The sequence below is a fragment of the Actinomadura decatromicini genome (genome assembly GCF_008121305.1).
GTDB lineage: Bacteria > Actinomycetota > Actinomycetes > Streptosporangiales > Streptosporangiaceae > Spirillospora > Spirillospora syzygii.
Genome location: NZ_VSRQ01000001.1, coordinates 288358 through 519043 on the forward strand (window position 1 = coordinate 288358; position 230686 = coordinate 519043).

146 protein-coding genes, 3 pseudogenes and 2 riboswitches (2 of these 151 running past the window's edge) are annotated in these 230686 nt (G+C 73.2%); of the genes and pseudogenes, 74 read left to right on the top strand and 75 right to left on the bottom strand.

Annotated features, from left to right (window positions below):
• Positions 1 to 1211, bottom strand: partial view of a GDSL-type esterase/lipase family protein gene (locus tag FXF68_RS01275; protein WP_187437648.1) — the 5' portion only. Its footprint begins 1780 nt before the window's first position; the window shows 1211 of its 2991 coding nt (coding positions 1-1211); it begins with the start codon at positions 1209 to 1211; its stop codon lies beyond the left edge, outside the window.
• 321 nt (positions 1212 to 1532) lie between these two features.
• Entirely contained in the window at positions 1533 to 4181 is a 2649-nt protein-coding gene (locus tag FXF68_RS01280) for a bifunctional acetate--CoA ligase family protein/GNAT family N-acetyltransferase (protein WP_148756967.1), read from the bottom strand.
• A gap of 203 nt (positions 4182 to 4384) precedes the next feature.
• On the opposite strand from FXF68_RS01280, the gene FXF68_RS01285 reads away from it, so the two are divergent.
• From FXF68_RS01285 to FXF68_RS01295, 3 genes are all read left to right on the top strand, one after another.
• Positions 4385 to 4768, top strand: a complete 384-nt coding sequence (locus FXF68_RS01285) for a hypothetical protein (protein ID WP_148756968.1) — start codon at positions 4385 to 4387, stop codon at positions 4766 to 4768.
• A 167-nt stretch (positions 4769 to 4935) separates the two neighbouring features.
• Positions 4936 to 5796 (top strand): universal stress protein, encoded by an 861-nt coding sequence (locus FXF68_RS01290; RefSeq protein ID WP_148756969.1) that lies wholly within the window; start codon positions 4936 to 4938, stop codon positions 5794 to 5796.
• Between the two features lie 229 nt (positions 5797 to 6025).
• A complete protein-coding gene (locus FXF68_RS01295) occupies positions 6026 to 6478 on the top strand; it encodes a pyridoxamine 5'-phosphate oxidase family protein (RefSeq protein WP_148756970.1) in 453 nt (150 codons plus the stop codon).
• A gap of 371 nt (positions 6479 to 6849) precedes the next feature.
• Here FXF68_RS01295 and FXF68_RS01300 read toward each other — a convergent pair whose 3' ends face one another.
• Positions 6850 to 7890, bottom strand: coding sequence for a zinc-dependent alcohol dehydrogenase family protein (locus FXF68_RS01300; RefSeq protein WP_148756971.1), 1041 nt, complete (start codon positions 7888 to 7890; stop codon positions 6850 to 6852).
• 328 nt (positions 7891 to 8218) lie between these two features.
• Here FXF68_RS01300 and FXF68_RS01305 point away from each other — a divergent pair, with 328 nt between their 5' ends.
• Together FXF68_RS01305 and FXF68_RS01310 are read left to right on the top strand one after the other, a co-directional pair.
• A complete protein-coding gene (locus FXF68_RS01305) occupies positions 8219 to 8341 on the top strand; it encodes a glyceraldehyde-3-phosphate dehydrogenase (protein ID WP_148756972.1) in 123 nt (40 codons plus the stop codon).
• 24 nt (positions 8342 to 8365) lie between these two features.
• Positions 8366 to 9007 carry an SRPBCC family protein gene (locus tag FXF68_RS01310; protein WP_148756973.1) on the top strand — a complete coding sequence of 214 codons (642 nt, stop codon included), beginning with the start codon at positions 8366 to 8368 and terminating at the stop codon, positions 9005 to 9007.
• Here FXF68_RS01310 and FXF68_RS01315 read toward each other — a convergent pair.
• A complete protein-coding gene (locus FXF68_RS01315) occupies positions 8958 to 10088 on the bottom strand; it encodes an acetate/propionate family kinase (RefSeq protein WP_148756974.1) in 1131 nt (376 codons plus the stop codon). The two genes, FXF68_RS01310 and FXF68_RS01315, sit on opposite strands and share 50 nt — an antisense overlap.
• Positions 10088 to 12451, bottom strand: coding sequence for a phosphoketolase family protein (locus FXF68_RS01320; RefSeq protein WP_148756975.1), 2364 nt, complete (start codon positions 12449 to 12451; stop codon positions 10088 to 10090). The genes FXF68_RS01315 and FXF68_RS01320 overlap by 1 nt, the downstream gene beginning before the upstream one ends.
• A 208-nt stretch (positions 12452 to 12659) precedes the next feature.
• Here FXF68_RS01320 and FXF68_RS01325 point away from each other — a divergent pair, with 208 nt between their 5' ends.
• Positions 12660 to 13892 carry an acetyl-CoA hydrolase/transferase family protein gene (locus FXF68_RS01325; RefSeq protein ID WP_148756976.1) on the top strand — a complete coding sequence of 411 codons (1233 nt, stop codon included), beginning with the start codon at positions 12660 to 12662 and terminating at the stop codon, positions 13890 to 13892.
• A 117-nt stretch (positions 13893 to 14009) separates the two neighbouring features.
• On the opposite strand, the gene FXF68_RS01330 is transcribed toward FXF68_RS01325, so the two are convergent.
• Together FXF68_RS01330 and FXF68_RS01335 are read right to left on the bottom strand one after the other, a co-directional pair.
• Positions 14010 to 14660 carry a DUF4360 domain-containing protein gene (locus tag FXF68_RS01330; protein ID WP_148756977.1) on the bottom strand — a complete coding sequence of 217 codons (651 nt, stop codon included), beginning with the start codon at positions 14658 to 14660 and terminating at the stop codon, positions 14010 to 14012.
• Between the two features lie 281 nt (positions 14661 to 14941).
• Positions 14942 to 15643 carry a GlxA family transcriptional regulator gene (locus tag FXF68_RS01335; RefSeq protein ID WP_281292145.1) on the bottom strand — a complete coding sequence of 234 codons (702 nt, stop codon included), beginning with the start codon at positions 15641 to 15643 and terminating at the stop codon, positions 14942 to 14944.
• Between the two features lie 234 nt (positions 15644 to 15877).
• Here FXF68_RS01335 and FXF68_RS01340 point away from each other — a divergent pair, with 234 nt between their 5' ends.
• The 3 genes from FXF68_RS01340 (at position 15878) to FXF68_RS01350 (ending at position 18641) form a co-directional block, all read left to right on the top strand.
• Positions 15878 to 16177, top strand: a complete 300-nt coding sequence (locus FXF68_RS01340) for a putative quinol monooxygenase (RefSeq protein WP_148756978.1) — start codon at positions 15878 to 15880, stop codon at positions 16175 to 16177.
• 404 nt (positions 16178 to 16581) lie between these two features.
• Positions 16582 to 17703: a sensor histidine kinase gene (locus tag FXF68_RS01345; protein WP_148756979.1), complete on the top strand. Its 1122-nt coding sequence runs from the start codon at positions 16582 to 16584 to the stop codon at positions 17701 to 17703.
• Entirely contained in the window at positions 17700 to 18641 is a 942-nt protein-coding gene (locus tag FXF68_RS01350) for a response regulator (protein WP_148756980.1), read from the top strand. Before FXF68_RS01345 ends, FXF68_RS01350 begins: the two co-directional genes overlap by 4 nt.
• Positions 18642 to 18717: 76 nt before the next feature.
• Here FXF68_RS01350 and FXF68_RS41995 read toward each other — a convergent pair whose 3' ends face one another.
• Positions 18718 to 18900, bottom strand: a complete 183-nt coding sequence (locus FXF68_RS41995) for a hypothetical protein (protein ID WP_187437649.1) — start codon at positions 18898 to 18900, stop codon at positions 18718 to 18720.
• 115 nt (positions 18901 to 19015) lie between these two features.
• On the opposite strand from FXF68_RS41995, the gene FXF68_RS01355 reads away from it, so the two are divergent.
• Positions 19016 to 20269 (top strand): DUF4407 domain-containing protein, encoded by a 1254-nt coding sequence (locus FXF68_RS01355; RefSeq protein WP_187437650.1) that lies wholly within the window; start codon positions 19016 to 19018, stop codon positions 20267 to 20269.
• A gap of 398 nt (positions 20270 to 20667) precedes the next feature.
• Here FXF68_RS01355 and FXF68_RS01360 read toward each other — a convergent pair whose 3' ends face one another.
• The 3 genes from FXF68_RS01360 to FXF68_RS01370 form a co-directional block, all read right to left on the bottom strand.
• A complete protein-coding gene (locus tag FXF68_RS01360) occupies positions 20668 to 21486 on the bottom strand; it encodes an MBL fold metallo-hydrolase (RefSeq protein ID WP_148758139.1) in 819 nt (272 codons plus the stop codon).
• Positions 21487 to 21603: 117 nt separating this feature from the next.
• Positions 21604 to 22065: a cupin domain-containing protein gene (locus FXF68_RS01365; protein ID WP_246178165.1), complete on the bottom strand. Its 462-nt coding sequence runs from the start codon at positions 22063 to 22065 to the stop codon at positions 21604 to 21606.
• A gap of 231 nt (positions 22066 to 22296) precedes the next feature.
• Entirely contained in the window at positions 22297 to 23070 is a 774-nt protein-coding gene (locus FXF68_RS01370) for an AfsR/SARP family transcriptional regulator (protein ID WP_148756983.1), read from the bottom strand.
• 229 nt (positions 23071 to 23299) lie between these two features.
• Here FXF68_RS01370 and FXF68_RS01375 point away from each other — a divergent pair, with 229 nt between their 5' ends.
• The 14 genes and pseudogenes from FXF68_RS01375 (at position 23300) to FXF68_RS01440 (ending at position 82367) form a co-directional block, all read left to right on the top strand.
• Positions 23300 to 24331 carry a 3-oxoacyl-ACP synthase III family protein gene (locus FXF68_RS01375; protein WP_148756984.1) on the top strand — a complete coding sequence of 344 codons (1032 nt, stop codon included), beginning with the start codon at positions 23300 to 23302 and terminating at the stop codon, positions 24329 to 24331.
• 29 nt (positions 24332 to 24360) lie between these two features.
• Positions 24361 to 25224, top strand: coding sequence for a 2-oxo acid dehydrogenase subunit E2 (locus tag FXF68_RS01380; RefSeq protein WP_222869759.1), 864 nt, complete (start codon positions 24361 to 24363; stop codon positions 25222 to 25224).
• On the top strand, positions 25221 to 26348 hold the full coding sequence (locus FXF68_RS01385; RefSeq protein ID WP_148756985.1) for an alpha/beta hydrolase: 1128 nt from the start codon (positions 25221 to 25223) through the stop codon (positions 26346 to 26348). The genes FXF68_RS01380 and FXF68_RS01385 overlap by 4 nt, the downstream gene beginning before the upstream one ends.
• 68 nt (positions 26349 to 26416) lie before the next feature.
• Complete coding sequence (locus tag FXF68_RS01390; RefSeq protein WP_148756986.1) at positions 26417 to 44959, top strand: type I polyketide synthase; 18543 nt, start codon at positions 26417 to 26419, stop codon at positions 44957 to 44959.
• Complete coding sequence (locus FXF68_RS01395; RefSeq protein ID WP_148756987.1) at positions 44949 to 56408, top strand: type I polyketide synthase; 11460 nt, start codon at positions 44949 to 44951, stop codon at positions 56406 to 56408. Before FXF68_RS01390 ends, FXF68_RS01395 begins: the two co-directional genes overlap by 11 nt.
• A gap of 27 nt (positions 56409 to 56435) precedes the next feature.
• Positions 56436 to 68144 (top strand): annotated as a pseudogene (locus FXF68_RS01400) (SDR family NAD(P)-dependent oxidoreductase); the annotation flags it as partial.
• A gap of 34 nt (positions 68145 to 68178) precedes the next feature.
• Positions 68179 to 72660: a type I polyketide synthase gene (locus FXF68_RS44605; RefSeq protein ID WP_222869760.1), complete on the top strand. Its 4482-nt coding sequence runs from the start codon at positions 68179 to 68181 to the stop codon at positions 72658 to 72660.
• 63 nt (positions 72661 to 72723) lie between these two features.
• The gene (locus FXF68_RS01410) at positions 72724 to 74190 is read left to right on the top strand and encodes an FAD-dependent monooxygenase (protein ID WP_222869761.1); all 1467 of its coding nucleotides are present in this window, start codon (positions 72724 to 72726) and stop codon (positions 74188 to 74190) included.
• Positions 74191 to 74499: 309 nt separating this feature from the next.
• Complete coding sequence (locus tag FXF68_RS01415; RefSeq protein WP_187437652.1) at positions 74500 to 76011, top strand: MFS transporter; 1512 nt, start codon at positions 74500 to 74502, stop codon at positions 76009 to 76011.
• Positions 76012 to 76205: 194 nt separating this feature from the next.
• Positions 76206 to 77822, top strand: a complete 1617-nt coding sequence (locus tag FXF68_RS01420) for an ABC transporter substrate-binding protein (protein WP_148756992.1) — start codon at positions 76206 to 76208, stop codon at positions 77820 to 77822.
• Positions 77819 to 78778 carry an ABC transporter permease gene (locus FXF68_RS01425; RefSeq protein ID WP_222869762.1) on the top strand — a complete coding sequence of 320 codons (960 nt, stop codon included), beginning with the start codon at positions 77819 to 77821 and terminating at the stop codon, positions 78776 to 78778. The genes FXF68_RS01420 and FXF68_RS01425 overlap by 4 nt, the downstream gene beginning before the upstream one ends.
• Positions 78775 to 79635 carry an ABC transporter permease gene (locus FXF68_RS01430; protein ID WP_148756993.1) on the top strand — a complete coding sequence of 287 codons (861 nt, stop codon included), beginning with the start codon at positions 78775 to 78777 and terminating at the stop codon, positions 79633 to 79635. The genes FXF68_RS01425 and FXF68_RS01430 overlap by 4 nt, the downstream gene beginning before the upstream one ends.
• A complete protein-coding gene (locus tag FXF68_RS01435) occupies positions 79622 to 81295 on the top strand; it encodes a dipeptide ABC transporter ATP-binding protein (RefSeq protein ID WP_148756994.1) in 1674 nt (557 codons plus the stop codon). Before FXF68_RS01430 ends, FXF68_RS01435 begins: the two co-directional genes overlap by 14 nt.
• Before the next feature lie 22 nt (positions 81296 to 81317).
• A complete protein-coding gene (locus tag FXF68_RS01440; protein ID WP_148756995.1) occupies positions 81318 to 82367 on the top strand; it encodes an LLM class flavin-dependent oxidoreductase in 1050 nt (349 codons plus the stop codon).
• Here the strand turns inward: FXF68_RS01440 and FXF68_RS01445 are convergent.
• On the bottom strand, positions 82307 to 83023 hold the full coding sequence (locus FXF68_RS01445) for a TetR-like C-terminal domain-containing protein (protein ID WP_187437653.1): 717 nt from the start codon (positions 83021 to 83023) through the stop codon (positions 82307 to 82309). The two genes, FXF68_RS01440 and FXF68_RS01445, sit on opposite strands and share 61 nt — an antisense overlap.
• A 409-nt stretch (positions 83024 to 83432) precedes the next feature.
• On the opposite strand from FXF68_RS01445, the gene FXF68_RS01450 reads away from it, so the two are divergent.
• Together FXF68_RS01450 and FXF68_RS01455 are read left to right on the top strand one after the other, a co-directional pair.
• Positions 83433 to 86339: an ATP-binding protein gene (locus tag FXF68_RS01450; RefSeq protein ID WP_187437654.1), complete on the top strand. Its 2907-nt coding sequence runs from the start codon at positions 83433 to 83435 to the stop codon at positions 86337 to 86339.
• 261 nt (positions 86340 to 86600) lie between these two features.
• Positions 86601 to 87110: a flavin reductase family protein gene (locus tag FXF68_RS01455; RefSeq protein ID WP_148756998.1), complete on the top strand. Its 510-nt coding sequence runs from the start codon at positions 86601 to 86603 to the stop codon at positions 87108 to 87110.
• Here FXF68_RS01455 and FXF68_RS01460 read toward each other — a convergent pair.
• The 7 genes from FXF68_RS01460 to FXF68_RS01490 all read right to left on the bottom strand — a co-directional run bounded on the left by FXF68_RS01460 (position 87080) and on the right by FXF68_RS01490 (position 93283).
• The gene (locus FXF68_RS01460) at positions 87080 to 88282 is read right to left on the bottom strand and encodes an MFS transporter (RefSeq protein WP_222869763.1); all 1203 of its coding nucleotides are present in this window, start codon (positions 88280 to 88282) and stop codon (positions 87080 to 87082) included. The genes FXF68_RS01455 and FXF68_RS01460 overlap by 31 nt on opposite strands.
• A 235-nt stretch (positions 88283 to 88517) precedes the next feature.
• Positions 88518 to 89642 (bottom strand): NAD(P)/FAD-dependent oxidoreductase, encoded by a 1125-nt coding sequence (locus FXF68_RS01465; RefSeq protein ID WP_148756999.1) that lies wholly within the window; start codon positions 89640 to 89642, stop codon positions 88518 to 88520.
• Positions 89643 to 89711: 69 nt separating this feature from the next.
• Positions 89712 to 90584 carry an RNA polymerase sigma factor SigJ gene (gene sigJ, locus FXF68_RS01470; RefSeq protein ID WP_148757000.1) on the bottom strand — a complete coding sequence of 291 codons (873 nt, stop codon included), beginning with the start codon at positions 90582 to 90584 and terminating at the stop codon, positions 89712 to 89714.
• A gap of 383 nt (positions 90585 to 90967) precedes the next feature.
• Positions 90968 to 91405: a Crp/Fnr family transcriptional regulator gene (locus FXF68_RS01475; RefSeq protein ID WP_148757001.1), complete on the bottom strand. Its 438-nt coding sequence runs from the start codon at positions 91403 to 91405 to the stop codon at positions 90968 to 90970.
• Positions 91380 to 91850, bottom strand: a complete 471-nt coding sequence (locus FXF68_RS01480; protein WP_148757002.1) for a hypothetical protein — start codon at positions 91848 to 91850, stop codon at positions 91380 to 91382. Before FXF68_RS01480 ends, FXF68_RS01475 begins: the two co-directional genes overlap by 26 nt.
• Entirely contained in the window at positions 91847 to 92542 is a 696-nt protein-coding gene (locus FXF68_RS01485) for a Crp/Fnr family transcriptional regulator (protein ID WP_148757003.1), read from the bottom strand. Before FXF68_RS01485 ends, FXF68_RS01480 begins: the two co-directional genes overlap by 4 nt.
• 138 nt (positions 92543 to 92680) lie before the next feature.
• Positions 92681 to 93283 carry a TetR/AcrR family transcriptional regulator gene (locus FXF68_RS01490; protein ID WP_148757004.1) on the bottom strand — a complete coding sequence of 201 codons (603 nt, stop codon included), beginning with the start codon at positions 93281 to 93283 and terminating at the stop codon, positions 92681 to 92683.
• 169 nt (positions 93284 to 93452) lie between these two features.
• On the opposite strand from FXF68_RS01490, the gene FXF68_RS01495 reads away from it, so the two are divergent.
• Complete coding sequence (locus tag FXF68_RS01495; protein ID WP_187437655.1) at positions 93453 to 94157, top strand: hypothetical protein; 705 nt, start codon at positions 93453 to 93455, stop codon at positions 94155 to 94157.
• A 71-nt stretch (positions 94158 to 94228) separates the two neighbouring features.
• Here FXF68_RS01495 and FXF68_RS01500 read toward each other — a convergent pair whose 3' ends face one another.
• Entirely contained in the window at positions 94229 to 96004 is a 1776-nt protein-coding gene (locus FXF68_RS01500) for a CocE/NonD family hydrolase (RefSeq protein WP_187437656.1), read from the bottom strand.
• A gap of 604 nt (positions 96005 to 96608) precedes the next feature.
• On the opposite strand from FXF68_RS01500, the gene FXF68_RS01505 reads away from it, so the two are divergent.
• Positions 96609 to 97349 carry a phosphotransferase gene (locus tag FXF68_RS01505; RefSeq protein ID WP_148757006.1) on the top strand — a complete coding sequence of 247 codons (741 nt, stop codon included), beginning with the start codon at positions 96609 to 96611 and terminating at the stop codon, positions 97347 to 97349.
• Between the two features lie 20 nt (positions 97350 to 97369).
• Here the strand turns inward: FXF68_RS01505 and FXF68_RS01510 are convergent, their stop codons facing one another.
• The gene (locus FXF68_RS01510; RefSeq protein ID WP_148757007.1) at positions 97370 to 97939 is read right to left on the bottom strand and encodes a TetR/AcrR family transcriptional regulator C-terminal domain-containing protein; all 570 of its coding nucleotides are present in this window, start codon (positions 97937 to 97939) and stop codon (positions 97370 to 97372) included.
• A gap of 824 nt (positions 97940 to 98763) precedes the next feature.
• Positions 98764 to 100302 carry a M4 family metallopeptidase gene (locus FXF68_RS01515; protein ID WP_187437657.1) on the bottom strand — a complete coding sequence of 513 codons (1539 nt, stop codon included), beginning with the start codon at positions 100300 to 100302 and terminating at the stop codon, positions 98764 to 98766.
• Positions 100303 to 101166: 864 nt separating this feature from the next.
• Here FXF68_RS01515 and FXF68_RS01520 point away from each other — a divergent pair.
• Entirely contained in the window at positions 101167 to 101496 is a 330-nt protein-coding gene (locus FXF68_RS01520; RefSeq protein WP_148757009.1) for a plasmid stabilization protein, read from the top strand.
• A 38-nt stretch (positions 101497 to 101534) separates the two neighbouring features.
• Here FXF68_RS01520 and FXF68_RS01525 read toward each other — a convergent pair whose 3' ends face one another.
• The 6 genes from FXF68_RS01525 to FXF68_RS01545 form a co-directional block, all read right to left on the bottom strand.
• Positions 101535 to 103241 (bottom strand): ATP-binding cassette domain-containing protein, encoded by a 1707-nt coding sequence (locus FXF68_RS01525; protein ID WP_148757010.1) that lies wholly within the window; start codon positions 103239 to 103241, stop codon positions 101535 to 101537.
• Positions 103238 to 105019 (bottom strand): ATP-binding cassette domain-containing protein, encoded by a 1782-nt coding sequence (locus tag FXF68_RS01530; protein ID WP_148757011.1) that lies wholly within the window; start codon positions 105017 to 105019, stop codon positions 103238 to 103240. The genes FXF68_RS01525 and FXF68_RS01530 overlap by 4 nt, the downstream gene beginning before the upstream one ends.
• 147 nt (positions 105020 to 105166) lie before the next feature.
• The gene (locus FXF68_RS42000) at positions 105167 to 105319 is read right to left on the bottom strand and encodes a VenA family class IV lanthipeptide (RefSeq protein WP_169809416.1); all 153 of its coding nucleotides are present in this window, start codon (positions 105317 to 105319) and stop codon (positions 105167 to 105169) included.
• 6 nt (positions 105320 to 105325) lie between these two features.
• Complete coding sequence (locus FXF68_RS01535) at positions 105326 to 107227, bottom strand: alpha/beta hydrolase family protein (protein WP_148757012.1); 1902 nt, start codon at positions 107225 to 107227, stop codon at positions 105326 to 105328.
• Positions 107224 to 110169: a class IV lanthionine synthetase LanL gene (lanL, locus tag FXF68_RS01540; RefSeq protein WP_148757013.1), complete on the bottom strand. Its 2946-nt coding sequence runs from the start codon at positions 110167 to 110169 to the stop codon at positions 107224 to 107226. The genes FXF68_RS01535 and lanL overlap by 4 nt, the downstream gene beginning before the upstream one ends.
• A 572-nt stretch (positions 110170 to 110741) precedes the next feature.
• Entirely contained in the window at positions 110742 to 111314 is a 573-nt protein-coding gene (locus FXF68_RS01545; RefSeq protein ID WP_148757014.1) for a TIGR03086 family metal-binding protein, read from the bottom strand.
• Between the two features lie 167 nt (positions 111315 to 111481).
• Between FXF68_RS01545 and FXF68_RS01550 the strand changes: the two genes are divergently transcribed.
• Complete coding sequence (locus tag FXF68_RS01550) at positions 111482 to 111928, top strand: DoxX family protein (RefSeq protein WP_148757015.1); 447 nt, start codon at positions 111482 to 111484, stop codon at positions 111926 to 111928.
• Positions 111929 to 112114: 186 nt separating this feature from the next.
• Here the strand turns inward: FXF68_RS01550 and FXF68_RS01555 are convergent, their stop codons facing one another.
• Both FXF68_RS01555 and FXF68_RS01560 read right to left on the bottom strand, forming a co-directional pair.
• Positions 112115 to 113074: a hypothetical protein gene (locus FXF68_RS01555; protein WP_246178170.1), complete on the bottom strand. Its 960-nt coding sequence runs from the start codon at positions 113072 to 113074 to the stop codon at positions 112115 to 112117.
• A 42-nt stretch (positions 113075 to 113116) separates the two neighbouring features.
• On the bottom strand, positions 113117 to 113968 hold the full coding sequence (locus FXF68_RS01560) for a maleylpyruvate isomerase family mycothiol-dependent enzyme (protein WP_148757016.1): 852 nt from the start codon (positions 113966 to 113968) through the stop codon (positions 113117 to 113119).
• Positions 113969 to 114167: 199 nt separating this feature from the next.
• Here FXF68_RS01560 and FXF68_RS44685 point away from each other — a divergent pair.
• Both FXF68_RS44685 and FXF68_RS01565 read left to right on the top strand, forming a co-directional pair.
• Positions 114168 to 114287, top strand: a pseudogene (locus tag FXF68_RS44685) (TetR family transcriptional regulator); the annotation flags it as partial.
• Between the two features lie 36 nt (positions 114288 to 114323).
• Entirely contained in the window at positions 114324 to 114866 is a 543-nt protein-coding gene (locus FXF68_RS01565; RefSeq protein WP_246178409.1) for a TetR-like C-terminal domain-containing protein, read from the top strand.
• 92 nt (positions 114867 to 114958) lie between these two features.
• On the opposite strand, the gene FXF68_RS01570 is transcribed toward FXF68_RS01565, so the two are convergent.
• Both FXF68_RS01570 and FXF68_RS01575 read right to left on the bottom strand, forming a co-directional pair.
• Positions 114959 to 116188, bottom strand: coding sequence for an aminotransferase class V-fold PLP-dependent enzyme (locus FXF68_RS01570; protein WP_148757018.1), 1230 nt, complete (start codon positions 116186 to 116188; stop codon positions 114959 to 114961).
• A complete protein-coding gene (locus FXF68_RS01575; protein WP_148757019.1) occupies positions 116185 to 117519 on the bottom strand; it encodes a phenylacetate--CoA ligase family protein in 1335 nt (444 codons plus the stop codon). The genes FXF68_RS01570 and FXF68_RS01575 overlap by 4 nt, the downstream gene beginning before the upstream one ends.
• Before the next feature lie 208 nt (positions 117520 to 117727).
• Here FXF68_RS01575 and FXF68_RS01580 point away from each other — a divergent pair, with 208 nt between their 5' ends.
• Positions 117728 to 119530 carry a hypothetical protein gene (locus tag FXF68_RS01580; RefSeq protein WP_148757020.1) on the top strand — a complete coding sequence of 601 codons (1803 nt, stop codon included), beginning with the start codon at positions 117728 to 117730 and terminating at the stop codon, positions 119528 to 119530.
• Positions 119514 to 121016 carry a hypothetical protein gene (locus FXF68_RS01585; RefSeq protein WP_148757021.1) on the top strand — a complete coding sequence of 501 codons (1503 nt, stop codon included), beginning with the start codon at positions 119514 to 119516 and terminating at the stop codon, positions 121014 to 121016. Before FXF68_RS01580 ends, FXF68_RS01585 begins: the two co-directional genes overlap by 17 nt.
• A 61-nt stretch (positions 121017 to 121077) precedes the next feature.
• Here the strand turns inward: FXF68_RS01585 and FXF68_RS01590 are convergent, their stop codons facing one another.
• The 3 genes from FXF68_RS01590 to FXF68_RS01600 all read right to left on the bottom strand — a co-directional run bounded on the left by FXF68_RS01590 (position 121078) and on the right by FXF68_RS01600 (position 123858).
• Positions 121078 to 121758: a winged helix-turn-helix transcriptional regulator gene (locus tag FXF68_RS01590; protein ID WP_222869764.1), complete on the bottom strand. Its 681-nt coding sequence runs from the start codon at positions 121756 to 121758 to the stop codon at positions 121078 to 121080.
• Between the two features lie 48 nt (positions 121759 to 121806).
• On the bottom strand, positions 121807 to 123138 hold the full coding sequence (locus tag FXF68_RS01595) for an aminotransferase class V-fold PLP-dependent enzyme (protein WP_222869765.1): 1332 nt from the start codon (positions 123136 to 123138) through the stop codon (positions 121807 to 121809).
• A gap of 180 nt (positions 123139 to 123318) precedes the next feature.
• A complete protein-coding gene (locus FXF68_RS01600; RefSeq protein WP_187437658.1) occupies positions 123319 to 123858 on the bottom strand; it encodes a hypothetical protein in 540 nt (179 codons plus the stop codon).
• Between the two features lie 292 nt (positions 123859 to 124150).
• On the opposite strand from FXF68_RS01600, the gene FXF68_RS01610 reads away from it, so the two are divergent.
• The 4 genes from FXF68_RS01610 (at position 124151) to FXF68_RS01625 (ending at position 128940) form a co-directional block, all read left to right on the top strand.
• Positions 124151 to 124600 carry a pyridoxamine 5'-phosphate oxidase family protein gene (locus FXF68_RS01610; RefSeq protein WP_222869766.1) on the top strand — a complete coding sequence of 150 codons (450 nt, stop codon included), beginning with the start codon at positions 124151 to 124153 and terminating at the stop codon, positions 124598 to 124600.
• A gap of 88 nt (positions 124601 to 124688) precedes the next feature.
• Positions 124689 to 126338, top strand: a complete 1650-nt coding sequence (locus tag FXF68_RS01615; RefSeq protein ID WP_148757026.1) for a helix-turn-helix transcriptional regulator — start codon at positions 124689 to 124691, stop codon at positions 126336 to 126338.
• Between the two features lie 153 nt (positions 126339 to 126491).
• Positions 126492 to 127298: a class I SAM-dependent methyltransferase gene (locus FXF68_RS01620; RefSeq protein ID WP_148757028.1), complete on the top strand. Its 807-nt coding sequence runs from the start codon at positions 126492 to 126494 to the stop codon at positions 127296 to 127298.
• Between the two features lie 16 nt (positions 127299 to 127314).
• Entirely contained in the window at positions 127315 to 128940 is a 1626-nt protein-coding gene (locus tag FXF68_RS01625; RefSeq protein WP_148757030.1) for a DHA2 family efflux MFS transporter permease subunit, read from the top strand.
• A gap of 131 nt (positions 128941 to 129071) precedes the next feature.
• On the opposite strand, the gene FXF68_RS01630 is transcribed toward FXF68_RS01625, so the two are convergent.
• Complete coding sequence (locus FXF68_RS01630) at positions 129072 to 129743, bottom strand: ScbR family autoregulator-binding transcription factor (RefSeq protein ID WP_148757032.1); 672 nt, start codon at positions 129741 to 129743, stop codon at positions 129072 to 129074.
• Positions 129744 to 130381: 638 nt separating this feature from the next.
• Here FXF68_RS01630 and FXF68_RS01635 point away from each other — a divergent pair.
• Entirely contained in the window at positions 130382 to 131170 is a 789-nt protein-coding gene (locus FXF68_RS01635) for a helix-turn-helix domain-containing protein (RefSeq protein ID WP_148757034.1), read from the top strand.
• Between the two features lie 214 nt (positions 131171 to 131384).
• Here FXF68_RS01635 and FXF68_RS01640 read toward each other — a convergent pair whose 3' ends face one another.
• The 8 genes and pseudogenes from FXF68_RS01640 to FXF68_RS01675 all read right to left on the bottom strand — a co-directional run bounded on the left by FXF68_RS01640 (position 131385) and on the right by FXF68_RS01675 (position 144728).
• The gene (locus tag FXF68_RS01640; RefSeq protein WP_246178172.1) at positions 131385 to 131921 is read right to left on the bottom strand and encodes a flavin reductase family protein; all 537 of its coding nucleotides are present in this window, start codon (positions 131919 to 131921) and stop codon (positions 131385 to 131387) included.
• Positions 131918 to 132361, bottom strand: coding sequence for an acyl-CoA thioesterase (locus tag FXF68_RS01645; RefSeq protein WP_148757036.1), 444 nt, complete (start codon positions 132359 to 132361; stop codon positions 131918 to 131920). Before FXF68_RS01645 ends, FXF68_RS01640 begins: the two co-directional genes overlap by 4 nt.
• A gap of 5 nt (positions 132362 to 132366) precedes the next feature.
• On the bottom strand, positions 132367 to 138258 hold the full coding sequence (locus tag FXF68_RS01650) for a type I polyketide synthase (protein ID WP_148757038.1): 5892 nt from the start codon (positions 138256 to 138258) through the stop codon (positions 132367 to 132369).
• Between the two features lie 207 nt (positions 138259 to 138465).
• Entirely contained in the window at positions 138466 to 139476 is a 1011-nt protein-coding gene (locus FXF68_RS01655; RefSeq protein WP_148757040.1) for a hypothetical protein, read from the bottom strand.
• On the bottom strand, positions 139473 to 141458 hold the full coding sequence (locus FXF68_RS01660) for an FG-GAP repeat domain-containing protein (protein WP_148757042.1): 1986 nt from the start codon (positions 141456 to 141458) through the stop codon (positions 139473 to 139475). Before FXF68_RS01660 ends, FXF68_RS01655 begins: the two co-directional genes overlap by 4 nt.
• A gap of 94 nt (positions 141459 to 141552) precedes the next feature.
• Positions 141553 to 142521, bottom strand: a complete 969-nt coding sequence (locus FXF68_RS01665; RefSeq protein ID WP_148757044.1) for a DUF1702 family protein — start codon at positions 142519 to 142521, stop codon at positions 141553 to 141555.
• A gap of 104 nt (positions 142522 to 142625) precedes the next feature.
• A pseudogene (locus FXF68_RS01670) lies at positions 142626 to 143555 on the bottom strand (alpha/beta fold hydrolase); the annotation flags it as partial.
• Positions 143556 to 143681: 126 nt separating this feature from the next.
• Positions 143682 to 144728: a substrate-binding domain-containing protein gene (locus FXF68_RS01675; protein ID WP_148757046.1), complete on the bottom strand. Its 1047-nt coding sequence runs from the start codon at positions 144726 to 144728 to the stop codon at positions 143682 to 143684.
• Between the two features lie 65 nt (positions 144729 to 144793).
• On the opposite strand from FXF68_RS01675, the gene FXF68_RS01680 reads away from it, so the two are divergent.
• A complete protein-coding gene (locus tag FXF68_RS01680) occupies positions 144794 to 145231 on the top strand; it encodes a MarR family winged helix-turn-helix transcriptional regulator (RefSeq protein WP_222869767.1) in 438 nt (145 codons plus the stop codon).
• A gap of 61 nt (positions 145232 to 145292) precedes the next feature.
• On the opposite strand, the gene FXF68_RS01685 is transcribed toward FXF68_RS01680, so the two are convergent.
• Positions 145293 to 146105 (bottom strand): N-acetylmuramoyl-L-alanine amidase, encoded by an 813-nt coding sequence (locus FXF68_RS01685; protein WP_148757048.1) that lies wholly within the window; start codon positions 146103 to 146105, stop codon positions 145293 to 145295.
• 105 nt (positions 146106 to 146210) lie between these two features.
• On the opposite strand from FXF68_RS01685, the gene FXF68_RS01690 reads away from it, so the two are divergent.
• The 8 genes from FXF68_RS01690 (at position 146211) to FXF68_RS01725 (ending at position 159043) form a co-directional block, all read left to right on the top strand.
• Positions 146211 to 147782 (top strand): FAD-binding oxidoreductase, encoded by a 1572-nt coding sequence (locus tag FXF68_RS01690; RefSeq protein ID WP_148757049.1) that lies wholly within the window; start codon positions 146211 to 146213, stop codon positions 147780 to 147782.
• Positions 147783 to 148136: 354 nt separating this feature from the next.
• On the top strand, positions 148137 to 149669 hold the full coding sequence (locus FXF68_RS01695) for a cellulose binding domain-containing protein (RefSeq protein ID WP_148757051.1): 1533 nt from the start codon (positions 148137 to 148139) through the stop codon (positions 149667 to 149669).
• Between the two features lie 430 nt (positions 149670 to 150099).
• Positions 150100 to 151680, top strand: a complete 1581-nt coding sequence (locus tag FXF68_RS01700) for a chitinase (protein WP_222869768.1) — start codon at positions 150100 to 150102, stop codon at positions 151678 to 151680.
• 9 nt (positions 151681 to 151689) lie between these two features.
• Positions 151690 to 153453, top strand: a complete 1764-nt coding sequence (locus FXF68_RS01705) for a chitinase (protein ID WP_148757053.1) — start codon at positions 151690 to 151692, stop codon at positions 153451 to 153453.
• A gap of 51 nt (positions 153454 to 153504) precedes the next feature.
• Positions 153505 to 154371 carry a lytic polysaccharide monooxygenase auxiliary activity family 9 protein gene (locus FXF68_RS01710; RefSeq protein ID WP_148757054.1) on the top strand — a complete coding sequence of 289 codons (867 nt, stop codon included), beginning with the start codon at positions 153505 to 153507 and terminating at the stop codon, positions 154369 to 154371.
• Positions 154372 to 154381: 10 nt separating this feature from the next.
• Positions 154382 to 155065, top strand: coding sequence for a DUF305 domain-containing protein (locus FXF68_RS01715; RefSeq protein ID WP_148757056.1), 684 nt, complete (start codon positions 154382 to 154384; stop codon positions 155063 to 155065).
• Positions 155066 to 155095: 30 nt separating this feature from the next.
• Positions 155096 to 157642: a glycosyl hydrolase family 18 protein gene (locus FXF68_RS01720; RefSeq protein ID WP_246178176.1), complete on the top strand. Its 2547-nt coding sequence runs from the start codon at positions 155096 to 155098 to the stop codon at positions 157640 to 157642.
• Between the two features lie 153 nt (positions 157643 to 157795).
• On the top strand, positions 157796 to 159043 hold the full coding sequence (locus FXF68_RS01725) for an acyltransferase family protein (protein WP_222869769.1): 1248 nt from the start codon (positions 157796 to 157798) through the stop codon (positions 159041 to 159043).
• 3 nt (positions 159044 to 159046) lie between these two features.
• Here the strand turns inward: FXF68_RS01725 and FXF68_RS01730 are convergent, their stop codons facing one another.
• The 19 genes from FXF68_RS01730 to FXF68_RS01820 all read right to left on the bottom strand — a co-directional run bounded on the left by FXF68_RS01730 (position 159047) and on the right by FXF68_RS01820 (position 186955).
• On the bottom strand, positions 159047 to 159739 hold the full coding sequence (locus FXF68_RS01730) for a vWA domain-containing protein (protein ID WP_148348864.1): 693 nt from the start codon (positions 159737 to 159739) through the stop codon (positions 159047 to 159049).
• 38 nt (positions 159740 to 159777) lie between these two features.
• Positions 159778 to 161085, bottom strand: a complete 1308-nt coding sequence (locus FXF68_RS01735) for a hypothetical protein (protein ID WP_148757059.1) — start codon at positions 161083 to 161085, stop codon at positions 159778 to 159780.
• A complete protein-coding gene (locus FXF68_RS01740) occupies positions 161082 to 161978 on the bottom strand; it encodes a protein phosphatase 2C domain-containing protein (protein WP_148757061.1) in 897 nt (298 codons plus the stop codon). Before FXF68_RS01740 ends, FXF68_RS01735 begins: the two co-directional genes overlap by 4 nt.
• The gene (locus tag FXF68_RS01745) at positions 161966 to 163183 is read right to left on the bottom strand and encodes a hypothetical protein (RefSeq protein ID WP_148757062.1); all 1218 of its coding nucleotides are present in this window, start codon (positions 163181 to 163183) and stop codon (positions 161966 to 161968) included. The genes FXF68_RS01740 and FXF68_RS01745 overlap by 13 nt, the downstream gene beginning before the upstream one ends.
• Positions 163184 to 163188: 5 nt before the next feature.
• Positions 163189 to 165369 carry a hypothetical protein gene (locus FXF68_RS42005; protein WP_187437797.1) on the bottom strand — a complete coding sequence of 727 codons (2181 nt, stop codon included), beginning with the start codon at positions 165367 to 165369 and terminating at the stop codon, positions 163189 to 163191.
• The gene (locus FXF68_RS01755; RefSeq protein ID WP_148757063.1) at positions 165366 to 166100 is read right to left on the bottom strand and encodes a nucleotidyl cyclase domain-containing protein; all 735 of its coding nucleotides are present in this window, start codon (positions 166098 to 166100) and stop codon (positions 165366 to 165368) included. The genes FXF68_RS42005 and FXF68_RS01755 overlap by 4 nt, the downstream gene beginning before the upstream one ends.
• Complete coding sequence (locus tag FXF68_RS01760; protein WP_148757065.1) at positions 166097 to 168343, bottom strand: hypothetical protein; 2247 nt, start codon at positions 168341 to 168343, stop codon at positions 166097 to 166099. The genes FXF68_RS01755 and FXF68_RS01760 overlap by 4 nt, the downstream gene beginning before the upstream one ends.
• Positions 168340 to 169233 (bottom strand): hypothetical protein, encoded by an 894-nt coding sequence (locus FXF68_RS01765; RefSeq protein ID WP_148757067.1) that lies wholly within the window; start codon positions 169231 to 169233, stop codon positions 168340 to 168342. Before FXF68_RS01765 ends, FXF68_RS01760 begins: the two co-directional genes overlap by 4 nt.
• Positions 169230 to 170084: a hypothetical protein gene (locus FXF68_RS01770; RefSeq protein WP_148757069.1), complete on the bottom strand. Its 855-nt coding sequence runs from the start codon at positions 170082 to 170084 to the stop codon at positions 169230 to 169232. Before FXF68_RS01770 ends, FXF68_RS01765 begins: the two co-directional genes overlap by 4 nt.
• Positions 170081 to 170863, bottom strand: coding sequence for a hypothetical protein (locus FXF68_RS01775; protein ID WP_187437659.1), 783 nt, complete (start codon positions 170861 to 170863; stop codon positions 170081 to 170083). The genes FXF68_RS01770 and FXF68_RS01775 overlap by 4 nt, the downstream gene beginning before the upstream one ends.
• Positions 170864 to 170895: 32 nt before the next feature.
• Positions 170896 to 172626 carry a hypothetical protein gene (locus FXF68_RS01780; RefSeq protein WP_148757073.1) on the bottom strand — a complete coding sequence of 577 codons (1731 nt, stop codon included), beginning with the start codon at positions 172624 to 172626 and terminating at the stop codon, positions 170896 to 170898.
• Between the two features lies 1 nt (position 172627).
• On the bottom strand, positions 172628 to 174622 hold the full coding sequence (locus tag FXF68_RS01785) for a hypothetical protein (RefSeq protein WP_148757075.1): 1995 nt from the start codon (positions 174620 to 174622) through the stop codon (positions 172628 to 172630).
• 4 nt (positions 174623 to 174626) lie between these two features.
• Entirely contained in the window at positions 174627 to 175664 is a 1038-nt protein-coding gene (locus FXF68_RS01790; protein ID WP_148757076.1) for a protein kinase family protein, read from the bottom strand.
• Positions 175661 to 177790 carry a hypothetical protein gene (locus FXF68_RS01795; RefSeq protein ID WP_148757078.1) on the bottom strand — a complete coding sequence of 710 codons (2130 nt, stop codon included), beginning with the start codon at positions 177788 to 177790 and terminating at the stop codon, positions 175661 to 175663. Before FXF68_RS01795 ends, FXF68_RS01790 begins: the two co-directional genes overlap by 4 nt.
• Positions 177787 to 180933, bottom strand: a complete 3147-nt coding sequence (locus FXF68_RS01800; protein WP_148757080.1) for a tubulin-like doman-containing protein — start codon at positions 180931 to 180933, stop codon at positions 177787 to 177789. The genes FXF68_RS01795 and FXF68_RS01800 overlap by 4 nt, the downstream gene beginning before the upstream one ends.
• A gap of 23 nt (positions 180934 to 180956) precedes the next feature.
• Positions 180957 to 183257: a vWA domain-containing protein gene (locus FXF68_RS01805; RefSeq protein WP_187437660.1), complete on the bottom strand. Its 2301-nt coding sequence runs from the start codon at positions 183255 to 183257 to the stop codon at positions 180957 to 180959.
• 312 nt (positions 183258 to 183569) lie between these two features.
• The gene (locus FXF68_RS01810; protein ID WP_148757083.1) at positions 183570 to 184907 is read right to left on the bottom strand and encodes a tetratricopeptide repeat protein; all 1338 of its coding nucleotides are present in this window, start codon (positions 184905 to 184907) and stop codon (positions 183570 to 183572) included.
• Positions 184908 to 185048: 141 nt separating this feature from the next.
• Positions 185049 to 185747 (bottom strand): Crp/Fnr family transcriptional regulator, encoded by a 699-nt coding sequence (locus tag FXF68_RS01815; RefSeq protein WP_187437661.1) that lies wholly within the window; start codon positions 185745 to 185747, stop codon positions 185049 to 185051.
• Between the two features lie 122 nt (positions 185748 to 185869).
• Entirely contained in the window at positions 185870 to 186955 is a 1086-nt protein-coding gene (locus tag FXF68_RS01820) for a tetratricopeptide repeat protein (RefSeq protein ID WP_148757087.1), read from the bottom strand.
• 395 nt (positions 186956 to 187350) lie between these two features.
• On the opposite strand from FXF68_RS01820, the gene FXF68_RS01825 reads away from it, so the two are divergent.
• Positions 187351 to 188067: a S1 family peptidase gene (locus FXF68_RS01825; protein WP_222869770.1), complete on the top strand. Its 717-nt coding sequence runs from the start codon at positions 187351 to 187353 to the stop codon at positions 188065 to 188067.
• Positions 188068 to 188178: 111 nt separating this feature from the next.
• Here the strand turns inward: FXF68_RS01825 and FXF68_RS01830 are convergent, their stop codons facing one another.
• The 3 genes from FXF68_RS01830 to FXF68_RS43580 form a co-directional block, all read right to left on the bottom strand.
• Entirely contained in the window at positions 188179 to 189582 is a 1404-nt protein-coding gene (locus FXF68_RS01830) for an MFS transporter (protein WP_148757090.1), read from the bottom strand.
• A gap of 105 nt (positions 189583 to 189687) precedes the next feature.
• Positions 189688 to 190137 carry a hypothetical protein gene (locus tag FXF68_RS01835; protein ID WP_148757092.1) on the bottom strand — a complete coding sequence of 150 codons (450 nt, stop codon included), beginning with the start codon at positions 190135 to 190137 and terminating at the stop codon, positions 189688 to 189690.
• A 34-nt stretch (positions 190138 to 190171) separates the two neighbouring features.
• Positions 190172 to 191746, bottom strand: a complete 1575-nt coding sequence (locus tag FXF68_RS43580) for a helix-turn-helix domain-containing protein (protein ID WP_246178179.1) — start codon at positions 191744 to 191746, stop codon at positions 190172 to 190174.
• Positions 191747 to 192066: 320 nt separating this feature from the next.
• Here FXF68_RS43580 and FXF68_RS01845 point away from each other — a divergent pair, with 320 nt between their 5' ends.
• Both FXF68_RS01845 and FXF68_RS01850 read left to right on the top strand, forming a co-directional pair.
• Entirely contained in the window at positions 192067 to 192357 is a 291-nt protein-coding gene (locus FXF68_RS01845; RefSeq protein ID WP_148757094.1) for a hypothetical protein, read from the top strand.
• Positions 192358 to 192605: 248 nt separating this feature from the next.
• Entirely contained in the window at positions 192606 to 193049 is a 444-nt protein-coding gene (locus FXF68_RS01850; RefSeq protein WP_148757095.1) for a hypothetical protein, read from the top strand.
• 16 nt (positions 193050 to 193065) lie between these two features.
• On the opposite strand, the gene FXF68_RS01855 is transcribed toward FXF68_RS01850, so the two are convergent.
• A complete protein-coding gene (locus FXF68_RS01855; RefSeq protein WP_148757097.1) occupies positions 193066 to 193254 on the bottom strand; it encodes a DUF397 domain-containing protein in 189 nt (62 codons plus the stop codon).
• A complete protein-coding gene (locus FXF68_RS01860) occupies positions 193251 to 194066 on the bottom strand; it encodes a helix-turn-helix domain-containing protein (protein WP_148757099.1) in 816 nt (271 codons plus the stop codon). Before FXF68_RS01860 ends, FXF68_RS01855 begins: the two co-directional genes overlap by 4 nt.
• 101 nt (positions 194067 to 194167) lie before the next feature.
• Here FXF68_RS01860 and FXF68_RS01865 point away from each other — a divergent pair, with 101 nt between their 5' ends.
• Positions 194168 to 194596 carry an ATP-binding protein gene (locus FXF68_RS01865; RefSeq protein ID WP_148757101.1) on the top strand — a complete coding sequence of 143 codons (429 nt, stop codon included), beginning with the start codon at positions 194168 to 194170 and terminating at the stop codon, positions 194594 to 194596.
• Between the two features lie 69 nt (positions 194597 to 194665).
• Here FXF68_RS01865 and FXF68_RS01870 read toward each other — a convergent pair whose 3' ends face one another.
• Positions 194666 to 195634 (bottom strand): suppressor of fused domain protein, encoded by a 969-nt coding sequence (locus FXF68_RS01870; protein WP_148757103.1) that lies wholly within the window; start codon positions 195632 to 195634, stop codon positions 194666 to 194668.
• Positions 195635 to 195772: 138 nt separating this feature from the next.
• Here FXF68_RS01870 and FXF68_RS43585 point away from each other — a divergent pair, with 138 nt between their 5' ends.
• Positions 195773 to 196252, top strand: coding sequence for a TDT family transporter (locus tag FXF68_RS43585; RefSeq protein ID WP_246178182.1), 480 nt, complete (start codon positions 195773 to 195775; stop codon positions 196250 to 196252).
• A gap of 66 nt (positions 196253 to 196318) precedes the next feature.
• Complete coding sequence (locus tag FXF68_RS43590) at positions 196319 to 196582, top strand: hypothetical protein (protein ID WP_246178411.1); 264 nt, start codon at positions 196319 to 196321, stop codon at positions 196580 to 196582.
• On the opposite strand, the gene metH is transcribed toward FXF68_RS43590, so the two are convergent.
• From metH to FXF68_RS01895, 4 genes are all read right to left on the bottom strand, one after another.
• Positions 196467 to 200066 carry a methionine synthase gene (gene metH, locus FXF68_RS01880; protein ID WP_148757105.1) on the bottom strand — a complete coding sequence of 1200 codons (3600 nt, stop codon included), beginning with the start codon at positions 200064 to 200066 and terminating at the stop codon, positions 196467 to 196469. The genes FXF68_RS43590 and metH overlap by 116 nt on opposite strands.
• Positions 200067 to 200088: 22 nt before the next feature.
• Positions 200089 to 200173, bottom strand: a riboswitch (S-adenosyl-L-homocysteine riboswitch).
• Between the two features lie 117 nt (positions 200174 to 200290).
• The gene (locus FXF68_RS01885; RefSeq protein WP_148757106.1) at positions 200291 to 200677 is read right to left on the bottom strand and encodes a DUF6221 family protein; all 387 of its coding nucleotides are present in this window, start codon (positions 200675 to 200677) and stop codon (positions 200291 to 200293) included.
• An 86-nt stretch (positions 200678 to 200763) separates the two neighbouring features.
• Positions 200764 to 202845, bottom strand: a complete 2082-nt coding sequence (locus FXF68_RS01890; protein ID WP_148757108.1) for a nuclease-related domain-containing DEAD/DEAH box helicase — start codon at positions 202843 to 202845, stop codon at positions 200764 to 200766.
• A 66-nt stretch (positions 202846 to 202911) separates the two neighbouring features.
• Positions 202912 to 204087, bottom strand: a complete 1176-nt coding sequence (locus FXF68_RS01895; RefSeq protein ID WP_222869771.1) for a glycosyltransferase — start codon at positions 204085 to 204087, stop codon at positions 202912 to 202914.
• 129 nt (positions 204088 to 204216) lie between these two features.
• Here FXF68_RS01895 and FXF68_RS01900 point away from each other — a divergent pair, with 129 nt between their 5' ends.
• The 19 genes from FXF68_RS01900 to FXF68_RS01985 all read left to right on the top strand — a co-directional run bounded on the left by FXF68_RS01900 (position 204217) and on the right by FXF68_RS01985 (position 229007).
• Positions 204217 to 204606 (top strand): DUF1257 domain-containing protein, encoded by a 390-nt coding sequence (locus FXF68_RS01900; RefSeq protein ID WP_148757113.1) that lies wholly within the window; start codon positions 204217 to 204219, stop codon positions 204604 to 204606.
• Between the two features lie 4 nt (positions 204607 to 204610).
• A complete protein-coding gene (locus FXF68_RS01905; protein ID WP_148757115.1) occupies positions 204611 to 204814 on the top strand; it encodes a DUF2997 domain-containing protein in 204 nt (67 codons plus the stop codon).
• 74 nt (positions 204815 to 204888) lie between these two features.
• Positions 204889 to 205452, top strand: a complete 564-nt coding sequence (locus tag FXF68_RS01910; protein ID WP_281292113.1) for a 4Fe-4S single cluster domain-containing protein — start codon at positions 204889 to 204891, stop codon at positions 205450 to 205452.
• Entirely contained in the window at positions 205436 to 206974 is a 1539-nt protein-coding gene (locus tag FXF68_RS01915; RefSeq protein ID WP_148757119.1) for an AAA family ATPase, read from the top strand. The genes FXF68_RS01910 and FXF68_RS01915 overlap by 17 nt, the downstream gene beginning before the upstream one ends.
• Positions 206971 to 209343 (top strand): WD40 repeat domain-containing protein, encoded by a 2373-nt coding sequence (locus FXF68_RS01920; protein WP_148757120.1) that lies wholly within the window; start codon positions 206971 to 206973, stop codon positions 209341 to 209343. The genes FXF68_RS01915 and FXF68_RS01920 overlap by 4 nt, the downstream gene beginning before the upstream one ends.
• Positions 209344 to 209359: 16 nt before the next feature.
• Positions 209360 to 211750 carry a WD40 repeat domain-containing protein gene (locus tag FXF68_RS01925; RefSeq protein WP_148757122.1) on the top strand — a complete coding sequence of 797 codons (2391 nt, stop codon included), beginning with the start codon at positions 209360 to 209362 and terminating at the stop codon, positions 211748 to 211750.
• A gap of 9 nt (positions 211751 to 211759) precedes the next feature.
• Complete coding sequence (locus FXF68_RS01930; protein ID WP_148757123.1) at positions 211760 to 214183, top strand: hypothetical protein; 2424 nt, start codon at positions 211760 to 211762, stop codon at positions 214181 to 214183.
• A 40-nt stretch (positions 214184 to 214223) separates the two neighbouring features.
• Entirely contained in the window at positions 214224 to 215822 is a 1599-nt protein-coding gene (locus FXF68_RS01935; RefSeq protein ID WP_148757125.1) for an Hsp70 family protein, read from the top strand.
• Positions 215823 to 215831: 9 nt separating this feature from the next.
• On the top strand, positions 215832 to 216245 hold the full coding sequence (locus FXF68_RS01940; protein WP_148757127.1) for a DUF1257 domain-containing protein: 414 nt from the start codon (positions 215832 to 215834) through the stop codon (positions 216243 to 216245).
• 31 nt (positions 216246 to 216276) lie between these two features.
• Positions 216277 to 217668 (top strand): type I restriction-modification system subunit M, encoded by a 1392-nt coding sequence (locus FXF68_RS01945; protein ID WP_246178184.1) that lies wholly within the window; start codon positions 216277 to 216279, stop codon positions 217666 to 217668.
• Positions 217661 to 218701 (top strand): restriction endonuclease subunit S, encoded by a 1041-nt coding sequence (locus tag FXF68_RS01950; RefSeq protein ID WP_148757130.1) that lies wholly within the window; start codon positions 217661 to 217663, stop codon positions 218699 to 218701. The genes FXF68_RS01945 and FXF68_RS01950 overlap by 8 nt, the downstream gene beginning before the upstream one ends.
• Positions 218702 to 218719: 18 nt before the next feature.
• On the top strand, positions 218720 to 219499 hold the full coding sequence (locus tag FXF68_RS01955) for a methyltransferase domain-containing protein (protein ID WP_148757132.1): 780 nt from the start codon (positions 218720 to 218722) through the stop codon (positions 219497 to 219499).
• Positions 219500 to 219964: 465 nt separating this feature from the next.
• Complete coding sequence (locus tag FXF68_RS01960) at positions 219965 to 220486, top strand: ATP-binding protein (RefSeq protein ID WP_067897937.1); 522 nt, start codon at positions 219965 to 219967, stop codon at positions 220484 to 220486.
• A gap of 462 nt (positions 220487 to 220948) precedes the next feature.
• Positions 220949 to 221947: a hypothetical protein gene (locus FXF68_RS42010; RefSeq protein ID WP_187437663.1), complete on the top strand. Its 999-nt coding sequence runs from the start codon at positions 220949 to 220951 to the stop codon at positions 221945 to 221947.
• A 26-nt stretch (positions 221948 to 221973) separates the two neighbouring features.
• A complete protein-coding gene (locus FXF68_RS01965) occupies positions 221974 to 222735 on the top strand; it encodes a class I SAM-dependent methyltransferase (RefSeq protein ID WP_187437664.1) in 762 nt (253 codons plus the stop codon).
• A 22-nt stretch (positions 222736 to 222757) separates the two neighbouring features.
• Complete coding sequence (locus FXF68_RS01970) at positions 222758 to 223384, top strand: SAM-dependent methyltransferase (protein WP_148757135.1); 627 nt, start codon at positions 222758 to 222760, stop codon at positions 223382 to 223384.
• Positions 223381 to 224634, top strand: a complete 1254-nt coding sequence (locus tag FXF68_RS01975) for a DNA methyltransferase (protein ID WP_148757137.1) — start codon at positions 223381 to 223383, stop codon at positions 224632 to 224634. Before FXF68_RS01970 ends, FXF68_RS01975 begins: the two co-directional genes overlap by 4 nt.
• Before the next feature lie 383 nt (positions 224635 to 225017).
• Positions 225018 to 226166 carry an FKBP-type peptidyl-prolyl cis-trans isomerase gene (locus FXF68_RS01980; RefSeq protein WP_148757139.1) on the top strand — a complete coding sequence of 383 codons (1149 nt, stop codon included), beginning with the start codon at positions 225018 to 225020 and terminating at the stop codon, positions 226164 to 226166.
• Positions 226167 to 226418: 252 nt separating this feature from the next.
• Positions 226419 to 229007 carry a transglycosylase domain-containing protein gene (locus FXF68_RS01985; RefSeq protein ID WP_148757141.1) on the top strand — a complete coding sequence of 863 codons (2589 nt, stop codon included), beginning with the start codon at positions 226419 to 226421 and terminating at the stop codon, positions 229005 to 229007.
• A gap of 31 nt (positions 229008 to 229038) precedes the next feature.
• Here the strand turns inward: FXF68_RS01985 and FXF68_RS01990 are convergent, their stop codons facing one another.
• Positions 229039 to 229419, bottom strand: a complete 381-nt coding sequence (locus FXF68_RS01990; protein WP_148757143.1) for a hypothetical protein — start codon at positions 229417 to 229419, stop codon at positions 229039 to 229041.
• A gap of 71 nt (positions 229420 to 229490) precedes the next feature.
• Positions 229491 to 229607, top strand: a riboswitch (SAM riboswitch).
• Between the two features lie 67 nt (positions 229608 to 229674).
• Here FXF68_RS01990 and FXF68_RS01995 point away from each other — a divergent pair.
• Positions 229675 to 230686 carry the 5' portion of an aminotransferase class V-fold PLP-dependent enzyme gene (locus tag FXF68_RS01995; RefSeq protein ID WP_246178414.1) on the top strand. It continues 260 nt past the right edge of the window, so 1012 of the gene's 1272 nt are visible here — the first part of the coding sequence; its start codon is at positions 229675 to 229677; the stop codon falls past the right edge of the window.

Sequence of the window (230686 nt, forward strand, 5' to 3'; positions counted from 1 at the left end):
GTGATCTCACTCATGTCGACCAGACCGACGTGCTTGCCGGCTCTCGCCCGCTGCGCGACCACGCTCGGGATCTGCTTGTTGAAGGAGGCGATCCTTTCTTGGACGGCCTCGTCCCGCGCGGGCGCCAGGGTGGACACCAGCACCGTGGCCTTGGGGGCGTCCTCGATAATCTGGTCGATCAACGACCCCAGCTCGGCGGCGGTGGTGGCGATCCCGCCGCGTTCCATGTCGGTGGTCCCGGCGTTGAGAAGGACGACGTTGGGCTTGTACTGCGGGACCACGGTGTCGGCCCTGCGCGCGATCTCATCGATCGTCGCGCCGGGATAGCCCTCGTGGTCGGGGTCGGGCGTCTGCCCGGACCGCTGCGAGCCGACGAAGTCGAAGCTGTGGACCTCGCTGATCGTCCTGCGGCGCAGTTCGTCCCGGAAGCCGGATCCGTGCGAGCTGCCGAGGCCCTGGATGCGGACGTCACCCAGGGGCATGACCCCCAGATCGTCTATCCGTTCGGTGGCTTCCGCCGGCCGCACCCCCGTCTGCTGGTAGATCCATCCCTGGATGGCCTGCAGGGCCACCGCGAACTGCTGCGGGCCATGGAGGCCGACATACACCCCTTGGAGCCTGCCGTCACGGATCACACCGGCGCCGGAGTCACCTTGGAGGGGAGTGCCACGGACCCCTTGCATCTGCAGCAGCGCCCCGTCGGGGCCCCAATCACGCATGGGCGGCACCGCGCGGTTCAGCTCCACGTCGAGCCTGGCGGTTCTGAGCTCCAACGCCGGCGGACCGCCCGGCTCGGTCGGTCCGAAGCCGTGGATGTCGACCTGCTGAAAGACCGGCGGCCTGCGGGTGTCGTCGTACGCGATGCCCCGGTTGAAATTCCCCACCGCGACGTCGAGCTCAAGCAGGGTGACATCGGTGTTGGGATGCGGCACATTGCGTCTCACCGCAATGTGCGATCCAAGGCCACGGACTCTGCCGCCGACCCGAACCGAAATGGTCCCTGTGGCGGGCACGCAGTGCGCTGCGGTGATGACCCAGTTCGGCGCGATGAGCGATCCGGTGCATCTGTAGCTTCCATCCAGCAGCACCTCGACCTGCCCCCACGAGGCCAAGGCCGCCTCACCGTTGATGACGGCCCGTGCGGAGGGCGCGCCCGGGGCGCCCAGGACGGCTAGCACCGCGATCAGCGCTATGGCCAGGCTGCGCGACACCGGTCCCCCGCGCGAGACCCACCTCATCATGATCTGCCCATTCGTAAATCCAATTCCACTCGGAAGGTGACGTGAACCTGACGAAGCAATTTGCCGTCACAGGCCCCGGCGCTCAATCCCGCCTACGAGAACCGCCCGGTACAGCCAGCGCTACCCCGCCCGCCAGAACACCGTCAGGCTCAGGCGTCCGGCGCCGCCACACCGCAAATTCGCGCCATGGCGGACCCGAGCCGACGGCACGAGGGCGCGCGAGAGCGCCGTGCCGGAGACGGCGGACGCGGGAAGAAAAGGCTGAATGGCGATTTCGCCGATGTCGCCCGGTCAGCGCAGGCGGCGTAGGTAGGGGTCCCATGTCCGGCGTGGCGCGAGGCGGACGCGGGCGTCGACGGCCATCACTCCGTCCGGCCGGACGATGGCCGGGTTTAGATCGAGCTCGGCTATCTCGGGATGGTCCGCCACTAGCCTGGAGAGGCGGAGCAGCGTGTCGCGCAGCGCCGCGAGGTCGCCGGCCGGCCGGGCTCGATGCCCCAGCAGCAAAGCGGACAGGCGCGGTTCGCGGATCAGGTCGTCGGCCTCCTGCCCGGTGAGCGGGGCCAGCCGGGCGGCGCGGTCGGCCAGTGCGTCGGTGTCGATGCCTCCGGCGCCGAAGACGACCACGGCGCCGAACACCTCCTCCTGGACGGCGCCGCACAGAACCTCGACGCCGTCGGCCGCCATGGTCTGGACGACCACGCCCTCCAGGTCGTCGCCGAACCGTGCGGCGAGTCGGCGGAAGGCGTCGCGGACGCCGCCGTCCCCGTGCAGGTCCAGGTGCAGGGCGCCCGCCGCGGTCTTGTGCACGACGCCGGGGATGTGCGCCTTCAACGCGACCGGGCCGCCGAGTTCGCGGGCCGCCGCCACCGCTTCGTCCTCGGACCGCGCCCATCGCCAGGGGACGAGCGGCAGGCCGTAGGACTCCAGGAGGCGGAAGGCGTCGACGGGCGGCAGCCACCCGCCGTCCGGGGATCCGGTCAGGAAGCGGGCGGTGATGCCCGCAGCTTCCTCGGCCCTCAGGTCCGGCATGGCGGGCGGTGCATCGGGCGGGACGCCCCGCCGCCGCGCGTGGGACCAGGCGTGGGCGAACGCGCGGACGGCGTTCTCCGGGTAGGCGTAGCACGGCACGCCGTCATCGTTGATCAGGACGGTCTCCGGCTGCCCGAGGACCACGGCGGCCAGCGGCTTGCCCGTCCCGCCGCCGAGCGCTCCGCGCAGGTCGCCGAGAGCCGTGGGCGCCAGGAGCACCAGCACGAGGTCGACCGCTTCGTCTGCGGCGACCACGTCGAGGACGTGGCGGAACGCCTCGGCCGATACCGCCGCCGTGGTGTCGACGGGGTTCGCGACCGCCGCGTAGGCGGGTAGCAGTGCCGCCAGGCGCCGCTGCGTGTCCGGCCCCAGGATGGGAACGGTCAGTCCGGCGTCGGCGCAGGCGTCGGCGGCGAGCACCCCGGCACCGCCCGCGTTGGACACCACCGCCGCCCGCGGCCCGTCCGGCAGCGGCTGGGTCGCCAGCAGCGCGGCGGCATCCACCAGTTCGCCCAGGTCGTCGGTCGCCACGATCCCGGCCTGCTCGAACAGCGCCCGGCGGGTGAGCTCCGGGGTCGCGGCCGCGGCGGTGTGCGACGCGGCCGCCCGGGTGCCGGGCGCCGAACGTCCCGCGAGGACGGTCAGCAGCGGCATCCTCGCGGCGACCCGGCGCGCGGTGCGGGCGAACTTGCGCGGGTTGCCGAACGACTCCACGTGCAGGATTCCCAGCCGGGTCGTCTCGTCCGACTCCCACCACATGAGGAGGTCGTTGGCGCTGACGTCGTACTTGTCCCCGACCGAGGCGAACGAGGAGACGCCGACGCCGAGGCGCGAGAGTTGCTCCAGCAGCGCGATCCCGACGCCGCCCGACTGCACCGCCACGCCCGCCTGTCCGGAGACGGGACGGCGGGCCCCGAACGTCGCGTCCAGCCCGATGGCGGTGTTGGCGATTCCCAGGCAGTTGGGCCCGACCAGCCGCATGCCGTGCTCGCGGCACACCGCCAGCAGGTCGCGTCCCTGCGCGGCGGACAGCCCGGAGCTGAGCACCACCAGGGCGGACGTGCCGAACCGCCCGCACGCGGCGGCCACGCCCGGCACCGACTCCGCGGGCACGGTGACGACCGCCAGATCCGGCGGTTCGGGGAGGTCGGCGAGGGACGCCACGCACGGGACCCCGTGCAGGTCGGCGGGCCCCGCGCAGTGCGGGTTCACCGCGTGGACGGCGCCCTTGAAGCCACCGGCGACGATGTTGCGCAGGACCTCGGCGCCGACCGTCCCGGTCTTGCGGGACGCGCCGACGACCACGACCGTCCGGGGGCGCAGCAACGGCTCCAGGCTGGCCACGTCCGCGCGGCGTTCCCGCTCGGCCACCGCGTCCAGGTAGCCCTCGTCGACGGCGAGCGGCAGCGTCAGGTCGACGACGCCGCCGGAGACGGTGCGGCGGGCGGGCATCCCGGCGTCGGCGAAGACCCGCAGCATCGCGGTGTTCTCGGCCAGCGTGTCGGCCCGGAACGCCCGGACTCCGTCAGCGCGGGCCAGCGACCCCAGATGCTCCAGCAGCAACGTTCCGACGCCCCGGTGGTGCATCCGGTCGGCCACCGCCATCGCGACCTCCGCCTCCCCCGGAATGTCGGTCGCCTCATACTCCGCCACGCCGACCAGGTCCCCGTCCAGCCACGCGCCCAACGCGGCGTGATCGTCGCCGTCCGGGCGGCAGACCCGTGCCGCCACCGCGCCCGCCATGCCCCGGTTCAGGCCGAAGAAGCGCAGGTAGAGGCTCTCTTCGCACAACCCGCCGTGCAGTTCGCGCACCGCGTCGCGATCCGTCGCGGCCAGTCGCCTGATCTCCACCTGCGTTCCATCGGTCAGCAGGGCGAACGCCCGCGCGCCCGGACGGCTCTCTGTCATGCCTTCATGGTCGAACGGGACGGACCCGCAGATCAGCGTCCCAAGGTCACCGGCCACCGGGACCTTCGTCCCACACCTTCGTACGCGCCGCGGACGGCGGCCGGGCCCAACGGCCAGGCCGCCGAGGGCCAAGGTCCCTAGGGCGAACCGTCGCGCACGGCCAATGCTCTTGTCACCGGCCCACCCGCAGAAGGAGGCTCCCAATGCCTGGCACAGTTCCGGAGCAGTTCGACATTCAGGTCACGACCACCGCGGACGTGACCCAGGACGACGTGCGACGCGCCCACGAGATCGTCACCCGGGTGCTGGCGCACGCACCGCGCCCGGTCCTGCACGTCAGTGCGACGCTCAGCGTGCACCACGACCCCGCCGTGCCCCGGCCCAATCTGGTCTCGCTCCGTGTCGATCTCAACGGGCTGCCGGTCAACGCCCACGCCGCGGCGGCCTCGATGCAGGAGGCGATCGGCCTGGCCGGGACCCGGCTGCGGGCCCGCATGGAGAGTTCGGTTCAGCGCCGGGACGCCTTTCGCAAGACGCCGCGGCACGCCGGGACGGCCGACAAGGCCGAACGCCGACAACTCGGATGAGGGACGGACGCCGCCCGCCCCGGGACAAAAGTCCCTACGGACGGGAGGCCGCGCGGCGGACGCTGAGATCGGCAGAGCGTCCGCAACAGGCGGCGCGGCGCGCGCATGAGCTGCTCCTGCTGCCGCCGCTGCCACCGCACCGACCGCACTGACCTGAGGAGAGGGACATGTCCACGCAACGAACGACGATCCTGGCCGGAGCCGACGGCTCGACGTCCTCTGACCACGCCATCGGCTGGGCCGCCGACGAAGCCGCACGCACCGCCACGACCCTGCGCATCCTGCACGTCGTGGAGACCGCCACCCTGGACGGTCCGGGGCACACCACCGACGGCATCTCCGAAGCCCTCGTCAAATCCGGCAACCAGATCCTGGACGACGCCCGCGCCCTGGCCCTGCACCGCCGACCGGCCCTCACGATCGAGACCATGCTCGTCCACGACCGCACCGTCGCGGCCGGGCTGCGCCAGTACGCCGACGAAGCCACCGCCGTCGTCGTCGGGCATCGCGGCCGGGGCGGCTTCACCGGACTGCTGCTCGGCTCCACCAGCCTGCGCCTGGCCGGCCACTACCCCGGCCCCGTCATCGTCGTCCGCGACCCTTCCGACGGCCGCGACGCCTCGGCGGACGAGGTCGTGGTCGGCCTGGACCTAGCCGAAGACCCGGCCCCGGCCCTCGACCACGCCTTCGCCGCAGCCGCCGTCCGAGGCGCGCCATTGCGGGCGGTGCACGCCTGGCGCCCACCGCCGCTCGCGATCGAGGCACGGGTGGAATGGCCGATCCTCGCCGACTCGCTCCGCGGCCACCTGACCACGACCCTCGCCCCCTGGCGGGCGCGCTACCCCGACGTCAAAGTCGTCAAAGACGTGATCGCCGGCCACCCCACCGAGGCGCTGGCCGCAGCCTCCGCCAGTGCCGCCCTACTCGTCGTGGGCTCGCGCGGACGCTCCATCCCGCTCGGCTCGGTCAGCCACGGCGTGATCCACCACGCCCACTGCCCGGTCGCCGTCGTCCGCCCCTACGAATGACCGGCCCGAGCCGGTCGGCTGCGCGAGGCGACGCGCCGTTCGCGAGACGACTCAAGGCCGACACGCTGCTGCTTCTCACAGACGTTCCCGCCGCCATGCGTGAGCAAGGGTTCGTGAACGCTTGTCCCGTCAGGGAGTTCACCCTGCTTGAGTTGCGGGCAGTGGACCTGCCGGACGGGTCCGTCCCGACGCTCCCGTCCGGCGCCGCGGGCACGCGAATCGAGGCCACATGAGCACCGAGCTGGAAACACTCGACCGAGCCACCTGCCTGGATCTGATCCGCCGCGTCCAGGTCGGCCGCATCGCCTGGGCCGAGGACGGCGGGATCGTCGACGTCCTCCCGGTCAACTTCGTCATGGACGGCGACACGCCCGTCTTCATGACCGCGCCCGGATCCAAACTCGACGCCGTCCGCGCCGGGCGTCCGCTCACCTTCGAAGCCGACGACCTCGAACCCGCGCTCCGATCCGCGTGGAGCGTCCTCATCACCGGCCGCCCCGAGATCGTCACCGACCCCGCCGAGGTGGAACGGCTCCGGACGCTGCCCCTCATCCCATGGATCCACTGGCCCGACGCTTCCTTCGTACGGCTGAGTCCCCACAGCGTCTCCGGCCGCCGGATTCCCTTGCACCCGGGCGGAGTCACCGTCGAACACGTCGACCCGTCCGACGACTCCGCCTGACACCGCGCCACCCAGGTCAGGCGTCGCCCTCCGCCCCAGCGCCGCCTCCCCCATCCACATCTCCTACGACATCGAGATCCAGCCCGGCACGTCGTGGCAGAGCCCTTTGCGGGACGGCCACGGCTGACCGAACGGAGACAGACTTTGGTCCTTTATGAAGGGGACGGCCGGAAGGACGGACGGCGTCGGTGCCGGTGACGATGGCCCCTCCCCCCACACCGGTGAGAGGCACAAGGCGGCCGCCTGAACCGCCTCCCCACGGCGCGGACGGCAAAAGGCCCGGCTTGAGCCGGGCCTTCTCACTTACCGCGGGCGCGGGCGGGAAGAAGCCGCCGCCACCGATCGACGGCTGCGGCTTCCCCTGGGCGGTGTCAGCGGGTCAGGACGACTTTGAGCGCTCCGGTGTGGGCGGCGTCGGCGAAGACGTCATATGCCTTGGGGAACTCGTCCAGCGTGAAGTGGTGGGTGATGAAGCGTCCGGCGTCGAGTCGGCCGCCCGACAGCAGGCGGAGCAGGGTCGGGGTGGAGAAGGTGTCCACCAGGCCCGTGGTGATGGTGATGTCACGGATCCACTGCTCCTCCAGATGCAGCGCCGCCGGAGCGCCGTGCACGCCGATGTTGGCGATCCGGCCGCCCGGCCGGGCCAGCGCGACCGTCAACTCGAACGCCTCGGGCACGCCGACCGCCTCCACCGTCACGTCCGCGCCGAGCCCGTCGGTCAGGTCGCGGACGGCGCTCAGGGCGTCCTCGCGGGAGTTGTTGATCGTGATGTCGGCGCCGAACTCCTTGGCCGCCTCCAGCCGGCTGTCGGCCAGGTCGATCGCGATGACGTGGCTCGGGCTGAACAGCCGCGCGCCCATGATCGCCGCCAGTCCGATCGGGCCCGCGCCCACCACGGCCACGACGTCGCCCGGGCCGACGGCCCCGTTCAGTACTCCGACCTCGTAGCCGGTCGGCAGGATGTCGGCCAACATCAGCACGTCCTGGGCGGGCACCCCGGAGGGCAGCGGGTGGACGGAGGTGTCGGCGAACGGCACCCGCACGTACTCGGCCTGCGTCCCGTCGATCTTGTGGCCGAGGATCCAGCCACCGCCGCCGAGGCACTGCCCGTAGCGGCTCTCGCGGCAGAACCGGCACCTTCCGCAGGCGGTGATGCACGACACCAGCACCTGGTCGCCCGGCCTGACCGTCCGCACGCCGGGACCGACCGCCTCGACCGTGCCGACCGCCTCGTGCCCGAGGATCCGCCCGTCCGTCACGGCCGGGACGTCGCCCTTGAGAATGTGCAGATCCGTGCCGCAGATCGTCACCGCATCCACCCGGACGACCGCGTCACCATCGTCGATGAGCTGCGGCTTGGGAACCTCTTCCCATGCCTTCTTCCCAGGGCCGTGATAAATGAGCGCACGCATGGCACGCCTCCTTCATTGAAGTCTCTTCTCGGTCACCGCGAAACCGGTCGCTCGCGCACGGGGGCTCCTACGTTCACCCTCGTCAACCCCGACTGCCGCGGTGTAGGGAGCTACGTCCGCAGCCCGCTTCAACTGGGCTTCCCCCACTCACTGACAGTGCACATCCGCGGTCCCGCGTGCCTCTAGGGACGAACGTCCCTCTTCGCCGCGTACGGGGAACGACTCGTCGCGACGAAGGTCCCTGGTTCCCTCCCATCGGCCGACAGAGCCTGGAAGTGAAGCCGAACAGCGCCCACGGGAGACGAGATGACCACTCCGATGGGGATCGATGGATACCGACCCCGCCACCAGCACCGGCGCCGCCCGCTCCGTCGGCATGGTGATCCCCGAGCTGGCCGGACGCTTCGACGGCATGGCCCTGCGCGTCCCGGTCGAGACTGCGGCGGCATAGTGATAAGGATGCGGAGAATGCGAGATGGGCAAAGCTAAAGCACTTATCGGGCTTGGTTCGGCGGCTGCGGGGCTCGCGGCGGCTTATCCGGTGTTCTTGCGCAAGCGGTGCCTCACGTGGGGCGCGACCGGCGACGAGGCGAGCATGACCATGCCTGGGGACGATCTGCTGGCCGAGCCCGCCGTCCTGGCCACGCGGGCGATCACGGTGCACGCCCCCGCCGATGCGGTCTGGCCCTGGCTGGTCCAGATGGGCAGCGGCAGAGGCGGCGCCTACACCTACGACTGGATCGAGAACCTCCTTGGCCTGGACATGCACAGCGCCAAGGAGGTCCTCCCCGAATTCCAGAACCTCCAGGTCGGCGAAACGTATCCGCTAGGCCCCAAAGGGCCGCGTCTTCGCGTGGAAATCCTCGACCCCGACCACGCGCTGGTGTTCCGTTCTGAGGACGGTAATTGGGTTTGGGCGTTCGCGCTGCTGCCCTGCGCTGACGGAAGTCGGCTGGTCAGCCGTAACCGAATCGCGATGCCGCACGCCTCGATTCCCGTCCGGCTGTTCAATCTGCTGGTCATGGAACCCGGAAGCCTCATCATGGAACGCAGAATGCTGTTCGGCATCAAAGAACGCGCCGAGGCCCTCGTCCGAGATCCGACCTCTGCCGGCTGAGGGCCGAGCGGGTGCCCGCGGCGATCTCCAGGTCTTCGCGGGCGGTGACCACGACCGCCGCGACCGCGGCGTCCGGTGGGCTGATCACCGAGTCGCCGCGGGCGGCGGCGTTGCGCTCGGGGTCGAGCCGGGCGCCCAGGTAGGCCAGGTCGGCGGCCAGCCGCCGGCGGGTCTCGGGGGCGTGCTCGCCGACCCCGCCGGTGAACACCAACGCGTCCAACCCGCCCAGGGCGGCGGTCATCGCGGCTGCTTGACCGCGCAGCCGGTGATGGTAGACCGCCAGCGCTGACACCGCCTCTTCGTCGTGAGCCGCGGCTCGGGACCGCAGTGTGCGCATGTCGCCTGTCCCGGCAAGGGCGCGCAGCCCGGAGCGGTGCTCGAAGGCGTCCCGCAGTTCCTCGGCGGGGACGCCGTGTGCCAGCAGCCAGAGCGGGATTCCGGGGTCGATGGCCCCCGCGCGGGTGGCCATGACCAGTCCGTCGAGCGGGGTGAATCCCATCGTTGTGTCAACCGACCTGCCGCCCGCCACAGCCGCCAGCGACGCGCCCGCGCCCAGGTGGCACACCACCAGGCGCAGGTCGGAGAGGTCGGCGTCCAGCAGCTCGGCGGCGCGGCGGGCGGCGTAGGCGTGCGACAGGCCGTGGAACCCGTAGCGGCGCAGCCCGTACCGCTCGCGCCATTCGGCGGGCAGCGCGTAGGTCGCGGCGGCCTCGGGGAGGGTGGCGTGGAAGGCGGTGTCGAAGCACGCCACGGCGGGGACGTCGGGGAACGCCCGGCGGATCTCTCCCAGCGCGTACAGCGACAGCGGTTGGTGCAGCGGCGCCAGGTCGGCCAGCGCGTGCAGGCGCTCGGCGACCTCGTCGTCGATCACCACGGGACGGGTGTAGTCGCGTCCGCCGTGGACGAAGCGGATGCCGACCGCGTCAGGCGGCGGCAGCCGCGCCACGGAGGCGAGCACGCGCTCGGCCTCCCGATCCGCCCCGCCCGTGGACAGTTCGACACGCGCGCGTACGGTGTCGTCGGCCTCTACCAGGCTGAACTTGACGCTGCTGGAGCCGGGGTTGACGGTGAGGACCCTCATCAATGCGGCCACGTCCAGTTCTGGATTTCGGGGGCGTCCTGGCCGTGTTCGCGGGTGTAGGCGCGGAGGCGGAGGCGTTCGTCGGCCATGCGCTGCCTGATGTGCGCGACCCGTCCGCCCAGGGAGGGGACGCGGTCGATGACGTCCATGACCAGGTGGAAGCGGTCCAGGTCGTTGAGCATGACCATGTCGAAGGGCGTGGTCGTCGTTCCTTCTTCCTTGTAGCCCCGGACGTGCAGGTTGTGGTGCCCGGCGCGGCGGTAGGTGAGCCGGTGGATCAGGTACGGGTAGCCGTGGAAGGCGAAGATGATCGGCTTGTCGGTGGTGAACAGCGCGTCGAACTCGGTGTCGGACAGCCCGTGCGGGTGCTCCTCGACCGGCTGCAACCGCATGAGGTCGACCACGTTCACCACCCGGACCCGCAGTTCCGGGAACAGACGGCGGAGCAGGTCGACGGCGGCGAGCGTCTCCAGCGTCGGGACGTCGCCCGCGCACGCCAGCACAACGTCGGGATCGGCTCCGCCGTCGGTGGACGCCCATTCCCAGATCCCGATTCCGCGCGTGCAGTGCGCGACGGCGGCGTCCATCGGAAGCCAGACCGGGGCGGGCTGCTTTCCGGCGACGATTACGTTGACGTAGTCGCGGGAGCGCAGACAATGGTCGCCTACCGAGAGCAGGGTGTTGGCGTCCGGCGGCAGGTAGACACGGACGATCTCCGGCTTCTTGTTCATGACGACGTCCAGGAAACCGGGGTCCTGATGGGTGAAGCCGTTGTGGTCCTGCCGCCACACGTGCGAGGAAAGAAGGTAGTTCAGCGACGCGATCGGACGCCGCCACGGCAGCGCCCGGGTGACCTTCAACCATTTCGCATGCTGGTTGAACATCGCGTCCACGATATGGATGAAAGCCTCGTAGCTGTTGAACAGGCCGTGCCGCCCGGTGAGGAGATATCCCTCCAGCCAGCCCTGGCAGAGGTGCTCGCTCAACACCTCCATGACCCGTCCGGCCCGGGCCAGATGGTCGTCGGTCGGGAGCAGTTCGCCCCCGAAGACCCGGTCGGTGACCTCGAAAACGGCGCCCAGCCGGTTTGACGCGGTCTCGTCCGGGCCCATGATGCGGAAATTGGACGGGTTGGCGGCGACGACGTCGCGCAGGTAGTCGCCCAGGACGCGGGTCGCCTCCGCCGTGGCCCGGCCGTGCCCCTTCACCGGCACCGCGAACGCGCGCGGGTCGGGCAGGTCGAGCGGGCGTAGCAGCAGGCCGCCGTTCGCGTGCGGGTTCGCGCTCATCCGCCGCTCCCCCTCGGGGGCCTGCGCGCGGACCTCCGCGACCGGGCGTCCCGCGCCGTCGAACAACTCGTCCGGACGGTACGAGCGGAGCCACTCCTCAAGCTGCGCGAGGTGCCCGGGGTTGTCGCGGACGCCCGCGAGCGGGACCTGGTGGGCGCGCCAGGTCCCCTCGACGGGGAGCCCGTCGACCTGCTCGGGGCCGGTCCAGCCCTTCGGCGTCCGCAGGATGATCATCGGCCAGCGGGGCCGGTCCGTCGCGCCCTCCTGCCGCGCCGTCCGCTGGATGCGGGCGATCTCGTCGAGGGCGCGGTCGAGCGTCTCGGACATCTCCCGGTGCATGACGGCCGGGTCGTCCCCGGACACGATGATCGGGGCGTAGCCGTATCCCTCGAAGAGGCGGACCAGCTCGTCCTCCGGGACGCGGGCCAGCACCGCCGGATTGGCGATCTTGTAGCCGTTCAGGTGCAGGATCGGCAGCACCGCCCCGTCGTGCACGGGGTCGACGAACTTGGTGGAATGCCAGGCGGTCGCCAGCGGCCCGGTCTCGGCCTCCCCGTCCCCGACAATGCACGCGACGACGAGACCCGGATTGTCGAAGGCCGCGCCGTAGGCGTGCGCGAGCGAGTATCCGAGTTCGCCGCCCTCGTGGATGGAGCCCGGCGTCTCCGGCGCGACATGGCTCGGAATTCCGCCGGGGAAGGAGAACTGGCGGAACAGACGGCGCATCCCGGCCTCGTCCTGGGAGATCCGGGGATAGACCTCGCTGTAGGTCCCTTCCAGCCAGGCGTTGGCGACGGCCGCGGGGCCGCCGTGCCCGGGCCCCATGATGTAGATCATGTCCAGGTCACGTGCCTTGATGACCCGGTTCAAGTGGGCGTAGCAGAAGTTGAGCCCTGGAGAAGTTCCCCAATGGCCCAGCAAACGCGGTTTGATGTGCTCCGGCCGCAACGGTTCACGAAGCAGCGGATTGTCCAGCAGATAGATCTGACCGGCCGACAGATAATTCGCCGCCCGCCAATATGCGTCGATCAGCTCGATCTCGGTGCGAACGGGCTCCGCGGTCGTGGACGTCACTGCTCCTCCAAATGCGCTCGTTGATCTCAGCGAATCACGCCGCGGCGGCACCGGGGCAGGGTCGAAGGTCACACCCGGCCGGGCTCGGGAAAGGACCTTGGTCCGTTGCACACTCAGATCCCGGGGTATTCGCTGTTGAGACGGGGCTTCGCCGCGAGACGCGAAGGGGAACGATGCGAGCGACGGAACGGACTCGGAGGGCGCGCGGATGCGGGTGATTTCGGAGGATCGGCTCGCTGCCGTGCTGGCCAGCCTGCCAGGACGCCCGCGCGTCGTCGCCGGGGGCAACTTCGCCACCCCGCGCCGGATCCTGCCGATCCTCGACGAAGCGCTCCCGGAGTACCGGCTGTTCATGCTGAACGCCCAAGGCGACCTGCCCGACCGGGACGGCGTGGACCTGGAGACCCCGTTCGTCGGCGCGGGCATGCGCGGCCGGGGCAACCTGCGGTACTTCCCATCCCGCCTGTCGCTGGTGCCCGAGCTCCTGAAGGGCCCGCTGCCTCCCGACGTCGTCGTCGTGCAGACCTCGGTCCCGTCGGGCGGAACGGTCTCGCTGGGCATCGAGGTCAACATCCTGCCCGCCGCCATCGAGGCCGTCCGCGCCCGCGGCGGACTCGTGATCGCCCAGCTCAACCCGCAGATGCCTTACACCTACGGCGACGCCGTCCTGCCCATCGACGAGATCGACCACGCCATCGAGAGCGACGAGCCGCTGGCCACGCCGACGACACGTCCGCCCGGAGAGATCGCGACCCGGATCGGGCTGCGCGTGGCGCAGCTCGTGCCCGAGCAGGCGACCCTGCAACTCGGCATCGGCGCCGTCCCGGACGCGGTCCTGGCCTCTCTCCTGGACCGCCGCGGCCTCGGCGTGTGGTCGGAGATGTTCAGCGACGGCGTCCTGGCGCTGGAGAAGGCCGGCGCGCTCGACCGGACCGTCCCCGTCACCGCCTCGTTCGCCTTCGGCAGCCGCGAACTCTACGACTGGGTCGACCACAACGAACGCGTCCGGATGCTGCGAACCGAGAAGACCAACGACCCCGGCCTCATCGCCCGTCGGCCCCGGCTGATCTCGGTGAACTCAGCCCTGCAAGTCGACCTGTACGCCCAGGCCAACGCCAGCCGCGTACGCGGAGTCGTCTACTCGGGGTTCGGCGGCCAGACCGACTTCGTCGTCGGTGCCCTGCACTCTCCCGGCGGACACGCCATCATCGCCCTCCCCTCCTGGCACCCCCGCGCCGACGTCTCCACCGTCATCCCCAGCCTCGCCGGGCCCGTCACGTCCTTCCAACACAGCTACATCGTCAGCGAACAGGGCACCGCGACCATCTGGGGACACGACGCCGCCTCCCAGGCCCAGCAGATCGTCGACCAGGTCGCCCACCCCTCCGCCCGCGACGACCTACGCGAACAAGGCCGCCGCCTCGGCTTTTCTCTCAACTAACCAACACCCACACGTCCCGCTTGGGACGACGGCCAGAGGGCAGTTCGATCAGGGAGTCCGATCGCTTGTTTGAGTGCGGCGCGCAAGGAGCAGGGAGAGGTGTGCCGGGGCAGCCGCTCACCGGGGTCGGGGTGGGGCGGGGCACTCTTTCCAGGCGAATTCGTAGACGTCGGCGTTGGGCAGTTCCAGGAAGCTCTTCCTGTTCTTGTCCGAGGTGCCGATGTCGATGAGCATGCCCGTCTGGATGCGAATGAGGGGATCCTCGCCGCACGCCTTGTACTTCAGTTCGGTGTCAGGGCCCCGAAGTTGCCGGACCCCTCTGAACGGGCCACTGAGCTTCTCTACTCTCGTCAGCGGACCCGGATCGCCCGGGAAGAAGATCCGCGATGTCAGAACAGCCGAGGCCCCGGACTGGAGTTGTCCCCGGACCGTGTAGTCCACCGGCCTGACGGCAAAGGTGTGGCTCGACGGGATATGGTAATCAAGGAAGAGGTCACATTGCTTCCGGTAGTCATCTGGACCTGAACCGGCGCCGTCCTGGGCGGCCATTGAGCCCAGCCGGACGGTGAATCCGGTGTGGTCCTTCTTAAGGGAGACCTCTACTTTTCCGTCCGGTCCGGGCGGGCACCCTGTACCTTCGTATCCCACCACCCCCAGGGTCATCTCCCCAGGCGGAAGGGGGTCTGCGGATGCCGCGGCGGAGGCCAGGCAGGGCAGGACGAGAGTGGCACTCAGGGCCACGAGCATTGTCCGTCCGGTGTTCATCATGGGTCAGCACTCCAGGCCAGACGTGAGTGAAGGCCGCGCCGACGGTCGGTACAGCCGCAGTGATCCTGGGGCCGAGAATCCCGATAAGATTATTTCTGGACAATGAATAATGTCAATGTTGAATTCGTTCTATTTCTGTTCATCTTTAACTTGAGGGTGTTCGGGTCTTCGTTTGGCAAGTGATCCGCTTTGCCCGCACCGCCACGACGACGATGATGAAAGCTGATGGCCCGCAGACGCCACTGCCGCAACAAGGTCCCAGCCTGCTTGATTCGCCCAGGTCATCGGCGCAGGGCGCCTGCCGTTGCGCCAGTGCGCTCGCGCAGGAGAATTCGGAGCGTGTTGGCGTGCTCGTAGCCGACCCTTCGAGCAATGATCTCCAGGGGCAGATCCGTCGTTTTCAGGAGGTGCGAGGCACGTTCGACGCGCAGGTCCTGGACGAAGCGGACGGGTGACGTGCCGAGCGTGCGGCGCATGGCCCGCTGGAGCGTGCGTTCGCTGACGCCGATGGCCTGCGCCGCGTCCGCGATCGAGATCGGTTGATCGAGGTGGGTGCGAGCCCAGCGCTCGAACGCGGCGAGCGTCGGGTCGCTCTGTGCGAGTGCCGCGGCGATGGTGTACGCCGCCTGTGACGGGCGCTCGTCGACCACCAGGTATCGGGCGACCAGCTCCGCGAGCGCCGGGCTGTTCATCCGGACGATCGCCAGTGCGAGGTCGACGTGTGCGAAGGCCGCCCCGGCGGTGGTCACGCCGTCCGATGTGGTGACCATGCGGGCCTCGTCGACCGTGACCTCCGGGTAGCGCATGCGGAAGTACGGTGCGAGCCACCAACTCGTAGTGGCGCGCAGCCCTTCGAGGACTCCTGACTCGGCCAGCAGGAATGTTCCCGTGCAAGCGGAGGCGATGGGTGTGCGGCGTTCGCGTGTCGTGGCCACGAGTCGCCGCAGGGGCGCTGCGTCCGAACTCGAGACGTGCGCGATCAGAGCATCGGGCCGCTCGCCCCCGCCAGCACATCGAGGACGGCCGCGAGCCCGGAGTCGAAAACACCGTCGCATGCGAGTACAGCGACATGCATGACGGAAACGATATCGATCAGGTCGTTTCCGCCACTGGGTGGGGTGGCTTGAGCGGCCTAGGTTCTTCGTTGTCCGGACGAAGATCCGGTGCCTTGTACCGGCGCCGCACGTTTCCACGAATCCACATCACGGGAGTGCTTCATGACCAAACTCGGACTGCTGGCGAAGATCGAGGCCAAGCCCGAATACGCCGACAAGGTCGAGGCCCTGCTGCACGGCGCGCTGCAACTCGCGCTGCAGGAGGAGGACACCGTCGCCTGGTTCGCATTCCGGCTCAGCGCCACCACTTTCGGCGTGTTCGACACCTTCGATGACGAGCAGGGGCGTCAGAAGCATCTGGAGGGCAGGATCGCCGCCGCGCTGATGGAGGCCGCGGAGACCATGCTCAGCGAAGCGCCTGAGATCCGGCCTCTCGATGTCCTAGCAGCCAAGCTTCCCTGACCAGGCCGAAGAGGATGGCCGCGGGCGAGATGATCCGCTGCGTCGCGCTGCGCCGGTCGGGCGACGTCCTTTTCGCTCGCATCAACTAATGGATCACTTCCCACTGAGCCGTGCGCCTCACCTAGGCGGGTAGGACCTCTGGACCAGCGGCGAAACGATCTCGCAGCGCGGCGTTGCGGGCGTTCTGATTCTGCGAATACGGATCCGCGTAACCGAGATGTGTTCAACGGGATTCAGCGTCCGGCCGTCTCATTGGCGCCGAGGGCCGGATGAGCGGAGGGGCGGCTGTGGCGCTTTTGGAGAGTCCGTCGCGTTCGAAAAGGGTCAGACAGGCTCTGGATTGGAGCACGGTTCCGGACATAACGGACGACTTCGTCCGGGATACCGAGCGCGGGCTCGCCTTCGTGGCGGCCTTCGTCCGGGTCTTCATGGTCGTCTTCTTGGTCATTCCGCTGTTCGGGTGGCACAAGCTGGTTCATCCCTGGCTCGCGGTGCTCGCCCTTCTCGCCGCGGCGGCCGAGGCCGCCTACGTCGCGCGGCGGCTGCGCGCCACCAAGAGGATCAAGGACGATGTGCGGCTCGCCGTCGTGGACGTCGCGTTCTGCATCATCCTGATGGCCGTCGGATCGCAGGCCGCCGCGCCGCACGACCGCAACGTGATCATGACCGAGGTGATCCCGTTCAGCCTGATCGCCTCGCTGATCCTCGCCTTCGCGATCGGGCTCCGCGTCCGCTCGCTGCTGGCGATCCTCGTCCTGTGGGGTTCCTGGTGCCTCGCCCTGCTGCCCGACGCCGGGCTGAAGCTCGGCTCGGACCTGCTCGGCTTCGTCATGTGGTTCGTCGTCGGCCTGTACGTCGCCACGCAGTTGCGGTCGATGGCCGCCGAGACCGCGAAGGCCACCGCCGCCGCCCGCGAGGCCGAGGCGAAGACCGCGAAGGCCACCGCCGCCGCCCGCGAGGCCAAGGCGAAGCTCGAACGCGAGCGCCTCTTCCGGGACGTGCACAACGACGTGGCGGGCATCTTCGACCTCCTCGCCGTCGACATGCGGCTGCCGGAGGACGCGCGCGACCTCGCCGCGTCCGGCGGCCGCGCCGCGCGGAACATGCTCCGCGACGTCCACGGGGACCGGCCCGCATTCCACGACCGCCTGATGGAGCTGACCTCTCGTTATCGGCTGCGGGGCATGCTCGTCCATCCGCGCTTCCACATCGACGACGAACCGCCGGACGACGTCGCCGACGTCGTCCTCGGCGCCGCGGCCGCCGCGCTCGCCAACACCCGCCGGCACTCGGGACCGGCCCCGGAGGCCACGTTCTTCGCCGCGTTCGACTCCGACGGCGTCCTGATCGTCAGCGTGATCGACGAGGGGACGGGGTTCGACGTCGACTCCGTCCGCACGGGCGGCGGGCTCGGGCGGCTCCCCCAGGCGGTCCGCGACATCGGCGGCTCCTGGGAGATCCGTTCGGCTCCCGGCGAGGGCACGCAGGTCCACATCACATGGCCGGCGGAGGAGGAAGAGCGATGACCGAGCGCCATGTCATCGTCATCGACGACCACCCCGGATTCTCGCAGTTGTACTCGGACGCCCTGAGCGCATTACTGGAACCGCGGGGCTGTACCGTCCTGCGGCCGGTCGACCGGGTGGAGGCCGTCCCATCGGCGCCGGGCGCGCGGAGCGTGGCGATGTGCGACATCCATCTCGGGCACGGCAGGTTGTTCGGGAGCCGGGCCGTGGCCCATTTGAAGTCGAAGGGCTGGAACGTCCTGCTGTTCTCGCATGCCGCGCCTCGACTCCAGATGCTCGAGTGCGTGGTCGCGGGGGCGAACGGCTTCATCCCGAGCTCACGCCCGGACAAGCTGGTGGAATGGGCGGTCGTGCGGGTCGCCGACGGGCTTCTGCACATGTCCGCGGAGCTCGCCGAGGCGATTCTTCAAGAGTTCCGTAGGGAGAACGTCCTGAACCCCTGGGAACGAAAGACCTTACGCCGCTATGAGTGCCGATTCTATGGCGGTCCAACAGCGTCGGAGGCGGACCAGCGCGAACTGCAACGTTTGTTCCGCACGCTCGCGGTGGGTCTTCGCGGACGCAAGTTGACCCTGCAACAGCGTCGCGTCGCCTGGGCGGTCGCCTGCGGCGGCGTCTCCAGTATTCCCGACATGGCCAAGCTGATAGACAAGACCGAGAGCAACTTCAGCCGCGAACTCAGCCTGCTCCTGGCCAGCTTCAAGGCGGCGTTCGAGCGCGACTACACCGTGGTCGAATGGCTGCACCGTGAGACCGGACGTCCCTTGTTCGCGGACGAGGCCGCCCGCTACGACCCGGCGGAGTTGCGCAAGGTCAGCCAGCTCCGCCTCACCCTGCCGGGCGAGCCGGAGGACCGGGCGGAGCTGAAGGCCCAGACCGCGGCCCGGCTCTGGGCACGCCGCCTCGGCCTGTGCGCGGGAGACTGCCCGGAGAAATAGCCCGAATCCAGGAAACGCTGGAAGACCGGTATCGGAGAGGCTCGAAGGTGAGCCGGCGCACCAGGCTCGGCCATCTTCAGAGAAAGCGACCGGTAATGAAAGATGAGTCCGCCTCACCTCGTCCGCCGAGAAAACCTCCCAAGGCGAAAGCGAAGGGGGCGAAGAATTCCGGGGGCTCCGCGCGTGCCGGATCATCCGGGAACGCGTCCTCGAAGAAGCGCGGCAGATCTCCGTCGAAGAAGCCCGGCACCACGCCCAAGCGCACGCCCAAGCGCGGGACGTCCGGCAGTCGCCCTCAGGCACGGCGCGACACCTCGGCCGGTCGATGGCCGAGCAGGTTCGTCATCGCGCTCACCGGAGGTCGCCGGGAGTACATGAATGCCAACGAGCAGATCAGGTGCGTGAACCTGGGCATGCTCATGATCTTCACTACGGCGCTGGCGATCGGCTCCGCGACCGCACTGGCCGCCATGGCGACGCATCGTTCGATGCTCGCGATGCTGCCGGTCGGTCTGTTCTTCGGCGGCTTCGTCTTCTTCATCGACCGCTCGGTGACCAGCTACGTCCCGAACTACCGGAACGTGCGCTTCGTGACGAAGAAATCCGTCAGGACGGTGAAAGCACCCCTAGGCGAGGTGAAACTGCCGTCCGAGACAACGTTGGAGGTGAAGAAGGATCCGCCCGGCCACGGCTGGGGGGTGATCGGACCGCGCATCGCGATCGCCGTCGTGGCGTCCCTCCTGGTCTCGGAGATCGTGCTGACCTACATTTTCCAGGATCTCATCGGCCAGCAACTCGACAACGACCACGGCGCGCAGATCACAACGTCGCAAGAGCGCCTGGACCGTGAGTACAGGGGCCGGGTCCAGCCGTTCCAGAAAGAGATCGACAAAGCGAAGGCGTACGAGAAGAAGGTGTCCGAGGACTACACCGCGCGCGAGCGGCAGGCCGACTGCCAGCTACAGGGCACCTGCGGTCTAGCAGGTGCGGGCCCGCTTTTCACCGAGGCCAAGAACTCGTTGGACGCGCTGCGCCAGCAGAAGGAACAGGCGCACGGGGCCGTCGTGGACGCCGAGAAGAAGAACCAGCCACAGATCGACCGGCTCAACGCCGAACGCGACCGGCGTAAGAGCGAGGTCGTCTCCGACACGGGAGCGGTGGAGGGCTTACTCGCCAAGGAGGAGGCGTTCTGGTCGCTGACCAAGTCGAGCGGGGTCGTCCTGTTCTTCCGCGTCATGCTGGCTCTCCTGCTTCTGGCGATCGACCTGTCACCGATCATCTACAAGCTGTCTCACAAGGCGGAGGTCCACGACCAACGCGTACGCGATGAGAACCTGCGCGATCGCATACGGAGCTTCTGGGAGAACCTGGGCGACGACACTCCTGGCGGGGGTCCCGGCGGCGGACCTCCGGACCCGGCCACCGCGTTGAAGGAGCAGATGCAAACGCAGCGGACGATCATGGCGTACCTGCATCGGCAGGCGCTGACCCGGCTGCGCCAGCGGGCTGAGGAGAAGACGCTGCGCCTCAAATTGAAACAGCAGTACGAAGCACAGCAACGCCGCGCCACCACCAAACGGGCGACGGTCAGCGACCTGAACGCCCGCCGCAAGAAGCACGGCGCATAGAGGAACGACGCGATCCCGGCCGCGCTCGGCGGCCTCCCGCGGGACTTGAACACCCGCGTTCAGCCACGGCGACGCCGCCGCGTGCCGCCGGTCGTACGGCCGCGTCGATCAGAAATCCTGTTGATCGGTCATCCAGCGGCCCTTCGGAAGCGAATCCCGGGTTGTCGCTCACGGTCGGTGAGCGTGATCCAGCGGTCACCGGGAAGCGCGGGCGGCGCAAACCGCCGCTACCTGAAGGGACGAAATCATGAATGGCACACGCGCATCCACCAGAACATCTTCGTCACGTACGAAACCCGGGGATGACGGACGGCCGGTGACCGTGGGCCCGCACGCCCACGGTCACGGTCAACGGCACGCCTCCATCGAGACAACCGGGCGCGGCCCGGAGCATCCGATCAGCCGAGCGGTGGGGCGAGGTATTCCAGCGCGTAACCGTCGCCAGAGGGGGCTACGCGGGCGATGCCGGGCGAGTCGAGGTGAGCGCCTGCCACGAATTGGTTCGGTTGAGTCAGTTGTTCGAGCAGCACCGCTCGCGCGGCACGGGCTTGGGGCCGGTCGCCGTCGAACTCCCAGCACACGTCCGGCCGATCGAATTGGAGCGTGGGGACGTGAACGGTGTCGCCCCACGCGAGAAGGCAGCCGCTACCGCTCCTGACCTCGTAGACGGTGTGACCGGGCGTGTGGCCCGGTGCCGGGACGGCGGTGGTCCAGTCGTTGATCGCGACCTTCTCCGACACCGGTACGACCCGGTCGCGGATCGGCTCCAGCCGCCCTGTGAACACCGAAGCGTCGCTCGCGCCGATCCACACGCGTTCGAGGTTGACGAACGCCTCTGAGCCGTCCGGCGCGATCAAGCCGTTCACGTGGTCTGCGTGCTTGTGGGTGATGGCCGCGTCGGTGACCTGCGCGCGGTCGATTCCCGCCTCGTCAAGCGCCTCATAGATAAGCCCCATGGTGGGGTCGTGCCAGGCGTTGGACGCGCCGGTGTCGATGAGAACCGACCGCGCGCCATCGGTGACGAAGAAGGCGTTGACCGACAGCCGCAGGTTGTCGTCCACCAGCGGGACGGCGGCCGGCAACTCGCCGAGGGTACGTCCGTCCTCGTCGCGGAGGCGCGTGGGCGGCATGTCGATGTACCCGTCTCGCAACGAGACCACCTGCAGATCGCCGAACTCGAACCTGGCATGGTGCCGTCCACTCGAGATCAAACGCATGGAACCTCCGTCGTGTCGGACGCACATCGCGCGCCGTCCCCAATGGAAGGGCTCGACGTTCGGCGTCGCGTCCAGGATGGTCCATGCGCTCCACTGACAGGGCCCGGGGAGCGGTCGTCACGCGTCGTCGGCGGGGCGGTCGACCTTCGTCCAGAGGCTGGGCAGGTTGACGACGATGCCCTCCTGGGTGCTGCGGGCGATCACCACGACGGCCTCCTCGTCGGGGGAAGGGTTCTCCTCCCGGTGCGGGAGGTACGGCGGGACGAAGATGTAGTCGCCCGGCCCGGTCTCCACCCGGACCTCCTCGTCGCCGTCGGCGAAGACGAACACCGGGTGTCCGGAGACGATGTAGATCGCCGTCTCGGCCTCGCCGTGGTGGTGGTCGCCCGAGTCGGTCGCGGGCCCGACGTGCGTGCGGCCCATCCAGAGCCGCTCCGAGCCCACGCTCTTCCCCGAGATCGCCTCATACCTTCGCATTCCCGGGGTCTGGGCGGTGTCGGCGCCCAGGTCGGCGCCGCGAACGTGCTCGATGCGCCCGTGCCAGGCCGCCGTTCCCCGTGCTCGCTTTTCGTCCGTCACGATCCCATCCTTACCCAACGGGACCCGGTCGCTCCCCTGGGATCGTGCGAATTCGTCGGGAATGGAATCGACCATCGTAGGGACGAAAGCTTCGTCGCTACGCGAATACCAAGCTTCTCCATTCCGTGCGACGCAATCGCGATAATGATAGCGAGCGACATGGCCGGGCCACTCCGGAACAATGGACGGAATGGTCGCGGGCCCTGAACGCCCTCAGACGGAGATCGGCGTTCAGCTGGCTGCGGCGTGTTCGCCGTATGGTTCGTCGGCCCGCAGTATTCGCTGCTGGACTTCCCGGAGGGCGCGGCCCGGTTCCAGGCCCAGTTCGTCCTGAAGCGTCTTCCGTGCCATTTGGTAGACCTTCAGGGCGTCGGCTCGCCGCTCGGATTGGTACAGCGCCTGCATGAGCTGCCTGTAGAACGCCTCGTGCAGCGGATGCTCGCCGACGAGGCCGTAGAGGAAGCGGACCATCTCGCGGTGCCTGCCGAGCGCCAGGTTCGACTCGACGAACCATTCGGTGCACTCCAGCCGCAGTTCCTCCAGCCAGGTGACGAAGCCGGCGATGATCGGGCCGTCGCGCAGTTCGGGCAGGATGGGGCCGCGGCACAGGTCGAGGGCCGCGCCGAGCGCGGTGGCCGCCTGCTCCGGACGACCCGCGCGGGCGGCGTCCCGGCCCTCGTTGACGAGCTGCTGGAACTGCCAGAAGTCGAACTCGTGATCGCGCGGGCAGAGGATGTATCCGGGCGCGCGGGTGACGATCGGGGTCTCCTCCCGGCCGGGCCGGCCGAGCAGCTTGCGCAACTGGTAAATGTAGACGTACAGCGCGTCGGTGGCCCGTTTGGGCGGATTGTGGTTCCAGATCTCGGTGACGAGCTGGTCGAGCGAGACCACCTCTCCCGCCCTGATCAGCAACGTGGTCAGCAATACTTCCATCTTGCGCGCGTTGATGACGAGGGTCTTTTCCTCGTCGACGACGCGCAGCGAACCCAGGATCTCATACCTCACTGTCGCACCAACCCCGATAAGTGATCGGTCGGTCCCTTACGGCTGACGGCCTTTCCCCACACCTCCGCCACCTTGGCGAACCGACCCCTACGAATGCATCAGCGAAAGTACGTACATGGCCGGATCCTGCCACCCCGGCGCCGCTAAGACGCCGCACAGGAACCGGCTAGATCGACTTAAGCCCGCCCTCCTAGCGTTCGAACCATTGATCGTCCCTGGGAGGAACGGAATGGTCGCTCCCGACATTCATGTGCTGTCCGCCGGCTCCGCGCTGCCCGGGCCTCCGATCGACAACGCCGCCCTCGCCCGCCGATTCGGCATGGACCGTCTCTGGGTGGAATGGGTGGACACGTTCATCGGCACCCGTACCCGGCACCTCGCGGTCGACCTGGACTCCGGGGAGGTGCGGTATTCGCTGGCGGACCTGGCCGAGAGCGCCGCCCGCCACGCGCTGACCACGGCGTCCGTCGACCCGGGCGAGGTGGACGTGATCGTCCTCGGCACGGCCACACCCGACAAGCTCATGCCCGCCACGGTCAATGTCGTGGCGGACCGGCTGGGCATCGACGAGGTCCAGTCCTACCAGCTGCAGTCCGGATGCGCGGGCGCCGTCCAGGCGCTGGACGTCGGCAGGCGGCTGCTCGCCTCGGGCGAGCACCGGGTGGCGCTGGTGCTGGGCGGCGACGTGTGCGCCAAGCACTTCGACCTGGGCGTCGACCTGGCCGAGCTGAAGCCGTCGGAGCTGGTGAACGTCGTGCTGTTCGGCGACGGCGCCGGGGCCGCCGTGCTGACCACCGAGCCGGTGCCCGGCTCCGCGGCGATCCCCCGGGTCGTCAACCGGCTGGTCGGGCTCGACCGGGCGCCCGGCCAGGTCCTCGAGTGGTTCGGTCCGGCCGAGCGGCCGTCCGGGCGCGTCGCGGTCCAGGAGGACTACAAGGCGATCGAGACGTCGGTGCCGACGATGGCGGCCGAGGTCCTCAAGGAGCTCCTGGACGACCTCGGCTGGCAGAGCGGCGACGTCGACTACCTGCTGCCGCCGCAGCTGTCGGGGACGATGACCGCCCGCATCGTCGAGGTCCTGCGGACGCCGGGCGCCAAGGAGGTCACCCGGGTCCGCGAGACCGGCAACAACGGCAACGCGATGCCGTTCCTCCAGCTCGAACAGGCCCTCGCGGACATGGTCTCCGGGGACCGCGCGATCGGCATCGCGGTCGAGTCGAGCAAGTGGATCAAGGCCGGGTTCGCCCTGGAGAAGCTGTGACCCGCCTCGCGGGACGACCGGAGGGCCGCATGGGCATCAGGATCGAGGCGTTCCCCCGCGAACGCCGCCACACCCTCTACTTCCTGGACCAGGCGCGGGCGTTCGCGCCCGTGTTCCTGGACACCGAGGTCGACTGGTCCGGCATCCGGCGGCGGCGGGCGTCCGGGCGCGGCTTCTCCACCGTCACCCACGTCCTGCACGCCGCCGCGCGCGTCCTGGCCGAACATCTCGAGGCCAACTCCGCGATCGCCCGGGGCCTCCGCCCGAAGGTCGCCCGGTACGACTCGGTGAACGGGAAGCTGACGTTCGACAAGGTCCTCAACGGCCGCCGGGTCGTGCTGTCGACGGTCCTGGAGGGGTTGCAGACGGCGAGCCTGGAGGAGATCCAGGAGCGGGTCGAGCACTTCCGGGACGGCGACCCCGCCGTCATGCCGGAGTTCGCGCGGGTCCGGGCGCTGCACGGGCTGCCCCGGCTCGCCGCGCCGGTGGCCTACCGGGCCGTCTCCCGCTCGCTGCGCCGCCGCCCCCAGACCATGGGCACGTTCGCGGTGACGTCGCTGGGACATCGCCCCGTCGACGGGTTCCACTCCGTCGGAGGCACGACGATCACGCTCGGGCTGGGCCGGGTGACCGACCGGCCGGTGGTGCGCGGCGGACGGGTCGAGGTGGCCCCGGTGCTGCGGCTCAACCTGGCGTTCGACCACCGGGTGATCGACGGGGCGGAGGCGGCCGACGTCCTCGCCGAGATCAAGGAGCGGCTGGAAGCCGACGACGGCGGCGCGGCCGAGCCGACCGCCGCCGCCGAGCCGACCGCCGCCGAGGAGAGCGCGGGCGAGGGCCGGGCGAACGGAACGCGACCCGCCGAGCCACGGGGGACGGAGGAGCACCGGTGAACGACGTCGAGGAGCTCAAGCAGTTCGTGGTGGTCCATGCCAGGGCCCAGTCGATCCCGAAGAAGCGCTACACCGAGGTGCTCGCCCGCATCGACAACGACGTGGACGGCCGCCCGGGGTCGTGGGCCGTGGAGTGGACCCGCGTCGCGGACGCGCTGCGCGCCCGGGGCCGGCTGCTCGACGCCTGCCGCTACTACGGCCTGGCCCGCTTCCCGTTCGTGGACGGCCCCGCGCGGCAGGCGGCCCTGGAGTCCTGCGTCGGCGCCTTCGACCAATGGCGGTCGGGCACGGGGCTGGAGCCGCTGGAGGTGGAGTTGAAGGGCGGAGTCGTCCGCTGCTGGACGAGCGGCCTGTCGGCGACGCGGCGGCCACCGCTGCTGATCATGACCGGCGGAATCGTGTCGATCAAGGAGCAGTGGGCCCCGATGCTGGCCCGGCTCGGGCGGCTCGGCATGGCCGGGATCGTCACCGAGATGCCCCGCGTCGGGGAGAACACCGTCCCCTACGACGAGGACTCCCCGGCGATGCTGTCCGGAATCCTGGACGCCGTCGCCGGCCGGGCCGACGTCGACCACACGTACGCCGCGTGCATGAGCTTCAGCGGGCACATGGCGCTGCGGGCGGCGGCGGACGACCCGCGCATCCGCGGCATCGTCACGGCGGGCGTCCCGGTGAGCGCGTTCTTCACCGACGAGCGGTGGCGGGCGGGGGTGCCGCGCGTCACCGTCGACACGCTGGCGCACCTGCTCGGCACCGGGTCCGGCGAGGTCTTCGACCGGATCGGCGGCTGGGCGCTGGACGACGCGCTGCTCGGCTCCCTCGACGTCCCGGTGCACTGCGCGGCCAGCGCCCGCGACGAGATCATCCCGGCCGCCGACGTGGAGCGGCTCCGCCGCGCCGTCCGGGACCTGCACCTCGTCGAGAACGACGACGTGCACGGCTCGCCTCGGCACGCCACGGAGACGCGCCTCTGGGTGGTGCTGTCGCTGCTGCGGATGCGGCGGACCGGCGGCCCCGCGTACGCGGTCCTGCGCGCCCTGCACGCGGCGCTGCGGCTGCGCGGAAGGCTCACGCCCGCCGCGTCCGCCGCGCCTGCCGCACCCACCGCACCCGCCGCGCCCTGACACGACCGCCCCTCCGACGCGCCCGCACCGTCATCGCTCATCCATCGAACTGGGGACGAAACGGCACCATGCGTGACACCGAACCTGCTTACACCGGGCCGGAGGACTCCGCCGTCGCGGTCGTCGGGGTGGCGTGCCGGTTGCCCGGTGCTCCGGGACCGGACGCCTTCTGGGACCTGCTCAGCGCCGGCCGGGACGCGATCACCGAGACCCCGCCCGACCGCTGGGCGGACGGCGACGGCGCCACGCGGATCCGCCGTGGCGGGTTCCTGGACGAGATCGACCGGTTCGACGCGGCGTTCTTCGGGATCAGCCCGCGCGAGGCCGCCGCGATGGACCCGCGCCAGCGGCTGATGCTGGAGCTCGCCTGGGAGGCGCTGGAGGACGCCCGGATCGTTCCCGCGACCCTGCGCGGCAGCGCGACCGGCGTGTTCGCCGGGGCGATCGGGGACGACTACGCCTCGCTCGTCACGCGGATCGGCGCCCCGGCCGTGGGCCGGCACACGATCACCGGGCTGAGCCGGGGCGTGATCGCCAACCGGGTGTCCTACACGCTGGGGCTGCGCGGGCCGAGCATGACGGTGGACGCCGCGCAGTCGTCGTCGCTGGTGGCGGTGCACCTGGCGTGCGAGAGCCTGCGCCGCGGCGAGTCGGAGCTGGCCCTCGCGGGCGGCGTGAGCCTCGCCATCACCGCGGAGGGCACGGTCGCGGTCGACCGGTTCGGCGCGCTGTCCCCGGACGGCCGCTGCCACACCTTCGACGCCCGCGCCAACGGCTACGTCCGCGGCGAGGGCGGCGGCGTCGTGGCGCTCAAGCCGCTGGCCGCCGCGCTGGCCGACGGCGACCCGGTGCACTGCGTGATCCTCGGCGGGGCGACCAACAACGACGGCGGCACCGACGCCCTGACGGTGCCGAGCGCGGCGGCGCAGGAGAGCGTGATCCGGCGGGCCTGCGCGGCGGCCGGGGTGTCGCCCGCCGACGTCCAGTACGTCGAGCTGCACGGGACGGGGACGCGCCGCGGCGACCCGGTCGAGGCGGCCGCGCTCGGCGCGGCGCTCGGCGCGCGGCGGCCGCCGGGGTCGCCGCTGCCGGTGGGATCGGCGAAGACGAACGTGGGCCACCTGGAGGGCGCGGCGGGCATCGCCGGGCTGATCAAGGCCGTGCTGAGCGTCCAGCACCGCCGCCTCCCGGCCAGCCTCAACTTCGAGAGCCCCAACCCGGACATTCCGCTGGACGAGCTGAACCTCCGCGTCCAGCGGGAGACCGGTCCCTGGCCGCACCCCGACCGTCCGCTGGTCGCGGGAGTGAGCTCCTTCGGGATGGGCGGGACGAACTGCCATGTCGTCCTGGCCGAGGCCCCCCGACGGCCGGAGCCGGAAGCCGATGCCGAGCAGGACGCTCCGGGCGGCGCCGTGCCGGTCCTGTGGCCCGTGTCGGCCGCGAGCCCGAAGGCCCTACGCGGGCAGGCGGCCCGCCTCGCCGAGTTCGCCGCGTCCGAGCCCCACGCGGCGGACGAGGACGTGGCGTACTCGCTCGGCGTCACCCGGACGTCCTTCGAACGGCGGGCCGTGGTGGTCGGCGACGACCGCGCGGAGCTGCTGCGCGGCGTCACGGCCGTCGCGGCGGGCGCCCCGGCCGCGGGCGTGGTGCGCGGCGTCGCGGGCGCGGGAGGGGTCGCGTTCCTCTTCTCGGGCCAGGGCTCGCAGCGTCCCGGCATGGGAAGCGGGCTGTACCGGGCCCACCCGGTGTTCGCCGCCGCGCTCGACGAGGTGTGCGCGCACTTCTCCGCGCCGATCAAGGACCTCATGTTCGCGCCCGCCGGGTCCCCGGAGGCGGCGTCGCTCGACCGGACCGCCCACACCCAGACCGCCCTGTTCGCGATCGAGACGGCCCTCGCGCGCCTGCTCGGCCACTGGGGCGTGCGGCCCGCGCTGCTGCTGGGCCACTCGATCGGCGAGATCACCGCCGCGCACATCGCCGGAGTCCTGTCGCTGGAGGACGCGTGCGCGCTGGTGGAGGCCCGCGGACGGCTGATGCAGGCGCTCCCGGCGACCGGCGCGATGGCCGCGCTCCAGGCGACCGAGGCGGAAGTCCTGGCCGTGCTGGACGGACGGCGCGACGTGACCATCGCGGCCGTCAACGGACCGTCTTCGGTGGTCGTGTCGGGCGACGAGGACGCCGTCCTGGAGGTCGCCGCGCACTGGCGCGACGCGGGACGCAAGGCGCGGCGGCTGCGCGTCAGCCACGCCTTCCACTCCCCGCACATGGACGGCATGCTCGACGAGTTCCGCCGGGTCGCCGAAGGACTGCGGCCGCGTCCGCCCGAGATCCCGGTCGTGTCGAACCTGACCGGGACGATCGCGACCGGCGAGCAGCTCGCCGCGCCGGAGTACTGGGTCCGGCACGTCCGCGAGGCGGTGCGGTTCGCGGACGGCGTCCGCGCCGTGGAGGGCGCCGCCGTCGCCGTGGAACTGGGCCCGGACGGGGTGCTGACGGCGATGGCGCGCGAGAGCCTGCCGAAGGGCGTCGCGCTGGTTCCGGCGCTGCGCCGCGACCGTCCCGAGGCCCGCACGCTCGCGACGGCGCTCGCCACCCTCCACGCCCACGGCGCCGAGCTCGACTGGGACGCGCTGCTGCCCGGCGCGCGGCGGATCGCCCTGCCCACGTACGCGTTCGACCGGCGACGGCACTGGCTCAGGGGCTCGCCCGCGCCGCGAACGGAGGCGGCGGAAGTGGATCCCGCCCCCGACGAGGAGCCGCCGACGGACGCGCCGGACGATCCGGCCGGACTGCCGGAGGCCGAACGCGCGCACCGGCTCCGCGAACTGGTCCGCGCGCACACCGCCCTGGTGCTCGGACACGACGACCCCGCCTCGGTCGACGGCACCCGGGCCTTCAAGGAGCTGGGGTTCGACTCCTTGATGGTGGTCGAGCTGCGGGACCGGCTCGCCGACGCGACCGGGATCGACCTGCCCACCACCCTGCTGTTCGAGCATCCGACCGCCGCCGCCGTCGCCGACCTGCTGGCGCGCGAGACGGGAGGCACCGCCGAGCCGGTCCGTCCGGTCGACGTCCCGACCACCTCCACCTCCACCTCCACCTCCACCTCCACCGACGACGATCCGGTCGTCATCGTGGCCATGGGCTGCCGCTACCCCGGCGGCGCGTCCTCGCCCGAGGACCTGTGGCGGATCGTCTCCTCCGGCACCGACGCGCTCTCCCCCTTCCCCGACGATCGCGGCTGGGACCTCGACACCCTGCGCGACCCCGACCGGCCCGGCTCGTCGCACACCCGCCACGGCGGCTTCCTGTCCGGCATCGCCGACTTCGACGCCGGGTTCTTCGGCATCAGCCCGCGCGAGGCCGCCGCGATGGACCCGCAGCAGCGGCTCCTGCTGGAGACCGCCTGGGAGACGCTGGAGCGGGCCGGGATCGCGCCGGGGACGCTGCGCGGGTCCGCGACCGGCGTGTTCGTCGGCGCGACCGCCCAGGACTACGGGCCCCGCCTGCACGACCCGGCCGACGAGGCGGGCGGCTACCTGCTGACCGGCACGTCCGTCAGCCTCGCGTCCGGCCGCGTCGCCTACACGCTCGGCCTTGAGGGCCCGGCGGTGACCGTCGACACCGCGTGCTCGTCGTCGCTGGTGGCCCTGCACCTCGCCGCGCAGGCGGTGCGCCGGGGCGAGTGCTCGCTGGCCCTGGCGGGCGGCGTGACGGTGATGTCCACGCCCGGGATGTTCGTCGAGTTCAGCAGGCAGCGGGGGCTGTCGCCGGACGGACGCTGCAAGGCGTTCGCCGCCGCCGCCGACGGCACCGGCTGGGCCGAGGGCGTCGGCCTCGTCCTGCTGGAACGGCTGTCGGACGCGCGCCGCCACGGCCATCCGATCCTCGCCGCCGTGCGCGGTTCGGCGATCAACCAAGACGGCGCCAGCAACGGCCTGACCGCGCCGAACGGGGCGTCCCAGCGGCGCGTCATCGCCCAGGCGCTGGCCGACGCGGGCCTGTCCCCCACCGACGTGGACGCCGTGGAGGCGCACGGCACCGGCACCCGGCTCGGCGACCCGATCGAGGCGCGCGCCCTGCTGGACGCCTACGGCCGGGACCGAGATCCGGAGCGTCCGCTGCTGCTCGGCTCGGTCAAGTCCAACATCGGGCACACCCAGGCCGCCGCCGGAGCGGCCGGTGTGATCGCCATGGTGCAGGCCATGCGGCACGGCGTCCTGCCGCCGACCCTGCACGTGGACGAGCCGACCCCGCACGTGGACTGGTCGTCCGGCACGGTGGCGCTGCGCGTCGAGGCGACACCGTGGCCGGAGGCCGACCGGCCGCGCCGGGCCGCGGTGTCGTCCTTCGGGATCAGCGGCACCAACGCCCACCTGATCCTGGAGGCGGTGCCGGAGCCCGCGCGGGAGCAGGCCGCCGCGCCCGCCGGGCCGATCGGGGCGCTGACGGCGTGGCCGGTCACGGCGCGGACCGGCGAAGCGCTGCGGGCTCAGGCCGCGCGGCTGCGCGACCTGGACGCCGATCCCGCCGACGTCGGCCTCTCCCTGGCGACGGGCCGCGCGCCCTTCCCGGAGCGCGCCGTCGTGCTCGGACGCGACGCCGCGGAACGGCTGCGGGGCCTCGACGCGCTGGCCGGCGAAGGGTCCGCGCCGGAGCTGGTGCTGGGAACGACCGCCGCCTCGGGCGCGACCGTGTTCGTCTATCCGGGGCAAGGGTCGCAGTGGGTCGGCATGGGCACCGAGCTGCTGGACTCCAGCCCGGTGTTCCGCGCGCGGGCCGAGGAGTGCGCGGCGGCCCTGGAACCGCACGTCGACTGGTCGCCCCTGGACGTGCTGCGCGGCACGGGTGCCCCGCTCGACCGGGTGGACGTCGTGCAGCCCGCCCTGTGGGCCGTCATGGTGTCGCTGACCGCGCTGTGGGAGTCGCTCGGCGTCCGTCCGGACACCGTCATCGGCCACTCGCAGGGCGAGATCGCCGCGGCGGCCGTGTCGGAGGCGCTGTCGCTGGCGGACGCCGCCGCCGTCGTGGCCTTGCGGAGCAGGGCCCTGGTCGCGCTGGCCGGGACCGGCGGCATGGCCTCGGTGCTGCTGCCCGCGCCGGTCGTCGCCGAACGCATCGCCGCCTGGGGCGACCTGCTGGACGTCGCGACCGTCAACGGCCCGAACGCCACGGTCGTCGCCGGCGACGCCGCCGCGATCGCCGAGCTGGTCGCCGGATGCGAGGCGGACGGCGTCCAGGCGCGGACGATCCCCGTCGACTACGCCTCGCACTGCGCCCGGGTCGAGGGCATCCGCGACGAGGTGCTGGCGGCGCTCGCGCCGATCCGCCCAGGGCGGCCGCGCGTCCCGATGCTCTCGACGGTCACCGGGGAGCCGGTCGGCGACGGCGAGCTGGACGCGGCCTACTGGTTCCGGAACCTGCGGCGGACCGTCCGGTTCGCGGACGGCGTCCGCGGGCTGCTGGAACGGGGCCGGGCGTTCTTCGTCGAGGCGAGCCCGCACCCGGTGCTGACCACGGCCGTGCAGGACGTCGCGGAGGACGCCGGCGTCCCGGCGGCGGCCGTCGGCACGCTCCGCCGCGACGAGGGCGGCCTGGACCGGTTCGCCCGCTCGGCGGCCGAGCTGTACGTCCAGGGCGGGACGGTCGACTGGGCGGCGGCCCACCCCGGCGCACGCCGCGTCGACCTGCCCACCTACCCCTTCCAGCGCGAGCGGCACTGGCTGGCGGCGCCCGCGGCCTCCGGCGACGTGGGGGCGCTGGGGCTGGCGTCCGCCGACCATCCGCTGCTGGGCGCGGCCGTCGCGGCGGCGGACGGGGACGCGACGGTGTTCACCGGGCGGATCTCGACGCGGACCCATCCCTGGCTCGCCGACCACGCGGTGACCGGCACCGTGCTGCTGCCCGGCGCCGCGATCGCCGAACTGGCGCTGCACGCGGGCGCGCGGCTCGGCGCGGAGGCCGTCGACGACCTCGCGCTCGAAGCGCCGCTCGTGCTGGACGGCGCCGAGGCCGTGGAGATCCAGGTCATCGTCGGCGCGGCGGACCCCTCGGGACGCCGTCCGGTCGGCCTGCACTCCCGGCACGGCGACGGCGCGTGGACCCGCAACGCCACCGGTGCGCTCGCGCCCGCCGCCGGGCCCGCGCCCGGCGACGACCTGGCGGTCTGGCCACCGCCCGGCGCGACGCCGATCGACCTGTCCAGACGGTACGACGAGCTGGCCGGCCAGGGGTACGACTACGGCCCCGCCTTCCAGACGCTGCGCGCCGCCTGGCGCACGGGCGACGCGGTGTTCGCCGAGGTCGGGCTCGCCGAGACCGAGGCCGGGGACGCGGGCGGGTTCGGCGTCCATCCGGCGCTGCTCGACGGCGCCCTGCACGCCGTCGGACTCGCCGTCCCCGGCAGCGCGGAGGGGCCGCTGCTGCCGTTCTCCTGGAGCGGCGTGCGGCTGCACGCGGTGGGCGCGTCGACGTTGCGAGTGCGCATCGCCGCCGTCGACGGCGGGGCGGTCTCGCTGGTCTTCGCCGACGCGCTGGGAGCGGCCGTCGGCTCGGTGGACGCGCTAGCCATGCGGCCGGTCTCGCCCGGAGCGCTGAGCCGGGCGGGCCGCTCGCCCGGCCTTTACACGGTGGAGTGGCGGCCGGTCCCGCTCCCGGCCGCCGGGTCCGCCCAGGTCGTCGTGCTCGGCGCGGAGACGTTCGGGCTGCCCGCGGTCGCCGACCTGGACGCGGCCGCCGAAGCCGCGCCGGACGCCGTCCTGGTCCCCGTCGAGACCGCCGCCTCCGACGATTCCGGCGAAGGGGTTCGGGCCGCGCTGAGCCGCGTCCTCGACGTGCTGCGGGTGTGGACGGACGACGAGCGGTTCGAGGACGCCAAGCTCGCGTTCGTCACCCGTGGCATGGAGGCCGACCCGGTCGCGGCGGCGGTCTGGGGCCTGGTCCGCACGGCCCAGGCCGAGAACCCCGATCGGTTCTTGCTGATCGACGTGGACGGCGAAGGGTCGGCGCGCGACATCCCCGCGGCGCTCGCCACCGCGGAGCCGCAGTCGGCGTTGCGCGAAGGTTCCTGCCTGGTGCCGCGCCTGGCCCCGGCCTCGCCGGAGGAGGGTCCGCCCGTCGCGTTCCCGCCGGACGGGACGGTGCTGATCACCGGCGGCACCGGGACGCTCGGCGCGCTCACCGCACGCCACCTGGTCGTCCGGCACGGCGTCCGCCACCTGCTGCTCACCAGCCGCTCCGGGGCCGCCGCGCCCGGCGCGGCCGAACTCGCCGACGAACTGACGGCTCTCGGCGCGGACGTCCACATCGCCGCCTGCGACGCCGGCGATGCCGATGCGCTGGCCGGTCTCCTCGACTCCGTTCCCGCCGATCGTCCGCTCGCCGCGATCGTCCACACGGCGGGGACGCTCAACGACGCGACGATTGCCAACCTCACGTCCGACCAGCTCGACGCCGTCCTGGCCGCCAAGGCCGACGCCGCCTGGCATCTCCACCGCCTCACCCGGGATCTACCGCTCAGGGCGTTCGTCCTCTACTCGTCCATCACCGGCACGCTCGGAAGTCCGGGCCAAGGCGGCTACACGGCTGCCAACGCCTTCCTCGACGCCCTCGCCCACCACCGTCACCAGCAGGGACTCGCCGCGACGTCCATTGCCTGGGGCCTGTGGGACGAGGCCAGCGGCATGACCGGCCACATGAGCCAGGCCGACCGCACCCGGATGCGGCGCGGCGGCGTGGCGCCGCTGGACACCGCGCAGGGCCTGGCCCTGCTCGACGCCGCGCTCGGCACGGCGCGGCCGGTGACCGTCGCGGCGGCGCTCGACCTCGCCGGGACGCGGACCGGGCCCGTCGCGGCCCCGCTGCGCGGGCTGGTCCGGGCACCGGCGCGGCGGGCGCGCGCGGCGGACGCGGCCGAGGACGGCACGTCCGCGCTCGCCCGGAGGCTGGCGGCCGCGCCGGAGGAGGAGCGCCACGGCATCCTCCTCGACCTGGTCCGCGCCCACGCCTCGGCCGTGCTCGGACACGGGACGCCGGAGACGGTCGTCGCCGGGCGGCCGTTCAAGGAGATCGGGTTCGACTCGCTCACCGCCGTGGAGCTGCGCAACCGGCTGGCCACCGCCACCGGCCTGCGGCTTCCCGCCACGCTCGTGTTCGACCACCCGACGCCGGACACGCTCGCCGCGCGGCTGCGGAGCGGCCTGCTCGGAGACGCCGCCGCCGCACCCGCCGCAGCGCCCGCCGTCGACGGGGACGAGCCGATCGCGGTGATCGGGATGGCCTGCCGCTACCCCGGCGACATCGCCACGCCCGAGGACCTCTGGGACCTCGTCGCCGCGGGCGGCACGGCGCTCACCGACTTCCCCGGCGACCGCGGCTGGGACCTGGACCGGCTCTTCCATCCCGACTCGGAACGCCCCGGGACCAGCCACACCCGCAAGGGCGGCTTCCTGCGCGACGCCGACCACTTCGACCCCGCCTTCTTCGGCATCAGCCCGCGCGAGGCCGCCACCATCGACCCGCAGCAACGACTTCTGCTCGAAACCGCCTGGGAGGCCATCGAGAACGCCCACATCGATCCGACCGGCCTCGGCGGCACGGCCACCGGCGTCTACACCGGCATCATGTACGGCGACTACGGGTCGCGACTGCAATCGGTGCCGGAGGAGTTCGAGGGATACCTCGGCAACGGCAGTTATGGGAGCGTGGCGTCCGGGCGGATCGCCTACACGCTCGGCCTCCAGGGTCCGGCGATCTCGGTCGACACCGCCTGCTCATCGTCGCTGGTCGCCACCCACCTGGCCTGCCAGGCGCTCCGCTCCGGGCAGGTCGGGCTCGCGCTGGCGGGCGGCGTGACGGTCATGGCCACCCCCGCCACGTTCGTCGACTTCAGCCGGCAACGCGGGCTGGCACGCGACGGCCTGTGCAAGCCGTTCGCCGCCGCCGCCGACGGGACGGGCTTCGCCGAAGGCGCCGGACTGCTCCTGCTGGAGCGGCTCAGCGACGCCCAGCGCAACGGCCACCGCGTCCTGGCCGTCATCCGCGGCTCCGCCGTCAACCAGGACGGTGCCAGCAACGGACTGACCGCGCCCAACGGGCCGTCCCAGGAGCGGGTCATCCACACCGCGCTCACCGACGCCGGTCTGAACGCCGCCGACATCGACGCCGTCGAGGCGCACGGGACCGGCACCACCCTCGGCGACCCGATCGAGGCCCAGGCCCTCATCAACACCTACGGACGGGAACGGGATCCCGAAAAGCCCCTCTGGCTCGGCTCGATCAAATCGAACATCGGGCATGCCCAAGCCGCTGCGGGCGTCGCCGGAATCATCAAGATGGTCCTCGCCATCCGGCACAGGACGCTCCCGCGAAGCCTCCACATCGACGCGCCAAGCCCTCACGTCGACTGGGACGACTCCGGCGTCCGGCTCCTCGACCAAGCCCAACCCTGGCCCGACACCGACCGGCCACGCCGCGCCGCCGTCTCCTCCTTCGGCATCTCCGGCACCAACGCCCACGTCATCGTCGAACAGCCCCCGGACGAGCCGGAACCGGAGCGTCCCGAGGCGGCCCGCCTCCCGGCCGTGCCGTGGGCCCTGTCCGCGAAGTCCGAGGCGGCGCTGCGGGACCAGGCCCGGCGGCTGCGCGCGTTGGTCGAGGACGATCCCGACGCCGACGTCCGGGCGGTGGCGCACGCGCTCGCGACGGGCCGGGCGCTCTTCGACCACCGCGCGGTGGTGGTCGCCGCGGACCGCGACGGCCTCCTCGACGGGCTGGGCGCCCTGGCCTCCGGACGGACGACCGCGGCCGCCGTGCGCGGCTCTGCGGGACGTCCGGGCGGCGTGGCCTTCCTGTTCTCCGGGCAGGGCTCGCAGCGCGCCGGGATGGGCCGGGAGCTGTACGAGCACTTCCCCGTCTTCGCCGAGGCCCTGGACGAGGCGTGCGCCGCCCTTGACCCGCACCTGGACACGCCGCTGAAGGAGGTGATGTTCGCCGACGACGGCGCGCTGCTCGACCAGACCGTCTACACCCAGCCCGCGCTGTTCGCCCACCAGACCGCGCTCCACCGGCTGATCACCTCCTTCGGGATCGTCCCGACGCACTTCCTCGGGCACTCGATCGGCGAGCTGACCGCCGCCCACCTCGCGGGCGTGCTGTCCCTCCAGGACGCGGCCACCCTCATCACCACCCGCGCCCGGCTCATGCAGGGCTCCCGCCCCGGCGTCATGATCGCGATCAACGCCTCCGAGGACGCGGTCGCCGAACGGATCGCCGGGCGCGAGCTGGCCGTCGCGGCGGTCAACGCGCCGGACGCGGTCGTCGTCTCCGGTGACGCCGGAGACGCGGACGAGGTCGCGGCCGAGTTCGAGGAGCGCGGGCACCGCGTCCGGCGGCTGGCGGTGAGCCGCGCCTTCCACTCGCCGCACATGGACCCGGTCCTGGACGAGCTGCGCGCGACCGCCGCGCGCCTCACCCTCCGCCCGCCGGAAGTGCCGATCGTCTCCGACCTCACCGGTGAGATCGCCACGGCCGACGAGCTGACCGACCCGGACTACTGGGCCCGGCACGTGCGCGGCACCGTCCGGTTCGCCGACGGTGTCGCGGCGCTGGACGCCGCCGGGGTCGGCGTCTGCCTGGAGCTCGGTCCCGACGCGACGCTGACCGCGCTCGCCCGGCGGGTTCTCGATGACGGCGAAGGCGCCGTCGCGACCGCGCCGCGCGGCCTCGACGCTTCCCGCGGCGTGGTCGCGGCGCTCGCTGGGCTGCACGTGCGCGGCGTGCCGGTCCGCTGGGAGGGGCTGACACGTCCCGGCCGTCCCGTGCGGCTGCCGAACTACCCGTTCCAGCGCGCGCGGTACTGGCTGGACGCCCCGGTCGGCTCCGACCCGTCCGGGCTGGGGCTGGCGGAGACGGGCCATCCGCTGCTCGGCGCGGCCGTCCAGGTCGCCGGGCAGGACGAGACGCTGTTCACGGGGCGGTTCTCCGCAGGAGCGCCGTCCTGGCTGGCCGACCACGAGGTCGCCGGGACGCCCCTGCTCCCCGCCGCCGCGCTGGTGGAACTCGTCCTGCGGGCGGGCCTGGAGACCGGTCTCGAACGGATCGCGGAGCTGGCGCTGGAGGCGCCGCTCGTGCCGCCCGAGTCCGGGGCGGTGCAGCTCCAGGTCGTCGCGGGGCCTCCCGACGCGACATCCGGGCGCAGGCCGGTGTCCGTGCACGCGCGCCCGGACACGCCCGGCGCGCCGTGGACGCGGCACGCCACCGGCACGCTCACCACGGCCGGTCCGCCTCCCTCCGAGCCGCTGACGCAGTGGCCCCCGGCGGACGCGGCCGAACTGCCGGTCGACGGCGTGTACGAGCGGCTGGCCGGCCACGGTTACGGATACGGCCCGGCCTTCCAGGGCCTGCGTGCCGCCTGGCGGCGGGGCGACGACCTCTATGCCGAGGTCGAGCTGCCCGGCGGGGCGGAGACCTCGCGGTACTCGATCCACCCGGCGCTGCTCGACGCCGCCCTGCACGTCCTGCCCGCCGCCAACGACGGCACGGGGCCGCTGCGGCTGCCGTTCGCCTGGACCGGCGTGTCGGTGTTCGCCACCGGCGCCACCCGTGTGCGCGTCCGCCTGTCCCCGCGCGGGGAGAGCGGCTTCGCGCTCGCGGTCCACACCCCGGACGGCGATCCGGTGCTCACCGCCGACGCGCTGACGTTGCGTCCCGTGCGGGCGGACCGGCTGGCGCGGGCCGCGGGGCGCGGCGCGCTCCGGCACGTCGTCTGGACGCCGACGCCGCTCGCCGACGCGCCGGACGGCACGGTCGCCGTCCTCGGGCCGGACGGGCTCGCGGGGCTGTCGGGAACGCCGGACGCCGTCGTCGTACCCGTCGCCTCGCCCGGGGTTGATCCGGTCGCGGAAACGCACGCGCTGGCCGCCGAGGTGCTGGAACTGCTCCAGGGGTGGCTCGCGAGGTCGACGACGGAGGCGTCCCGCCTGGTCGTGCTCACCGAGAGGGCCGAGACCGCGCGGGAGGGCGACGTCGTCGCGGACCTCGCGGCGGCCGCGGTCCGCGGGCTCGTCCGCTCGGCGCAGTCGGAGCATCCCGGCCGGTTCGTCCTGCTGGACGTCGACGGCGCCGACGCCTCACGGTCCGCCGTCGCGGCTGCCGCGCTGTCCGGGCTGCCCGAGCTGGTCCTTCGCGACGGGATCGCGTTCGCCCCGGAGGTCGCGCGGCTGCCGGTCACCGACCGTCCCGCGCCGGAGCTGGACGGGACGGTCCTGATCACGGGCGGCACCGGCACGCTCGGCGCGCTCGCCGCCCGCCACCTCATCACCCGCCACGGCGTCCGCGACCTGCTCCTCGTCAGCCGCTCCGGCCTGGAAGCACCCGGAGCTCGTGAGCTGCTGGCCGACCTCACCGCACTCGATGCCCGAGTCACCATCGCAACCTGCGACGCCGCCGACCCCGACGCCCTGAGCGCGCTACTCGGCACCATCCCGCCGGATCGACCGCTCCGCGCCGTCATCCACGCAGCAGGCACCACCGACGACGCGACCCTCACCCACCTCACCTCCGACCAACTCCGCACCGTCCTCCAGCCCAAAGCCGACGCGGCCTGGAACCTTCACCAACTCACCCAGCACCTCCCACTCCGGGCGTTCGTCCTCTACTCCTCCGTCACCGCCGTCCTCGGCAATCCGGGCCAGGCCAACTACGCCGCCGCCAACGCCTTCCTCGACGGCCTCGCCCGCCACCGCCACCAGCAAGGACTCCCTGCCACGTCCATCGCCTGGGGCCTGTGGCAGACCACGAGCACCATCACCGCCCAACTCGACGCCGCCGACCGCAGAAGGCTCGACGACGCGGGGCTGCGGCCACTGGACGACGAAGAGGCGCTGGACCTGCTGGACGCGGCACTCGGCCAGGACCGTCCGGCCGTCGTCGGGGCGCCGATCGACCGGCTGGGACGGCCCCAGAAGCGACGCCCACAGCAGCCGGCCGTCGCGCTCGACCACGCGGACCTCCCGCCGGAGCGCCGCCGCGAGGCGCTGCTCGACCTGGCCCGCACGGAGATCGCGGCGGTCCTCGCCCACCCGGACCCGCGCGCGATCGGCTCCGAGGCGTCCTTCGCGGAGCTGGGGTTCGACTCGCTGACCGGTCTGGAGCTGCGCAACCGGATCGCCACCGCGACCGGCCTCAGCCTGCCCGCCTCCCTGGTCTTCGACCACCCCACGCCAGCCGCGCTCGCCGCCTACTTGGACGCCGAACTCACCGGCACGCGTGAGGCCCCCACGCCCCACGCCGCGTCGGGCCAGCCGGACGAGCCGATAGCGGTGATCGGGATGGCCTGCCGCTATCCCGGCGAGGTCACCACCCCGGAACAGCTCTGGGATCTCCTCGCTCAGGGCCGACACGCCGTCACCGACTTCCCGACCAGCCGGGGCTGGGACCTCGACCGCCTCTTCCACCCCGACCCCGACCACTCCGGCACCAGCTACACGCGCAAGGGCGGCTTCCTGCACGACGCCGACCACTTCGACCCCGCCTTCTTCGGCATCAGCCCACGCGAAGCGACCGCCATCGACCCGCAGCAGCGCCTCCTGCTCGAAACCGCCTGGGAAGCCATCGAGAACGCCCGGATCGACCCCACCACCCTCACGGGGACGGCGACCGGCGTGTTCACCGGCATCATGTACGCCGACTACGCCGCCCGCCTCCATGCCACCGGGACGTCCACTCCCGTCGAGGGCTACCTCAGCACCGGCAGCGCGCCCAGCGTCGCGTCAGGCCGCATCGCCTACTCCCTCGGGCTGCAAGGCCCGGCGATCTCGGTCGACACCGCCTGCTCATCGTCGCTGGTCGCGACCCACCTGGCCTGCCAGGCGCTCCGCTCCGGGCAGACCGACCTCGCGCTGGCGGGCGGCGCCACCGTCATGGCCACACCCGCCACGTTCATCGAGTTCAGCCGACAGCGCGGGCTGGCGCCGGACGGCCTGTGCAAGGCGTTCGCCGACACCGCTGACGGGACCGCCTGGAGCGAAGGCGCCGGGCTACTCCTCCTTGAAAGGCTCAGCGACGCGCAGCGCAACGGTCATCCCATCCTCGCCGTCATCCGTGGCACAGCCGTCAACCAGGACGGTGCCAGCAACGGACTCACTGCGCCCAACGGCCCGTCCCAAGAACGGGTCATCGACAGCGCGCTCACTGACGCAGGTCTCAGCCCAGCAGACATCGATGCCGTCGAAGCTCACGGCACCGGCACCACCCTGGGCGACCCGATCGAAGCCCAGGCCCTCATCAACACCTACGGACGCGAACGCGACCCCGACAAGCCCCTCTGGCTCGGCTCGATCAAATCGAACATCGGCCACACCCAAGCCGCCGCGGGCGTCGCCGGAATCATCAAGATGATCCTCGCCATCCGGCACCGGACACTCCCCCAAACCCTCCACGTCAACGCCCCAAGCCCCCACGTCGACTGGGAGGACTCCGGCGTCCGGCTCCTCGACCAAGCCCATCCCTGGCCCGACACCGACCGGCCACGCCGCGCCGCCGTCTCCTCCTTCGGCATCTCCGGCACCAACGCCCACGTCGTCATCGAAGAAGCACCGCAGGAAGCGGAGCGGCCCGAAGGCGAGCGGACCTCCCTGCCGATCCCGTGGCTGCTGTCCGCGCGGACGGAGACCGCGCTGCGCGCGCAGGCCGTCAGGCTGCACGACTTCGTCCAGGCCACACCCGACCTGGACCCGATCGACGCGGGTCTGTCCCTGGCGACGACCCGAGCGGCGCTGGACCACCGGGCCGCGATCGTGGCGTCCGACAGGGAAGAGTTCCTCGACGGGCTGCGGTCGCTCGCCGCCGGCGAGACTCCGCCGCAGGTCGTCCGGGACACCGCGCGTGAGGGAAAGGTCGCGTTCCTCTTCCCGGGGCAGGGTTCCCAGCGGCCCGGCATGGGACGCGAGCTGTACGCGGACTTCCCGGTGTTCGCCGAGGCACTGGACGAGACCTGCGCGGCGTTCGACCCGCACCTGGACGTCCCCCTCCAGGAGGTCATGTTCGGCGACGGCCAGGAGGTCGACCAGACCCTCTACACCCAGCCCGCGCTGTTCGCCTTCCAGACGGCCCTGTACCGGCTGACCACCTCCTACGGCCCCGAGCCGCACGTGCTGCTCGGGCACTCGATCGGCGAGCTGACCGCCGCCCACCTCGCGGGCGTGCTGACCCTCGACGACGCCGCCGTCCTCGTCACCGCCCGCGCCCGGCTCATGCAGGACTCGCGGCCCGGCGCGATGGTCGCCATCGGCGCGTCCGAGGAGGAGGTCGCCGACACCCTGGCCGCGTACGCGGACCGGCTTTCCGTCGCCGCGGTCAACGCGCCGGGGTCGGTGGTGGTCTCCGGCGACCCGGAGGCGGCCGAGGAGGTGGCGCGGCTCTGGGCGGAGCGCGGTCGCCGCACCCGGCGGCTGAACGTCGGCCGCGCCTTCCACTCCCCGTTCATGGACCCGGTCCTGGACGAGCTGCGCGACGTCGCCCGGACGCTGGAGCACGGCCCGCCGAAGATCCCGGTGATCTCCAACCTGACCGGGCGGACCGGCGACCGGCTCACCGACCCGGACTACTGGGCCGACCACGCGAGAGGGACGGTACGGTTCGCCGACGGCGTCGCCGCGCTCGCCGAGCAGGGCGTGACGACGCTGGTGGAGCTCGGCTCCGACGCCGTCCTCACCCCGGCGGTCCGGCAGACCCTCGACGGCGGCGGCGCCGACGCGGTGCCGACGCTGCACCGCGAGCGGCCCGAGACCCGCGCCTTCGCCACCGCGCTGGCGCACCTGCACGCCCGCGGCGCGGCGGTGGACTGGCCCGCGCTCATCGGCCCGGCCCGGACGGTCGCCCTGCCCACCTACCCGTTCGAGCACGCCCGCTACTGGCTCGACGCGACCGCCCCGGCCGGGGACGTCGCGACCGCGGGCCTCGACCCGACCGGGCATCCGCTGCTCGACGCGGCCGTGCCCGCCCCGGACGGGTCCGTCACCTACACCGGCCGGATCTCCCCCGCGACCCGGCCCTGGCTGGCCGATCACGCGATCGACGGGACGGTGCTGCTGCCGGGCGCCGCGTTCGCCGAGTTCGCCCTGGCCGCGGGCGCGCGGCTGGACGGGGAGGAGCTGGGCGGGCTGACGCTGGAGGCGCCGCTCGTCCTGCCCGAGGAGGGCGTCCGGATCCAGGTCGCCGTCGGCGCCCCCGACGAGGCGGGCCGCCGCTCGCTCGACGTGCACTCGCGGCGCGACGGCGGCTGGACCCGCCACGCGACCGGCCACCTGTCCCCCGGCACCACACCCCCCGAACCCGCGCCCCCCGAACCCGCGCCGCCTGCCGCGTGGCCGCCGCCGGGGGCCGACCCGGTCGACGTCGACGGCCTGTACGCCCGGCTGGCCGAGCGCGGCTACGAGTACGGACCGGCCTTCCAGGGTCTACGTGCCGCCTGGCGGCTGGGCGGCGAACTCCACGCCGAGGTCCGCGTGCCGGACGCGGCGCAGGACGGCTTCGCCCTGCATCCGGTACTGCTGGACGCCGCCCTCCACCTCCTGGCAGCGGACGCGGAGAACGACGAACTCCGCCTCCCGTTCGCCTGGACCGACGTCGCCCTCCGCTCCGCCGGGCACACCGACCTGCGCGTCCGGATCGTCCGCGACGGCGTCGACAAGGCCGCTCTGACGTTCACGGCCCCGGACGGAACCGCGGTCGCGACGGTCGGGTCGATCGCCGTCCGCGCGGTCGATCCCGCACGGCTCCGGAAGTCCGGCGACGGACCGCTGGAACAGGTGTGGCGCCCGGTGCCGCCCGCGTCCCGGCCGGCCCCCCGCGCGCTGATCCTCGGCGACGACGCGCTGGGCCTCGGCCTGGAGACCCGCCGCGACCCGGACTCGCTAGCGGCGGCGTCCCCGGACATCACGCTGGTCGCGTTCCCCGCACCGGAAGGCGAAGACCCGGCGCGGGCCGCGCACGACAGCACACGTCAGGCCCTGGAACTGCTCCAGGGCTGGCTGGCGGACGACCGGTTCGAGGATGTTCCGCTCGCCGTCGTCACGCGCGACGCCACGGCGGGGAACCCCGTGTCGGCGGCCGTGCGGGGCCTGGTGCGCTCGGCTCAGTCGGAGCACCCCGGCCGGTTCGTCCTGCTGGACCTCGACGGGGCCGAGACGTCCCTGCGGAGCGTCACCGACGCCCTGGCCTGCGGCGAACCGGACGTGGCCGTCCGCGACGGCCGCGCCCACGCGCCCGTACTGGCCCCCGTGCCGTCAACCGGCGGGGAACCGCCCGCGCTGGACGGGACGGTGCTGATCACCGGCGGCACCGGCACCCTCGGCGCGCTCACCGCCCGCCACCTCGTCACCCGCCACGGCGTCCGCGACCTGCTCCTCGTCAGCCGCTCCGGCCTCGACGCACCCGGCGCCCGCGAAGTCCACACCGAACTCACCGCACTCGACGCCCGAGTCACCATCGCAACCTGCGACGCCGCCGACCCCGACGCACTAAGCGCGCTACTCGACACCATCCCCCCGGATCGACCGCTCCGCGCCGTCATCCACGCAGCAGGCACCACCGACGACGCCACCCTCACCCACCTCACCCCCGACCACCTTCACACCGTCCTGACCGGCAAAGCCGACGCCGCCTGGAACCTCCACCGACTCACCCAGCACCTCCCCCTCCAGGCGTTCGTCCTGTTCTCCTCCGTCGCCGCCACCCTGGGGAACCCCGGCCAGGGCAACTACAGCGCCGCCAACTCCTTCCTCGACGCCCTCGCTCGCCACCGCCACCGGCAAGGACTCCCCGCCACGTCCATCGCCTGGGGGCTATGGCAGACCACCAGCACCATCACCGCCCAACTCGACGCCACCGACCGGAAACGGCTGGAACGGACGGGCCTGCGACCGCTCGCCGACGACGAAGCCCTCCGCCTCCTGGACGCGGCACTCGCCTCGAACCGGCCCGCGCCGATCGCGGCCGGGTTCAGCGGGAGGCTGCTCCGCGAACTCACCCGCCCCCGAAGGCGCGAACCCGACAGCGGCCCGCGCGCCGGGCGGTTGCGCGAGCTGCCAGGCCCCGAGCGCCGCGACGCGGTCACCGCTCTGGTCCTGGCGAAGGTCGCCGAGGTGCTGGGGCACACCGCGCCCGACACCGTCGACCGCGGCCGGGGCTTCCAGGACATGGGCGTCGACTCCCTCACGGCGGTGGAGCTGCGCAACCGGCTCGACGTGGCGACCGGCCTGCGGCTGCCCGCGACGGTGGTCTTCGACCATCCGAGGCCCGACGCGCTGGCCGAGTTCGTCCTCGGAGAGCTGGACTTCGCCGCCGGCGGCCCGCGCCCGCCACTGCTCTCCGACCTCGACCGGCTCGAAGAGCAACTCCACGACCTGCCGGAAGACCTTCGCGGGCAACTCGCGACCCGGCTGGGCAACCTGCTCGACCGGCTCGCACCGGCCGCCCCCGAACCCGCCGCCGAACTCACCGAGCGGCTCGACTCCGCCTCCGACGACGAGATCTTCGACTTCATCGACCGGGAGTTCGGCGCCGAGACCGGCGCCGAGGATCGACGAGGACTGACATCACATGGCGAATGACGGACGACTCCGCGACTACCTCAAGCGGGTCACGCTCGACCTGCACGCGGCCCGCGAACGGATCCGCCAGATGGAGTCCGAGCGCACCGAGCCGATCGCGATCGTCGCGATGGCCTGCCGGTATCCCGGTGACGTCGCCTCCCCCGAGGAGCTGTGGGAGCTGGTCGCGGCGGGGACGGACGCGATCGGCCCGTTCCCCGCCAACCGCGGCTGGGACCTGGAGGGGCTGTACGACCCGGACCCCGACCATCCCGGCACGTCCATCTCCCGGGCGGGCGGGTTCCTGCACGACGCCGACCGGTTCGACCCCGAGTTCTTCGGCATCAGCCCGCGGGAGGCGCTGACCGTCGACCCGCAGCAGCGGCTCCTGCTGGAGCTGGCCTGGGAGTCGTTCGAGCGCGCCGGGATCGACCCGGCGGCGCTGCACGGCACCGCCACGGGCGTGTTCACCGGCGTGATGTACGACGACTACGCCGCGCGGATCCGGCCCATCCCCCCGGCGTTCGAGGGCTACGTCGGGACCGGCAGCGCCCCGAGCGTCGCCTCGGGCCGGATCGCCTACACCTTCGGCCTGGAGGGACCGGCGGTCTCGGTCGACACGGCCTGCTCGTCGTCGCTGGTCGCGCTGCACCTGGCCGTGCAGGCGCTGCGCCGCCGCGAGTGCCGGCTGGCGCTGGCGGGCGGCGTGACCGTGATGGCCACCCCGAACACGTTCGTGGAGTTCAGCCGCCAGCGCGGGCTGTCCCCCGACGGCCGGTGCAAGGCGTTCTCCGCGCGGGCGGACGGCACCGGCTGGGGCGAGGGCGCCGGGCTGCTCCTGCTGGAACGGCTGTCGGACGCGCGGCGCAACGATCACCCGGTCCTCGCCGTCGTCCGGGGCACGGCGGTCAACCAGGACGGCGCCAGCAGCCGCCTCACCGCGCCCAACGGACCGGCCCAGGAGCGGGTCGTCGCGCGGGCGCTGGAGGACGCGGGGCTGCGGCCGGGCGAGGTGGACGCGGTCGAGGCGCACGGCACCGGCACCGCCCTCGGCGATCCGATCGAGGCGCACGCCCTGATCCGCGCGTTCGGCGCGGACCGGCCCGGCGGGCGTCCGCTGTGGCTCGGCTCGGTCAAGTCCAACATCGGGCACGCGCAGGCGGCGGCGGGCGTCGCCGGGGTCATCAAGACGGTCATGGCGATCCGGCGCGGGCTCCTGCCGCCGACCCTGCACGCCGAGGAGCCCGCCCCGGACGTCGGCTGGAGCGCGGACGGCGTCGCGCTGCTCACCGAGGCCGTCCCGTGGCCGGAGACGGGCCGGGCGCGGCGCGCCGGGGTGTCGTCGTTCGGGATCAGCGGCACCAACGCGCACGTGATCGTCGAGCAGGCCCCGCCGGAGGACCCCGCGCCGGACGAGCGAGCCGGGGCCGCCCCCGCGGTGACGCCCTGGCTGCTGTCGGCCAGGACACCGGAGGCGCTGCGGGAGCTGGCCCGGCGCCTGCACGACCAGGTGTCGGTCGACCCGGAGACCGACCCGGCCGACGTGGCGTTCGCGCTGGCCACGGGCCGGGCCGGGCTGGAGCACCGGGCCGCGGTCATCGGCGCCGACCGGGCGGCGCTGCTGGACGAGCTGGCGGCGCTCGGCCGGGACGAGCCCGGCGACAAGACGCTGCTGGGCACCGTCCGTCCGGGGCGGCTGGGCTTCGTGTTCTCCGGGCAGGGCAGCCAGCGGCCCGGCATGGGACGCGAACTGCACGTGGCGTTCCCGGTGTTCGCGGACGCGCTCGACGAGGTGACCGAGTCGCTCGACGCCCACCTCGACCGGCCGCTCCGCGAGCTGATGTTCGCCGCCGAGGGCACGCCCGAGGCCGCCCTCCTCGACCAGACCCGCTACACCCAGGCCGCGCTGTTCGCGTTCGAGACGGCCCTGTACCGGCTGTTCGACCACTGGGGCGTCCAGCCGAAGGTGCTGGCCGGGCACTCGATCGGCGAGCTGACCGCCGTCCACGCGGCGGGCGTGCTGTCCCTCCCCGACGCGTGCGCGCTGGTGGCCGCGCGGGGACGGCTGATGCAGTCGGCGCCCGGCGGCGGCGCGATGGCGGCGATCCAGGCGTCCGAGGACGAGGTCCGGGCGACCCTCACGACCGGTGCCGACGTCGCGGCCGTGAACGGCCCCGCCGCCACGGTCGTGTCCGGCGACGAGGACGCAGTGCTGGCGATCGCGGAGCACTGGTCCGGGCTCGGTAGGCGCACCCGGCGGCTGAACGTCTCGCATGCCTTCCACTCGGCGCACATGGACGGCGTGCTGGACGAGTTCCGGCTGGTCGCGGCCGGGCTGGAGTTTCGGCCCCCGGCCATTCCCGTGCTGTCGAACCTGACCGGGGAGCAGGCCACGGCCGAGCAGCTCCGCTCCCCCGACTACTGGGCCCGGCACCTGCGCGAGGCCGTCCGCTTCGGCGACGCGCTGCGCGCCGCGCGCGCGTCGGGCGTCGCCACGGCCGTCGAGATCGGCCCGGACGCCGCGCTCGCCCCGCTGGCCGCCGAGCCGGACACGCCGCCGATCGTGGCCGCGCTCCGGCGCGGCCGTCCCGAGCCGGTCGCGGTGATCGAGGCGCTCGCCGCCCTGCACGTGCGGGGCGTGCCGGTGGACTGGCGGCAGGTCCTCCCGCCGGGACGGCCGACGCCGCTGCCGACCTACCCGTTCCAGCGCGAGCGGTACTGGCTGGACGCGCCCGCCGCCGCGAACGTGGCCGCCACGGGCCTGAGCGCGACCGACCACCCGCTCCTCGGCGCGGCCGTGGCCCTGGCGGACGGCGAGGGCCACCTGCTGACCGGACGGCTGTCGCGCGACGCGCATCCCTGGCTGGACGACCACACCGTGCTGGGTGTCGGCGTGGTGCCCGGTGCCGTCCTCCTGGAGCTGGCGCTCCTGGCCGCCGACCGCGCCGGGGCGGGCGGTGTCGCGGAGCTGACGCTGGAGGCGCCGCTCGTGCCGCCGGACGGCGGCGCGGTCCTCCTCCAGGCGCGGGTCGGGGAGGCCGACGAGGACGGGCGGCGCTCCATCGGCGTCTACGCGCGCGCCGCGGACGCCGCCGACGACGAGCCTTGGACGCGGCACGCGACCGGCCGGCTGGACGCCGGAGCGCCGTCCGCCGCGTCCGGCCCGGCGGCGTGGCCGCCCGAAGGGGCCGTTCCGCTGCCCGTCGACGACCTGTACGAGCGGCTCGCCGACGCGGGGCTTTCCTACGGCCCCTCGTTCCAGGGCGTCCGGGCCGCGTGGCGGCACGGCTCGGAGGTGTACGCGCGGATCGAGCCGCCCGGCGAGACGCCGGAGTGGCCGGGGCTGAGCCCTGCGCTGCTCGACGCCTGCCTGCACGCCGCGAGCCTGGCCGTCGACGAGGCCGACGTGCCGCGCGTCCCGTTCTCCTTCCGGGACGCGGCGCTCCACGCCACCGGGGCAGGCGACCTGTGGGTACGGGTGTCGCCGACCGGCCCGGACGCGGTGTCGCTGGACATCCGCGACGCCGCCGGGACGCCCGTCGCGTCCGTCGGAACGCTCACCACGCGACCGGTGTCCCGGGAACGGCTGGCCGCGCGGCGCTCCCTGCCGCTGTTCGCCGTGGACTGGCAGGCCATCACCGCCCGAACCGCCGAAGCCGAAACGCTTGTCGAGGTCGTCGAGCCGTCCGGGGACGGTGTGCACGAGATCGTCGCCGACACGCTGCGGATCGTCCAGGACCGGATCGCGCAGGAGCCGCCACCCGCCGGGCCGCTGGTCGTCCTCACCCGCGGAGCCGTCACCGACGACGTCGCCGACCCGGCGGGCGCGGCGGTCTGGGGGCTGGTGCGGACGGCGCAGACCGAGCACCCCGGCCGGTTCGTGCTGCTGGACGCCGAAGACACCGGCGAGCCGGTGCCGTCCGACCTGCTCGGCGCGGCCCTGTCCACCGGAGAACCGCAACTCGCGCTGCGCGGCGGCGAGTTCCGCGTCCCCCGGCTCACCCGCGTCACAGCCGAGCCCGCCGCCACGGCGCTCGCCCCGGGCGGGACCGTGCTCGTCACCGGCGGCACCGGCCTGCTCGGCGGGCTCGTCGCCCGTCACCTCGCGGCGGCGCACGGCGTCCGCCACCTGCTGCTGACCGGCCGCCGAGGGCCGGACGCCGAGGGCGCCGCGCAGCTCCGCGCCGAGCTGGCCGAGCTGGGCGCCGAGGCCACGATCGCGGCCTGCGACGCCGCCGACCGGGAGGACCTCGCCGCACTGCTCGCCTCGATCCCGGCCGACCGGCCGCTCACCGCCGTCGTGCACGCCGCCGGGGTCCTCGCCGACACCACCCTCGCCCGGCTCGCCCCTGCGGACCTGGCGAAGGCGCTGCGGCCCAAGGCCGACGCCGCCCGCCACCTGCACGAGCTGACCCGCGACCTCGACCTGCGCGCCTTCGTCCTGTTCTCCTCCCTGGCCGGGACGCTCGGCTCAGCGGGCCAGGGCGCCTACGCCGCCGCCAACGCCTATCTCGACGGGCTCGCCGCGCACCGCCTCGCCCGGGGCCTCCCGGCCGCCTCGCTGGCATGGGGGCCGTGGGCCGAGGACGGCGGGATGACCGGCGGGCTCGGCCAGGCCGACCGGGCGCGCATCGCGCGGACCGGCGTCACGCCGCTCTCCGCCGGGCTGGGGCTGCGGCTGTTCGACGCGGCGCTCGCGTCCGGCCGGGCCGTGACCGTGCCCGCCGACCTCGCCCTCGGCGCCGTCCGCGACGCTCCGCCGCTGCTGCGCGGCCTGGTCCGCGCACCGGCGCGGCGGAAGGCCGCGGCCGGGTCGGTCTCGGCGCCGTCCCTGGCCGGGCTGCCGGACGAAGAGCAGCGCCGCCTCGTACTGGGGACGGTCCGCGCCCAGGTGGCGACCGTGCTCGGGCACCCGAAGCCCGACACGATCCCGGTGGCCAGGCCGTTCGTGGACCTGGGGTTCGACTCGCTGACCGGTCTGGAGCTGCGCAACCGGCTCGGCGCCGCGACCGGCCTCGACCTGCCCGCCTCCCTGGTGTTCGACCACCCGACGCCCGAGGCGCTGGCCGAGCACCTGTGGGACGCCCTCCTAGGCCGCCGTGAGCGCGGCGAGGTCAGGACCGCCATCGCGGCGGACGAGCCGATCGCGGTGGTCGGCATGGCCTGCCGCTATCCCGGCGAAATCGCCACGCCGGAACAGCTCTGGGATCTCCTCGCCCGCGGCGAGCACACCATCACCGACCTGCCCGGCAACCGCGGCTGGGACCTCGACCGGCTCTACCACCCCGACCCCGACCACCCAGGCACCAGCTACACCCGCAAGGGCGGGTTCCTCCACGACGCCGACGCGTTCGACCCGGCCTTCTTCGGCATCGGCCCGCGCGAGGCGGCCGCCATCGACCCGCAGCAGCGGCTCCTCCTGGAGACCGCCTGGGAGGCCATCGAGAACGCCCGCATCGACCCGACCGGCCTCGGCGGCACCGCCACCGGCGTCTACACCGGCATCATGTACGGCGACTACGCCGCCCGCCTCCACGCGACACCCGCCGACTACGAGGGCTACCTCAGCACCGGCAACGCGCCCAGCGTCGCGTCAGGCCGCATCGCCTACACCCTCGGCCTGCAAGGCCCCGCCATCACCATCGACACGGCCTGCTCCTCCTCGCTGGTCGCGACCCACCTGGCGTGCCAGGCACTCCGCTCCGGACAGGTGGAGCTCGCGCTGGCCGGCGGCGCGACGGTGATGGCCACTCCCACCACGTTCATCGAGTTCAGCCGACAGCGCGGGCTGGCACCCGACGGCCTGTGCAAGGCGTTCGCCGACACCGCCGACGGCACCGCCTGGAGCGAAGGCGCAGGGCTCCTCCTCCTGGAACGGCTCTCCGACGCTCAGCGCAACGGCCACCGGGTCCTGGCGCTCATCCGCGGCTCAGCGATCAACCAGGACGGCGCGAGCAACGGACTCACCGCGCCCAACGGGCCGTCCCAGGAGCGCGTCATCCACACCGCCCTCGCCGACGCCGGTCTCACACCAGCCGACATCGACGCCGTCGAAGCACACGGCACCGGCACCACCCTGGGCGACCCGATCGAAGCCCAAGCCCTCATCAACACCTACGGCCACCAACGCGACCCCGACAAGCCCCTCTGGCTCGGCTCCATCAAATCCAACCTCGGCCACACCCAAGCCGCCGCAGGCGTCGCCGGAATCATCAAAACCATCCTCGCCATCCAGCACCGGACACTCCCGGCAACCCTCCACGTCGACACTCCCTCATCCCACGTCCCCTGGGACGACTCCGGAATCCAGCTCCTCGCCGAAGCCCAACCTTGGCCCGACACCGGTCGCCCGCGCCGCGCCGCCGTCTCCTCCTTCGGCATCTCCGGCACCAACGCCCACATCGTCATCGAACAAGCACCCGAGACGGCGGAGAGTGTCGCCGCCACCGGGTCGGGGCCGGTGGCCTGGCCGTTGTCCGCCAAGAGCGGCGCCGCGCTGCGCGCCGCAGCGGGACGCCTGCGCGACCTGCCGACGGCCGGGCCTGAGGCGTACGCGGTCGGACACTCCCTGGCCACCACCCGCGCCGCGTTCGAGCACCGCGCGGTCGCCCTGGCGGAGGACGGCGACGGCCTGCGACGGGCCCTGCAAGCGCTGGAGGCGGGCGAGACCGCGCCCGGCCTGGTCGAGGGCACGGCCACCGACGTCGGAAGGGTCGCGTTCGTGTTCCCCGGCCAGGGCTCCCAATGGGAGGGCATGGCGGTCGACCTGCTCGACACCCACGAGGTGTTCCGCGAGCGGCTGCTGGCCTGCGCCGACGCGCTGGCACCGCACACCGGCTGGTCGCTGGTCGACGTGCTGCGCGGAACGCCGGGCGCCCCGCCGCTGGACCGGGTCGACGTGGTGCAGCCCGCGCTGTTCGCGGTGATGGTCGCGCTGGCGGAGTCCTGGCGGGCCGCGGGGGTTCGGCCGTCGGCGGTCGTCGGGCATTCGCAGGGCGAGATCGCGGCGGCGTGCGTGGCCGGGGCCCTGTCCCTGGAGGACGCGGCCCGGGTGGTCGCCGTGCGCAGCGGGCTGCTGACCCGGCTGGCGGGCGGGGGCGGGATGGCCTCGGTCGCGCTGCCCGCCGGGACGGTCCGCGAGCGGGTCGCGGGCACCGGCGTGGGCGTCGCCGCCGTCAACGGGCCCGCCGCCACGGTCGTGTCCGGCGACCCCGCGACGCTCGCCGAGCTGCTGGACCGGTGGGCGGAGGAGGGCGTGCGGGTCCGCCGGATCGCGGTGGACTACGCCTCGCACTCCGCCCAGGTCGAGACCGTCCGCGACGAGCTGATCGCCGCGCTCGGGGACATCGCGCCCCGCCCGGCGGAGACGCTGTTCCTGTCGACGGTGACGGGCGAGGCGCTGGACGGCACGGAGCTGGACGCCGGGTACTGGTACCGGAACCTGCGCGAGACCGTCGAGCTGGACCGGGCCGTCCGGGCGCTGCTGGCCGAGGGGCACGGGCTGTTCGTCGAGACCGCCCCGCACCCGGTGCTCGGCGCGGCCGTCCAGGACACCGTCGAGGACGCGGGCGCGGCGGCGGCCACGGTCGGGTCGCTGCGCCGCGACGAGGGCGGGCGGCTGCGGTTCGCGCTCTCGGTCGCCGAGGCGTGGACGCGCGGCGCGTCCGTCGACTGGCCCGCGCTGCTCGGCACCCGCGACACGGCGACGGTCGCGCTGCCGACCTACCCGTTCCAGCGCCGGCGCCACTGGATCGACGCCGGCGGCGCGGGCGACCTCACCGCCGCGGGCCTCGACCCGGCGGAGCACGAACTGCTCGGCGCGGCCGTCCCGGCGGCCGACGGCGCGAGCACGATCCTCACCGGACGCCTGTCAGTGGCGGGTCACGCCTGGCTGGCCGACCACGCCGTCGGCGGAACGGTGCTGCTGCCCGGCACGGCGCTGCTGGAGCTGGCCCTGCACGCGGCCGACCGGACCGACCGCGGGGAGGTGGAGGAGCTGACGGTCGAGGCTCCGCTGCCGCTGCCCGCCGAGGGCGCCGTCCAGGTCCAGGTGGTTGTGGGCGCGGTCGACGGGGCCGGACGGCGGCCGGTCGCGGTGCACGCCCGTCCGGCCGACGGCGCGTCCGAGTGGACACGGCACGCCTCCGGAACCCTCGCCCCGGGCGCGCCGGACGTTCCGGAACCCGGCCCGGCGGCGTGGCCGCCGCCCGGCGCCGTTCCCGTCCCGGTCGCCGACGCCTACGACCGGCTCGCCGCCGCCGGATACGGCTACGGCCCCGCCTTCCAGGGGCTCGCCGCGGCGTGGCGGGACGGCGACGACCTCTACGCCGAGGCCGTCCTCCCCGAGGAGCCGCGGGAGCGGGCGGCGGGGTTCGGCCTGCACCCGGCCCTGCTCGACGCCGCCCTCCACGCGCTGCCGCTGGACGCGCTCGACCGGGACGACGCGGAGCCGGTCCGGCTGCCGTTCTCCTGGACGGGCGTGCGGCTCCACGCGGTCGGCGCGACCGCTGTCCGGGTGCGGTTCACCCGCTCCGGCGACGCGGTCGCGCTGGCGGTGTTCGATCCGGCCGGAGGGCCCGTCCTCACCGTCGACTCGCTGGCCACCCGCCCGCTCCCGGCCGGAGGGCCGGTGCCCGCGCCGTCCGGCGCGGCACCGCTCCTCCAGCTGGAGTGGCGGCCCGTCACCACGGCTCCGGCCGACGAACCGCCGTCATGGACGCGGCTCACCGCGGACGAAGACCTCTCCGCCGCGCTCGCGGACGGTCCGCCCGACCTCGTGCTCGCGGACCTCCCGTCCGGGGACGCCCCGGACGCCGTGCGCGCGGCCGTGCACCGCGCGCTGGCCCTCGTCCAGGAGTGGACGGCCGAACCGCGTACCGCGAAGTCCAAGCTGGTGCTGGTCACGCACGGCGCGACCGGCGACCGGGACCCCGACCCGGCGGGCGCGGCCGTATGGGGCCTGGTGCGCTCGGCGCAGACGGAGAACCCGGGCCGCTTCGCACTGCTGGACCTGTCCCCCGGAGAGCCGGACCCCGCCGACGAGGTCCTGGTCGCGGCGCTGTCTCGCGGCGAGGACCAGATCGCCCTGGACGGGGAGGTCCCGACCGCCCCTGCGCTGGCCCGCGTAAGCCCCGGCGACCGGCTCGTCCCGCCCGCCGGGACGGCGGCCTGGCGGCTGGGCGTCACCGCCGCGGGCACCCTGGAGAACCTGGCGCTGCTGCCCTGCCCGGAGGTGCTGGAGCCGCTGGAGGCGGGGCAGGTCCGGGTGGGGGTGCGCGCGGCGGGCCTCAACTTCCGGGACGCGCTGATCGCGCTGGGCCTCTACCCCCTGGAAGCCGAGATCGGCGGGGAGGCGGCCGGGATCGTCCTGGAGGTGGGCCCCGGCGTGACGCGGGTCGCGCCCGGGGACCCGGTCATGGGCCTGTTCCCCGGCGGCGCCGGGCCGCTGGCCGTCACCGACCAGCGGTACCTGGCACGAATCCCGGACGGCTGGACGTTCGCCGAGGCCGCGACGGTCTCCGTCGTCTACCTGACCGCCTTCTACGGCCTGGTCGACCTGGCCGGGATCAGGCGCGGCGAGCGGCTGCTCCTGCACGCCGCGACCGGCGGCGTCGGCATGGCGACGCTGCGGCTGGCCCGGCACTGGGGCGTGGAGGTGTACGCGACCGCCAGCCCCGGCAAATGGGACGTGCTGCGCTCCCTCGGGCCCGACGACCGGCACATCGCCTCGTCGCGGAGCCTGGACTTCGCCGCCGGGTTCCTGGAGGCGACCGGCGGTCAGGGCGTCGACGTCGTCCTGAACTCCCTCTCCGGGGAGTACGTGGACGCGTCGCTGCGGCTGCTGCCGCGCGGCGGCCGGTTCCTGGAGATGGGCAAGACCGACGTCCGGGACGCCGGCGCGATCGCCGCCGCGCACCCGGGGGTGGCCTACCGGGCGTTCGACCTGATGTCGGCCGGACCCGACCGGATCGCCGAGATGCTCGACGAGCTGCGCCCGCTCTTCGCCGACGGCACGCTCGCCCCCCTGCCGGTCGCCTCCTCCGAGGTCCAGCGGGCGCCCGAGGCGCTGCGGTTCCTCTCCCAGGCCCGGCACGTCGGCAAGCTCGCGCTGACCGTCTCCGGGCCGTCCGGCGCGGGGACCGTCCTCGTCACCGGCGGCACCGGCACCCTCGGCGGGATCGTCGCGCGGCACCTCGTCACCGCGCACGGCGTGCGGCGGCTGCTGCTCATCGGGCGGCGAGGCCGGGAGGCGCCGGGCGCGGCCGAGCTGTCCGCCGAACTGGAGGCGCTCGGCGCGCGGGTGACCATCGCGGCCTGCGACGCCGCCGACCGGGACGCCCTGGCGGCGCTGCTCGCCGAGCATCCGGTCGGCGCGGTCGTGCACGCCGCCGGAGTCCTCGACGACGGCCTGGTGGAGGCACTGACCCCCGACCGGGTGGACGCGGTGCTGCGTCCGAAGGTCGACGCGGCCTGGAACCTGCACGACCTCACCCGGGACAGGGACCTCACCGCGTTCGTCCTGTTCTCCTCGGCCGCGGGGACGCTCGGCGGCGCGGCGCAGGGCGGCTACGCCGCCGCCAACGCGGCGCTCGACGCCCTCGCCCGGACACGGCGCGCCCGGGGCCTGCCCGCCGTGTCGATCGCCTGGGGCCTGTGGGCCGAGGCCAGCGGCATGACCCGGCACCTGACCGGCGCCGACCACGCCCGGCTGGCCAGGACCGGCATGCTGCCGCTGCCGACCGAGGAGGCCCTGGCGCTGCTGGACGCGGCGCTCGCCGCCGAGCCCGCGGTGACCTTCCCGGTGAAGGTGGACGCGGCGGCGGTGCGGGACGCCGCCGCGGCCGGCACGCTGCCGCCGCTGCTGCGCGGGCTGGCCGACGGGCCTCCCCGCCGGGTCGCGGCGGCCGCCGCGACCGCCGCCGGTCCGGCGCTGGCCGAACGGCTCGCCGGGCTGACCCCGCCCGAGCGCGACCGGCTGCTCCTCGACCTGGTCAGGTCGAACGCCGCGACCGTGCTGGGGCTGGCCCCGGGCGACGTCGGCGCCGAACGTCCGTTCAAGGACCTCGGATTCGACTCGCTGGGCTCGGTGGAGCTGCGCAACCGGCTCAACGCCGCCTCCGGGCTGCGGCTGCCCGCCACGCTCGTGTTCGACCACCCGACCCCGGCCGCCGTCACCGCGTACCTGCGGGGCGAGCTCGGCGCCGACGAGGCCCCGGGTTCCGCCGCGCTGCTGGCCGAGCTGGACCGCATCGCCGCCGAGCTGGACCGGCTGCCGCCCGGCGACGACGCCGGTCCCGCGGTCACCCGGCGGCTGCAGTCCCTGCTGTGGAGCTGGACCGACCGGGCGGGCGGCCCCGGCGCGGACGCCCCGGACGCCGACGCCCTCGACGGCGGCGAGCCCGAGCCCGCCTCCGACGACGACCTGTTCTCGGCCCTCGACCGGCTCGGGGCCGTCTCGCTCGACGACTGACGCCACCAGAACCCACGGGAGCACCCGGTGAACGACGAGACCAGCAACGCGGCCGGCGAGACCGGCAACGCGGTCGGCAACGCGGACAAGCTGCGCGCCTATCTCCGGCGGGCGACCAACGACCTGAAGGCGGCGCACCGGCGGATCCGCGAGACCGAGGACAGGGACTCGGCGCCGATCGCGATCGTCGCGATGAGCTGCCGCTTCCCCGGCGACGTCACGACGCCGGAGGAGCTGTGGGACCTGGTCGCGCGGGGCGGCGACGCCATCGGCGCGTTCCCGTCCGGCCGGGGCTGGGACGCCGAGGACCTCTTCGACCCCGACCCCGACCGGCCCGGCCGCACCTACACCCGGCACGGCGGGTTCCTGTACGACGCCGCGGAGTTCGACGCCGGCCTCTTCGAGATCAGCCCGCGCGAGGCGCTGGCCGCCGACCCCCAGCAGCGGCTGCTGCTGGAGACCTCGTGGGAGGCGTTCGAGCGGGCGGGCCTCGACCGCGCCGCGCTGCGGGGCGGCCGGACGGGCGTGTTCACCGGCGTCATCTCGCAGAGCTACGCGCCGCGCCGGGACGAGGTCCCCGACGACGTCGGCGGCTACCTGCTGACCGGGAACACCACGAGCGTCGCGTCCGGCCGCATCGCCTACACCTTCGGGCTGGAGGGCCCGGCCATCACCGTGGACACGGCGTGCTCGTCCTCGCTGGTCGCGATCCACCTGGCCGTGCGGGCCCTGCGGCGCGGGGAGTGCGACCTGGCGCTCGCCGGGGGCGCGACCGTGATGGCCGCGCCGGACGTCTTCGTGGAGTTCAGCCGCCAGCGCGGCCTCTCCCCGGACGGGCGGTGCCGCGCGTTCTCCGACGCGGCCGACGGCACCGGGTTCGCCGAGGGCGTCGGGCTGCTCGTGCTGGAGCGGCTGGGCGTCGCGGAGCGCGCGGGCCACCCGGTGCTGGCGGTGATCCGGGGCTCGGCGGTCAACCAGGACGGCGCGAGCAACGGACTGACCGCGCCCAACGGCCCGTCGCAGGAGCGGGTGATCCGGGAGGCGCTCGCCGACGCCCGGGTGTCCCCCGCCGGGATCGACGCCGTGGAGGGCCACGGGACCGGGACCACCCTCGGCGACCCGATCGAGATCCGGGCCCTGATGTCGGCCTACGGCGCCGAGCGCCCGGCCGACCGGCCGCTGTGGCTCGGCTCGGTGAAGTCCAACATCGGGCACGCGCAGGCCGCCGCCGGGGTCGCCGGCGTGATCAAGATGGTCATGGCGATGCGCGACCGGACGCTCCCGCGCACGCTGCACGCGGACCGTCCCACCCGGCACGTCGACTGGGCGGACGGGCCCGTGTCCCTGCTCAGCGAGGCGCGGCCCTGGCCGCGGGGCGACCGGCCGCGCCGGGCCGCGGTGTCCTCGTTCGGGGTGAGCGGCACCAACGCGCACATCATCCTTGAGGAGGCCGGGGAGCCCGCGCCCGCCGACGGGCCCGCACCCGCCGGAACAGGGTCGGCGGCCGTCGCCTGGCCGGTGTCGGGACGGGGCGAGGCCGCGCTGCGAGCCCACGCGGGACGCCTGCGGGACCGGATCGAGGCCGATCCCGGCCTGGCCCCGTCCGACATCGCCTACACCCTCGCCCGCCGGACTCCGCTGGACGACCGGGCGGTGGTCGTGGGCGAGGACCGCGACGAGCTGTTGCGGGGCCTGTCCGCGCTGGCAGCCGGGGAGCCCGCTCCGAACCTGATCCAAGGCACCGCCGACACCGACCACGACAACGGCAGCGGTGGGACGGTCTTCGTGTTCCCCGGCCAAGGCTCGCAATGGCCCGGGATGGGTCTGGGGCTGCTGGAATCCTCCCCGGCGTTCGCCCGGCACCTGAACGACTGCGCCGAGGCGTTGGAACCGCACACCGGGTGGAACCTCATCGACGTCCTGCGCCAGACACCCGGCGCACCGACCCTCGATCGTGTCGACGTCGTCCAACCCGCCCTGTTCGCCGTCATGGTCTCCTTGGCCCACCTCTGGCGCTCGTTGGGCATCGAGCCCGACGCCGTCATCGGCCACTCCCAAGGTGAGATCGCCGCCGCCTACACCGCAGGCGCCCTCACCCTTTCCGACGCCGCACGCATCGTCGCCCTGCGCAGCCACGCCCTCCTGGACATCACCGGGCACGGCGGCATGGTCTCGCTCGCCCTCCCCGAGGACCAGGCCGCCCAACTCCTCGCCTCCTACGGCGACCGGCTCACCGTCGCCGCGACCAACGGACCTAGCAGCACCGTCATCTCCGGCGACGCATCCGCCCTCGACGACCTCCTGACCGTCTGCGAGACCCGTGGCATCCGTGCCCGCCGCATCCCGGTGGACTACGCCTCGCACTCACAGCACGTCGACGCCCTGACCGACCACCTTCGTCAAATCCTGGACGGCATCACTCCCCAGCCACCGCGGATCCCCCTCTACTCCACCCTCAGCACCACACCCCACACCGACTTCGACACCGACTACTGGATCCAGAACCTGCGCCAACCCGTCCAGTTCAGGCAGACCGTCCACACGCTCCTTGAACACGGGCACCACGCCTTCGTCGAGTGCAGTCCTCACCCCGTGCTGACCGCGCCCATCGCGGAGACCGCTGAGACCACCGGCCAGCGCATCACCGCCACCGGCACCCTCCGCCGCGACGACGACACCTGGACGCGCGTCCTCGCCTCCCTCGCCCACCTCCACACCCACGGCACCGCCCTCGACTGGACGGGACTGCCGGGAGCCGACCGGGGGCGGCTCGTCGGCCTGCCGACCTACCCGTTCCAGCGCCGGACCTATTGGCTCACCCCCTCGGCCGGAGGCGGCGACGTCACGACGGCGGGGCTGACGGACGTGGGCCATCCGCTGCTCGGCGCCGCCGTCGAGCTGGCGGACGACGGCGACCTGGTGCTCACCGGCCGGATCTCCACGCGCACCCACCCATGGCTGGCCGACCACACCGTCGGCGGGCGGATCCTGCTCCCCGGCACCGCGTTCGTCGAGCTGGCGCTGCACGCGGCCGACCTCGCCGGATGCGACGAGGTCGAGGAGCTGACGCTGCACGCGCCCCTCGTGCTGCCCGAGAACGGCACGGCGCGGCTCCAGATCGTCGTCACGGCGGAGGGCGAGCAGGGGCGGCGCGAGGTGCGGGTGCACTCCGGCCGCGTCGACGGGTCCGGGAACGGGCCCTGGGTCCACCACGCCTCCGGCACGCTGCTGCGCGCGGCCGCCGGGGAGCCGGAGGAGGGCCCGGCCGCCTGGCCGCCGCACGGCGCGGAGCCCGTGGACGTGCGGGACCTGTACCCGCTGCTGGCCGAGCGCGGCCTCGGCTACGGCCCCGCCTTCCAGGGCGTCACGGCGGCCTGGCGGGACGGCGAGACGCTGTACGCCACCGCGACGCTCCCCGAGGACCGGCGATCGGACGGCTTCGGCATCCACCCCGCCCTCCTCGACGCCGCGCTGCACCCGCTCGCCGCGCAGGACGGCACGGACCGGATCACGCTGCCGTTCTCCTGGACGGGAGTCCGCCTGCACGCCGCGCAGGCGTCGGCGGTGCGCGTCCGGCTCGCCCCGGTGGGCGCGGACGCGGTGTCGGTCACCGTCGCCGACCCCACTGGGGCGCCGGTGTTCACCGCCCGGTCCCTCGTCGTCCGGGGAGTCGAGGCGGACCGGCTCGGCGCGGCGTCCGCCGCGTCCGATCCGCTGCTGCGCCTGGCGTGGAGGCCGCTGCCGCCGTCCGCACCACCGGAACCGTCCGCGCCACCGGAACCGTCCGTGCCGCGCACCGTGGTCCTGGGCGAGGACGTCTTCGGCTTCGGACTCCCCGTCGTCGCGGACCTCGACGCGGCCTCCGACGCCGACCTGGTGTTGGCGCCGGTCCCGCCGGGGCAGGACGTCCGCACCGCGACGGGCGCCGTCCTGCGCCTGCTGCAGGACTGGCCGACCGGCGACCCGCAGGCGCGCCTGGCGGTCGTCACGCGCGGCGCGGTCCGCGCGGACGGCGCCGAGCGGGGCGGGGACCCGGCCGCCGCCGCGGTCTGGGGCCTGGTGCGCAGCGCCCAGTCGGAGGCGCCCGGCCGGTTCACGCTGCTCGACCTGGACGACGAGGCCCCGGCGCCCGAGACGCTCGGCGCGCTGCCCGCGGACGAACCGCAGGTGGCCCTCCGGCAGGGGCGGGCTTACGTGCCGCGCCTCGTCCGGGCCGGGAGCGGCGACCGCCTGGAGCCGCCGGCGGACGAGCCCTGGCGGCTCACGGTCACCGAGCCCGGCACCGTCGAGAACCTGGCCCCGCGCCCCGCACTGGAGACGGCGCGGCCCCTGGCGGAGGGCGAGGTCCGGGTGGGCGTGCGCGCCGCGGGCGTCAACTTCCGGGACGTCCTCATCGCGCTCGGCGTGTATCCGGGCGAGGCGCGGATCGGCAGCGAGATCGCCGGAGTCGTGCTGGAGACCGGACCCGGCGTCGACGGCCTGCGGCCCGGCGACCGGGTCATGGGCATGGCGGACGGCGGCACGGGCCCGGTGGCCGTCACCGACCGGCGCCTGCTCGCCCCCGTCCCGGACGGCTGGACGTTCGCGCAGGCCGCCACGGTGCCGGTCGCGTTCCTCACCGCCTACCGCGGGCTGTTCGACCTGGCCGGGCTGCGCGCGGGCGAGTCGGTGCTGGTGCACGCGGCGGCGGGCGGCGTCGGGATGGCCGCCGTCCAGCTCGCCCGGCACCGGGGCGCCGAGGTCTTCGCGACGGCGAGCCCCGCCAAGCACGCCGTGCTGCGCGACCAAGGGGTGGAGCGGATCGCCTCGTCCCGGACGACGGAGTTCGCCGACCTGTTCCTGGAGGCGACCGGCGGGCGCGGCGTGGACGTCGTCCTCAACTCCCTGACCGGCGAGTACGTCGACGCCTCGCTGCGGCTGCTGCCGTCCGGCGGCCGGTTCGTCGAGATCGGCAAGGCGGACGTGCGCGACCCGGCCGAGGTCGGCGGCGTCGACTACCGGGCGTTCGACCTGATCGACGCGGGCCCCGACCGGATCGCCGAGATCCTGGCCGAGCTGGCGCCGCTCTTCGCCGCCGGGACGCTGCGGCCCCTGCCGCTCACCGCGTGGGACGTCCGCGCGGCCCGGGAGGCGTTCCGGCACGTCGCGCAGGCCCGGCACATCGGCAAGGTCGTGCTGACCGTGCCCGCGCCGCTCGACCCCGCCGGAACCGTCCTGATCACCGGCGGCACCGGCACGCTCGGCGCGCTCACCGCGCGCCACCTGGTCACCCGGCACGGGGTGCGCCGGCTGGTGCTCGCCGGACGCTCCGGGCAGTCCGCGAACGGGGCGGCGGAGCTGGCCGCCGCGTTGCGGGACCTCGGCGCCGAGGTGGAGATCGCCGCCTGCGACGTCGCCGACCGGGACGCGCTCGCCGCGCTGCTGGCCGCGATCCCCGCCGAGCGCCCCCTCACGGCCGTGGTGCACGCCGCCGGGACCCTCGCCGACGGGACGATCGGCTCGCTCACACCGGACCGGCTGGACGCGGTGCTGCGTCCCAAGGCCGACGCCGCCGCCCACCTGCACGAGCTGACCCGCGGCCTCGACCTTTCGGCGTTCGTGCTCTACTCCTCGGTCGCCGCCGTGCTGGGCAACCCGGGCCAGGGCAACTACGCCGCGGCCAACGCCTTCCTCGACCGGCTCGCCGAGGCCCGCCGCGGCGAGGGGCTGGCGGCGACCTCGATCGGCTGGGGCCTGTGGGAGGAGACCAGCGGCCTCACCGGGAGCCTCGACGCGGACGGCCTCGCCCGCCTCCGGCGCGGCGGGCTGCTGCCGCTGCCCGCCGAGGACGCCCTGGCGCTCCTCGACGCGGCGCTCGCGGACGGCTCGGCCGCGCTGACGGCCGTCAGGTTCGACTCCTCCCGGCTGCGCGGCCGGGCCCCCGCGCCGGTGCTGCGCGAGCTGGCGGGCAGGCCCGCCCGGCGGAGCGCGGCGGGAGAGGGCGGCGCCGGGTCGCTGCGCGAGCGCCTGGCGGCGGTGCCCGAGGCCGACCGGCGGGAGATCGTGCTCGACCTCGTCCGCCGGGAGGCGGCGGCCGTGCTCGGACACACCGGCACCGACGCGATCTCCGCGAGCCGGCCGTTCAAGGAGACCGGATTCGACTCGCTCACCGCCGTGGAGTTGCGCAACCGGCTGAGCGCCGCGACCGGGCTGCGTTTGCCCGCCACGCTGGTCTTCGACCACCCGAACCCGGCCGCGCTCGCCGCCCACGTGCTGGCCGAGGCCGCCGGGGGCTCCGTCGCCGCGTCCGCGCCCGTCCCGGCGCGGACCGCCGCCGCCGCCGACGACGAGCCGATCGCGATCATCGGGATGGCCTGCCGGTATCCCGGCGGCGTCACCGGCCCGGACGACCTGTGGGAGGTCCTGGCCGCGGGCCGCCACACCATCACCGACTTCCCCGGCGACCGCGGCTGGGACCTCGACCGGTTCTTCGACCCCGACCCGGAGCGGCACGGCACCAGCTACACCCGCAAGGGCGGATTCCTGGACGGCGCCGACCGGTTCGACGCGGCGTTCTTCAACATCTCCCCCCGGGAGGCCACCGCCATCGACCCGCAGCAGCGGCTCCTGCTGGAGGTCGCCTGGGAGGCGATCGAGAACGCCCGCATCGACCCGTCCAGCCTCGGCGGCACCGCCACCGGCGTGTTCACCGGCGTCATCGCCCAGCAGTACGCGCCGCGCCGGCACTCCGGCTTCGAGGACCTGGAGGGCTACTTCGTCACCGGGAACACGGGCAGCGTGGCGTCCGGCCGCATCGCCTACACGCTCGGGCTGGAGGGGCCCGCGGTCACCGTCGACACGGCGTGCTCGTCCTCGCTGGTGGCGATGCACCTCGCCGCCCGCGCGCTGCGGGCCGGGGAATGCGCGCTGGCGCTGGCGGGCGGCGCGACCGTGATGGCCACTCCGTCGATCTTCGTGGAGTTCAGCCGCCAGCGCGGCCTCGCCGCCGACGGGCACTGCAAGCCGTTCGCGGCGGCGGCCGACGGCACCGCCTTCGCCGAGGGCGCGGGCCTGGTCCTGCTGGAGCGGCTGTCCGACGCCCGGCGGCTCGGCCACCCGGTGCTGGCGGTGCTCCGGGCCTCCGCGATCAACCAGGACGGCGCGAGCAACGGGCTCACCGCGCCCAACGGACCGTCCCAGGAGCGGCTGATCCACCGCGCGCTGGCCGACGCCGGTCTCGGCGCCGCCGACGTCGACGCCGTCGAGGCGCACGGCACCGGCACCACTCTCGGCGACCCGATCGAAGCCCAAGCCCTCCTCAACACCTACGGACGCGAACGCGACCCCGACCGGCCCCTCTGGCTCGGCTCGATCAAATCCAACATCGGGCACACGCAGGCCGCCGCGGGCGTCGCCGGTGTGATCAAGATGGCGCTCGCGCTCCGGCACGAGACCCTTCCGGCCACGTTGAACATCGACGAGCCCAGCCCGCACGTGGACTGGACGGCGGGCGCGGTGTCCCCGCTCACCGAGCCGCGGCCCTGGCCGCGCGGCGACCGGCCGCGCCGGGGCGCGGTGTCCTCGTTCGGGATCAGCGGGACCAACTGCCACGTCATCATCGAGGAGCCGCCTCCGACGGCGCCGGACGAGGCGCCAGAGCCCACTCCGGGATCGATGCTGCCGATCTCGGGCCGGACCGAGGAGGCGCTGCGCGTCCAGGCCGTGCGCCTGCGCGGCCATCTGGCCCGGCACCCGGAGCTGGATCTCGCCGCCGTGAGCCGGACGCTCGCGACCGGACGCGCCCACTTCCCCCACCGGGCGGTCGTGGTGGGCGAGGACCGTGAGGAGGTCCTGCGCGGGCTGTCGGCGCTGGCCGCCGGGGAGCCCGCTCCGAACCTGATCCAGGGCACCGCCGACACCGACCGCGACAACGGCAGCGGCGGGACGGTCTTCGTGTTCCCCGGCCAGGGCTCGCAATGGCCCGGGATGGGGCTGCGGCTACTCGACACTTCTCCGGTGTTCGCCCAGCACATGCGGGCCTGCGCGGAAGCCTTGCGTCCGCACGTCGACTGGGACCTCATCGACGTCCTGCGCCAGGCCCCCGGCGCACCCACTCTCGACCGCGTCGACGTCGTCCAGCCCGCGCTGTTCGCCGTCATGGTGTCGCTGGCCCACCTGTGGCGATCCCTGGGCATCGAGCCCGACGCCGTCATCGGCCACTCCCAGGGCGAGATCGCCGCCGCCTACACCGCGGGCGCCCTCAGCCTTCCTGACGCCGCACGCATCGTGGCGCTCCGCTCGCGAGCCCTCCTGGACATCACCGGGCACGGCGGCATGGCGTCCGTCAGCCTGCCCGCCGACCAGGTCGCCCACCTCCTGGCCCCGTACGACGACCGGCTCACCATCGCGGCGGTCAACGGGCCCACCACCACCGTCGTCTCCGGCGACGCATCCGCCCTCGACGACCTCCTCGCCACCTGCGAGACCCAGGACGTTCGCGCCCGCCGCATCCCCGTCGACTACGCCTCGCACTCGCCACATGTCGACGCCCTGACCGACCACCTCCGCCACATCCTTGACGGCATTACTCCCCAACCACCGCAGATCCCCTTCCACTCCACCCTCACCACCACCCGGCAAACCCACCTCGACACCGACTACTGGATCAGCAACCTCCGCCAACCCGTCCAGTTCAGGCAGACGATCGACACCCTCCTTGAACAGGGACACCACACCTTCATCGAATGCAGTCCCCATCCGACGCTCGCCACCCCGATCACCGAGACCGCTGAGACCACCGGCCAGCGCATCACCGCCACCGGCACCCTCCGCCGCGACGACGACACCTGGACGCGCGTCCTCACCTCCCTCGCCCATCTCCACACCCACGGCACCGCCCTCGACTGGCAGCGCATCGCGCCGTCCGCGCGGACCACCGACCTCCCCACCTACCCGTTCGAGCGGACGCGGTACTGGCTCGACTCACGGGAACCCGGCGACGCCGCGGGCCTGGGGCTGGAGGTCGCCGGGCACCCGCTCCTCGGCGCCGCCACCGAACTGCCCGAGGACAAGGGCGTGCTGCTCACCGGAACACTCTCGACGGCCACCCATCCGTGGCTGGCCGACCACGCCGTCGACGGGACGGTCCTGCTGCCCGGCGCCGCGCTGGTCGAGCTGGCGCTGGAGGCCGGGCGTCGCTCGGGGCACGACGCGATCGCCGAGCTGACCTTGGAGGCGCCGTTGCCGCTGCCCGATCAGGGCGCCGTCCAGATCCAGGTGAACGTCGGCGAACCCGGCGAGTTGGGCCGCCCGGTGTCCGTCCACTCGCGCCTGTCGGACGGGGTCACCTGGACGCGGCACGCCACCGGCACCCTCACCGACGACGCCCCGGCGGAGGACGCCGCGACCGACGCCCCGTGGCCGCCGGAAGGGGCCGTCCCCATCGAGTTGGACGACCTGTATCCCCGGCTGGCCGATCGCGGTTACGAGTACGGCCCCCGGTTCCAGGGGCTCAAGGCCGCCTGGCGGCGCGGCGAGGAGGTGTTCGCCGAGGTCGCGGTCCCCGAGCCGTCGCCCGGCGGGTTCGGCGTGGACCCCGCGCTGCTGGACGCCGCCCTGCAACCGCTGGCCCTGGCGGCGCTGGAGGACGGCGGCGACGACGGCTCGGTCCGCCTCCCCTTCGTCTGGAGCGGAGTGCGCCGGCACGCCGAGGCGCCGGCGACCGCCCGGGTACGGCTCACGCCCACGGGCGAGGACACCGTGGCGGTGCGCGTCGCGGACACGTCGGGCCGCCCGGTCCTGTCCGTCGCGGCGCTGACGATCCGCGCGGTGTCCCGCGAACGGACCATGACCGGCTCCGGCGACACCCTGTACCGCGTCGAATGGCGCCGGGCCTCCGGGAGCGGGTCGCCGCCGTCCGGCGAGACGGTCCTGCTCGGCGGCGGGACGGGCGCCCGCGACGGCCTCACCGTCCACGACGACCTGTCCGGGCTGCGGACGGCCCTGGACGAGGGCGTGCCCGCTCCGGCGGTCGCGCTGTTCACGGTGTCGTCCCGCCCGGGCGAGGACCCGGCGTCCGCCGCGCGGCGGACGTCCACCGAGACGCTGGCCCTGCTCCAGGACTGGCTCGCCGACGAGCGGCTGTCCGGGACGCGCCTGGTCGCCGTGACCCGCGGCGCCACGGCCGCGCTGCCCGGCGAGACCGTCGCCGACCCGGCCGCCGCCGCGGTGTGGGGCCTGCTGCGGACCGCGCAGAACGAGCACCCCGGCCGGTTCGGGCTGCTCGACGTGGACGACGCCGACCCCGCGCGCTGGCCGGTGCCGCGCACCGCCGACGAGCCCCAGCTCGCCCTTCGCGACGGGACGGGGTACGTGCCCCGGCTCGCGCCGCTCACCGCGCCCGCCGCGCCGGATACGGCCGCCGACCCCGACGGCACGGTCCTTATCACCGGGGGCACCGGCGCCCTCGGCGCGCTGCTGGCCCGCCACCTGGTCGTCAGCCACGGCGTGCGCAGGCTCCTGCTGGTCAGCCGCCGCGGCCCGGACGCGCCCGGCGCCGCCGACCTGGCCCGCGAGCTGACCGAACTCGGCGCGAAACCGCGGATCGCCGCGTGCGACGTCGGCGACCGCGACGCCCTGACCGGACTGCTGGCGTCGATCCCGCCCGCGCATCCGCTCCGCTCGGTCGTGCACACCGCGGGCGCGCTGGACGACGGCGTCCTCACCGGGCAGGCGCCGGACCGGATCGCCGCCGTCCTGCGGCCGAAGGCCGACGCCGCCTGGCACCTGCACGAGCTGACCCGCGACGCGGACCTGGCGTCGTTCGTGCTGTTCTCCTCCGCCGCCGGGGTCCTCGGCAACCCGGGCCAGGGCGGCTACGCGGCCGCCAACGCCTGCCTCGACGCCCTCGCCCAGCACCGGGCGGCGCTCGGGCTGCCCGCCACGTCGATCGCGTGGGGCCTGTGGGCCGGGTCCGAGGGAGCCGAGGGCATGGCCGGCGGGCTCGACGCGGCCGACCGGCGGCGGCTCCGCCGGCACGGGCTGCTGCCGCTCCCGGTCAAGCGGGGCCTCGCGCTCTACGACGCCGCGCTGGCGGCCGGGCGGCCGGACGTGGCGGCCGTCCGGCTGGACCTGGTGGCGCTGCGCGGCGGGACGGGCGACCCGCCCGCGATGCTGAGCGGCCTGGTGCGCAGAACGGCCCGCGCCGTCCAGGATCCGGCGGGCGCGCCGCGGCTCGCCGGACGGCTGGCGGGGCGTTCCGCGCCGGAGCGGCGGGAGCTGCTGCTCGACGTGGTGCGCGAGCACGTGGGAGCCGTCCTCGGCCGGTCCGACACCGGGGCGATCGACGCCGACGGCGCCTTCAAGGAGCTCGGGTTCGACTCGCTCACCGCCGTGGAGCTGCGCAACTCGCTCGCCGCCGCGACCGGCCTGCGGCTGCCGGCCATGTTGGTGTTCGACCACCCGAACCCGGGCGCCCTCGCCGAGTACCTGGCCGGGGAGCTGGCGCCCGCACCCGAGGAGGGCCTCCCGGCCGTCCTGGCCGAGCTGGACCGGCTGGAGGCGACGCTGGCCGCGTCGGCCGTCGTCGACGACGCGCGGCCGGAGATCACCACCCGGCTGCGCGGGCTGCTCGCCCGCTGGACGGGCGGCGACTCCCCCGGCGGCAGACCCGCCGACGTCGGCGGGCGGCTGCGGGAGGCCAGCGCGGCCGAGGTTCTGGACTTCATCGACAAGGAGCTCGGGCGCGCCCTGAGCTGAACGCCCAGAGGACGGGGCTGGAAGAGAAGAGATGATGACGCACGAGACGGACGACGGGAAGCTCGTCGAATACCTCAAATGGGTGACGGCCGAACTGCACAGCACCAGGGCGCGGCTGGCGGACGTCGAGTCCGGCGGCGCCGAGCCGGTCGCCGTCGTCGGCATGGCCTGCCGGTATCCGGGCGGGGTCGCCTCGCCGGACGACCTGTGGCGGCTGGTCGCGGACGGCGGCGACGCGATCGGCGGCTTCCCCGCCGGGCGGGGCTGGGACCTGGACGGCCTGTTCGACCCCGATCCCGACCATCCGGGCACCAGCTACAGCCGCGAGGGCGGGTTCCTGCACGACGCCGACGCGTTCGACCCGGCGTTCTTCGGCATCAGCCCGCGCGAGGCCCTCGCCATGGACCCGCAGCAGCGGCTGCTGCTGGAGGTCGCGTGGGAGACGTTCGAGCGCGCGGGCATCGTCCCGGCGGACCTGCGCGGCAGCGCCACGGGGGTGTTCGCCGGGGTGATCTACGCCGACTACGCGGCCCGGCTCGGCCGCGCGCCCGCCGAGGTCGAGGGCTTCCTCGGCAGCGGCAGCGCGGCGAGCGTGGCCTCCGGCCGGGTCGCCTACACCTTCGGCCTGGAGGGCCCGGCCGTCACCGTCGACACCGCGTGCTCGTCGTCGCTGGTGGCCGTCCATCTGGCGGCCCACGCGCTGCGGCGCGGCGAGTGCTCGCTGGCGCTGGCGGGCGGGGTGACGGTGATGTCCACACCCGGTGTGTTCGTCGAGTTCAGCCGGCAGCGCGGGATGTCGCCCGACGGGCGGTGCCGGTCGTTCGCGACCTCCGCCGACGGCACCGGCTGGTCCGAGGGGGCCGGGCTGGTGCTGCTGGAGCGGCTCGGCGACGCCCGGCGCAACGGCCACCGCGTCCTGGCGCTCGTCCGGGGTTCGGCGATCAACCAGGACGGGGCGAGCAACGGGCTGACCGCGCCCAACGGACCGTCCCAGGAGCGGCTGATCCACCGCGCCCTCGCGGAGGCCGGTCTCGGTCCAGCCGACATCGACGCCGTCGAGGCACACGGCACCGGCACCACCCTCGGCGACCCCATCGAAGCCCAAGCCCTCATCAACACCTACGGACGCGAACGCGACCCCGACAAGCCCCTCTGGCTCGGCTCCATCAAATCCAACCTCGGCCACACCCAGGCCGCCGCGGGCACCGCGGGCATCATCAAAATGATCCTGGGCATCCGGCACCGGACGCTCCCGGAGACCCTCCACATCGACGCGCCGACACCCCACGTCGACTGGGACGACTCCGGCGTCCGGCTCCTCACTCAAGCCCAACCGTGGCCCGACACCGGCCGCCCGCGCCGCGCCGCCGTCTCCTCCTTCGGCATCTCCGGCACCAACGCCCACGTCATCCTCGAACAACCGCCCGACGAGCCGGAACCGGAGCAGCCGGAAGACGACGGGGACGGCGCGTCCGGGATCGTGCCGTGGACGCTGTCGGCCAGGACGCCCGGCGCGCTGCGCGGGCAGGCGGAGCGGCTGCTCGGCTTCGTCCGCGCCGAGGCCGCGCCGGGGCCCCGCGCGGTCGGCCGGGCGCTGGCGACCACCCGCACGGCCTTCGAGCACCGGGCCGTCGTGGTCGCCGCCGACCGGGACGAGGCCGCCCGCGCTTTGGCCGCGCTCACGCGGGACGAGCCGTCCCCGAACGTGACGCGGTACCGGGCCGCGAGGCCCTCGGGTGCGACCGCGTTCCTGTTCACCGGACAGGGCTCGCAGCGCGCCGGGATGGGCCGGGACCTGTACGAGCGATTCCCCGTCTTCGCCGAGGCCCTGGACGAGGCGTGCGCGGAGTTCGCCGACCACCTGGACGAGCCGCTGCGCGACACGATGTTCGCCCCGCCGCGCTCCGCGGGCGCGGCGCTGCTTGACCAGACCCTCTACACCCAGCCCGCGCTGTTCGCCCACCAGACCGCGCTCCACCGGCTGATCACGTCGTTCGGGATCGTCCCGACGCACTTCCTCGGGCACTCGATCGGCGAGCTGACCGCCGCCCACCTCGCGGGAGTCCTCACGCTCCCCGACGCGGCCCGGCTCATCGCCGCACGCGCCCGGCTCATGCAGGACGCCGGGGACGGCGAGATGATCGCGGTCAACGCCCCCGAGGACGCGGTCCACGAACTCCTGCACGGCCACGAGGATCAGGTCTCGATCGCGGCCGTGAACACACCCGACTCGGTGGTGCTGTCCGGGGACGCGGAGACGGTGCGGGAATTGGCCGGACGGCTGGCGGAACAAGGGGTGCGCACCCGGCGGGTGAACGTCAGCAACGCGTTCCACTCCCCGCACATGGAACCGATCTTGGAGGAGTTCCGCGCGGTCGCGGACGCCCTCGCGTTCCAGCCGCCGACGCTCCCGGTCATCTCCAATGTGACGGGCGCGACCGGCGGCGCGGAGTTCACCGATCCCGGCTACTGGGCCCGGCACCTGCGCGGGACCGTGCGCTTCGCCGACGGGATCACGACCCTGCGCGCCGAAGGCGTGACGACGTTCGTGGAACTCGGGCCCGACGCCGTGCTGAGCGCGATGGTCCGGCGCGGCCGCTCCGGTTCGGACGCCGAGGCGATCCCGGTGCAGCGCGCCGGACGCCCCGAGGCGCGCACGTTCCTGACCGCCCTCGCCGCGCTGGACGCCGCCGGATCGCCGGTGAGCTGGTCCGCCGCGTTCGGCCCCGGCCCGGTCGCGGCCGACCTGCCCACCTACGCGTTCGAGCGCGACCGGTACTGGCTGAACACCGACGCGCCCGCGGCGGCGCCAGCGGACCTCGACGGCCCGGACCGCGCGTTCTGGGACGCCGTCGACCGCGGCGACCTGGAGGCGCTGACCGCGGCCCTGGAGGCCGAGCCGCATGAGGAACTGGCGATCGGAGCCCTGGTGCCCGCCCTGTCACGCTGGCGGCGCAGCCGCCGAACCCGCTACCGGACGGTCTGGCGGCCCGTCGCGGACGGGCCGAGCGGCGGGACGCCCGGCCGCTGGGCCGTCCTCGTCCCCGACGAGGTGGACGCGGCCTCGGCCGAGCCGCTCCTGGACGCCCTACGGGCCGAGGGCCTGGACGTCGTCAAGCTGCCCTTCCAAACAGACGAGCCGGCGCCGACCGGCCCGATCCCGGACCGGATCGACGGCGTCCTGGCGCTGCTGGCCTTCGACGACCGCGCGCCGAAGCGGGCCGCCGAGCTGGTCCGCGCGGTGGCCGACGTCGACGTCCCGGTCTGGCTCGCGACACAGCATGCCGTCGCCGCCCATCCCGCCGACCCTCCGCCAGACCCGTCGCGCGCCGCGCTCTGGGGCCTGGGCGAATCGCTGGCGGCCGAGCGTCCGGGCCGGGTGGGCCTGGCGGACCTGCCGGTCGGCCCGGACGCCGAAGCGCCGGCCGCGTTCGCGCGGACCCTGCGCGCCGCCGCCGACCGCGACCAACTGGCGTTCCGCGCGTCCGGCGTGTTGGCGAGGCGGCTGGTGCGCGCGGCGCCGCCGTCCGGCCTCCCGCCGCGCGGGGACGGGACCGTCCTCGTCCTGGCGCCGCGCGGGGTCGACGAGGACCTGGTCGCGCGGGCCGGCACGGGCGCGGCCTGCACGGTGGTCGCCGCTCCGCCGGAGCTGAACGCCAGGGACACGACGAGCTGGGACCCGGCCGACACGTCCGGGCTGCGGAACCTGCTCGCCGCGATCCCGGCGGACCACGCACTGACCAAGATCGTGTTCGACGCCGCGGCGCCCGCCTCGGCAGACCCGGACAGCGCGGCGGCGCCCGCCTACGACGACTTCGCCGCGGAGCTGAAGACGCTGGTGAAGGCGGCGGTGGAGATCGACGCCCTGACCCGGACCGGCGAGCCGCCGCTGCTGGTGTTCCGCACCCGCTCGGGCGCGCTGCTGCCGGTTCCGGGACGGCCCGCCGACGCGGTCGCCCGCGCGTTCCTGGACGCGCTGGCCGAGGGCCGCCGCGCGGCCGGCTTCCCCGCCGCCTCCGTGGCATGGGACCCGGGCGCGGACGTGCCGGGCGTCACCGCCGCGCTCGGCGCGGAGGGCGAACCGTCCCTCCTGCTCGCCGACACGGATTGGGACGCCGTTCCCGGACCCGTCCCACCGCTGTTCGACGAGCTGCGCTCCACACCCGAATCCGCGTCCGGCACAGGAGACGGCGCCACCGGCCCGGACTGGCGGGAACTCGTGGCCACGGCGTCGGACGACGAGCGGGACCGGCTGCTGACCACCCTGGTCAGAACGCATGCCGCCGCCGCGCTCGGCCACGCGTCCCCCGAGGAGATCGAGCCGGACGTCGACCTGGTCGAACTCGGCATCACCTCGTTCTCGGCACTGGAACTGCGCAACCTGCTCGCCGAGGCGACGGGGGTGGAACTCCCCGCGACCGTCGTGTTCGAGGAGCCCACCCTCGCCCGGCTCGTCGCGCGGCTCCGCGCCGGACTCGACGGCGCCGCCGAGAGCGACTTCGAAAGAACGATCTAGCCCTGCCCAGCCCCTGGGCGGAACGAACCCAGCAAGCCACCGGAAGCGATCTGGAGCTGAATCATGGACCCAACCGTAATCATCGCGGGCGGCGGCCCCACCGGACTCATGCTCGCCTGCGAACTCGCCCTCGCCAACGTGCACGCCGTCGTCATCGAGAAGCTCCTCGACCCTTCCGGGGAATCACGGGGCATGGGGCTGCACGCGCGGTCCCTGGAGACCCTCGACCAGCGGGGGCTGCTGGAGCGCTTCGGCGACGACACCCCGGTCTGGCCCCGGGCGCACTTCGCGCTGATGTGGATGGACCTGAGCGACTTCGACACGACCTTCACCTACATCGTCCCGCAGTGGCGGACCGAGAAGATCCTCGACGAGCGGGCCCGCGAACTCGGCGTGGACCTGCGGCGCGGCGAGGTCGTCGTGGCCGTCGACCAGGACGGCGACGGCGTGAGCGTCGGCGTGCGGAAGGCGGACGGCGGGGAGTACCGGCTGCGCGGCGAGTACCTGGTCGGCGCGGACGGCGGCGGCAGCGCCGTCCGCAGGCTGGCCGGGTTCGACTTCCCCGGCACCGACTCGACCTACCACGGCGTCCTCGGGGACGTCGAGGAGTACGACGCGGTCGACGGCATCGAGACGACCCTCTACCCCGACAAGGGCATGTACGCAGCGATCCCGCTCGGCCCGGACGTGCTGCGCATCATGACCACCGAGTTCGACGCGCAGCTCCCGCCCGACGACCAGGAGGTCACGCTCGACGAGCTGCGCGCCAGCGTCAAGGCCATCACCGGCGAGGAGCCGAATGTCGGCAAGCCGCGGTGGCTGTCGCGGTTCGGGAACGCGAGCCGGCAGGTCACCGAGTACCGCAAAGACCGGATCTTCCTGGCCGGGGACGCGGCGCACGTCCACTACCCGATGGGCGGCCAGGGCCTCAACTCCGGCATCCAGGACGCGGTGAACCTGGGCTGGAAGCTGGCCGCCGAGATCAACGGCTGGGGCCCGCCCGGCCTGCTGGACAGCTACCACGCCGAGCGGCACCCGGTGGCCGCGCGGGTCGCCCGGAACACCGAGGCCCAGCTGGCGCTGCTGCACCCGGTGGGGAAGATCGGGCCGCTGCGCGACCTGTTCGGCGAGCTGCTCCAGTACAAGGAGGTGCGCAGGCACCTCATCGAGATGGTGACCGGCATCGCGGTCACCTACGACTTCGAGTACCCCGACCGCGCCGGCGGCCCGCACCCGCTGGAGGGCCGCCGCATCCCGAACGCCGCGCTCGCCACCCCCGACGGCGAGCGCACCGTGGCGGAGACCCTGCGCGCCGGGCACGGGGTGCTGCTGGACCTCTCGGACGGCGACGCGAAGACCGGCGACGTGTCCAACTGGGACGGGCGGGTCGACCTGGTGCGCGCCGAGCCCGTCGAGGAGATCGGCGCGGCGGTGGTGCTGGTGCGCCCGGACGGCTACATCGCCTACGCGCACGAGGATGGCTCCGACCCCGAAGGACTGGGACTGGCGCTCAAGACCTGGTTCGGCTGAGCCGCACGGCGTCCCGGAACGGCGCCCTCCGGCGGCGTGGCCGCGTCCCCCGCGGCCACGCCGCCACGCCGCCACGCCGCCGTCGCCCCGGTCGCCGGGACGACGGCCTTCGTCCGCGACCGGCGGTCTCGCGGACCAGCGGCTTCGGCGCGCAGGGAACGTCCGCGTCCACTGGATGCGCGTTCCTGTAGACGTCCACGTTCACTACGCCCTATAGTTGCTGTAGACGTCGACGTTCCCTACATGCGGGACGAAGTGCGCATACTCCGCTCCCGCACGTTCCCACGACCTCATTTCCCTGGAGCCACGATGGCGACCGCCCAGACCAGTGACACAAGCCCGCCGCCCTACCGGCAACGCTCCGGCATCGTCCTCACCGCGCTGCTCGGCTGCCAGCTCATGCTGGTGCTGGACGTCACGGTGGTGAACATCGCCCTGCCCCACATCAAGAGCTCGCTGGGCTTCTCGGCCGACAACCTGGCCTGGGTCCTCAACGCCTACACGGTGGTCTTCGGCGGGCTGCTGCTGCTCGGCGGCCGGGCCGGGGACATCCTCGGCCGCCGTGCCGTGTTCATGGCGGGGGTCGCGCTGTTCGGCGTGGCGTCCCTGGTCGGCGGGCTGGCCCCCGACTCGGGCTGGCTGCTCGGCGCCCGCGCCGCGCAGGGCCTCGGCGCCGCGCTGGCCTCGCCGTCCGCCCTCGCCCTCATCTCCACCAGCTTCGCCGAGGGGCCCGAGCGCACCCGGGCCCTCGGCCTGTGGGGCGCGGTCTCCGGGTCGGCGTCGACCCTCGGCCTCATCGTCGGCGGCGTCCTCACCGACGTGCTGTCGTGGCGCTGGGTGCTGTTCATCAACGTCCCGATCGCGGTGCTGGTGCTCGTGCTCACGCCCCGGTTCATCCGCGAGGCCGACCGGCAGCCCGGCCGGTTCGACATCGCCGGCGCCGTCACCTCGACCGTCGGGATGGGCGCGCTGGTCTACGGGTTCATCCACGCCTCGTCGGACGGCTGGCGCGACTCGATCACGCTGGGCTCGATCGCCCTGGGCGTGGTGTCGCTGCTGCTGTTCGTCGCCGTCGAGTCGCGGGCCCGCCAGCCGATCACGCCGCTGCACCTGTTCCGCGACGCCGACCGGGTCCGCGCCTACCTCATCCTGCTGCTGATCGCGGGCAGCATGCTCGCGATGTTCTTCTTCCTCGCCCAGTTCCTGCAGGAGGTCCTGAAGTTCGGGCCGCTCAAGGCGGGGCTCGCCTTCCTGCCGCTGTCGCTGGTGCTGATCCTCGCCGCCCAGCAGACGGCGTCGGCGCTGCCGAAGATCGGCGCCAAGGCCCCCACCGCGATCGGAGCGGCCGTCACCGTCGCCGGGCTCGTCTGGCTGGGCTTCCTGGACGAGAACAGCAGCTACCTCACCGGCGTCCTCGGCCCGCTCGTGCTGTTCGGCATCGGGGCCGGCCTGATCTTCGTCCCGGCCACCGTGGGCGCCGCCGCCCGCGTCGCGTCCGACGAGTCGGGCGCCGCCTCGGGAATGCTCAACACCATGTCGCAGATCGGCGGCAGCCTCGGACTGGCCGCGCTGGTCACCGTCGCCGGGACGGCCGCGAGGCACGAGGCCGAACACCCCGTCGCCGGGCTCTCCCCGGCCCGCCAGGCCGAGCACGTGCTCACCTACGGCTTCACCCGGGCGTTCCTCGTCGCGGCCGCGCTCGCCGTCGTGATCCTGCTCATCAGCCTCACCGCGCGCCGCCGTCCCGCGCCCGACGCGGGGACGCCCGCCGAGACCGGCGAGACCGCCGAGGCCGCGGAGGCGAAGGCCGCCGAAGCCTGACGTCCGGCCGTCCCGTCCCGCTTAAGACGGCTCCAAGGGGTCGCTTCAGCTCCCGCGACGATCCTTGGTGGGACTTCACACGACCCACCCGGAACCGAGCACGGCGGAAGGAAGCTGAGCATGGCCTATGAGGCGAACGCGGACCTGGAGACCGGTCGGCTGAGCGTGCCGTCGAGCGACTGACCGGAGGAGCCATGAACCCCGCGCACGCGAAACGCGCCATCGCCCTACTCGGCGCCGCCGCCGTACTGTCCACGGCGGCCTCGGCCTGCGGGTCGGGGGAGGCGGCCGAGAGCGGCGCCTTCACCTTCGCCACCGACCAGGTGCCGCAGTGCCTGGACCCCGCGGTCAGCCCGCAGGACGTGGTGGCCCTCATCGGCCGGAACATCTTCGACTCGCTGGTCGCCATGGCGCCCGACGGGCAGCTCCGGCCGTGGCTCGCCGAGAAGTGGACGGTCTCCCCCGACGGGAAGACCTACACCTTCACCCTCAGGCAGGGCGTCACGTTCTCCGACGGGACGCCGCTGAACGCCGCCGCGGTCAAGGCCAGCCTCGACCACATCGTCGACCCGCGGACGAAGTCCATCTACGCCGCCCGGCTGATCAGCGCCTTCGACGAGGCGACCGCCGCGGACGAGCGCACGGTGCGGATCAGGCTGAAGCGGCGCAGCACCCCGTTCCTCCAGGCGCTCAGCACCACCTACCTCGGCATCCAGTCGCCGTCGTCGCTGCAAGCGCCCGGCGCCGCCTGCACCCGGCCGGTGGGGTCGGGCCCGTTCCGCCTCGACGGCTGGACGCACAACGTCAGCCTCACCCTCAAGCGCAACCCCAAGTACGCCTGGGGGCCGCCGACCGCCGCGCACACCGGGCCCGCGCGGCTGAACAGGATCACCGTCAAGTTCGTCACCGAGGACGCCGCCCGGTTCGGCGCGCTCACCAGCGGCCAGGTCGACGCCATCGACGACGTGCCGCCGGTGAACGTGAAGACCCTCAAGGCGTCCTCCGGGCTGCGCCTCGCGCACGCCGACATCCCCGGCGTGGTGTTCACGACGTTCCTGAACGCCTCGCGGGGCCCGCTCTCCGACGAGCGGGTGCGCACCGCGCTGGTGCGCTCGGTCGACCTCGACGCGCTGGTCAGATCCGCCTACTTCGGGCAGTTCGAGCGGGCGTGGAGCGTGCTCAGCCCGTCGACGCTCGGCTACGACAGCGCGGCGCCCGGCACCTGGAAGTACGACCCGGCGCTCGCCGGACGGCTGCTCGACGAGGCGGGCTGGACCGCCCGCGACGCGCAGGGCTACCGCACCAAGGGCGGCAAGCCGCTGGAGCTGCGCTGGCCGTACGTCCCGCAGTTCCTGGCGAAGTTCCTGGTCGTCGCGCAGGGCATCCAGGCGCAGGCCAAGCAGGCCGGGTTCAAGATCGACCTGACTCCGGCGGACTCGGGCACCTTCGGCCGCGAGTACGTCAAGGGCGACCTCGACCTGTACTCGTCCAGCTTCGTGCGCGACGAGCCGGACATCCTGCGGCTGTTCTTCACGAGCGCGCAGAGCTCCGCCAAGGGCGGCGGCGCCATCCTCGGCAGCGGGTTCCCGCAGCTGGACCGCTGGCTGAACGAGGCGGAGAGCTCGGACGACCAGACCGCCCGCGTGGCCACGTACGTGCGGGTGCAGCGGTTCGTCACCGAGCACGCGCTCGCGCTGCCGGGCTACGTCCCGGCCGACCTGGTCGGCTACTCCAGCAAGGTCAAGGGACTGTCCTTCGAGCCCAACGCCTACCCGCTCTTCTATGACGTGACGGTGGGGGGCAAGGCGTGAAGCGAAGGGAGGGGCGGGCGCCGGACGGCCTGACCGGCTGGATCCTGCGCCGGCTCCTCCTGTCGCTGATCGTGGTGTTCGGCGCGGCCACGGTCACGTTCGCCACGTTGCAGCTCACCCCGGGCGACCCGACCTACGCCGTGCTGAACAACCCCTCCCCGCCGCCCGAGCTGGTCGCGCACGTCCGGCACGACCTCGGCTTCGACCGGCCGGTGGCCGACCAGTACGCCCGGTTCCTCGGCCGCCTCGCCACCGGCGACCTCGGCCGCTCCTACCAGCTCGACCAGCCGGTGTGGCGCGTCATCACCACCCAGCTCGGCTCGACGGTGGAGCTGGCCGTCGCGGGATTCGTCCTGGCGCTCGGGACGGCGATCGTCCTCGCCACCGCCACGGCCGGGCGCCGCCCGCTGGTGGGCCGGGTCTCCGCCGCGCTGGAGCTGCTGTCGGTCTCCACCCCGTCCTTCTGGACCGGGATCGTGCTGCTGACGTTCCTGTCGTTCCGGCTCCACCTGTTCCCCGCCACGGACGGCACCGGACCGCGCGGCCTGGCGCTGCCCGCGGTGACGCTGGCGCTGGGCATCGCCGGGGCGTACACCCAGGTGCTCCGCGAGGGCCTGGAACGCGCGCTGGACGAGCCGTTCACGCTCAGCTCCCGCGCCCGCGGGTCCGGTGAGACGGCCGTCCGGCTGCGGCACGCGCTCCGGCACGCGCTGACGCCCATCGTGACGATGTCCGGCTGGACGATGGGCACGCTGCTGACCGGCGCGGTCATCGTCGAGTCGGTGTTCAGCCGCCAGGGCCTCGGCCGGACGCTGGCCACCGCCATCTCCGGCCACGACCTGCCGCTGGTGACGGGCATCGTCGTGCTCGCCGCCGCGGCCTTCACCGTGCTCAACATCGCGGTCGACCTGCTGTACCGGATCCTCGATCCCCGGCTGCGGGAGGCGGCGCCGTGACCGCCGTCGCGGGCGCCGAACGCCTGGCCGGGGCCGGAGACCGCCGCGTCCGGCCCGGTGCCGCGCTGGCCTGGACGTTCCTGGCGCTGGTCGCCGTCGCCGCGCTCTGGCCGTCGCTGCTGGCCGGGCACCAGCCCAACGCCGTCGATCCCGCGCACGCCCTGGCCGGGCCCGGGTCCGGCCACCCGTTCGGCACCGACCAGCTCGGCCGCGACATCCTCAGCCGGATCGTGTACGGGACGCGCGCGTCGGTGACCATCGGGCTCGGCGCGACCGCGTTCGCGGTCGTCGCGGGCTCGGTCCTCAGCACCCTGGCCGCCCTCGGCGGACGGGCCGCCGACGAACTGGTCATGCGGACCACCGACGTGTTCCTCGCCTTCCCCGGGCTGCTGCTCGCGATGCTCGTGGTCGCCGTGCTCGGCGGCAGCACGCTCAACGCGACGCTGGCCATCGGGATGTCCAGCGCCCCGGGGTTCGCCCGGCTGATCCGCGGCCAGATGCTGGTGATCCGCGAGTCGGACTACGTGCAGGCGGCGCGGGCGCTCGGACGGCGCCCGCTCGACATCCACCTGCGGCACACGCTGCCGAACGCGCTGCCGCCCGTGCTGGTGCTGGCGACCGTCCAGGTCGGCGCGGCCATCATCGGCGGCTCGTCGCTGAGCTTCCTCGGCCTCGGACCGAAGCCGCCGACGGCCGAGTGGGGCGCCATGCTCGCCGAGGGGCGGAGCTTCCTCGCCGCCGACTGGGCCGTCGCGGTGTTCCCCGGCCTGGTGCTGACGGCGACCGTCGTGGCGTGCAACGTCGCGGGCCGGAGCCTGCGGCGGAGGTTCGAGGGGCGGCGCCATGTCGACCTCTGAGCCCCTGCTCCGCGTCGAGGACCTCCAGGTCGCGTTCCGCACCGCCCAGGGCGTGGTCCAGGCCGTGCGGACCGTGGACTTCACCGTCGCGCCCGGCGAGTGCCTCGCGGTCGTCGGGGAGTCCGGGTCCGGCAAGAGCGTGACCGCCCGGACCCTCATCGGCCTGCCCGGCCCCGGCGCGCGGGTCCAGGCCCGGCGGCTGACGCTGGACGGCGAGGACCTGCTCGGCATGAGCGAGCGCAGATGGCGAGAGGTGCGCGGCGGGCTGATCGGGTTCATGCCGCAGGACGCCCTGTCCGCGCTGGACCCGCTGCGCAAGGTCGGCGCCGAGGTCGCCGAAGGACTGCGCAACCACCGCGCGGCCCGCCGGTCGGACGTCCGGGCCGGGGTCGTCGAACTGCTGAAACTGGCCAGGATCCCCGAGCCCGACCTGCGCGCCCAGCAGTACCCGCACCAGTTGTCCGGCGGGCTCCGCCAGCGGGCCGTGCTCGCGACGGCGCTGGCCGCGGGCCCGGGACTGCTGGTCGCCGACGAGCCGACCACGGCGCTGGACGTCACGGTGCAGGCCCGCATCCTGGACCTGCTGGCCGCCCGCAAGGCCGACGGCGTGGCGATCCTGCTCGTCAGCCACGACCTCGCGGTGGTGGGACGGCTCGCCGACCGGATCGCGGTCATGCACGACGGCGCGTTCGTCGAGACGGGCCCGACCGAGCGGATCCTCACCGAGCCGGAGCACCCCTACACCCGCAGGCTGCTGGCCGCCGTCCCGTCCGCGCACGCCAAGGGAACACGCCTCAGCCTGGAGCCGCCCGCGCCGCTCGCCCCGCCCGCGCCGCCGGCGAAGGCGCCGCCGGAGGTCGCGAGCGGCCGCGTCCTGGAGGTGACCGGGCTGACCAAGACCTACCGCGGCGTCGGCCGGCGGCGCCGCACCGCGGTCGAGGACGTCTCGTTCACCCTGGAGGCCGGGGAGACGCTGGGCGTCCTCGGCGAGTCGGGATCGGGCAAGTCCACCGTCGCCCGGATCGTGCTCGGCCTGCTGGAGCCCGACGCCGGGTCGGTCTCCCTGCACGGCCGCCCGTGGTCGGCGCTGCGCGAGCCCGCCCGCCGTCCGCTGCGCCACCGCATCCAGTTCGTCCAGCAGGACCCGCTCGCCTCGTTCGATCCCCGCTACACCGTCGAGCGGATCGTCGCCGAAGGGCTGCGGGACGGCCCCGGCCGCCGCCGCGACCGGATCACCGACCTGCTGGAACTCGTCGGGCTGGACGGCGCCCTGCTGGACCGGCGCCCCGCCCAGCTGTCGGGCGGCCAGCGCCAGCGCGTGGCCATCGCCCGGGCCCTCGCCCCCGGGCCGGACGTGATCGTCTGCGACGAACCGGTGTCCGCCCTCGACGTGTCCGTGCAGGCCCAGATCCTCGACCTGTTCGCCGACCTGCAGCGGGGGCTGCGGGTCGCGCTGCTGTTCATCTCGCACGACCTCGGCGTGATCTACCACGTCAGCGACCGGGTCATCGTGATGAAGGACGGCCGCGTCGTGGAGACCGGCGACGCCGCCGAGGTCTTCGCCCGCCCCCGGCACGAGCACACCCGGGAACTGCTGTCCGCCCTGCCCGAACTGCGGAACGCCGGTCCCGCGGCGACCACCACACCCAGCCCCTCCTGACGACCATGATTGGGAGCTCTCCATGACCCCTCCATCGACCGAGGCCAGCCGAATCCCCCTGTCCGTGCTCGACGTGGCGCCCGTGTGGCGCGGGTCGACGGCGTCCCAGGCGCTCCGCGACACCCTCGACCTGGCCCGGCGGGTCGAGCGGTTCGGATACCAGCGGTACTGGATGGCCGAGCACCACAACACGCCGAGCCTGGCGACGTCCGTCCCCGGCGTCATGACGGGCATGGTCGCCGGGGTCACGTCCACGATCCGGGTGGGGTCCGGAGGGGTGCTGCTGCCGAACCACCCGCCGTTCGTCGTCGCGGAGCAGTTCGGCACCCTGGAGGCGATCCACCCCGGGCGGATCGACCTCGGCCTCGGCCGGGCACCGGGCACCGACCCGCTCACCGCGCGGGCGCTGCACCGCACCTCGTCCGGCGACGACTTCCCCGAGCGGATCTCCGAGCTGCTCGGCTATTTCGCCGGGCCGGACGGCAGCCCGTCCAAGAGCCTGATCAACGCCGTCCCGGCGGGCGAGCACCGCCCGCAGGTGTGGGTGCTCGGCTCCAGTCCGGCGAGCGGCCAGCTCGCCGGGCTGCTCGGCCTGCCCTACGCCTACGCCCACCAGATCAGGCCGCAGCTGACGGCGGTGTCCATCGGCGCCTACCGCGAGCACTTCCGCCCCTCCCCCGACCTGCGGCGCCCGCACTCGATCGTCTGCGCGATGGTCGTCGCGGGCGAGGACGACGCCAAGGCCCAGCGCCTCATCGGGCCCATGGGGCTGACGTACGTGCTGCACCGGCGCGGCGTCCCCGTCGGCGACCCGCTGCCCACCCAGCGGGAGGCCGACACCTTCGTCTACACGACGGGCGACCGGGAGCTGCTCGACGAGTACCTCGGCCCGCAGCTCGTCGGCGGTCCCGAGACGCTCGCGCAGAAGGTGCCGGAGTTCCTGGCCGAGACCGGGGCGGACGAGCTGATGGCCCTCACCGGCATCCCCGACCACGAGGCGCGGGTCCGCTCCTACGAGTTGCTCGCCCAGGCCGTCGGCCTGGCGCGCGACGGCGTGTCGGTCACGGGCTGACCGGCCCGGTCGGCGGACGCCGTGCCGCGGGCGGCGCCGGATCCGGCGCCGTGTCCCGCCGCGAGCGGCAGCAGGACGCGGTCGACGATCCCGGTCACCAGCGCCTCCGGGATCCGGCCGCCGCCCGCGATGACGTGGTCGAGCAGGAGGGCGGGGCCGACCGAGGCGACCAGCGGGTCCACCATGGGCGCGGCGACCTCGCCGCGCTCGGCGCCCCGGCGCAGCGCCTCCAGGATCAGCTCCTTGCAGGGCCGCAGCACCCGCTGGTCGAAGATCGCGCGGAAGTCGCGGTCGCCCTCGACGGCCACCACCGTGAACGCTCCGGCGCAGGTCGCGTCCGCGCCCTGCTTGACGCACGACAGCAGGGCGACCAGGTCGTCGCGGAGGGTCTCGGCGGGCGGGACGTCGAAGGGCGACGGCAGGACGCTGCTCAGCGCGTCGAGGACGAGTTCCTTCTTGTTGCTCCACCGGCGGTACAGGGCGGCCTTGCCCGTGCGGGCGGCCAGGGCGACGCTGTCCATCGTCATGCGGGTGAAGCCGACGTCGCTCAACTGCTCGAAGACCGCGTCGAAGATGGCCTGCTGGAGCTCCGCCCCATGGCGCCGCGGCGCTCCCGCGGCGTCGTCGGCGTGTCCGACGGCGGCGGCCCTGCCCATCCTCCGCCTCCAGTGAACGTAGACGTCTCCTAGTGCTTCCATGGTACTCGAACGCCGTTCACCACGGATGTCCTGGCGCGGGAGCGTCCCCGGCGGCACCGCTCTTCCCTCGCGCGTCCCCGCGTGACCAATACAGGCCAGCCGCGCTCTGGGCCCGACACGCGAACCCGGGAGGTCAGGCGGGCGGACGCCCGCATTCGAGGCGCATTTATCGCGGCCGGACGGAGGGGAAACGACGGCGAATTGCCAGATCGTCCAATATGGAGGGTGATATCCTACTTAACCTATCGGATTTACACCAAAATCTGTTAGCCTACTAACCATGCCTTGAGCCTCCTGTCCATGGCCAGGATTGTCGGTTTCGGCCCCGGCCGGCCCGCCGAGGTGCGGCGAAAGGACTCAGTCGCCTGTGGCAAAGATCCGGAGAGCTCCCGAGATTCATCTCGTCCGCCGCGCCGAGGCGGCCGAGTTGTGGACCGCGGTGGACCGCCTGGGCGGCCGCGGCCCCGCCCAGTTGATCGAGGTCGTCGCCGAACCGGGCATGGGCAAGACCCGCCTGCTGGCCGAGGTCGCCTCCCGTGCCGCGACGCGCGGTCTCACCGTCCTCAGCCGGCGCTGCACCGAGAAGGGCCGGGACGCCCCGGTCCGCGCGCTCGCGCACCTGCTCCCGGACGAGGGCCCCGCCACCGGCCCGGCCGACGCCGCGCCGCCGGAGCGCCAGGACCCGGCGGTCGGCGCCCCGGACCACTGGGGCTGGCCCGCCGAGACCCCGGACCGCGACTACGCGCCGTTCGTCCGTCTCCTCGCGGACCGCGTGATCTCCTCCGCCCGGGACCAGAACGGCCTGGTCATCCTGCTCGACGACTTCCAATGGGCCGACAACACTTCCATCGAGTTGATCGAACAGCTCGCCCAGCACCGCGTGGAGGCGCCTCTGCTCGTCGTCATCGCCCAGCGGCCGTTGCAGGCGTCCGCCCGGCTGCGGGGCGCGCTCGCCCACGGCTTCGAACTGGGCACGGTACGCCGGGTCGAGCTTCCTCCGCTGACCAGCGCGCAGTCCGCCGCCCTCCTCGGCCTTCCCGCCGACGACCACCGGCTCGGCGAACTCCACGAGGAGAGCCAGGGCACCCCGCTCTACCTGCTCGCCCTCGCGGGCATGCGCTCGCAGGGCGACGTCCCCGAGCAGCTCGCGACGTTGATCCTGGACGAGATCGGACGGCTGGGCCCGTGCGAGTCGCTCATCGTCGCGGCGGCGGCCGTCCTCGGCGAGGATTGGGACATGGAGACCCTGGCGGCGGTGGCCGAGACCGACCTGGACCGCACGCACGCGGCGCTGGCCAACCTCACCCACCGCGACCTCCTGCGGCCGATGGAACGTTCTTCTTCCTTCTCGTTCCGTCACCCCATCGTGCGGCAGCTCGTCTACAGGCGCTCCGGCCAGGGGTGGCATGTCGGGGCGCACCGCCGGGCGGCGACCTTCCTCGCCGGACGCGGGGCATCGGCGGGGCGGCTCGCCATCCACATCGAGCGGTGCATCGCGAGGGCCACGCCCGGCGACCGGAAGATCCTGCGCCGGGCCGCCGAGGACGTCCTCTTCCAGGACCCCGCCACCGCGGCGCGCTGGCTGCGCCTCGCCGTGCGCATCACGCCCGAGGACGAGGACCTCGAACGGGGCGGGCTGATGCTCATGCTCGCCCGGGCCCTCGGCCTCACCGGCCGGCTGCGGGAGAGCCGCGACCTGCTGCACGAAGCCCTCCGGCTGCTTCCCGAGGACTCGATCGGCCCCCGCGTCGACACCGTGGCCTTCTGCGCGCTGATCGAATGCCTGCTGGGGAACTACACCGAGGCGCGGGCCCTGCTCGCGGGCGAGTTCTCCCGGCTCGGCACCGACGACCTGCCGCGCGAGGCGACCGCCCTGCTCATCGAGCACGGCGTCATCGGCGCGCTCGACGGGGACGTGCCGTCCTGCGACCTCGTGAACCTCACCAAGCGCCTGGCCCGCGAGCACCGCGACCTCGTCGCCGAGGCGGGCGCGCTGGCGTTGAGCGGCCTGTGCGACGCGTTCAACGGGGACATCGAGGGCGCCGTCGGGGTGCTGGCCGACAGCGCCGCGCTCACCAACCGGCTGGCCGACACCGATCTGGCCACCCATCCGGAGTACCTGGGGGTGCTGGCCTGGGCCGAGGCCCTCACCGGCCGGTTCGGCGACGCGCGCCGGCATTTCCAGCGGGGCGTCGCGATCGCCCGCAAGTACGGGCACGTCCACGTGCTGTCCGTGCTGCTCCTCGGCGCGGCCATGACGCACGTGGTCACCGGCCGTCCGACCGAGGGCGGACGGCTCGCCGCCGAGGCCCGGGAGATCGCCGAGCGCATCAACGCGGTGCACCCGCAGGGGCTCTCGATCGCCGTCCAGGCGTTGAGCGCCGCCTGGCGGGACGAGGGCGAGGAAGCCGTCCGGCTGGGCGAGCAGGCCGAGGAGATCCTGCACGGGCACGACTTCTACTGGGGCGCGTTCGCGTCGATGGCGCTCGCCACCGCGGCCCGCCTCGGCGGCGACCCGCGGCGCTGCCTCACGTTGCTGCTCGACGTGGGCGGCCTCGACCAGCGGGATCTCCCGGCGGTGCTGCGTTCGTCGTCGCTGGAGACCCTCACCGGCGCCGCCGCGGCGCTCGGCGGGCACGACGCCGAGCCGGCGGTGCCCCCCGGGCAGGTCGAGGCGTGGGCGCGCCAGGCGGAGCAGATCGCCGACGCCGTCGGCCTCCCGGCGCACCGGGCGTTCGCCCTGGCGGCGCGCGGGCACGCGGCCCGCGCCGAGGGCGACGCGCGCGGCGCGCGGCACCTGTACGAGCGGGCGGCCCAGCTGTTCTGCGTCGCGGGGCTGCCGCACGCCCAGGCGCTCGCGCTCACCGCCAAGGCGGCGTGCCTGGCCGCGGACGGCCGGCCCGGCGAGGTCAAGGCGACGCTGGCGCTGGTCGACGAGCTCGCCCGGCGCAACGGGATCCGCGCGATCGACCCGCAGGTCCGCGGCGTCCGGCTGCGCGTCTCAGGTCCCCCCGCCGCCCCCGTGGACGAGCGGCTGACGCTGCTGACGGCGCGGGAGCGCGAGATCGCCGAGCTGGCCGGCATGGGCAAGCGGACGCGGGAGATCGCCGAGGAGCTGTCGCTGAGCCCGCGGACCATCGACGTCCACCTGAGCAGGACCTACCGCAAGCTGGGGATCGGCTCGCGCGCCGCGCTGGCCCGCCTGATGGCCGCGTCCGGCCGCGCGGCCCAGCCCGAGGGCGACCTCTGGACGACCGGAGCGATCGCGCACTGACCCGACGGGGAACGCGAGACGGCTGCCTAAGGTGCTCTTAAGCCCCTCCCGCGAGGATCGTCCCAGTGCCGATCCAGGAGGGGCGCAGGCCGCCCGAGGTCCCGCGCGAGCGCGGCGCGATTCCGCTGGAATCCGCGTCTCGCAGATCACCCGAAGGGAACCCCGCGTGAACACCATCGAAGACTTCGTCGCCCTCGTCCGCGACGAGCCGGGCCTGCCCCTGACGGCGGAGACGATCGGCCTGGCGGCGGGACTCCGCCAATGACGATGGGCACCCACCCCGCCCGGTTCGACGCGGCCTCGCTCAAGGCCGTGCTGGGCCACTTCGCCACCGGCGTGGCCGCCGTCACCGGCCTGCACTCCCGCACCCCGGTCGGCCTGGTCGTCGACTCGTTCACCGCCGTGTCGCTGGACCCTCCCCTGATCTCCTTCTGCGTAGCCCACACCAGCACCACCTGGCCCCGGATGCGCTCCAGCGAAGGACTCTGCCTGACCTTCCTCGCCGCGGACCAACGGGACCAGGCGCAGCGTCTGGCGACCTCCGGCCCCGCCAAGTTCCACGGCATCACCTGGACTCCGTCACCCGCCGGCCTGCCCATCATCGACGGCGGCCTCGCCTGGCTGGAATGCGAGATCGACACCGAACACCCCGCCGGCGACCACGTGATAGTCGTGGCCCGCATCCAGCACCTCGCCCCCTCGAACACCACCCCCGCCCCCCTCCTCCGCTACACCGGCACCTACGGCCGCTTCACCGAAGACTCCCGCTGACGCGCCGAGCGGGAAAGGACGGTCATCGTCATGACGCTGGCCGTGGCCCCGGCGAGGAGCATGATCGTCGATGGGGACGTGTGGTCCACCACGAAGCCTCCGGCCAGGGCGCCGGTGGAGAGGGTCGCCTGGAAGGACGCCGTGAACAGCACGGACGCGGCCTCCGGCGCGTGCGGGGCCGCCCTGACGAACAAGGCCTGCGAGCAGACCGGAACGGCGCCGTAGCCGACGCCCCACACGATCAGCAGGGCGACGGCGCCCGCGTCCCATCGGCCAAGAACGGGGAACGCCAGCGTCGCGAAGGCGATGAGCGCTCCGGCGAGGCCGAAGGCCGCGTACGGGTGGCGGGCGACGGCCGTACCGCACAGGAAATTGCCGAGGATTCCGGCGACGCCGTAAGTCAGCAGGAACACCGTGATCATTCCTGATGACACGTGCGTGACCCGCTCAAGGAAGGGCGTCACATATGTGTAGGCGCCGAAATGCGCCATGACGATCAGAAAGGTCGCCAGCAGCGCGAACCGGGTGCCCGCGTTCCGGGTCATGCCGCGCAGCACGGCGAGCCGGGTGACGTGCTCGGCGGGCAGCGGCGGAAGCAGCACGGCGAGCGCGACGAGCACCGCCGTGGACAGCACGCCCATCACCGTGAAACTGGCCCGCCACCCCGCCAGGTCCCCGATCAGGGTCCCCAGCGGCACGCCGAGGACCGACCCCAGCGGGACGGCCGAGAAGATCACCACGGTCGCCCGGCGCGTCGAGGGTCCGGGCACCAGCCGGTCCGCCAGCCCCGCGCCGATCGACCAGAAGCCGCCGATGACGATCCCGACCAGCACACGTGAAAGGAGCATCGCCCAGTAGCCCGGCGCCGCGGCCGCGACGAAATTCGCCGACGCCAGCAGGAACATGCAGGCGCACAGCATCAGCCGCCGGTCGATCCGCGCCGTGGCGACGGTGACCGCGGGAGCCGCGACCGCCGCCAGGTACCCGGGCAAGGCCATCGTCAGCCCGGCCGTCCCATCGGAAACGGCGAAGCCGGAGCCGATGGACGTCAGCAGCCCGATCGGCAGGATCTCGGTGGTGACGATCGAGAAGATCCCCATCGTCACCGCGAGCACCGCCGCCCAGCCCGTCATCGACGAGCGGGACGACGGCGCGGTGCCGACCATCAACATGGGTTCCGTCCTGTTGGTAGGGAAACGCACTGGAAGTGCGTCCCACCCAACAGTCGTCACCCGCGAAGCTCTGGCGTCTTTCCGCCGTCAACGTGCTCGGTCGGTGAGGTCCAGCGCGGATCGGACGATGCCGCCGGTGTCGATGCAGCGGTGGCGGTAGACGTCCGCGCAGGTTGTGCGCCACTGGTCGAGAGCGTCCTGAACGGCGGCCTGCGCCGGTACATCCCGCGGACGATCACGGGAAGAAGGGGAGTTCGATGTGGACGCGGTCGGCGGCGGCGAGGATCGCGGACGCGTCGTCGACCGGCGGGTGGATCGCCTGGTTGATGCGCCTCTTGATGTCCGCGCCCGCGGCGCCCGACGCCATCACCCTGCGGTCCCAGCCGCGGGTGAAGACGCCGCCGGCGGCGCCCAGGTCCAGGCAGGTGACGTAGGGGCCGGGGGTGAAGTCGCGCGGCGGGACGCCGAGCAGGTCGGCCGCCGCGTTGTATCCGGCCACCTTCCCGAGCGGGGTGGCGTGCTGGCACGCCTGCAGGACCGTGTGCTCGTCGTCGAACGCCGCCCTGGCCGCGTCCCCGGCGACGAACACCCCGGGCCGGGCGCGCAGCCACCGGTCGACCGGAACCCGTCCGAGGTGATCGAGGTCGTCCGAGATCTGTGCGGTGAGTTCGCTCGCCCTCATCCCCACCGACCACACGACCGCGTCCGCCTCGACCTTCGCGCCGTCGCTCAGGACGGCGTATCCGTCGCCGACCTCCGTCACCGTCGTCATGAGGCGGCGTTCGACACCGAGTTCGTCCAGCGCAGCCTCGATCTCCTCACGCGGGCCCGGGCCCAACCGGCTCCCCACCGTCTCGGACCGATCCACCAGCAGGACGCGACAGCGGGCGGCCAGGGCGGTCGCGATCTCCAGGCCGGTGAATCCGGCGCCCACGACCACGACGGAGCAGTCCGTCCGGCCGCGCAGGAAGTCGGCGAGCCGCCGGGCGCCGTCCAGCGTGTCGATGTCGAAGAGGCGGTCGGCCCCGGGCAGGTTCCGGGGCCGGACGAGCCTGCTGCCCGCCGCCAGCACCAGGCGGTCGTAGCCGATCTCCGCGCCGTCGGCCGCCACCGTGCGGCGCTCGGCGTCGATCGCGCTCACCGTGGCCCGCAGGTGCTCGACGCCGATCGGACCGAGGATCCTGCTCAGCTCCACCTTGGCCAGGTCCGGCTCCGGCTCGTACAGGCGCGGTCGCAGCACCAGGTGCTCGCCCGGCGCGACGAGCGTGACGCGCAGGTCCGCGTCCCCGCGCGCCAGCGCCGCTCCCGCCGCGCTCCACACGCCCGCGAAACCGCCTCCGATGATCACAACGTGCGCCATCGTGTCGTCCTCTCCCAGCCTCGCCCTCCGCGGATCGGAGGGAACCGGCAGGGAGTCAAGACAGCGGACTCAAACGTGACCGAGGTGAGCGAGCTTCTTCGGATTGACCAGTCTCCTGAACACCGTGATCCGCCCGCCGGCGACCTCCACGGTGTCGAGCCAGACCAACGTCCCCGCACGGTAGGTGGCGAGGGCCGGGTACCCGTTGACCTCGATGACACGGAACGCGTCGGGACGCCTGATCTCGACCTGCCTGATCGCCAGCAGGGCGATCCGGCCCGCGCCCCGGACCGGCGCGCGCGCCGCGGTCGCCTCGCCGCCGCCGTCGGCGACGTACACCGCGTCGGGGTGCAGCAGCTCGACGAGGCCGGCCAGGTCCCCCGCGTCGGCGGCCGCCTTGAACGCCCTGAGCACACGGTCGGTCTCGGCGCGGCCGGCCCGCGGCCGCTCCTCGACCGCGGCGACCCTCGCCCGGGCGCGGGAGGCGAGCTTGCGGCCGGCGGCGGGCGCGCCGCCGAGCACCTCGGCGATCCTCCCGAACGGGAGGCCGAAGACGTCGTGGAGCACCAGCGCGACCCGTTCGGCGGGGCTGAGGGTCTCCATGACCACGAGCATCGCGGTGCTCACCGCCTCGTCCATGATCACCTGAGCGGACGCGTCCGGGCCGGTCAGCAGCGGTTCGGGCAGCCAGGGGCCGACGTAGGACTCGCGCCGGACGCGGGCCGACTTCAGCACGTTGAAGGACGTCCGGGCGGCCAGGGTCACCAGCCAGGCCCGCAGGTCCCGCACGTCCGACAGGTCGGCGGCGGCGGCCCGCAGCCAGACCTCCTGCGTCACGTCCTCGGCCTCGGCCACGGTCCCGAGGATCCGGTAGGCCGCCCCGAAGACCGCGGGACGATGCGCCTCCCAGTCGGACTCCGCCAACGCCCCGGTCGGCTCCATCCGCGGTCCCCCTCCCCCGGCACGGCGATCGACCGCCGATTCTAAGGACGGCCGTCCCCCGCCCAGGTCGGTGCGGGACCTCGTGGGGCTAGCGGCCGGGGACGGTGGGGACGGTCCGGCCGCCGGGGCGGCGGTGAGGTCGGCGGACGTGGGGAGCAGGACGCGCACCGGAATGAACACGCCGGACAGCTCGAGCCGGAGGCGGGTTGCTCCCGGTCACCTGCAGGCTCATCGCCAGTCACCGACTGGACGGGTGTCTTCGCTGGGTGTTCGTTGTACGCTCATGGGTGGACTCCTAGACATTCTGTCGCACGGGATGGACGGGAGTAGCCGTTACGGCGGCCTCTTGCTGACCCCAAGGGGCCGCCCTCGGCGTTCATGGGCTAGGGCGGCTGCACATCCACGCGAGCGAACCGCTCGCAGAGGATCCGCAGGAACTGGAACGCGGTGTCGCTGCGATGGCTCAGCAGGAAGCCCTCGAACTCCTCCACGGGTAGGACCGCCGCTTGGACGGGCGTCGTCGCGACGGCGGTCGCCGAGCGCGGTCGGCGGCCGAGCGCCGAGACGGCTCCCAGCAGGGAGCCGGGGCCTGAGATCTGGGGCGGCCGGTCGCCGGCACCGGATCCGACCTCCACCTCGCCCGAAAGCACGATCATGACGGTGGTGTCGTCCTCGTCCTGCCTGAACAGCGTCGTCCGGGCGGGCCAGATCCGGCGCAGCCCGCGTCGCAGCAGGTCGGCGCGTTCGGCCGGGGAGAACATGGGGAGGAAGTCGGGCAGGACGCCGACGAGCCTGTCACTGGCTGCTGGCACGCGAGCCATAGCCGGCCTCCTCCCGCAGCCGTCCGCTCAGGGTGGAGATGTCGAAAAGGTCCTTCGGGCGTCGCAGGCGCAGCTTGTAGGCCAGGACGTCCCGCAGCGGGGCGAACCGGAGGCCCGCGAACACGTCGGCGTCGGCGATCAGCTCGTCGGCGTGGCGGGAGCCGGGGATCCACTGCCGGGAGAACTGGAGCCGCGGGCCCCACAGCGAGACGATCAGGTCGCCGCTGTACCGGCCGCGGCCGTGCACACCGCGCGCGTGGACGTAGTCCCAGACCTGGTTGCGGGCCACGATGTCGAGGTCGCTGACGCCGCTGCGCAGGCCGTGCGCGAGGAGCGGACCGCTACCGAAGATGACGAAGTCGTCGGGGTCGAGGTCCATGGCGGCGAGCCGTCTGAGCAGGGGGTGCTCCAGCAGCCCGGCGGGAGAGCCGTTGTCGTGGGTCATTCCGCCGTGTCCCTTCGAGCGGAGGCGGTCCGGTCGCCCGTGGCGATCCTGCGGAGGAACGGGACGTCCTGGATGATCACCCGGCGCCGCCCGGTGCGGACGAGGTTGCCGTCCCGGAAGATCTTCATGATCTTCTTCACCGACTCCACGGACAGGCCGGAGACCTGCGCCAGCTCCTCGTGGTCGAGCTCCAGCAGCACCCCGGTGGCGTGCTCGTCGCCGAGGCCGCTCTCGATGAGCTCCTGCAGCGCCAGGGCGAGGCGCGGCTCGGCGGCGAGCTCGGTGTGGGTCAGCCGGGTGTCGGCCTCCCCCAGGCGGCTGGTCAGCATGTAGATGAGGGCGTCGAGGACCCGCGGGTTCTCGTCGACGAAGTCGTTCCACTGCGTGGCGGACAGGTGCAGGACCTCGACGTCGCCGATCGACCAGACGTTGGCCGAGCGCGGCGAGCCGTACCGGGCCGAGGACTCGCCGACGGGCTGGAGGCCCTTGCGGATCCCGATGAGGCGCTCGGGCGCGCCCTTCGTCACCTTGAGGTGCCCCTTGAGAGGGACGAGCACGAAGTTCGTCCACTCGCCCTCCTTGAAGAACAGGTGCTTCGGAGGGCGCTGGAGGATCTGGCCCTCCTTCTTCAAGATGGCGAGCTGCTCGTCGGTGAAGAAGGGTTCCCCTGGCTTGTACCGATCCGCTGCCATGTGCCTAAAGGTATTATTACCTCTAGCGAAGCGCAAGACATCGCACCAAGAAGATGGCCGAAGACCGGATGATTCCGGGTTGCGACCCTGACTTCGGCGTGGCCCGGGCACTCTAGCCACAGGCCGTGACACCGCCGCCTAGCGGCCGACCGTCCCGTCGCGACCGGACGGCGCCAGCCCCTCGAAGGCCGTGTCGATGATGTCCGCCACCTGCTCGGACGTGACCGGACGGGTGCGCAGCAGCAGGCGGTAGTACAGGGGCGCGTACAGCATCTCGACGACGGCGTCCACGTCGACGTCCGCGCGCAACTCCCCCTGCTCCCGGCCGCGCCGCAGCCGTTCCGCGCACGCCTGGGCGCGCGGCTCGATCATGACCTTCCGGAGGGACGCGGCGATCTCGGGGTCCTCCTGCGCGGCCGCGATGAGGCTGACGTACGGCGCGAAGTCCGCGCTGGCGAACGCCTTCGCGACGACGACCATCTGGGTGCGCAGGTCGGCGCGCAGGTCGCCGGTGTCGGGGAAGTCGGTCGTGGTGTTCACGCGCTCGTTGAGCGCCTCCTGGACGACGGCCGCCTTGGACCCCCACCAGCGGTAGATCGTCTGCTTGCCGACCCCGGCCCGCTTGGCGATCTCCTCGACAGTCGTCTTCGCGAGGCCGCGTTCGCGGCAGAGGTCGAGCGCCGCGGCCAGGATCGCCTGGCGCGACCGCTCGCTGCGCCGCTGCTCGTTCGGCGTGCTCATGCCCGGAATCCTATACGAGACGAGACGGAGCGTCTTGACACAAGGATGGCGCCTTCCTATCGTCGAGGCGAAACAAGACGAGACGTCTCGTCCAGTTCTTGGGCCGTGCGCCGGTCGGCACCCGGTCCGGACGACCGGGTCCCGGAAGGGCCAGTGAAGGAGGCTCGCCGTGAGCGAGACATCAACCCGCAGGTACGCCGGCCTGTTCGGCGTGGTCGCAAGCCTGTTCATCATCGTCCAGGTGCCCCTGTACTTCCTGTACTCCGGGGCGCCGCCGGACTGGAACATCCTCACCCGCAGCCTGATCGGCATCACCGGCTGCACCTTCTACGTCGTCTACTTCATCGGGCTCCGCCAGCTCATCGTGCGGGTCAGTCCGGCGCACGACTGGCTGGGGTCGGTCGTGCAGATGGCGGGGCTGCTCTGGGTCGCCATGGTGTTCGTGCCGCAATCCATGGAGGTCGGGGCGGCCATCTCAGTCCAGCACGACATCGACACCACGACGGAGGGCCCGTTCGCGGCGGCGCAGTACCTGATGCAGGGCGGGATCTCGCGGCTGCTCATGGCCCTGTTCCTGGTCGCCTTCGGGATCGCGGTCCTGCGGCTCAAGCTGCTGCCCGCGTGGGTGGGACGGTCGGCGTTCGTCGTCGCCGCGATCAACCTGGCGTTCGTCCCGGCGGTGTACTTCGGCGACGACGCGGCCGACTTCTACAGCGCGCAGGGCTGGGGCACCACGGCCAGCATGGGCGCGCTTTGGAGCGTCTGGACGCTGGCCGTGAGCGTCGGCATCCTGCGGAGCGCGCGGAGCACGACCACGGTGCCGCGGGCGTCCGCCGTCCGGTCCGGGCAGCGGATGGCCACGCATCTCGGCTGAAAGCGGCGGTGGAAAGAAGGTGCCCGGGCGTTTCCGCCCGGGCACCTCTCAGTCGCGAACGCCCCGGCCCGTCAGTCGATGGGGGTCGGGATGATCGGCAGGGTGATCGAGGACGGGTGCTCGGCGTCGTGGTAGATCGTCTGGGCGGCGGGCTTCGTCCGGTCGTCGTCGCCGAACTGCGCCCCCGTGTTCGGGTTGCGGTCGTACATCGGGAAGTTGCTGCTGGAGATCTCCAGCCGGAGGCGGTGGCCCGCCTTGAAGACGTTGCTGGTCGGCCACAGCTTGATCGTGTACTTGTAGACCTTTCCCGGACGGATCAGCGACGGGCGTTCGAGCGAGTCCCGGTACCGGGCCCGCTGGATCCCGTCCCGGACGAGCATCGAGGTGCCGTCCGGCCCGACGTCGGTGATCTTCGCCGTCCAGTCGGTGTCGCGCGCCGAGGACGAGGCGTACAGCGTCACCGAGATCGGGCCGGTGACCTCGGTGTCCTTCGCCAGCCGGGGCGTGTTGTAGACGAGGACGTCCGGCCGCTGCTCGATGAGCCGCTGGTCCTGCGGGCCGCCGGGCACCGAGCTCTGGAAACGGCCGCCGAAGCTCGGCACCGGGTTCTCCGGGTCGTAGCGGTACCGGTCGGCCGTCTCGGCGGCCGGCGCGGTGGTGCTGAGCGTGCCGCCGCCGGTGATGGTGTTCGCGTCGCCGTTGCTGTGCAGGTAGTACTCGGTGAACGCGGTGCCGGGGATAGGCCAGGAGTCGGCGGTGCGCCACTTGTTCGCGCCCATCACGAATATCTTCACGGCGGGGTCCTTGTCCACGCCGTTGTCGACGCCCTTGAGCCAATGGTCGAACCAGCGGAACTGGACCTCGTCGATCGACACGACCGCTTCCGGGCCGTAGTCGAGCGCGCCGACCCTGCTTCCGGAGCTTCCGTGCGTCCACGGCCCGACGAGCAGTTTCGTGCCGTTCCTGGCGGTGGCCGAACCGCCGCGGGCCTGCATTCCGGCGAAGTTCTCGACCGTCCCGTTCAGGAAGATGTCGGACCAGCCGCCGTAGTTCAGGGCCGGGACGGTCACCTTCGGGTACTTCTCGCGGATGCTCCACCGCTTCCAGTAGGAGTCGAAGCTCGGGTGGTCGACCCAGTCGTAGAAGTACCGCGCGACGCGCTTGTCCTTCGGGTAGAGCGGCGGGAATTCGTTCAGCGGCAGATGCCAGTACCACTTGGCGAACAGCGCCCGCGACGCCTGGCTCATCTCCGCCGACAGCTTCGGATAGTCGGGGAGGCGCTGGATGGCGCCCCTGGAGAGGAAGCTCAGCGGCCAGTCCTCGGTGAACGACTGGTACAGCGCGCCGCCCTCATAGGTCCAGCCGTCGTAGATGTCGGACGACGTGAACGCCGGGACGATCGTGACCAGATGCGGCGGCGTGAGGGTCGCCGGAAGCCATTGCGTGAGCCCCGGATACGAGAACCCGTACATGCCGACCTTGCCGTTGGAGTGCGGCAGTTTCGCGGACCATTCGATGGTGTCGTAGCCGTCCTCGGCCTCGTACTTGTAGGCGTAGAACTCGCCGTCCGACTTGTACTGGCCGCGGACGTCCTGGACCACGACGAGGTAGCAGGCGGAGGCATAGCGGTCGGGGTTGGCGTAGAAGATGTTCTCGGCGCCCTCCTTGTTATAGGGCAGCCGCATCAGGATGACGGGGAAATTCCCCTCGCCCTTCGGGGTGAACACGTTGGAGCGCAGGACGGTCCCGTCGCGCATGGTGGCCGGCACGTCCTTCTGGACCGTGTACTCGCACTGGTCCGCCGCCGCCCCTTTCCCGGCCGCGCCGGCGCCCGGGGCGACCGCCATTCCGCCCAGCACGAAGACCGCGGCTCCGAGAGACAGACGCCAGCTCCGCCTTCGTCCGCCCGCCCAGGTCATTCGCCGCTTCGCTCGCATCGCCGCATTCCCTTCCCGGTCGAGGCCGGTGGGCCGGTCGCCGGCCTTCCGGGGGGCCTCGTGCTCGCCCCTCGACCGCTCGACGTCGTCGGCCGGAGCATCGCATGATCATGTCCGCTGGTCAGGAGGGCGGCCGCGGCGTTGCGGCGAGTCACGGGCCTGCCGCGGCGAGCAGCACGGGCGCCTCCGCCGAACGGATCACCCCCTGCGACGAACGGGGTGTTCGCGAAGATTGCCCGGGTTTGTTGGTGCATTCCGGACGGTCGGGCACCGTCGGACGCACCGAACCGACCGTTCGCCGCTCGCCCCGGCCGATCACCGCTCGATCAGGGCCATTGGACGATCGCGCCGTTCAGAAGGTGCACTCGGCGTTCGGCGGCGTCCCGGACCTCCGGCCCGGCCGTGATCATGCCGCGCGGGGAGCCTATCCGGCACCGCGCCACCACGGCCACTCCGCCGCCCGCACGAGGGCGACGGGTGCCCGGCATCTCGTTCGGCCGGGCAGGATGGTGGGGTGTCCGAGTCGCCGTTGCCCGGTGGGTTCGTCAACGCCAGCGTCCGTGTGGGTGACACGGTTCGCCGGCGTCCCGCCGCACGGTCGGGATTCGTCCACGAACTCCTCGAACTGTTCGAGCGGGCCGGTTGGGAGGGCGCGCCCCGGTTCCTGGGGACCGACGAGCAGGGGCGCGAGGTGCTCGGTTTCCTCGACGGGCACGTGGCGTGGGAGGCGGTTCAGCCCGCCGGGGTCGAGGGCGACGAGAGTCTGGCGCGGGTTGCCGAGCTCATCCGCCGGTTCCACGACCTGACGGCCGCGACGTCGCTGGCCGGACGCGAGGAAGTGGTCTGCCACAACGATCTGTCGCCGAAGAACACGGTGTATCGAGACCTGGGCGCGGGGCTGCGGCCGGTCGCCTTCATCGACTGGGACCTTGCCGCTCCGGGGCGGCGCATTCATGACGTCGCGCACGCTTGCTGGCAGTACGTGAACCTCGGCCCTGACGTCACCGACGCGGGGGAGGCGGCGCGGCGCGTCCGGCTGATCTCCGACGCCTACGGGTTGGCGGACCGGAGCGAGCTGGTGGACACGATCCTCTGGTGGCAGGAACGCTGCTGGCGCGGCATCGAGGCCGCCGCCTTAGCCGGGGACCCGGCGATGGTCCGGCTCCGACGGGCCGGTGTCGTCACCGAAGTGCGAGCCGCGTACCGGTGGGTCGAGCGGCACAAGCGGCAGCTCGAATCGGCCTTGCGACCGTGAGCGGGTAGCCGTTCCTGCGGTCAGGGGGTTACGCGCATTCCCTGGACGAGGACGGCGGCGTACTCGTGGCGGGGCGGCAGCGCGTCGTCGCCGAGGAGCAGGAGCGTGAAGGCGTAGTTGAGGCAGGCGCCGATCAGCAGGCGGGCGGCGCCGACCGGGTCGGCGTCCGCCGCGACCCGGCCGAGCTCCTGCTCCTGCCGCAGGTAGTCGGCGACCGCGTGCTCCGCCTGGTGCGGGCCGAGCCGGCGCGGCCGCATCACCTGCCGCAGCCGGACGAGCTGCGCCGGGCTGGCCAATACCGCGACCTTGGCGGCGAGGACCTCGCAGTAGAAGTTGATGGTCGCCTCCGCGACCATCATCAGGTTCTTGCGGACGCCGGCGCCTCCGGCGTGCGCGAGGAGATCGGCGACGGTGCCGACGTAGACGGGCAGCCGGTCCTGCAGCAGCGAGAGGTAAAGGTGCAACTCACCGTGTTCGGCGCCCTGGACCGACCGCATGGAATGGCTCACCGCCTCGACCACGAGGCGCCGCACGCCATCGGCGGGACTCTCGGGCGCGGAACTCGACGCGGATGCCGGTTCGGGCTGCATGATCTCCCCAGGTCATTTGGCCTCCCCACCACGTGCGACGCGCCATCCTCGGTCGGAGGGCGGGCACCCGCGCATAAAGCCGCAACCGTCTAATGACCGGCATCGCGTGATGGCGAATCCAACATATGGGGCCACACCTTTTCTACGCAACGAAAACAAAATCTTGCCCGCCAGGAACTTGCCGGGCCGCGGCGCGGACCGTCCCCAGGCAGCACCTCCGCGCGGGCCGGATCCCCGGTTCGGCCGCCCCTCCGGGAGCGCGCGCGGGACCGTCACGACCGTCCGGCCGGTACGTCGCGCTGTCCCGCGCGCCCACCGGGTCTCACCGGGCCGATTCATGATCTCCACCTCGGCTTCGATACCGTTCATGGAATCGGCCCCTATTTAGCGACATATTCGTTCATGTGAGCTGCGTTTCACCGGTCAATAAACCGGAGTTCCGCCTCACGACGAATGGCCGGGCGGCCGTGGCGCGGAAGTCGCCGCGCGGCATCGTCCGCGCGCGAAGAGGGTGTGTGACCAGTCGCGTGACCGGTTCCCACAGGGCGCGCAAGCCCGTGGTCATCGTCCGTCGCGGGGCCGTCCGGTACGGCCTTCGTCAGGCCGCCGCGGCGCCGCACGAGCGTAAACGTTCAAAGGACCGCCAGGGCGGTGTGCGCCCGGACGGTCCGGTAATCCGAATGTCGATCTCGGCGAAGTCGAAATGTCCGGCCCGGCCCCGGCCGTCCATCCCCATCGGCGGAGGGGCCGGGCCGAACATGTCTCGGTGCGTGCGGCCGGGAGTCGCGCTCAGCCCGACCGGCTCCGGCACCGCGGCGTCATCCTCAGTGGGCCGTGCAGGTCGGCTCGCCGGACTGCGCGCCGAGGCTGACCGCGTCCCACGCGGCCTTGGTCTTGTTGAACAGACCGCAGGTCGAGTCGAGGTTCTTCGCGGCGGACAGCGTCAGGACGCGGTACCGGGGGTAGCTGGTACCGGAGGTCTTCATCGCCATCGCGTTGTAGAAGATCTTCGAGGCGGTCGAGACGCCGACGCCGGTGACCTGGCTGTTGTTACAGGTCGGGCTGGTCGGCTTGCCGCCACCGGGGTTGGAGCCCTCGGCGAGCAGGTAGAACCAGTGGTTGCCGGGCCCGGCCGCCTTGTGCACCTCCATGTTCGGGACGGAGCTGGAGTAGCAGTTCGGGTCGTTGTTGACCAGCGACGGGTTGTACATGTTGCGGATCGGGCCGCTGCCGGTGAGGTTGACCAGCTCGCCGACGGTGTAGTCGGGAGTGTCGGCCGGGTTGTTCAGGAAGGCCTCGACGGACGCGCCCCACACGTCGCCCACGAACTCCTGGGTTCCGCCGCCGGACATGCTGCCCGGGGTGAAGTTGTCCAGGCCGTGGCCGAACTCGTGGTCGACGACGTCGGTCGACGTGATCCACTGGTTCTGGTTGTTGTGGCCGAAGTCGGCCTCGCTGCCCGTCCAGTAGGCGTTGACCTGGTTGAGCCCGACGTACGCCGGGGACCAGCGGCCGCTGCCGTTCAGGCCGTTGCGCCCGTAGGACTTCAGCAGGTCCCAGAAGCCGGCGCCGGCGTACATGACGTCGACGCAGCCGGACTCCTTGTTGGTCTTGGAGGCACTCCCCCACAGGTCGTCCGGGCCGGAGAAGATCTGCTTGCCGCTGTAGTCGCCGCAGGTCAGCCCGGAACGGGCCGGGTCGCTCAAGGTGTACTGGCCGCCGGACTGGGTCGTCCCGATCGTCAGGTTCGAGCCTTCCCAGATGCCGGTGCCGGTGCCCGCGTAGACGAGCTCCTGCTCGGCGAACCGCTTGCCGGTGCGCGCGTCGACGTACACCTTCTTGCGGCTGTTCTCCTTGCCGTCGCGGCCGGAGACGGTCGCCTCCCACGCGAGGCGCGGGGTGCCCAGCGCGTAGACGACGAGGCGTGGCTTGACGGCGGTGCCGTCGGGCTTGGTCAGCGCGGCGCGGGACGTCTTCGCCGCCGCGGCCTGGCCGATCTTCGACGTGACGCCGACGTCGATGGCCTGCTTCTGCGCGACCGACAGGTCGCGGACCTCGCCCTGGTTGTTGGTGACGACCACGAAGTCGCCACCGACCACGGGCAGCCCGCGGTAGGTGCGCTCGTACGCGACGTAGTTCAGGTTCCAGGGCGTCCCGATCACCTGCGTGCGGACGAAGGCGTCGTTCGCGCTCGGGTGCAGCTCGGGGGCGCGGGCCGCGACGATCCGCTCGGCGGTCGCGCGGGCGGCGAGCGTCGGGTCGGGGGCGGCCGACGCGGAGGTCGCCTGCGCGACCAGCGGCGACAGCCCGGCCGCGGCGAGGGCGGCGGCGGCGGGGACCGCCAGGAGATGTGTGCGTTTCACTGCTGCATGCCTCCATCGACATGGGGGAGGCCGCCCCGCGGGGGGTTGGGGCGGCCGCAGGGCACGACGACCGCCGCCGGCGGGCCGGGCGCCCATGTCACGCGCGGGCCGGCGGGGAGTTGGCCGGTTCCTTACGGCGGACGGTGAAAATGCGGGGTGATCGGGAGCGGGCACCGGAGCGGGCGGACGGTTGGGTTGCGCCTTGCGAACACGAGAGTGACATCTGCGAATCCGAAAGGGGCCTTCCACTTCGGCATAGCTTCGCGCTATGGGGCGAGAACTGCGGCATTTTCGAATACCGGCCAGATAGGACTGCACGGACGCCCCGCCGAGGGCGATGCGCCCTGGTCCGCATTGGCGGCAGGGCCGCCGTCGCAGGTCGAACGGAGACATCTGCCGGATAGCGAGCCCGCTGGACGTCCTGCCCGTTCAGGCGCTCCTACCTGCGATGATGCAAGGCGTCAGAGCCTTGGTGTCAGAGCTTCTGGAGCGATCGATGACACCGGGGGCCTTCCGTTAATGGGTCCGTCCGGCGCAGCAAGATCATTGATCTTGAGAATTGCGCACACGCCGGCGAACCGCGACGAGGGAGACGGCGCACCCCCGCCGCGATCAGCGATTGAATGGACCGTGAATAACTGGATCGGCGAACTTGACGCCCCAATTGAAAAGTTGAAACATCGCGGTCGCGGACTCCGTGAAACCGCAGGCCAGTTGACCGTTCCAGCAACAATGGAAGTGCCCGGGAGCCGGCGCCGGCCCCGCTCGGGCGGGCCCATGGCCGGCAGCGGGGGACGCCATGACCTTCTGTTTCACATCCGTAGACGGGGAAGGGGTCTGGACAGGCGACTCAAGGAGGTTGAGATGCCGCAGCGGGCGTGGAGCAAGAAGCGCGAACGTCAGTACGAGGACATCAAGCGGTCCCAGGAGGAGCGCGGGGCCGGGAAGCGCCGGGCGGAGGAGATCGCGGCGCGCACCGTCAACAAGAACCGCGCGCGGTCCGGGGAGGCGAAGCAGAAGAGCGGGACGTCGACCAAGGACATCTCCCCGCAGCGCCGCGGCGGGCTCCGTTCCGGCGGGTCCGGCTCGCGCGGCCGGACGAAGGAGCAGCTGTACGCCGAGGCCAAGCGGAAGAACATCGAGGGCCGCTCGAAGATGTCGAAGGCGGAGCTGGAGAAGGCCCTCGGCGGCTGACGCCACCCCCGATCAGCCCCCCGATCCGCCGCCCCCGATCAGGTGTGCCAGTGGCCGACCAGCTCCGCGTACAGGGGGCTGCGGCGCAGCAGCGTCTCGTGCGTGCCGAGGACGGCGGACGGCCCGTCGAGGAGCAGGATCATATGGGCGCGCTCGGCGGAGCTGAGGCGGTGGGCGATGACGATCAGCGTGCCGCCCCGGTCGGCGAGGGCCCGCTCGGCGCGGGCCTCGGCGGCCGGGTGCAGGTGGCTGGTCGCCTCGTCCAGGACGAGGATCGGCGCGGGTGACAGGTAGGCCCGCGCCAGCGTGATGAGCTGGCGCTCGCCCTGCGAGAGCCCTCCGCCCCCCGGCGGGATCTCGGCGTCGTACCCGCCGAGCCGTTCGACCGTCTCCCCCAACCCCACGGCGTGGACGGCGTCGTCGAGCCGCGCCTTGCTCGCCTGCGGGCACAGGTAGGCCAGGTTGTCGCGCAGCGGCGCGGCAAAGATGTAGCTCTCCTGCGGGATGAGGGTGATGACCGTCCGCGCGTGGGCCGGGTCGAGGGGGACGCCGCCGAGGGTGACGCGCCCTCGCTGCGGCGTGAGAAGCCCGGTGAGCAGATTGGCAAGGGTCGACTTGCCGGTGCCGCTCGGACCGACCACGGCCAGGTGCGTCCCCTCCGGGACATAGAGGGAGAGGTCCTCGATCACCGGCGCCGCGCGCGGCGAGTAGGCGAACGTCACCCGCTCTGCCTCGACGTCGAAGGACTCGACCGCCGCCGGAAGCGCGGAAGGCGCCGGTGCCGCCGGGACGGCGCAGATCTCGGCGAGCCGTCCGAGCACCACGGCGAGGCTGAGCAGCAGCGTGCCGCCCGCGTCCACGAGGACGGTCACGGCCGGTTGCAGCCCCGTGACCAGGTAGGCGACCGCGCCCGCGATGTCGCCCGCCGTGAAGCCCTGGTGCGCGGTCAGGTACGGCGACAGCAGAAGCAGCGCCAACAACGGAAGGTGCACTCCGAGCGCGAGCACGGGCAGCCGGACGAGCCGCGTCCTGGCGTAGGCGCGCAGGGCCCGCGCCTGGGCGTCGACGACCTGTCCGACGGTGTCCGCCGCGCGGTCCTCGGCGGCGCAGGCGACGACGTCCCGGACGCCGTGCACGACCACCGCCGCGCTCTCCCCGATCTCCTCCGCGCGCAGCACGACGGCCCGGTAGCGGCGCACCTGGAGCCCGACGAACGCGCCGAACACCCCCACGCCGAGCGCCACCGACAGCCCGACGACCAGCGCGAGCCGCGGGGCGAGGAGGGTCAGCCCGACGAGCGCGGCGACGCCCGCCGACAGCAGTTGGCGGACGTTGCGCAGCGCCGCCCCGAGCAGCGCCCTGACGGCCTCCGCCTGCTCGGTGACCTGCGAGACCCCGGCGCCCGCCGCGTCCGGCGCGCCGCCGGTCATCCGGCGCAGCGCGGCGGACACGACCTCGCCGACCAGGGAGTCGCGGAGCGGCTCGACGGTCGCGGCGAGCCACGGGTAGACCCGGCCCGTCGCCGCCGCGCCGACGACGTACAGCGCGGCGAGGGCGGCCAGCCAGCCGAGGCCGGTCAGCGGGCGCCCGGCGAGGAACCCGTGGTCGACGGCGCGGGAGAGCAGGAGCCCGGACGCGAACACCGGGACGGCCTCGACCGCCGACCACGCGGCGAGCCGCCGCACGGCGGGCCACCGCCCGCGGACGTGCCGGTGCAGCAGGCGGGCGGCGGGCGGGGCCGTCATGCGCCCGCGGCCGGTTCCGGCGCGGCGGCGTCCGCCGGGGGCCGCGCGTCGAACACGGCGCGGTAGCGCGGGTCGGGCCAGAGCTCGGCGTGCGGGGCGAGCGCCCGGATCCGGCCCGCGTCGAGCCAGGCGACGAGGTCGGCGCGGGCGGCCGTGGCCGGACGGCGCGCCACGACCAGGCTGGTGCGCCCGGCGAGGACCCGCCGCAGCGCCTCGGTCACCTTCAGCTCGGTGGCCGTGTCGAGGCTGCTCGTGGCGTCGTCGAGGACGACGATCCGCGCGTCCGCGAGGGCGGCCCGCGCCAGCCCGAGCCGCTGCAGCTCGCCGCCGGAGAACGGGGCGCGGGCGAGGGGCGTGTCGTACCCCTCGGGCAGCGCCCGGACGAAGTCGTCGGCGGCGGCGGCCCGCGCGGCGCGGCGGACCTCGGCGCGCGTCGCGTCCGGACGGGCGTAGGCGATCGTGTCGTGCACGGTGGCGCCGAGCGGCGCGGGACGTTCGAAGGCGTAGGCGACGGCGTGCCGCAACCGCGGGAGCGGAAGCGCGGTCACGGGCACGCCGTCGAGCTCCACGTGCCCGTCGTCGGGGTCGAGGAGCCGTCCGATCGTCGACACGAGCAGGCTCTTCCCGGCGCCGGACGCGCCGACGACGGCGACGGCGGCGCCGGGCGGCACGTCCAGGTCGAGCCCGTCGAGGACGGCGCGGCCGCCGGCCCGGACGGTGACCCGCCGGAGGCGGAGCCGTCCGGGCCCGTCCGGGACGGGACGGGGCCGCGCGGGCGGCCGCACCGCTGGGACGGCCGCCAGGACCTCCTCGATCCGTCCCGCGCCGACCTGGCAGTTGAGCAGTTGGACGAAGGTGTCGAACAGCGACGCCGACGCGACCGCCATCGCCGCGTAGGACGCGCTCGCCACGAGCTGGCCGGTGCTGACGTCACCCGTCGCGAGCCGCACCCCGGCGACGCCGACGACCACGACCTGGGTGAGCGGGGCGAGCAGCGCCAGCCGCCGGCTCACCCGGCCCTGCACTTCCCAGGTCTCCCGCCCGGCATCGCGCAGTTCGGGGAGCGGCGCGAGGATCCGCCGGGCCTCGGCGGCGGCGGTGCCGCTGGCCTGGATCGTCCGGATGCCCTGCCGGGCGTCCAGCAGCCGGGTGGCGATGGCGGCCTGGCAGATCTGGTAGCGCGCGAACGGCTCGGTGGCCTGGACGACGAACACCCGCAGCGCCAGGACCAGCGGCGGCACGCTCGCCGCGAACGCGACGGCGAGCCACCAGTCGATCAGCGCGAGCGCGATCACCGCGCCCGCCGTGGACGCGGTCGCGGCCGCCGCCGCCAGCAGCAGGACGGGGAACGCCGCGGGCCCCGACGCGCTCTCGGTCAGCCGGGACAGGACGTCCCCCGTGGGAAACCGCCGCTGGCCCTGCGGCCCGAGGGCGAGGACGCGGCCGAGCATCCGGTGCCGGAGCCAGGCGGTGAGGTGGCTGCCGCAGTAGGCGCCGAGGACGTCCTCCCCCGCGTCGGCCAGGATCGCGACGCCGAGCGTCACCGCCAGCGCCGCCGTCGCCGCGCCGAGGCCCTCCTGCGCCTGCGCGGCGTCGATCGCCCGCGCGAGCATCACCGGCGTGGTCAGCGTCGCCGCGACGCGGACGGCGGTGAGCGCCGCGAGCACGCCCATCCGCACCCGGAAGCGGCGGACGGCGGCGCGCATCAGCCGCCGTCCCCCCGCGCGGAGGACGGCCGAGCCGCCGGGAGGCGCGACGACGGTCGGTTTCCGGACCACCCTGGTCGGCTCCGTTCCGTTCTGGCGGAAGTCTTTCTAGAATCAGAGGTGGGTCCGGTCACGGACCGGCTCTTGCCGGTCCGTGACCGGGGTTCTGCGGGCCGGGGTCTTCTCAGGGGTCCCGGATTCCGCATGGGATGCGTCGTACTAGCAGGTGACGCCGATGCAGATCGTGTTCAGCAGGGTCAGCAGACCGGTGCACGCGCACGTGCCGCCGAGCTGGACGCCGTCGATCTCGATCGGGTCGGTCTCCGGCAGCTCCTGCAGAGCGGCCACGAGGTCGCCGTCGAACGTGTCCATGGTGATTCACCTCCTTTCCTGGTCGATGGCGTAGGTCCGCTCCGCCGCGAGGCAGAACCGGACCACCGTTTCGCGCAGGACCGGGGGCCATGCCTGGACGACGCCGTGGTGGTCGCCGTCGGCCTCCAGGTAGTCGAAGTCGACTCCTTCGGTCCTGCCGAGTTCGAGGAGGCGCCGCCGCAGCGCCCGGGACTGCGCGACGGGGACGATCTCGTCCCGCGCGCCGTGGACGAGCAGCAGCGGCGCCGTGAGCGACGCGCATTCGGCCAGCACGTCGCGTCCCGGGCCGGGTTCGCCGCGGGCGGCGATCCGGCTGAGCCGGGCGACGCGGTCGCCGACCGCGCCGGGCGCGGCGGCCCGCAGGCCGTCCGCCGAGGTGAACGGCGCGAGGGCCGCGCAGCCCGACCACAGCTCCGGGAACCGGCACGCGGCGAGCAGCGCGAGGAACGCGCCGTAGCTCCCGCCGAGCACGACCGGGCGCGGCAGCCCCACGTCGTCGCGGTCGCGGGCGATCGTCCTGCCGAGGTGGACGACGTCGTCCAGGTCGGGGCCGCCCCAGTCGCCGAGGACGGGCCGCAGGTGCCGCTCGCCGTAGCCGGTGCTGCCCCGGTAGTTCGGCGCGACCACGGCCGCGCCCGCCGCCGCGAGGTGCTGGAACAGCGGCTCGAACTCGAACCGCCAGGCCGCGAGCGGCCCGCCGTGCAGCGCCAGCACCAGGCGGCGGGAGCCGAGGTCGCCGTAGACGATCGCCTCGATCGGGCCCGCCGGTCCGGGCAGCTCGACCAGCTCGGCGCGCCGCCAGCCGCGGCCCGCGCCGGGGGCCTCCGGGGCGAACGTCCAGGCCGGTCCCGCCGGTCCCGGCACCGGGCCGGGCGCGGTCGCGAGGGTCGGCGGACGGTGCGGCGCGGCGAAGCGCACGTGGATCCGGCCGTCGTCCGCCCAGCGGGCGGGGCCCCACAGCATGCCGCGCGGGCCGGGCACCGGGGTGACGCGGTCCGCGTCCGGCGTGTAGACGGCGAGCCGCGCCGAGGCGCCGTGGATCTCCCGGAGAAGGAGGTGCTCCCCGCTCGGGTCGAAGGTCAGCGGCGTCCGGAGCCGGGACGACCGGTTCAGCGTCTCCGGGAACCGGACGGGCCCGCCGTCCGGGAACCGCAGCCCGGTCTGCTGCGCCCCCGCCTGCTGGACGCCCGGCGACGTGGTGGTGACGGCCAGCGCGCCCGAACGCGGGCTGTACGCGGCGATCCGGTCGGACGTGGTGTCGGCCACCGACCAGACCCGGCGCCAGGAGCGTTCGCGCAGGTCGACGAGGATGCCGTCGGCGCGGCGTCCCGGCTCGGAGTGGTCGAGCGCGAGGGTGCGCCCCCGGTCGACCCACACGCCGCCCGACAGGACGCCGGGGATGCGCAGGACGGGTTCGAGCCCGGCGGCGGTGAGCCGCGAGATCCGCGAGTTCCGCTCGTTCTCGACGGTGACGAGCAGCGCCGTCCGGTCGGGACCGGCGAGGAGGAACCCGGCGAGCATGGACGGGACCTGCCAGGACCGCGTGATCCGCAGGCCCGCGCCGGCCGGTCCCGCCGCGAGGACGGTCCCGTGCCCGGCGGGCTCCCCGTGGTCGCCGGTCGCGGGCCGGACGACCAGGACGCGGCCGTCGTCCAGCGGGAGGACGGCGCAGGCGCGGCCGACGAGCGGCCCGTCGCCGGTGTGGTCGGAAGCGGCACCGCCGTCGGTGGAGGCGAGCGCGCGGCGGGCCGGCGCCGGACCCGCGAGGTCCCAGCGTTCGAGCGTGACGTCGTCGTGCACGGCGCTCAGGCACGCCGCCCACCGTCCGCCCGCGGAGAACGCGAACCCGAACCGGGTCGGGACCGGCGGCAGGTCCGGGACGGCGAGGTCCGGCGCGGCGGCGGTCACGAGAGCCGCCCGGAGCCGAGCGCCGCCGCGGGGACGCCCGCGTCGCCGGCGGCGGGGTCGGTCGCGAGGCCGGCGGCGCCGTCCGCCGTCCACATCCGGGCGCCGCCGTGCCGTAGTCGGAGCAGGAAGCCGAGGATGCCGCTCATGCCGTCGCCCCACGTCACCGACACCTGGCCGAACTCGTCGGGGAACACGAGGTGCCCGTCGCGGCGCGCCCGGTTCGCGAGGACGAGCTCGGCGAGCCGCCACGCGCCGTCGCGGTACCGGTCGTCGCCGGTGAGGGCCGCCATGTCGAGCAGGAAGTCGCCGTTGCCGGACAGCCCGTGGCACTGCCCGAGCGCGGCGCGCCAGCGGTTGTCCAGGACGGCCCGCGCCGCGCGCTCGGCGTACCGGTTGAACCGCTCGTCCCCGGTCGCCGCGCCGAGCCGCGCGAGGAACGCGCCGATCCCGGCCGCGCCGTGGCACCAGAACGGCGCGGTCGGCGCGTCGCCGTGCCCGGCGCCCCACATCGCGGCCCGGTCGGTGATCGTCGCCGCGTCGAGCAGGCTCTCCCCCACCTCGACGGCGAGGCCCCGGTAGTCGTCGCGCCCGGTCGCCTCGGCGCAGGCGATGAGGAAGCAGCCGACCCCGGCGACGCCGTGCGCGAACCCGTGGAACCGCTTCCCGGCGAGCTTGGACTCGTGCTGCGCCGGAGTGCTCCAGGACGGGCCGCCGGGGGCCGCCTCGACCCCGTTGACCAGCGCGTCGGCGGCGGCGACGGCCCGGTCGGCGTACCGCTCCCGTCCGGTGCGGGCCCAGAGGTGGAGCGCGGTCATGCCGAGGCCCGCCGTCCCGTGGGTGACGTCGGGGCCGGGGACGGCGAACGGCAGCCGGTCGGCGGTGGCGAGGGCGCCTTGCACGAGGTCGGGGGCGTCCAGCGCCAGGCCGGCGTCCAGCACGGCCCACGCGGCGCCCGCGGCGCCGAAGTACAGCCCGGCGGGACGGGCGGCGCCGTCGTCCAGCCGCGCGAGGATCCAGCGGGCCGCCTCGCCCAGGGCCGGGGGGAGGCCGGGAACGGCGGCGAGTTCATGGCACCGGACCAGCGCGCCGAGGACGCCCGCCGCACCGTGCTGGACGCTGCACGGATCGGGTGCGCCGTGGACGCACGACGCGGGCCACAGCGCGCCGCCGTTCCCGGGGGCCATGGTGGCGAGGAGGTGTCCGCCGATCCCGGCGACGGCCTGCCGGGCCTGCTCCCGCAGCCACTCCCGGCGGTCGTCCGAGCGCCCGGCGCCCCGCCGCTCCGCGCCGGTGCCCGCCGCGCTCGGGACCGCCGCGTCCGCCGCCGGCGCGCCCGCATCCTGGGCGCTGACGGCCGGTGCGCTCGCGGCCGGGGCGGACGCGGCCTCAGTGGTGGTTCGTGGGGTGGAGGTCTGGGGGGTGGCGGGCTGGAGGGCGGCCAGCGCTTCGCGCGCCTGGGCCGGGTTCCAGCGCCGGTCGGGGTCGTCGGCCGTCAGCCCGAGCAGCATCGGGATGACCGGCTCGGGCAGGTTCAGGCCGCGGGTGCGGGCGCGCAGCAGCTCCGCGAGCCGCTCGGCCAGCGGACGCGCCGCCGGGCGCTCGCCCAGCAGGTACGGCGGCCCGGCGGTGATCACGTGGCAGAGGGTGGCGCCGAGGCTGAAGTAGTCCGCCGTGCGGTGCGGGGACGCCCCGTCCATCTGCTCGGGCGCCGAGTAGCCGGGGGTGCCCGAGCGCAGCGGCGCGCCCGCGACGTCGTCGGCGGGCACCGCCAGTTCCAGGTCGATGAGGACGGGCGTCCCGTCCGGGCGGACCATGATGTTGTTCGGGTTGAAGTCGCGCACGATCAGCCCGGCGCCGTGCGCCGCGATCATCAGCCCGGTCAGCCGCTCCGCCATCTCCAGCGCGGCGGGCAGGTGCGGCCCCCAGCCGCGGACGACGATCAGGTCCGAGCTCCACTGCCGCAGCGCGGTCCCCGGGATCATCTCCTCCGCGAGGAACAGGTGGCCGCCCTGCGTGAACAGCTCGACCGGGCGCGGCGCCACCCCGAGGTGCGCGATGGCGGCGAGGGCCCGGTGCTCCGCGCGGAGGCTGTCGCGGATGTCCCGCCCGGTCTCGTCGGCGGCGACGTGCGGGCGCGCCTCCTTGAGGACGACCGGCTCGCCCGTCCGGGTGTCGAGCGCGCGGTAGACGCCGCCCTTGTTGGTGTGGCGGATCGCCTCGCGGACCGCGAAGCGCGTCCCGATGAGGATCTCGCCGCCCTGCCCGTCGCCGCCCTGCCCGTCGCCGCCGTGCCCGTCGCCGCCGTTCGCGGGGCGGTCGGGGAAGGGAGAGGTCACCCAGGAGGGCGGCTGGTACGTGCCGGCGCGCCGGTCCTCCACCGGGTTGCCGTCGGGGTCGAGGATCACCCAGGCGTAGAACCCGTCGTTGGTGATCCGGCGGTCCTCGACGAAGGCCCCGTACCGGTAGTGGACGAGGCTGCCCGGCGCGTACTGGCGGTCGGACAGGATGCGCGGCCCGGCGAGCCCCGCCGTCGCCTCGTGCAGCTCCGCCGCCAGGCGGACGGCCTCGTCGTCGCTCCTGGGGTAGACGGTGAGGAACTTGCCCGAGTGGCCGCGCGAGGTGTTCCGCGCGTTGAGCACCGCGACCTGGTCGTGGCTCGCCGCGAACTTGAACGAGGAGTCTCCGGCGAGGAGCACCCCGAGCGCCCGGCCGAGCACCTCTTCGGCCGACGCGGGCGTCGCCGAGACGTGCAGCTTCCACCCTTGCGCGGGACAGCCCCCGCCGTCGCGGGTGAGGTGCCGCCACATCGGGCTGCGGCGGACCGTCCAGCCGGACGGGGCGGGCAGCGCGGCGAGCGCCCGGTCGAGCACCTCGGTCAGGCGGGCGTCGCCGGACTCCGGAGCCGCCGCCCCGGAGAAGACGCTGAAATTGAATTCCGCCATGCTGGGTTCGCCGCCTCTTTCCCGTTCCGCCGGCCCCGGGTGGGCCTCGTGATGTGGCCGGTCCGCCCTTTTCTCGATCGATCATTTCCACCGATCAATGTGCGTCTCAGGGCGAACGAGGACACGGTAGCCACGAATCCCCGAAAAGCGCCAGAGGGGACTAACAAAGGATCTTTACTGCGGCGGAATAAAAATCTTACTCAGCAGAAAGTTGCGGAGTGACGAGTGTGACGACAGAGCCGGGCGAAGCCGGAGAGAAGCCTAGAATGTGAGCAATGTCCAGCTTTGCCAGCTGGCAGATCGGCGGGGCTTCCGCCAATTTGACTCCGAATCGGTTTTGGTTCGAGTCATGGCCGGAGACCGCCACGCACGCCGCTGGCACGGCGCCCTGAAGATGTGCTAGGAACCGTGCGCGAAGTGATCGACACACTGGTCAAAAGGGTCGTGACGGAGCACCCGGGCAGCCGTCCGACATGCCCACATCCCCTACCCCGTAAGCCTTTCCGAGGTTCGGCGAAGGTCACGGCGGCCGCCTCCATTCGCAAAGGGCGGGAGGCGGCACCAAGGTCGTTTCAGGCGGCCGACCAGAATGGATCGCGACCTATAAAACCTATCAGTTTGGTCTGGATATCGGCGTCGGCGGGGACGTCGACCCGGGCGCCGTACTGCCCCGAGGAGCGGAGGACGTCCTCCATTCCCTCCATACCGCCGAGGAGCCGCGCGCAGAAGTCGGGGTCGAGCCGGTCGTCCTGGCCGGTGGCCCGCGAAAGATCCCAGGTGTGCATGAACACGTCAGCGGTGTAGAACTGGTCGATCGCGGCATCGAGCGGCAGATTTCCGGTGTGCGGATTGCTGAATTCCCGGCCGGCCGTGGCGGGATCGTCCAGGACGGCCTGCACGCCGTCGCAATGGACCTGCCAGGCGGCGACGGGGTCGTCGTCCACCGAGGGGCCGTGCGGCAGCTCGATGCCCGTGCCGGACGCCAGGAACCCCGGGAACCATCCGGTCAGGTGCCGGACGACGTCGCGCGCGGTCCAGTCGGGGACCGGGGACGGGACGTCCCACGCCCGCACACCGCGGACCCTGTCGGTGAACAGCCCGGCGATGTGCCGGTGCCTCTCTGCCGGACGGTCGGGCAGCGCCATGGCGAACATCCCCTGCTCTATGGGGTCGACTGAATACCCGGCGGATCTTAGCCTCGCCCGCTCCGGTCGCGCCCCGCATTCGAACAAAAGTTCGTTCCGGAGGACCGATGAGTTTCGCGGACGCCCCTGGTCTGCCTTGGCGAGAACCCCCACCGAAGGAGAGAACGATGGCCGCCACCCGGACCCCCGCCACCGCCCAAACCCCTGCCACCGCCCAGACCCCCGCCGGCTCCGGCGTCCGCTGGCGGAGCCGGGCCCTGTGGGCCGTGCAGATCTTGCTGGCCGTGTTCATGGTCGTCGCGTCCGGCCTGCCGAAGCTGTTCGGCGAGCACACCGCCGTGCAGGTCTTCGAGGACATCGGCTGGGGCCAGTGGTTCCGCTACTTCACCGGCGCGGTCGAGATCGCGGGCGGCCTCGGGCTGCTGATCCCCCGGCTGTCCGCCGCCGCCGCGACCGGGCTGGTCGGCGTCATGATCGGCGCCGTGATCACCAACATCGGGCTCGGCAGCCCCGAGGTCGCGCCGTTCCCGGCCCTGCTCGGCGTCGTCTTCGCGGTGATCGCCTGGAACCGCCGCGAGAAGGCCCGCGGCCTCCTCGACCTGCTCCGCCGTTGAGCCAAGGCCCACTCCGGCCCGACCCCGGCCCGGTCCCGGCTCCGGCCTGACCCCAGCCCGGCCCGAGCCCGACCTCAGCCCAGCCCGACCCCGATCCCAGCACGGCCCGGCCCGGCCACGCTCGGATCGGCACGAGAGCCGACCAGGTCCCCCTGGTCGGCTTTCGGCGTCCGCTAACGAAAGGCTCTACGTCCAGGGCGCCCGCGGGTACCAGATGAGGTCGCGGGAGCCGAGGATCCGCACGTTCCAGTACAGGACGGTGAAGACGCCCGCGGTGAGCAGCGCGGCCGCCACCATGCCGGACGCGCGGCCGGGCTTCGCGGCCAGCCAGCCCTGGAGCCGGTTCCCGGCTAGCAGGACGACGGCGAGGAACAGCACAGACAGGATCACGATGTTGCCGAGCGACTGGAGGCTGAACGCCGCCGCGCCGTAGAGCGGGTTGTGGCTCTCGGCCGCGTCCCGGAACATCTGCCGGAACAGGGCGAAGGGGCGTCCGATCAGGAAGCCGCCGATGAGCGCGCCCATGACGACCATCGGGGCGTTCGGGTGCTTCGCCGAGAGCCGGGCCAGCGGGTCGGGGACGATGCCGAGCGCGGACAGCCCGAGGCAGATCAGCGTGACCCCGATGATCCCGAACACGATCATCGCCTGGGTCAGGCGCGGGGTCCACCCGTCCATGGTCTTCGTCGTCTGGAACTGCGGCATGTGGGTGCCGACGAGCCCGACGACCGCGCCGTAGGTGGCCGACACGGAGACCATGCCCACCGACAGCCAGCCCAGCGGCTTGAGCGCCTGGACGACGCGGTCGCGCTTGGACCGGCGTCCGACCATGGGGGCGAGCGCGCCGAACACGGCGATGTTGCAGGCGGTGAAGGTGCCCGCGACGCCGGACGCGAGCGCGAACGCGATGCCCGCCGTCGTCCCGGCGATGGGCGTGCCCTTGGCGTGGTGGCCGAGGAGGGCGTCGGCCACGTTGTCACCGATGGTCTGGTCGACGAACTCCGCCGACCAGACGACGGTGAGGAGGAATCCCGCGAGGACGCTGGCCGCGAGGACCAGCAGGCGCCTGCGGGGGAAGGCGCCGACGACGAACGTCGGCGCGGGCTTCGGGACGGTGATCGGCGAGGGTTCGGCTGCTCGGGTCACGGTGGCTGCCTCCGCATCGGGAAACGGGGGTGGGCGCACGGCTCAGCCGGGGAAGCGGACCGTGCGCATGAAGACGGGCAGCAGCCACGGGCGTCGTCCCCGGACCACCACCCGTCCGCTGAGGAGGGCGCGTGCCTTGCTGATGCGCCCGAAGAGCATCAGGCTGAGCGCGGGCGGGTCGAACGTCAGCCGGACGTCGACGTCGCCGCCCGGCTCCTCGACGAAGACCCGGCGGTCCTGGAGGACGATCGTCACCGGCGTCATGTACCTGGACCGGAACTCGACGGCGACGCGCCGCCGCGGCGGCGGCGCGGTCGAGTCCAGCAGGTGGCCGAGGCCGTTGCGGGTCATCCCCGCGACGAACAGCTCGAAGAACATGCCGATGTCGCCCGGCGGTATGGCCCAGTCCGCGCCGCTCGCGCGGGCGATGTCGCGGCCGTGGAGCTGGATCTCGTTCAGCAGGTGGGCGAGCAGGCCCGCCATCGGGACGCGCGCCCCGCCCAGCCAGTGGACCTGCTCGCCCGGCTCGGCGCCCGCGCTGACCTCCAGGACGTCCGCGACGTCGGCGCGCAGCGCGGCGGCGATGGCGGCCGGGTCGCGTTCGCGGAACTGGCCGAGCATCACCTCGTTGAGGTCGGCGACGGTGTCGACGGTGGCCGTCCGCAGCCCGTCCAGGCCGTCGAAGGGGAGCTTCTCGCCGGGGCCGCGGACGAGCGCGGTGTAGAGCCGCGCGATGGTCGCGACGTGCGCGGCGGTGTCGGCGACCGTCCAGTCCTTGGTCGCCATCGCGGCCGGGTCGGAGACGTCCGAGAGCAGGTCGCCGAACCGGCGGGTGGCCGTGTCGACGGCCCGTCGCGCGGACCGCAGGTGGTCGGATGTCACCGGTGCGGCCATGGGCGGCACGCTCCTCTCCGCCGAGCGGCGGTCCGCCGGGAATGCTTGTCGACTGCGACGGAACCCGAAGCGGAGGCGGCGGTCAAGACGGCCGGGGGCACTGCGCAAGCTCGGAGAAGATGATCGACACGGGCGTCGCTAGGCTGAGCCGTGCAAAGGCAGCGGGGAGCGCTTGCGCGCGGAAGGGAATGCCTGCCGGATGAGCCCCAGAAAGGTCGATCCAGAGGCGCGTTCCCTGCTCTTGGACGTCGCCGCGAGACTGCTTTCCGAAGAAGGGCCGCAGGCATTGTCCGCGCGCCGGATAGCGGCCGAGGCGGGCAGTTCCACAATGCCGGTCTACACCAATTTCGGGGGCATGGCCGGATTGGCGAGAGAGATCGTCTACGAGGGTTTCGCCCGGCTGGAGAACCATTTCAGCCTGATCCGCGCCTCGGACGACCCGGTGGCGGACATGGCCCTCCTCGGCCGCGCCTACCGGCACAACGCCATGCAGAACCCGCACCTGTACGTGGTGATGTTCGGCGCGGCGTCCCTCGCCGGGTTCAGCCTGTCCGAGGAGGACCGGCAGCACGGGCGGTACACGCTGACCCGGGTCGCCACCTGCGCCGGGCGCTGCATCGCCGCCGGGCGCTTCCGCGCGGACGACGCCGGCCTCGTCGCGCACCAGATGTGGAGCGCGACACACGGCCTCGTCATCCTTGAGCTGGGCGGGTACCTCATCCCGCCCTACGACGCGGAGGTGTGCTTCGAGGCGCAGCTCGTGTCGCTGATGGTCGGCGCCGGCGACGACCCGGAGGCCGCGGCGCGGTCGGTCGAGGCGTCCGGACGGCGGCTGGAGGACGAGCTGATCCGCCCGTGGACGCTCAAGCAGGACGGCCTCGCCGCCCGCTCCGCCTGACCCCGTCCGGCATGACCGCCCGGCGTGACCGCACACCCTGACCACCCCGCCTGACCACCCGGCTCGGGGATCCGAGCCGGGCTCCAGCCGGGTCAGGCGGGGGCGGCGACGGTCTCGACGATCTCGTCCAGCGCGGCGAACACCCGCGCGACCTGGGCCTCGTCGTTGTAGAGGTAGGCGGAGATCCGCAGCACCTCGCTGTCGGTGAAGCGGTCGACCAGCGGCTGCGCGCACATGTGCCCGGACCGGCACATGATCCCGTAGGAGTCGCTGAGGATCCGGGCGACCTCCCGCAGGTTCCGCACGCCGCGGATCGCGAGGCTGATCGTCGCGGACCGGTCGGCGGACGGCGACGCGGGCCCGAGGACCCGCAGGTAGGGCCGGGCGAGCGCCTCCGCGGCCTGCCGCCGGGCGAGCGCCCGGTCGTGCGCGGCGAGGGCGGCGGCGCCGATCCGGTCCAGGTAGGCGATCGCGGCGCCGAGCCCGTAGACGCCGCCGATGTTGGGCGTGCCCGCCTCCAGGCAGTGCGGCGGGCGGCGCAGCTGGTACCGCTCGGTGTCGACCCAGTCGACCGTCCCGCCGCCGAGGTTCGGCGGGTCGAGCAGGGAGAGCGCGCCGTCCGCCCCGCACAGGACGCCCACGCCGGTCGGGCCGAGCATCTTGTGGGCGGAGAAGGCGACGAAGTCGACGTCGTCGAAGTGCAGCCGCCCGTGCGGGGCGGACTGGGCGGCGTCCACGACCGTGACCGCGCCCGCCTCCTTCGCCATCGTCGCCATCTTCTGGACGGGCGCGTACACCCCGGTCACGTTCGAGCAATGGCTGAGCGCCACGACCCGGGGACGGCCGCGCAGCAGCTTCTCGTAGGCGTCGAGGTCGACGCGCCCCGACCCGTCGACGGGGATGTGCCGGGCGCGGGCGTGCCGCCGCCACGGCAGCGCGTTCGAGTGGTGCCCGTCGAACGGGACGAGCACCACGTCGCCCGCCTCGAGCCCCAGCCCGGACGCGACGAGGTTCAGCGCCTCCGTGGTGTTCAGCGTGAACACGACCTCGTCGCCGCGGACGCCCGCGAAGTGCGCGACCTGGCGGCGCACCGCCTCGAAGTCCGCCGACGCGGTCTCCGACAGCCGGTGCTTGCCCCGGTGGATGTTCGCGCTGACCTCGGTGTAGTAGCGGGTCAGCTCGTCGACGACGGGGCGCGGCTTGAGGGTGGTGGCGGCGTTGTCCAGGTAGACGAGGTCGCGCCCGTCCATCCGGCGGCCGAGGATCGGGAAGTCGGCGCGGACGCGCCTCGGCAGGTCGGTGACGGACTCCGTGTCGATCATGCTGGGCTCTCCTGGTCCAGAGGGCGGACGGGCAGGTCGGAGACGCAGGGGCGGAGGCGGCCGTCCGGTCCGGCGGGCAGGTAGCGGACGGCGGACGCCGTCAGCCGGACCCGCCCGCCGAGCAGGGCCCGGAGGCGTTCGACCAGGCCGTCCTCCAGCGCCCGCGTGTCCTTGACGTTCGGGACGTACTCGACGCGCACCTCGTCCTCCCGGTGCTGGCCGACCTGGTAAGCGTCCAGCTCGGGGCAGTCGCCGACGGCGCGGTCGACGTCCCACGCCCCGATCGGCGCGGGACGTCCGGGGACGGTGAGCAGCGTGCCCGAGCGTCCCTCGAAGCGGCAGAGCGGCAGGTCGGAGCCGCAGGCGCACGGGTCGTCCCACACCCGGCAGAGGTCGCCCGTCCGGTACCTGATGTGCGGGGACAGGCGGTCGCCGACGCTGGTCACCACCAGCTCGGCCAGCTCGCCGGGCGCCGCCGGGCGCCCGCCGTCGACGAGCGGCTCCACGAAGTAGGACCGGTTGTTCAGGTGCGTGAGCCCGAGCGGGCATTCGACGGCGAGCCAGCCGAACTCCGACATCGTCACCGCCTCCGCGACGACCGCCGTGCCGCAGTGCTCGGCGATCCGGCGGCGCGCCACGCGGGTGGCGGGCGTGTACGTCAGGACGATCGCGCCGACCGGCGGCGCCTCGCGGCGTCCCGTGGCGGCGAGCCGGCGGAGCAAGAAGGCGAGGGGCGTCGCGTCCGCCTCCAGCCAGGCCGGGGCGTGCGCGCGCAGCTCGTCGGCGGCGCGTCCGAGCAGGGCGTCGGGGGCGGCGAGCGGGTCAGGCGTGGACGGCAGGACCAGCGTCCCGTCGTCGAGCGTCCGCTGCTCCATCGGGGTGTACGGGCTGGCGCACTCGACGCCCGAGCACTCGGGGGCGGTGTACCGGGCCGACCTGCCGGACGCGCCGCCGAGGATCGCGTCCCGGAGCGGCGGGTGGGCGGCCAGCGTCACGGCCCGCCGCGCGGCCAGGAGGACGGCCCGCACGGCGGTCGTGACCCGGTCGTCGCCCACTCCGCCGCTCCCCCGGACGAGGGTTCCCGGCTCGCCCAGGGTCCGGCCCCGCGCGAGCACCCCGCGCGGGAAATCGGCGCGATAGTCGGCGCGGCGGGTGAGCGGAACGCGCGCCCAATCCGCCGGCCCGTCGATCCGCGCGGGGCCTTGATCGCGCCCTTCTCGCCGAAAGAAGGGAACGCGCGCGCGGGCGAACTCGAAGTCCGCGACCGCGCCCTCGAAGGCGTCCGCGTCGAACGCCGGGCGGCGGCGTTGCAGAACGGAGTGATCGGCCACCGAAATCCTCCTCTTCGAGGCACCCCCACAGCGCCAAGCAAAGTAATCCGGCGAGCCCTTGTCCATCTTCTGGATTGCTCACTCGGCGGCCCATTAAATAACCGAGTTATAAAACACAGTGATTGATTTCCCAAGCTAGGAAGGCGGTTATTCGTGTAGTAAATTGACGCCAATTGGCGATCCCGCTGCGGAAACTCAGGAGAAGGTCATGGCCAGCATTCAACCGCGCTCGTTCCCGCGCCGAAGAACGCCCGCGCTCGCCGCGCTCGGGGCGGCGGCCGCCGGCCTGCTGGTGGCCGGCGTCGGGTTCCAGCCCGCCGCCGGCGCGGACGCCGGCGCCGCCGACGCGGCCGTCAGCACGTCCAGCCTCAAGGGCAGCGACGGCACGACCTACACGGTCACGAACCATGTCGTCCGCGGGAAGGACGGGCGCGGCCACCGCAAGGAGTGGCTGCTGGTCTGGACGGGCGACGCGGGCCCCGAGGGGGGCGGCAAGGGCCACGCCGCGCACGGGAAGGCCGGCGCAAAAGGCTCGGCCGACCCCGACTTCCTCGCCGTGATCGACGCGACGCGCGGCTCCCCCGATTACGGCAAGGTCGTCAACACGGCGACCCTCGGCCCGACGCTGCAGAACGAGCCGCACCACATGCAGTACGTGTGGCACAAGGGCGACAAGGTGTTCGCGGGCGGGCTGCTCAGCGACACCACGTACGTGTTCGACGTCGGCCAGCTTCCGAAGATCAAGCTCAGCGGCGTCGTCACGCCGACCGACACGCCCTGCGGGACCGTCCCGGACGCCTTCTGGACGCTCAAGGACGGCACCGCCTACGGCGCCTACATGGGCGGCCCCAACGTCTCCGGCCCCTGCACGTACACGCACGGCGAGACGCGGATCGGGAACGGCGCGGGCGGCACGCCCGGCGAGGTGCTCCGGCTGGACCAGCGCGGCAAGGTGCGGGTCGAGTACCCGGCCGCCACGAAGGGACCCGAGGCCGAGACCTGCCACAGCATCCCGCAGCTCGACCCGCCGAGCTGCGCCAACCCGCACGGCATCCAGGCGCGCGAGGACCTGAACCGGCTCATCACCAGCGACTTCGCCGAGGTCCGCAACCTGCTCGGGACGCCGCCCGCCGACTTCTACATCACCCGCGACACGGTGCGGATCTACGACATCGCCAAGCGCGACCGTCCGAGGCTGCTGTCGGTTTCGCACCTGCCGGACGGCCCGCGCAAGGAGCCGTTCGGCACCTACGAGGAGCCGCGCGTCGTGATGGAGACGACGGTCACCAACGAGCGGCGGCACCGGGGCGCGTTCGCGTCGACGATGGGCGGCGCGTCCATCTTCTACACGCCCGACATCACCGACCCGAAGCCGAAGTGGCGCGAGGTGTTCGACGACACCACCGCGTTCACCAGGCTCGCCCCGCAACTGGAGAACCGCGTCGGGATGGACGGCGGCGCCTGGCTCCAGACCAGCGCCGACGACAAGTACCTGTACCACACGGTCATGCGCCGGGGGGACGAGTCGTCCGGCGGCAAGAACACCGGCATGGTGTACGTGCTCGACATCCGCAAGCTCGTCGCGTCGGGCGAGAGGACCCGGTGCAGCATCGACACTCTGGACGAGACGACCCGCGGCGGCCGCGAGCCCGACTGCCCGTCGCTGGTGAGCGTCCTGCCGATCGAGGACCCGACGTCCGGCGGCCCGCACTGGGCGGCGCTGGACAACTTCCGGCCGGGCCGCGACGGCCTCTACCGGGAGACGCGGCGGCCGGACCGGCTCGCGATGGCGAACTACTTCGTCGCGGCGACGCCGTTCGACGGCGACCACCGGGTCTGCATGGTGAACATCTCGCCGAAGCAGCGGCTGTCGCTGGACCAGCGGTTCAAGGACGAGCGCACCGGCCACCCGTGCGTCGAGTTCAACCGGGCTCAGTGGCCGCACGGCGCGACCGGCGACGCCCGCCCGCACGGCGTCCTGTTCGCGGTCTCCGATGCCGACGTCCGCTGACGTCGGGCGCCGCGCGAAACGCGCGCGGCCGTCCCGCCGCCCGCCGTCCGCCGCGGCGCGGGCGGCGGCGCGCGGAGCGGCGCGGGCGGCCGCGCTCGGGGCGTTGCTGATCGCCGCCGCCCCTGCCCTCGCCGCCCCCGCGGCCACGGCCTGGGCGGACGGCGGCCACGGCGGGCACGGCGCGGTGTCCGGCGGCGGCTGGCTCACGGCGGTGATCCGCGTCGTCGCGCTGCTCGCCACCGCCGCCGTCGCGGTCGCCGCGCTGCTCCGGCCGCGCACCGGTCCGCCGTCCCGGCGGCTGACGGCCGCCGTGTCGGTCGCGGCGGCGGTCGGCGCGGTCGGCTGCCTCGTGGCCGTGGACCGCGTCGTCCTGGCGCTCGCGCCGGCGGCGGTCGCGCTCGCGGCGCCGCGGCTGCTCCCGCACCCCCGGCGGTCGGTCGCGGCGGGCACCGTGCTGGCGGGCGCGCTCGCGGCGATCGTCGCGAGCGGCTCGCTCACCGCCGCCGCGCCGGGCCCGGACCGCGCCGTCCCCGGCGTCCCGCTGCTGCGCGACGTCGCGCTCGGCGGCGCGCGCCCGTCGATCCTCGTGACGCCGCAGCGGCAGGGGTGGAACCTCGTCCACGCGGGCGACGCCCCGGTCTCGGTGGGGACGTCACCCGACCGGCTGAGCGCCACGGAGCGGCTGCCGGGCGCGCCCGGCACCTGGCGGACGGTGTGGCTGCCGTCCGGCCGCAGCACCCTCTACGTCGGCGCGGGCGGGCGGACGGCGTCAATCGCGGTCGACACCGGACGTCGGGGATCCGCGTCGCCGCGGCTGCGCACGGACGGGCCGGAGTGCGCGAGCGCCGCGCTCGGGGCGCTGGTCGCGGGAACGCGCGGCGCGGACGTCCCGTGCCCGGCCGACCGGCTCGACGCGGCGGACGCGGACGCGCTCCGCGCCACGGTCGCGTTCATCGCCGGGCGGAACGTCCGCTCCATCCACCTGGTCGGCGACGGGTCGCCGCGCTCGGCGGCGGCGGAGGCGGTCGTGCGGCAGGCGTGCGCGAAGGCCGGGGTGACGGTCGCGGCGAAGGCGGCGGCCGACCGTCCGGTCGTCGTCGCGGCGGGCTGGTCGGGGGCGGACGCGACGCTCCGCGACCTGGCCCGGGGCGCGCTGCGCGGGCAGGGCGCCTACCTCGCGCCGTGGCTGCTCACCGCGCCGCTGCTCGCCGTCCCGGCCGGGCAGATGCTGCCGCTGCGGTTCTCCCCGCGCGATCCCGAGCCGCTGCGGTACGCGGCCGAGCTGCGGTCGCGGTTCCCGGACGAGACGCCGTCCGCCGCCGGGTTCCGCGCGTGGCGGGGCGCCGCCGACACCGGCCCGGCCCGGCTGTACTCGGCGTCGCTCGTCAACCTGATGCCGCCCGCGGTGCTCGCGCGGCACCCGCACTCCGGCACGAGCTGGCTCCCCGGCGGGACGATCACCGTCGCCACCGGCCCGCTCCGCTGAACCGGCGGGCGAGGGAGAACACCATACGAAACCGCACCGCCGACCAGGCGATCACGGGTGGTCAGGCCGTGAGGCCGAGCAGCCGCGAGCAGCGCATGATCGCCTGGTCGGTGCCGTCCATCACGAGGCGCCGGGTCAGCGTCGCCTCGATGGGGCTGAGCCGCCCGGCGCCGATCTCGATGAACGTGAACGCGTCGGTGCGGACGACCAGCACCGGCTCGCCGGGCGCCGGGCCCTGCACGACCCCGGCGGCGCCGTCCGCGACGCGGATGTGGAAGACCTCGTCGTCGACGCGGAACTCGTACGTCTCGTCCGGGCCCGCCGCGTCCTGGACGATCATCGCCTCCAGCGCCAGCACGCCCCAGCGCGGGCGTGCCAGGTCCCCCGCGGCGGGCGCGCCGAGGACGCCGAGGCCCCAGCGGGCGAGCTCCAGCACGGCGCCGCGCAGGCCCGTGCCGAGCTCGGTCAGCTCGTACGCCCGCACCTTGGAGCCGGGCCGCGGGACCTGCCGCACGACGCCCGCCTCGGTCAGCGTGCGCAACCGCGCGGCCAGCAGGTTCGTGCCGATGCCGGACAGGCTGGCGAGCAGCTCGTTGTAGCGGCAGGGACCGGTGAGCAGCTCGCGGACGATCAGCAGCGACCACCGCTCGCCGATCACGTCGAGCGCCCCGGCGAGCCCGCAGTACTGCCCGTAGGCGCGGCGGCGGCGCCCGCTCTCGGCCTGCTTCTCTCGTACCGGCACTTCACGATCATATACCGCTTGTTGATCAGCGGGAGCGAGCATGGCGGATCATCCCAGCCCGACGATCGCCCGGACGACGGCGTCCACCTCGGCCGGGGTCGTGACGATGCTCGGCCCGAACCGCAGCGCCTGGTCGCGGTACGGCGTGACGCTGGCGATGATGCCGTGCTCCTCGCGCAGCTCGGCGACGACTTCGTCCGGCTTGCGCCCGGTGACGTTGCAGCACACGAGGCCGGACGACACGGCCGGGTCGCGCGGCGTGAGCAGCGTGACGTGCCGCATCCGCGCGAGGCCGTCCTTCAACTGTGCCGCCTGCTCGCGGGTGCGCGCCGCGATCCGCGCCGGGCCGATCGCCCGGTGGAACGCGAACGCCTCGGGCAGCGCCCAGCGGTGCTCGTAGGTGTGGAACCCGCCGGGCGTGGTGAGCACCGCCGCCGGGCCCTCCGGCGGCTTGTCGCTCCACCACCCGAGCAGCGCGGGCATCGAGAAGCTCGGGATCGTCGGATCCATTCGGGCCCAGGCCGCCTTGGTACCCCAGATGACGCCGGTCCCGCGCGGGCCGAACAGCCATTTGTGGGTGCCGGTGACGAAGAAGTCGCAGCCGAGTTCGAGCGGGGTGGGCGCCTCCGCGCCGAAGCCGTGCACGGCGTCGACGCAGAGCAGGACGCGGTCGGCCTCGTCGCGTCCGCGGTTGGCGTCGGCGACCATGTCGGCGACGGCGCGGACCGGGAGCTTCACGCCCGTCCCGGAGTGGACCCAGGTGACGGCGACGGCCCGGGTCCGCGGCGTGATCCCCGCGCGCAGCCGGGCGACCATCCGGTCGGCGGACGCGGCGGCCGGGTCCTCGTAGAGCCGGACCTTCCGCACCGCCGCGCCGCTCCGGGCGGCGCGCAGGCGGAGCGACTCGTGCGTCGCGTAGAAGTCGTGCTCGGTGGTGAGCACCTCGTCCCCCGGCTTCAGGCGGAGCCCGGCGTAGAGGAGGGCGAGGCCCATCGTGGTGCTGTCGGTGAGCGCGATCTCGTCGGGGCCGCCGCCGAGGAAGGCCGCCGCCGCCTCGCGCACCGCCTCCTGCCGCGCGTCGAAGCTCTCGACGTAGATCGCGGTGTCCCGGTCGAGGGCGCGGCGGTGCCGGTCGATCGCGGCCGCGACCGGCGCGGGGTGCGCGGCGAGGTAGTAGGCCGTGAACTGGAGGTGGCGGCGGTTCAGCGGGAACTGCGCCCGGACCGACGCCCAGTCGCCCGGGTCGAAGCGCTCGCCGCGCGACTCGCCGGGTCCCGCGGCGAGCGCCGCCGCGCCCGGCGCGGCGAGGGACATCCCGGCGCCCGCGAGCGCGCCGCGCATCACGGCTCTTCGGCTCGGCCTGGCGTTCCTGCGGATCACGGCGGACTCCTTGCGTCGGATGGCATCGGGGCGGCACCGGACGGGCGGCGGGGAGGAACGCGGGGAAAACGCGGGGAAAAGGTGCGTGACATGTGAGAAGAGGCCCCCGGCCCGATGCCATCCGGGGGCCTCCTCTGCCCACTGAGAGCTAGCCGAGGCTCAGCTCACCGCGGTGGGAGCTCAGCCGAGGCTCAGCTCGTCGCGGATCTCGGCGGCGCACTTGGCGGCCAGCGTGAGGACCGGCTTGGCGTCGGCGTCGTCGATCTCGTCGACCGCGTAGAAGTCCACGGCGGCCTTCGAGGTGAAGGTGGAGCCGACCGGCGCCCACTCAGACACGTCGGTGGACGTCATGACCAGGGCGTCGCGGTTCGCGTAGACCTTGTCGCCGACCGTGATCAGCAGGTACTGCTCGAACGTCGCGGTGCCCGGCAGCAGCTCCTCGCCGTGGCCGGTCAGGGTGCCCTTGTTCTGGCGGGCGTGGTTCTGCTCGATGAGGATGTCGGCCTCGTCACTGTGGAAGTGGGTGAGCAGACGCTCGAGGGCGACCTGCGGACGGCCGTCGGCGTCGCGGGTGACCTCGGACGCGGTGCGCACGCCGCTGATGCCCTCGACGTTGCGGCAGTCGAACGTCTCGCCCTGCAGGAAGTGCAGGGTGATCTCGCCGTCGAGGCGGACGCCTGCGAAGTGCTTGCTGCCGAGGATGGTGGCGGTCTGGGTCATGAAAACCCCTCCAATCGGTGTGTAAATACATAGTGATTCGGCCCCAAGCACCCCGGCATCTCTCAGATTGCTACACGTTTGGATAGTTGCGAGAAGGCCGGGCACCGGCCGCCGACGCGGGCCGCCCGCAGGTCCCGCGCGGGCCCGGCGGGGGCATGGCTCGTTCGGGCCATGCTCCGCCGCCCCGAATGGCCCGCGCAGGCGAAGCCGATCAGTTCGGGTCCGCCGTAGCGTCCATCGCCGTAGCCCACCGGCCGTGTCCCCGCGGCGGCTTCGACGAAAGGAACCGGCTGTGACGCAGGAACTGACCCGACCGCCGCAGATGAGCCCGGAAGCGCGGGAGAAGTACCTCGCGGAGGCGCACACCGCCGTGCTGACCGTCTCCCGGGAGGGGCGCGGCCCGCTGGCCCTGCCGATCTGGTACGCCTACGAGCCCGGCGGCGACGTCCGCGTGATCACGCGCGGGGACAGCCGGAAGGCCGAGATGATCCGCCGCGCCGGCCGGATCACCCTCTGCGTCCAGTCGCCGGAGCCGCCCTACCGGTACGTGACCGTGGAGGGGCCGGTCTCCATCCAGGAGACGGTCACGCCGGACGAGCGCAAGCAGCTGGCCGCGCGCTACCTGGGCCCGGACTTCGGCGAGGCGTTCGTCCAGGCCACCGCCGAGGCGACGCCCATGATGATCGCGGTCTCGATGCGTCCGGAGAACTGGCTGTCGCAGGATCAGACCGACTGGCCGTGACCGGGCGGCGGCGCGCGATCGGAGATCGTTGATCATCACCGGCCCGTCCAGGGATGCCGCCAGGCCGGGGGTGAGCGATGATGGCAGCGTGACGGCAACCGATGGCGTTCTGTTCGACGGATGGGACCTGCTGCGCCGCGGAGCCTGGCGGGACGCCCACGCGAGGTTCGCCGCGGCGCTCGCCTCCCCGCTGGACGCGGCCGCCGAGGCCACGGCCGCCGAAGGGGCCGCGGCGGCCGCGTGGTGGCTGGACGACGACGCCGAGATGACCGAGCGGTACGAGCAGGCGTACCGCAACTACCGCGCCGTCGGCGACGACTGCGGCGCGGCGCGCGTCTCGGCCTGGCTGGGCAACGGAGCGGTCCAGTTCAGGGGCGAGGCCGCGGTCGCGCAGGGCTGGTTCCAGCGGGCCAGGCGGCTCCTCGCGGACCTGCCCGAGAGCGAGGAGCACGGGCTCCTCGCCCTGTTCGAGGGGATGGCCGCGCGCCTGCGCGGCGAGCTCACCGACGCGGTCGCCTACGCCGAGCAGGCGATGGCGATCGGCGGCCGGCTGCACTCGCCCGACCTGGAGATCCAGGGCATGGCGCTCAGCGGCACCGCCTACGTGAGCCAGGGCCGGATCAGCGAGGGGATGCGGCTGCTGGACGAGGCGGCCGCCGCCGCGCTGGCCGGGGAGGTCCGCGAGGTCGGCTCGGTCTGGATCCCCACCTGCTACCTCGTCCAGGGCTGCGAGCAGACGCGGGACTGGGAGCGTGCCGAGCAGTGGTGCGGCCGGGTGATGGACTTCTGCCGCCGCTACGACCTCGGCTCGCCCTTCTCCCGCTGCCGGACCCACTACAGCACCGTCCTGCTGTGGCGCGGCGACTGGGACGAGGCCGAGACCCAGCTCCTGCGCGCCGCGGACGAGCTCCAGGAGCAGCGCCCGCGGTTCGCCGCCGAGGCGTGGGCGCGCCTCGGCGAGCTGCGCCGGCGCCAGGGCCACTGGGACGAGGCCGCCGAACTCTTCGAGCGCGGCCGGTCCCTGCCCGCGGCCCGGCTCGGCAAGGCCGAACTGCTGCTCGACCGGGGCGACGCCCAGGAGGCCGTCGACGTCCTCGAACGTGTCCTGGACGGCATCTCCGACGAGGACCGCCTCGAGCGCGGCCCGGTGCTGGAGGCGTTCGTCCGGGCCGCCGCCGCGGCGAAGCGCCCCGACCTGCTCCCCGGTGCGACGAAGGAGCTGACCGAGATCGCCGGGGACGTCGGCGGCGAGGCGCTCCAAGCCTCGGCGCTGTGGGCGCAGGGCGTCGGCTGGGGCATGCGGGGCGACACCGACCAGGCCATCACGCTGCTCACCCGCGGCGTCGAGCTGTTCGAGAGCGCCCGCGGCCCGTACGACGCGGCCCGCGCCCGGCTCGACCTCGCCGCCATCCTCGCCGACGGGGGGCGCACCGGCGCCGCCGCCCAGGAGGCCCTCGCCGCGCAGGAGACGTTCGAGCAACTGGGCGCGATCGCCGACGCCCGCCGGGCGAGCAGGCTGGTCGGGCTGGCCCGGCGCACGTCCACCCTCGAACTCACGGCCCGCCAGGTGGAGATCCTGCGGCTGCTGGCGGTGGGGCTGACCAACCGCGAGATCGCCGAACGGCTCGTGCTGAGCGAGCACACCGTCAAGCGGCACGTGGCCAACATCCTCACCCGGCTCGACCTCCCGTCCCGCGCCGCCGCCGTCGCCTACGCCTCCCGCGTCGACCTGCTCTGACCCGTCCGGCCCACCCGGCGCGCCGGCCGCGCTCCCGCTGGAGGCACCGCTCTCCCGCTGGAGGCATGGCCCGTTCGGGCCACTCCCCCGGGGTGACCGGTTGGCCCGCTCGGCCGAAGCCGCCACCGGCCCGCCGTCCGTAGCGTCGCTTCCATGACCGAATACGCCATCGTGACGCAGGCCCAGCAGAAGGCCTGGTCCCTGGGCGACCTGAGCAAACTGGCCGCCCATACACCGCCGCTGTACGCGGAGTCGCTGTGCGAGGCGCTCGACCTGCACTCGGGTGAACGCGTCCTCGATGTGGCCGCCGGGACGGGGACCACCTCGATCGCCGCGCTCCGCCGGTTCTGCGAGGTCACCGCCACGGACTTCGTGCCCGAGGGCCTCGTCAAGGCCGAGCGGCTCGCCGCGGCCGAGGGCCTGAAACTGGAGACCCACACGGCGGACGCCCAGGAACTGCCGTTCGAGGACGAGTACTTCGACGTGGCGGTCTCCACGTTCGGCGCCATGTTCGCGCCCGACCAGCAGCGGGCCGCCGACGAGCTGCTGCGCGTCGTCCGGCCCGGCGGCCGGATCGGCGTCCTCGCCTGGTGCCCCGACGGGATCATCGGCGAGTACGCCGCCACCATCGGCAAGTACATCCAGCCGCCGCCGGGGCTGCGGTCCCCGTTCGAGTGGGGCACCCCGGCGCGGGCGCGCGAGCTGTTCGCCGGCCGCGCCCGGTCCGTCGAAAGCGTCCGCAAGGCCCAGCCCTTCCGGCACCCGTCGGTCGAGTTCGCGGTCGAGTACTTCCGCGCCTGGTACGGCCCGGCCCGGGGCGCGTTCGAGCGCCTCGACGACGAGCGGCGCAAGGCGCTGCACGCGGACATGGTCGCGGTGTGGAGCGCGGGCAACCAGGCGTCCGACGGCACGCTGGTCGCCCACGCGGACTACCTCGAAACGATCGTCGTCAAGGCCTGAGAGCCGGAGGACCGACATGACCTCTACCGCGCTGAAGCATCCGGGGGTGGTCCTCACCACCCTCAGCCTCGGAATGCTCGTCGTCTCGCTGGACGCGACCATCGTCAACGTGGCTCTCCCGAGCCTCGCCGCGGGCCTCGACGGCGACATGGACAACGTGCTGTGGGTCGTCAACGGCTACGTGCTGGTGAACGCCGCGCTGCTGGTCACCGGCGGGCGGCTCGGCGACGTGCTCGGCGCCCGCAGGATGTTCCTGGTCGGCCTGGTGGGGTTCCTGGTGGCCTCCGCCCTCTGCGGCGTCTCGGAGAACGTCACCCAACTGGTGCTCGCCCGGTTCCTGCAGGGAGTGACCGGGGCGCTGCTCGTCCCGCAGGTCATGACGCTCATCTCCGACATCTTCCCGGCCGAACGGCGCGGGGCGGCGATGGGCGTGATGACGGGGACGATCGGCATCTCCGCGATGAGCGGGCCCGTCCTCGGCGGTCTTATCCTGCACGACTGGAGCTGGCGCTGGATCTTCTACATCAACGTGCCGGTCTGCACGGCGGCGATCGTGCTGACGCTGCTGTTCGTGCCTGACGCGAGACCGGCGAACCGCCACAAGTTCGACCTCATGGGCGTCTTCCTCGTGACGGCCGGGCTCGGCGCCATCACCTACGGGCTCATCGAGGGTCAGCGCTACGACTGGGGCCAGGTGACCGGCGTCATCTCGATCCCCGCCATCCTGGTCGCCGGAGCCCTGATCCTGGTCGCGTTCGTCTGGTGGGAGCGGCGCTACCCGGAGCCGCTGCTGCCGCTCAACCTCTTCCGCTACCGCGCCTTCACCGTCGCCACGCTGCTCAACTCCGTCATGTACCTCACGATGTACGGGGTGACGCTGCTGGTCACGCTGCATCTGCAGTCGGTGTCGGGGCACAGCGCGCTGCGCACCGGCCTCACCTACGTCCCGATGGCCCTGGCCATGGGCATCTTCGCGGCCGTCGCGGGACGCCTGACCGACCGGACCGGGGCCCGCTACCTGATCTTCGGCGGGACGCTCGTGCTCGCGGCCGGGTTCGGCGCGATGGCGGTGGTGGAGTCGGCGACCTCGACGTCCACCGACTTCCTGCTGCCGCTGTTCGTCGTGGGCATCGGCGTCGCGTTCATCATGGCCCCGGCGACCACCGAGGCGATGATGGACCTGCCCGAGCGCCTCGTCGCCGCCGCGTCCGGCGTGTTCAACAGCAGCCGGCAGATGATGGGGGCGCTCAGCATCGCCGTCGTCGGGGCGGCGCTCAGCACGGGCCTCGCGCACCAGATCACGCCCGAGGCCGAGCGCGTCGCGCGGCAGCTGCCGCCCGAGCAGCGCGCGCGCTTCGTCTCGGAGCTCAGCAAGGCGGTCGGCGAGGGCGGGTTCGCCTCCGGCCAGCAGGCCGGTCCCGGCGGCGACGCCGGCCTCGTCCAGCGGCTGACGCACGACGCCTACAGCGCGGCGTTCGCCGCGGCGGAACGTCCGACGCTCTACATGCTCATCATCCTGCTGCTGGTGGTGGCCCCGACCTTCCTGCTGCTGCCCAGGCGGGCGAAGGCGGCCAAGGCGGCGACGACCGCGGAGGCGGCGGAGGCCATGCCCCCGCGCCAGCAGCAGGATCCGGTGGGGTGAGACGCCGGTCGGCAAGTGCGCGCGGTTCCGCCGGGACGTTCCGGCCGGCGGAACCGCCGCGCACGCGCGCCTCGGGGGTGCGGGGATCGGGGGTTCCGGGACCGGGGGTTCCGGGACCGGGCCCAGGTGGTTCAGGAGCGCGTGGTGTGGAGGGCCATGACCTCGGGCGCCGCGCCGGCGTCGGTCACCTCGTCCAGCAGCCGCCGCATCTCCGGCAGCCGGCCGGGCTCGACGAGCCCCGGGAGCACCGAGGCCCACATCGTCCGGACGCAGCGCAGCGGTTCCTCGCGGTCCCCCATCGCGGCGAAGACCTGCTGGCAGCCGGTGAAGGCGGCGACCAGGAAACCGGCGACCGCCTCGACGTCGACGTCGGGGGCGAGGTCGCCCTGCGTGCGCGCCTCCCGGAGCAATTCGCCGATCTCGTCCGCCCAATGCTGGAACAGAGAGCGCACCGAAGGCGAGACCAGGCTTCGTTCGATGGTGAGGCGAATTCCGGCGCGGACGATGGCGTCGGCGCGGAAGCGCCCGGCGAGTTCGCCCGAGAGCGCGAACAATAGTGGCATCGCGCGGGGGAACTCGGCGCGCATGCAGTTGATCAGCGATGGCCAAAGCTCGCGATACTCGTCAAGGATCGCGGTGGCGAGCGCCTCTTTTGAGGAGAAGTGGAAGTAGAGCGCACCTTTGCTCATTTTTGGACGCGCCACTATCTCGTCCAGCCGGGCACCCGCATACCCCTTGGCCTCGAACAGCTCGGCGGCCGCCCGGAGTATCTGCACGCGGGTTCGATTGGCCCGTTCCTGCATCTGGCGACCCCTCTGTCAGCGGGCGGGGAGCACGGTGACTCATGTTGCGCGTAGTCAACAATGCCCGTTTCCACGATGATAATCAATAGGCAGTCACACTAAGGAGGTGTCTCGATACGGACACGCCTCAGGCCGTTCTGGCAACCGCCGCTTACTTGCCTTCTGACCTGCTGAGATGCGCCACTTGCAACCGCGGTAATCGTACTTGCCGATCGGCCGTGAGGAATACCAGAGACTCGCCAGTTGATCAACCCCTGCCTTTGCAAAACGACCGGAAGGCGGACCTGGCCACATCTGGCGCTTGCGAAAACCAACTCGCCGGTTTTAAATGAATGGGAACTGAGCTCATACGTGAGCGGGGCCGAATTGCTACCCGGCCAGCATGACTCCTCACTGAGAGTGGTCGTCGCCAAATGTTGCACCGGAGTCCAGAGTTGATCACCGATGGAGTGCCGCCGTCCTCGCCGGCTCCGGCTTCGGCAGCCATCGGTTCGCATTGGGGGTGGGCTGTTCTCCAGAGCTTGAAAACATCCGCGGGCAAGGTCCGCGGTCGGGGGGAAATGACGAGTCGTCACCCGCAGGACGGCAGGTCGTCTGCGATATCTGTAACGCATAGGACACCCGACCAGGGGGACACGATGGAGGACAGCGTAGAGCGGTCCATAGCACGCGTGATCCACGCGATGCGCGAGAACCTGGGTGAACCGATCACGATCGACGACATGGCGAGGATCGCCATGTTCAGCAAGTTCCATTTTTCCAGGATCTTCCGGGACTCCACCGGGACGTCGCCGGGCAGGTTCCTGTCGGCGCTCCGGCTGGAGGAGGCGAAGCGCCTGCTCACGGAGACGAAGCTGAGCATCGCCGACATCAGCAACCGCGTCGGCTATTCCAGCGTCGGCACGTTCAGCTCCCGTTTCAAGATCAACGTCGGCGTCGCGCCGAGCGTCTACCGCGAGACCGGGGGCACGCCGCCGCGCGACGGGATCTCCGGGCACCGGCACGACGACCAGGGGTCCGCCACCATCCACGGGATGGTGACGCTCCCCGAGGGCATGTACGGCCGCCAGACGTTCGTGGGCCTGTTCCCGGACGCGATCCCGCAGGGCTGGCCGGTGCGGTGCGCCGAGCTGCCCGGCCCCGGCCCGTACTCGCTGAAGAACGTTCCGCCGGGCGAGTGGCACGTCCTGGCCTGCTCGGAGATGGCCTGCTCCGAACTTCCGGGCCTGGGCGGCGAGGGCGCGATGCGGACCGACGTCACCGGGCCCGACCGCACTCCCGCGGTGGGCGTCAACGGGCCGATCGTCGTCCATCCGGGCAGCGTCGCGTCGGCGGCGGACGTCCGGCTGAGACCGGCGACGCCGCTCGACCCGCCGATCCTGCTGGCCCCGCTGGAGCCCCGCGGCATGGCCACCGCCGCCATCTGACCCGCCCGCCGACCCGACGCCACCCGCTCACCACCACGCCGCCGCCGACCGACCACGCCGACCAACCACGCCGATAACCACGCCGCCCACTCATCACGCCGACTTCGATCGACCACGCTCCCGTCGACCCGCCCTCCGGATCACGTCCGGACCACGCCATGACACGGCCCCGGCCCGCCGCGCAGCACGCGGCGGGCCGGGGCCTTCGAGCGGGTCAGGTCGGCCGCGGGAGCGACCGCGCGCTGTCCAGGGTCAGCATGCGCCCGGCGTGGAAGAGGAGGGCGGCGGCATGCGGACGGCGCTCCAGGGAGAGCAGGCGTCCCACGAAGATGGAGTGGTCCCCGCCCTCGTAGCGCCGCCAGACCTCGCACTCCACCGCCGCCAGCGCGCCCCCGATCACGGGCACGCCGGTCGCCCGTCCGGGCGACCAGTCGACCGACTCGAACTGCGCCGCGCCGAGCGGACGCCCCCGGTCGGCGAAGTGCCGGGCGAGCCCGTGCTGGTGCGCCGCGAGGACGGAGATCCCGAAGTGCTCGGCGCCCTCCATGCAGGCGTGCATGACCGCGTCGTGGCCCACGCAGACGAGCACCAGCGGCGGGTCGAGCGACACCGACGTGAACGAGTTCGCCGTCATCGCGTGCGGGGTCTCGCCGCCGACGGTCATCACGACCACGCCGGTGGCGAACGCGCCGAGCGTCCGGCGCACCGCCTCGGAGCCGAGCTCCTCGGACGCGGGCGGGTGCGCGCTCACGCCGGGCTCCCCACCTGCGCGTACGGCGCCAGCGCGCGGACGAGGACGTCCGGGACGCGCGCCGGGGCCGTCCGCCCGCTGGGCCCGCGCATGCACGCGACGCGCTGCCGCCCGCGGGCGATGAGCGTCTCGTCGCCCGCGTCGCCGAGCCGGACGTAGTCGAACCCGAACTCGAGCTGCGTCTGCGCCAGCTCGATCAGCCGCATCCGGATGGACAGCTCGTCGAACGCGGTGATCTCGGCGAAGAACTCGCAGTCGACCCTCAGGGTGAACAGCTTCAGGTCGTCCTGGAGGTCGGCGAGCACTTCGGGCGCCCTCCGCTTGAGGAACATCTCCCGGCAGCGTCCCTGCCAGCGCAGGTAGTTGACGTAGTAGACGTTGCCGACGAGGTTCGTCTCCTCGAAGCCGACCGTGTGGAGGTACTCGAAATACTCCGCCATGGGGACTATGACCGCCCTTCGGTGAGGATCGCGAGGACGACCGGGCCCGGCACGTCCCGCAGCGTGGTGACGAGGGTGCAGACCGACAGCCCGCCGGACGCGAGGACCGCCCAGCCGCCCGGCCGCGCGTGCAGCAGGGAGAGCGGCGAGTCCGGCGGGAGGCCCGCCTTGCGGAGGCATTCGAGCGCCGCCCAGACGCGCGTGCCGGCCGCGTCCGCGTCCTCGCCCATCGCGGTGGTGAGCAGCGCGGCAAGCGGCGCGGACGCGCCGAGCAGGTCGGCCCAGTCGTGCGCCGCCCGCCCGGCGACCGGCTCGACGTCGCAGGCCAGCGCGCCTTCGCCGACCGCGCAGAGGGTGACGCCCGCGCCGTGGGACGCCGAGACCGTCCGGCCGTCGCGCAGGCCGGGCCTGCCGTCCGGCCGGTAGGTGATGAGCGCGGAGCGGCCGAGCGCGCGGCCCGCCGCGAGGGCGGTGCGGGCGCGGTGCTCGCGGGTCCGGTCGGGGTCGACGACGGGTTCGACGGCGACGGCGACGCGGGCGCCGGCGAGGTCCTCGACGGCCCGCTCCAGGTAGGCGCCGAGCAGCGGGGCGACCCACGACTCGGGCCGCTCGTTCTTCCGGACGGCCCGCAGCCGCAGCCCCTCCCAGCGCTCCACGACCTCCCCGGAGCCCGTCCGGACGGCGATGTCGTACACGTAGGTGTCGCCGTCCCGGTACCGCTCGGTCGCGCAGAACCGCAGCTCGCCGGTGCCGGACGCGACCCCCTGGGGGTTCCGGGGGGCGTGGGGGGCCGTCCCCCCGCCGAGATCAGGGCCCGCCGGGTGGAGCCGGTCGATGCCGATGGGGAGGAGCGTGGCGTCCGGGACGCAGACCTGGCAGCCGTGCATGAGGGCGTCGCGCATGCCGGGGTCGCCGAGGACGAGGTCGCCGGGCAGGTAACCGGCGAACCAGTCGGTGTCCTGGAGTGCGACGTCGACCTCCACCCAGCGGGCGGCGGCGCGGTGGTAGCGGCGGAGCCGCTGGAAGCGGTCGCCCTGGAACAGCAGGCCGGAGTACAGGTCGGTCGCCGGGTCGAGCGGGACGCCCGGCAGTTCGTCGCCGGCGGCGTAGGGCGGGCCGTCCGGGACCGCCCCGGCCCTGGCCTCGCCCTCGGCGGGGACGCGCAGGACCGCGCGGAAGTGCTCGGCCGCGAACCCGGTCTCGCTGCTGCGGATGACGGCGCGGACGGTGTCGGTCCCGGTGACGACGACGGCGATCCGGATCGTGGTGGACCCGTCCGGCGGGACGACGATCGGCCGCGGGAACTCCGCCTGCTCGATCACCGGCACGCCCGTCCGCCCGGTGACGGCGGCGGCGGCCTGCGCCATCGCCTCCATGCCGAGCACCGCCGGGAACAGGAGGTCGCCGTCCACCCGGTGGTCGGCGAGGTAGCGGTCGGTGCCCGGGTTCAGCTCGACCTCCGCGACCAGCTCGACGCCGTGGTACCGGACGAGCGGACGGTCGACGAACCGCAGCAGCGGCAGCGGCGGCGCGTCCCGCCGGACGGTGTCGACGCCGCCCGTCCGGCCGCTGATCACGGTGACGGCGGGGACGTCGGGGTCGGTGACGAGGCGGCGCATGATCTCGACGCCCTGGTCCGGGGTGATCGGGGTGATGCCCTCCTGGGCGAGCGACTCGACGACCGACAGCCGCTCGCCCATCCCGACGCCCGACCAGACCGACCACTCCATGCAGACGGCGCGGCAGCCGGGCCGCTCCTCGGCCAGCTCGCGGGTGAGGTCGGCGAGCCACTCGTTGGCGGTCGCGTAGTGGGCCTCGCCGCGCAGCCCGGCGCGGCCGATGATGCTGCCGAACGTCACGAGCAGCCGGAGCCGGTCGCGGCCGGTCGCGGCGAGGACGTTCCGCAGCCCGTCGATCTTGGGCGCGAACGCGTCGCGGATCGCGGCGGCGTCCAGGTCGGCGAGGCCGCGCGGCTCGTTGCGCCCGGCGCCGTGCAGGATCGCGGTGACCGGCCCCATCGTCCGGGTGATCTCGGCGACGGCCGCCTCGACCTGCTCGGGGTCGGTGACGTCGGCGCGGAAGTAGCGGGCGGTCGCGCCCTCGACCGTCATCCGGCGCAGGTTCGCGGACAGCTCGTCGTCGGCGGACGGGTCGGAGCGCCCGAGCAGCGCGAGCCGCGCACCCGTCTCGGCCGCCAGCGACAGCGCGCACTCGGCGGTGATGCCCTTCCCGCCGCCGGTGACGAGGACGACGTCGTTCGCGTCGAGCGGCGTCTCCGTCCGGGCCTTCTCGACGGGCAGCGGGCGCAGCGTCGGCACCCGGCGGACGCCGCGCGCGTCGTAGTGCGCCTCGCTGAACGCGCCGGTCGCCGCGACCTCGGCGACGATCCAGTCGACCGCCTCGATGCTCGCCGGGACGTCCACGACCGTCACCCGGAGCTTCGGCGCCTCCTGCCGGAGCGTCTTCGCGAGGCCCGCCGCGCCGCGCCCGTGCTGGACGAGGACGAACCGCCCGTCCGGCGCTCCGGCGAGCGCCTCCTGCGCGCCTTCCAGGGCGAGGGCGAGGTGCTCCTCCGCGCAGTGTTCGGGCAGGCAGACGAGCACGCCGCCGCCCAGCCCGGCGCTCCGCAGCGCATCGCGCAGCGGCTTCGCGAGGGCGTCGCCAGGGTCGGCCCACAGCGACCATTCCCCCGCCTCCCCGCCCGGCTCGGACGGGGCGCGCAGCGGGACCTCGTCCAGGTCGACGGCGAACGGGCGCGCCCACGCCTGCGCGCCCTCGACCACGGCGGGCGGCGCGCCGTCCGGCGCCCCGGCGGCGAGCGCCTCCAGCGTCTCGGCCAGCTCCCGGATCGTCGCGGTGGCGAAGTTCAGCGGCGACTGCGCGACCGGCACGCCGAGCGACCGCGCCGCCTGGTTCATCACCTGGCCGACCGTGATCGAGCTGAGGTGCATGTCGTCCAGCAGGTGGCTGTCGTCGGACACCATCTCCACCGGCAGCTCGGCGCGCTCGGCCACGAGCCGCCGCAGCAGCTCGACCCCGGACAGGCCGTCGGCGGCCTCGTCCTCGGCGGCCCCGCCCGCGGTCACGGCCTGCCCGTTCACCGCCTGCCCGTTCACTGCCTGCTCGTTCACTGCCGCGTCCTTGAACGGGACGTCCGCGAAGCTCACGGTCGGGGCCTTCTCGCACGGGCTGGTGAAGAACGCCTGCTCCGCGCCGATCTCCAGCGGGCGGGTGAGCCGTCCCCGGAACAGCGCGGCGTGGTCGACGGGCGCGCCGGACACGTAGGCGGCGCCCGCGACGCGGAGCAGCCCGCGCAGCGACTCGGCGTCGGTGTCGAGCGCCACGGCCGGGACGTCGGTGACCCCCGGCAGCAGGGACGAGAGCACCCGACCGGGGCCGACCTCGACGAACAGGTCGACCTCCTTGGCCGCGAGCCCGACCGCCTGCGCGAACCGGACCGGCGCGGTGATCTGGCGGCGCAGCAGGTCCGGGACGTCGGTCCGCGGGCCGAGCACGTCGCCGGTCACCGTGGACACGACGCGGCGGGCGAGCGGCCCGAACCGCTCCCCGTCGAGCCAGCCGCCGAACTCGTCCGCCGCCGGGGCGACGAGCGGCGAGTGGAAGGCGTGCGACACGCGCAGGGCCATGGTGCGCAGCCCGGCGTCCCGCGCGCGGGCGGTGAGCGCCTCGACCGCCTCCCGCTCGCCCGCGACGACGGTCTGCGCGGGCCCGTTGTACCCGGCGACGACGACGGGCAGGTCGCCGATCAGCGGCTCCACCGCCTCGGCGGGCGCGCCGATCCCGGCCATCGTCCCGGACGAGGACCGCTCGGTCATGATGCGCCCGCGGGCGACGGCCGCGCGGAGCAGGGTGTCGCCGTCCAGCGCCCCGGCCCAGTGCAGCGCGGAGATCTCCCCGAGGCTGTGCCCGACCGCGACGGACGCCCGGACGCCGAGCAGCGAGAGCGCGCGCAGCCCGGCCCGCGTCCCGGTGACGATGCGCGGCTGCGCGACGGCGGTCGCGGCCATGTCGCCGGACGCGGGCAGCGCCGCCGCGGCGTAGACGTCCTCGACCTCGGCGAACCGGCGGCGCAGCGCCCCGCCGCCGGTGCCCCGGCCGGAGCCCTGGCCGGGGAACAGGTAGCCGATCCGGCAGCCGCCGGACGCGCGGCCGACGAACAGCCGCCCGTCCGCCGTGACCGGGACGTCGTCGCCCGCGTCGAGCGCGTCGAGGGCCTCGCCGAGGCGGCGCTCCGCGTCCTCCGGCGAGGAGACGACCATCGCGGCCCGGTACGGGAGGTCGCGGAGCCGTCGCTGCAGCGCGGCGGCGAGGTCGCCGATCTCCGCGTAGGACAGGCGCGGCGCCCAGTCGGCGAGCTGCTTCAGGCGGTCGCGCAGCTCGTCCGGGGTGGCGCCGTCGACGAGCAGCAGCTCCGCGTCCTGCGCGGACGCGGCCAGCTCCCGCGCGGGTCCCGGCAGGGACGCGGACCGCCGCGCGGGCTCCTCCATCCCCTCGACCACGATGTGGGTGTTGATGCCGCCGAACCCCATCGACATGACGCCGGCGCGGACCGGTCCGCCGTCCGGCCAGGGCTCGGCCTTGCGCAGCATCCGCAGCGGCGCGGACTCGGCGGTGAGCAGCGGGTGCGGGTCGACGCAGCCGGCGGTCGGCGGCAGCACCTGCTCGCGCACCGCCAGCACCGCCTTGATCAGCCCGGCGATCCCGGCCGCCGCCTTGGTGTGCCCGATCATGCCCTTGATGGAGCCGACCGCCGCCGGGGGGCCGCCGGACCCGTTCAGGGCCTCCGCCCGCGCCTCGGACAGCGCCGTCAGCTCGGTGTCGTCGCCGACCTCGGTGCCCGTGCCGTGGCCCTCGAAGAGGCCGACGGTGTCGATGCCGAAGCCCGCCATCTCGTAGGCGCGGCTCAGCGCCAGCCGGTACCCGCCGACCTCGGGGCGCGTGATGCCGCCCCGCCCGTCGGACGAGATGCCCCACCCGGCGATGCGGGCGTGCGCGGGACGTCCCGCCGCGGCGGCGTCGTCCTCGCGCATCAGCACGACCATCCCGCAGCCCTCGCCCGGCCAGAACCCGCTGGACGCCTTGTCGTACACGCGCATCTCGCCGCGGGCGAGCGCGCCCGTCTTGGCGAACCCGATGATCTCGAACGGGTCGATGGAGAGGTCGACGCCGCCCGCGATGACGACGTCCGCCTCCCCGTCGCGCAGCGCCCGGCACGCGGTCGCCACCGACAGCAGCGAGGACGAGCACGCGCCGTCCACCGTGTAGCCGCCGCCGTTCAGGTCGAAGTGGTTGCAGATCCGCCCGGCGATCGTGTTGGCGAGGCCGCCCGCGAGGGTGTCCTCGTCGATCGCCGGGAACGGGCTCTTGTAGACGTGTTCCAACCGGTCGAGGAAACCCGCCAGCCGGTCGTCCCGCCAACCCTGGTCGAGCAGCGCCGAGCCGACCACGCGCTTCACGTAGGGCCAGCGCAGCCGCATCAGGTTCGCGCGGGTGAACTCGCCCGCGAGGGTGTTGCCGACGACGACGCCCGTGGTCTCCTTCGGCAGGCCCTCGCCGCGCGGGTATCCCGCGTCGGCGAGGGCCCTGTCCGCGACGTCCAGCGCCAGCCAGTGCGTCAGGTCCGTGGAGCGGAACGTGCTGCCCGCCACCCGGTGCCCGACCCGGTCGAACTCGTAGCCCTCGATGACGGCAGCGTTCCGGGCGTAGAAACGGTCTGGCGCCGCCGGGTCGGGGTCCCAGTAGTCCGCCAGCCGCATCCGCTCGTCGGGCAGCCGCCGGAAGGCGCGCCGTCCGGCGAGGATGTTCTCCCACAGCTCCCGCGGGGAGGCGGCGTCCGGGTAACGGCAGGCCATTCCGACGACGGCGATCCCGACCATGATGCGATGCCTTCTTTCCGAGTTCCCAACCGGCCCGCGGCGGTCGCCGCGGCGGCCGGGCCGGATTCGGGCCCGCATCGGGTGGCCATCGAATTTATTTGCCTCGCAATTGATCCGGCCCGGCCTTTTCAGGATGCACCAGGACAAACCAACCGTCTTCTTCCAATGTGCTTCGGTATCGGATAACGACGTTTCATAATGGCGTAATTAATTGTGCTCGGCGGATTCGCGCGGCGCGCTCCGGCGGGCCCGCCAGTGCGCGACCCACCAGCCGATGCCGCGCGCCGCGCACACGATCGACGTCGCGAAGAACAGCGTGTACACGACGTTGAACAGCATCAGCACGCCGTAGACGAACGCCACGCCGCCGCCGAACATGAACTGCGGGATCGGCTTGGACGGCGTCGTCCCCGGGTCGGTGATCATGTAGTTGGTGAACAGCACGAACGCGACGCCGGTCATCACCGCGAGCCCGGTGTAGAGCGGGGCGTCCCAGATCCAGTGCCGGACGAGCGCCTGGATCGCGAACCCGCCCGCCCAGCCGACGATCAGCAGCACGCGGCCGGTGAGCATCGAGTTGATGACCGTCCCGGCGGTGATGATGACCAGCGGGATCAGGACCCGGAACAGCGTCCCGGCGTACTCGGTGAACATGTAGGGCGGCGCGATGCTGACCCACGACCCGAAGCACAGCAGCGTCACCGTGATGCCGAAGTTGGACGGGTTCATGAAGTGCCGCATCCGCCCGTTCACCGGCGCCTTGAACACGTGCTTGCCGCCCACCCCGACCACGACGCCGAACATGACCGGCCACCACTGGTCGTTGGCGTACAGCAGCATGTTGACGGCGAGGGCGGTGATGTGCGCCGGGAGCAGGAACTCGTACAGGCCGCGCACGCCCCGGCCCCGGTAGCGCGGGGCGCGACGCTCCGCCCAGGCGCTGATCCACTCGAAGGTCAGCTCCGCCGCGTACCCGGTGAGGGCCGCGAGGATCGGCCAGATCCACGCCTGCTCGAACCCGAGGACGGTGTACCCGAGGGTGTTGAAGACGGTCAGCGAGATGGCGAAGTTGCGCAGCGCCAGGTAGCGGACGTCCGGCTTCGCCGGAGCGGCCGGGGCCGCCTGCGCGGGCGCCTTCGCGTCGCCCGGTGGGGCCGTGGCGGTCGCGGCCGCCGCGGCCGGGGTGGACGACGTTGGTGTCAACGGCGTGGATGTCATCGGCGCTGAACCTCCTGTGCGGTTCCGTCCAAGAGAAGGTCGTGGGTGCCGGGCGCGAGGCTCAGCGTCTGCGTGTGCGGCCGTCCCTGGGCGTCCCGCCAGCGCAGCTCGGCCGACACCGGGCCGCTCGCGCCGCCGAGGCCGAAGTCGACCTCGAAGCCGCGCTTGCCGCTGTGCCCGCCGCCGCCGTCCAGCCGGGAGATCCGCGTCCGGCCGTCCGCGGTGCGGACGCGGACCGTCGTCCCGTAGGCGGGCGCGCCGAGCGCCTGCATGCCGCCCTTGCCCGCGCCGCCCGCGGCGGGCCGGTAGAGCCGCAGGCCGAGGTGCCTGCCGAGACCCGGCGAGTTGTTGGCGTAGAACGCGGGCGGGCCCCACTGCCGCGCGACGGCGAAGTCGAGGGCGCCGGTGCCGCGCGTGTCGGCGATCGCGATGCCCCGGGTGGGGATGGGGACGTCGAGCCCGAGTTCCTTGCTCAGGTTGACGAACGCGCCGCCGTCCTCCGGGCGGGCGTAGAACGCGATCGGCTGCGAGCCCGCGATGTCGTCGCCCGGCTGGATGTCCGGCCACATCTTCGGGTCGGTGTAGAGGTCGTCGTTGGTCATGGCCATCTCCTGCAGCCACGGCCAGCGGTTGATCTTCCCCTTGATAAATCCCTCCGCCTGGACGATGTCGGGCCGTCCGCTGTTGAGGAAGTCGCCCGCCTTCACGTCCCAGCCCCAGCCGGTGAACGCGAAGCCGAGCTCGCGCGCCTTCTGCTCGAACGGCGCCTTGCCCTCGGCGAGCAGCCTCGCCATTTCGGACTCGTTCTTCGCCTCGTTGATCCAGGCGAAGTTGCTCTCCTCAAGGCCCCACGCGGTGGTGATGTTGCTGACCACCATGTCGAAACGGCCGGTGCCGTTCAGGTCGGCGAAGTCGATGCCCATTCCCTTGAACGAGCTCTTCCCGAGGACGAACGATTTCGGCGTGTGCGGGTGGCGCGTTCCGAGGACCTCCTTGAATTTGATCGCGCCCGGCTTGGAGACGTTGTTGAACAGGTGGTCCTTGCCGAAGTCGTTGGCGATGTAGAGCTCCGGGAGGCCGTCGCCGGACAGGTCCGCGCTCGACGCCCCGAGCGCCCAGCCCGTCGCCTGCTCGTGCGGGATCGCCGCGGTCACCTCGGCGAACCGCGCCGTCGGTTTCTCGCCCGCCGACCCGTCGTGCCAGCGCAGGACGTGCGTGCCGCCGCCGTTCTTGGCGTTCGACATCGACGCGTTCATCTGCACGTTCTTCTGGCCCTGCGGGTCCAGGACGTCGGAGTCGGGGAAGTAGTTGGCGATGAGGATGTCGGGGTGCCCGTCCGCGTCGTAGTCGGCGACGTTGACGGTGTTGGTGTGCCATTTCGGGCCGCGGTAGGAGCCGTCCACGGTCCCCGAGGGGACGAGTTCGACCGGCTCGTACGAGTCGGCCGCCGGCGCCTTGGCGTTGGACTTCGCCAGGAAGATGATCGGCGTCCGTCCCCAGAAGGTGACGAGCAGGTCCATCCTGGCGTCGCCGTTGTAGTCGCCGGGGGTGCAGCCCATCGGCGCGATCGCCGGGCCCATGGGGAGCGGCGCCGGGTCGAGCGTGAACGGCGTGTACCGTTCCGCGGCGGGCGTGGTCGGCGCGTAGGTGACGACGACCTGGTCGGTGCGCGGGTCGACGACGCAGAGGTCGTCCTCGCGGCCGTCGCCGCGCAGGTCGTTGAGGGCGACGCCCGCGCCGACCGCGGAGATCCACGACCGCAGGTGGTGGTAGGCGGGGTTCACCTGCCGGATCGTCCGCGTCGGCGCATAGCCGGGCGGCATCGCGATCGGCATCTCGGTGAACTTGTAGCGGTCGGCCATCCGGTCCCGGTCGGCGCTCGACGCCTGCGGGAGCCGGGCCGCGAAGAACAGCGCGGTGGCCAGGACGACGACGACCAGCGCTGGGACGAACCTCCGGCCTCGCGTCCAAAGAACGGCCATTTGCGTCCTCCTCTGATGTTCGGTGATTTTCTTTCGCCCATGGGCATGCCAGAGCGGAAGGATTGACGGGTGAAACGCCGTTACGGCGTGGGAGTCAGCCCTCGGCGGGCCGGTACACCGCCTGGATGCGCCTGCGCCACAGCTCGTAGGCGGGCATCGCGCCGTCCGCGGGGAGGCCGTGCAGTGTGTCCTGGGTGATGGCCGACGCCTCCTCCACGGACGAGCCGCAGAGGACGTCGGTCGCGACCCCCGTGTGCGGGACGACGAGCCCCGCGCGCAGCCGCGTCGCCGCCGCGAACGCCGCGCCCTGCGCCACCTCGGCGCGGAACCCGGACGCGAGCTTGCGCAGCTTCTCCAGCTCGGCGCCGTCGACGCCGCCCGCGTAGGTGGCGGCGAGCCCCGCGCCGCTCCACAGGTCGGCGCGTCGGCCGGGGCCGAACCCGCCGATCGTCGCGGCGAGGCGCTCCACGTCGCCGCCGCACACGAACCAGAGGGCGCGGCCGACGCCCTGGTCGGCGGCGCGGGAGGCGTAGCCCGACTCGTCCGGCCAGGGGAGCCTCGGCCGGGCCGGCTCGCGGCGGGTGACGTGCCGCTCGGTCGCGAAGTACGCCTGGTGGAAGCCGTACCCGTCGGCCGCGAGCCAGCGCAGCAGCGGGTCGGGGAGCCTGATCCGGCGCCAGAGCGGGCGGGGCAGCCGCGCCATCGCCCAGCCCGCTCCGACGTTGGCCATGTAGACGTGCGGGTCGGCCGCGCCCGCGATGAACGCCGGCAGTCTCGCGGACCGCCACGGCGTGACCGCGTCGACGATCGCGAACGCCATGGCGGCGCCCTCGTAGGCGAAGCCCTGGTACGGGCGCTCGACCGTGCCTAACAGCCGGGCCGCCTCACCCAGGTCGCGGCTGACCATGGCGTGCTTGAACCCGGTGAGGAAGTTGCCTCCCGCCTGTTCCAGATGGCCGCGGGTCAGGGGGTCGCGTGCGTGGAATCCCCTCTTCGCGAACGTGGCCTCCGCCGGGTCCGGGGTCAGCAGCCGGTCTCGAAGCGTCCCTGACAGCGTCGGCATCGGTCCTCCCTGTCGCCCGGGCATCTTCACAGTCAGCCTGGCTCCGGTCAGGTCCGACCGTCATCTTCTGAATTGCCCTGGCGTAAATCGGGGGCCGGCGCGGATCAGGTCGCGAGGAGCTCCTTAAGCGCCGAGTCGATGAAGGCCGTGTCCTCGGGGTTGCTGCCGTGCCCGGCGAAGTGCCCCCACACGCCGGGGATGACGCGGAGCTCGGCGTTCGGGATGTGCTGGACGGCCCACGCCTCGTCCTCGGGCGGGAAGTAGAGGTCCTTCTCGGCGGGCATGACCAGCGCGCGGGCCTTGATGGACGCGAGCGCCGCCTTAGTGTTCCCGTCGAACCCGGGGGTGCGGCCGACGTCGGAGTTCTGCCACGTCCAGAGCATGGTGAGCAGGTTGTTGGCGTCGCGGTCGTCGAGGAAGAAGCCCTCCCAGAAACCGACGAGGAAGTCTTCGAGCGAGCTGTAGCCGAGCTTCTCGTAGAGGCGGTCCCAGTAGAACGCCTGGGAGAACCCCCAGCCCGCGTAGACGCGGGCCGCGGCACGCAGGCCGTGGGTCGGCGGGGACGTGTACCAGCCGTACTCGAACGCGGCGTCCGCGGTGAGCGCCGCCTTCACGCCTTCGAGGAACACCTTGTTGTGGTAGCTGCACCGGGACGAGCCGCAGAACGGCGCGATGCGCTCCACCATCTCCGGATGGCTGACGCCCCACTGGTAGGTCTGGCCCGCGCCCATCGACCAGCCCGTGACGAGCGGCAGCCGCTCGATGCCGAAGTGCTCGGTGACGAGGCGGTACTGCGCCTCGACGTTGTCGTACATGGTGACGTTCGGGAACCGGGCGCGGTCGTAGGGCTCCGGGGTGTTGCTCGGCGAGCTGGACAGCCCGTTGCCGAGCATGTTCGGCACGATGATGAAGTACCGGGTCGGGTCCAGCGCCATCCCTTCGCCGATGAGCCATTCGTTGTCCCGGTGGCGTCCGGAGTACCAGGTCGGGTAGACGATCGCGTTGTCCTTGGCGGCCGAGAGCGTGCCGTACGTCTCGTAGGTGAGCTAGGCGCCGCGCAGCGTCGCGCCGCCCTGCAGGACGAGGTCGCCGAGATCGAAGGTCGTGGGCATGAGTCCCCCCTTAGTTTCCAGAGAAACTATTTAGGCCAGAACCGAAAATCAAGGGGTGAGCTGGTGCAACACGTCGAACTCCAGCCCGTCGGCGGCCGCGATGAACACGTTCTGCCGCAGGTGCCGGTCGCGGACCTCGACCGGCCCGCGCGGGCCGTCGTAGCCGAGCCCCTCCGAGACGGCGTTCATCGAGCGGACGTCCAGCTCGCCGCTGCGCCGGAACAGCTCGGCGAGCAGCCGCACCCCCTCGTAGCACGACTCCCCCATGCTGTTCAGCGGCGGCGCCTGCGCGCCGAACCGGCCGTGGTAGCGGGCGCCGAAGTCCAGCCCGTCGCCGGTCGGGAGCGTCTCGAAGAAGCCCGCCGCGGCGAACAGCCCGCGGGTGCCCTCCACGCCCGTCGCGAGGAGCATGTTCTCGTCCATCAGCGGGCTGAACCGCAGCTGCGGCAGGCCCGCCGCGCCGAACGCGCGGTTGAAGGCCACCGCGTCGTCGCCGACCAGCAGCATCAGGACGGCCTCGCAGCCGCTCGCCTCGATCCGGCGGAGCGGCTCGCCGAAGTCCTGCGTGCCGAGCCGGACGTAGATCTCGTCGCAGAGGACCGCGCCCTGTTCGGCCAGGTAGGCCCGGACGGCGCGGGCCGTGCCGCGCGGCCACACGTAGTCGTCGCCGAGGATCGTCCAGCGGCGGACGCCGAGCTCGGACGCGAGCCAGCGCAGCGCCGGGCGGAGCTGGCGCTCGGGCGTCTCGCCGGTGAGGAACACGCCGGGCGACCGCTCGCCGCCCTCGTACAGCGCGGTGTACACGTACGGGACGCGGCCCGCGATGCGCGGCGCGAGGCACTGCCGGACGGCCGAGATGTGCCAGCCGGTCACGGCCTGCACGGCGCCGTCCCTGACCAGCGCGTCGACCGCGGCGGCGACGCGGGCGGGCGGGCCGCCGCCGTCCACGACCCGGAGCCGCAGCCGCCGCCCGAGGACGCCCGCCTCCGCGTTGACCTCCTCCTCGGCGAGCCGGGCGCACAGCTCGGCCGAGGGCCCGAAGAGTCCCGCGGGTCCCTGCCGAGGCACCACGAGGGCGACGTCGAGGGCGTCCATACTGGGACGTTAGTAGATACCGACGCCGAAATAGTTTCAATGAGACGGTAATCTTCGGTCTCAAGATGACTACAACAGGTATCCCGCAGGCCGAGTTGGACCTGCCCCGCGTGCTCTCCAGGGTCGAGCGCGGCATCGCCGCCCGGCTCGGCGCGGCGCTGAAGGCCGCCGGCTCCACCGTCGAGGAATGGCGCGTCCTCTCCCTGCTCGGGGACGGCGCCGGCCACACGATGACCGAGGTCGCCGACTTCGCGCTGCTCCCCGCCCCCACGCTCACCAAGATCGTCGACCGGCTGGTCTCGGCGGGCCGCGTGTTCCGCCGGGTGGACGACGCCGACCGGCGCCGCGTGCTCGTGTTCCTGTCCGAGCACGGCCGCGAGTCGCTGGACCGGCTGACCGCCGCGACCGAGGACGAGTGGCGCCGGGTCCGCGAGTCGGTCGGCCGGGAGGAGCTGGCGCTGCTCCAGGCGCTGCTGACCCGGATGTCCGCGCAGCTCGACTGAGGCCACTGGTTCACGGAGAAATACTTCTCCCGAAAAGTTTCTGCCCGTCCCAGGGGGCGGGTCAGCGGAGGAAGGCCCCGACGCCGGAGGCCATGGCGTCCGCCATCCGCTGCCGGAACGCGGCGCTCGACATCTTCGCCGCGTCGCCCGCGTTCCGCATGTTGCCGCATTCGATGAACACCGCCGGGACCGTGGACATGTTGAGCCCGCCGAGGTCGTCCCGCCGGTCGAGGCCGTCGCGTCCGACGTAGGTGGCGGGCGGCATGCCCGTCCCCGAGCGGTAGGCGTCGCGGAGCGCGGCGCCGAGCCGCCCGGACGGCTGGACGATCCCCGCGTTCTTCCCCACCGGCTCCGGCTCGATGACGTGGAACCCGTGCCCGGACGGCTCGGCGCCGTCCGCGTGGATCGACACGACGGCGTCGGCGCGCAGCCCGTTGGCGATCTCCGCCCGGGTCGTGACGCACGGCCCGACCCCGGTGTCGTTCCTCCTGGTCAGCGACACCCTGGCGCCCTGTGCGCGCAGAACGGCCGCGAGGCGGTTGGCGACGTCCCAGGTGAAGGCGTGCTCGGGATAGCCCTGCGCGGTGCTCGTCCCGGTGGTGTTGCAGGGCTTGTATCCGTTCCCGATGAACACCTTCTTGTTGATCACCTCGGGATGGGCCTCGTTGCCGCCGTTGTGGCCGGGGTCGATCACGATCGTCTTCCCGCGCAGCGACGGGGCCGTGCCCGGCGGGGTCCCGGACGGCGCGGCCGACGGAACCGTGCTCGTGGCGGGAGTCGCCGCCGGAGAACTCCCGCCGTTCCCCTCGTCGCCGCCGCACGCGGCGAGCGCCGTCCCGGCGCACAGCAGGACGGCGGCCCCGAAAACCCTCACCGGCCCATCCCCCCGTGACGCTCCGGTCTCCGACTCTCCCAATCTGCGCCGTCCAGCCCCGCCTAAACAACGGGATGATGGCCCTCTGCCGGGGAGGGAGCGGTGATGGCGCGGTCGTGGTGGGGCTGGGGAAACGTCGAGGACGCCGTGCGCGGCGCCGAACTGGACGCGCTGCTCGCCCGCGCCCGTGCCCTCGCGCCCGGCGAGCCGACCGGCCACGAACCACCGGACGTCGCCTCGCTCGGCATCCCGGCCGCCCGGCTCTCCCCGCCGCCGTCCCTCGCCGCGCTGTGCTCCGCCGATCCCGCCGACCGGGCCGCGCACGCGCACGGCAAGGCGTTCCGGGACGTGGCGCGCAACCTGCTCGGCGACCTCCCGCACGTGCCCGACCTGGTCGCGCGCCCGCGGGCCGAGCGCGACGTCGTCGACCTGCTCGACTGGTGCTCCGGCGGCCGCGTCGCCGCGATCCCCTACGGCGGCGGCAGCTCGGTCGTCGGCGGGATCGAGCCGCGGTTCGAGGACGGCCGCCCCGCCGTCACCATCGACCTGACGCGGCTCGACCGCGTCCTGGAGGTCGACCCGGTGAGCCGGGCCGCGCGCATCCAGGCGGGCGTGCTCGGCCCGCATCTGGAGGACCAGCTCAGGCCGCACGGCCTGACGCTCCGCCACTTCCCGCAGTCGTTCGAGTTCTCCACGCTCGGCGGCTGGCTGGCGACCCGCGCGGGCGGCCATTTCGCCACCCTCGCCACGCACATCGACGACCTGGTCGAGTCGATGCGGGTGGTGACGCCGAGCGGGGTCGCCGAGTCGCGGCGGCTGCCGGGGTCGGGCGCGGGACCGTCCCCCGACCGGCTGTTCCTCGGCAGCGAGGGAGCGCTGGGGATCATCACCGAGGCGTGGATGCGGCTGCGGGAACGGCCACGGTGGCGGGCGAAGGCGTCCGTCCGGTTCGCGGACTACGCGGCGGCGGTGGCGGCCACTCGCGCGGTCGCGCAGAGCGGGCTGCACCCGGCGAACTGCCGCCTGCTGGACGCCGCCGAAGCGTTGGTCAACGCGGGCGTGGCCGTGGACGGCGGCGTGCTGGTGCTCGCCTTCGAGTCCGCCGACCATCCGGTGCGCGCGTCCCTCGAACGGGCGCTGGAACTGTGCCGCGACCACGGCGGCGAAACCCCGGACGAGCCCGCCGACTCCGACACGGCCTCCGACACGTGGCGGTCGTCGTTCCTGCGCATGCCCTACCAGCGGGACGCGCTGGCCAGGCACGCGCTGATCGTGGAGACCTTCGAGACGTCCTGCACCTGGGACGGCTTCGACCGCCTGCACCGCGCGGTCACCGAGGCGGCCCGCGACGCGATCCGCGACGTCGCCGGGAACGGCGTCGTGACCTGCCGATTCACTCACGTCTACCCGGACGGCCCGGCCCCGTACTTCACCGTGTACGCGCCCGGACGCTGGGGCGCCATGGTCGCCCAGTGGGACGGGATCAAGACCGCCGTGTCCGAGGCGATCGCGGCGCACGGCGGGACGATCACCCACCACCACGCGGTCGGCCGCGACCACCGGCCCTGGTACGACCGGCAGCGGCCCGGCCCGTTCGGCGCGGCGCTGACCGCGGCCAAGGCCGCGCTCGACCCGGCGGGCGTCCTCAACCCGGGCGTTCTCGTCCCCGCGCCCTGACTCTCCGTCCGCGAACCTGAACGCCGTTCCGCGGAATTGCCCAACAAATGAGGGTCGCTTCGGCGAAAACTGCCGACATTCTTCCCGTCTCAGTGTGGTTCGGTCCATTAGCTGGACTGGGATGCCGGGGCGCCCGCGCCCTTCTCGCCGGACGGGGTTGCCCGGCGGCGGATCGCCGATTACGGTTCACTCGATTAACAGGAAAGTTTCCTATCAGATCCGAGGCCGCACGAGATGCCGCGTCCGCCCCCCGCCAGGCGATCGACGACCGGCGCGTAACCGAGCGCGCAGCACGAACCGACTCGGGGTTCGGGGGATTCCCGCTCATCCACACCCTCCTACCCGGGAGTGACATTGAGAAGAAAGCTCTTCCCAGGCTTCCTGTTCACCGCCCTCTCCGCCCTCGTCCTCGCCCTGCTGGTCCCGATCTCGGCCAACGCCGCGGGCACCGTGACGGCGTCGTTCGCCAAGGCCTCCGACTGGGGCTCCGGCTACGAGGGCAAGTACACGATCAAGAACGAGACCGGTGCGGCCCTCGCGTCGTGGAAGGTGGAGTTCGACCTTCCGGCCGGCTCGTCGATCGGCTCCTACTGGGACGCGCTGCTCACGAAGAACGGGCAGCACGCCACCTTCGCCAACCGCGAGTACAACGCCGGCATCGCGCCCGGCGCCACCGTCACGTTCGGCTTCCTGGTCAGCGGCTCCGGAGCGCCTGACAACTGCAAGCTGAACGGCGGGTCCTGTACCGGCGACGACTCCACGCCCGGCGCTCCCTCCACGCCCGGCGAGCCGTCCGTGACCGCCAAGACGGACGGATCGCTGACCCTGTCGTGGTCGGCGTCGTCCGGTTCCGTGACCGGGTACCGCGTCTACGAGGACTCCACCGTCCGCGCGACGGTGACCGGCACGACCGCCACGATCAGCGGGCTGGAGAAGTGCTCCTCCCACACCTACACGATCAAGGCGTACAACGACGCCGGCGAGTCCGCGGCCGCCACGGTCAGCGGCACCACCTCCGGCTGCACCACGCCCGACGTCGGCAAGCACGCCGCGCCGTACCTGTACATGGGTTGGGGCAACCCCCCGGACCCGACCACGGTCATGAGCGCGTCCGGCATCAAGTCGTTCACCATGGCGTTCATCCTCGCCCAGGGCGGCTGCAACCCGTCGTGGGACGGCCAGCGTCCGCTCAAGGGCGGCGCGGACGAGAACGCGATCAAGAAGATCCGCGCGGCCGGCGGTGACGCCATGCCGTCGATCGGCGGCTGGTCCGGCAACAAGCTCGGGCCGAACTGCTCCACGCCCGAGCTCCTCGCCGGCGCCTACCAGAAGGTGATCGACGCCTTCAACTTCAAGACCATCGACATCGACATCGAGAACACCGACGAGTTCGAGAACCCGACGGTGCAGGACCGCATCCTGAACGCGCTGAAGATCGTCGAGCAGAAGAACCCCGGCATCCAGACGATCCTGACCATGCCGACCCTGACCAGCGGGCCGAACGACGTGGGCAAGCGGCTCATCAACCAGGCCGCCAAGCTCCAGGTCCCGGTGGACATCTTCTCGATCATGCCGTTCGACTTCAGCGGCGGCTCGGACATGTACGGCAACACCGTCAAGGCGTCCGAGGGCCTGAAGACCGCGCTCGTGTCGGCGTTCAAGTACACCGACGCCGAGGCCTACACCCACATGGGCATCTCCGGCATGAACGGCGCGTCCGACCAGAACGAGATGACCACCACGGCCATCTGGACGCAGATCCGCGACTGGGCGAAGTCCAAGAACCTCTCCCGGCTCACGTTCTGGGCGGTCAACCGCGACCGTCCGGGCGACAGCGGCACCAGCCAGCAGCCGTGGGAGTTCAGCAAGATCACGGCAGGCTTCTGAGCCACTCCCCCGCGCGGCCCGCGTCCCAGCTCCGGGGACGCGGGCCGCCCCTTTTCACCCCTCACACCCCGATTCCAGCGCTCTCACAGGGCCGGCGAGCCGCCCCGTCCAAGGCGTCCCGGACACGACGTCCGGACCGCCGTTCAATGGCCCACGGAAGCGGTTTCACGACGACAACGGCACCGGGACCCTATCGGCAAGATCTGCCCATGAAATGGCTGCCAATTGGATACCAGTGCCGATTTTCGCCGCGGGCCGGGCTGGTTCGGCGCTCAAGCTGGACTGGTACCGGGCCCCCGAACAGGCGTTTCGGCAAAGGGCTTGCCCAGGTCGCGGTCGGCGGTTACCTTGCTTCCAAAACTGATAGGAAACCTTCCTATCAAATAGCGTCCGTCTCGGGGTTCGGGGGAATCCGCCAGCTTCCCTACCGATGGAGGAGTCCTTGCGCCCCCGCTCTGCTCTCAGCGTCCTCATCGCCCTGATGATCGCCCTGATCCTGCCCGCCCCCGCGCACGCCGCGGCGGCGACCGCGACCTTCACGAAGCCGCAGGACTGGGGATCGGGCTGGGAGGGCCGCTTCACGCTCAGCAACCCGTCCGGCGCCGCCGTCAGCGGCTGGACGGTCGAGTTCGACCTCCCGGCGGGCACGACCGTCGGCTCCTACTGGGACGCCCTCCTCACCAAGGACGGGCAGCACAACGTCTTCAAGGACCGCGGGTACAACGCCGCGATCCCGGCCGGCGGAGCGGTCACCTTCGGGTTCCTCGGGAACGGTCCCGGCAGCCCGCAGAACTGCAAGTTCAACGGCCAGCCCTGCGCGGGCGGCGACGACGGCGGTCCGGGCGGCGGCCTCGGCTCGCCCAGCGCCCCGTCCGTCACCGCGCGCACCGACACCTCGCTCACGCTGAGCTGGACGGCGGGCACCGGCACGCCGACCGGCTACCGCGTCTACGAGGGCACCGCCGTGCGCGCCACCGCCAGCGGGACGTCCACGACGATCTCCGGCCTCGACAAGTGCTCCACGCACAGCTACACGGTCAAGGCGTACGACGACAAGGGCGAGTCGGCCGCGAGCACGGCCGTCACCGCGACGACCACCGGCTGCGCCACCGGGCCGCTGCCGAAGCACTTCCTCACCGGCTACTGGCACGACTTCGTGAACGGCGCCCGCGCGCTGAAGCTCTCCCAGGTGCCCGACCAGTACGACGTCGTCGCCGTCGCGTTCGGCGAGGCCACCAGCAACTTCGGCGAGGTCAGCTTCAAGGTCGACCCCGGCCTCGCCAGCAAGGTCGGCGGCTACACCGACGACCAGTTCAAGGCCGACGTCAAGGCGCTCCAGGCCAAGGGCAAGAAGGTCATCCTGTCCGTCGGCGGTGAGAAGGGCGCCGTCTGGGTCGGCAACGCGAACGCCGCCGAGCTGTTCACCAACTCCGTCTACAAGATCATGACCGAGTGGGGCTTCGACGGCGTCGACATCGACCTGGAGAACGGCCTCAGCCCGCAGTACATGGGGCAGGCGCTCCGGGCGCTGCGCGCCAAGGCCGGCAGCAACCTGATCATCACGATGGCGCCGCAGACGGTCGACATGCAGTCCACCGGCGCGGCCTACTTCCAGCTCGCGCTGAACATCAAGGACATCCTGACCGTCGTCCACATGCAGTACTACAACTCAGGCACGATGCTCGGCTGCGACCAGGGCGTGTACTCGCAGGGAACAGTCAATTTCATGACGGCGCTGGCCTGCATCCAGCTTGAGAACGGGCTGCGTCCCGACCAGGTCGCGCTCGGCCTCCCGGCGGGCGCCGGCGCGGCGGGCGGCGGCGTCGTCTCCCCGTCCCTGGTCAACAACGCGCTGGACTGCCTCGCCAAGGGCACGAACTGCGGCTCCTTCAAGCCGTCCAAGACCTACCCGGACATCCGCGGCGCGATGACCTGGTCGATCAACTGGGACGTCACCAACGGCGGCGGCTTCGCCGGGACGGTCGGCCCGCACCTGAAGACGCTTCCGTAGGGGCGGGCCATGAGGAGGATATGGGCCCCGGCGGTGCTGACCGCCGGGCTGCTCGTCGGGCTGCAGAGCCCGGCGCACGCGGACAACGTGCTCACCAACGCGGGCTTCGAGAGCGGGACGCTGAACCCGTGGACCTGCGACAACGGCTCGGTGGTGGCCACCCCGGCGCACGCCGGGACGCACGCCCTCCAGGGCGGCGTCAGCGCGGGCAGCACCGGGCAGTGCACGCAGACGGTCGCGGTGAAGCCGAACACGGCGTACGCGCTGTCCGCCTGGGTGCGGGGCAGCTACGTGTACCTCGGCGTGACGGGCGGGTCGCAGACCTGGACCCCGTCGGCGTCCGACTACACGAAGCTGTCGGTGTCGTTCACGACGGGCGCGAACCAGACGTCCGCGGAGATATTCCTGCACGGCTGGTACGGCAACAGCGCGTACTACGCGGACGACGTCGTCCTCGACGGCCCCGGCGGCGACCCCCAGCCGGGCGTGCCCGGCACGCCCGGCTCGCCGTCGGTCGGCGCGGTCACGGACAACTCGATCGCGCTGTCGTGGACGCCCGCGTCCGGGACGGTCACCGGCTACCGCGTCTACGAGGGCTCGGCCCTCAAGGCGACGGTCACCGGGACCGGCGCCACCGTCTCGGGCCTCACGGCGTGCAGCTCGCACAGCTACACGGTCGCGGCGTACAACGACGTCGGCGAGTCCGCGAAGTCCACCGCCGCGAGCGGCCGGACCAGCGGGTGCGTCGACACCGGCCTGCCCAAGCACGCGCTCATCGGCTACCTGCACTCCAGCTTCGCCAACGGCTCCGGCTACGTCCGGATGGCGGACGTCCCGGACGCGTGGGACATCATCGACCTCGCGTTCGGCGAGCCGACGTCCGTCACGTCCGGCGACATCCGGTTCACCCGCTGCCCGGTGTCCGAGTGCAAGAACGTGGAGAGCGACGAGGAGTTCATCGCCGCGATCCGCGCGAAGCAGGCGCAGGGCAAGAAGGTGCTGATCTCGATCGGCGGTGAGAAGGGCCAGGTCCAGCTCACCACGACGGCGGCGCGGGACGCGTTCGTCCGGTCCGTCTCGGCGATCATCGACAAGTACGGGCTGGACGGTCTCGACGTCGACTTCGAGGGCCATTCGCTGTACCTCAACCCGGGCGACGCCGACTTCCGCAACCCCACCACCCCGGTCATCGTCAACCTGATCTCGGCGTTGAAGACGCTGAAGGCGAAGTACGGCCAGAAGTTCGTGCTGACGATGGCGCCCGAGACGTTCTTCGTCCAGGTCGGCTACCAGTTCTACGGCGGGACGAGCGGCGGCGACGGGCGGGGCGGCGCGTACCTCCCGGTGATCGACGCGATGCGCGACGACCTGACCGTGCTGCACGTCCAGGACTACAACTCCGGACCGGTCATGGGGCTCGACGGCCAGTACCACAACATGGGCGGCGCCGAGTTCCACATCGCGATGACCGACATGGTCAAGGCCGGGTTCCCGGTCGGGAACACCGGCAAGACGTTCCCCGGGCTGCGGCCCGACCAGATCGGCATCGGGCTCCCCGCGGCGGTCAGCGCCGGCAACGGGCACACCCCGCCCGCCCAGGCGCAGCAGGCCGTCAACTGCCTCGTGAAGGGGACGGGCTGCGGCTCCTACACCCTGCGCGGCGGGACGTCCCCGGGCTTCCGCGGCCTGATGACCTGGTCGATCAACTGGGACCGCTACTACTCCTGGGAGTTCATGAACAGCCACCGGCCGTTCCTGAACGGCCTTCCGTGATCCGCCACCCCTGAACCACCCCGGATCACCCACCCCACCGGAAGGGAAGAGATGAGATCGAGAACGAAGGCCGCCGCGGTCGCGGCGGTCGCCGTCCCGGCCGCGTCCGCCGCGGTCCTGGTCGGCTCCGCGACGGGCGCGAGCGCGCACGGCAGCATGTCCAACCCGCCGAGCCGCGTGTACGTCTGCAAGACCGAGGGCCCGGAGACCCCGAAGTCGGCCGCCTGCAAGGCGGCCGTCGCGGCGAACGGCACCCAGGCGTTCTACGACTGGAACGAGGTGTCGCTGCTCGACGCGGGCGGTCGGCACCGCCAGCTCATCCCGGACGGCCAGCTCTGCAGCGCCGGCCGGGCGAAGTACCGCGGGCTCGACCTGCCGCGCGCCGACTGGCCCGCGACGAGCGTCAAGCCGGGGCCGCTGACGATCACCTACCACGCGACCGCGCCGCACGCGGACGGCAACTTCGATTTCTACATCACCCGCGATGGCTTCGACCCGACGCAGCCGCTGCGCTGGTCCGATCTCGTCCCGATCCAGACGTTCGCCCACCAGAACCCGACCACGTTCACCAACTGGACGATCACCCTCCCGCAGCGGACGGGACGCCACATCCTGTACTCCATCTGGCAGCGGATGGCCTACAGCAACGAGGCGTTCTACACCTGCTCCGACATCGACTTCGGCGGCGGCGGCACCACCACCCCGCCGACCGACCCGCCGACGGACCCGCCCACCGATCCTCCGACCGACCCCCCGACCGACCCTCCGACGGACCACGGCACGTGGGCCGCGGGCACGTCCTACGCCGCGGGCGACAAGGTGACCTACAACGGCTCGACGTACCAGTGCGTCCAGCCGCACACCGCGATCGCCGGCTGGGAGCCCTCGACCACCGCCGCGCTCTGGCGGAAGGTCTGAGCGCGACACCATGAGGCGCACCGGCGATGAGGCGGCCGCGACGAGCGGCACGCCGACGACAGGCGAGGACCGTGCACGGCTGAGGCGCGCCGCGCCGAAGTACGGCGCGCTCGCGATCCTCGCCGCCTGCGCCGTCCTGGTGTTCGCGCAATGCGGAGCCGCCGGCGGTTCGCCGACCGGCGGCTCCACCCCCGCGGCCCAGGGCGGCCGCGGGTTCAACCCCACCGACGTCATGTTCCTGCAGATGATGCTTCCCCATCAGGAACAGGGCGTGAAGCTGGTCCGGCTCGCGAAGGGGCACGCCGTCACGCCCGAGGTCAGGACGCTGGCCGCGGCCATCGAGACGACGGAGGTGGCCGAAGCGAGGCAGATGCAGAAGCGGCTGCGCGACTGGCGGCGCCCGCTGCGGGCGGCGTCCGGCGAGCACGCCGCGCACGGCGGCCTGCCGGAGACGACCGACGCCGAGTTGGAGGCCCTGGCGCGGACTCCGGCGGACCGCTTCGAACGCGAGTTCCTCAACCTGCTGATCGGCCATCAGGACGACGCGGTCCAGATGGCACGCCTGGAGACGGGCCAGGGCGAGGACTCGTGGACGCGCCGCCTGGCGCAGCGCGTCGACCGCTCCCGGTCGGCGCAGATCAAACAGATGTTGAAGATTCTCACCCAACCCCCGGAAGACTCCCACCGGAAGTAGGTGTTCGGCATGCGCCGAATGATCGGAATCTTGACCGCCATCGTCGTAGTGGCCGCGCTCGCCGTCGCCCCGGCGAGCGCGGCGGACAGGCTCACGGCGGCGTTCAGCCTGTCCGGGACGACAGGGAAGTACGTGGTCAGCAACCCTGGCACGGGTTCGGTCAGCGGCTGGACGCTGACCTTCAACCTGCCCGAGGGCGTGACGGCGAGCAACCCGCAGAACGCCACCATTTCGCAGAGCGGCACGAAGGTGACGCTCCGCCCGCTGTTCTATATCGACACCGTCAAGGGCGGCGGCAGCACCGAGCCGTACAGCCCGACCTTCACGTTGAGCTCCGCGACGGCGCAGCCGACGAACTGTCTGCTGAACGGCGCGAACTGCGACGGCTCGGGTGACCCGCCGCGGGTCGCGCAGGGCGTCACGGCGACCTATTCGCTGGACGGCACGAGGGCCAAGTTCATCGTCGCCAACAACACGTCCGCGACGATCACCAACTGGTCGGTCGTGTTCGACCTGCCGTCCGGCGTGACCGCCTCCAGCGCCGACAACGGCTCGATCACCCAGAGCGGGACGACGGTCACGCTCTCCCCGGCCTACTTCAACGCGACGATCGGCGCGGGACGGACCACCGAGCCGTACAGCCCGACGTTCACGGTGTCGAAGGCGGGCGCACAGCCGACGACCTGCCGGGTCAACGACGTCAACTGCGACGGCTCCGCCGACGCGCCGCCGGCCGCCCCCGGCAACCTGACGTCCCCGGTGAAGACCACGAAGACCGTCTCGCTGAAGTGGGACGCGGCGAAGGCCGGCAGCCTGCCGATCACCGCCTACGAGGTCTACAACGGCACGGCGCTCGCGACGACGGTGCCGGAGACCAACGCCACCGTCACGGGCCTCACCCCGAACACCGAGTACACGTTCACGGTGAAGGCGCGCGACCGCAAGGGCAACCTGTCGGCCGCCAGCTCCCCGATCACCGTGAAGACGAACAACCCGGCGGACGACACGACCCCGCCGTCCACCCCGACCGGGCTGAAGAGCACCGGCAAGGACTCCGGCAGCGTCAAGCTCTCGTGGAGCCCCTCGACCGACGCCTCGGGCGTGGCGAACTACGACGTGCTGGTGGACGGCAAGGTCGCGACCACCGTGAACGACACGTCCGCGACGGTGGCGGGGCTGTCCCCGTCCACCGAGTACACGTTCACCGTCAAGGCCCGCGACAAGTACGACAACGTGTCCGCGGCCAGCGACGCCATCAAGGTGAAGACGGACGACGTCGTCGGCAACGGCTACGCCAAGGTCGGCTACTTCGTCCAGTGGGGCATCTACGGCCGCCAGTACTTCGTGAAGAACCTCGTCGACACCGGCGCGGCGGCACGCCTCACCCACATCAACTACGCGTTCGCCAACATCGACCCGCAGAACCTGACGTGCCTCCAGGGCGTCACGAAGGGCACCACGTCCAACCCGCAGGACCCGAGCCAGGGTGACGGCGCGGGCGACGCCGAGGCCGACTACGGTCGTCCGTTCAGCGCCGCGCAGTCGGTGGACGGCGTCGCCGACTCCGGCTGGGAGAAGCTCCAGGGCAACTACAACCAGCTGAAGAAGCTCAAGGCGAAGTACCCCAACCTGAAGGTGCTCATCTCCATCGGCGGTTGGACGTACTCGAAGTACTTCTCCGACGTCGCCAAGACCGACGCCTCCCGGCAGAAGTTCGTCAAGTCCTGCCTCGACGTCTACATCAAGGGCAACCTGCCCGAGTACACCGGCAAGGGCGGTCCGGGCTCGGCGGCCGGCATCTTCGACGGCATCGACCTCGACTGGGAGTGGCCGGGCGCCGAGGGGCACCCGGGCAACCACGTCAGCCCTGACGACAAGCACAACAACACCCTGCTGATCGCCGAGTTCCGCAAGCAGCTCGACGAGATGAGCAAGGAGACCGGCAAGCGCTACCAGCTCACCGCGTTCACCCCCGCCGACCCGGCGAAGATCGAGGCCGGCTGGGAGCTCGCCGAGGTCGCGAAGTCCATGGACATCTTCAACATCCAGGGCTACGACTTCCACGGCTCCGGCAGCGACAACTCGTGGGAGCCCAACCGCACGGGCCACGCGGGCAACCTGTACACCGACGTCGACGACCCGTACTCGTTCCACTTCAGCGTCGAGAACGCGGTCAAGCCGTACCTGGACGCGGGCGTCAACCCGCGCAAGCTGACCATCGGACTGGCCTACTACGGCCGGGGCTGGCAGAACGTCAAGGACGGCGGCAAGGGCGGCGAATGGCAGGACGCGAAGGGCGCGGCCCCCGGCCAGTTCCAGGAGGAGGCCGGCACCCGCGGCTACAGCAACCTGCTCGCCAGCGTGCCGAACTGCAAGATCGTCCACGACGAGCAGGCGGTGGCGACGTCCTGCTACACCGGCGACAACGGTCAATGGTGGACGTTCGACGACGCGTGGTCGATCCAGAAGAAGGTCGCCTGGCTCAAGAGCAAGGGCCTGCTGGGCGCGATGATCTGGGAGATGTCCGGTGACCCGGGCGTCCTGACGAAGACCCTGGCGGACTCGCTGGGCGGTTAGTCCCGTAAGACTCAGGGCCGGTGCCGCCTGCGCCAGCACGGCACCGGCCCTGACCCATTTCCCCTCGCATTAGATCGGTCATTTCATGACTCGGGCGCTCCACCGGAGTGCGTCTACTCTGTCGGAATGGTTCCCGCTTCGGGTGTTTCCCCCGTGACGTCCAGGCTTGGGTGGCTCGACGCGCTGCGCGGAGGGGCGGCGCTCACGGTGGCCCTGCACCACGCCAGCTACGTGTACCTGCCGGACACCCGGATCCTGATGAAGGAGTGGTACGACCCCGGGATGGCGGCCGTCCTGGTGTTCTTCTTGGTCAGCGGCTACATCGTCCCCGCGTCGCTGGAACGGCGGGGAAGCGTCCGGGAATTCTGGATCGGACGCTTCTTCCGCATCTACCCGCTGCTCGCCGTGACGTGCTTCCTCGCGGTGCTCCCGTTCCTGCTCGGCGTCCTCGGGCTGCGCGCCGGGCTGGAGGACTACTCCCCCGCCACCGCCGTCCTCGCGCACCTCACGATGCTCCAGGACGTGCTCAACGTCCCCAACGTGATGAACGTGCTGTGGACGCTCTCCTACGAGATGGCCTTCTACCTCCTCATCGTCGCGCTGTTCGTCGTCGGCGGGCACCGCCGGTCGGCGCCCGCGGCGGCCGTCCTCACGGTGCTCGCGGCCGGCGCCGGCGCGCTGACCGCGACCGGCGTGCTGACCGGCGCCTACGCCCCGGCCGCGCTGCTGTCGCGCACCGCCGGGACCGGCCCGGTCGTCGCCGTGACGGCCGTCGCGCTGCTCGCGGCGATCGCCGCCGCCGTGTCCGGGCGGCGCGCCCCGCGCACCGCGGGCGGGCTCCTCGGCGGGCTGCTCGCCACCCTCCTGGTGACCGCGAACGGGCGCATCGACGCCTGGGAGAGCGTCCTCATGCTGGCGGTCATGTTCACCGGGACGGTCGTGCACCGCGCCGAGAACGGGCAGCTCGGCCGGCGCGCGGGCGCGGCGACGGCGGCGGTCGTCCTCGCGGGCGCGGTCGGCACCGGGACGTGGCAGGCCGCCCCTTACGGGTGGAAGGCCCAGATCTCCTGGAACGCGACGATCCTGTCGGCGGCGCTGGCGTTCGCGGTGGCGTGGCGGTGGCGTGGCCGGCGGTTCCCCGGCTGGGCGACCTGGCTCGGCACCGTCAGCTTCTCCGTCTACCTGCTGCACCCGCTGCTGCTGATGGTGGCCGCGCAGTTCCTCGGCGCGTCCGGCCGGGAGGACGCGCTCGGGCTCCTGTTCTTCGTCCTCGCGCTGCTCATGCTGAGCTGGGCGACGCAGCGCTGGATCGAGGCGCCCGCGCAGCGCCTCGGCCGCCGCCTCGCCCGCCGCCCGGCGCGCCGGGAGGCGGCCGTCCAGCCGCAGATGCTCGCGTCCTGACGGTCACTGCTCGACGTAGTCCTCGGACAGCACCCGGTACCCCGCGACCTCGGTGGGCAGCCGCAGCTCCCGCGCCTGGACCGAGGCGACCATGCTGCTCAGCATCCCGTTCATGGCCTCCGGCAGCGCGCCGGTGCCGTCGCCGAGCGCCGGGTCCGCCATGTAGGTCTGGACGGTCGACATCCGCCGCAGGATCGACTCGACGGCGTCGCCGAAGCCGAAGCTGATGACCCGGGGATGCCGCTCCCACTCGCGGTCGACCAGGGCGCGGTGCGGCTCCTCCCACGCGGACGGCGGACGGTCGGTCGGCGCGCCGTCGGTCAGCAGGAACACCACCGGGCGGACGACCCGGTAGCCCTGGTCCTGGAGCAGCGGGACGTCGATGTCGATCCGGTCGCGGAGCAGCTCGAACAGCGGCCCGAACCGCGTGCCGCCATGGCAGCGCAGCACCGGCATCTGCTTCATCCTCGTCAGCTCCGTCATCCTGACGACCACGGTCGGCGCCGTCGAGAACGTGACGATGGACAGGTGCACGAACTCGGCGACCCGCGGGTTCAGGTACAGCTCCTTGACGATCTTGGCGAGGGTCTCGTTCAGCAGGTCCTCGTGCTTCTGCATCGACTTGGAGATGTCCAGGGCGATGTAGGTCGGCATGCCCTTGCCGCGGCCGGACGCCGATTCGCTGGAGGTGGTCATGTCGTGTCCTCTCTCGTGGGGGCGGCCCGTCCGGCCCGTCAGGGCAGCAGCGCCGAGACGACCCCGCCCAGCAGGAGCAGGACGAGCGCGCCGAGACAGCAGATGATCAAGAAGGGGACGAGCCGCTCGACCCCGGTCCGCGCGGACGGGTCCCGCTCGAACGGGTCGTACTCGACCCGGGGCGGCGCGGGCGTCCGCGACCGCGCGGGCGCGGGCTTACGCGCGGGTGTCGAGGCGGCCGCAGGAGTGGGTGTCGAAGCGGGCGCCGAAGCGGGCGCGGGCGGCGGAGGGGTCGCCGGTGTCGGGGCGGCCGCCGGGGCGGGCACGGGCGGCGCCGCGGGCGCGGGCGCCGGGGCGGCCGGCTTGGCGGGCGCGGGCGGCGGGGCTCCGCGGGCGGTGGGCACCGGGCGCGTCGCCGCGGGTTCCGCCGGACGCGCGGCGGGCGGCTTCGCCGGACGCGACGCCGGGCGGGGGTCCAGCTCGGTCTCCAGCAGCTCCAGCAGCTCGCCGGAGCTCGGCCGCAGCTCCGGCGGGTCGTCGAGGGAGCAGCGCAGCGCCTCCCCGAACGTGCTCGCGCGCAGCGGGGCGTCCAGCGCGTCCAGGGCCGGGTGCGCGTCCTCGCCGCGGACGCCGGTCAGCACCCGCAGCACCGCCACCGCGACCTTGTACCGGTCGGTGCGGACGGTGAGGCGCTCCCCCTGCGGCACCGCCGGGTCGTTCCACGAGTTGCACTCGACCCAGGCCCGGGACGACAGGCCGCAGCTGTCCATGTCGATGAGGAAGACCCGGCCCGCGCCGCGCTCCCAGAACAGGTTCGCGTACGACCAGTCCCCGTAGACGACGTCGTGCCGTTCCAGCAGCGCGCCGACGCGCAGGACGCTCCGCGCCACGCTCCGGCGTTCCCGCCCGCCGGGGACGGCCAGTTCGCGGACCTTGTAGAACTCGTCGTCGGTCTGGACGAGCTGGTCCAGGTTCAGCGGGACGGACTCGGGCGGCCCGAACGGCGTCCGCACCGTGGTGAAGAACTCGGCGGGCGCCTTCGCGACGACGACCCCGACCGTCACGCCGTCCGACACGACGCGGCTCACCGGCCAGCACGTCGCCGCGTCCACCACGGCGAGGTCGGCGGGCGTCATCGCGCCGGGCAGCGCGATCAGCCGGTCCAGGACGTCGGGCGGTTCCTCGGGGAAGCCCGGCTTGTAGCGCTTCACGAGCCAGCCGGGATGGTCCGCGCTCTCGTACACGGCGGTCGACTGGCCGTTCTCGCCGGCGATCCGCGCGCCCGCCGCGGCCACCTCCGCCAGCTCCGTGACCGGCTCGAACGGCCGGTCCGACCAGGCCCTCACCGGTCGCACCAGATCACGACGGCGGTGCGGTCGTCGAGCAGGCCCCGGGCGTCGTAGCCGACGTCGGCGACGAACGACGCGATGTGCGGCGGGTCGCACCAGCGGTCGGCGAACCAGGGGGCGGCGCCGTCGGCGAAGCCGTCCCCGATCCCGTCCGTGGCGAGCGCCAGCACGGCGCCCTTCTCCAGGGTGAGCCGCGCGGTCCGCGCCCGATCGGGGTGGAAGGGGAGGAACTCCGTCAGGGCGTCGGCGTCCAGCCCGTGCTTCTCGTCGCCGACGAGCCGCGTCCAGCCGGTGTCCGCGCGCACCCAGGCGCCGACGTCGGCGAGCCAGGCGGCCCAGACGAGGCGGCGGCCGTCCGCGGCCGGCTCGACCGGGACGACCGCGGCGAGCGCGGCGGCCCGCACGTCGTTCTCGGTCACCTGCTGCTGCGCGGCCATCCCGGACATCTGCCGGGCGGCGTCGAGGAACAGGGCGGGGGCGTCCAGCGGCGCGCCGCGCGCGAGGTCGGCGCGCAGCCGCCCGATCAGCGCGGTGACCGCGACGTTCGCGCCGAGGTGCGAGCGGCTGCTGTCGGACATCCCGTCGGCGACCGCGACCAGCAGGTGCCGCCGGGCCTGGTCGCGGCCGAGCCGGTAGGCGTCCTGCCGGTGCTGGGCGGGCTCGGCGCACCGGTGCGCGGGCCCGACCAGCGAGGCCGCCCGGACGGTCAGCGCCCCGACCCGGACCGCGTCGGCGGCGATGCCGGAGATCGCGGGCTCGTCCGGCAGCCGCCACGGCTCGCCCGCCTGCCGGGCGCCCGCGCCGAGCGGGCGCGGGAAGTCCCACGCCGGCTCCGGCGGCCCGGCGGCGGCCGGGGCGGCGGCCCGGCGGCGGCGGTTCAGGATTCCCACGGCATCGGCTTCCACTCGTACACGCCGTCCTCGGCGCGCTGCCGCAGCTCCTCCGGCATGACGTCCTCTTCGTCGTCGTCGGCGGCGAGCGATCCCGCGATCGCCGGGGGCGGCGCGGGCGCCGCGCCCGTGGCGGGTGCGGGCGCCGGGAGCTGGGCGGTGCCGAACATGTCGGTCCGGCCGTCCGGCTGGAACACCCCCGCGATGGGGTCGAGGAGCCGCCGCAGCATCTCGTTGATCTCGGCGGGCTGCATGATGTTCTGCTCGACGGCCTTGTTGAACAGCTCGATGACCCGCTCTTCCTTGATCTCCTCGTGCTTGCGCATGTCGATGATCAGGTCGCCGACCCGGTTGCGGTCCTGCGCCAGGTACAGCAGGAACAGGTCGGAGCTGCTGCGCATGGACGTGCGGAGCGCGCCGACCTCCTCCTCGCTGAGCTGCCGCTCGACGCGGGCGTCGTCGATCCGCTCCAGCTTGGCGCGGCTGCGCTCGTCGGGTTCGGCGGTGACGTAGCAGCCGTGGACGGTGATGCCCTCCGGGTACTCGCGGAACCCGGCGGCCAGCTTGTCCCCGAGCGCGGTCTCCAGCTCGGAGATCTGGTCGATCCGGTAGCCGTGGCCGACCGACCGCACGGCGGCGAGCAGCCGGGACCGGACGAGCCTGGCACCGTCCACCAGGCCGCGCCGGACCACCCGGACCGGGTCGGTCACCGACCACTCGGCCTCCAGCGTCACGATGAACCGGGCCGTGTCCGTCCGGCTCGGGATCGTGGCCGTGAACGTGTCGGAGCGCAGGCCGACGTCGACCTCGAAACGCCACTCGTAGCGGGGCGCGCCTAGCGAGCCGAGCCAGCCGCGCGGTGTCGCGCTGAGCTGGACCGCCTGGCCGTCGCGGTCGGAGAACACGAAGGCGCGGCCGGGCATCGCGGTGGCGGGCGGCACGCCCCGGGCGGGCCGCCGGTCGACGATGAGCGGCCCGGACGGCTCGCGCGGAGCCGGGTCGGCCTCGGGCGGCCGCCAGGCCTGCGCGGCCGGGCCGTGCTGCCAGGCGGCCTGCGCTTGCTGGGCCGCCTGCGCCGCCTGCGCCGCAGCCGCTTGGGCGGCCTGCGCTTGCTGGGCGGCCTGCGCGGCCTGGGCGCGGCGGCGCTCGTCTGGGTCGTCGCCGGATTCGCCGGCGCGGGCGTCGTGGTCGGGCTTCTCGTCCACCAGGGTCACCTTCCGTTGAGGGCGGTCAGTACATCGGCGGAGCTCTTCGGAGCCGCCTCGGCCCAGCCGCGGGCCGCGAAGCGCAGGCGTCCCGTGGTCACCCCGTCCGTCGCGACGGCCCGCGTGAGGCGCACGAACGAGCGCCGGACGAGCGGCACGTCGTCGGCCGTGCACGCCCATTCGCGCAGCACGTCCTGGGCGGGCTCCTGGACGATCGAGTCGTTGAGCACCACCCGCCACAGCGCGGCGACGTCCCGCATCCGGGCGTCGTCCATCGCGGCGATGTGCAGCAGCCCCGGCCAGTCGAAGTCGTCGCCCGGCATCCGGCGGACGAGCTGCGCGGCGGCCATCAGGAAGGCGAGGCGCCCGGTGAGGCGGCGGTCCTCGTCCCGCCCCGACGTCCACTCCAGGAGCCGCGCGGGCGTGCGCTCGCGGTCCCACTCGGTCTCCCACAGCTCGGTCACCGACTCGCACACCGCCGCCGTGACCAGGAAGGAGTCGTCGCCGGTGTAGTCCTCCAGCCAGTCGAGCGCGGCGGCGGCGCCGCCGTCGGCGTACTCCACCTGCCAGGCGCGGGCGGCGGTCCCGCGCAGCCACGGCGTCTCGGCGGGCTCGCCCCAGCTGCGCAGCAGCTCCCGGACGGGCTCGCGCAGCGCGGGCCGCTGCGTCACCGTGGCGTGCAGCGCGGCGGCGGCGACCGTCCGGTGCCGGTGGTCCTCGGAGAACGCCATGGGCTCGATCACGAGGGCGCGGACGAGGTCGAACGCGCGGGCGGCGAGGAACCCGGTGGCGACGGCGGTCCGCGTCCGGACGCTCTCCAGCGGATGCTCGGCGCACCAGCGCAGCCACCCCAGCAGCCGGGGGCGCTGCTCGTCGAACTCCCGCCAGAAGTAGCCGAGCACCTTGCCCTGCGCGTACGGGTCGAGATAGCGGATCGCCTCGGACGGCGCGGTCGCCCCGAACCTCAGCCTGACCTTGGACGGGGCCGTCTCCGCGCCGAGCCTGCTCAGCCATTTCCGCCGGGTCGGCGTGAGCGGCGCGTCGAGCCTGCGGAGGGAGTCGGCGTGCGGGTCTCCCGTCTCCAGCTCGTTCTTCAGCTGCATCGCGGCGAGCGCGACCGTCTCGTAGGGCTCGCCGCTCAGCACGGCGGTGGCCACCGCCATGCATTGCAGGGACAGCGTCTCCAGGCTCTCGAACCACTGCGTGCGCTGCTCGTCGTCGCGCAGCCGCAGCGCCTGCTCGGCGGTGCGGGCGAGCGGGAGCGCCTGCCGGTGCGCGTTGAGCAGCTCCACCGCGACGGCCCGCGCGTGCCGGGGCGGGCCGTCCTGGCCGAGCTGCGCGTCGAGGAGGGCGGCCACGTCCGGTTCGGCGAGGACCACACCGGCGCGGGCGTCGCCCAGTTCGAGCGCGAGCAGGCCGCGCGCGATCTCCCGGCGGTCCTGGACGCGGCCGAGCCGCAGCACCAGCTCGACGGCGCGGTCGTCGGTGAGCGGCCGGGCCGCGTCCACGGTGATCACCAGCCGGGCCTTCGCGTCCTCCAGCAGCCCGGAGATCTTGTCGAGCGCGAACCCGGTGAGCGCGTCCGGGCGGGCCGGGTCGCGGTAGACGTAGCCCGCCCCCTCGGTCAGGTCGTCGGCCGTCAGCTCGTCCAGCCGGACGGACGGGTCCACCCCGAACAGCCTCCGCTCGTCGCCCGCGAGCAGGAGGCACAGCAGGCGGCGCGCCGCCGCGTACCGTCCGCTGCCCCGGTCGGCCTGGAGGATCACGATCCGGCGGTCGCGGGTCAACTGGAGCAGCTCGTCGAAGTCCTCGGGGGCGACGAAGGCGCGCTCGATCTCCTCGACGTCCCGGCGGCGCAGCGGCGCGATCCTGGCGCGCCGGCCGTCCGGCCCGCCGTAGTAGTGGTTGTGCTGGTCGCGGCCGATGGCCGTGCCGCCGGGGGCGTAGCCGGACAGCGCGTCCCGCTCGGTGCCGATCCGGTCCTGGATCGTGCCGCGCTGGCCCCGCTCGTTGAGGACGTGCGCGCGCGACTCCTCCTTCTCCTTCGGCTCCTCGGCCTTCGGCTCCCCGGCCTTCGGTTCCTCGACCTTGGCCTTGGGCTTGGGCTCTTCGGGCTTCGGGGCCTTGGCCTTGGGGTCCTTGGCTTTGGGCTCCTTGGCCTCGGGGGGTGCGGGCTGCTCGTTCACGGCCGGCCTCCGTAGTAGTTGTTCTGGTCGCGGCCGATGTACGTGTTTCCGCGGCTGTAGTCCTGGAAGGGGCTGTCAGGTCGCGAAGGCCCTCCCGGAGGGGCCTGCGGCTCGGGCTCCGGCGCCGGGCCGTCCGCCAGGCCGTCGGGGAAGTCGACGGTGTGCGGGTCGGGGCCGCCGGGGAACCAGATCCAGCCGTCCCCGTCGTCGCCGAGGCCGGGCAGCCGGACATGGCGCAGGTCGGCCGGGTCGAGGGACGTCATGCCCGCCTCGACCGAGCTGCGGTACACGAACGCGGACACGATGACGCCGAGGTCGGCGCCCGCCGCGTCCAGCGCGTCCCGCAGCGAGTCCGCCTCGCACAGCCGCTTCACGACCACGGGCGCGGTCCCGGTGTACCCGATGGCCGCCTCGGCGACGGGGCCGTGGTGGATCGCGAGCAGCATCCGGACCCGCGCCGCCGCGCTCACCAGCCGGTTGCGGGCGCGCAGCTCGGCGTTCAGCTCGCGGACGAACCGTCCCGCGAGGCCCTCGACCGCGACGTCCGGCGGCAGCACCATCAGCATCCCGTCGCCGCGGCCCGCCTCGCCCCACCGCTCCGGGTCCAGCCCGGCCCGGCCCGCCGCGTCGCGCAGGCAGCCGGCCAGGTTCCGCTGGAGCAGGCCCTGCGCGTTCTGCGGCGCGGACTCGTATCCCTTCAGGTCCGCGGCCATGACGGTGCGATAGCTCATGTGCCGTCCTTGCGGTCGGGGGCGACGACGGCGCTGTAGACGGTCGCGCCGAGCCCCGCCAGGTGCTGGTTGAGCGTGGACCGGTCGACGCCGAGCAGCCGGGCGACGGTCCCCCGCTCGTCCTCGTACGCGTCGGGGAACATCGTGATGACGTCCGCCACGGAGTGGTCGAGCTTGCGCTGCAGGTACCGCAGCTCCTCGCGGATCTGCGGCAGCGGCCTGGCCTCGTCGCCGAGCAGCTCCTCGACGCGGGACGCGAACTCGCCCACCGCGTCCTCCAGGAACATCAGCGTGCCGCGCGCCTGGAGGACGGGGCGGCTGACGATGTCCCCGAGCGCCGCGTGCCGGTCGCCGGGCGCGGCGAGCCGCGGCAGCGAGACGCCCTTCGCGTCGAAGTGGAAACGGCCCTTCCAGAACTCGTGCGTCCTGTCGTGCGCGTGCCCGATGAACTCCAGGGCCCGCGCGCAGAGCCGCTCGGCCTCCGCGAACCGCCGGCGCCGGTCGGGGTCGGTCCATGTCCTCGGCTCGGCCGCGTGCGGGTCGGCCTGGGCGGTCGCAACGAGGGCGGGCGGCGCGGCCGCGCCCAGCTCGCGCAGCTCCCGGCGCATCGCCATGACCGCCTCGTACAGCCCGGCATCGTCACCGGCCGGGACGTACGAGCGCAGGGTGGCGGTCAGCTCGTCGCGGAACCCGTCGCTGTTCCAGTGCAGGACGTGCGTGAACACGTCCTCGATCTCGTCCTTGAAGGCGGCGGCCAGCGGCCCCGCCATCACCAGGACGACCGTACGCGGATGCGCCGGGCGGCGCCCGGCGAGCGTCAGCCCCCGGTCGCGCAGCGCGGTCAGCTCCGAGTCCTCCACGACGGGGCCGCTGACCACCAGCGCGCATTCGGCGTCGCCCTGCCGGGAGCCGACCCGCAGGTCCGGCTCCCAGCGGCCCCGGCCGCCCCGCACGACGCGGTAGCCGAGCTCGGTGCACCAGCCGAACAGCCGGCTGCGGACGTGGTCCGGGGTGTCGGGCGCGCACAGCGCGCGGCTCGCCTCCTGGATCTGCCGGGGCCCGATGCGCCCGGTCCCGGCGGCCAGCCGGTGCGCGTGGTGGCAGAGCGTGATGGTGCGCCGCGGATGCCCCTCGGTGATCTTCCACAGCTCCTCCACGGCCTCGGCGGTGAAGGGGTGCGGGGCCTCGCCCGGGACGTCGTCCAAGCCCTGCGCGGCGGCGATGTAGGCGCGGATCTGGTCCCTGGTCAGCAGCGACGGGACGATCCGCGTCGTCACCCGCTGCCGGACGGACTCCGGCAGCGCCTCCCAGAAGTCGAGCAGGCCGCAGACCACGAGCAGCGTCCCCGCCTCGTTCGCCCAGCCGAGCAGCTCCATCAGCGTCGCGGCCGTCTCGGTGAGGCCGTCGCCGCCGGGCGGCCGCATCATGTGCAGCTCGTCCAGGACGAGCACCATCCGGCCGCCCGTCCGGCCGCAGAGCCGGGCCAGGGCGCGCAGCACCCCCAGGGCGCGCAGGTCGTCGTCGACCGGCGGCGACCGCACGCCCCGGTCGGCGAGCAGGACCGCGTCCTCGTCCGTCGACCGGCCGTCGCCGCAGAGCCAGCGCCACGCCGCCGCGCCCGCCGACCGGTGCCAGACGAGGCCGAGGACGGTCGCCAGCTCCTCGTCGCCCCCGGCGATCTCGGTGAGCCGCTCGTGCAGCGCCCACACCTCGTCGACCGAGAGCTCGTCGGACGCGGCGGGCGGCGCCGCGTCCGGGTCGTCCGCGGCGCCGCCGCGCAGGCCCGCGCACAGGTCCTCGACCATCCGCTCGACCGTGCCGAACAGCAGGACCCCTGCGGCGGCGTCGACCTGCCTGATCCGCCCGCCGGTGCCCGAGCCGGGCGGGGCGAGCAGCCGCCGGTGGACCGACAGCACGGTGTCCCGCGGCCGCGCCGAGGCGACCAGCACGATCGGCCGGGTCCCGGCGATGCGGACGACCTCGTCCATCAGCGTCCACGCCAGGTGGCTCTTGCCCGCGCCGTAGTCGCCGACGACCGCCGCGACCCGCCCGGAGTTGCGCAGGTCGCCGCCGACGTCCGGACGGGACGTGAGGAAGTCCAGCGCGAGCCGCCGCACGGCGCGGACCGCGTCGGTCTCGACGTGCACGACCGCGTCCACGCCGGTCAGGTGGATCTCGGGCACGCCGGGGAACGGGTTCCGGGACGCGGGACGCGGCTCGTCCATCGGCTGGGTCTCGTTCACGGCGCACCGATCCTGACTGCGGCGGCGAGGTAGTGGTGGAGCGCGATTCTGGCCGCCCGGGCCTCGATCGCCGTCGCGAACGCCTGGTGGCACAGCACGTTGAACCAGGTCAGGTTGTTCGGGCTGAGGCTCGCGCGCTGCCGCGCCAGCGCCCGCAGCAGGACGGCCGGGTCCAGGTCGAACAGCGCGCCGAGCGGCTCCGCGCCGCCGACGCGGGCGCGCAGGAACTCCATCAGCTCCAGGTCGCTGAACGGCTCCAAGGCGACGGGCGTCACGAGGTCCGCGTCGGGGGCGCGGGCGACGTGTTCGCGGACCTCCGTCCAGTCGTCCTCGACCCAGTACGGGTACTCGAACAGGTAGACGCTGGAGTTCGCCGCGCGGCCCGCCCGCGCGTAGCCGAGCGCCCGCGCGGCGATCGCGGCGGGACGCAGGCTCGGGTCCGGGCGCGGCAGCCGGACGACGAGCCGCCGCCCGCGCAGCGCCCGGCCCAGCTCGTCGTGGGCCGCGACCGGCTCGGCGGCCCGCACGGCGCGCAGCGCGGCCCGCAGCTCGTCCGGCAGCGGGTAGGCGTCGCGCATCAGGGCGAGGCAGTCCGCGGGGCCGGGCAGGCCGCCGGGCGTCCGGCCCGCGAGGTCGACGAGGAGGAGGCCCGCGTCCTGGTAGCGGTGCAGGCAGCGGTGGGCCAGCACGGACTTGCCGAGGTGCGGGCGGCCGCCGATGAGGACCACCCCGCCCGCGACGTCCGGCGGGTCGGGGCGGCCGGTGAAGGCGATGTAGCCGACGCGCTCCTCGGGTCCGGCGCAGTCCTCCGCGTGGAGGCCCAGGTTGGGCGGTCGCCGCGGGAACGGGTTGTCGACCAGCGGAACGTCGCTCCGGGGAGGTCCGGTCATGTCGCTCGACTCCCCAACCGCTCGGCCTCCGGCCACAGCAGGTCGAAGGTGACCTTCCGGCCGCCCTCCTTGATCGCGCCGGCGAAGATCCGGCGCATCATGCCGTGCACGCGCCGCGGGTCCATCGCGTCCCTCCCGAAGACGTACATCACCAGCTCGGGAACGCCCGCCTCGAAGGTGATCTCCGGGTGCGGCGACCGCCGCATGACGTCCTTGACGTAGTCCCACAGCTCGGCGGGGGCGACCGGGTCGACGACGCGGGTGTGCACGCTGACGTTCGTGTCGAGGTCCTCGCAGAGCCGGTCCCAGTCGGCGGGCCAGTCCCGCGCCCGGTACTCGTAGATGAACACGCTGTCGCTCATCTCGGCGGCGTTGGCGTACTGGCAGATCTCCCAGGCGACCTTGTCGTCGTTGACGTTCCGCATGGTGCAGGGCAACCGGACGACCATCCCCTTCCCCTCGTTGGACATGAGGGTGCGTAACCCGGTCGCCCATCCGCTGTTGTTGATCTGGGTGTCGGCCAGGTCGCCATCGTCCAGCGTGCGGAGGCTCGCCCGCAGCTTGAGCAGGACGTCCTGGCGGCGCGCCAGGCACTCCTCGTAGGGGCCGGCGCCCATCAGGTCGACCGACCGCAGACGCCGCGCGTGGTACTCGTGGAGCAGCCGGTGGCCGTAGACGGACTTGCCGTGCCCGGGGCTGCCGCCGACGAGGATCACGCTCCCCCGGACGTCGTCCACCGGCGGGACCTCGGGCGCGTTGGTGAACCGGAGGAAGGTCTCGGCGCTGTACTGGCAGGCCGCGCCGTCCCGGCAGTGGCCGATGCGGTCGAAGCCGCCGTCGAACGGATTCACGTCCGGCCCCCCGAGAGCATCCGTCCGCCGCGTACGGCCTTCACCAGCGCGGCCTCCAACCGGCGCAGCCCCTCCTCGGCGGGCGCCGCCTCGAACGGGCCCGCCATGACCGCCTTGTGGGCGGTCTCCAGGAGCCCTTGCAGGTTCCGCAGCTCCGCGCCCCGCCGACCGGCCCGGAGCAGCGCCGACAGCAGGTCGACGCGGCGGCCCTCCAGCCCGGTCACGTCCGCGGCCCGCTCCCTGGACCGCGCGACGCGGGCCGCCTGCGCCGCCTTCAGGTACTCGGCGGCGGCCGAGTTGAGCTGGTCGGTGAGCGTCTGCCTGCGGGCGGTGCGGGCGGTCGCCGCCGCGGTCGCGAACGTGAGGAACGCGCCGAGCAGCAGCGTGCACAGCGGGTTGGCGGCGACCTGTTTCCACAGCTCCGGCTTCGGCGGCGGGTCCTGCAGCGACTTGGCGCCGGTCACGGCGGCGAGCGGCCCGCACGCGCGGTCGAAGTCGGCGGGCGACGTGCGGCTCCACTCGTCGAGGGTGCGGGGCGCCGCCGGGCGTCCGTCCCTGAGCGGCAGGAACCTGGCGTCGGTGCTGCCCGGCGCGGCGATCCCGAGGCGGACCGCCGCCTGGACGAGCTCCGGCCGCTGCTTCGCCGAGAGGCAGTGCACCCGGCGCGCGTCGGCGCGCAGCGCGGCCCCCGGGTCCGCGCCGGCGTGCAGCGCCGCCCGCGCCCCGAGCAGGACGAGCACGGCGGCCACCCCGCCCACGCCGCCCAGGGCGAGCTTCATCCGGTGCCTCCGGAGCAGTTCGCGCATCGGCGTCAGGCCAGCGCCAGCAAGCCGACGATCACCAGGAGCACCGGCGCCAGCCAGGCGAGCGCCCCGACGGCCACGGGCCATTTCGTGCCGGGCCAGCGCAGCAGGGTCACCAGGACCGCGGGGGCGCCGGACCTGTTCCGCGGGACCTCGTGCCGCAGGCAGTGGTCGGCCAGCCAGTAGGCGCGGTCCGGTTCCAGCCGCGCCGCCAGCACGGCCAGCGCGTCGGCGACCACGGGGGGCGGGCCGCCGACGTGCCACGTCTTCAGCTGCAGCTCCAGCCGCTCGTCGTGACCGGACGCCGCGAAGACCGGCTGGAGCAGGTCGGCCATCCGCTCGGGCCCGGCGGCGAGGGGGCGCAGCTCGGCGGCGAACCAGCCGCGCCGCTCCAGGCCGTCCAGGACGCCGGGGACCTCGGCCGCGTCCAGCCGGGCGCCCGCCGCGGTGCGCGCCGCGATCCAGTTGACCGTCCGCAGGACGCCCCGCCGGTCCCGGGTCTGCGCCAGGCGCTTGTAGAGGTGGGACAGGTGCTTGTCGCCGGGCCGCGGGGCGGACCGCCGCTGCTGCTGCGCGGGTTTCGGCGGCGCGGCGGGAGGCGGGCCGGACGCCTGGGCCGCGGCGACCGCCGGGACGGCGTCGCCGACCGTGGCGGGCTCGGCGGCCGGGACGTGCTCGGCGGGCGTCCGCCGCGCGGCCCGCCCGCGCGTGTTGCCCACGGGTGGCCGGGAGTGGTGGTGCGGGGACAGGGCCGCGGCGATCTCGTGGCTGCACACGATCGCGTCGATCTTGTCCTCCAGCGTCCGGTGACCGCGCACCGCGTTCGCGACGAGCTGGAGGCACTGGTCGCCGTCCGCCGCGTAGATCTCGGCGAGCCGGTTCGCGGCCGCCTCCAGCGAGCCCTGCCCGCGGAGGGGCTGGTCGAGGTGGACGACCCTCGGCCCGTCCCCGATCGGCGGGCCGTCCGGCCCGCGTTCGCGGAACGCGAGCCAGATGTCGTCCCGCCCGTCGCTGGAACTCTGCGGCGCCTCGCAGGTGGAGAACGTGGGCCGCCAGTCGTGCAGGGCGTGGCCGCGCTCGCCCCGCAGCAGCGGATGGAGCAGCAGCCGCGAGGCCCACAGCAGGGCGAGGGCCCGGCTCCGCCACATCATCTGGCGGATGTCGTCGGCGGGCAGCACCACCGTCACCGGGCGGCCGGGGTTCGCGAGCACGGCCGCGAGCACCGGCGCGAGGTCGCGGGCGTGTTCGCGCGCCTGCGGCTCGACCTTCTCCCCGGGACGGACGCCCCCCTCCATCCGTGGCCAGGTCAGCTGGGGCAGCTGTCCGCGGCGCGTCTGGCCCGGCATCGGGTCGAACAGCGCGTCCGGATCGGACACCATGATCCGCATCGCGCGCTCCGCCGTCAGCAGCCTCTCCGGGGCGATCAGCGCCCGCGCCACCAGGTCCAGCCGGCCCGCCCCGGCGCCGTGCCGGACGTCCCCGTCGTAGAGGGGCAGCGCGTTCGGGTCGCGGCTGCGCAGCAGGAGCGCCGCCATCCCGTCCCGGTAGGTGAGGTACACGGCACTGGACTGGGCCTGCGCCGCCGCCGCGTTGCCGCGTCCCGAGACGCCCGCGTACTGCCTCAGCAGCCCGTTCCAGCGGTCGAACTCCGGGCCGGACCGTAACGACGTGGCGATCCCGGTCAGGTCGTCCAGGGGGTGCCAGCGGAACTCGATCTGGTCGATGGGTACCTCGGTCATCTCAGATTCCTATGTCCTTGGCCTCGGCGGACGTCAGCAGCCCGGTCATCGCCATGAGCGCGACCAGGGGCCGCAGGACGCGCTGGGGGCGGACCCCCCGTTCGACCGCGTCGGTGCCGGTCGCGGAGGCGACGTGCAGGGTCGCCCGGTCGCATTCCAGATAGGGGCGCGTCCACGCCTCCGCGTCCCGCTGGCGCATGTAGCCGAACACGTCGGCGCTCTCCTCCAGCACCTCGGCGGCGTCCAGGACGGCGGAGTCGCGGGCGAGCCAGTGCGCGATCGGATCGTCGAACTTGAACAGGTCGGCCTTGTTCAGGACGATCGCCGCGCTCACCCGGGGCAGCCGTCCGGAGGCCCGGAGCAGGCTGAGCACCGTGTTGAAGGACGGGTCACCGAGGCTGCCCGGCCCGAACCGGGTCGGATCCGCGACGAAGACCAGCCCGTCCGCGATGTCGAGGAAGCGCTTGGCGTCGCCGACGTTGCTCAGCTCGCTGCCCGCCACGTCGAACAGCGCCACCGCCCGCGGCCTGCCGCCGCCGGAGACGACGAACGCGTCCGCGAACGCGACCTCGCCCTCGCGGGTCGGCGTCAGCCACGTCGACTCGGTGAACAGCGGGCGGACCATGTCGCGCAGGAACGCCTGGTGCCGGTCCAGGTCCACCGGCTGCGCGGTGATGCCGTAGCCGCCGAGCTCGCCGCGTTCGATCGCGGCGACCATCGCGGCGACGAGATGCGTCTTCCCGGACGTGGTGCCGCCGATGAAGCCGTACACGGCGGGCGAGCCGTACTGCCCGTACCCGGCGGGCAGGTAGTGGGCGGTCATCGTGTCGCCCGGGTTGGGGCAGCGCACGGACGCCGTCCGCATCATGCGGGCGCGCTGCTCCCGGTTCGCGCCCTTCGGGACGTTCAGCTCGGTGTACTGGTTGAGCCCCCGGTCATAGGTGTAGAGCGGCAGCCCTCCCCAGTCGAGGCGGCCGAGGCAGATGGGGCAGGAGACCTGCTCGCCCTTCCCGGTCGTCGACGAGGGCGCGGACGCCCGGAACGTCCCGGTGGCGCTCGCCCGCGCCGGACCCCGGCCCTGGGGCGGGGGCGGGGCGGGTGCGGGCCCCGCGGACCCGGGCGGGGGTGCGGGCGCGGCGGACGGCGGGGCGGCCGCGATCAGCCGGTCGACGCGGGCGGCCATGGTGTCCAGCTCGTTCAGCCCCGCGCTGTTGCGCAGGTCGCGCAGCCCGTTGGTGCCGCCGGTCAGGTACTGGCGGACGATCGCGAGCGCCGCCGCGCGGGTGGACGGCTCGGCCGCCGGCAGCGGCATGCCCCGCCGGAACCGCAGGAACATCCCGGGCGGGTCGGCGGACCAGGGCCGCTCGTCGTTCGTCTCGAACGCGACGCGCCAGTCGTCCCAGTCGCGCAGGCCGGAGCCGAGCACGGTGCAGATGTCGTCGACCGCCCACAGCAGCGCCATGGTGTCGCCGGTGACCGGCGCCTCGATCGCGCCGGGGCCCGCGAGCACGCGGGACATCAGCGTGACGAGCGGCTTGCGCAGCGCCGGCGCCCGCGCCGCGTCGCTGAGGCCGGACCGGTAGGAGATCAGCGAGTTCGGGTTGACCATCGGGGCCCGGCCGGGCAGGTGCGCGGGCGCCCACGTCCAGTCGCGCAGCTCCAGCGCCAGCCGGGGCGTGAGCACCCCGGCGGCGCCGAACAGCAGGTGCGCGGTGGCGGTGCGCGCGTCGCCCGGCTGGACGCGCCTGATCAGCACCGCCTCGCCCGCGGCGGCCGTCCCGGCGGGGAACGCCGCGTAGAAGAAGCTGGGCTCGGCGACACCGCGGTCGCCGAGCCGCAGCCACGGCTCGACGACGTCGTGCCAGCGGCGCAGCTCGCCCGTGGACGACGGGTCGAGCGAGCTCGCCACCGGGCAGAGCCCGGCGTCGTCGAGGTCGCCGAGGCGGCCGGTCGTCCCCCACCGGTACAGGGTCTGGTGCAGCAGCGATGTGGTCACCGGGTCACCGTCCGAGGACTAGGTAGACGGCCAGCACGACCAGCGCCGCGACCCCGGCCCACAGCAGCCAGGAGCGGTCGCGGCGCGGCCGGGGCGCGGGCCGGGGCGCGGGCGGGGCGGGCGGGGGCGGCGGCTGTGGGTCCGGGGCGGTGTCCGGGTGCTTGCGCCGCCGCTGCGCGAAGAACTCGGCGCGGCCCCGGGCGAACGCCGGGTCGGCGGCGAGCGGGCGCGGCGGCGGGTCGGCCTCGCCCAGCCTGCGCAGCAGCGTCTGCGCGTCCGGGCGGCGCTCCGGCCGCTCGATGATCCCGGCGAGCAGCGTACCCAGCTCGGGCCGGGCGTCGAGCTTGGCCGTGTCGTCGAGGTCCTCGCCGGTGACCACGTAGAAGATCAGCCGCCCGGCCGCCCAGAGGTCGTCGTTCGGGCCGACCTCGCCGCGGACCCAGCCGGGCGGGGTGTCGGGGCGCTGCTCCGGCGCCTGCCACGGCATCGCGCCGACGACGGTGCGCGGCGCGCCGATCAGCGCGGCCTGGGAGAAGTCGGTGATCTGGACGTCGTCGCCGTCCCACCGGACGGTGTCCGGGCTGAGGCCGCGGTGCGAGATCCCGGCGGCGCCGAGCAGCCGCACCGCGCGCAGCAGGCGCACCTGGAAGCGGCGCCGCTGCTCGGTCGGCAGGGTCCCGGCGAGCGTCCCGACCTCGACGCCCCGCAGCGGCTCCAGCAGCGCGAACGGCGCCGCCGTGTCGGCCTCGTACCCGACGAGGCGGGTCACCGCCCGCGGATAGGGGCGGCCGTCGCAGAGCCGGGCGAGCCGCAGGCCCGCGAGGATCTCCCCGTCGAGTCGCCGGTAGCCCTCCGCGAGCCCGCCGGCGCCGCGGTCGACGGGCCGGACGCAGCGGACCGCGACCGTCCGGTCGGGCAGCTCCAGGTTCAGCCGGACGGTCTCCAGCGGCGGCCGCAGCGGCGGCTCCTCCTGGTCGGCCTCGACGGCCTTCGCCTCCACCCGCGCGCCGTGCGCGTCGCGGTAGCTCAGCCTGACGTTCACGCCGCGCCTCCGTTCTGCTCGTCCTCGGTCCAGGTCCACTCGACGACCCGGGCGTGCAGCGGGACGAGGCGGAGCACCCCGCAGTGCGCCGACGACGGCACGAGGACGGTCCCGGGCGGGAACCCGGCGCCGTCGCCGTGCGGCTGCGGCCCGAACCGGACGGCGTGCGTCCGCGACGCGGGGTCGAGCAGCCCGAGGTCGGCGGGCGCGCACAGCTGCCACATCTCCCCGGCCGGGTCGTAGGCGACCTGCTCGGCGAGGAACGCGAGGTCCTCCCGGGCGGGAGGCGCCACGGGAGGGGCGTCGGCGGCGAACTTGAGCTCGTCGACCGGGAGGCCCTGCTCCACCTTGCTCTCCCATTCGTCGATGTAGAGGGCGGCCTCCTTGCGGGCGAGCCGCCCGGCCTCGCCGTCGGGCACGTCGTGCCGCACGGGCCCGAGCGCCTCCACCGCGAGGGCGATGAGCAGGGAGTGGACGCCCTCGCTGTAGGGGGCGAGCGACCTGGACGGCCCCGGCAGCTCCTCCTTCTCCAGCTCGCGGGACCGCTCCTCCAGCTCGGCCCGCACGCCGCCGAGGCCCTGCCGCAGCAGGCTCAGCTCGTCGACCTCGTCGAGCCGCCGGTTGAGCCGGGCCCAGCCGGTGACCGTCCGGCCGAGCAGGTGCTGCATGTCCTGCACGGCCCGCTCGGCGACGTCGAGCCCGGCGTCGTCCGCCCAGCGCAGCGCCCGGCTCCGCCAGGACTGCGCGATGACGGCCAGCCCGCCGGCGACGGCGGCGAACACCGCGGCGGCCCAGGCGCCGGCGGGCAGCGCGAGGGCCTCGCCGCCGAGGCCGCCGCCGATCCCGCCGCCGAGCGCGGCGAGCGCGTTGGCCCCCTGCCTGCTGGAGTGGTCCTCCAGCCGGCCGCCGGGGGCGCGGATCACGGTCAGCGCGACCAGCGCCGCCCACAGCAGCGCCATGACGAGGCCGCCGCCGACGCCGACCGGGGACAGCCCCGCGAGCGCGGCGCAGCACGCGCCGACCGGGGCCAGCCAGGGCTGCGGCGGCGGCATCGGCAGCGGGTTGCGCAGCCGGTGCGGCAGCGCGTCGGGGCAGCTCTCGGCGAGCCGCCGGGCGGGGGCGTCGCCGCCCTCCAGGCCCGCGGCCCAGGCGCGCAGCTCCTGGTCGAGGCGGACCAGCGAGGTGCCCTTGCCGAGGCCCTCGCGCAGCCAGCCGCGCAGCGTCCGGCGGAACGGCTCGGCCTCCAGCCGCTCCAGCTGCGGGGGCCGGACGCCGTGCGCGGCGATCGCGGCCCGCCGGTCGTCGGTGATCCGGCCGTCGCCGGGCACCGCCTGGAAGAGGGAGGCGAGCCGGTCCCGCAGCTCGCCGAGGCGGTCGCCCGCGACCCGCACCGGCACGTCGGCCGGGAGCTTGCGGACCAGCGCGCCGACCCCGGCCAGCTCGACGGCCGCCTCCTGCGCCTCCTCCAGGGCCCGCCCGGCGTCGTCGAAGGCGCGCTGCAGGGGGCCGCCCGGCACCAGGCGGACCGGGACGCGCCCGGCCGCGCGGTCGTCGTCGTGGGCGGGCGGCGCGGGCGCCGCCGGGTCCAGCAGCCGCCTGATCGCCGCGCGCAGCGCCCGCAGGAAGTCCTCCTGCCCGGTGCCGGCCGCCCCGGCGATGTGCAGCCCGGGCACGGCCGCGCCGAACGGCACGTCGCCGAGCAGCCGGTGGGTGCGCTCGAACACGGCGGGCAGCCGCAGCAGGTCCGACAGCCGGCCGAGGCCGTCGCCGTCCCGGCCGTCGCGGCGGCGGGCGCGGGCGCCGGGGCTGAGCGGCCAGTCCACCCCGGTCTCCTCGATCACCCACAGGGTCCGCTGCCGGATGTTGCCGGGCAGCCGCAGCCCGCCGTCCCCGGCGGCGCCGCCCGGCGCGGGCTGCCGTCCGACGACCAGGCACAGCAGCTGCGTCACCTGCCGGGACGCGTCCAGCGCCTCGAACGCGGCGCGGTGCCCCGCCACCGCGGCGGCGGTGTCCTCGACCAGCAGGAGGCCGAGGTCCTGCGGCGTGTGCAGCAGCTCGGTCACCCGGGACACGGCCTCCTCCGGGTCGCAGCCCTTGAGGTCCAGCCGGACGACGCGCGAGCTCACCGGTCCTCCTCCGGCTTCTGCAGGGCGGGCTTCTCCAGGCCACGGAGGTTGGCGCGGACCGCGGACACGTCGGTGAACTCGGCGTCCAGCGCGGCCGGGTACGTGCGCGCCCAGAAGTCGCGCAGCTGTTTCGCGCGGGCCCGGCTGGACGAGTGCAGCTCGTCGAGCATCTGGTCGATGCGGCGGAGCTGCCCCTCCGCCATCTCCCGCAGCACCAGGTACAGGTCGCCGGGCGGCTTCGGCATGCTGCCGACGCCGTCCGGGGCCTCCTGCATGAGCTGCGCGCAGAAGTCGCGGCGGATGCCCGCGTTGTCGGCGAACGTCCACAGCTCGTACGCCTGGAGCAGGCTCCCCCAGGACGAGGCGTGCTCCAGCGGCGTCAGCTCCAGCGTCATCGACACCCCGCCCGACAGCCGGACCGACACGCTGATCGGCGAGGCGGGGTCGCCGTCGACGGTGACCTTGTCGTTCCACATGGCGCACAGGAGCCGGTGCAGGATCTGGACGCGGTGCTCCTCGTGGGTGGCGAGGTAGCCGAAGTCGTAGCCGAGCCGCTGCCGCCATTTCAGGTAGTCCTGCCGCTGTGGCCGGTCGATCGCGTCGGACCAGGTGCGCAGGACGTCGCGGACCTCGCGGACGTCGGTGATGCCCATGGACGAGCGGAACAGCACGACCGCGATCGACTCGGCCGTGGTGTGGGTGAAGTCGTAGACGATGTCGGGCCCGGCGGGAAGGTTGATCGCCTCGCGCAGGTACTGCTCGATGCCCGGGTCGTCCGCGCCCGCCGGGTAGGACACCAGCACCTTCAACCGGCCGGTGCCCTGCGGGCTGAAGTTCGCGGGCACGAGCCCGGCGAGCTTGCTGTTGAACTCCTCCAGCTCCGTCTCGCCGAACTCGGCGGGCGACTGCCCGGCGGCCTGCGCGACCAGGTCGTGCAGCGTCGGCAGCAGCGGCGCCCGGCCCTGCTCCTGCATCCGGAAGTAGGTCTTCACCTGCGCCTTCACCCGCTCGCGCAGCTCGCCGACGGCGGCCTCGGGCGTCGTCTCCCAGGCCGTGCGGTAGGACTCGCGCCAGCCGTCCGCGCCGATCAGCACGTTGATCAGGTCGGCGTCGGTCGCGCTCGGCTGGAGGCGCCCGTTGCCGACCAGGTCGTCGGTGATCCGGCGGACGACGCGGATGTAGAACTGCTCCAGGTCGCCGCCGGGCGGCAGCAGGTAGGACACCCCCACCCGCGACTTGGACAGGTCGGCGGCGCGGTCCCGGAACCGGTCGCGGTCCTGCCCGGCGTGCTCGGTCAGCGCCCGCGTCATCGCCCGCAGCACCGCCTCCACCTGGTCAAGCGGCTTGCGCCAGCGCGGCGCGAGCTGCGACCACGGCTCGGTCCACTGCACGTTGGTCCGCCACCGGTACCACTGGTCCTGGCGCTGCCGCGCCTCCACCGGTTCGGGATCGGCCCACTTCACCTTGACCATGCCGAGCGACCGGTCGCGCAGCGTCGGCAGCGGCGGCGGGTTCGGCCCGAGCCCCTCCGGCGCGGGCGGCTCGACCCGGCGGCGCTGCATCAGCCCGGCCGCGCCGCCGCGCTCCAGCTCGTCGGCCGACTCGGCGTTGCCGAACAGCACCCGGGTCAGCCGGAACGGATCGGTCTTGGCGAGCATGCGCGGGACGGCGTCGCGCGGGTCGAACGCACCGACCCGCTCGGGCACCTCCCGGTCCAGCCGCGACCGCAGCCGGGTCAGCGCGGCGCGCATCGTCTCGGCCCGGTCGTTCAGCGCGGCGGTGACGTCCTTGGCGCCGTTGGCGGGCTCGGGTTCGGCGTGGTCCTGCGCGGGACGGGTGAGGATCTCGGAGATGTTGGCGACGGTGAAGAACTCCTGGATCAGGGCCCGGTTGGACTCCACCCCCGGCAGCGCCGCGCGCAGGTCGTCCACCCCGGCCCGCAGCAGCCGTCCCGCGACCAGATCGGCCAGCTCGTCGACGGGCACCGTCAGCGACGCCACCAGCGCGGTCGACACCCCCCGGTTCCCGATCCCGTTCTCGGCCGGGATCTGCCGGTCCACCGCGGCGTTGATGAAGCTGTCGGCGAACGACTGGTGCTGCTCGCCGTCGGAGGTCGCCCGCTGGTCCAGCTCGGTGCCCAGCAGCGACAGCATCAGCGACACCACCGACCGCCGCAGGTCCCCCGGCTCGGCGCCCACCGGCCGGCAGAACAGGAACCCCGTCTGCGCCGTGCCCGGCCGCAACGCGATCCGGCCGTCCACCGGGTAGTGCACCGCGACCTCGTCCGGGTCGATCACCGCGCGGGCGGTGTGCCCGCGCAGGTCCCGCTGCGCCCCGCCGCCGTTCTGCTGGTCCACCAGCCGGAACAGGTCCAGCAGCGCGCGGCCCGCGTTCAGCTGCGCCGGGCGCCCGCCGCCCAGCCCGTCCACGAACGCCGACGGCATCAGCACCAGCGGGTAGATCTTGGGCCGCAGATCGGTCCGCTCGAACAGCTCGCCGATCAGGTGCAGGTAGTCGTAGAAGATCCCGGCGCCCGTCCCGCCCGCCACCGAGAACGCGACGAACACGTCCACCGCGTTCTTGTTCGTCGCCTTCCCGCCCAGCTTGTACAGATCGGTCGCCGCCTGCGGCCCCGACAACCCGCCGATCGCCGCGTTCAGATCGTTGATCGCGTGACCGATCCCGTTCCGGAACGTCTCGAACAACGCCGCCCGCCCGATCGTGGGCAGCTGACCCGCACCGCGCTGCAGCGGCGTCACCCGCGGCTCGCCCTGCTCGGGCGGCAGCCACGACGCCGTCTCCCGCCCCGCCGTCAACCGCAGGTTCCGCGCCACCTCCGGATAGGTGTCCACCTGCGGCACCAGACCCCGGACGTAATGCGCCGTCCGCTGCACCGCCGGCACATGCTGCGCACCCGGCACCACACTGCCCGGCAACCGATCCAGATCGGCCTGATTGACATCGGCGTACACGAACTGCACGCACTCGGGCAGCTGATAAGGCAGCGCGTCCTCGCGAAGCCGCTGGAACGAGGTCCCGTCCGGCCCGCAGAACTCCTCCCGCAGCCGGCGCTCCAGCTCCGCCCCGATCAGGCAGCCGGTGCCGCCGAGCCCCACGAACAGAACTGGCTGATAAAGCTTCATTGGGTCTTCTTTCTGGACTGGCGCTAGAGCCAGGGGTCCTCATAGGTCTGCGATGCGGGAGTGCGCTCCTCTGGCAGATCCGGCCCGCGGGGACCGTCCGGCGCCTCGGAACCGCCGGTCGCGCCGCCGCGTTTCGCCTCGGGCCGGGCGTCGCCGCGGCCCCGGCTCGCGCCCCCGCGGGACCAGGCGGGACCGCGCGCGCGGGTGTCGGTGAAGGCCAGCATCAGGCCGCTCTCCTCGTACGGCTCGCCCTCGCCGCCGACCTCCACCTCGTAGCGCGCACCGCCCGGGATCTGCACGACGACCTTCCCCGGGGCGCCGCGCCGGGCGCGGACGGGGCTGTCGCCGGAGCGGGGGTAGTCCAGGCCGGGGTCGCCGTCCGTGCCGTCGTGGACGACGAACCGGAACTCGGGCGCCCACTTGCCCGGCGCCTTCAGCACGGCGACCTCCTCCCCGTCCTGCCGCAGGGACGCCCACAGCCCGCGCACGTCGATCCGGGCGCGGTGGGCCCGGCGGCGGAGGTAGGCGAGGAGCGCGAGCAGGAGGACCAGCAGGATCACGCCCGCGATCTCGTACCGGTGCGCCTCCACCCACGTGGGCGGGTTCTTGACCGTGATGGTGAGCTGCCCGTTGGCGTACACCTTGGAGAGGTCGGCCGCGTCGACGACCTTCACCGTCATGGAGGTGCCGCCGAGGCGGGCGTCCTCGGGGAACCGCACCTTGAACGGACGGGTCGTCGTGCCCTGCCCGACCGTCAGGTCGGTGGAGCCGACGAGCGAGGCGCGCGCGCCGCCCGGACCGTCCAGCACCAGCCGCCCGCGCACCGGGGCTCCGGTGTTCTCCATCGTGACCGTGCCGCGCACCGCGTCGCCGGGGTGCACGACCGCGCCGGACGAGAACGCCACCCGGCCCTGGAGCGGAGGCGCCTGCGCGCCGACCGCCATCGTCACCGGGACCTTCTCGGCGCGGACGCCGTACCCGCTGACGACGCCGGTGAAGGTGACGTCGCCGGGCTGCGGCGGGGCGGTGAACGCGCCCGCGTACCGGCCGTCGCCCGCCCGGTCGTCGGGGGCCTTGCCGTCGTCCCGGATGACGATGTTCTGCGGCGCGCTCAGCGCCGCCCCGGTGGCCTGGACGGTGAAGTTCAGCCCGGCGAGCGCCTTCGCGTCGGTGATCGCGCCCCGCCGGGTGATCAGCGAGAGCCGCACGGTGACCGGCTGCCCGGTCCGGGCGCTCGGCGGCTCGATCACCAGGGAGGAGCTCACCGCGCCCTGCCAGATCGCGGTGGCGCTGACGAGCTGCCTGGACAGCCTGTCCGGCGCGGTCAGCCGGATCTTCCACTGCCCGTTGCGCGGGTTGACCACGCTCAGCGTCTCGACCGTGGCGTTCTCGCCGGCCCGCTTGAACACCGAGTCGCCGAGCCGGCCGTTGCCGGGCACGGTCTGGCCGGACGGGTCGACGTAGTCGACGCGGACCCGCGGGTCGCCCTTCGCCACGGTGATGTTGCCGTCGGTCGCGATGATCGGGATGTCGATCTTCAGTTCCCGGGTCTCGCCGGCGCCGAGCGTCGTCTCGTCGCTGCGGCTGACGCCCGCGCAGCCGGACGCGGCGAACGCCTCGGCGAGGGAGCGCAGCACGTCCCCGGAGTCGCGGACGACGCGCGCCCGCGGCTTGGAGTCGGCGCGCTCGTCGCAGGCGCCCTGGTAGCCGCCCGCCGCGAACGCGTCCAGCGCCGACCGGTCCAGCCGGTCGCCGAATCCCAATGGCCATATCTGGACGCGATTGGCGGCGGCGAGCGCGAGCTGCGTCTCGACCTGTTTCTGCGCCTCCGAGTTACGGTCCTCTTCGATGCGTCCGTAATTGGGGCTGCGGTGGACGTCGAGCCGCCCGTCGGTGAGCAGGAAGACCACTTTCAGCGCGCCCTGCGGGCCGCCGCTCAACGCGCTCAGCCCGTTGGCGAGCGCGGCGGCGTGGTCGGTGTCGTTGCCCTCGCCGTCCGACCTGCGGTGCAGTTTTCGGACGCACGCGGCGAGCGAGTCCTTTTTCACGGCACTGTCCAGGACCGTGGGCGGACAGGCCGCGGTGATCGCGTTCTGGCCGGGCTGGTTCTGGCTGCCGAATCCGTAGATCGACACGCGGCTGCGGGAATTCAAGCCGCCTAAGGCGATCGTGGTCGCGGCGCTGATCTCGGCGCGGACGTCGGCGTCCGAGAGACTGCCCGACTCGTCCACCAGGATCGACACGTCCATCAGCGTCGGCTCGGGCGCGCCCGCGCGGGCGCCCGCCGCCGATATCGCCGCCGCTGTTCCCGATTCCGCCCGCACCGGAGCGAGCGGAATTAGCTGACCGGTCAAGAGCGCCGCGATCAGGGCAACCCTCCCCGCTGGGCGCACGAAAGCGCGGCGCCTTCTTGGCATCATTCTCCAGAACCCCTGTGCGATCTTGACCCCACCCCGTGTGGCCCGGCTTCCGATGATTACAGCAAGTTGAGTGGTGAATGGGCCTCAGTTATCCGACTGTTACCAATAATCCCATTGGCGCCCTTATGATCAAGAACTGTTGATGTCCGAAAAGTGTGGCTTATGGGCGGTTATGACTCGTTCCATGACCAGTCAGTCATGTCACCAGCGGTCTTTCTAGAATTCGTTATGGGAATTGTCGGGCTCGGCAGCGGGCGGCCGGCCGGCGGCGCCGTCCCCGGGATCGTCGGCGCCGTCCGCGGGATCGTCGGCGTCGTCCGCCACGGGAAGCGCGGCCAGCTCGTACAGCAGGCCGTCCAGCAGCCGGTCCGCGGACGCCGGCCCGACGGCCCCGTCCCGCCCGCCGCGGAGCAGCCGCACGCCCTCGACCAGGTAGCTCTGCGCCGTCGCGTGCCGTCCCGTCCGCCGTTCGAGGCGCCCGAGCTCCAGGTACGCCTCGACCGCGGCGGGCCGGTGCTCCAGCAGGAACGTCCAGGTCTGCCGCGCCTCCTGGACGGCGCCGAGCGCGACATGGCAGCGGCCGAGCCGAAGCAGCGCCGACGGTGCGGGCGGCGCCGCCGGATCGTCCCGGAGGCCGAGCAGCTCCTCCAGGTCCCGCCGCGCGCGCTCGTGGTCGCCCAGCCGCATGAGCGCCTCGGCGCGGACGTCCAGCAGCGCCGCCCGGGCGCCGCGCCCGGCCGGGGAGGCGTCGCGGAGCAGGTCCAGCGCCTCCTCCGCCCGGCCCCGCGCGAGGAGCGCCCACGCCTCGGCGACCCCCTCGTCGCCCCCCTCGGAGGCCCCGTCGGAGGCCCCCTCGTCGGCCCCCTCGTCGGCCCCCTCGTCGGCCGGCGTGGTGCCCGGCCCCGCACCGGGCACCACGCCGGGGACACCGTCCGGCTCCACGCCGCCAGGCGCGCCGGACGGCGCGACCGTGGAGCCGGACGGCGGCGAGGGCGGGCCGCCGGCCCGGTCGGAGACGTAGAGCCAGGCGTCCATGGAGAAGCCCTTGTCGGGCAGTGCGCTCCGCACCCGCCAGAACTCCTCGGCCCGCAGCGAGCCGAACCCGTTGCGGATCACGTCCTGGAAGAGATGGTCGGAGACGACCACCGCGAGCTCCGCGCGCGGGTGGTCGTCCAGGGCGGCCTTGACCGGCGGGCCGTCCAGCAGGCGGAAGCACTCGATGACCGCCGTGCCGTTGAACCCGGCCGGGCCCGGCGTGACCAGGCCGCTGGTCAGCGCGAGCCGGAGCCGGATCTTCGCGGCGTCGGCCAGCAGCCGGTTCTCCTGGTGGAGGGCGACCTCCAGCTCGGAGACCAGCGCCGGGATCACCTTGCTCTCGTCGATGTCGCTCGGCGGCATGATCAGCACGCCGTCCCCGCTGCTCTGCACGATCTCCTCGGGCAGGCCCGCCTCCCGGCACGCCGTCAGCGCCACGCTGACGAGCGCCTGCTGCGCGCGGATCTGCTCGGGGACGAGCCGTTTGCTCCACCCCTTGATGTCCAGTCCGGCGCACAACGAACGACGCGACCATGCCCCCATGCCGTCCCCCTTCTCGGGCGTTGGCAGAAGTCTGGCCACCTATCGGACGGCACTACCCGCACCAGTACGGGCAAGGAGGAATTCGGCCCGGTGGGGACGCGGACGCGCGCTGCCCCGTCAGGTCCGCAGCTCGGGCGGCGGGTCCATCTCGGCGAGCCGCGCCAGGCCGCCGACGTCCCGCAGCACGATCCGGCCGCGGCCGCAGTCGACGACGTCGCGCAGCGCCGGGCCGTTGAGCGCCTTCTGCACCGTGCCCTCCTGCGCGCCGATGAGCATCGCGAGCTGCTTCTGCCGAAGCTTGATGACGGGATGGCCCGCCTCCCGGTCCGGCGACTGCTCCGCCTGGTACAGCAGGGCCCGCGCCAGCCTGACCTCGACCTCGTACCCGGCCGCGTCGGCGCGGTAGGTGTTGGCCTGGGTGAGCCGGTCGCCGGTCATCCGGCTGAGTGCGAGCATCGCCTCCGGCACGTCGGCGAGGCACTTCATGAACGCCCGCGCCGGGAGGACGGAGACGACGCACCGGTCGAGGGCGGTGACCGTGGCGGCGCGCACCCCCTGGCTGATCACCGCCATCTCGCCGACCAGGTCGCCCGGGTGCCGGATGCCGAGCAGCGACGGGGACCCGTTCTCCACGATCCTGGTCACGCTGACCCGGCCTGCGAGCAGCAGGGACACCGACGTCCCCGGTTCGCCCTGCCGCATCAGCGGCTCGCCCGGCTGGAGGGTGCGCGTCCGTCCGAGCCCCAGCACGGCCTGCCGGGCGGGGGGTGTCAGCCGTCCCAGGAAGGAGCGTTCGTTCCAACCGGAGCTCGTCATCGGACGTCTCCTCAGCGCACGCGCGTCTCGCCGCGCCGATCCGCCCCCGGATCGGACGCCGCCCGAACGGGGACCAAGTATGTCAGGTTGTGCACCACTGATTAGGGTCACATGCCACATATCTACGTCTCGTCCGGCTGCCGCGCGAGCGCGGCGGCCAGCAGCCGCCGGGCTCCCGCGCGGTCCCCGCGCCGGAGGGCCTCGACGGCGAGCACCCGCAGCGGCGCGCCGCCTCCCGGGTGGACGTCGGCCGCCTCGTTGACCAGCCGGTCGCCCGCCCGCTGCTCGCCCCGCCGGTAGGCGCGGGCCGCGAGGGCGAGCAGCAGGCCGTGCTCGAACCGGTCCGGCTCCGCCGCCAGGCCGGGGCTCGCCCGGACGACGCGCAGCCCCTCGGCGAGGTAGCCGCGGGCGACGTCGTCCGGCTCGACGAGGTCCATCAGCGGGTAGGCGGCGAGCGTCAGCGGATACCGCCGCAGCAGGTACCGCCACGTCTCGACGGCGGCCCGCCGCTCGCCGAGCACGAGGTGGCACTCGCCGAGCGCGAGCAGCGGCCCCGCGCCGGGCCGGACGCGCAGCACCCCGCGCAGCCGCTCGGCCGCCGCGGCGTGGTCGCCGTCCCGCATCAGCGACCTGGCGGGCCGCACCGGCACCGGCGGCTCGCGCCGCGCGGGCGACACCGGGACGCCGCCGGGCCTCGGCCACACCCACCAGTCCGGGCCGAACGCCTCGCCCCTGACCCGCTGGAAACGCGGCAGCGACGACGCGCTCCGCACATGCCAATGCAGCAGGTCGCCCAGCAGGACGTAGAACGGCGCCTCCCCGCCGAACCTCCGCCCCCGGCCGAGCAGCCGGACGGTCTCGGCGACGGCCTCCGCGCCCGACACCGGACCCGCCGAACCGCCGGTGACGCCGACGCGCGTGCCGTGCCGCCCGGCGCCGTGCCGGCGCAGGGCGTCCACCAGCGCCAGGGTCGTGTCGGCGGGCTCCGCGCGGAGCACGAACACGAGGAACTCGCCCGCGGCGAGCAGCGCGTCGGCCTTCGCCCCGCGGAGCCGCCGCACGCGTTCGACCAGGTCGACGCGCGCGCGTATCCGCTCGGGCGTGCCCAGCCGCTCCCATCCGCCGACCCGGAATCCGACACAGGTGATCTGCGCGCCCACGCCCAACCCGTCCTCCAGCCGTCGTGCCGCCCGCCACCCCGTCGTCACCCGACCTTCTCCCGGGGAGCGGGCGCGTACCCCGTCCCAATGCGGGTTGGCGCGACCGGATCACCGCGTCGGCCAGGGCCCGCGCGGCGCTTTTCACAGCTAAAGGGGCGGGTTGAAAAAGTTGCCTCCCGTTCAGTTCCACGGGGTGCGCGTAGAAGGTTCGCAGGTGGCCATGGCCGCCTGCGTAGAACGCCTTCTAAAAGGTGTTCGACCGTCGAACCGGCCGTTCGCCAATCCCGGGTGAGTGGTCAATAGTCGAATCACCGGTCGGCGCCGCGCCGCTTCCGTGACGCCGACCGGGGACCGGCAGCCAGGGCCAGGCGGTCAGCACGTTTCTTCGTTCCGCACTCCTGTGAAAGGAACCCCCGCTCATGAGGAAGCGCAGACTGTGGGCCGTGGCACCGATCGCGGTCCTGACACTGTCCGGTACATCGGTCGCGGCGGCGGGCGCCGAGCCGTCGCCGCCCAGGACGAACATCGTCGGCGGCGTGCCCGCGACCGAGACCTACTCGTTCATGGCGTCCCTGCAAGAAGGCGGGCAGCACGGTTGCGGCGGCTCCCTCGTCGCGCCGTCCTGGGTCGTGACCGCCGAGCACTGCGGCCAGCCCGAACAGGTCCGCGTCGGCACCCAGAACTGGAACTCCGGCGGCGAGGTGCGCCCCGTCGCCAGCCGCCAGGTCGTGGGCGGTGACCTCGCGCTGCTCAAGCTGACGCTGCCGTCGACGCAGAAGCCGATCCCGATCGCCACCAGCGCCCCGGCCGGGGCGGCGACGCGGCTCATCGGCTGGGGGCAGACCTGCCCGCAGCCGGGCTGCGGGCAGCCGCCCGTCCAGCTCCAGCAGCTCGACACCGCCATCATCGACGACGCCAAATGCAAGGACATCGAAGGGGCGACCGAGCTCTGCATCGACGGCGGCAACGGCAAGGGGGCCTGCTACGGCGACTCCGGCGGCCCCGCCGTGACCGGCGGACCCGGCTCGTGGCAGCTCGTCGGCGCGACGAGCCGGGGCGACCGGGTCTGCGCGCAGGGGCCGTCGATCTACAACGACGTCACCGCGTACCGCGCCCAGATCCTCCAGATCATCGGCGGGACGCCGGCGGCCGCGCGCTGACCGCCCGTCCCCTCCAGAACGTGCCCTCCGCCGGAGCGCGGTGCCCGGCGGAGGGCACCACCACCCCCGAGCCCCTGGCCTGGGGGCGCCCGAACCTTCCGGCGGGCGCCCTCAGGCCCGGTTCTCCGGCCGGGGCAGGAACGCGACGAGGGCCGTGCCCACGGCGGTGATGACTGCGGCGGCGACGAACGCGGTCGCGTAGCCGTCCACGAGGTCGGCGCCGGAGCGCGCCGCGGCAGTGCCGAGAACGGTGAGGCCGATGGCGCCCCCGATGGTGCGGGACGTGTTGACCACGCCCGCCACCGCGCCCGCCTGGGACCGCGGCGCGCCCGCTGTCGACGCCTCCACCAGCGGTGTCATCAGCAGCCCGAAGCCCACGGCCATCGTCGCGCCCGGGCCGAGGATCGAGCCGAGGAAGGTGCCGTCGGCGTCCAGCACGGCGCTCTGCCACGCGAACCCGGCGGCGGCCAGCAGCCCGCCCGCACCGGCCAGGAGCCGCGCGTCCATGCGGGCCATCAGCGGCGGCGCCAGCCTGGAGCCGACGATGATGCCCGCGGTGTGCGGCAGGAACGACAGGCCGGTGCGGACGGCGCTGTACTCCAGGACGTTCTGCATGTACAGCGACAGGAAGTACCAGAGCGCGAAGCCCGCCATCGTCCCGACGAGCGTCGCGAGGTTCCCGACCGCGACGCTCCGCAGCCGGAACAGCCCCAGCCGGACGAGCGGCTGCGCCGTCCGCGACTCGACGGCGACGAACCCGGCGAGCAGGACGAGCCCCGCGCCGAGCCAGATAAGGGACGTCCAACTGTGGTCGCCGGTCTCGCCGATCCCGTACGCGAGCAGGACGACGCCCGCCGTGACGAGCACCGCGCCCGGCAGGTCGAGGCGCTGCCGCCCGGCCGGGCCGCGCTCGCCGCGCAGCCACCGGACCGCGACGACCGCGACGGCCGCCCCGATCGGCACGTTGATCAGGAACACCCAGCGCCAGCTCAGGTAGTCGGTGAGCAGCCCGCCGACGAGCCCGCCGGTCGCGCCGCCCGCGGTGCCGACGGCCGTCCACATGGCGATCGCGCGGGTCCGCGCCGGGCCGTCCGGGAACGTGGCGGTGATCAGCGCCAGCGTCACCGGGGCGAGGATCGCGGCGCCGAGGCCCTGCACCGCGCGGGCGCCGATGATCATCGCCGGGTCCTGCGCGAAGCCGCCCGCGAGGCTCGCGGCGGTGAACAGGCCGAGCCCCGCGACGAACACGCGCTTGCGGCCGAACAGGTCGGCGGCGCGCCCGCCGAGCAGCAGGAACCCGGCGAACGTCAGCGAATAGGCGTTGACGACCCATTGCAGGCCGGACGCGCCGAGCCCGAGCCCGGTGCGCAGCTCGGGCAGCGCGACGTTCACGACGGAGATGTCCAGGACGACGAGGAACTGCCCGACGGACGCGGCCAGTAGCGCCGCCCAGCCGGGGGTCGTGGAGAGTTCTGCCGGTCGTTCGTCGACTTGGGGATCATGGGTCGCGGTCATGCCGTCCAGGCTGCCGTCCGCGGGGGCGTCCCCGCGTCGGGCGGCGGGACGAGACCGGCACGTTCCATCGTCCTAGGACCCTTGCGGACTTTGCGGACTTCGCGGTCAGTCCAGGCGCTCGTAGGCGGCGTAGGCCGCGGCCCCGAACACCAGGTGCGGCACCACGTCGGACACCCAGCCCGACAGCGACCACTCCCGCGGATCCGTCACGCCCAGCGCCGCGAGCGGCACGTTCGAGCCGAGCATGGCGAGCGTCCCGAGCGCCAGCATCCCGACCGGCCACGGCACCGGCCGTTCGTGGGCGGCGGCCGCGTAGCAGAGGCCCGCCCCGGCTCCCGTCCCGAACCCGAGCAGCGCCCCGACCGCCTCCCTCCGGTTGTCGGCCCGCTCGCCCTCCCCGAGGTTCACGTGGACGTCGTCCGCCATCTTCTGCACGGCGTCGTTCGGCGTACTGCTGGCTCCCCGCGCCCGTATGAGCATGTCGAGATAGGTGACGGCGTTGAGCGCACTGGTCCCGACCGCCCCGGCGATGAGCCCGTTGACAAGTGTCCGCATACTCCGACCGCTACCCCGCGTCACGGCCTTCACGTCAGATCTCCCTCAGAAGCCTGCGGAGAAGCTGCGTGGTCTTGGCGGGACGGGACGCGGCGGCGCATTCGTCCCAGACGCGGGTGTACAGCTCGACGTCGTCGGGCCTGTCGAGGTAGTTCGCGCTCGCGATCTGCTCCAGATAGACCACCTCCGGCAGGTCCGGGTCGTCGAACCGCAGGAGTGTGAAGGAACCGGCCGCCGGATATCCGCCCGCGCCGAGCGGCAGGATCCGCAAGCCGACCCCCGGCGACTCGGCCATTTCGATCAGGTGCTGGATCTGGGCCCGCATCATCGTCCGGTCACGGAACGGGCGATGCAGGATCGCCTCGTCCAGGACGGCCCACACCTTCGGCCCGTCCCCGGTGAAGGGCTCCTCGAAGGCGACGCGCTTCTGCCGGATCGCTCGAAGCTGCACGCGCCGCTCGACCTCCTCCTCGGAGGCGAAGGGGTGCCTGAGCCTGATGACCGCGCGCGCGTAGTCCTCGGTCTGGAGCAGGCTCGGGACCAACTGCAGCTCGTAGGCGCGCAGCGAGGAGGCCGCCTCCTCCATTCCGAGGTACGCCTCGTACCAGCCCGGCACCACGTCGCCGTATCGCTGCCACCAGCTCGGGGCGTTGGTCTGCCTGGCCAGTTCCAGGAGCGGGGCCCGCTCGGAGGGATCGATGACCCCGTACAAGGTGAGCAGATCGGCCACATCGCGTTCCTTGAACCGGACTCGGCCGAGCTCGATCCGGCTGATCTTCGAGTGCGAAGCGCGGATCGCGTAGCCCGCGTGCTCCGGCAGGATTCCGCAGGCTTCCCGAAGCGCTCGAAGCCGTGCGCCGAGGAGGAGACGCGGCACCATCGACCCCCCGGGCGGATAGTGGGCGGCCGGTTGGCCGAAGGTGCCCTCGGCCGGTGGAGAGGTTCGGATCACCGCCCCGTAGGCATCGGTCGGGTCGACGAGCCGGTCGCAGGCGGTGGCCCAGCGCTGGAGGTCCGACGAGGTCCCGCCGCACAACTCCACGATTCGCAGCAGGTCTCGCGCGCGGGGCGCCCGCGTCCCCTGGAAGAACTCGGACACGGTGGTACGCGCCAGGACGGAGCCGTCCGGGTCCTCCCGCGAACGGCTGACGAGCTGGCGCAGGCTCAGCCCCGCCCGGCGGCGGAGCTCGTCCAGCATGGCCATCAGCTCGGGCAGCGTCCTGGCCCGCGTCGGATCGACCGGAGCGAGACCGACGCGCAAGGTCACCGCGGTTCCGAAGGGCGCCGGGTCGGGCGGCGATCTCTCCCCGTTCCTGTCGCCGCCGTCGCCATTTCCAGAACGGTTGAGGAGGGCGGCGGTCTCCCGCCAGCGCCGCTCCCATTCGTCCAGGTCCCCGTCACACGCCATCACATAGGCACGCGTGACCTCCCAGCTCGGGAATTTGTGCCCGGCAGCGGCCTCGGCCAACGTCGTATAGCCGTAGTAGGACCGCTTGGCCATGACGCGGTAACTGGGTTTGTCGGCGTCGGCGCGGAGCCGACGCAGTTGTACCGCGAACGCCGCGATGGGACCCGCCCCCGGGTCGAGAGGATTCTCCGGCCGTGGCATCGGCGCGCCCCGGTCAGCCGAGACTCCAGCGTGGCCCGCGGCGATTCACGGGGAGGCGGGCGCGTGCCGGAGGCGCCGCATGGCGCCCCCGTCTCCGGCCGATGCGGAGCACCCGCGAAGGACCGCCCGGCCCCGGCCGGGTCCCCCACAGCAGAAGGGCGACGCCGACGAGGACGATCGACGCCATGACGAGGGGCCGGTGTCCTCGCGGCGCCGGACAGGCGACCTGGAGCGACGGGGTGGGAGGGCGCATCGATGCGGCTGCCTTTCGGGAACAATCGTCTGATGGCTCGGGCGGTTGCTTATGAGTCGCAGGCGCGATGGGGGCCCACGCGGTTGCCGCCGCGAAAAGGCCCGGCCTGTTCCGTCTACGCCATATCGTGGCGGACGGCGTTCCGCCTCGTGAAGCATTCGGCTTCCACACGTTGTTCGAAGTCTGGACGACCGGCGCCGACTACCACTCCACCAGAAGCAGCGTCAAGACTTCATTGTTCGGAGATCTCGCCGTACACACGCCAGACGTTCATGCAGTGAGCGAACAACCCCGCCGCGAGCGAACCGAGAACAACGAAAACGAACCGGCGGCCTGCGCGTTCACGCAGGTCATTTGACACATCGAGGGCCCACGCCGGATCGTCCGGGCAACAGGCGGCCGAAGGGCTTGCCGGACAACACGTCCCCCGTCTTACCTTGTGATGCACCGTGGCATGTCGGCTGTACCAGCCCGTGCCTCGGGGACACGTCGATGCGTCCGTCTGATGGCTCGGGCGGCAGCACTTGACACCAGGGGCCTCCCGTTGCCGCGGGAGGCCCCCACACCCGCTCTCCCGTCCGTTCCCAAAGGCAGGAGAATGCACGGGTGGACGAGTTGTCGGCGCGGCTTGAGTGTCTGATGTCCGGGTTGAACTTCGTGACGACCTTCGGGTTGCTGCCCTTGCCCGCGGGGATGTCCTTGGAGGATGCCGAGGCGGCGATCGTGCAGGTCTATCCGGAGGCCGAACTGATCGGGCCGGGGCGTACGGACGCCGCCGAGGTGTGGGAGGAGATCGACCATGCCTTCGCCTACCGCGGCGATCCGTCCGGCGGAAGCGGAATGGAACTGACCGACGCCCAAGAGGCTGAACTGCGAGAACTTCAGGATCGCTATCGCGTGTACGTGCGCGAATTCATGGAACCGGTATCGGCCATCTACGCGGGCGGTTGCCGTGGCCTCCCCGGCTACCCCGTCTTCTGGGGCTACCGTCTCCTGATCCTGAACCCTGACCGCGAGGGCCTACTCCTCTTCGGGGACGCCTCCGACTGATCCAAAGCAGTCGGGTCTATCGCTCCCGGTCCTGCTTAATCTGCTCCAGCAGGTCAGCGAACTGGGCAACGCTCAAGGTCAGGTGCCCGCTGCCCGGGGCCTTGGAGTCGCGCATGGCGACTCCTGGCGCAAGTCGTCCCACTTCAACGCAGTGTTGGTCGTCCGCGCCGCCGCTGTGTGAACTCTTGCGCCACTGCACGATCATTCGTAGGTCTCCAGGTATCGCTTGATGATCTCGCGAGAGGCTTCGAGGGAAGCCGCCTTCGCTCCGATGCGATCGAACTTAACCGACAGTTCGCGGACCTCGCCAGGCGCTTCGATCAGGCGCCCGCCGTTCTGAGCGCCCGAATATGCGATGTCCCTGGTTTCCAGGCTGAGGACCTGCAGCGATCCGTCAACGCCGAGGTGAGCGCCCGACTTGAAGGGGACGATGCGGAGGCTTACCTGCGGCAGGTCGGCCATGACGAGCAGGTGCTCCAATTGGGCCTTCATCACCTCAGGGCTGCCGACCTCGCGCGCCAGGACGCTCTCGTCCAGCACCGCCCACATCTCGACGTCGGTTCCCCTGTCAAAGAACGACTTCTTTCGCTCGACCCTCTCCCCCATCTCCGCCTCGAAGTCCTTCGGAGTACCGGCCTTGACGTAGGACCAGGTGTAGTCGTCGGTCTGGAGGGCGAGTGGGATTACCTGACCGTGGTAGGTCTTGATCAGCGTCGCTTCCTGCTCGTACTTGACGAGCTGCCTGCCCCAGTCGGGGTCGTGGGCCATTCGGGCAAACCACAGCAATAGCTGGAAAAGCCACCCGGTGCCGTAGTGCTTGTCGAGGGCGACCATGTGGTCGTCCTGCGGACGACGCCGCCCTGCCTCGAAGTTGGATACAGTGCCGCGCTGCACTCCCATTATCTCGCCGCACTGGGTGAGCGAGAGACCCATCTTCTCCCGCCAGAACCGCAGGTAGAAGGCCAGGAAGTGCCACATGGAGAGCTTGGGGTTGAGGGGATCGCGAACGATGGGCACTGCGCCCTCCCTGTTTTCAAATTCCAGGACTACACGCAAACCATAGGTCGGCACCGTGATCCTTGCCACAGAAATTCGAGATTTCTGGCGAGGGAGGGGCGATGGTGATGACCGCGACGGGGGATATGGTCGTCCCCCTGTTGGGAACGCCGGGGGCGGCGGGGGTCGCGCGTATTCTCGTGGACCAGCGAATGCACAATTGGGGCTATTCCCATATCCTCCACGACGTTCTTCTCATCTCCTCGGAACTCGTGACCAACGCGGCTCAGCGGACACCGCAGGACGAGATCCGGCTCCAGCTCAGCCGGGACGCGGACGGGATCATCGTCGCCGTCTGGGACGCCGCCCCCGACCTCCCTCAGCCTCGGGCAAGGGTCGACATGACACTCGACGACCTCGACCTCTCCGAGGACGCGTTCGACGAGAACGGCGGGTGGGGGCTGCAGATCGTCCAGGAACTGTCGGCGCGGTGCGGGGCGGTGCGGGATCCGGTCGGCGGGAAATGGATCTGGGCTCGAATCCTCATCTGAAAGGGCTGCGGCGTGTCTCGGTCACGGGGAGGAGGAGGGGCCGTGACCGGGACGCGCCGCGCCGGAGACTCAGGCGATGACGTTCACGGTCAGGGCGTCGACCGTGTAGCGGCCCGGTTCGGGACGGACGGCCGCCGCGATCGCGTGGCTGACGGCGTCCGGGAGCGTGATCTCCAGCGCCTGCCCGGTGTCGTTGTGGGTGACGGCCCGGCCGGGGAGGAGGACGATCGGCTGGTCCGCGCCGCGGAGGATCAGCGGGTTGCCGTGCGGGACGCGGGCGGGCAGCACCCGGGTGAACTGCGGCACGTGCTCCGCGCCGAGCTCCAGCGTGACGCCGTCGGACGTGTCGGCGTCCAGCCGGTGGAAGAACAGGAAGCCGGTGCCGGAGCCGTCCCGCCGGGAGCCCTCGCGGACGGCATTCGCGACCCCGGGCACGTCGGCGAGCGACAGTCGGTCCATGTTGGTCAGGAGGAGCGGCAGGTGCGGCGCGAGCGCCGTCATGAGGCCCTCGACGTGCCACGACTGGGCCGCGTGCAGCTCGTCGGTGGTGATGCCGACGAACTGGAGGAACGCCACCTCGCCGAGGGGCGTCTCGGCGCGGCCGAGTTCGGGGTCCAGGACGAAGCCGCCCGCGCGGATCGCCGAGCCGGGACGGTCGGGGTCGATCGGGTTCGGGAACTCGATGTAGTGCCCGGCCTCGAAGTCGTTGCCGCTCTTCGCGACGTACGAGGCGAGGTTCTCCAGATGGCCCATCGCCCAGTTCGGCGCGGCGCTCTCCCCCGGCAGGCGCGGCACGCGCAACGTGAACTCGTAGCCGCGTTCCTCGAATGGCGCGGTCAGCGCGTAGCCGATGAGGTGCCAGTGCGGGACGGGCTCATTCCGCGGATAGACGGCGATGGTGTTCGTGACGAACTGGCCCATCGGCATCGGGCCCATGGGACGGTAAGGCGTCGGCGCGTCCCATTCCAGACGTTCCGCGTCCCCGTAGCGGTCCTTGAGCGCGGCATCGATCGCATTCCAGCCGTCGACGTTGAGCATCTATTTCCTTTCCGAGCCGGCCACGTTCCCCTTTCCGACGCATCCTTCCCGATCACGGTTCGCGGTGAAGCGAATGCCGGGTACAAGGGAACGGTGAGCGGCGGGAGAGGGGCCGGGGTTCCCTGGGGAGCCACGGTGATGGCCACGGGCATCGTGTCCATCGCGCTGCGCCTCGCGGGATTCGGGTGGGCGTGGCGGACGCCGGCCGCGACGGCGGCGGCGTTCCTCGGCGTCGCGGCGGTGCTGTGGGCGGTGCTGCTGCCGCGCGTTGTGCGCGCGGTGAGGCGTCCGCTGCCCGGTGCGGCGTACCTGGTGACGGTCGCGACGCAGTCGGTGGCCGTGCTCGGCGCGATGCTGGCGGCGGGTCCCGGGCCGGGTCGGCTGGTGTGGACGGCGGGGGTGCTGCTCGGCGGCGGGCTCGTCCTGTACTTCGTGGTGCTCGCCCGGTTCGACCTCGGGCAGGTCGCCGCCGGGGCGGGCGGCCACTGGGTGGCGGGCGGCAGCCTGGCGATCTCCACGGTCGCCGCCGCGCGGGTCGCCGCCGCGGCGGGCCCGCCCGCGCGGGCACCGCTGGAATGGCTGACGCTCGCCGTCCTCGCGGCCGTGCTCGGCTGGTAGGCGGCGCTGGCCGTGTTCGAGGTCGTCCGGCCGAGGCTGCGCTACGACCCGCGCCGCTGGTCGACCGTGTTCCCGCTCGGCATGACGGCGACGTGCACGATGACGGCCGGGACCGTGTGCCACGTCCCGTGGCTGGTCGGCCTCGGGAAGGCGCTGGTCTGGCCGGCCGTCATCGCGTGGGCCGTCGTGTCGGTCGGCGCCCTGCGCCGCGCTCTCAGGACGGGTCGTAGGCCAGGTTCGGAGCCAGCCAGCGTTCCACCTCCGCGACCGGGAGGCCGCAGCGGGACGCGTAGTCCTCGATCTGGTCCTTCCCGACGCGGCCGACCGTGAAGTAGCGCGACGCCGGGTGAGCGAAGATCAGGCCGCTGACGCTCGCCGCCGGGGCCATCGCGTACGACTCGGTGAGCTTCATGCCGAGGCGGCCCGCGTCCAGCAGGTCGAAGAGCTGCTGCTTGAGGCTGTGGTCGGGGCTCGCCGGGTAGCCGAGGGCCGGGCGGATGCCGCGGAACCGCTCGGCGTGCAGGTCCTCCAGGGCGGGCTCGGCGCCGGGCTCGAACCAGGCGCGGCGGGCCTCCAGGTGGACGTACTCGGCGAACGCCTCCGCGAGCCGGTCGGCCAGCGCCTTCACCATGATCGACTTGTAGTCGTCGTTCTCTTCCTCGTACTTGGCGGCGAGGTCCTCGGCGCCGAGGATCGTCACGGCGAAGCCGCCGAGGTGGTCGCCGGCCGGGGCGATGTAGTCGGCGAGGCAGCGGTTCGGGCGGCCCTCCGGCTTCTTGGTCTGCTGGCGCAGCATCGGGAACCGCAGGTCGGGCAGGACGATGTCGTCGCCCTCGGAGTGCGCGGGCCAGAAGCCGTAGGCGCCGCTGGCCTCGAAGGAGCCGTCCGCGATGATCTGGTCGAGGAGGGCGTTGCCGTCGTCGAACAGCTCGCGCGCGACGGGCTCGTCCAGGATCGCCGGGTACTTGCCCTTCAGCTCCCAGGCCAGGAAGAAGAACTGCCAGTCGATCATCTCGCGGATCGCGGCCAGCTCCGGCTGGACGACGCGGACGCCGGTGAAGTCCGGGGTGGGCAGGTCGGAGAAGTCGACCTGCTCCCGGTTCGCCCGGGCGCGGTCGATGGTGAGCAGCGGGCTGCGCTGCCGGTTCTCGTGCTGCTCGCGCAGCTTGGCCTGCTCGGCGCGGTTGCTGACGGCGAGCGCGGCGGCGCGGCCCTCGTCGAGGAGGTCGGAGACGACGCCGACGACGCGGGACGCGTCCAGGACGTGCACCGTCGTCGCCTCGTAGGCGGGCGCGATCTTCACGGCGGTGTGCTGGCGCGAGGTGGTGGCGCCGCCGATCAGCAGCGGCAGCTTGAGGTCGCGGCGCTGCATCTCGGCGGCGACCGCGACCATCTCGTCCAGCGACGGGGTGATCAGCCCGGACAGCCCGATCGCGTCGGCGTTCTCCGCGATCGCGGTGTCGAGGATCGTCGCGGCCGGGACCATCACGCCGAGGTCGACCACGTCGTAGTTGTTGCAGCCGAGGACGACGCCGACGATGTTCTTGCCGATGTCGTGGACGTCGCCCTTCACGGTCGCGAGGACGATCTTGCCCTGCCCGCGGTCGGAGGTGATCCGCCCGGCGCGCTGGGCCTCCTCCTTCTCCCGCTCCATGAACGGCTCCAGGTAGGCGACCGACCGCTTCATCACGCGGGCGCTCTTCACCACCTGCGGGAGGAACATCTTGCCGGACCCGAACAGGTCGCCGACGATCTTCATGCCGTCCATCAGCGGGCCCTCGATCACGTCGAGCGGACGGGCGGCCTGCTGCCTGGCCTCCTCGGTGTCCTCCTCGATGAAGTCGATGATGCCGTGGACGAGGGCGTGCGACATGCGCTCGCCGACGGGCGCGTCCCGCCAGGACAGGTCGACCTCGCGCTTGGTGCCCGTGCCCTTGACGTTCTCGGCGAACGACACGAGCCGGTCGGTGGCGTCGGGACGGCGGTCGAACAGGACGTCCTCGACGAGTTCGAGGAGGTCGGCCGGGATGTCCTCGTAGACGGCGAGCTGCCCGGCGTTGACGATGCCCATGTCGAGCCCGGCGCGGACGGCGTGGAACAGGAACGCCGAGTGCATCGCCTCGCGGACGACGTCGTTGCCCCGGAACGAGAACGACAGGTTCGAGATGCCGCCGCTGGTGCGCGCCCCGGGGCAGCGCTCCTTGATCCGGGGCAGCGCGTCGATGAACGCCTTGGCGTACCCGTTGTGCTCGGCGATGCCGGTCGCGACGGCGAGGACGTTCGGGTCGAAGATGATGTCCTCGGCGGGGAACCCGGCCCGCTGGGTGAGCAGGTCGTAGGCGCGTCCGCAGATCTCGACCTTGCGGTCGGCGGTGTCGGCCTGGCCGGTCTCGTCGAACGCCATCACGACGACGCCCGCGCCGAAGTCGCGGATGCGGCGGGCCTGTTCGAGGAACGGGCCCTCGCCCTCCTTGAGGCTGATCGAGTTGACGACGCCCTTGCCCTGGACGGTCTTCAGCCCGGCCTCGAGGACGCTCCACCGGGAGCTGTCGATCATGATCGGGATGCGGGCCACCTCGGGCTCGGTCGCGATCAGGTTGAGGAACGTCGTCATCTCCCGCTCGCTGTCGAGCAGGTCGGCGTCCATGTTGACGTCGAGGAGGTTCGCGCCGCCGCGGACCTGCTCCAGCGCCACGTCCACGGCGGCCTGGTGGTCGCCCGCCTCGATGAGCTTGCGGAACCGCTTGGACCCGGTGACGTTGGTGCGCTCGCCGATCATGACGAAGCCGGTGTCGGGGCCGATCTCGAACGGCTCCAGGCCGCTGAACCGGGACGCCTTCGCGGGCCGCGCGATCTCGCGCGGGGCCTTGCCGCGGACGGCCTCGGCGATGCGGGCGATGTGCGCGGGGGTCGTCCCGCAGCAGCCGCCCGCGATGTTGACCAGGCCGGAGGCCGCGAACTCGCCGAGCTTCTCCCCCGTCTCGTCGGGGGTCTCGTCGTAGCCGCCGAACGCGTTCGGCAGGCCCGCGTTCGGGTGGCTCGCGGTGTAGGTGCCCGCGATGCGGGCCATCTCCTCGACGTGCGGGCGCAGCTCGTCGGCGCCGAGGGAGCAGTTCAGGCCGATGACGAGCGGCTCGGCGTGCTCGACGGAGCGCCAGAACGCCTCGACGGTCTGGCCGGACAGCGTCCGCCTGGAGATGTCGACGAACAGCGAGATCCAGAGCGGCAGGTCGGGGGCGACCTCGCGGGCGGCGGCGATCGCGGCCTTCGCGTTCAGCGTGTCGAAGATCGTCTCGACCAGGAGCAGGTCGACGCCGCCCTCGGCGAGGCCGCGGATCTGCTCCGCGTAGGCGTTCTTGACCTGGTCGAACGTGACGGCGCGGAACGCGGGGTCGTCGACGTCCGGGGAGATCGACAGGGTGACGTTCAGCGGGCCGACGGAGCCGGCGACGAACCGTCCGCCGAACTCGTCGGCGGCCTGCCGGGCGAGCCGCGCGCCCTGCACGTTCATCTCGTGGACGAGGCTCTCGAGCCCGTAGTCGGCCTGGCCGATGCTCGTCGCGGTGAACGTGTTGGTCGTCGTGATGTCGGCGCCCGCGTCGAGGTACTGGCGGTGGACGTCCAGGATGACGTCGGGTCGCGTGAGGTTCAGCAGGTCGGGGTCGCCGGTGACGTCCTTGGGGTGATCTCCGCCGATGCGGTCGCCGCGGTAGTCGGCGGGGGCGAGCCCCGCGCCCTGGAGCATCGTGCCCCAGGCTCCGTCGAGGACGGCGATCCTGCTGTCGAGAAGTTCGCGAAGGTCGTTTCCGGTCATTTTTTTCGAGCACCTCCCATTGACGTGGGAGGCGCCCTTGTTACGAAGTCCGGTTCGCGGGGCCGAGCGTGGCGGGCGGGACGCCCGTTGCAGCGCCTCTCGGCTCCCTCACCGAGGTTACAACCCCCGCGTCCGTTGTGTCAGGCGCGTCCCACATCCATCAGAGCGTCGGCAGTGGCGGACAGAAGGCGGGACCGTATCGGGACACTGTCGGGAACGCCGTGTCAGGGACGCCATTCCTCCTGATAGGCGGGATGGGTGGCGTACGGGAGCGCCAGCAGGCGCAGGACGTTCTCGCGCACCGCCTGCGCCGCCTCGGCCTCCGCGGTCCGGTGGCCCTGGCCGAGGACCCACGCCTGCTTCTCGTAGTCGTCGACGATCCGGCGCCGGGCGGCCACCTCGGCGAGCGTCCTGGACGGATGGTGGCGGGCGATGTGCTCGGCGTAGGCGCCGGTCTCCGCCCGCGCGACCGCGACGGTCTCCCCGGCTCCCGGCTCGGGATCGGCCTCGACCCGCCCGGACGGCGCGGCCCTCCACGCGTGGCCGGTGCAGTCTCGGGCTATCCGCTCGTCCCTGTCGAGCCGGGCACGGAGGAACTCCACCAAGTCCATGGAGCCATCCTGCACGCTGATCCGACGGGATGGCCCCGATGTGTTCCGAATAGTGAGACCCGCAGGAGCACGGCCGACCGGCGGGGTCAGCGGGGCGCGGCGACCGAGCCGAGCCAGAGCAGGTCGCGGGCCCGGGTCATCGCGACGAACAGCTGCCGCCTCGCCAGCTCCGAGCGCTCCCTGGCGGCCGGGTCGGCCGGGGACGCGGCGGTCAGGTCGGCGTCGTGGCGCGGCAGGAACACCTGCTTGAACTCCAGGCCCTTCGCCCGCCGGTAGGTGCCGAGCTTGACGGCCTCGACGGGCCGCCCGTCGTAGCGCTCCAGCCGCAGCACGGGGATGCCCGCGCGGCTCAGGCAGCGGTGGTAGTGGTCGATGTCGCGCCGCGAGCGGCACAGGACGGCGGCGCCCGCCAGCGCGGACGTCCCGTCCCCGCCGGGCGGCGCGGCGGTCAGCTCGCCGATCGCGGCGATCAGCCGGCGGTCGTGGTCGGCGAGGTCGGCGGCGTCCGCGCGGAGGACGCGGCCCTCGTGGTAGGTCGCGTGCACGGCGCGGCGGCCGTCCGGGCTCGGCCCCTCCAGGTCGTCGAACGGGTCGTCGGAGACGAGCGCGAGCGCGGTCTCCAGGATCGCGGCGGCGTTCCGGTAGTTGGTGCGGAGCACGGCGCCCCGCCCCTTGAGGCTGACCCCGGCGTCGGCGAGCCGGAACCCGCCCGGGTACACGGCCTGCTGGCCGTCGCCGATGAGCAGCAGCCCGTTCGGGCCGTCCCCCGCGAGCGCGTGCAGCAGCCGGACGCCGGTGAGGGTGAGGTCCTGGACCTCGTCCACGATCACGGCCGCGTAGGGCGGCTCGGCGGGGCGCGCCTCCAACTCCCCGACGGCCGCGAGCAGGACGTCGTTGAAGTCGCAGACGCCGCGCTCGGCGAGGCGTAACTCGTACTCCTCGTAGAGCAGCCAGGCGGCCTCGCGGTGCTCGGTCCGCAGGGCGGTGCGGCGGCCCGGCCTGGACACCGCGCGGTACTCCTCCAGGGAGGTCAGGCCGCGCCCCTTGATGACGTAGTCGATCTCCTCGCGCCAGTAGCCGGGGGTCGGCTCGATCTCGGGCAGGACGCTGTCGCGCCCCTCGGTCATCCAGGCGCGGGAGAACGCGTCGTCGGCGCGCCCGGCGTCGAGGTGGAGGCGTAAGCCCCGGCTTTCGAGGAAGTTCCTGGCCCAGGTGTGGAGGCTGGAGAACTCGACGCGGTCGGCGAAGTGGGCGGCCATCGTCCCGAACAGGCGGCACTGGACGCGCGGCAGGTTGTTGGCGAACGTGACGTAGAGGACGCGCCCGCGGCTCCGGCCGGCGAGGTGCGCGGCGCGGTGCAGGCCGACGACGGTCTTCCCGGTTCCGGCGGGCCCGCTGATGCGCGCGGGCCCGCTCCAGTCCCGTCCGACGAGGGACGCCTGGTCGGGGTGCAGGAACGTCATCCACCGCTCGATCGGAGCCTGGAGCATCGACTCCATGGCGACGCGCTCGACGTCCTCGGCGTCGAACAGCGCCTCGGCGGGCTCGGCCGCGGGCGGCGCCTCGGGCTCGTCGAGGGACGCCGCGTCGTGCTCGGGGAAGCAGTCGGCGAGGTGCTCGGACATCGCCCGCACCATCGCGGGCTTGACCTGGTCGGGCTCCGCGATCAGCGCGGGGACGGCGTCCTTCTGGCCGAGCAGGCGGACGTGGCCGACCCGCTCGTCCAGCCGGTGCCCGGCGAAGATCATGAGGGGCCGCACGGCGATCGGCGACATGCCCAGCGTGGCCGCGTGGTCCTCGGCGATCCGCGTCAGCTCGAGGAGTTTCCGGACCTCGTCGTCGCGGGGCTCGGCACCGGCCCGCAGCCGCCCGCCGACGACGGCGGGCGGCTCGCGCCAGCGCTTGACGTCGATGACGAACACGCCGCCGGGTCCGATCAGGATCATGTCGACGTTCGCGGACGGCGTCCCCGGCCACCGCCGGTCGACCAGCAGCCGCCAGCCGGTGGCGGTGAGCGCCATCAGCGTCGCGGCGACCTGCCGCTCGGCCTCGCCCGCGGCCTGCCAGCGGCCCGCCTGCCGGTGCGCCTCCCGGGACAGGCGCTGGAGCCGGACGGCCTCCTCGCGGATCCGGCGCGCCCGTCGTCCCGCCGATCCGCCTGCCGCCATCGCCCACCCCTGTCAGAAAATGTTCGGACTACTACACTTAGCAACAATGATCGCCCGGCAAAACCCTTACGACGTGGTCGGTGAGCGCTTCGCGGGGGTGCGGCCTTTCCAGGGGGTTCCCTTTCCCGTGTAGTGCCTGCGGGCGGAATCGACGGTCATGGTCGCGTACATGAGGGCGACGAGCGGGAGGGCCGGGGCGCGCAGCGGGGAGAGGCCGTAGAAGCGGAGCATGGGGACGTAGGTCAGGGTCATGATCGCCCAGGCGAGGGCTCCGGCGGCGGTGGCGAGGGCCGCGGCGGCTCCGCCGCCGAGGGCGAGCGCGGTCAGGCCCGCGAGGGTCGCGGCGGGCGGGACCGCGTAGGTCAGGAGGAGGGCGACGACCGTGGCGGCGAGGAGCGGGGGCGAGTATCTGAGCTGGTCGTAGGCGCTGCGGGCGACCATCGTCCACAGGTCGGCGAGGCGCGGGTAGGGGCGGCGGCTGGTCACGTCGCGGGACAGGTCGAGGCGGCAGCGGCCGCCGGAGCGCTTGACGAGGCGGCCGAGCGCGACGTCGTCGATCAGCGCGCCGCGGATGCGGCCGAGGCCGCCCGCCCGGTCGAGGACGGCCCGGCGGACGAGCACGCAGCCGCCCGCCGCCGCGGCCGTGCGCGCCCCGTCGCGGCTCACCCGGCGGAACGGGTAGAGCTGCGCGAAGAAGTACACGAAGGCGGGGACGATCAGGCGTTCCCAGGCGGTGCGGGTGCGGAGCGTCGCCATTTGGGAGACGAGGTCGCGTTCGCCGGTCGCGGCGGCGCGCACCAATTTCTTGAGGGCGCCCGGGCCGTAGGCGATGTCGGCGTCGGTGAACAGCAGGAATTCGGGGTCGCCCGCCGCCCGGACGCCTTCGGACATCGTCCACACCTTGCCCGCCCATCCGTCCGGACGTTCCGCCGCGGGGACGATGAGCAGCCTTTCCGTGGCGAGTCGACCGGCCGTCTCGGCGGTGCCGTCGGTGCTTCCGTCGTCGACCAGGACCACCCGGAACTCCCCCGGATATTCCTGCGCGAGAAGGGGCGGCAGCGTCTCCGGGAGGACGGCCGCCTCGTCGCGGGCCGGGACGACCGCGACGACGTCCGGCCATTCGGGCGGGTCGGCGCCGCCGTCCGGGAGGCCGGGCCCGGTGCGCCAGAACCCGCCGTGGCCGGAGGCCAGATACAGCCATCCCGCGAGCGCCGCCAGGGCGAGGATTCCCAGGACCACCACGTCCGGCAGCGTCGCATCGCGGGGGGCGTCCGTCCATGAGGCGCGGCGGCGGGATGTGCGTCGAATGACCTGTCCGTGCCGATCAACCCGCAATATGCTGGCCGTGGTCGCGGATCCACGGAGGGTCGGATGTCTCATTTCACGAAGGTGCGGACCCGGCTGACCGATGGCGGCGTGTTACGCCGGGCATTGGCGGAGATGGGGCACACCGTGCAGCCCGCCGGGCGCGGAGTGCGCGGATATCTGGGCCGCCGGACGAAGGCGGAGTTCAAGATCCGGCCGGCGGGCGGGGAGCACGAGATCGGTTTCGCGCCGTCCGACGAGGGCTATGTGCTGGTCGCCGACTGGTGGGGAATTCGCGGGCTGCGGGAAGAGCCGTTCGTGCGGGACCTGAAACAGAAGTACGCGCTGGTGAGCACCCTGTCGACGCTGGCGGAGCGGGGATTCGAGGTCGACCGGCGGAGCGTGGACGAGAAATCGGGGGACATCAGGGTCGTCCTCCGCCGAGTGGCGGTGTGAGGGCATGGACGAGACCGTCGAAGTGACCATCAAGAAGGACGGCAGCGTCGAGATCCATGTGACCGGCGTCGACGGCATGGCCTGCCTCGCCACCACCGAGGAACTGGTGTCGCTGCTCGGCGGCGAGGTCGAGTCGCAGGAACTCACGACCGAGGCGTACAACACCGTCGACGAATCGCAGGAGCAGCAGGACCGGTTGTGGCATTGAACGGTTTTCATCCGGCCCGTCCGCAACGGCCTGAACCGTGCGAGCTCAGCGAGGATGAAAGTCATTCAACGGGGGTGTGGCAGGTCCATGCCGTTCTTTCGCGGAGTGCCGCCAATGGTCCGGGGACGCGTTTCGTGGTGTGGACGCAAGGGTGCTCGCTGGGCTGCGAAGGCTGTTTCAATCCCGAGACGCACGGCGCGGGCGGCGAGCCGCGAAGCGTCCGGGACGTGGCCGGCGAGGCTCTCAGCGTGAAAGAGGACGTCGAGGGCGTCACGGTGAGCGGCGGCGAACCGCTCGAACAGCCCGCCGCTTTGCGCGAGTTCTGCGCGCTGGTCAGGCCGTCCGGGCTCGGGATCGTGGTGCTCAGCGGATTCGCCAGGAAAGAGATCGAGGCGAGCCCCGAAATGCTCGCGGCCGTCGAGAACGCGGACATGGTCGTCGCCGGGCGCTACAACCGGCGGCTGCACATCGCGGCCGGGCTGCGGGGGTCGTCCAACAAAGAATACTGGGCGATCACGCCGCGCTACTCGGCGGACGATTTCGCGGCCGTCCCGGAGAGCGAGGTCGTGATCTCCCCGGACGGGACGGTCGCGGTGACGGGCATGCACGGATGGGGAGACGATGAGCGTCCACGATGATCTGAACCTGTACCTGCGGGCGCGGGTCCCGATGATCGTCCTGGTGACCGTGGAGGAGCGGCGGGCGCTGGAGGTGCTCGACGAGGTGCGGGTCGGCCGGGACGCGCGGTCCGACCTCGTGATGTGGGACGTCGCGCGCGGCCTGACGTCCAGGGACGGCCGCCCGCTGCCGACCGCCGCGACCCCGGACGCCGCCCTCGACAAGATCGCCGAGATGGCGCGCGGCAACCCGAACCGCAAGGACCTCTACGTCCTGAAGGACTTCCACGAGTTCTGGCACCGGAACCCGGCCGTCAAGCGGAAGCTGCGCAACCTCGCGCACGAGCTCGTGTCGACGTACTCGTCGCTGGTGGTCACGACGCATTCGGCGGACGTCCCGCCGGAGCTCGGGGACGACGTCGTCGTCCTGGACATGCCGCTCCCCGATCTGCGGGAGCTGCGCGCCGACCTGGACGCGCTGATCGCGCAGACCAGGGTGGAGTGCGACCTGACCCAGCACGGGCGGTCGCGGCTGGCGCAGGCGGCGCTCGGGCTGACGGCGGCGCAGGCGCGGCGGGCGTTCTCCAAGGCGATCGTCCGCGACAAAGTGCTCGACGAGATGGACATCCCCGCCGTCCTGGAGGAGAAGAAGGCCGTCATCCGCGCGTCGCAGGCGCTGGAGTACTACTCGTCCGAGGACACCCTCGACGACGTCGGCGGCCTGGAGCTGCTGAAGGAGTGGCTGACGCTGCGCGAGAGCGCGTTCGGCGAGGAGGCCGCCCGGTTCGGGCTGCCCGCGCCGAAGGGCATGGCGCTGATCGGCATCCCCGGCACCGGCAAGAGCCTGACCGCGAAGATGATCAGCGGCCTGTGGCGGCTGCCGCTGCTGCGGCTCGACGTCGGCGCCCTGTTCGGGTCGCTCGTCGGGGAGTCGGAGGAGCGGCTCCGGCTCGCCCTGAAGATCACCGAGGTGGTCTCGCCGTGCGTGCTGTGGATCGACGAGATCGAGAAGTCGATGGCGTCCGGCGGCGGCGACGGCGGGACGTCGCAGCGCGTGTTCGGCACGATCCTGACCTGGATGCAGGAGAAGACGGCGCCGGTGTTCGTCGTCGCGACCGCCAACGACGTCGGCGCGCTGCCGCCGGAGACGCTCCGCCGCGGCCGGTTCGACGAGGTGTTCTTCCTCGACCTGCCGACCGACGGGGAGCGCCGCGAGATCCTCACCGTCCACCTGCGCAAGCGGCGGCGCGACCCGGGCGCGTTCGACGTGCTGCGGCTCGCCCGGCTGTCGGACGGCTACGTCGGCGCGGAGATCGAGCAGGCGATCGTCGACGCCATGCACCGGGCGTTCGCGGACGGCCCGCGCGACGTCACGACCGACGACATCGCGGCGGCGATCGGGCGGCTCGTCCCGCTCAGCAAGTCGCAACGGGAGCGCGTGGAGGATCTGCGGGCGTGGCTGCGCGACGGGCGCGCCCAGTCCGCGTCGTTCGCCGAGGCGACGACGGCCGCCGAGAACCAGGTCCGGCTGGAACTGGCGTGAGCCGGGCCGCCCGGGCCGCCGCGTCGGGCGGGCGGGGCCCGCGGGCGCGGTGGGCCTGGTGGCGGCTGTTCGCGGCGGCCGAGCGCGGCGACCCGGCCGCGCGGGCCGGGGTCGCCCTGGTCGCGGGCACGCCCGGGCACCGGCGCGGCGACCGGGCGCGGGAGGCGGTCGCGGCCTGGTGGGCGGAGAGCCGCGACCCCGCGATGCGCCGGGCCGTCCTTGAGACGGGAGCGGTCGGCAGGTCGGAACCGGCGCGTTCGCTGACGCTCGCGCTCCTCGGACGCCTCGGCACCGACTGGACCCCGCACGACGTCCACCAGGTGCGGGGCCTCCTCACCGACGTCGATCCCGGCGTCCGGGAGGGGGCGCTCGGGTTCTGCCTTGAGGCGTCCGGGGTCATGCACCAGGCGCTCTGGGCCGTCGCGGCGGGGTCGCCGCTGTGGCACATCCTCCGGCGGAACGGCACGCCGCCGCCCGGCCACGCGCTGAGCGCCCTGTGGGACGAGTGGGTGCGGGAGCCGTCCGAGTCGCTGTGGGAGGCGCTCGCCCGCTGGGGACGTCCCGCGACCGGCGGAGTCGCCGAGGCGCTGAGCGTCATCGCGCTGGAGGACGACCTCCGCGCGCCGATGGCCGACGCCCGGTTCCGCCAGGCGTTCATCACCGCGCTGGCGCTCGGCGACCATCCGCTCTGCGGGATCGCCGAGCGGAAGGCCGCGCGGCTGCTGGACCTGGAGTTCGCCGAGGAGATCTGCGCGCGGGCGATGGAGCGTCCCGACCTCGTCTGGTTCTGCAAGAAGCACCGGCTCGCGCCGAAGGACCAGGTGCGGCGCGCCCTGTTCTTCCTCCTGACCGGCCAGGCGGAGCAGCACCGCGCGCTCGACCCGGACGGGAGCCTCCTCTCCCTCGCCTACACCTCCGCCTCCGACGAGCAGCGCGCCCGCGCGCGGGAGGCGATGCTCAGCGAGGGCGACCTCGACCTCGTCCGGGTCATCGTCGGCGACGACCGGCGCGCGCGGATCCCGGACATGCCGCCCGAGGAGGTGCGGTACCTCGCCGGGCAGCTCGCCGCGCGCCGCGACTGGGACGGCCTCTGGGCGCTCGTCCAGGACGTCCCCGTCGAGACCGGCGTGGACCTGTTCCGCCTGTTCGACGGCTGGACCCCGCGCGACGAGGACGGCCGCCGCCTCTTCGAGATGTACGTGGAGACCGACCCGGCGACGGTCGCGACCGCGCTGGCGCACCTCCGGCCGGACTGGCAGCCGGTCGTCCTGCAGGCGAGGTTCCTGTTCCACGGCCGGGTCAACGACGTGTCGTTCGCGCCGGACGGCCCCTTCCTCGCCGCCGCCGGGACGAACAAGGTCGCGGGCGTGTTCGACCTGCGGACGGCGGAGCTGGTCGAACGGTACGAGGGGTTCAACTCGTCGGTGGGGCGCGTCCTGCACATCGGCGGCGGCGCGCTGGTCGCCGGTGAGCGCACCAACCGCGTCGACCGCGAATGCCGCGTGCTGCGCTGCGCGGACGGCGACGTCCGCACCCTGCACACGACGCCCGGGTCCATCACGTCGCTGACGGCGCGGAGCGGGGACGGCGCGTTCGCGGGCGGGACGCGGTCCGGCGAACTGCTGCTCGGCTCGCCGGGCGGGGAGGCGGTGGAGGCCCGTCCGGTCGGCGCGCTCGGGATGGGGCGCGGCCGGTGGCCCCGGTCGGTGGCGGCGCACACCGCGTCCGGGCGCCTCGCCGTCGTCGGACGGCGGCTCGTCGTGTTCGACCCGGCGACCAGCAGGGGCCCCGCCGTCCCGGAGGAGGCCCGGACGGCCGCGCGGGCCGCGTTCGTCGACGCCGACACGCTGGTCTACGCGGACCTGTCCGGGAACGTGACACGGCTGCGGTGGGACGGCGGCGTCCCCCGGCCTCCGCTGCGGGCCCGGATCCCGGGTCTCGGCGGGCTCGTCGCGCCGTCCGGGACGGGCGAGCCGATGCTCGTCGACCAGTCCGGCGACCTGCACTTCCTCGACCCGCTGACGCTCGCGCCGACGGGCGTGCACCGGGCGCCGTCCGGGCGGGCCCCGACCAGCCTGACCGTCTCGCCCGGCGGCGACTTCCTCGCGGTCGGCGACGCGGCGGGCCACACCGACCTGTACGACCTGCGCGTCCGGCAGGTGCCGCGGATCGTCCGGCGGCCGGTCGTGGACCTCGTGCCGAAGCACCTCGGCATCGCCCGGACGGCCCTCGCCGACCCGGCGGCGAGCGCCGAGGCGCGGGCGCTGCTCCGGCTGCTGCACGCCTGCCTGGAGCACCGGTTCCGGTTCGACGTGGAGATCGGGGACGCCGTGGCGCTCGCGGCGGGCGAGCACGACATCAGCCTGTGAGGGGGACGGGACGACGATGGCGGAACGGCGGCGCGCGGAGCGCTGGACGGCCATGGCCGCCAAGCGCGGGCCCCTCGGGCACTGGGCGGAGCGGCGGCTCTTCCGCGCGGCGGGCGACGGCGACGCGGCGGCCCGCGACGGCGTCGTCGAGATCGCGCGGACGGACGGCCACCGGCTGCGCGGCAGGGCCGCCGCGACCGTCGCCGGCTGGTGGGTCGAGACGCGCGACCCGTCCCTGCGCCGGGTCGTCGTCGAGACGGGCGCCGTCGCGGACGACCAGCCGGGGCGGCTGCTGACCCTCGCCCTGCACGACCGGCTGGACGAGTGGCTCGTGGCCGAGGTCCAGTGGGCGCCCGCGCTGCTCACCGAGACGGACGCCGACGTCCGCGCGGCGGCGGCCGCCGCGTGCGAGAACGCGGCCGGCGCCATGTTGCGCGCGTTGTGGAGCCTCTACACCGAGCCGGGGATGCCGCTGCGCGACGTCCTCCTGCGGAACGGGACGCCGCCGCCCGACAAGTCGCTGAACGTCCTCTGGAACGAGTGGCTGACCGTCCCCTCCCCCGGCACCGGGGAGGCGCTCCTGCGCTGGGGACGGCCCGCGACCGCCGGACGGTCGGTCCCGCAGACGGTGGTCGCGGTGGAGAACGACCGCGACGTCCTGCTGCGGGACCCGAACCGCAAGGCGCTCCTGGACGCGATCGTCCGCGCCGACGACCATCCGCTCTACGACATCGCCGTGGAGAAGTTCCACGCGCTGCGCGACCGGTCCCTCGTGGACGAGCTGTGCGAGCGGGCGCTGACGGACCCGGCGGCGGCCCGGTTCTGCGTCGCGCACCGGCTGGCCCCGTCCGACCCGGTGCGGCGCGCCCTGTTCTACCTGCTCACCCGCCAGCCCGGCCAGCTCCGCGCGCTCGACCCGGACGCGGGCCTGCTGTCCCTCGCGTACGCGGCGGCGCCCGGCGAGGACCGCGCCCGCGTCCGGGACGCCATGCTCACCGCGGGCGACCTCGACCTGGTCCGGGTCATCGTCGGCGACGACCGGCGCGCCCGGTTCGCCGCGATGCCCGCCGCGGAGGCCCGCTACCTCGCCGAGCGGCTCGCCGTCCGGCGCGACTGGCCCGCGCTGTGGGCGCTCGTCCAGGACCTGCCGGTCACGGCGGCGATCGAGCTGGTCCGGCTGTTCGACGGGTGGCTGCCGCGCACGGACGAGGAGCGCCGCCTCTTCGGCCTGCTGCGCGAGGCCGACCCGGAGGCCGTGGCGGCGGGCGCGGCGAGCCTCGGCGGGCTGCGGCGGACGGCCGTCCCGCAGGCGAGCCTGCTGTTCCACGGCCGGGTCAACGACGTGTCGTTCGCGCCGGACGGCCCGTTCCTCGCCGTCGCGGCCATGACCAAGGCGGCGGGCGTGTTCGACCTGCGCACCGCCGAGCTGATCGCGCGGTACGACGCCTTCAACTCGTCGGTGGGGCGCGTCCTGCACCTCGGCGACGGCACGATCGTCGCCGGGGAGCAGCCGAACCACGGGCAGGCGGAGTGCCGCCTGCTGCGCTGCTCGCCCGGCCGCGTCCGGGAGCTGCACACCACGCCGGGCGCGGTCACGTCGCTGGCGCTGACCCGCCGCGACGGGAGCTTCGCGGCGGCGACCCGCAGCGGGGACCTCCTGCTCGGCGCGCCCGGCGGCGAGCTGCGAGTCCAGCCGCTGGCGGAGCTCGGGCTCGGCAGGCGGCAGTGGCCCCGGCTGATCGCCGCGCACCGCGGCTCCGGCCGGATCGCCCTGCTCGGACGGTCCGTGCACCTCCTCGACGAGGCGGCCGAGAGCGCCACGACCATGTTCCCGGGGACGGCCCTGGTGCACGCCGAGTTCCTCGACGCCGAGAACCTCGTCTGCGCCCGGCAGGACGGGACGATCACCCGCGCGTCCCTGCGGGCGTCCCCGGACGCGGCGTACGTCCCGGAGGCGCGGACACAGGTCCCCGGCTTCGCGGGCCTCGGCGTACAGGACCGCACCGGCCGCGTGATCGTCGCCGACGGGTCGGGAGACCTGCATCTGCTCCGCGGCGCGGAGCTGGACGCGGTCGGCGTCCTCGCCGCGCCCCGGCCCGGGAAGCCGACCGGCCTGACGCTGTCGCCGGACGGCGAGTTCCTCGCGGTCGGCCACCGCAACGGCCGCGTCGACCTGTACGACCTGGCCCTGCACACGGTGCCCGAGCTGATCCGGCATCCGGTGGCCGACCTGGTGCCGCGCGACCTGGGGCTCGTCGAGGCGTTCGCGGCCGAGCCGGGGGTCGGCGGGAAGGCGCGGGTCGCGCTCGACCTCGTCCGGGCGTGCCTCGAACACCGGTTCCGCTTCGACGTCGAGCTGGGCGCCGCCGAGCGGCTGAAGGCCGGCGAACACGACATCAGCCTGTGAGGTGGGGGCATGACGGAACGGCGGCGGGCGACAGGACGGGCGACGGGGCGGGCGACAGGGCGGGCGGAGCGCCGGGTGGGGCGCTGGGCGGCGGCGAGCGCCCGGCGCGGTCCGTGGGGCGCCCGCGCCGCGCGGCTGCTGCTCGCGGCGGCCGCGCGGGACGCCCGCGCGCTGGCGGAGATCGCCCGCATCGCGCGGACGCCCGGCCACCGGCAGCGCGAACAGGCGAAGGCGATGATCGCGCTGTGCTGGACGCGGACCCGCGACCTCGACCTGCGCGCCGTCGTGCTGGAGACCGGCGCCGTCGCGGCGGGGACGCCGTCCAGACTGGAGACCCTCGCCCTGCTCGGACGGCTCGGCGAATGGGCGCCGTCCGACGCCGAGTGGGCGCCCGGCCTGCTCGCCGATCCGGACCCCGACGTGCGGCGCCACGCCGAGGACACCTGCCGGGACGCCACCGGCCCGCACCTCGCCGCCCTGTGGGAGGCGGGCGCCGGTCCGCAGACGCGGCTGCGCGCCGTCCTCCTGGCGAACGCGGCCCCGCCGCCCGGCCCGGCCCTCGACGCCCTGTGGGACGAATGGCTGACGTCCCCCGCCCATGACGTGTTCGACGCGCTGGCGCGCTGGCGGCGCCCGGCGGGCGACGAGCGGCTGATGCCGACGAGCGTGATCGTGCTGGAGTCGGACGCGGGCGTCCTGCGCCGGCCGCCCTACCGCGCGGCGCTGCTCGACGCGCTGGAGCGGCGGGGGCATCCCGTCCGGGAGATCGCCGCCGCGAAGATCCGGGAGCTGGACGACCGCCCGCTCGTCGAGCAGGTGTGCGAGCTGGCGCTCACCCGCCCGGAGCTGGCCGAGCTGTGCGCCGAGCACCGGCTCGCTCCCGCCGACCCCGTCCTCCGCGCCCTGTTCTACCTGCTCACCGGCCAGCCGGAGCAGCACCGCGCGCTCGACCCGGACGGAAGCCTGCTGTCCCTGGCGTACACCTCCGCGTCCGACGACCAGCGCGCCCGAGCCCGGCAGGCCATGCTCACCGAGGGCGACCTCGACCTCGTCCGCGTCATCGTCGGCGAGGACCGCCGCGAGCGCATCCCGACGATGACGGCGGAGGAGATCCGCTACATCGGCGAGCAGCTCGCCGCGCGACGCGCGTGGGACGACCTCTGGGCGCTCGTCCGGGACGTGCCGATCGCCACCGGGGCCGTCCTGTTCCGCCTGTTCGACGGCTGGACGCCGCGCGACGACGACGGCCGCCGCCTGTTCGCGCTGTTCCGCGCCGCCGACCTCGGCGCCGTCCGCGCGGGCCTCCGCCCCGAGGACGACGGGACGTGGCGCGCGGTCCGGCGGGCGCGGCTGCGGTTCCGCCACCATGTCGACGGCGTGTCGTTCGCGCCGGACGGCCCGTTCCTCGCCGTCGCCGGACGCCCCCGCGTCGCGGGCGTGTTCGACCTGCGCACCGCGCGGCTCGCCGAACGGTACGACTGGTTCGACGCGCCGGTCGGGAGCGTCCTGCACGTCGGGAACGGCGCGGTGATCGCCGGGGAGCGGTGGGCCGGGCAGGCGGCCGCGTGCCGGGTGCTGCGGTGCGCGGACGGCGACGTCCGGCCCCTGCACGAGGGCGCCGCGTCGATCACGTCGCTGGCGCTGGTCGGCGCGGACGGCGGCTTCGCGGGCGGCACCCGCGACGGGGAGGTGCTGCTCGGCTCGGCCGACGGCCGCGTCCGAGTGCGGCACGTCTCCGAGTTCGGCCTCGGCCGGCGGCAGTGGCCCCGGCAGATCACCGCGCACCGCGCCTCGGGGCGGCTCGCCCTGCTCGGCCGATCGGTCCACCTGGTGCACCCGGGAGGCGAGTCCGCGGTCAGCGCCCATCCGGGGCGGGCCGTCAGGTTCGCCGAGTTCGTCGACGCCTACACCGTCGTGTGCGCCGACCCGCACGGGTGGGCGACGCTGCTGCGGGTGGAGGACGGGCACCGCGTCCCGTCCCGGCAGGCGCAGATCCAGGGGTGCACGGGCCTCGGCGTGCTGCCGCACCTCAGCGAGCCCGTCATCACGGACAGGTCCGGCGACCTGCACTTCCTCAGCGGCACGACGCTCGACCGCATCGACACCCAGCACGGCCCCGGCGGCGGGCGGCCCACCGGCCTGACCGTGTCGCCGAGCGGGGAGTTCCTCGCCGCCGGGCACGGCGACGGCCACGTCGACCTGTACGATCTGCGGCTCCGCGAGGTGCCCGGGATCGCGCGGCGGCCGCTGGCCGAGCTGGTGCCGCGCCACCTCGGGCCGGTGGGCGCGGCGCTGTCCGCCCCGGCGGTCCGGGGACGGGACCGGGCCGTCCTCGAATTACTCCAGGCGTGCCTGGAGTACCGGTTCCGGTTCGACGTGGAGCTGGGCGGCGCCGTCCAGCTCGCGGCGGGCGTCCACGACATCAGCCTGTGAAGCACCAGCCCGCGAAGCACTGGCGGAAGGAAGGAACGGCATGACGACCCGCATCGGGATCGACTTCGGCACGGCGAACACCGTCGTCGCCGGATGGGACCACACCCTGGACAGGGGCGAGCCGATCCCGCTGCCCGGGCTCGACCTGTCGCGGGAGGGGAGCCGGGGCGTGGACCAGCGGGTCGTGCCGTCCCGGATCGCGTTCTCCGCGACGGACGACCGCCGCTGGATCGGCGCGCAGGTGACCGACGAGGTCGCCGCGGGACCGGGCGCGGTCGTGTTCCAGTCGACGAAGAGCGCGGTCACCGGACGGGCCGTCGACATCCCCCGGCGGCTCGGCGGCGACCGCACCGTGACGGCGCGGGAGGCGGCGACCCGGTTCCTGTCCGACGTGATGGCGAGCGCGATCCTCGCCGTCGACTCCGGCGACCTGGAGATCGTCGCGACCGCGCCGGTCGAGTCGTTCGACGCCTACCGGGACTGGCTCGTCCGGGAGGTCGGCGAGGACGCGGGCGGCGGCGCGCGGCTCCGCGTGGTGGACGAGGCGACCGCCGCCGCCGTCGGGTACAGCGCGCGGCTGAACCCGGGCGAGGTGTTCCTCGTGTTCGACTTCGGCGCCGGGACGCTCGACACGTCGGTGGTGAAGGTGCTGGATCCGTCCAACGCCACGGCGGGCGCCGCCGTCCGGACGATCTCCAAGGCGGGCCTCGACCTCGGCGGCGACCACATCGACGCGCTGCTCGCCGAGCACGTCGCGGAGAAGGCGGGCGTCCCGTTCGGCGACACCGAGGAGTACAACCGGGTGTTCCGGGAGCTGCTGCGGTCGGCGGAGCGGGCCAAGGTCGCGCTGACGGCGGCGGACGCGGCGGTCGTCGAGTCCGGGCCGTACCGGGTGGAGGTCGGGCGCGCGGACTTCGAGGGGCTGCTCCGGCAGAAGGACGTCCTCGGCCGGGTCAACCGGGCCTTGCGCAAGACGCTGGACGGCGCCGCCGCGAAGGGCTTCCCGGCCGACGAGATCGGCAAGGTGTTCCTCGTCGGCGGGACCAGCCTGATCCCGGCGGTGCGGGACGTCCTGTCGCTCCAGTTCCCGCCGGACGCCCTGCACCTGGACCGCCCGCTGGAGGCCGTCGCGGCCGGTGCGGCCGGGATCGCGGGCGGGTACGAACTGAGCGACCACATCCAGCACGACTACGCGATCCGCCACGTCAACCGCGACACCGGCGCGTACGAGTTCGAGACGCTCGTCCGGGCCGGGACCGAGTACCCGACGCCGGAGCCGGTGAAGATGCTCACGATCAAGGCGATCCGGGACGGGCAGCGCAACCTCGGCATCGCCGTGTACGAACTGGCCCACGCGAGCTACCGGGAGGCCAGTTCCGACCTGGAGATCATGTTCGACGCGAACGGCGGCGCGCGGACCGTCGCGGTCACCGCGCAGCGCATGCAGCAGCGGTCGCGGCTGTGGCTCAACGAGGACAGCCCGACGTTCCTGGAGGCCGACCCTCCGGCGAAGGCGGGAATCGACCGCTTCCGGCTCGACTTCCGGGTGGACGCGCAGAAGCGCCTGACCGTCTCCGCCTACGACATCCAGCGCAACCTCCTCGTCCTCGACCAACAACCCGTCGTCAGGCTGTCCTGAGGGAGCCTCATGTCGCATTTCACTAAGGTCCGTACCGCTATCACCGATCAGGATCGGCTCGTCGCCGTGTTGCGCGAGCTGGGCTTTCGCGAGGTCGAGTCGCATGCGCGGCCGACGCCGCTTTACGGATACCGGGGCGATGTCCGTCCGGAGAAGGCGGAGGTCGCCATCCGGCGGCGGCACGTCGGCACGGCGAGCAACGACATCGGGTTCCGCCGGACGGCGGACGGCACGTTCGAGGCCATCATCAGCGAGTTCGACCGCCGGAAATACAACGCGGAATGGCTGCGGAAGGTGGCGCGGCGGTACGGGCGGCTGACCGCGCTCGCCTACGCCGAGGCCAACGGCTTCACCGTCGCCGCCGAGGAGACCGACAGGCGGACGGGCGAGGTCAGGCTGACACTGCGGCGCACGGTGTTCTGAGGTCCGGCCGCGTCCTGGGATGATCCTGTCCATGACGGCGGAACTCACGGAGGTGCTCTGGAAGGCCGCCGGAAAGCTGCGCGGATCGGTGGACGCGGCCCAGTACAAGGACTTCGTCCTCGGGCTGGTATTCCTCAAGTACGTGTCCGACTCGGCGGATTCCGGGGCTTTCCGGGTGCCGGACGGCGCGCGCTGGGCGGACGTCGCGGCGGGCGATCCGGACGCGGTCGGGGTGCGCGTCGACGCGGCCATGGACGCGGTGATGCGCGCCAATCCGTCGCTCGGCGGCGTCCTGCCGCTCATCTTCCGGGACGTCGACCAGCGGAGGCTCGGCGAACTGGTCGCCCTGATCGGCGCGGCCCGTTTCGGCGGGCGAACGGGTCGCGACATTCTCGGCGAGGTCTACGAATACTTCCTGGAGAAGTTCGCGCGGGCGGAGGGGAAACGCGGCGGCGAGTTCTACACCCCGCCGAGCGTCGTGAAGCTCCTGGTCGAAATCCTCCGGCCTTTCAAGGGGCGCGTCTACGACCCTTGCTGCGGGTCGGGCGGCATGTTCGTGCAGGCGGAGAAGTTCGTGCGGAGCCACCGGGGGCGGCTGGACGACATCGCCGTCCACGGGCAGGAGGCGAACGAGCGGACCTGGCGGCTGGCCAGGATGAACCTCGCCGTCCACGAGATCGCCGGTGACATCCGCCGGGCGGACGCCTTCCACGCCGACGCGCATCCGGGGCTCGAAGCCGATTTCGTCCTCGCCAATCCGCCGTTCAACATGGCGGACTGGTACCGCGACCCCGCCGACCCGCGCTGGAGCTTCGGCGTCCCCCCGGCCGGGAACGCCAATTTCGCGTGGATGCAGCACATCGTCGCGAAACTCGGCCCGCGCGGCGCGGCCGGGGTGGTCATGGCGAACGGGTCGATGTCGTCCCGGCAGTCGGCGGAGCGCCGGATCCGTGCGGCGATGGTGGACGCCGATCTGGTGTCGTGCATGGTCGCGCTGCCGGGGCAGCTTTTCCGCAGCACGCAGATCCCGGCGTGCCTGTGGTTCTTCGACAGGGACAAGCGCGTGCGCGACGAGGTCCTGTTCATCGACGCACGCGGCATGGGCACGATGGTGGACCGCACCGAACGAGTCCTCACCGACGCCGACATCGCCCGGATCGCCGGCGCCTACCATTCCTGGCGCGACCGCTCCCATTCGGACGTCCCGGGCTTCTGCCATTCCGCCGGGCTGGACGAGATCAGGGCCAACGACCACGTCCTCACCCCGGGCCGCTACGTCGGCGCCGCCGTCCCGCGCACCGCGGACGGCGAGCCCGTCGCCGACCGCATCGAGCGCCTCACCAAGGAACTCTTCGCGCAGTTGGACGAGTCGGAACGCCTCGACCAGGTCGTCCGCGACGAGCTGCGACGCCTCAATGGATAGCGGCGTCCTGGGGGAACTCGTCGCCTTCTCCACCGGGAAGGCGCGGCCGTCCGAGAAGGGCTCCGGATACAGCGTCTACGGAGCGAACGGCGTCATCGGAACATCGGACCGATTCAACGCCGATGCCGGTAGCACCGTCGTCGGGCGCGTCGGGTCGTATTGCGGAGCCGTCCATTACAGCCGCGACCCGTGCTGGGTCACCGACAACGCCATCATCGCCACCGCGAAGGACGGCGTGCACCCCCGCTACGTCTATTACCTGCTCACCAGGCTCGGCCTGAACCGGTACCGGATCGGGTCGGGTCAGCCGCTTCTCACGCAGGGCATCCTGAAACGGCTCGGCGTCCCGCGCCTGACGCGGGCGCAGCAGGACTCGGCGGTGTCCGTGCTCGGCGCGCTGGACGACAAGATCGCCGCGAACGAGCGGATCGCCGCCCTCGCGGACGGCCTGGTCCGCGCCCGCTTCGAGGAGGCGTCCGCCCTGGCCGCCGGCTCGGTCCGGATCGGCGAACTCGGCTCACCGGTGCGGTCGAACGTCCCCGCCGAGCGGATTGGCCACGACGAGAACTACATCGCGCTGGAGCACATGCCGAGGCGCCGCATGTGGCTCTCCGCCTGGGGAACGGCCGCCGGGATCAGCAGCGGGAAACGGCGGTTCGCCGCCGGGGACGTGCTCTTCGGGAAACTGCGTCCCCATTTCCACAAGGTCGGCCTCGCCTTCGTGGACGGCGTCGCGTCCACCGACATCCTCGTCGTCCGGCCGAAGGACGAGGCGCGGCGCGGCTGGCTGCTCGCCGCGCTGTCGAGCGATGAGGTCGTGGCGCACGCCACGGCGATCGGGGACGGCACCCGGATGCCGCGCGCGAAATGGTCCGACCTCGCCGCGTTCGAGGTCCCCTGGCCGGGCGACGACCGCGCGCGCGAGTTCCACGAGTTCGTCCGGCCGCTCGCCCGGCGGGTCGAGGCCGCGACGTCCGAGAGCGCGACCCTCGCGAAACTCCGCGACACCCTCCTTCCCGCCCTGATCCCCTGAACACGGCATCATCGGGGCGTGGACTACCTGCTGAGCAACCGCCAGATCGAGGCCGGGGAACGGTTCGAGGCGATCGCCGAACTGTTCGACGCATGGACGTTCCGCCATTTCGACGACATCGGCCTCACCACCGGCGGGCGCTGCTGGGAGGTCGGCGCGGGCGGGCCGACCGTCCCGACCTGGCTGGCCCGGCGGGTCGGCCCGGACGGGCGCGTCCTCGCCACCGACATCGACGTGACCTGGCTGCCCGCCGACCCGCCGTTCGAGGTCGCGCGGCACGACCTCGTCCGAGACGACCCGCCCGCCGGGCCCTTCGACGTCGTCCACGCCCGGCTCGTGCTCGTCCACCTGGCCGACCGCGACCGGGCGCTGCGGACGATGGCCGACAGCCTGCGCCCCGGCGGTGTGCTGCTGGTCGAGGACGCCGACCCCGCGCTGCAACCGCTCGCCTGCCCCGACGAGCACGGTCCCGACGAGCGGCTCGCCAACCACGTCCGGCGCGGCTTCCGCGCGCTGCTCGCCGAGCGCGGCGCGGACCTCGCCTACGGGCGCCGCCTCCCCCGGCTGCTCCGTGAGGCGGGCCTGGCGGACGTCCGCGCCGACGCGTTCTCCCCGATCGCGTCGCCCGCGTGCGGCGTGCTGGAGGCGGCGACGATCCGGCAGGTCCGCGACAAGCTCGTCGCGGGCGGCCGGGTCACCGCCGACGAGATCGACCGCCTCCTGGAGGTCATCGCCGCCGGCCGTATCGACCTGACCCTCGCCCCGCTGATCTCGGCGTGGGGCGTGAAACCCGGGTGACCACCCGGCGCACGCCTCCGACCTGCGCGAACACCCGTCCCAGCGGACGGACGGGTGACACCGCCGCCCATGATTCAGTGAAACAGCCCGAGAAATCGCAATTCCTCTATTTTTCCCTGGGGCAGACGACGGATTCCAGCAATTCTGGTCCGACGTCCGACGGAAATCGCCGAACGCCTCGCCGCGGCCTCTATTGACACGTTCCAGAACGGCCCCTCCCCACCGAAATGGTGGGATTCTCAACGCACCGGGTGAACAGCCGATGCCTTTACGTCACGGATCTTGGACGCACGGTGACGGTTCGCAGGATGCGGCAAGGCCCTTGCATGCGCGCAAGTGTCGGTGACTCTCCTGCGCGCCGTGCGTCAGAGTGTGTGTTGTTTTCCTTCCACGTCCGAATTCGACTTGGCCGAAGAGCACATGTTCGCTTACAGCCCGACACGGAGACGTGAAGCCGACGCCGCCATGAACGCATCTGACGCGTGGTCCGGAACACCCGTCCTGGTCCCGGCCCCCGCCCCTTCGCTGGAGCTAGGGATCCCGTCGCCCTGGAACAACGGAAAGTCGTGCGGGCGGCTGATCGGCGAGATCGACCTCGCCGCGACGCCCGCCGCCGTGCGACTGGCCCGCTCCTACGTCCGCGAGCTCGTCGGCCAGCACTTCGGAGCCGACCGGTCCGAGCTCGGCGACCTCGAACTGCTGACCAGTGAGTCGATGACCAACTCGGTGCTGCACGCGCGGCCGCGCCGGGACGGCACGATCACGCTGTCCGTCCTGCACATCGACCGGTACGTCCGCGTCGAGGTGACGGACGGCGGCGCCGCCCCCGGGCAGCCGCGCGGGGCGGAGGAGCCGCTGCCCGTGCACGGGCGCGGGCTCGTCCTGATGAAAGCGCTCGCCACCGACTTCGGCACCCACCGCGGCAGGAACGGAACGGCGACGTTCTGGTTCGGCGTGGGCGTCCGGGACGGCTGGCGGCTGCCGTGACGGCCCGACCGGCGCCGGGACCGTCCCGGGCGGACGCCCCCTGGTCAGGGGACGCGCGCCCGCGGACGGCGCCACGCGCCGGTCGCGGCCGAAGCGGGGGACACTCCCCATCCGGCCCGTCCGCGGAGATCTGGCGTCCGGGGACGGCCGGGGACGGCGAGTGTTCACGTGAGACGGCGCCCGAGCGCGGGCCGGATCGTCCAGGCGAACAGGGGCTTCCTGGACGACGCCGCCGCCCGCGACCCCGCCGGGCCGCCCTCTCTCCGTCCCGCTCTCCCGTCCGACTCCCCGGGTGACCCCGAAATGCTCACGTTGATCGATGACGGGACGGAAACTTCCGTCCGCCGCGTGCCCGTGGCGCCCGGCCCTTCGCTACGATCGAAGGGTCGACAACTGCCACATCTAGGGCGAGCGATGACCGAGGACGGCGAGCCGAAGTCTCTCTCCGAAATCACCAGGGACATGGGTCTCAACATGTCCGACGTGGCGGCCTTCTCCGGCCTGGACGAGAGCACCGTGTTCCGCCTGTGGGACAACGTCGAATGGCTCGACCGGGTCAGCGGACGATCACTGCAGAGCCTGATGTCGTCCATCCCGGGAATCGCCGAGTATTCGGTCTCCCACTCCATCCGGAAAAGGCGCGACGAACTCGTCGGCGACCTGCGGAAGGAAGGGCTTTCGGTCGACCTGAACGCCCTGGAGAACTCGCCCCTACCGCAGCAGCTCATGCTGAACGCGCTCGAGGCGGCGCTGCACATCGTCCGCGGGCAGGCGACGCAGAAGACGTCGTCGTTCATCGCCCGGTTCTGGGGCAGCGAGCAGGACCGCGCCCTTGAGACGCTCTACTCCGCCGAGCCCGGCCGCGGGATCCTGCGCGACCCGCAGGCCCTTCACGACTCGTCCATCGACCTGGCGCCGCGGCTCACCCGCAAGGCGTACTCGCTCCATTCCATCCTGGCGCTCAACGTCATCACGCACCAGGTCAGCAAGGTGACCGGAGCGCTGGACGCCGACCTCGGCCTGGACGGCGCCGGGCGCGGCAACGCCTTCACCATGCGCGGCGTCGTGATGGGCCAGCTCATCAGCGGCAACGACTTCGAGCTGGCCGAGAAGTACCGCCGGGAACTCGACACGACGCCGCTGTACGCGGCCGTCGAGGAATGGGCCTTCCCGACCTACAGCAAAGACGGCCGCGTCAGCAGCGACTTCACACTCCCGAGCTCCCTGTCGCTGCGCAACACCGCCGTCGAGATTCTGCGCGAGATCGTGGCCTACAACGACGCCTACCTCTACTACCTGGTGTCGACGTACATCCCGCTCGCGATGAAACGCGACCCCGCCTTCGGCGGCAAGCTCGCCGAGCTGATCCAGGCACTGGAACTGCGCGGGGCCGATTGCAAGGACAAACGAACGAGACAGACCTGCAACACGCTGGTTCGGCGGCTCAAGGGCATCGCCTGAACCGGCACGTGGGGAATGGGGAGCCGGTGGAGGACACGGCGCAGGCCATCGCGATACAGACGCAGGAGAGATGGGAGGCCAACGCGGACTACTGGGTCAAGGTCATCAGGGAGCGCCGCGACCGGTACCGGACCGAGCTGACCGACGCCGCCATGCTCGACGCCATCGGGCCCTGCGAGGGGCTGCGCGTCCTCGACGCGGGCTGCGGCGAGGGCTACCTCTCCCGGGCGCTCACCGGGCTCGGCGCGGATGTCGACGGCGTCGACGCCTGCCAGAGCCTGATCGACGCGGCGTCCGACCATCCGTCGCCGGAGGGCAAGGCGCGGTTCGCCCGCGCCACCGTCGACGACCTGCCCTTCGCGGACGGGACGTTCGACCTGGTCGTCTGCAACCACCTGTTCAGCCACCTGCCGGACCCGACGGACGCGCTGCGCGAGATCGGCCGGGTCCTGAAGAGCGGCGGGCGGCTCATCCTGCTGACCCTGCACCCGTGCTTCTACGTGGAGCACTCCGAGCGGGGGGCGGCGCAGAGCGTCCCCGCGGCGCAGTACTTCTCGTCGCGCGGGATCGACCAGCGGTTCCTGGTGGACGGCCTGGAGTCGCCGGCGGAGGTCACGTCCTGGCTCCGGCCACTGGAGTTCTACGCTGGAACGCTCCGAGACACCGGTTTCGTCATCGCCGACCTCCGCGAGCCGCATCCCTCCGAAGGGATGATGCGCGAGGACCCGTGGTGGCGCGAGGGCTTCCCGACCGCGATGTTCATGCTGCTCATCGCGGAACGCAGGTAGGCGCCCACGTAGAGTCGCCCGCATGGACGACCGATCCGACGACTTTTCGGAGAGCGACGGTTCCAGCGGCGGCCTGTCCGGGCACCCGGACAGGCTCCGCTGGAACGCCAAGTACGGTGACGCGCCCGCGATGTCGCCGCCGCATCCGCTGGCGGAGCGGGCGCTCGCTCTGGCGCTGCCGGACGGCGAGGTGCTCGACATCGCGTCCGGGCCGTCCGGCAGCGCCGTGTACGCCGCCGCGCGCGGGCGGCGCGTCACGGCCGTGGACGTCTCCGAGGTCGCCCTGGAGCGCCTCGGGGCGGAGGCGCGGCGGCGCGGGCTCGATTCGCTGATCACGCTCGTCCAGGCCGACCTCGCCCGCTGGCGCCCGCGTCCCGAGACCTACGCGCTAGTCCTGTGCACCGGCTTCTGGGACCGCGCCGTCTTTCTTCACGCGGCCCAAGCCGTCGCGGCCGGCGGCGCGCTCGCCTGGGAGGCGTTCACCGAGGCCGCCCGCCGCGACCGCCCGCACCTACCGGCCGAATGGTGCCTGGCCCCGGGAGAACCCGCCTCCCTCTTGCCGGACGCCTTCACCGTCCTCCACGAAAGCGACGACAGCACCACCGCCAAACGCCGCCTCCTCGCCCGGAACCTCCCGGCGGCGGCATGACCGAGCAGCGCGGACTCCAGCGGCGGAATGCCCATCTCACCCACAAGGCGAACATGGGCGTCGGCCGGCACGGCTGGTTGCGGCTCACACCCGCCTATTCGGTTCGCCTGGTCAGGGACCGCGTACAGGAACTGCCACCCGACGCGGTGGTTTCAGACCCCTTTTCCGGCACGGGAACCACGACACTCGCCGCCGTCGAACACGGGTGCACCGGGCAGTCCCTGGACGTGAACCCGTTCCTGGTATGGCTCGGCAACGCGAAGGTCCGCCACTACTCCGAGGATGTGCTCGCCGCCGCGGCCGACGCCCTGGCCGGTGTTCTCGCGGACTTCAACGATGCGGCCGCCGCTGCCGACGGTCTGTGGGAGCCGAGGCTGCACAAGATCGAACGCTGGTGGCCGGAACGGACGCTGGCCGGTCTCAAGGCCCTCCGCCACGCGCTCGACCTCATGGAGATCCCCCAGGAAGGACGCGACCTTCTGGACCTGGCCTTCTGCCGGACGGTGATCGGCACGAGCAACGCGGCCTTCAACCACCAGAGCATGTCCTTCAAGAAGGTCGACGAGTCCGAGGCACTGCTCGCCGCGGACCGCGCCCCTGAAACGGCCCTGTACTTCCGAAAAGAGGCCCGCGACATCCTCGCCGGCGCGGCGGTCGGCCTGCCGGGCTCCGGAACCGTGATCCTCAGCGACTCACGCGCCATGGAATCCCCGGAGTCACTGAAGCCGTGCGACCTACTGCTCACCTCTCCCCCTTACGTGAATCGCATGTCCTACATCCGCGAACTCCGCCCCTACATGTACTGGCTGAGATTCCTCGACCAGGCCAGCGACGCCGGAGAGCTGGACTGGAAGGCGATCGGCGGGACGTGGGGCATCGCCACCTCCCGCCTCAACGACTGGTCGCCCGACGCCGGCTCACTGCCGATCGACGGCGAGCTGAAAGAAGTGCGCGCCCTGATCGAAAGGGACGGCGGCAAGAACGGCCCCCTGCTCAGCGCCTACGTCGCCAAGTACTTCCACGACATGCGCTCGCATTTCGAGGTCGCGTTCAAGCACATCAAGAACGGCGGCCGGGCGTCCTACATCGTCGGGAACTCCACCTTCTACGGCCACCTGGTCCCAGCCGAGCAGTGGTACGCCACGATGATGCGCGAAGTGGGCTTCACCGACGTCAAGGTCACCACGATCCGAAAGCGGAACAGCAACAAGGCGCTCTACGAGTACGACGTGACCGGAAGACGCCCGTAGCAAAGCCGGTGAAGGTCCGCGGGACCGGGAGCCACGGCGGGCGGTCGCGGCGCAGGGTCATCCTCGTACGGCGGCTCGCCGCGAAACTTTACCTTCCGTCCGCGATGGCCACCCCCGGCAGGACCGTCACAACGTTCCACTGGCCTTCGCGTGGCGGGTTTCATCGAATTGACGTTCCGCGCCGCGTGGCGCATTATCCCTGCCTGTCACCGCGCGCGGGCGCGCGGGCGTGAGAGAGGGCGCCGACAGCGGTATCGTGTCGGCTCCGCGTGCCGGTAGATTGCGGGTCGGCCTCCTTTGCACGGTTTTCACGCTGGGCTTAGACCGGCCCTGGCAGGGTGGCACTTTCCTGATGTCGTCGAACCCGGAGCGAGTGAGGAACCATGTCCGAGGATGACAAGCCCGGGGGCAAGCCGGCGATCAAGGCGAAGTCGGCGATACCGAACGCCAAGAGCATCCGCAGCCCGCAGTTCACGCCGCACGGCATCAGCGCCGGGCGCGGCAGCGGGCTGAACCGTCCGTCGGGGCTCACCGCCAAGCAGGCCCGGAAGCGGCGGATCGCCGTGATCGCCGGGCTGGTCGCCGTCGCGGTGGCGATCGCCGGTGTCGTCGTCTGGTGGGTCAACCGCCCCGGTCCCAAGATCGAGGTGACCGGGAAGTTCGCGTCCGAGCCGAAGGTCAAGATCCCGACCGACCTGTCTCCCGAGGGCGGTCGCAAGGTCACCGCGCCCATCGCGGGCGACGGGACTCCCATCGCGGAGGGCGACACCCTTTACGTCAAGTACGTCTTCTATCAGTGGTCCAAGGACAAGGACGAGGACGACAGCTCCAAGAAGAGCAAGAGCAAGCAGCTCGGGTCGTCCTACAAGCAGGAGGCGCAGGGCCAGGGGACGCAGCCGCTCACCGTCGGCAAGAGCGGCATCAAGGGCTTCGACCAGGGGATGATCGGCCAGAAGTCCGGCAGCCGGGTGGTGCTGCAGATCCCGCCGTCGCAGGGCTTCGGCGAGCAGGGCGCGCAGCTCGGGCTGACCAAGACCGACTGGGTGGTGTTCGTGGTGGACGTCCAGGCGGTCGTCCACAAGAACCCCGGCCCGCAGGGGACGGCGAAGCCGCTCGACGACAAGAGCCTGCCGAAGGTCGAGGACAAGGGCGCCGGCAAGGCCCCGAAGGTGACGGTGCCCGACAAGAAGGCCCCGGACAAGCTCCAGATCAAGACCCTCGTCGAGGGGACGGGCCCGGCGCTCGCCAAGGGCGACGAGGCGATCGTCAACTACCAGGGCACGATCTGGGACACCGGCAAGGAGTTCGACTCCAGCTTCAAGGCGGGCGGCTCCCCCGCCAAGTTCCCGATCGGCACCGGGGGCACCATCCCCGGCTTCGACAAGGGCCTGACGGGCGCGAAGGTCGGCAGCCGGGTGCTGCTCGTCGTCCCGCCCGCGGACGGCTACGGCAAGAAGGGCAGCCCGCCCGCGATCAAGGGCACCGACACCCTCGTCTTCGTGGTGGACATTCTCGCCAAGCTCAAGAAGTGAGCCGTGCTCAAGAGGTGAGCCGTACGGCCGGGCGGTGACGCGAGACCGCCACGCGGCCACAGGAGCGGCGGGGACCCGGCGGGTCCCCGCCGTTCGGCGTTCCCGGGGAATCCGGCGATGCGACGTCCGTCACGACAACCGGGACGGCGCATTGCCCGTCCTCCTAATGGGAGGCCATGGGAGTGTTCATGGGCGGCTCATCCCACTGATCCCCTCAGGTATCGTCGGTCACGCATTAATCACGGGGGGCTTGTGAGCAACGGAGAAAAGGGTGCGGAGGGCACGGAGCACACCGCTCCCGCCCAAACCGGCCGACCGGGCGCCGAGGCCGCGCCGCAGGTCGGACGGGACGGCGGCCCGCCCGCCACGCTGACCGCGCCCACCGAAGAAACCGCCCAAGACCCGGAATTCCCGGACCGGGCCGACATATCTCGGAACGACGACAAGAGCCCCACGGAGGACGCCTCCGCCGGGGTCGGCGGCGATTCCGCCGAGGCCGATGCGGACGGCGATGTGGACGGCCATAACGCCGCCCACGAAGGCCCCCGCGCGGGCCGAGCGTCCGGCGGCGAGGGCGCCGCGCGTGTCGAGACGTCCCCGAACGGAGATACCAGGATCATGTCTTCCGCCTCGTCCACCCCAGGAGAACCGCCCGGGCACGGCCCGGGCGGCGGACGAGGCGGCCCGGAAGGCCCCGGAGGCCCGGGCGGCAAGGGGCCGCGCAAGCCCCGCAAGCCGCGCAGCCGCAAGCGCCGGTTCCTCCGCCGGACGCTGTTCACCCTGCTCGGCCTCCTCGCCTTCTTCGTCGGCGCGTTCGCGATCGCGTACCTGCTCACGCCCGTCCCGTCGCCGCAGGAGCAGGCGGTCGCGCAGGGCCCGACGTTCTACTACTCCGACGGCAAGACGCAGATCGCGAAGACCGGCGTCAACCGCGAGTCGGTCAAGCTCGACAAGATCCCGAAGAGCACCCGCGACGCGGTGATCGCCGCGGAGAACCGCAGCTTCTACGACGACCCCGGCGTGTCGGTCTCGGGCACCTCGCGGGCGCTCTGGTCGACGGTGACGGGCTCCCAGCTCCAGGGCGGGTCGACGATCACGCAGCAGATGGTCCGCAACTACTACGGCGGCATCGGCAAGGAGCGGTCGGTCACCCGCAAGCTCAAGGAGATCATGGTCTCCCTGAAGGTCGGCCGCGAGAAGAACAAGGACTGGATCCTCGAGCAGTACCTCAACACCATCTACTTCGGCCGCGACGCCTACGGCGTCCAGGCCGCGGCGAAGGCGTACTACAACAAGGACGTCTCCGAGCTGACCCCGGCCGAGGGCGCCTACCTCGCCGCCGCGATCCAGCAGCCGAGCAACTTCGCAGACCCGACCGGGGCGCGCCGCGGGTACGCCGAGCAGCGCTGGCACTCGGTCCTCGGCAACATGGTCAGGGACGGCGTGCTGACCCCCGCCCAGTCCGCCTCGCTGGCGTTCCCGGCGCCGCGTAAGGAACGGCTCACCGACGTCCTCAAGGGCCAGAAGGGCTACATGGTCAACGTGGCCAAGAAGGAGCTGGTCGAGCGGCGCGGCTACAGCGAGGACGAGATCAACCGCAGCGGCCTCAAGATCACCACGACGTTCGACCGGCGGCTGATGGACGCGCTGAAGCAGGCCGTGGCGCAGAACGCGCCGAGCGGGATGAACAAGAAGATCCGGACGGGCGCGGTGTCGGTCGACCCGGCCACCGGGCAGGTCCTCGCGTTCTACGGCGGCCGCGGCTACCTGGACGAGGCGCTGAGCAGCGCGTTCGGCGACTGGGCGCAGGCCGGCTCGGGGTTCAAGCCGATCGCGCTGGCCGCCGCGCTGGAGGACGGCAAGTCCCTCAGCACGTCCTACGACGGCAGTTCGCCGCAGTACTTCAACGGCACCCGCATCGAGAACGACAGCGGCGAGAACTTCGGGACGATCAACCTCGTCACGGCGACCGAGCACTCCGTCAACACCGCCTACGTGAACCTCGGCCGCGACGTCGGCAACGAGAAGATCGCCGAGATGGCGGAGAAGATGGGCATCCCGGCGGCGCAGATGAACGCGGCGCAGCGGTCCGCGGCGACGTTCCCGCTCGGGGTCGTGTCGCTGCATCCCGTCCAGCAGGCGGGGGTCTACGCGACGTTCGCGGCCGAGGGCGTGCACCGGACGCCGTTCGTGGTGAAGTCCGTCACGGAGGACGGCGGTCACAAGCGCACGTTCAGCGAGAAGGGCAAGCGGGCCCTGAGCGAGCAGAACGCGCGGGACGCGACGTACGCGATGCAGCAGGTCGTCCAGGGCGGCACCGGGACGGGCGCGCAGCTCCCCGACGGCCGCGACGTCGCGGGCAAGACCGGTACGACCGACCAGGGACGCGCGATCTGGTTCAACGGCTACATCCCGCAGATGGCGACGTCGGTGGCGATGTTCCGCAGCGACGGCAAGCCCCTCCAGATCCCCGGCTTCGGCGCGTACGGCGGGCAGCTCCCCGCGCAGATCTGGCGGTCGTACATGAGCGAGGCGGTCAACATCAAGGGCTACGACCCCGAGTCGTTCGGGTCGCCGTCGATGCGGCCGGGCGGCGGCTGGAGCAACCCGCCCGACTCGACCGGCCCCGGCGGGACGGACGAGCCGCCCTCGACCGGGCCGGAGGAGCCGCCGCCCTCCAACGGGACGGAGGGCCCCGACCTCCCGACCCCGCCCACCGACCTGCCGACGCTGCTGCCCACGCCGCCCGGCGGGGGCGGCGGTGACGACGGCGGAGGCGGCGGGCCGACCGACGGTCCGGGCGACGGCGGGGGCGGAGGCCGTCCCGCCACGCACGACTAGCCCTGTTCCGGGTTCCGGGGCCCCGGCCGGGTCAGTCGCAGGCTTTGCCGATCGTGGCCGGGGTCTCCTTCAGCACGGTGTCGAGCTGCGCGACGTCGCCGCCGCCGACGGCCGGGGCGGCGGCGCGGAGCCGGTCCGCCTCGGCCTTCAGGGCCTTGCGCAGGTCGCTGTCGCCGGTCTCCTTCGCGAGGGCGTCGAGGCGCCCGGCGAGCTTCTCCGTCGCCTGCCGCCACTGCGCGGGCTCCGCCGCGGGGACGCTCCGCACCTGCGTGATGTACTGCTGGAACGCCTGCCTGGTGTCGTCGCACACCTTGCCGGAGTCGCCGCCCAGCGCGCCGCACCCGCCCAGCAGGCCGGCCGCGCCCAGCGCGGCGACGCCCGCCGCCAGCGCCCGAACAACCCCGTACCGCATCGCACCCTCCAGCTCGGTCCCCGCCCGGCCATCTTTGATCCCCGACCAGACCCGCATATAATTCCGCATTAGGTCATGAGCGCCAGCGTCAAGCCCCGGCTTGCTGGCCGGCAACCCTTCGTCCGCGATGGGGTGCCCCGGGTGAGGACCCGGCCGGACGCGGTTCCGCGGCCCGGCAAGCGCGGACCCTGGCCACTCCCCGGGGTCCCTGACCCGGAAGGCTCCGGTGTGTCCACGCTGCTCGCCCCCTCCCCCATCACTCCTGCTGTGACGCGCGCCGAAGGGGGCCGGGTTCGCCCGCTCCCCCGGATCATCGGCGCGGACGTCCCCGTCCCCGTGAAGGGCGGCGGACACGTCCCCTACGCCAACCTCGACTACGCGGCGAGCGCGCCCTGCCTGGAGGCGGCGCACGAGGCCGTCGCCCGCGCGCTGCCGTACTACAGCAGCGTCCACCGCGGCGCCGGGTACGCGTCGCAGGTGACGACGCGGGCGTACGAGGAGGCGCGGGACGCCGTCCGGTCGTTCCTCGGCGCGTGGCGGCGCTCGGCGGTCGTGTTCACGCGCAACACGACGGACGCGATGAACCTGCTGGCGCACGCCGTCCCGCGCGGGACGAGCGTCGTCGTCTTCGAGACCGAGCACCACGCCTCCCTGCTGCCGTGGCGGCGGGCCGTGCGGCTGCCCGCGCCCGCGACCCCGGCCGAGGCGATCTCCGCCGCCGACCGGGCGCTGCGCGAGTCGCCGATCGGGTCGCGGCTGCTCGTCGTCACCGCCGCGTCCAACGTCACCGGCGAGCTGTGGCCGGTCGAGGAGCTGGCGAAGGTCGCGCACCGCAACGGCGCGCGGATCGCGGTGGACGCGGCGCAGCTCGTCCCGCACCGGCCGCTGGACATGACGGCGCTCGGCCTCGACTACGTCGCGTTCTCCGGGCACAAGCTGTACGCGCCGTTCGGCACGGGCGTGCTCGCCGGGCGCGCGGACTGGCTGCGCGCCGCCGAGCCGTACCTGAAGGGCGGCGGCGCCAGCGCGTCCGTCGGCCGGACGACCCGCTGGGCCGCGTCCGCCGAGCAGCGGCACGAGGCGGGCTCCCCGAACGTGCTGGGCGCGATCGCGCTCGCCGCCGCCTGCGCGACGCTGAGCGGATCGTGGGACGCGGTCCGCGCCCGCGAGGAGTCGCTCCTCGGACGGCTCCGCGCGGGGCTCGCGGAGCTGCCGTCCGTCCGGGAGCTGACGCTGTGGGGCGACCGCGCGCCGCGCGTCGGGATCG

Bases quoted from the DNA above. Each gene is read 5' to 3' on its own strand.
- FXF68_RS01315 (WP_148756974.1), bottom strand. From the start codon at position 10,088: ATGAGGGTCCTCACCGTCAACCCCGGCTCCAGCAGCGTCAAGTTCAGC.
- FXF68_RS01565 (WP_246178409.1), top strand. From the start codon at position 114,324: ATGGCCGGATTGGCGAGAGAGATCGTCTACGAGGGTTTCGCCCGGCTG.
- FXF68_RS01935 (WP_148757125.1), top strand. From the start codon at position 214,224: ATGACGACCCGCATCGGGATCGACTTCGGCACGGCGAACACCGTCGTC.
- metH (WP_148757105.1), bottom strand. From the start codon at position 200,066: ATGACCGGAAACGACCTTCGCGAACTTCTCGACAGCAGGATCGCCGTC.
- FXF68_RS01625 (WP_148757030.1), top strand. From the start codon at position 127,315: ATGACCTCTACCGCGCTGAAGCATCCGGGGGTGGTCCTCACCACCCTC.
- FXF68_RS01560 (WP_148757016.1), bottom strand. From the start codon at position 113,968: ATGGCCGCACCGGTGACATCCGACCACCTGCGGTCCGCGCGACGGGCC.
- FXF68_RS01730 (WP_148348864.1), bottom strand. From the start codon at position 159,739: ATGACCACCTCCAGCGAATCGGCGTCCGGCCGCGGCAAGGGCATGCCG.
- FXF68_RS01675 (WP_148757046.1), bottom strand. From the start codon at position 144,728: ATGGACGCCCTCGACGTCGCCCTCGTGGTGCCTCGGCAGGGACCCGCG.
- FXF68_RS01930 (WP_148757123.1), top strand. From the start codon at position 211,760: ATGACGGAACGGCGGCGGGCGACAGGACGGGCGACGGGGCGGGCGACA.
- FXF68_RS01520 (WP_148757009.1), top strand. From the start codon at position 101,167: ATGCCGCAGCGGGCGTGGAGCAAGAAGCGCGAACGTCAGTACGAGGAC.
- FXF68_RS43580 (WP_246178179.1), bottom strand. From the start codon at position 191,746: ATGCCACGGCCGGAGAATCCTCTCGACCCGGGGGCGGGTCCCATCGCG.
- FXF68_RS01865 (WP_148757101.1), top strand. From the start codon at position 194,168: ATGGTGATGACCGCGACGGGGGATATGGTCGTCCCCCTGTTGGGAACG.
- FXF68_RS01975 (WP_148757137.1), top strand. From the start codon at position 223,381: ATGACCGAGCAGCGCGGACTCCAGCGGCGGAATGCCCATCTCACCCAC.
- FXF68_RS01775 (WP_187437659.1), bottom strand. From the start codon at position 170,863: ATGAAGCTCGCCCTGGGCGGCGTGGGCGGGGTGGCCGCCGTGCTCGTC.
- FXF68_RS01445 (WP_187437653.1), bottom strand. From the start codon at position 83,023: ATGGGCAGGGCCGCCGCCGTCGGACACGCCGACGACGCCGCGGGAGCG.
- FXF68_RS01455 (WP_148756998.1), top strand. From the start codon at position 86,601: ATGACGATGGGCACCCACCCCGCCCGGTTCGACGCGGCCTCGCTCAAG.
- FXF68_RS01960 (WP_067897937.1), top strand. From the start codon at position 219,965: ATGAACGCATCTGACGCGTGGTCCGGAACACCCGTCCTGGTCCCGGCC.
- FXF68_RS01460 (WP_222869763.1), bottom strand. From the start codon at position 88,282: ATGTTGATGGTCGGCACCGCGCCGTCGTCCCGCTCGTCGATGACGGGC.
- FXF68_RS01340 (WP_148756978.1), top strand. From the start codon at position 15,878: ATGACCAAACTCGGACTGCTGGCGAAGATCGAGGCCAAGCCCGAATAC.
- FXF68_RS01285 (WP_148756968.1), top strand. From the start codon at position 4,385: ATGCCTGGCACAGTTCCGGAGCAGTTCGACATTCAGGTCACGACCACC.
- FXF68_RS01945 (WP_246178184.1), top strand. From the start codon at position 216,277: ATGACGGCGGAACTCACGGAGGTGCTCTGGAAGGCCGCCGGAAAGCTG.
- FXF68_RS01780 (WP_148757073.1), bottom strand. From the start codon at position 172,626: ATGACCGAGGTACCCATCGACCAGATCGAGTTCCGCTGGCACCCCCTG.
- FXF68_RS01660 (WP_148757042.1), bottom strand. From the start codon at position 141,458: ATGGCCGTTCTTTGGACGCGAGGCCGGAGGTTCGTCCCAGCGCTGGTC.
- FXF68_RS01415 (WP_187437652.1), top strand. From the start codon at position 74,500: ATGGCGACCGCCCAGACCAGTGACACAAGCCCGCCGCCCTACCGGCAA.
- FXF68_RS42010 (WP_187437663.1), top strand. From the start codon at position 220,949: ATGGGTCTCAACATGTCCGACGTGGCGGCCTTCTCCGGCCTGGACGAG.
- FXF68_RS01715 (WP_148757056.1), top strand. From the start codon at position 154,382: ATGAGGCGCACCGGCGATGAGGCGGCCGCGACGAGCGGCACGCCGACG.
- FXF68_RS01950 (WP_148757130.1), top strand. From the start codon at position 217,661: ATGGATAGCGGCGTCCTGGGGGAACTCGTCGCCTTCTCCACCGGGAAG.
- FXF68_RS01585 (WP_148757021.1), top strand. From the start codon at position 119,514: ATGCCGACGTCCGCTGACGTCGGGCGCCGCGCGAAACGCGCGCGGCCG.
- FXF68_RS01510 (WP_148757007.1), bottom strand. From the start codon at position 97,939: ATGCAGCCCGAACCGGCATCCGCGTCGAGTTCCGCGCCCGAGAGTCCC.
- FXF68_RS01835 (WP_148757092.1), bottom strand. From the start codon at position 190,137: ATGCGGACACTTGTCAACGGGCTCATCGCCGGGGCGGTCGGGACCAGT.
- FXF68_RS01905 (WP_148757115.1), top strand. From the start codon at position 204,611: ATGGACGAGACCGTCGAAGTGACCATCAAGAAGGACGGCAGCGTCGAG.
- FXF68_RS01765 (WP_148757067.1), bottom strand. From the start codon at position 169,233: ATGACCGGACCTCCCCGGAGCGACGTTCCGCTGGTCGACAACCCGTTC.
- FXF68_RS01475 (WP_148757001.1), bottom strand. From the start codon at position 91,405: ATGGCTCGCGTGCCAGCAGCCAGTGACAGGCTCGTCGGCGTCCTGCCC.
- FXF68_RS01580 (WP_148757020.1), top strand. From the start codon at position 117,728: ATGGCCAGCATTCAACCGCGCTCGTTCCCGCGCCGAAGAACGCCCGCG.
- FXF68_RS42000 (WP_169809416.1), bottom strand. From the start codon at position 105,319: ATGGACACGTTCGACGGCGACCTCGTGGCCGCTCTGCAGGAGCTGCCG.
- FXF68_RS01290 (WP_148756969.1), top strand. From the start codon at position 4,936: ATGTCCACGCAACGAACGACGATCCTGGCCGGAGCCGACGGCTCGACG.
- FXF68_RS01700 (WP_222869768.1), top strand. From the start codon at position 150,100: ATGGAGGAGTCCTTGCGCCCCCGCTCTGCTCTCAGCGTCCTCATCGCC.
- FXF68_RS01990 (WP_148757143.1), bottom strand. From the start codon at position 229,419: ATGCGGTACGGGGTTGTTCGGGCGCTGGCGGCGGGCGTCGCCGCGCTG.
- FXF68_RS01680 (WP_222869767.1), top strand. From the start codon at position 144,794: ATGACTACAACAGGTATCCCGCAGGCCGAGTTGGACCTGCCCCGCGTG.
- FXF68_RS01485 (WP_148757003.1), bottom strand. From the start codon at position 92,542: ATGGCAGCGGATCGGTACAAGCCAGGGGAACCCTTCTTCACCGACGAG.
- FXF68_RS01710 (WP_148757054.1), top strand. From the start codon at position 153,505: ATGAGATCGAGAACGAAGGCCGCCGCGGTCGCGGCGGTCGCCGTCCCG.
- FXF68_RS01550 (WP_148757015.1), top strand. From the start codon at position 111,482: ATGGCCGCCACCCGGACCCCCGCCACCGCCCAAACCCCTGCCACCGCC.
- FXF68_RS01480 (WP_148757002.1), bottom strand. From the start codon at position 91,850: ATGACCCACGACAACGGCTCTCCCGCCGGGCTGCTGGAGCACCCCCTG.
- FXF68_RS01620 (WP_148757028.1), top strand. From the start codon at position 126,492: ATGACCGAATACGCCATCGTGACGCAGGCCCAGCAGAAGGCCTGGTCC.
- FXF68_RS01635 (WP_148757034.1), top strand. From the start codon at position 130,382: ATGGAGGACAGCGTAGAGCGGTCCATAGCACGCGTGATCCACGCGATG.
- FXF68_RS01395 (WP_148756987.1), top strand. From the start codon at position 44,949: ATGGCGAATGACGGACGACTCCGCGACTACCTCAAGCGGGTCACGCTC.
- FXF68_RS01380 (WP_222869759.1), top strand. From the start codon at position 24,361: ATGGGCATCAGGATCGAGGCGTTCCCCCGCGAACGCCGCCACACCCTC.
- FXF68_RS01440 (WP_148756995.1), top strand. From the start codon at position 81,318: ATGACCCCTCCATCGACCGAGGCCAGCCGAATCCCCCTGTCCGTGCTC.
- FXF68_RS43585 (WP_246178182.1), top strand. From the start codon at position 195,773: ATGGCCACGGGCATCGTGTCCATCGCGCTGCGCCTCGCGGGATTCGGG.
- FXF68_RS01310 (WP_148756973.1), top strand. From the start codon at position 8,366: ATGGGCAAAGCTAAAGCACTTATCGGGCTTGGTTCGGCGGCTGCGGGG.
- FXF68_RS01325 (WP_148756976.1), top strand. From the start codon at position 12,660: ATGCGGGTGATTTCGGAGGATCGGCTCGCTGCCGTGCTGGCCAGCCTG.
- FXF68_RS01350 (WP_148756980.1), top strand. From the start codon at position 17,700: ATGACCGAGCGCCATGTCATCGTCATCGACGACCACCCCGGATTCTCG.
- FXF68_RS01845 (WP_148757094.1), top strand. From the start codon at position 192,067: ATGGGGGCCCACGCGGTTGCCGCCGCGAAAAGGCCCGGCCTGTTCCGT.
- FXF68_RS01295 (WP_148756970.1), top strand. From the start codon at position 6,026: ATGAGCACCGAGCTGGAAACACTCGACCGAGCCACCTGCCTGGATCTG.
- FXF68_RS01665 (WP_148757044.1), bottom strand. From the start codon at position 142,521: ATGCCGACGCTGTCAGGGACGCTTCGAGACCGGCTGCTGACCCCGGAC.
- FXF68_RS44605 (WP_222869760.1), top strand. From the start codon at position 68,179: ATGACGCACGAGACGGACGACGGGAAGCTCGTCGAATACCTCAAATGG.
- FXF68_RS01490 (WP_148757004.1), bottom strand. From the start codon at position 93,283: ATGAGCACGCCGAACGAGCAGCGGCGCAGCGAGCGGTCGCGCCAGGCG.
- FXF68_RS01525 (WP_148757010.1), bottom strand. From the start codon at position 103,241: ATGACGGCCCCGCCCGCCGCCCGCCTGCTGCACCGGCACGTCCGCGGG.
- FXF68_RS01890 (WP_148757108.1), bottom strand. From the start codon at position 202,845: ATGGCGGCAGGCGGATCGGCGGGACGACGGGCGCGCCGGATCCGCGAG.
- FXF68_RS01410 (WP_222869761.1), top strand. From the start codon at position 72,724: ATGGACCCAACCGTAATCATCGCGGGCGGCGGCCCCACCGGACTCATG.
- FXF68_RS01600 (WP_187437658.1), bottom strand. From the start codon at position 123,858: ATGACCCAGACCGCCACCATCCTCGGCAGCAAGCACTTCGCAGGCGTC.
- FXF68_RS01815 (WP_187437661.1), bottom strand. From the start codon at position 185,747: ATGACGAGCTCCGGTTGGAACGAACGCTCCTTCCTGGGACGGCTGACA.
- FXF68_RS01650 (WP_148757038.1), bottom strand. From the start codon at position 138,258: ATGGTCGGGATCGCCGTCGTCGGAATGGCCTGCCGTTACCCGGACGCC.
- FXF68_RS01300 (WP_148756971.1), bottom strand. From the start codon at position 7,890: ATGCGTGCGCTCATTTATCACGGCCCTGGGAAGAAGGCATGGGAAGAG.
- FXF68_RS01545 (WP_148757014.1), bottom strand. From the start codon at position 111,314: ATGGCGCTGCCCGACCGTCCGGCAGAGAGGCACCGGCACATCGCCGGG.
- FXF68_RS01870 (WP_148757103.1), bottom strand. From the start codon at position 195,634: ATGCTCAACGTCGACGGCTGGAATGCGATCGATGCCGCGCTCAAGGAC.
- FXF68_RS01420 (WP_148756992.1), top strand. From the start codon at position 76,206: ATGAACCCCGCGCACGCGAAACGCGCCATCGCCCTACTCGGCGCCGCC.
- FXF68_RS01980 (WP_148757139.1), top strand. From the start codon at position 225,018: ATGTCCGAGGATGACAAGCCCGGGGGCAAGCCGGCGATCAAGGCGAAG.
- FXF68_RS01970 (WP_148757135.1), top strand. From the start codon at position 222,758: ATGGACGACCGATCCGACGACTTTTCGGAGAGCGACGGTTCCAGCGGC.
- FXF68_RS01925 (WP_148757122.1), top strand. From the start codon at position 209,360: ATGGCGGAACGGCGGCGCGCGGAGCGCTGGACGGCCATGGCCGCCAAG.
- FXF68_RS01360 (WP_148758139.1), bottom strand. From the start codon at position 21,486: ATGCGTTTGATCTCGAGTGGACGGCACCATGCCAGGTTCGAGTTCGGC.
- FXF68_RS01755 (WP_148757063.1), bottom strand. From the start codon at position 166,100: ATGAGCTATCGCACCGTCATGGCCGCGGACCTGAAGGGATACGAGTCC.
- lanL (WP_148757013.1), bottom strand. From the start codon at position 110,169: ATGGCGGAATTCAATTTCAGCGTCTTCTCCGGGGCGGCGGCTCCGGAG.
- FXF68_RS01705 (WP_148757053.1), top strand. From the start codon at position 151,690: ATGAGGAGGATATGGGCCCCGGCGGTGCTGACCGCCGGGCTGCTCGTC.
- sigJ (WP_148757000.1), bottom strand. From the start codon at position 90,584: ATGGAGCCGACCGGGGCGTTGGCGGAGTCCGACTGGGAGGCGCATCGT.
- FXF68_RS01630 (WP_148757032.1), bottom strand. From the start codon at position 129,743: ATGCAGGAACGGGCCAATCGAACCCGCGTGCAGATACTCCGGGCGGCC.
- FXF68_RS01355 (WP_187437650.1), top strand. From the start codon at position 19,016: ATGAATGCCAACGAGCAGATCAGGTGCGTGAACCTGGGCATGCTCATG.
- FXF68_RS01435 (WP_148756994.1), top strand. From the start codon at position 79,622: ATGTCGACCTCTGAGCCCCTGCTCCGCGTCGAGGACCTCCAGGTCGCG.
- FXF68_RS01900 (WP_148757113.1), top strand. From the start codon at position 204,217: ATGTCTCATTTCACGAAGGTGCGGACCCGGCTGACCGATGGCGGCGTG.
- FXF68_RS01885 (WP_148757106.1), bottom strand. From the start codon at position 200,677: ATGGACTTGGTGGAGTTCCTCCGTGCCCGGCTCGACAGGGACGAGCGG.
- FXF68_RS01330 (WP_148756977.1), bottom strand. From the start codon at position 14,660: ATGATGAACACCGGACGGACAATGCTCGTGGCCCTGAGTGCCACTCTC.
- FXF68_RS01690 (WP_148757049.1), top strand. From the start codon at position 146,211: ATGGCGCGGTCGTGGTGGGGCTGGGGAAACGTCGAGGACGCCGTGCGC.
- FXF68_RS01280 (WP_148756967.1), bottom strand. From the start codon at position 4,181: ATGACAGAGAGCCGTCCGGGCGCGCGGGCGTTCGCCCTGCTGACCGAT.
- FXF68_RS01915 (WP_148757119.1), top strand. From the start codon at position 205,436: ATGAGCGTCCACGATGATCTGAACCTGTACCTGCGGGCGCGGGTCCCG.
- FXF68_RS01570 (WP_148757018.1), bottom strand. From the start codon at position 116,188: ATGATCGACACGGAGTCCGTCACCGACCTGCCGAGGCGCGTCCGCGCC.
- FXF68_RS01390 (WP_148756986.1), top strand. From the start codon at position 26,417: ATGCGTGACACCGAACCTGCTTACACCGGGCCGGAGGACTCCGCCGTC.
- FXF68_RS01940 (WP_148757127.1), top strand. From the start codon at position 215,832: ATGTCGCATTTCACTAAGGTCCGTACCGCTATCACCGATCAGGATCGG.
- FXF68_RS01655 (WP_148757040.1), bottom strand. From the start codon at position 139,476: ATGACATCCACGCCGTTGACACCAACGTCGTCCACCCCGGCCGCGGCG.
- FXF68_RS01465 (WP_148756999.1), bottom strand. From the start codon at position 89,642: ATGGCGCACGTTGTGATCATCGGAGGCGGTTTCGCGGGCGTGTGGAGC.
- FXF68_RS01500 (WP_187437656.1), bottom strand. From the start codon at position 96,004: ATGGCGGTCGCCCCGGGCGCCGGCGCGGCCGGGAAAGGGGCGGCGGCG.
- FXF68_RS01375 (WP_148756984.1), top strand. From the start codon at position 23,300: ATGGTCGCTCCCGACATTCATGTGCTGTCCGCCGGCTCCGCGCTGCCC.
- FXF68_RS01800 (WP_148757080.1), bottom strand. From the start codon at position 180,933: ATGAAGCTTTATCAGCCAGTTCTGTTCGTGGGGCTCGGCGGCACCGGC.
- FXF68_RS01645 (WP_148757036.1), bottom strand. From the start codon at position 132,361: ATGGCGGAGTATTTCGAGTACCTCCACACGGTCGGCTTCGAGGAGACG.
- FXF68_RS01855 (WP_148757097.1), bottom strand. From the start codon at position 193,254: ATGATCGTGCAGTGGCGCAAGAGTTCACACAGCGGCGGCGCGGACGAC.
- FXF68_RS01305 (WP_148756972.1), top strand. From the start codon at position 8,219: ATGGATACCGACCCCGCCACCAGCACCGGCGCCGCCCGCTCCGTCGGC.
- FXF68_RS01830 (WP_148757090.1), bottom strand. From the start codon at position 189,582: ATGACCGCGACCCATGATCCCCAAGTCGACGAACGACCGGCAGAACTC.